The sequence below is a fragment of the candidate division KSB1 bacterium genome, from assembly GCA_034506255.1.
Taxonomy (GTDB): Bacteria; Zhuqueibacterota; Zhuqueibacteria; order Zhuqueibacterales; family Zhuqueibacteraceae; genus Coneutiohabitans; species Coneutiohabitans thermophilus.
This window is the reverse complement of the sequence record JAPDPX010000001.1, coordinates 681,238-911,923: the sequence shown is the minus strand read 5'-3', so window position 1 is coordinate 911,923 and position 230,686 is coordinate 681,238. Positions and strand designations below refer to the sequence as shown.

166 protein-coding genes, 2 tRNA genes and 3 pseudogenes (1 of these 171 cut by a window edge) are annotated in these 230,686 nt (G+C 60.1%); 133 read left to right on the top strand and 38 right to left on the bottom strand.

Translation table 11 applies throughout. The annotated features are described in order from the left end of the window. The first annotated feature begins 174 nt into the window (after nucleotides 1–174). The 5 genes from rsgA (at nucleotide 175) to ONB52_03610 (ending at nucleotide 6,406) form a co-directional block, all read left to right on the top strand. Nucleotides 175–990 carry a ribosome small subunit-dependent GTPase A gene (gene rsgA, locus ONB52_03630; protein ID MDZ7415233.1) on the top strand — a complete coding sequence of 272 codons (816 nt, stop codon included), beginning with the start codon at nucleotides 175–177 and terminating at the stop codon, nucleotides 988–990. 210 nt (nucleotides 991–1,200) lie between these two features. Further along, nucleotides 1,201–2,844 carry a M28 family peptidase gene (locus tag ONB52_03625; GenBank protein ID MDZ7415232.1) on the top strand — a complete coding sequence of 548 codons (1,644 nt, stop codon included), beginning with the start codon at nucleotides 1,201–1,203 and terminating at the stop codon, nucleotides 2,842–2,844. Between the two features lie 66 nt (nucleotides 2,845–2,910). Continuing rightward, nucleotides 2,911–3,534 carry a hypothetical protein gene (locus ONB52_03620; GenBank protein MDZ7415231.1) on the top strand — a complete coding sequence of 208 codons (624 nt, stop codon included), beginning with the start codon at nucleotides 2,911–2,913 and terminating at the stop codon, nucleotides 3,532–3,534. Between the two features lie 164 nt (nucleotides 3,535–3,698). Beyond that, a complete protein-coding gene (locus ONB52_03615; GenBank protein ID MDZ7415230.1) occupies nucleotides 3,699–5,441 on the top strand; it encodes a hypothetical protein in 1,743 nt (580 codons plus the stop codon). A gap of 578 nt (nucleotides 5,442–6,019) precedes the next feature. Then, nucleotides 6,020–6,406 (top strand): cytochrome c, encoded by a 387-nt coding sequence (locus ONB52_03610; GenBank protein ID MDZ7415229.1) that lies wholly within the window; start codon nucleotides 6,020–6,022, stop codon nucleotides 6,404–6,406. Nucleotides 6,407–6,416: 10 nt separating this feature from the next. On the opposite strand, the gene ONB52_03605 is transcribed toward ONB52_03610, so the two are convergent. Together ONB52_03605 and ONB52_03600 are read right to left on the bottom strand one after the other, a co-directional pair. Further along, nucleotides 6,417–9,020, bottom strand: a complete 2,604-nt coding sequence (locus ONB52_03605) for an ABC transporter permease (GenBank protein MDZ7415228.1) — start codon at nucleotides 9,018–9,020, stop codon at nucleotides 6,417–6,419. Continuing rightward, complete coding sequence (locus tag ONB52_03600) at nucleotides 9,007–9,750, bottom strand: ABC transporter ATP-binding protein (protein MDZ7415227.1); 744 nt, start codon at nucleotides 9,748–9,750, stop codon at nucleotides 9,007–9,009. The genes ONB52_03605 and ONB52_03600 overlap by 14 nt, the downstream gene beginning before the upstream one ends. Before the next feature lie 309 nt (nucleotides 9,751–10,059). On the opposite strand from ONB52_03600, the gene ONB52_03595 reads away from it, so the two are divergent. From ONB52_03595 to ONB52_03585, 3 genes are all read left to right on the top strand, one after another. Next, nucleotides 10,060–10,680, top strand: coding sequence for an arylesterase (locus tag ONB52_03595; GenBank protein ID MDZ7415226.1), 621 nt, complete (start codon nucleotides 10,060–10,062; stop codon nucleotides 10,678–10,680). A gap of 256 nt (nucleotides 10,681–10,936) precedes the next feature. Continuing rightward, complete coding sequence (locus ONB52_03590) at nucleotides 10,937–11,494, top strand: zinc ribbon domain-containing protein (protein ID MDZ7415225.1); 558 nt, start codon at nucleotides 10,937–10,939, stop codon at nucleotides 11,492–11,494. A gap of 1,527 nt (nucleotides 11,495–13,021) precedes the next feature. Next, nucleotides 13,022–15,379: an NAD(P)-binding domain-containing protein gene (locus tag ONB52_03585; GenBank protein MDZ7415224.1), complete on the top strand. Its 2,358-nt coding sequence runs from the start codon at nucleotides 13,022–13,024 to the stop codon at nucleotides 15,377–15,379. A gap of 413 nt (nucleotides 15,380–15,792) precedes the next feature. On the opposite strand, the gene serA is transcribed toward ONB52_03585, so the two are convergent. Next, nucleotides 15,793–17,049, bottom strand: a complete 1,257-nt coding sequence (gene serA / locus ONB52_03580; GenBank protein MDZ7415223.1) for a phosphoglycerate dehydrogenase — start codon at nucleotides 17,047–17,049, stop codon at nucleotides 15,793–15,795. Between the two features lie 37 nt (nucleotides 17,050–17,086). Beyond that, a pseudogene (locus tag ONB52_03575) lies at nucleotides 17,087–18,296 on the bottom strand (CoA transferase). A gap of 775 nt (nucleotides 18,297–19,071) precedes the next feature. Between ONB52_03575 and ONB52_03570 the strand changes: the two are divergent. From ONB52_03570 to ONB52_03555, 4 genes are all read left to right on the top strand, one after another. After that, nucleotides 19,072–20,073 carry an EamA family transporter gene (locus tag ONB52_03570; protein ID MDZ7415222.1) on the top strand — a complete coding sequence of 334 codons (1,002 nt, stop codon included), beginning with the start codon at nucleotides 19,072–19,074 and terminating at the stop codon, nucleotides 20,071–20,073. 150 nt (nucleotides 20,074–20,223) lie between these two features. Beyond that, nucleotides 20,224–21,384 carry an aminotransferase class I/II-fold pyridoxal phosphate-dependent enzyme gene (locus ONB52_03565; protein ID MDZ7415221.1) on the top strand — a complete coding sequence of 387 codons (1,161 nt, stop codon included), beginning with the start codon at nucleotides 20,224–20,226 and terminating at the stop codon, nucleotides 21,382–21,384. Nucleotides 21,385–21,443: 59 nt separating this feature from the next. Continuing rightward, nucleotides 21,444–22,652, top strand: a complete 1,209-nt coding sequence (locus ONB52_03560) for a dipeptidase (GenBank protein MDZ7415220.1) — start codon at nucleotides 21,444–21,446, stop codon at nucleotides 22,650–22,652. Nucleotides 22,653–22,854: 202 nt separating this feature from the next. Further along, entirely contained in the window at nucleotides 22,855–24,489 is a 1,635-nt protein-coding gene (locus ONB52_03555) for an NYN domain-containing protein (protein ID MDZ7415219.1), read from the top strand. 80 nt (nucleotides 24,490–24,569) lie between these two features. Here ONB52_03555 and pfp read toward each other — a convergent pair whose 3' ends face one another. Next, nucleotides 24,570–25,907, bottom strand: coding sequence for a diphosphate--fructose-6-phosphate 1-phosphotransferase (gene pfp, locus ONB52_03550; GenBank protein MDZ7415218.1), 1,338 nt, complete (start codon nucleotides 25,905–25,907; stop codon nucleotides 24,570–24,572). Nucleotides 25,908–26,205: 298 nt separating this feature from the next. Between pfp and ggt the strand changes: the two genes are divergently transcribed. From ggt to ONB52_03530, 4 genes are all read left to right on the top strand, one after another. Next, nucleotides 26,206–27,921, top strand: a complete 1,716-nt coding sequence (ggt, locus tag ONB52_03545; GenBank protein ID MDZ7415217.1) for a gamma-glutamyltransferase — start codon at nucleotides 26,206–26,208, stop codon at nucleotides 27,919–27,921. Nucleotides 27,922–27,967: 46 nt separating this feature from the next. Continuing rightward, nucleotides 27,968–28,369, top strand: a complete 402-nt coding sequence (locus tag ONB52_03540; protein MDZ7415216.1) for a hypothetical protein — start codon at nucleotides 27,968–27,970, stop codon at nucleotides 28,367–28,369. Further along, on the top strand, nucleotides 28,369–28,944 hold the full coding sequence (locus ONB52_03535; protein MDZ7415215.1) for a macro domain-containing protein: 576 nt from the start codon (nucleotides 28,369–28,371) through the stop codon (nucleotides 28,942–28,944). The genes ONB52_03540 and ONB52_03535 overlap by 1 nt, the downstream gene beginning before the upstream one ends. 87 nt (nucleotides 28,945–29,031) lie before the next feature. Further along, nucleotides 29,032–29,622, top strand: coding sequence for a Maf family nucleotide pyrophosphatase (locus ONB52_03530; GenBank protein MDZ7415214.1), 591 nt, complete (start codon nucleotides 29,032–29,034; stop codon nucleotides 29,620–29,622). Here the strand turns inward: ONB52_03530 and ONB52_03525 are convergent. Further along, nucleotides 29,601–30,635: a dipeptide epimerase gene (locus ONB52_03525; GenBank protein MDZ7415213.1), complete on the bottom strand. Its 1,035-nt coding sequence runs from the start codon at nucleotides 30,633–30,635 to the stop codon at nucleotides 29,601–29,603. The genes ONB52_03530 and ONB52_03525 overlap by 22 nt on opposite strands. 588 nt (nucleotides 30,636–31,223) lie before the next feature. Between ONB52_03525 and ONB52_03520 the strand changes: the two genes are divergently transcribed. After that, on the top strand, nucleotides 31,224–32,063 hold the full coding sequence (locus tag ONB52_03520) for an HAD-IIA family hydrolase (GenBank protein MDZ7415212.1): 840 nt from the start codon (nucleotides 31,224–31,226) through the stop codon (nucleotides 32,061–32,063). Between the two features lie 229 nt (nucleotides 32,064–32,292). Here the strand turns inward: ONB52_03520 and ONB52_03515 are convergent, their stop codons facing one another. Both ONB52_03515 and ONB52_03510 read right to left on the bottom strand, forming a co-directional pair. Then, complete coding sequence (locus ONB52_03515) at nucleotides 32,293–32,538, bottom strand: hypothetical protein (GenBank protein ID MDZ7415211.1); 246 nt, start codon at nucleotides 32,536–32,538, stop codon at nucleotides 32,293–32,295. After that, nucleotides 32,538–33,194, bottom strand: a complete 657-nt coding sequence (locus ONB52_03510; protein ID MDZ7415210.1) for a YkgJ family cysteine cluster protein — start codon at nucleotides 33,192–33,194, stop codon at nucleotides 32,538–32,540. The genes ONB52_03515 and ONB52_03510 overlap by 1 nt, the downstream gene beginning before the upstream one ends. Before the next feature lie 46 nt (nucleotides 33,195–33,240). Between ONB52_03510 and ONB52_03505 the strand changes: the two genes are divergently transcribed. The 3 genes from ONB52_03505 (at nucleotide 33,241) to ONB52_03495 (ending at nucleotide 37,914) form a co-directional block, all read left to right on the top strand. After that, nucleotides 33,241–34,050 carry a lysoplasmalogenase gene (locus ONB52_03505; GenBank protein ID MDZ7415209.1) on the top strand — a complete coding sequence of 270 codons (810 nt, stop codon included), beginning with the start codon at nucleotides 33,241–33,243 and terminating at the stop codon, nucleotides 34,048–34,050. A 261-nt stretch (nucleotides 34,051–34,311) separates the two neighbouring features. Next, a complete protein-coding gene (locus tag ONB52_03500) occupies nucleotides 34,312–35,997 on the top strand; it encodes a HEAT repeat domain-containing protein (protein ID MDZ7415208.1) in 1,686 nt (561 codons plus the stop codon). Between the two features lie 57 nt (nucleotides 35,998–36,054). Continuing rightward, the gene (locus ONB52_03495) at nucleotides 36,055–37,914 is read left to right on the top strand and encodes a bifunctional homocysteine S-methyltransferase/methylenetetrahydrofolate reductase (protein MDZ7415207.1); all 1,860 of its coding nucleotides are present in this window, start codon (nucleotides 36,055–36,057) and stop codon (nucleotides 37,912–37,914) included. A gap of 354 nt (nucleotides 37,915–38,268) precedes the next feature. On the opposite strand, the gene ONB52_03490 is transcribed toward ONB52_03495, so the two are convergent. Together ONB52_03490 and ONB52_03485 are read right to left on the bottom strand one after the other, a co-directional pair. Beyond that, on the bottom strand, nucleotides 38,269–39,525 hold the full coding sequence (locus ONB52_03490) for a GWxTD domain-containing protein (GenBank protein MDZ7415206.1): 1,257 nt from the start codon (nucleotides 39,523–39,525) through the stop codon (nucleotides 38,269–38,271). A gap of 695 nt (nucleotides 39,526–40,220) precedes the next feature. Further along, nucleotides 40,221–41,699: a CoA-acylating methylmalonate-semialdehyde dehydrogenase gene (locus ONB52_03485; GenBank protein MDZ7415205.1), complete on the bottom strand. Its 1,479-nt coding sequence runs from the start codon at nucleotides 41,697–41,699 to the stop codon at nucleotides 40,221–40,223. Nucleotides 41,700–42,014: 315 nt separating this feature from the next. On the opposite strand from ONB52_03485, the gene xseB reads away from it, so the two are divergent. The 7 genes from xseB (at nucleotide 42,015) to ONB52_03450 (ending at nucleotide 55,056) form a co-directional block, all read left to right on the top strand. Beyond that, nucleotides 42,015–42,248: an exodeoxyribonuclease VII small subunit gene (gene xseB, locus ONB52_03480; protein ID MDZ7415204.1), complete on the top strand. Its 234-nt coding sequence runs from the start codon at nucleotides 42,015–42,017 to the stop codon at nucleotides 42,246–42,248. A 2-nt stretch (nucleotides 42,249–42,250) separates the two neighbouring features. Then, the gene (locus ONB52_03475; GenBank protein MDZ7415203.1) at nucleotides 42,251–43,126 is read left to right on the top strand and encodes an NAD(+)/NADH kinase; all 876 of its coding nucleotides are present in this window, start codon (nucleotides 42,251–42,253) and stop codon (nucleotides 43,124–43,126) included. Nucleotides 43,127–43,215: 89 nt separating this feature from the next. Continuing rightward, nucleotides 43,216–43,521: a hypothetical protein gene (locus tag ONB52_03470; protein MDZ7415202.1), complete on the top strand. Its 306-nt coding sequence runs from the start codon at nucleotides 43,216–43,218 to the stop codon at nucleotides 43,519–43,521. 96 nt (nucleotides 43,522–43,617) lie between these two features. Further along, the gene (locus tag ONB52_03465) at nucleotides 43,618–46,476 is read left to right on the top strand and encodes a TonB-dependent receptor (GenBank protein ID MDZ7415201.1); all 2,859 of its coding nucleotides are present in this window, start codon (nucleotides 43,618–43,620) and stop codon (nucleotides 46,474–46,476) included. Nucleotides 46,477–46,580: 104 nt separating this feature from the next. Next, on the top strand, nucleotides 46,581–50,477 hold the full coding sequence (locus tag ONB52_03460) for a T9SS type A sorting domain-containing protein (protein ID MDZ7415200.1): 3,897 nt from the start codon (nucleotides 46,581–46,583) through the stop codon (nucleotides 50,475–50,477). 75 nt (nucleotides 50,478–50,552) lie between these two features. After that, nucleotides 50,553–51,581 (top strand): PorV/PorQ family protein, encoded by a 1,029-nt coding sequence (locus tag ONB52_03455; protein MDZ7415199.1) that lies wholly within the window; start codon nucleotides 50,553–50,555, stop codon nucleotides 51,579–51,581. Nucleotides 51,582–51,729: 148 nt separating this feature from the next. Next, nucleotides 51,730–55,056: a DUF4623 domain-containing protein gene (locus ONB52_03450; protein MDZ7415198.1), complete on the top strand. Its 3,327-nt coding sequence runs from the start codon at nucleotides 51,730–51,732 to the stop codon at nucleotides 55,054–55,056. Nucleotides 55,057–55,180: 124 nt separating this feature from the next. Here ONB52_03450 and ONB52_03445 read toward each other — a convergent pair whose 3' ends face one another. From ONB52_03445 to ONB52_03420, 6 genes and pseudogenes are all read right to left on the bottom strand, one after another. Next, complete coding sequence (locus ONB52_03445) at nucleotides 55,181–56,068, bottom strand: EamA family transporter (protein MDZ7415197.1); 888 nt, start codon at nucleotides 56,066–56,068, stop codon at nucleotides 55,181–55,183. 224 nt (nucleotides 56,069–56,292) lie between these two features. Then, a pseudogene (locus tag ONB52_03440) lies at nucleotides 56,293–56,755 on the bottom strand (Lrp/AsnC family transcriptional regulator). A 423-nt stretch (nucleotides 56,756–57,178) separates the two neighbouring features. After that, a complete protein-coding gene (locus tag ONB52_03435) occupies nucleotides 57,179–59,035 on the bottom strand; it encodes an FG-GAP-like repeat-containing protein (GenBank protein MDZ7415196.1) in 1,857 nt (618 codons plus the stop codon). Between the two features lie 85 nt (nucleotides 59,036–59,120). Then, nucleotides 59,121–59,483 (bottom strand): hypothetical protein, encoded by a 363-nt coding sequence (locus tag ONB52_03430; protein ID MDZ7415195.1) that lies wholly within the window; start codon nucleotides 59,481–59,483, stop codon nucleotides 59,121–59,123. Beyond that, a complete protein-coding gene (locus tag ONB52_03425; GenBank protein MDZ7415194.1) occupies nucleotides 59,480–59,878 on the bottom strand; it encodes a hypothetical protein in 399 nt (132 codons plus the stop codon). The genes ONB52_03430 and ONB52_03425 overlap by 4 nt, the downstream gene beginning before the upstream one ends. A 137-nt stretch (nucleotides 59,879–60,015) precedes the next feature. Further along, nucleotides 60,016–61,968, bottom strand: a complete 1,953-nt coding sequence (locus tag ONB52_03420; GenBank protein ID MDZ7415193.1) for a tetratricopeptide repeat protein — start codon at nucleotides 61,966–61,968, stop codon at nucleotides 60,016–60,018. A gap of 463 nt (nucleotides 61,969–62,431) precedes the next feature. On the opposite strand from ONB52_03420, the gene ONB52_03415 reads away from it, so the two are divergent. The 4 genes from ONB52_03415 to ONB52_03400 all read left to right on the top strand — a co-directional run bounded on the left by ONB52_03415 (nucleotide 62,432) and on the right by ONB52_03400 (nucleotide 69,299). Further along, nucleotides 62,432–63,844 carry a hypothetical protein gene (locus ONB52_03415; protein ID MDZ7415192.1) on the top strand — a complete coding sequence of 471 codons (1,413 nt, stop codon included), beginning with the start codon at nucleotides 62,432–62,434 and terminating at the stop codon, nucleotides 63,842–63,844. 92 nt (nucleotides 63,845–63,936) lie between these two features. Next, complete coding sequence (locus tag ONB52_03410) at nucleotides 63,937–65,919, top strand: tetratricopeptide repeat protein (GenBank protein MDZ7415191.1); 1,983 nt, start codon at nucleotides 63,937–63,939, stop codon at nucleotides 65,917–65,919. A gap of 250 nt (nucleotides 65,920–66,169) precedes the next feature. Further along, nucleotides 66,170–67,240 carry a LacI family transcriptional regulator gene (locus tag ONB52_03405; protein MDZ7415190.1) on the top strand — a complete coding sequence of 357 codons (1,071 nt, stop codon included), beginning with the start codon at nucleotides 66,170–66,172 and terminating at the stop codon, nucleotides 67,238–67,240. Continuing rightward, complete coding sequence (locus tag ONB52_03400; protein MDZ7415189.1) at nucleotides 67,221–69,299, top strand: GDSL-type esterase/lipase family protein; 2,079 nt, start codon at nucleotides 67,221–67,223, stop codon at nucleotides 69,297–69,299. Before ONB52_03405 ends, ONB52_03400 begins: the two co-directional genes overlap by 20 nt. Before the next feature lie 284 nt (nucleotides 69,300–69,583). On the opposite strand, the gene ONB52_03395 is transcribed toward ONB52_03400, so the two are convergent. The 6 genes from ONB52_03395 to ONB52_03370 form a co-directional block, all read right to left on the bottom strand. Beyond that, nucleotides 69,584–69,973: a hypothetical protein gene (locus ONB52_03395; protein MDZ7415188.1), complete on the bottom strand. Its 390-nt coding sequence runs from the start codon at nucleotides 69,971–69,973 to the stop codon at nucleotides 69,584–69,586. Between the two features lie 362 nt (nucleotides 69,974–70,335). Next, the gene (locus ONB52_03390; GenBank protein ID MDZ7415187.1) at nucleotides 70,336–71,025 is read right to left on the bottom strand and encodes an HAD-IA family hydrolase; all 690 of its coding nucleotides are present in this window, start codon (nucleotides 71,023–71,025) and stop codon (nucleotides 70,336–70,338) included. A 121-nt stretch (nucleotides 71,026–71,146) separates the two neighbouring features. Beyond that, nucleotides 71,147–71,929 (bottom strand): RluA family pseudouridine synthase, encoded by a 783-nt coding sequence (locus ONB52_03385; protein MDZ7415186.1) that lies wholly within the window; start codon nucleotides 71,927–71,929, stop codon nucleotides 71,147–71,149. Between the two features lie 102 nt (nucleotides 71,930–72,031). Next, on the bottom strand, nucleotides 72,032–72,841 hold the full coding sequence (locus ONB52_03380) for a protein phosphatase 2C domain-containing protein (GenBank protein ID MDZ7415185.1): 810 nt from the start codon (nucleotides 72,839–72,841) through the stop codon (nucleotides 72,032–72,034). Between the two features lie 4 nt (nucleotides 72,842–72,845). Then, nucleotides 72,846–75,191, bottom strand: a complete 2,346-nt coding sequence (locus tag ONB52_03375; GenBank protein MDZ7415184.1) for an FHA domain-containing protein — start codon at nucleotides 75,189–75,191, stop codon at nucleotides 72,846–72,848. A gap of 21 nt (nucleotides 75,192–75,212) precedes the next feature. After that, complete coding sequence (locus tag ONB52_03370; protein ID MDZ7415183.1) at nucleotides 75,213–75,467, bottom strand: hypothetical protein; 255 nt, start codon at nucleotides 75,465–75,467, stop codon at nucleotides 75,213–75,215. A 21-nt stretch (nucleotides 75,468–75,488) separates the two neighbouring features. Here ONB52_03370 and ONB52_03365 point away from each other — a divergent pair, with 21 nt between their 5' ends. The 60 genes and pseudogenes from ONB52_03365 to ONB52_03070 all read left to right on the top strand — a co-directional run bounded on the left by ONB52_03365 (nucleotide 75,489) and on the right by ONB52_03070 (nucleotide 145,567). Continuing rightward, a complete protein-coding gene (locus tag ONB52_03365; GenBank protein ID MDZ7415182.1) occupies nucleotides 75,489–76,763 on the top strand; it encodes a DUF1343 domain-containing protein in 1,275 nt (424 codons plus the stop codon). 78 nt (nucleotides 76,764–76,841) lie between these two features. After that, on the top strand, nucleotides 76,842–78,242 hold the full coding sequence (locus tag ONB52_03360; GenBank protein MDZ7415181.1) for a PP2C family protein-serine/threonine phosphatase: 1,401 nt from the start codon (nucleotides 76,842–76,844) through the stop codon (nucleotides 78,240–78,242). Between the two features lie 416 nt (nucleotides 78,243–78,658). Then, complete coding sequence (locus tag ONB52_03355; protein ID MDZ7415180.1) at nucleotides 78,659–80,410, top strand: DUF6044 family protein; 1,752 nt, start codon at nucleotides 78,659–78,661, stop codon at nucleotides 80,408–80,410. Nucleotides 80,411–80,661: 251 nt separating this feature from the next. Then, nucleotides 80,662–81,972, top strand: coding sequence for an oligosaccharide flippase family protein (locus ONB52_03350; protein MDZ7415179.1), 1,311 nt, complete (start codon nucleotides 80,662–80,664; stop codon nucleotides 81,970–81,972). Then, nucleotides 81,969–83,006, top strand: a complete 1,038-nt coding sequence (locus ONB52_03345; protein ID MDZ7415178.1) for a D-glucuronyl C5-epimerase family protein — start codon at nucleotides 81,969–81,971, stop codon at nucleotides 83,004–83,006. Before ONB52_03350 ends, ONB52_03345 begins: the two co-directional genes overlap by 4 nt. 321 nt (nucleotides 83,007–83,327) lie before the next feature. After that, entirely contained in the window at nucleotides 83,328–84,650 is a 1,323-nt protein-coding gene (locus ONB52_03340) for a glycosyltransferase (GenBank protein ID MDZ7415177.1), read from the top strand. 20 nt (nucleotides 84,651–84,670) lie between these two features. Beyond that, nucleotides 84,671–86,080 (top strand): hypothetical protein, encoded by a 1,410-nt coding sequence (locus ONB52_03335; GenBank protein ID MDZ7415176.1) that lies wholly within the window; start codon nucleotides 84,671–84,673, stop codon nucleotides 86,078–86,080. Between the two features lie 20 nt (nucleotides 86,081–86,100). Beyond that, the gene (locus ONB52_03330; GenBank protein ID MDZ7415175.1) at nucleotides 86,101–87,024 is read left to right on the top strand and encodes a glycosyltransferase family 2 protein; all 924 of its coding nucleotides are present in this window, start codon (nucleotides 86,101–86,103) and stop codon (nucleotides 87,022–87,024) included. 108 nt (nucleotides 87,025–87,132) lie between these two features. Then, nucleotides 87,133–88,356 carry a glycosyltransferase family 4 protein gene (locus ONB52_03325; protein MDZ7415174.1) on the top strand — a complete coding sequence of 408 codons (1,224 nt, stop codon included), beginning with the start codon at nucleotides 87,133–87,135 and terminating at the stop codon, nucleotides 88,354–88,356. A 96-nt stretch (nucleotides 88,357–88,452) separates the two neighbouring features. Continuing rightward, nucleotides 88,453–93,765 carry a C25 family cysteine peptidase gene (locus tag ONB52_03320; GenBank protein ID MDZ7415173.1) on the top strand — a complete coding sequence of 1,771 codons (5,313 nt, stop codon included), beginning with the start codon at nucleotides 88,453–88,455 and terminating at the stop codon, nucleotides 93,763–93,765. A gap of 196 nt (nucleotides 93,766–93,961) precedes the next feature. Next, on the top strand, nucleotides 93,962–94,297 hold the full coding sequence (locus tag ONB52_03315; protein MDZ7415172.1) for a peptide chain release factor-like protein: 336 nt from the start codon (nucleotides 93,962–93,964) through the stop codon (nucleotides 94,295–94,297). Nucleotides 94,298–94,381: 84 nt separating this feature from the next. After that, a complete protein-coding gene (locus ONB52_03310; protein ID MDZ7415171.1) occupies nucleotides 94,382–96,442 on the top strand; it encodes a M1 family metallopeptidase in 2,061 nt (686 codons plus the stop codon). 171 nt (nucleotides 96,443–96,613) lie between these two features. Beyond that, complete coding sequence (locus tag ONB52_03305; protein ID MDZ7415170.1) at nucleotides 96,614–97,531, top strand: hypothetical protein; 918 nt, start codon at nucleotides 96,614–96,616, stop codon at nucleotides 97,529–97,531. 100 nt (nucleotides 97,532–97,631) lie between these two features. Further along, nucleotides 97,632–97,883 (top strand): hypothetical protein, encoded by a 252-nt coding sequence (locus tag ONB52_03300; protein MDZ7415169.1) that lies wholly within the window; start codon nucleotides 97,632–97,634, stop codon nucleotides 97,881–97,883. 11 nt (nucleotides 97,884–97,894) lie between these two features. Further along, nucleotides 97,895–99,274: an insulinase family protein gene (locus ONB52_03295; GenBank protein ID MDZ7415168.1), complete on the top strand. Its 1,380-nt coding sequence runs from the start codon at nucleotides 97,895–97,897 to the stop codon at nucleotides 99,272–99,274. Between the two features lie 171 nt (nucleotides 99,275–99,445). Then, entirely contained in the window at nucleotides 99,446–100,813 is a 1,368-nt protein-coding gene (locus ONB52_03290) for an insulinase family protein (protein ID MDZ7415167.1), read from the top strand. A gap of 56 nt (nucleotides 100,814–100,869) precedes the next feature. Further along, nucleotides 100,870–101,301, top strand: coding sequence for a peptidyl-prolyl cis-trans isomerase (locus tag ONB52_03285; protein ID MDZ7415166.1), 432 nt, complete (start codon nucleotides 100,870–100,872; stop codon nucleotides 101,299–101,301). A 376-nt stretch (nucleotides 101,302–101,677) separates the two neighbouring features. Then, entirely contained in the window at nucleotides 101,678–103,027 is a 1,350-nt protein-coding gene (locus ONB52_03280; protein ID MDZ7415165.1) for a putative DNA binding domain-containing protein, read from the top strand. Between the two features lie 259 nt (nucleotides 103,028–103,286). Continuing rightward, complete coding sequence (locus tag ONB52_03275; protein ID MDZ7415164.1) at nucleotides 103,287–104,114, top strand: enoyl-ACP reductase; 828 nt, start codon at nucleotides 103,287–103,289, stop codon at nucleotides 104,112–104,114. A gap of 88 nt (nucleotides 104,115–104,202) precedes the next feature. Beyond that, on the top strand, nucleotides 104,203–105,093 hold the full coding sequence (locus ONB52_03270; protein ID MDZ7415163.1) for a PfkB family carbohydrate kinase: 891 nt from the start codon (nucleotides 104,203–104,205) through the stop codon (nucleotides 105,091–105,093). Between the two features lie 132 nt (nucleotides 105,094–105,225). Further along, nucleotides 105,226–106,101, top strand: a complete 876-nt coding sequence (locus tag ONB52_03265) for a CPBP family intramembrane metalloprotease (GenBank protein MDZ7415162.1) — start codon at nucleotides 105,226–105,228, stop codon at nucleotides 106,099–106,101. Between the two features lie 2 nt (nucleotides 106,102–106,103). Next, on the top strand, nucleotides 106,104–106,640 hold the full coding sequence (locus ONB52_03260) for a DUF4416 family protein (protein ID MDZ7415161.1): 537 nt from the start codon (nucleotides 106,104–106,106) through the stop codon (nucleotides 106,638–106,640). Further along, a complete protein-coding gene (gene purM, locus ONB52_03255) occupies nucleotides 106,630–107,634 on the top strand; it encodes a phosphoribosylformylglycinamidine cyclo-ligase (GenBank protein MDZ7415160.1) in 1,005 nt (334 codons plus the stop codon). Before ONB52_03260 ends, purM begins: the two co-directional genes overlap by 11 nt. A gap of 217 nt (nucleotides 107,635–107,851) precedes the next feature. Further along, nucleotides 107,852–108,850 carry an NAD(P)H-dependent glycerol-3-phosphate dehydrogenase gene (locus ONB52_03250; GenBank protein MDZ7415159.1) on the top strand — a complete coding sequence of 333 codons (999 nt, stop codon included), beginning with the start codon at nucleotides 107,852–107,854 and terminating at the stop codon, nucleotides 108,848–108,850. 87 nt (nucleotides 108,851–108,937) lie between these two features. Beyond that, entirely contained in the window at nucleotides 108,938–110,281 is a 1,344-nt protein-coding gene (gene asnS, locus ONB52_03245; GenBank protein MDZ7415158.1) for an asparagine--tRNA ligase, read from the top strand. 378 nt (nucleotides 110,282–110,659) lie between these two features. After that, nucleotides 110,660–111,127, top strand: coding sequence for a TIGR00725 family protein (locus tag ONB52_03240; protein MDZ7415157.1), 468 nt, complete (start codon nucleotides 110,660–110,662; stop codon nucleotides 111,125–111,127). 3 nt (nucleotides 111,128–111,130) lie between these two features. Next, on the top strand, nucleotides 111,131–111,406 hold the full coding sequence (locus tag ONB52_03235) for an acylphosphatase (GenBank protein MDZ7415156.1): 276 nt from the start codon (nucleotides 111,131–111,133) through the stop codon (nucleotides 111,404–111,406). A 17-nt stretch (nucleotides 111,407–111,423) separates the two neighbouring features. Next, nucleotides 111,424–111,948 (top strand): adenine phosphoribosyltransferase, encoded by a 525-nt coding sequence (locus ONB52_03230; GenBank protein ID MDZ7415155.1) that lies wholly within the window; start codon nucleotides 111,424–111,426, stop codon nucleotides 111,946–111,948. A gap of 137 nt (nucleotides 111,949–112,085) precedes the next feature. After that, nucleotides 112,086–112,161: transfer RNA gene (locus ONB52_03225), tRNA-Arg, on the top strand. Nucleotides 112,162–112,211: 50 nt separating this feature from the next. Continuing rightward, nucleotides 112,212–112,886, top strand: a complete 675-nt coding sequence (locus ONB52_03220; protein ID MDZ7415154.1) for a tetratricopeptide repeat protein — start codon at nucleotides 112,212–112,214, stop codon at nucleotides 112,884–112,886. A gap of 126 nt (nucleotides 112,887–113,012) precedes the next feature. Further along, complete coding sequence (locus tag ONB52_03215) at nucleotides 113,013–113,468, top strand: ribosome maturation factor RimP (protein MDZ7415153.1); 456 nt, start codon at nucleotides 113,013–113,015, stop codon at nucleotides 113,466–113,468. 20 nt (nucleotides 113,469–113,488) lie between these two features. After that, on the top strand, nucleotides 113,489–114,922 hold the full coding sequence (gene nusA / locus ONB52_03210) for a transcription termination factor NusA (GenBank protein MDZ7415152.1): 1,434 nt from the start codon (nucleotides 113,489–113,491) through the stop codon (nucleotides 114,920–114,922). 130 nt (nucleotides 114,923–115,052) lie between these two features. After that, nucleotides 115,053–117,767, top strand: coding sequence for a translation initiation factor IF-2 (gene infB / locus ONB52_03205; GenBank protein ID MDZ7415151.1), 2,715 nt, complete (start codon nucleotides 115,053–115,055; stop codon nucleotides 117,765–117,767). A gap of 15 nt (nucleotides 117,768–117,782) precedes the next feature. After that, entirely contained in the window at nucleotides 117,783–118,076 is a 294-nt protein-coding gene (locus tag ONB52_03200) for a DUF503 domain-containing protein (GenBank protein ID MDZ7415150.1), read from the top strand. Nucleotides 118,077–118,115: 39 nt separating this feature from the next. After that, nucleotides 118,116–118,478, top strand: a complete 363-nt coding sequence (rbfA, locus tag ONB52_03195) for a 30S ribosome-binding factor RbfA (GenBank protein ID MDZ7415149.1) — start codon at nucleotides 118,116–118,118, stop codon at nucleotides 118,476–118,478. Nucleotides 118,479–118,670: 192 nt separating this feature from the next. Continuing rightward, entirely contained in the window at nucleotides 118,671–119,372 is a 702-nt protein-coding gene (gene truB, locus ONB52_03190) for a tRNA pseudouridine(55) synthase TruB (GenBank protein ID MDZ7415148.1), read from the top strand. A 2-nt stretch (nucleotides 119,373–119,374) separates the two neighbouring features. Beyond that, nucleotides 119,375–120,349, top strand: a complete 975-nt coding sequence (locus ONB52_03185) for a bifunctional riboflavin kinase/FAD synthetase (protein MDZ7415147.1) — start codon at nucleotides 119,375–119,377, stop codon at nucleotides 120,347–120,349. Between the two features lie 135 nt (nucleotides 120,350–120,484). Beyond that, nucleotides 120,485–120,754, top strand: coding sequence for a 30S ribosomal protein S15 (gene rpsO, locus ONB52_03180; GenBank protein ID MDZ7415146.1), 270 nt, complete (start codon nucleotides 120,485–120,487; stop codon nucleotides 120,752–120,754). A 520-nt stretch (nucleotides 120,755–121,274) separates the two neighbouring features. Beyond that, nucleotides 121,275–123,359, top strand: coding sequence for a polyribonucleotide nucleotidyltransferase (gene pnp, locus ONB52_03175; protein ID MDZ7415145.1), 2,085 nt, complete (start codon nucleotides 121,275–121,277; stop codon nucleotides 123,357–123,359). A 92-nt stretch (nucleotides 123,360–123,451) separates the two neighbouring features. Beyond that, nucleotides 123,452–124,567 (top strand): alanine dehydrogenase, encoded by a 1,116-nt coding sequence (gene ald / locus ONB52_03170; protein MDZ7415144.1) that lies wholly within the window; start codon nucleotides 123,452–123,454, stop codon nucleotides 124,565–124,567. A 70-nt stretch (nucleotides 124,568–124,637) separates the two neighbouring features. Continuing rightward, nucleotides 124,638–125,651, top strand: coding sequence for an alpha/beta fold hydrolase (locus tag ONB52_03165; GenBank protein ID MDZ7415143.1), 1,014 nt, complete (start codon nucleotides 124,638–124,640; stop codon nucleotides 125,649–125,651). Between the two features lie 151 nt (nucleotides 125,652–125,802). Further along, on the top strand, nucleotides 125,803–128,382 hold the full coding sequence (gene mutS / locus ONB52_03160) for a DNA mismatch repair protein MutS (GenBank protein ID MDZ7415142.1): 2,580 nt from the start codon (nucleotides 125,803–125,805) through the stop codon (nucleotides 128,380–128,382). Nucleotides 128,383–128,546: 164 nt separating this feature from the next. Then, a complete protein-coding gene (locus ONB52_03155; protein MDZ7415141.1) occupies nucleotides 128,547–129,581 on the top strand; it encodes a PorV/PorQ family protein in 1,035 nt (344 codons plus the stop codon). A gap of 609 nt (nucleotides 129,582–130,190) precedes the next feature. Further along, nucleotides 130,191–131,057, top strand: coding sequence for a YicC family protein (locus ONB52_03150; protein ID MDZ7415140.1), 867 nt, complete (start codon nucleotides 130,191–130,193; stop codon nucleotides 131,055–131,057). Nucleotides 131,058–131,067: 10 nt separating this feature from the next. Continuing rightward, nucleotides 131,068–131,694 carry a guanylate kinase gene (gene gmk / locus ONB52_03145; GenBank protein ID MDZ7415139.1) on the top strand — a complete coding sequence of 209 codons (627 nt, stop codon included), beginning with the start codon at nucleotides 131,068–131,070 and terminating at the stop codon, nucleotides 131,692–131,694. Nucleotides 131,695–131,766: 72 nt separating this feature from the next. Next, on the top strand, nucleotides 131,767–132,090 hold the full coding sequence (locus ONB52_03140; protein ID MDZ7415138.1) for a DNA-directed RNA polymerase subunit omega: 324 nt from the start codon (nucleotides 131,767–131,769) through the stop codon (nucleotides 132,088–132,090). 23 nt (nucleotides 132,091–132,113) lie between these two features. Next, a complete protein-coding gene (coaBC, locus tag ONB52_03135) occupies nucleotides 132,114–133,328 on the top strand; it encodes a bifunctional phosphopantothenoylcysteine decarboxylase/phosphopantothenate--cysteine ligase CoaBC (GenBank protein MDZ7415137.1) in 1,215 nt (404 codons plus the stop codon). Between the two features lie 137 nt (nucleotides 133,329–133,465). After that, entirely contained in the window at nucleotides 133,466–134,827 is a 1,362-nt protein-coding gene (gene dnaB / locus ONB52_03130) for a replicative DNA helicase (protein ID MDZ7415136.1), read from the top strand. A 189-nt stretch (nucleotides 134,828–135,016) separates the two neighbouring features. Beyond that, on the top strand, nucleotides 135,017–137,200 hold the full coding sequence (locus tag ONB52_03125; protein ID MDZ7415135.1) for a bifunctional (p)ppGpp synthetase/guanosine-3',5'-bis(diphosphate) 3'-pyrophosphohydrolase: 2,184 nt from the start codon (nucleotides 135,017–135,019) through the stop codon (nucleotides 137,198–137,200). A gap of 46 nt (nucleotides 137,201–137,246) precedes the next feature. Beyond that, nucleotides 137,247–137,699, top strand: coding sequence for an integration host factor subunit beta (locus tag ONB52_03120; protein ID MDZ7415134.1), 453 nt, complete (start codon nucleotides 137,247–137,249; stop codon nucleotides 137,697–137,699). Between the two features lie 60 nt (nucleotides 137,700–137,759). After that, nucleotides 137,760–138,206 (top strand): Holliday junction resolvase RuvX, encoded by a 447-nt coding sequence (ruvX, locus tag ONB52_03115; GenBank protein ID MDZ7415133.1) that lies wholly within the window; start codon nucleotides 137,760–137,762, stop codon nucleotides 138,204–138,206. A 10-nt stretch (nucleotides 138,207–138,216) separates the two neighbouring features. Continuing rightward, entirely contained in the window at nucleotides 138,217–139,227 is a 1,011-nt protein-coding gene (locus ONB52_03110) for a Gfo/Idh/MocA family oxidoreductase (protein MDZ7415132.1), read from the top strand. Continuing rightward, entirely contained in the window at nucleotides 139,224–139,958 is a 735-nt protein-coding gene (locus ONB52_03105; protein ID MDZ7415131.1) for a hypothetical protein, read from the top strand. The genes ONB52_03110 and ONB52_03105 overlap by 4 nt, the downstream gene beginning before the upstream one ends. A 79-nt stretch (nucleotides 139,959–140,037) precedes the next feature. Continuing rightward, nucleotides 140,038–140,997 (top strand): hypothetical protein, encoded by a 960-nt coding sequence (locus ONB52_03100; GenBank protein MDZ7415130.1) that lies wholly within the window; start codon nucleotides 140,038–140,040, stop codon nucleotides 140,995–140,997. Between the two features lie 18 nt (nucleotides 140,998–141,015). After that, nucleotides 141,016–141,654, top strand: coding sequence for a hypothetical protein (locus ONB52_03095; GenBank protein MDZ7415129.1), 639 nt, complete (start codon nucleotides 141,016–141,018; stop codon nucleotides 141,652–141,654). A 33-nt stretch (nucleotides 141,655–141,687) separates the two neighbouring features. Beyond that, on the top strand, nucleotides 141,688–142,539 hold the full coding sequence (gene bamD, locus ONB52_03090) for an outer membrane protein assembly factor BamD (protein MDZ7415128.1): 852 nt from the start codon (nucleotides 141,688–141,690) through the stop codon (nucleotides 142,537–142,539). Nucleotides 142,540–142,547: 8 nt separating this feature from the next. Continuing rightward, entirely contained in the window at nucleotides 142,548–143,132 is a 585-nt protein-coding gene (gene nadD, locus ONB52_03085; GenBank protein ID MDZ7415127.1) for a nicotinate-nucleotide adenylyltransferase, read from the top strand. Nucleotides 143,133–143,265: 133 nt separating this feature from the next. Further along, nucleotides 143,266–144,387, top strand: a complete 1,122-nt coding sequence (locus ONB52_03080) for a glycosyltransferase family 4 protein (GenBank protein MDZ7415126.1) — start codon at nucleotides 143,266–143,268, stop codon at nucleotides 144,385–144,387. Nucleotides 144,388–144,450: 63 nt separating this feature from the next. Continuing rightward, entirely contained in the window at nucleotides 144,451–144,963 is a 513-nt protein-coding gene (locus ONB52_03075; GenBank protein ID MDZ7415125.1) for a hypothetical protein, read from the top strand. A gap of 391 nt (nucleotides 144,964–145,354) precedes the next feature. After that, nucleotides 145,355–145,567, top strand: a pseudogene (locus ONB52_03070) (biotin/lipoyl-binding protein). A gap of 294 nt (nucleotides 145,568–145,861) precedes the next feature. Here ONB52_03070 and ONB52_03065 read toward each other — a convergent pair. Beyond that, nucleotides 145,862–148,699, bottom strand: coding sequence for a vitamin B12-dependent ribonucleotide reductase (locus tag ONB52_03065; GenBank protein ID MDZ7415124.1), 2,838 nt, complete (start codon nucleotides 148,697–148,699; stop codon nucleotides 145,862–145,864). A gap of 773 nt (nucleotides 148,700–149,472) precedes the next feature. On the opposite strand from ONB52_03065, the gene ribD reads away from it, so the two are divergent. The 18 genes from ribD to ONB52_02975 all read left to right on the top strand — a co-directional run bounded on the left by ribD (nucleotide 149,473) and on the right by ONB52_02975 (nucleotide 177,565). After that, complete coding sequence (ribD, locus tag ONB52_03060; protein ID MDZ7415123.1) at nucleotides 149,473–150,594, top strand: bifunctional diaminohydroxyphosphoribosylaminopyrimidine deaminase/5-amino-6-(5-phosphoribosylamino)uracil reductase RibD; 1,122 nt, start codon at nucleotides 149,473–149,475, stop codon at nucleotides 150,592–150,594. Nucleotides 150,595–150,655: 61 nt separating this feature from the next. Beyond that, nucleotides 150,656–151,321: a riboflavin synthase gene (locus ONB52_03055; protein ID MDZ7415122.1), complete on the top strand. Its 666-nt coding sequence runs from the start codon at nucleotides 150,656–150,658 to the stop codon at nucleotides 151,319–151,321. Nucleotides 151,322–151,432: 111 nt separating this feature from the next. Further along, nucleotides 151,433–152,689 (top strand): bifunctional 3,4-dihydroxy-2-butanone-4-phosphate synthase/GTP cyclohydrolase II, encoded by a 1,257-nt coding sequence (locus tag ONB52_03050; protein MDZ7415121.1) that lies wholly within the window; start codon nucleotides 151,433–151,435, stop codon nucleotides 152,687–152,689. An 81-nt stretch (nucleotides 152,690–152,770) separates the two neighbouring features. Next, nucleotides 152,771–153,244, top strand: a complete 474-nt coding sequence (ribE, locus tag ONB52_03045) for a 6,7-dimethyl-8-ribityllumazine synthase (GenBank protein ID MDZ7415120.1) — start codon at nucleotides 152,771–152,773, stop codon at nucleotides 153,242–153,244. Nucleotides 153,245–153,371: 127 nt separating this feature from the next. After that, nucleotides 153,372–155,639, top strand: a complete 2,268-nt coding sequence (locus ONB52_03040) for a hypothetical protein (protein ID MDZ7415119.1) — start codon at nucleotides 153,372–153,374, stop codon at nucleotides 155,637–155,639. Between the two features lie 344 nt (nucleotides 155,640–155,983). Further along, the gene (recN, locus tag ONB52_03035) at nucleotides 155,984–157,720 is read left to right on the top strand and encodes a DNA repair protein RecN (protein ID MDZ7415118.1); all 1,737 of its coding nucleotides are present in this window, start codon (nucleotides 155,984–155,986) and stop codon (nucleotides 157,718–157,720) included. 81 nt (nucleotides 157,721–157,801) lie between these two features. After that, a complete protein-coding gene (locus ONB52_03030; protein ID MDZ7415117.1) occupies nucleotides 157,802–158,743 on the top strand; it encodes a tetratricopeptide repeat protein in 942 nt (313 codons plus the stop codon). A 400-nt stretch (nucleotides 158,744–159,143) separates the two neighbouring features. After that, on the top strand, nucleotides 159,144–162,464 hold the full coding sequence (locus tag ONB52_03025; protein MDZ7415116.1) for a DUF3883 domain-containing protein: 3,321 nt from the start codon (nucleotides 159,144–159,146) through the stop codon (nucleotides 162,462–162,464). Further along, nucleotides 162,451–162,867: a hypothetical protein gene (locus tag ONB52_03020; protein ID MDZ7415115.1), complete on the top strand. Its 417-nt coding sequence runs from the start codon at nucleotides 162,451–162,453 to the stop codon at nucleotides 162,865–162,867. The genes ONB52_03025 and ONB52_03020 overlap by 14 nt, the downstream gene beginning before the upstream one ends. A 1-nt stretch (nucleotide 162,868) precedes the next feature. Then, complete coding sequence (locus tag ONB52_03015) at nucleotides 162,869–165,673, top strand: DUF1156 domain-containing protein (protein MDZ7415114.1); 2,805 nt, start codon at nucleotides 162,869–162,871, stop codon at nucleotides 165,671–165,673. Continuing rightward, nucleotides 165,673–168,312, top strand: a complete 2,640-nt coding sequence (locus ONB52_03010) for a DUF499 domain-containing protein (GenBank protein MDZ7415113.1) — start codon at nucleotides 165,673–165,675, stop codon at nucleotides 168,310–168,312. Before ONB52_03015 ends, ONB52_03010 begins: the two co-directional genes overlap by 1 nt. A 227-nt stretch (nucleotides 168,313–168,539) precedes the next feature. Beyond that, complete coding sequence (locus tag ONB52_03005) at nucleotides 168,540–169,454, top strand: hypothetical protein (GenBank protein ID MDZ7415112.1); 915 nt, start codon at nucleotides 168,540–168,542, stop codon at nucleotides 169,452–169,454. Between the two features lie 115 nt (nucleotides 169,455–169,569). Next, complete coding sequence (locus tag ONB52_03000; GenBank protein ID MDZ7415111.1) at nucleotides 169,570–170,265, top strand: type 1 glutamine amidotransferase; 696 nt, start codon at nucleotides 169,570–169,572, stop codon at nucleotides 170,263–170,265. A gap of 235 nt (nucleotides 170,266–170,500) precedes the next feature. Continuing rightward, the gene (locus ONB52_02995) at nucleotides 170,501–173,986 is read left to right on the top strand and encodes a DNA polymerase III subunit alpha (protein MDZ7415110.1); all 3,486 of its coding nucleotides are present in this window, start codon (nucleotides 170,501–170,503) and stop codon (nucleotides 173,984–173,986) included. A gap of 69 nt (nucleotides 173,987–174,055) precedes the next feature. Beyond that, on the top strand, nucleotides 174,056–174,532 hold the full coding sequence (locus tag ONB52_02990; protein ID MDZ7415109.1) for an SRPBCC family protein: 477 nt from the start codon (nucleotides 174,056–174,058) through the stop codon (nucleotides 174,530–174,532). 2 nt (nucleotides 174,533–174,534) lie between these two features. After that, nucleotides 174,535–176,679 (top strand): OmpA family protein, encoded by a 2,145-nt coding sequence (locus ONB52_02985; GenBank protein MDZ7415108.1) that lies wholly within the window; start codon nucleotides 174,535–174,537, stop codon nucleotides 176,677–176,679. 105 nt (nucleotides 176,680–176,784) lie between these two features. Beyond that, nucleotides 176,785–177,462 carry a glycosyltransferase family 2 protein gene (locus ONB52_02980; GenBank protein MDZ7415107.1) on the top strand — a complete coding sequence of 226 codons (678 nt, stop codon included), beginning with the start codon at nucleotides 176,785–176,787 and terminating at the stop codon, nucleotides 177,460–177,462. Between the two features lie 28 nt (nucleotides 177,463–177,490). Then, nucleotides 177,491–177,565: transfer RNA gene (locus ONB52_02975), tRNA-Pro, on the top strand. 174 nt (nucleotides 177,566–177,739) lie between these two features. Here ONB52_02975 and ONB52_02970 read toward each other — a convergent pair. From ONB52_02970 to ONB52_02950, 5 genes are all read right to left on the bottom strand, one after another. Further along, on the bottom strand, nucleotides 177,740–178,276 hold the full coding sequence (locus ONB52_02970; protein ID MDZ7415106.1) for a DinB family protein: 537 nt from the start codon (nucleotides 178,274–178,276) through the stop codon (nucleotides 177,740–177,742). A gap of 6 nt (nucleotides 178,277–178,282) precedes the next feature. Next, the gene (gene speY, locus ONB52_02965) at nucleotides 178,283–179,392 is read right to left on the bottom strand and encodes a deoxyhypusine synthase (GenBank protein MDZ7415105.1); all 1,110 of its coding nucleotides are present in this window, start codon (nucleotides 179,390–179,392) and stop codon (nucleotides 178,283–178,285) included. Next, nucleotides 179,376–180,248 (bottom strand): tRNA (adenine-N1)-methyltransferase, encoded by an 873-nt coding sequence (locus tag ONB52_02960; protein MDZ7415104.1) that lies wholly within the window; start codon nucleotides 180,246–180,248, stop codon nucleotides 179,376–179,378. Before ONB52_02960 ends, speY begins: the two co-directional genes overlap by 17 nt. Before the next feature lie 18 nt (nucleotides 180,249–180,266). Then, complete coding sequence (gene thiI / locus ONB52_02955) at nucleotides 180,267–181,517, bottom strand: tRNA 4-thiouridine(8) synthase ThiI (GenBank protein ID MDZ7415103.1); 1,251 nt, start codon at nucleotides 181,515–181,517, stop codon at nucleotides 180,267–180,269. 221 nt (nucleotides 181,518–181,738) lie between these two features. Further along, nucleotides 181,739–181,873, bottom strand: a complete 135-nt coding sequence (locus ONB52_02950) for a hypothetical protein (protein ID MDZ7415102.1) — start codon at nucleotides 181,871–181,873, stop codon at nucleotides 181,739–181,741. 135 nt (nucleotides 181,874–182,008) lie between these two features. Here ONB52_02950 and ONB52_02945 point away from each other — a divergent pair, with 135 nt between their 5' ends. Next, a complete protein-coding gene (locus tag ONB52_02945) occupies nucleotides 182,009–185,401 on the top strand; it encodes a T9SS type A sorting domain-containing protein (protein MDZ7415101.1) in 3,393 nt (1,130 codons plus the stop codon). Nucleotides 185,402–185,912: 511 nt separating this feature from the next. Further along, nucleotides 185,913–189,266 (top strand): T9SS type A sorting domain-containing protein, encoded by a 3,354-nt coding sequence (locus tag ONB52_02940; GenBank protein ID MDZ7415100.1) that lies wholly within the window; start codon nucleotides 185,913–185,915, stop codon nucleotides 189,264–189,266. 120 nt (nucleotides 189,267–189,386) lie between these two features. Here the strand turns inward: ONB52_02940 and ONB52_02935 are convergent, their stop codons facing one another. Next, nucleotides 189,387–189,749: a DUF971 domain-containing protein gene (locus ONB52_02935; protein MDZ7415099.1), complete on the bottom strand. Its 363-nt coding sequence runs from the start codon at nucleotides 189,747–189,749 to the stop codon at nucleotides 189,387–189,389. Nucleotides 189,750–190,147: 398 nt separating this feature from the next. On the opposite strand from ONB52_02935, the gene ONB52_02930 reads away from it, so the two are divergent. Next, a complete protein-coding gene (locus ONB52_02930; protein ID MDZ7415098.1) occupies nucleotides 190,148–190,666 on the top strand; it encodes a hypothetical protein in 519 nt (172 codons plus the stop codon). A 38-nt stretch (nucleotides 190,667–190,704) separates the two neighbouring features. Continuing rightward, nucleotides 190,705–191,127, top strand: a complete 423-nt coding sequence (locus ONB52_02925) for an Hsp20/alpha crystallin family protein (protein MDZ7415097.1) — start codon at nucleotides 190,705–190,707, stop codon at nucleotides 191,125–191,127. Nucleotides 191,128–191,219: 92 nt separating this feature from the next. Here the strand turns inward: ONB52_02925 and ONB52_02920 are convergent, their stop codons facing one another. The 7 genes from ONB52_02920 to msrB form a co-directional block, all read right to left on the bottom strand. Next, the gene (locus ONB52_02920; GenBank protein MDZ7415096.1) at nucleotides 191,220–192,095 is read right to left on the bottom strand and encodes an SDR family oxidoreductase; all 876 of its coding nucleotides are present in this window, start codon (nucleotides 192,093–192,095) and stop codon (nucleotides 191,220–191,222) included. A gap of 36 nt (nucleotides 192,096–192,131) precedes the next feature. Continuing rightward, a complete protein-coding gene (locus ONB52_02915) occupies nucleotides 192,132–194,939 on the bottom strand; it encodes a bifunctional transaldolase/phosoglucose isomerase (protein MDZ7415095.1) in 2,808 nt (935 codons plus the stop codon). Between the two features lie 92 nt (nucleotides 194,940–195,031). Then, the gene (gene gltS / locus ONB52_02910; GenBank protein MDZ7415094.1) at nucleotides 195,032–196,240 is read right to left on the bottom strand and encodes a sodium/glutamate symporter; all 1,209 of its coding nucleotides are present in this window, start codon (nucleotides 196,238–196,240) and stop codon (nucleotides 195,032–195,034) included. Nucleotides 196,241–196,316: 76 nt separating this feature from the next. Further along, nucleotides 196,317–199,145, bottom strand: coding sequence for an FAD-binding oxidoreductase (locus tag ONB52_02905; GenBank protein ID MDZ7415093.1), 2,829 nt, complete (start codon nucleotides 199,143–199,145; stop codon nucleotides 196,317–196,319). Nucleotides 199,146–199,438: 293 nt separating this feature from the next. Continuing rightward, nucleotides 199,439–200,407: a glucokinase gene (gene glk / locus ONB52_02900; GenBank protein ID MDZ7415092.1), complete on the bottom strand. Its 969-nt coding sequence runs from the start codon at nucleotides 200,405–200,407 to the stop codon at nucleotides 199,439–199,441. Nucleotides 200,408–200,474: 67 nt separating this feature from the next. Beyond that, entirely contained in the window at nucleotides 200,475–201,104 is a 630-nt protein-coding gene (gene msrA, locus ONB52_02895; GenBank protein MDZ7415091.1) for a peptide-methionine (S)-S-oxide reductase MsrA, read from the bottom strand. A gap of 151 nt (nucleotides 201,105–201,255) precedes the next feature. Continuing rightward, nucleotides 201,256–201,792, bottom strand: coding sequence for a peptide-methionine (R)-S-oxide reductase MsrB (msrB, locus tag ONB52_02890; protein MDZ7415090.1), 537 nt, complete (start codon nucleotides 201,790–201,792; stop codon nucleotides 201,256–201,258). A 345-nt stretch (nucleotides 201,793–202,137) separates the two neighbouring features. On the opposite strand from msrB, the gene ONB52_02885 reads away from it, so the two are divergent. The 13 genes from ONB52_02885 (at nucleotide 202,138) to ONB52_02825 (ending at nucleotide 222,559) form a co-directional block, all read left to right on the top strand. Beyond that, the gene (locus ONB52_02885; GenBank protein ID MDZ7415089.1) at nucleotides 202,138–203,463 is read left to right on the top strand and encodes a cytochrome c family protein; all 1,326 of its coding nucleotides are present in this window, start codon (nucleotides 202,138–202,140) and stop codon (nucleotides 203,461–203,463) included. Between the two features lie 608 nt (nucleotides 203,464–204,071). Further along, nucleotides 204,072–206,897 carry an AAA family ATPase gene (locus tag ONB52_02880; protein MDZ7415088.1) on the top strand — a complete coding sequence of 942 codons (2,826 nt, stop codon included), beginning with the start codon at nucleotides 204,072–204,074 and terminating at the stop codon, nucleotides 206,895–206,897. 176 nt (nucleotides 206,898–207,073) lie between these two features. After that, nucleotides 207,074–208,459: a cysteine--tRNA ligase gene (gene cysS / locus ONB52_02875; protein ID MDZ7415087.1), complete on the top strand. Its 1,386-nt coding sequence runs from the start codon at nucleotides 207,074–207,076 to the stop codon at nucleotides 208,457–208,459. A gap of 76 nt (nucleotides 208,460–208,535) precedes the next feature. Then, entirely contained in the window at nucleotides 208,536–210,236 is a 1,701-nt protein-coding gene (locus ONB52_02870; GenBank protein ID MDZ7415086.1) for a hypothetical protein, read from the top strand. Nucleotides 210,237–210,308: 72 nt separating this feature from the next. Then, nucleotides 210,309–211,070 (top strand): hypothetical protein, encoded by a 762-nt coding sequence (locus ONB52_02865; GenBank protein MDZ7415085.1) that lies wholly within the window; start codon nucleotides 210,309–210,311, stop codon nucleotides 211,068–211,070. Between the two features lie 66 nt (nucleotides 211,071–211,136). Then, the gene (locus tag ONB52_02860; GenBank protein MDZ7415084.1) at nucleotides 211,137–213,293 is read left to right on the top strand and encodes an Omp28-related outer membrane protein; all 2,157 of its coding nucleotides are present in this window, start codon (nucleotides 211,137–211,139) and stop codon (nucleotides 213,291–213,293) included. A gap of 49 nt (nucleotides 213,294–213,342) precedes the next feature. Continuing rightward, nucleotides 213,343–214,548 carry a PEGA domain-containing protein gene (locus ONB52_02855; GenBank protein MDZ7415083.1) on the top strand — a complete coding sequence of 402 codons (1,206 nt, stop codon included), beginning with the start codon at nucleotides 213,343–213,345 and terminating at the stop codon, nucleotides 214,546–214,548. A 31-nt stretch (nucleotides 214,549–214,579) separates the two neighbouring features. Further along, nucleotides 214,580–215,068: a TlpA family protein disulfide reductase gene (locus tag ONB52_02850; GenBank protein ID MDZ7415082.1), complete on the top strand. Its 489-nt coding sequence runs from the start codon at nucleotides 214,580–214,582 to the stop codon at nucleotides 215,066–215,068. Between the two features lie 3 nt (nucleotides 215,069–215,071). After that, nucleotides 215,072–216,490: a DUF6029 family protein gene (locus ONB52_02845; GenBank protein ID MDZ7415081.1), complete on the top strand. Its 1,419-nt coding sequence runs from the start codon at nucleotides 215,072–215,074 to the stop codon at nucleotides 216,488–216,490. 30 nt (nucleotides 216,491–216,520) lie between these two features. Next, nucleotides 216,521–217,786 carry an amidohydrolase family protein gene (locus ONB52_02840; protein ID MDZ7415080.1) on the top strand — a complete coding sequence of 422 codons (1,266 nt, stop codon included), beginning with the start codon at nucleotides 216,521–216,523 and terminating at the stop codon, nucleotides 217,784–217,786. Between the two features lie 146 nt (nucleotides 217,787–217,932). Further along, the gene (locus ONB52_02835; GenBank protein MDZ7415079.1) at nucleotides 217,933–219,933 is read left to right on the top strand and encodes a S9 family peptidase; all 2,001 of its coding nucleotides are present in this window, start codon (nucleotides 217,933–217,935) and stop codon (nucleotides 219,931–219,933) included. Nucleotides 219,934–220,063: 130 nt separating this feature from the next. After that, nucleotides 220,064–221,464, top strand: a complete 1,401-nt coding sequence (locus tag ONB52_02830) for an aminopeptidase P N-terminal domain-containing protein (protein ID MDZ7415078.1) — start codon at nucleotides 220,064–220,066, stop codon at nucleotides 221,462–221,464. Between the two features lie 33 nt (nucleotides 221,465–221,497). Further along, nucleotides 221,498–222,559, top strand: coding sequence for a N(4)-(beta-N-acetylglucosaminyl)-L-asparaginase (locus ONB52_02825; GenBank protein ID MDZ7415077.1), 1,062 nt, complete (start codon nucleotides 221,498–221,500; stop codon nucleotides 222,557–222,559). A 360-nt stretch (nucleotides 222,560–222,919) separates the two neighbouring features. On the opposite strand, the gene hflC is transcribed toward ONB52_02825, so the two are convergent. Next, entirely contained in the window at nucleotides 222,920–223,876 is a 957-nt protein-coding gene (hflC, locus tag ONB52_02820) for a protease modulator HflC (protein MDZ7415076.1), read from the bottom strand. Continuing rightward, entirely contained in the window at nucleotides 223,873–224,862 is a 990-nt protein-coding gene (gene hflK / locus ONB52_02815) for an FtsH protease activity modulator HflK (protein MDZ7415075.1), read from the bottom strand. Before hflK ends, hflC begins: the two co-directional genes overlap by 4 nt. 279 nt (nucleotides 224,863–225,141) lie before the next feature. On the opposite strand from hflK, the gene ONB52_02810 reads away from it, so the two are divergent. The 7 genes from ONB52_02810 to yidD all read left to right on the top strand — a co-directional run. Continuing rightward, complete coding sequence (locus ONB52_02810; GenBank protein ID MDZ7415074.1) at nucleotides 225,142–225,762, top strand: DEAD/DEAH box helicase; 621 nt, start codon at nucleotides 225,142–225,144, stop codon at nucleotides 225,760–225,762. Nucleotides 225,763–225,980: 218 nt separating this feature from the next. Continuing rightward, nucleotides 225,981–227,165 (top strand): RQC domain-containing protein, encoded by a 1,185-nt coding sequence (locus ONB52_02805; GenBank protein ID MDZ7415073.1) that lies wholly within the window; start codon nucleotides 225,981–225,983, stop codon nucleotides 227,163–227,165. 52 nt (nucleotides 227,166–227,217) lie between these two features. Then, nucleotides 227,218–227,505: a helix-turn-helix domain-containing protein gene (locus ONB52_02800; protein ID MDZ7415072.1), complete on the top strand. Its 288-nt coding sequence runs from the start codon at nucleotides 227,218–227,220 to the stop codon at nucleotides 227,503–227,505. Between the two features lie 140 nt (nucleotides 227,506–227,645). Further along, a complete protein-coding gene (locus ONB52_02795) occupies nucleotides 227,646–229,004 on the top strand; it encodes a sigma-54 dependent transcriptional regulator (protein MDZ7415071.1) in 1,359 nt (452 codons plus the stop codon). A gap of 469 nt (nucleotides 229,005–229,473) precedes the next feature. Beyond that, entirely contained in the window at nucleotides 229,474–229,635 is a 162-nt protein-coding gene (locus ONB52_02790; protein ID MDZ7415070.1) for a hypothetical protein, read from the top strand. A 494-nt stretch (nucleotides 229,636–230,129) separates the two neighbouring features. Further along, a complete protein-coding gene (locus tag ONB52_02785; protein MDZ7415069.1) occupies nucleotides 230,130–230,411 on the top strand; it encodes a hypothetical protein in 282 nt (93 codons plus the stop codon). A 25-nt stretch (nucleotides 230,412–230,436) separates the two neighbouring features. Then, nucleotides 230,437–230,686, top strand: the 5' portion of a protein-coding gene (gene yidD / locus ONB52_02780) for a membrane protein insertion efficiency factor YidD (protein ID MDZ7415068.1). Its footprint extends 83 nt past the window's final position; only the first 250 of its 333 coding nucleotides appear in the window; it begins with the start codon at nucleotides 230,437–230,439; the stop codon falls past the right edge of the window.

Below are 230,686 nucleotides of genomic sequence, written 5' to 3'. Positions count from 1 at the left end.
TTTTTCCCGCGCCGCCATTTCGCATTCCCCTGCAGTGCCTCACCCGCATCGCCGGTGCCGGCAGGTTTCCGCAGCTTCCGGCGTTCCTCTTGAAACCGCACGGGCAGGTTGGCCCGCAGATGCCGACCGCCGGATCGTGACCCTCATTCCATTGCTGCCTCAGGCTAACGAATCATGAAAGACCTGACCAGAATTGAACAAAAGCAATTGCGCCATCTCTGGCAAGAGCGGCGCGAGCGGTTGCAAGCCGCGGGCGGCGAGGAGGAAACGCCCGCATCCAACGACAGCAGTGCCAGTGAAGCGTTGCGCGAAACGTTGATTCACCAGGCGGCGCCACACGCCGAACAACTGGTGCTGGTGCAGTCGGTGCAGGAGCCACCGTTCTCGCACAGCCAGATCGACCGCGGCCTGATTCTCGCGCAAATCGAGGTGGTGGAGCCCCTGATTTGCCTCACCAAACTCGATCTTGCGGCAAATCGCGGTGTGATCGACAAGGCCGTGCGCCTGTATCGCGAGCTGGGCTATGCGATCGTGCTCACTTCCGCGAAAACCGGCGAGGGCATCGCCGGGCTGCGCGAGCGCCTGGAAAACAAACACTCGCTCCTCATCGGCGACGCCGGCGTCGGCCGCAAATCCCTGCTGGCGCAGCTCGATTCCGGTTATGACAAGAGATGCAGGACGGAGGAGCGCATGTTGGAGGCGGGCAACGGTGCGGCGGTGCGGTGCCGCATCAAACACTGTGAGTTTCCCCGGGGCGTAGAGATCACGATGCTGGAGGAAATCACGGTGGCCAGTTTGCTGGGATTGCAGCCCGATGAGCTGCGCTTTTACTACAACGAGTTTCGTGAGTTCAGCGGCGATTGCGCGGCCGCGGAATGTCTGCACTGGCGTGAATCCGCCTGTGCCGTCAAGCAGGCGATGGCGAACGGCGAAATCGCCCGGCCGCGTTATCAGGCTTATGTCGATCTCCTGCAGTCTTTGACACGGTGATGCTGCCGGGAAGAATTCCCTTGCGGGAGTGGCATGATTTCGCTATCTTGCGCCGCGTTTCATGGTGATATCTCCTGGGTGTGTGCCGCTAGAACCGCTGCGGTCTAGCGGCATTTTTGTTTCCACTCTGCAATCCGCAAGCCGGTCCACCCCCACAGGGTGGGCGGCAGGCCAAGCAGGCCACTGCACATGGTGTCTCAAGGAAAACACATGCACAGGACAATGCTCAGGGTTTTTGCCGGACTGGTGTTCGGACTGGCGGCCTGCTCGCCGCCACCCAAAGCCGCCATGCAGGGCGGCGTGTCGTCGATCACCGCGAGTGAGTTGTACACGCATCTGAGCTTTTTGGCGGCGGATTCGCTCGCCGGCCGCGACACGGGCTCGCCGGGACTTGAACGCGCCGCGGTTTATATCGCCGCGGAATTGCGCCGGCTGGGCTTGCAACCGCTGCCGGCCAGTGGATCCTATTTCCAGCCGTTTGCACTCATCAGTCGGCAGCTCACGCCGGCGACGAAAGTGACGGTTCGGGCCATGGGGGAGTCCGTGGAGTTCGATTTCCTGGAGGATTTTTTTCTCTACTCCCAGGAAGAGTTGCAGGGGGAAGGGGTGACCATCACTGGCAAAGTGGCTTTTGTCGGCTATGGCATCACGGCACCGGAGTACGATTACGATGATTACGCCGGCCTCGAGGTGAAGGGGAAAATCGTGCTGGCAATGCGCGAGGAACCGCAAACCGCCGATACCAGCGCACGCTTCGCCGGCTCTGAAACGACACGCTACAGCTACTTGAGTGCCAAGGCGGCTGCCGCCCGGGCGGCCGGCGCGGCCGTGCTGATTCTCGTCACCGCCCCCAGTGACAGTGGACCGGAATTTCGTACTGAGTTTCAACCTTACCTCGAGTACCTCGCCGAACCCCGGATGCGTCTGGCCGACAAGCCGGAGGAGAAGAAAGAAGGCACGGGTCTGCACGTCCTTATCGCCGACACCAGCCTGGCCAGTGCCCTGCTGCGCGGCAGCGGCAAAACCCTGGTGCAGTTGCAGGGCGAGATCGACCGCACCGGCCGGCCGCACTCCTTTGTGAGTGAGGCGGAAGCCACGCTGACAATTGCCATGGTTCAGCGCCGGCTGCAGGCGCCCAATGTCATCGGCTGGCTGAGGGGCGGCGATCCGCGATTGAAGCACGAAGCCGTGGTGTACAGCGCGCATCTCGATCATGTGGGCCGCAACGCCCGGGGGGAAATTTTTAACGGCGCGGATGATGACGCTTCCGGCAGCTCGGCGTTGCTGGAAATCGCCGAGGCTTTTGCACAGGGCCGCCGGCCGCCGCGGCGCAGTGTGCTTTTCATCTGGTTTGCGGGCGAGGAGAAAGGCCTGCTTGGGTCGGAGTATTATACTGCTCATCCCGTCTTTCCGCTGGCGCAGACGGTTGCCAATCTCAACATGGACATGGTGGGGCGCGTGCGGGTGCCGGGTGACAGCAATCCCAAAAACGCCGGTCTGGCGGAGGCGCATACCGTCTACGTCGTGGGCGGGCACCAAAATAGGGCGCTGCGGGAATTGAACGAGGCTTCGGCGCGGCAGGTGGGGTTGGTATGTGATTATCGCTACGGCGATCCCAATCATCCCAAAAAGCTGTATTATCGCAGCGACCATTACAATTTTGCGCGCCACCAGGTGCCGGTATTGTTCTTCACCACCGGCGAGCATGAAGACTATCACAAACCGACTGACGACGTCGATAAAATCAACTTTTCAAAACTGCAGCGGGTGGCGCAGATGGCCTATCTCACCGGCTGGCAGGTGGCCAATCAAACACAACGTCTGCCGCCCAATCCTGCGCCCGCCAGTCCCTGACGTGCGCTCGTCCCGGCTGCCGGCCCCGCGGGTGTTCCGGGGTGGCAGCAGGAATGATTTTCCAGAATGCAGAAATACAAAGCTACCCTGCAGGTCCGCCGGCTGATTCTGACCGCGATTTTCATCGCGCTGACCGTGGCCGGCGGGCTGTTGTTTTTCGCAGTGCCCGGTGTGGAAGTTGTGACCGCCACGGTCTTTCTCGCAGGTTTTATGCTGGGCGTCACGCGTGGCCTGCTCGTGGGCGGCATCGCCGAGTTTCTTTACACGTTTTTCAACCCGCTGGGGCCGGCCATTCCGCCGCTCATGCTGGCGCAAGTCGCCGGCATGGCGGTCAGCGGTTTGGCCGGCGGCTGTCTGGCACGGCTTTTCCCCGATCGACTCCCGCCAGTGCCCGCCTTTGCGGTTGCCGGAATGCTGTTGACCCTGCTGTTTGATTTCGCCACCACGCTGGCATTCGGCCTGAGCATCAATCAAACATGGGAGGGGTTGCTGGCCGCACTCACCTTTGGCGCGCCCGTCTATTTGACCCATCTGGCAACAAACGGATTGATTTTTACCCTGCTCGTGCCTATACTCGCGCGACACTTGCTGACGTTGACGGTGTTTCAAGCGGCGGCCGGGCCGCGGTTCGCGGCTGCCACGCGCAACGCACAACCAGCCAACTTTACCAACTCCCAAAGCCAACCGTGATTCCTGCTCGCCTGCCGGTGCTGTTCCTCCTTTGTGCCCGCGTTTTGTTCGCCCAGATTTCGCATGAAACCGCCCGCCCGGATACATTGCCCAAAGCCGCTGTGGACAGCGCCGCGGTGGCGTCCGGCGGATCGCGGGGGGAGAGTTTGCCGCGCGGACATGCTTTGCGCCCCGGACATCTGGCGGTCGCGCGCGCCGATTCACAAGCCCGTGCCGCAAATTTGTTCGAGGACGTGTGGCAGCTCGGCGCCAACAGCCTGCCGCTGTTGCCGCTGCGCACCGGCGGCACCGGCCAGCCGCGTTATTTTGCCACCGGCACATTGCCGCCGGCGGCCCTGGATCATTTTGTCGATGACGTGTGGTGGCGGCCGGGCGTCTACGGCACGGTCGATCTCACCGGCCTGCCGGACGCTGTCGTCGATGGCATCACGCTGAATCAACTCGTGCCTGATCCGGCCCAACCGGCCCTCTCTGCTGCGTTTCTGCGATTCAGCACCGAGGGCTTGCACTACGACATTCCCTTTTCGCGCGCAGAGTATGTGAAGGGGCCTCTGGGCGCGGATGCAACGCGCGTGCGTTTTGGCCGTGCGTTCAGCCGTCGCATGAATGCCCTGCTTCATCTCACCGTCAACAATGCTGATGGCTTCGTCAATCCGAGCGGCGGTTTGGTGCGCCTGCCGGCCGGGATTTTCAAAGCCGGCGTGCGGCTCGATTATCGCCTCACGCAGAATTGGCAGGCGCGCTATCGCTACTGGGTCGTGAGCGCCGAGGCGGGGGTGACCGCGCCTTTCTTTCCCGAAGAATGGCACCGCAGCGGCAACAACCGCCACAAAGAGACACGCCGCTTTCATGCCGTGGAACTGGCCCGCGGCGAACAAATGGGGTTGCGCGCTTTTTGGTGGGCGCTGCACGAAGAGTTGAATGCGATCACCGTCAAGATCCGCCATCGGTTGCGGGAGGCCGGCCTCGAAACGAACTGGCGCGGCCAGCGCGGGGCTTTTGCCGCAATTTTCTCCGGACGGGTGAGTCATGAGAAAGTGGAAAGCCCCATCATCGACTATGCAGCCCGCCTCCATGCCGCCGCCGGTTTGAAGCTGGCGGTGCAGCTCAACGAAAAGCTGGCGGTGCAGGCAATGGCGCGCGTCCGCCACAGCGCGGATTGGCCGGCGGGTTACACGCTGGCGGTGGGTGGCATTTACCGCCCGAAACCGGCATGGTCGCTGTGGCTGGGCATGGAACAACGCCGTTTGCCGCCGGCCCCGGGCGAGCGCAACAACAGTTTGCCGCTGCTGGCCCGCTCGGACAGGCTCAACGCGGTCACGCTGCAACACCTGCAGGCTGGTCTTGCGTATGAGCGGCGCGGGCTCACGGCGCGGCTTGTCTGCGGCAACGGCTGGTGGCAGGAGGGCCTGGTTTGGAGCCTGAATCACGCCGACACCACCGCCACGCTGCGCAACGACACCACCGTCGTCGTGACCCCGGCGCTGCATCTGGAACTGCAATGGCGCCCGCTCACCCAGCTCGCCGCGGGGTTCCATGCGGCGCATGCGCTGCGGGCAGTGCCGCAGCAATTTTGGTTTTGGCATCAGCCGCGCACGCATGTTTTTGCCTATGTGGCGGTGCCCTGGCTTTTGTTCGATCATGATCTTGAATTGACGCCCCGTTTCGCCGCCCGGATGATTGGTGAGCGTTTTTCGCCGGATTTCTCCGCAACCCCGGGCCGCGTGAATTTCACCCGCCTGGCCCCGGTGCGTGTGATCGATTTGCAGTTGCAATTGCGCCACGGCGATGGTGCCGTGTTTCTGGCATGGGAAAATCTGCTGGATCACCATTTTGAATGGCGGGCAGGGGCGCGGGAGCCCGGCCGGGTTTTTCGCTGGGGTTTTTGGTGGAAGTTTTTGAATTGAAGGCGGGATTGGCCGGCGGATTGGCAGGACCGCGCCGCTGAGAGTGTTTTCAGCGCGGGCCAGGCCTCCCCGGATGCTTTTCAATCACACAGCGCGGTCATAGCCACAACCAAACCTGTCAACCGCGAGGATGCAAAGGGGCGAAGGATTGGGCGCTGCGATCCCAGCGGCATTCCCCGCGGAGGGGATCAATCTGGGTGCAAAATTCAAGAAATGGTTTTTCCCGTGGCATTTCTGCTTTCGTGGACGGATTGTTTGTGATTGATGTCGAAGCCGATTGATGTTTCCTCCTACGAAACGGCTTTTCCCACGCAGCGCCAGAAAACAGCTCCAGCGGAGCACACTGTTTATAGCTGCATCCCATCCCCAAAATGCAAGCTCCGAAGGAGCGGCCTGTCGAATTTCTCATGATCTGGCGCGTTTTTTTGAGGAGAACCAACCAGGTTGCCTCTGCCGGAGTTGACCGCGCGTTTGCCTGCAAAATTTTTATGCACCTGCGGGGTGGCTGGGCGCTGTGATCCCAGCGGCGTTTCTCGCGGAGGGATCAATCTAATTGCAAAATTCAGGCAATAAGAACGATGCAGCGATTTCTTTGCGTCAAGCTTTTGGTGCTGGCGCTGGCGGGCTGTGCCGCCGAGCCGCCCGGCGACATCACAGACCCCGGCCATCTCATTTATCTGGGCTTTGTCAATCGCGAGGTGAACTGCAGCCGCTGTCATGGCCCGGAAGGAACGGGCGGCATGTTCGGGCCGAAGATTCACGACGTCATGCGGCGCAAGAGCCGGTCGTACGTGCGCGACATCATTTTACACGGCAAGGGGGAGGAAGAGGACGGCATGCCCGGTTTTGCGCAGCATTTGACGCCGGCACAGGTCGAGCAGGTGCTGGATTTTCTTGCCACCTGGGTTGACAGTACGACACAGCCGGCGCGCACCGATTCCGGCGGCGTGTCCGCGACGCCGTGAACGACACCCCTCAGGTTTCCGCGCGCAACACCTCCAGCGGCGGCCGGTCGACAATGCCGCGGCTGTTCAGCATTCCCAGCAAAATCGTCAGGGCAATCACTGCCAGCGCAATGACGCTGCTGGGCAGCAGCGCCGGCGCAAAGGTCACTTCGAACACAAAGCGCGCCAGCGCCCAGGTGCCGGCAAAGGCCAGCAGCATGCCGGTGACGGCCGCCAGTCCGCCGAGCAGGAAATATTCGATGGTCATGATTTGGATCACCTGGCGGCGGTGCGCGCCGAGCGTGCGCAGCAGCACGCTTTCCTGAATGCGCTGATAGCGGCTGGTGATCACCGCGCCCGCCAGCACCACCAGGCCGGTCAACACGCTGAAGAACGCCATGAAGCGAATCACCAGGGCGGCCCGGCTCAAGATCGCGTCCACCGTGGTCAGAATCAAAGCCAGATCGATGGCGGAAACATTGGGGAATTGCTGCACCACCGCGCGCTGCACCCGGGCTGACAATTCCGCGTTGCCGGCGCGTGTCACCAGCACCTGAAATTGCGGAGCATTCTCCAGCACGCCGCCGGGGAACAGCACGAAAAAGCTCGGCATCATGCGCTGCCAGTTCACCCGCCGCAAACTGCCCACCCGCGTTGGCAGCAATACCCCCTGCACGTCGAACACCAGCTCATCCCCGAGTTTCACCTTCAAATCCCGGGCAATGTCCTCCTCCAGGGAAACCAGGATGGAATCATCCGGAGAGCTGCGGCGCTGCAACTTGCCGGCCAGCAGCGTCTCGTTGTCGTTGAGGTGGTCGCGATAGGAACAACGATATTCCCGGCGCAGGGCCCATTCGGGAATGCCGGCGGTGGAATCCCGCTGCAACACGCGCGTTGGCGTGCCGTTGATGCTCTCCAGGCGCATGGTCACGACCGGCACCTGCTGCAGCAGCGGCAGATGGAAAGAGCGCAGGAGAGCTGCCAGCGCCGCGGCCTGATCGGGCTGCACGTCGAAGAGCACGAGATCCGGTTGTTGATTGGCGCCGGTCAGCTCGACCTGGCGGAGCAGAGTCTCGCGCGTCAGGTACAAGGTGGTGAGCAGAAACGTGCCGAAGCCGAGCGCCAGCAGCAGCATCAGCGTTTGATTGTTGGGACGGTGAAGGTTGGCCAGACCCTGCCGCCACACGAAGCTCCAGTGGCCGGGAAAGTAGCGGCGCACGGTGCGGGTCAGCAGTTTCGCCAGACCGGCGAGCAGGCCAAAGGTCACCCCCACGGCCGCTGTGAAGAACACGCCCTGCACCGCGTTTTCCATTTGGCGCATCGCAAAGGCGGTGACTGCCAGGGCGATGGCGGCGTGAAGCAGCCAGCGCAGCCCATTGCGGCTTGCAGCAGGTTGTGCTTCAAAAGTGGAACGCAGACTCAGCAGGGGGGAGATCTTGCGAATGCCGGGCAGCGGCAGCAGCGCGAAGAGCAGCGACAAACCCAGGCCGGTGATGATGCCATCTGCCACGGCGCGCCAGGAAAGCCGCATCTCGAGCTCCACCGGCAGGAAATCGCCCAGCACGCGCGGCAGCAAAGTTTGCAAATAAACGCCGAGCGCCGCCCCGCCGGCTGCCCCCAGCAGCGCCATCATCACGGTTTGCACCAGAAAGATGCCGAAGGTTTGCCGCACGGCGGCGCCCAGACAGCGGAGCACGGCGATGGTTTCGAGCTTTTGTTTGATGTAGACGTGAATGGCGCTCGCCACACCGATGCCACCCAGCAGCAGCGCCATGAAGCCGGCGAGATTGAGAAAGCGCGTCAGGTTTTGCATCGCCCGGCCCAGTTCCTGCGTGCGGCTTGCCACGGTTTCGCTGCTGAGACGATGCCGGGCCAGTCTGGGCTGGAGGGCGCGCACCAGCCGCCCGGCATCGACGCCGGGATCGAGTTGGAATTGCACACTGTAGACGATCTGGCTGCCGCGCTGCACCAGTTGGGTGGCCTCCAGAAAGCGCAGGGGAATGAAGACGCGCGGGCCGAGGAAGGCATTGGCCGCGGATTCGCCCGGAATGCGCAACAAGCGGCCGGCAATGCGAAACGTGAGGTTGCCGATTTTGATGGAGTCACCCACCGCGGCCTGATATTGCAGCAGCAGCCCCTCCTCGACCAGGGCATTTTGTCCTTCGCGATAGGAGACGGCCGCCGCGGGCGGATCGGTTTCAAGTTGACCATAGAACGGGAAATCGCCGGCCACGGCTTTGATGCGGGCCAGGCGCGTGCCGCCCTGTTTGGGAAAATACACCATCGAGGAGAAACGCACAGCGCGCGCCTGCCGGCCGCCCAGGGAGTCAAACAGGGCTTCGATCTCGGGAGCAAACGGCTGGCGTCCGAAGATCACCAGATCCGCACCGAGCAGCACCCTGGCCTGCGCCTGCATCGCGGCGGCCAGATTGTCACGCAGCGAGCTGATCGCCACCAGCGCGGCAATGCCCAGGGTGATGGCGGAGACGAACAACAGCAGGCGGCGGCGATGCGTGCGGCTGTCGCGCCAGGCCATGCGCCAGATCCAGCCGGCGGCGGCGCGGTGCGGCTTGCCGTTTTGCGAGGAGGCACCAGCCCGCGGGGCGCGCCACGGCGATGCGTTACTCGCTTGCATGTGCGCCCACCCTTGCCTTATATTGGCCATCCGCGCGTTCGTCGGAAATCACCGCGCCCCCATGCAAGCGCAATATGCGCTGCGTGCGGCGCGCCAGCTCGAGATTGTGGGTCACCAACACCAGTGTGGTGCCGGCCTCGTGGTTCAAGTCGAAGAGCAGGGAAATGACGCGCGCGCTGGTGTCGGCGTCGAGGTTGCCGGTGGGTTCGTCGGCAAACAAAATTTTCGGGTGATTGCTGAAGGCGCGCGCCAGGGCCACGCGCTGCTGTTCGCCGCCAGAGAGTTGCGCCGGGTAGTGATTCATGCGGTCGGCCAGCCCCACGCGCGCCAGCCAATCCGCGGCCGCCGGCCGCACATTCTTTTCGCCGCGCAGTTCGAGCGGCACCATCACGTTCTCCAGCGCGGTGAGGGTGGGCAGCAGCCGGAAGCTTTGGAACACGAAGCCGACATAGTCGCGGCGCACGGCCGCGCGCTCATCTTCCTCGAGACCATCGAGCGCAATGCCGTGCAAGCGCACGCTGCCAGAGCTGGGACGGTCCAAGCCGGCACACAACCCCAGCAGGGTGGTCTTGCCGCTGCCCGAGGGGCCGACGATCGCGCAGGTCGCCCCTGCCGCCAGCGTGAACGAAACGTGATGCAACACTGTCAGCGTGCGCTGGCCACTGGTGAAAGATTTGCTCAGATTTTTCACCTCCAACACCGGATTCGAAATCATGATCATTTCTGACATGCACCAATTCCTTGTCTCTCGCCGAACGCTCCCGCCCCGGCCGAGCCGGGGTCCCAAAACGCCGGACGTTGTTTCAGCTTCCGCGGTTTTGCCGCCACCAGCAGGCCGGTGCAGCAGCCTTCCGGCAAGGGTTTGCGATTGCAGACGGGCCCAGCTTCACAAGCGGTTGCCCCCGTGGCCCGGAGTTTTTGCCGGCGGCCGATCGCGCCGTCATCGCGCGCAGGCCGGGCGGCAATGTACAAAAGCGGAGAACACATGCGCCAACTATTTCACGTGGGTGGCGTTTTTTTTCTCGCCACCGGCATGCTCATGACAACCGCGGGACAAACCATGCAGCCCGCTCAAACCGCGGCCGCGCCCCGGACAATTCTCGTTCTCGGCAACAGCCTGGCGGCCGGCTTCGGCCTCGATCCCGAACTGGCCTTCCCGGCGCTGCTGCAACAGAAGATCGATTCGCTGGGCTGGAATTTCAAAGTGATAAATGCCGGGGTGAGCGGCGAAACTTCCTCCGGCGGCTTGCGGCGCATCGACTGGCTGTTGCAGCGCAGGGTCGATGTCCTGCTGCTCGAATTGGGCGCCAACGACGGCTTGCGCGGCATCCCGCTCATGCTCACCAAACAGAATCTGCAGGCGATCATCGATCGCGTGCGGCAGAAAAACCCCGATGTGAAAGTCGTGATCGCCGGCATGCTGGTGCCGCCCAATCTGGGCGCGGAATACAGCCGCACCTTTCGCGCCTTGTTTCCCGAGTTGGCGAAAAAAAACGGTGCCCAACTTGTGCCGTTTCTGCTCGAAGGCGTGGGGGGTGTGCCGGAGTTGAATTTGCCGGATGGCATTCACCCCACGGCTGCCGGCCACCGCATTGTGGCGCAAAATGTCTGGAAAGTGTTGCGGCCGGTGTTGCAGTCTTTGAATACCGGACTGAGGTAGTCCTGCCATCTTGCATCGCATCTTCAAACAGCAAAGCCGAACACCCAAGACCGGGCGGAATGCCGAGGCGGGGCAGCGCTGTGGAGAAGCGGCGGATCGCGACACCCCGGCCACACACCGCTCCGAGTTGCTCCTGCCACATGCCGGGCGCTGCTCTCTGCACTTGCATTTGCCGGCGGAAATGTTCATTTTGCCGTCGCATTTTCGACTGGCTGAAGGGCTGGGCGGACGTCACACCTTCCGTTTGAGAATGAGAATGACCAGGCTTTGGCGCCCTTTTTCCCTCTTGCTCATGACTGCCCTGGTGTTCAGTACCGCGGCTGCCGGCAATGTTGCTCTGCCCGTGCAAGCGCTGCAGGGAATGGCCGGAGACTCCTCCCGCCAGGCCGTGGTCGCGAGGGGACAACCAGGCAAACCACGCACGGCACTGTTTCACAACAATCAGATGCAGGCACACGAGCTGGCAGGTCGCGACATAAGCTGGGGCTGGCTGGTGCTGGGGTTTTATGTGTTGAGCGGCCTGCTCTTCGGCGGCTTGAGCAGTTACCACGCGCTCGGCAGAGGCCGGCCACCCTTGCCGTATTTTCTGCTGGGGTTCTGCCTGAACCTGCCGGGATACATTCTGCTATTGATCCGCACGCCGCGAGGGGATCAGCAAATTCCACCGGGACTGGTGAAAGTGCCGAAGACGCATGTCCCGCTTCCGTGCAGCCATTGCGGCCATCCCAACCATCCCGCGGCGAAAAAATGCGCTGCTTGTGGCAGCCGCCTGCAGCCGGCAGTGCAATCCGATCTTGACCGTTTGCAACTTTAGCGGGGAATGCCTGCCGGTAAAGCTTCACCTCACAAACCGACAAGCCAAAAAGTGTCCATCCCAAGCACTGACTTTGCGACTGTTCCGGCGACGGTTTGGCCGTGGGTTTCAACACCCTGGATTTTTTCCGAAGCAGGCGGTTTTGGACCTCCCGGCTCGGCGCCGGTGGCGCACGTTTGCAGACAAAAACCAAATACCTGAATTTTGCATGTGGGCTTGCGGTTGCCCGGAAGGAAATGTCGAGCGTTCCTGACTTCGAAATTCGCCCGTTTGCCGAAGGCGTCACGCTTTCGCTCCCACGAAAATGGACGGCCACGAAATGGCTTTTTCCGTGGGATTTCTGCTTTCGTGGGCGGATTGTTTGTGATTGATGCCGAAGCCGATTCATGTTTCCTCCTACGAGACGGCTTTTCCCACGCAGCGTCAGAAAACAGCTCGAGCGGAGTGAACCGTTTATAGTTGCGTTTTTATAGGTAAATCCTTCAGGGTCGGTGCCTGAAAGCACGACTACGAAAGCTCATTTTTTCATGCTGATGGGTGCCCATACGGGCATGGCAATTTCTCATGATCTGACGCGGTTTTGTTAAAGAGAACTCCTGCCGGAGTTGACCGCACGGTGGCCTGCAAAATTTTTTCTGCCTCACCCCCTGGGTGATTGGCCGTTGCGATCAAACCGGCGTTCCTCGCGGAGGGGAGCAACCTGGGTGCAAAATTCAGGAGATAAACAGAACTCTCCCGGCAAACAGAGCTGCCACGCAAAGTCGGCACTGATTTCGTGGGGGAGAAGGACATGATGGGTCGCTTCACTACAAAAAGTGTCTCGGGCATGGGGGGCTGTCATGAGTGAAATCAGGGAAGTCGGCGGCGGCATGCCGGCAGCAAATCCAGAGATGCAAACGTTGGTTGCCAAAATGACGCGCGACATGCGTTTTGTCGGCATCTTCACCATCATTTTTTTATGGTGCCTTGATCTGTCTGGGCATCATCACGGCAATCATCGGTGTTCCTCTCATCCTCGCCGGCGTGCGGTTGCGCGAGGCCGCGGAGGCTTTTGGCGGGTATGTCTCTGGCCGGGATGCCGGCATGCACAGGGCGCGATGCGCCTGCCGGGCGGTTGACAGGAACCATCCTCTCTCAGAGGCGCCCTCTGATCGTGCCGTGCGGTTGCACACGGCTGTGCCCGGAGGAAGGCCTGCGTTTTTTCATGCCGATGGCAGCGCTGCAAAAACCGGGACACCATTCGCCATCGTATCAATATGCAATGATGTCACTGGTTTGGCGTGTTTGCCGGGACAGCAAGCAGGCATGCCGGCTGCTGCGGGTCCCGTCAAAGTGACGCTACACCCGCGGATCTGTTCCAGGCCTTGGTCTGCTGTCAGCCCCGGCTGCCCGTGTTGGTAGCGCTTGTCGAAACGGGAATAGATCGGGGGTGGCGATGGTTTATTAAAAAGCGTCCGCCAGTGGGCGGCAGTGTGAGCAAGATCCAGAGCAAAGCAGTCTTCACCCGTCATCCAAAGTCGAGAGCACATGTCAGCCTGGCAAGCGGTAACCGCGGTCAACTGGCCTGCACGCCTGCGCGCAGCCCTGGTCAACATCCTGCATTCCGGCAGCGGCATGCAGGAGCGGCCACTGCTTGACAAGCACCATGAGAGCAATATTGCCGGCCTTTATGTTGTTGGTGACCTGGCCGGTGCCCCGGTCATCAAATACGCCATGGCGCAGGGCTACGAGGTGATCGAACACATTGCTGCGTTGCCGCAGGCGATCGGCGGCAGCGATCCCGGGTTGTATGATGTGATCGTCATCGGCGCGGGTGCCGCCGGCCTGAATGCCGCCCTGCAGGCGGCGGAGCGCGGCATGCGCTATCTCCTGCTGGAGAAGGAGAAGATTGCCAACACCATCGAGAATTTTCCGGAGGGCAAATACGTCTATGCCGAGCCGGACAGCCAGCCTCCCAAGGGCAAGCTCTGGCTGGACGGCGCGACCAAGGAGGATTTGATCCGGCGCTGGCATGAAATCATCGCACACAACCGGCTCAATGTGCATACCGAGGAGGGTGTGACCGGTTTGGAGAAGCGCGACGGCATCTTCTGGGTGAAGACCGCCAAAGCTGTTTACCGCAGCAAGCGCGTCGTGCTCGCCACCGGGCAGCGCGGCAATCCGCGCAGGCTCAAGGTGCCGGGGGAGGAGCAGGAACATGTCTATCACCGTCTTTATTCGCCACGGCATTACCAGAACGAAAACCTCCTGGTGGTGGGCGGAGGCAACAGCGCGGTGGAGGCAGCGATCACCCTCAGCGAGCAAAATAAAGTCTATCTCTCCTATCGGCGCGGCCGGTTCGAGCGTATTTTCAAGGACAACGAGCGGCAGCTCGAGCAGGCGATTGCGGCGGGTCGCATTGAGCCGATTCTGCATTCCCAGGTGAAGGAATTTGGCGCACACGAGGCGACACTGATCATCGAAGAGGATGGCCGGCGCGAGACGCGCCGGGTTCCTTTTGATCATGCCTTTGTGCTCATCGGCGCCGAGGTGCCGCGTCAGTTTCTCAAATCGCTCGGCCTCAAGATGGAAAATGAATGGGAGGGCAGCCTGGCGCGCGCGGTTCTGCTCACCCTCGCCGGCTTTCTCGGTCTGGCGGTTTTCGGCGCCAGCCTGGGCGGCCAGGTGCAGGTGCCGGGCGTGAATTTGTCCGCGCTGCCGGGATGGAGCGGTGCCTTGTTGTGGGCACTCAGTCTCGGCAGCCTGATCTTTTTCGGTGCGCGCGGTGATCGTTTTGCCTGGCTGGGTCTGTCCTTTTTCGTGTGGTACACCGTCTACGGCGCCAAAGTCGGCAAGGGGGAGGAATTCTGGCCGTTCCAAAACTGGGGCTACGAATTTCTCTCCTTTTTTAACCGGCCCTGGTCATTCTGGTATACCGTGCTGTATACCGCGCTGATGACCTTCTTTGGGCTGCAAGCTTTGAAACGCTGGGGCCTCGACCACAAGGACAAATTTCAAATCTGGCGCTATGTCAGCCTGCTCAGCTTTCAGTGGATCTTCTTTTTTCTGATTCCCGAGTTTCTCTTTCAACTGGCGGTGAAGTATCAGTGGGTGGGGGAGAGGCTGGCGGGCGATCCCGCCTTTGCCGGGCAGGCCTGGCGCAGCTATGGCCTGGTCTACGCCTGGCCGCTGTTCTTCTATACCTTTTTTTACAACCCGCATCAGGTTTGGGTGGTGTGGGGCGTGCTGCTCACTTTTGTGATCATTCCGATCTTCGTGCTGTTTCACGGCAAGCGTTATTGCTCGTGGATTTGCGGCTGCGGCGGGCTGGCGGAGACGTTCGGCGACCGCTGGCGTCATCTCGCGCCCAAGGGCAGGACGTCGATCCACTGGGAGTGGATGAATCTGGCCGTGCTCATTTTCGCGGCCCTGGTCACGGTGTTGATGCTGCTCAAGGATGTTTACAGCGCGCTGCGTGGCACTGCGGAACTGGGCATCAGTCTCTATCGCATCTACGCCGATGTCTGGCTGGTCGGCATCTTGCCGGTGACGCTCTATCCCTTTCTCGGCGGCAAGATTTGGTGCCGCTATTGGTGCCCGCTGGCCAAGCTCATGCACTTGCAATCCGCGCTGTTCAGCCGGCTGAAGCTCAGCCGCTTCAAAATCCTCGCCAATGACAAGTGCATCGGCTGCTACGAATGTTCGCGCAACTGCCAGGTCGGCATCGATGTGATGAGCTACGCGCTCAAGCAGCAGGTGTTGGACAATGCCACCAGCTCCTGCATCGGCTGCGGCATCTGCGTGACCGTCTGTCCGATGGATACGCTGAGTTTTCGCGGGGAGAATGGCCATGCCCCCGTGCTGCCGGTGAAACTCACCTACCCGCGCAGGCAGGGGACGGCGTGAGCAGGTGAGCGTCAGGCGTTCAATCAAAGGGGCAAAGTGCGGGCGCGGTGCCCGCTGGAAAAAGCACGGCCTCCGCCACACTCACGGGACATGGATTTTGTTCCTTCCTGTTCCCCTGAAAATTTCGCGGCGCGGGCTTTCCGCCTGCCTTGCAGACAAAGATTCTGCGCCGCCTTGCCCGTTTCTGCAACGGTTTGACCATCGTCGCAAATTTCTCAGATGCTCCAGGAGCCTCGTGGTTGCGCAAAGCCGGCTGCAGCCGGGGTTGAAACGTTTGCGGACAGAGACTGACTGTGCTCACAGCCATCCTGTGAAAGAGCCTCTTGCAAATCCCGGCACGTTGCCCGGGATTTCACGAGATTCACGCGGACAGTCTCTCAAGAAGCACTGTCGCAAAGCAAGGCAACCACGCCCTAATACAACACTCTCACCTTGATCGTCACTTCCATCTTTTTCAAATCTTCCACGATCTGGCGGTCCACCAGGCGATCGACATCGGTGACAAGATAGCCGATATCCTCCTCGGTTTTGAGAATCTGGCTTTCGATGTTGATGCCGAGGCGGGCAAATTCCTGGCTGAACGTCGAAATCACGCCGGGCACGTTTTTGTGGATGTGCAGCACGCGATGGCGTTCGCCCTGCACCGGCAACTGCACCTCGGGGAAATTGACGCTGCCAATGGTGGCGCCGGTGTTCATGTAGGTGACGAGCTTCTCGCTGGTTTTCCTGCCGATGTCCTCCTGTGATTCCTGCGTGCTGCCGCCGATGTGCGGGGTGAGAATGACGTTGGGCAGGCCCTGCAGCCCGCTGACGAATTTTTCCTGATTGGACTGCGGTTCGTTTGGAAAAACATCGATGGCGGCGCCCGCCAAATGGCCCGCGAGCAGCGCCTGGCGCAGATCCGCGAGATTGACATTGCGGCCGCGGCTGAGATTGAGCAGATAGCTGCCCGGCTTCATCAGCCGCAGTTGCGCCGCGCTGATCATGTTGATGGTGGTTTCATCCTCCGGCACATGCAGCGTCACCACATCGGCGCGGTGCAGCAAATCGACCAGGGAAGGCACCGGCTTGGCGTTGCCGAGCGGCAGCCGTTCGGCGATGTCATAGTAAATCACCTCCATGCCCAGCGCCTCCGCCAGGATGGAGACCTGCGAGCCGATGTGGCCGTAGCCGATGATGCCCAGCGTCTTGCCGCGCACTTCGAAGCAGCCGGCGCTGCTTTTGTCCCAAACCTGATTGTGCGCCGCCTGATTCTTGGGAAAGATGCGGCGCAGCAGCATGATGATCTCGCCGATCACCAGCTCTGCCACACTGCGGGTGTTGCTGTAGGGCGCATTGAAAACCGCCACGCCCTGCCGCCGCGCCTGCACCAGATCCACCTGGTTGGTGCCGATGCAAAAACAGCCGATCGCCCACAAGCGCCGTGCGTGCTGCAGCACCCTGGCGCTCACCTGCGTCTTGGAACGAATGCCGAGCAGGTGCACGGACTCGATCTTGCGGCACAGGGTTTCTTCGTCGAGCGAGCCGGGCAGGGATTCGATCTGGTAGGTTTCCGCCTCGAAACGCGCCAGGGCCGCGGGGTGAATGTTTTCCAGCAGCAACACCCGGATCTTGTTTTTGGGGAAGGAAGTCTTGGGCAGACTTTTCAGCAGATGTTTGACGCGATGCATGGTGTTCCTGGATGGAGCGAAGAGGAAGATGCTTTTTTCAAATCGCCTGCGCGGCGCGCAAGGCCCGGAGCTCGCGGTCATCGAGGCGCAGCAGCGTGCGCAGGATTTCCTCCGTATGTTGTCCAAGTCGGGGCGGCGGCAGGCGCACCGCCGCAGGCGTGGCGGAAAATTTTGCCACCGGGCCGGGCAGCCGCAATTCCGCGCCGGCGGGGTGCTCGACACTGGTCACCATTCCGCGGCTGAGAACATGCGCATCCTGCAAAATCTCGGGAATGGTGTGGAGTGGATCGCCGAGGCCGGAATGCCTGCGGCCAGCAGCAGGGCCAGCCATTCGCCGGTGGACTTCTCGTGCAGCCGGCGTTGCAGAGTGGCAATCAGAGCTTCGCGGTGCTGCAGGCGCATGGCATTGGTGGCATAGCGCGGATCCTCCGCCACGGCCGGCAGTTCCAGACAGCGGCACAACCGGCGAAATTGCCCGTCATTACCCACAGCGATTGCAAAACTGGCCCTCCGCCGTGGCAAAAGTTTGATAGGGTGCAAGATTGGGATGGGCATTGCCATGAGGTTGCGGCGGTTCGCCGGAAACGAGATAATTCATCGCCACATTGATGAGCCATGAGACCTGGCTGTCCAGCAGGGCGATGTCGATGAATTGTCCTTCCCCGGTTTGGCTGCGATGATGCAGGGCCGCGAGAATGGCGGTGGCGGCGTACATGCCGGCCATCACGTCGGCAATTGCCACGCCGACTTTGGCAGGCTCGCCCCCGGGCGCACCGGTGATGCTCATGATCCCGCCCTGCGCCTGCATGATGAAATCATAGCCGGGCCGTGCGGCATACGGGCCGGTTTGTCCATAACCGGTGATCGCGCAATAAATCAGGCCGGGATGATGCAGCCGCAACGCCGCATAGTCCAACCCCAGGCGTGCCAGCTCACCCACTTTGAAATTCTCCACCAAAACATCACTCCGGGCTGCGAGTTTGCGGATGAGCTCGCAGCCGGCCGCGGTCTTGAGATTGATGGTGATGCTTTTCTTGTTGCGATTGCAGCCCAGGAAACAGGCCGATTCCCCGTGAAACCAGGGCGGCCCCCCATTGCCGCGTGTCATCGCCGTTGCCGGGCCGCTCCACTTTGATGATTTCCGCACCCATGTCGCCAAGCAATTGGGTGCAAAACGGTCCGGCCAAAACCCGCGAGAGATCGAGCACGCGCACGCCGGCCAGGCAACCGGGAATGTGAGAGTTCATGAGGCGGATCGATGCTGAAAATTTTGCGGGGAGGCTGCACACGGCGGGCACAACTCCTGCGCTGCCGTGGCGGCGGCCTTTGGCTGCGAATGGTGCGCAATATATCACGCGGCCGGCAGAGGCGCAAGGCTGAAATTTGCTGCGAGGTAATGCCTCCGTTACGTTGTGTGTGGGGGGAACGCGATGCTGTCACCTGAATTTACAGGCCGGCTTGCTGTTGCCCGGAGGCAATGGCGTGTTCACAATACGCCACCAGTTATTCCGTTTGAAGTCGAGCAAGACTTTTTTGGAATGTCGGGCGCTCCCGAATTCGACATTCGCCCGTTTGCCGAAGGCGTTACGCTTTTTCTCTCGCGAAAATGGACACCCACGAAATGGCTTTTTTCGTGGGCGGATTGTTGTGTATTTGATTCTGACGCTGAGGGTTGAATCACTGTAGTGCTGTAAACCGAGCGTCCTGAGCGGGGCTGCCGGGTGTGCTCCCTCTCATCTCGAGGCAGCGCCAATAAACAGCTCCGGTGGAGCGAACTGTTTATAGCTGCGCCCCATCCTCAAAATGCAAGTCCCGGAGGAGCGGTCTGTCGAATTTACTTTTGTAGTAGACCCTTCAGGGTCGGTGCCCGAAGGCACGACTACGAAAGTTGATTTTCATCATGAGAGCTGCGGCGCACGGCATGGCAATTACCCCGGTGGCGATTCTGTGCTTGACTTTCTTGCTTTCGCTTGCGACAATCAGCCCGGACAGCGCCATCACGATTGTCGCGCAAGGAGGAGAATGTCAGACATTCATGCACCCGCCCGGTGGAAAATTTGGACGGCTTTTTCCGCGGTTTATTTCCTGTGGGGGTCAACCTATCTGGCCATGCGATTCGCCATCACCTCGCTGCCGCCATTTTTGATGGCGGCCACGCGTTTTCTCACCGCCGGTGCCGCGCTTTATCTCTGGGAAAGAGGACGGGGAACGCCCGGGCCCGACCGGCGCCTGTGGAAAGTCACCGCGATCAGCGGCACCCTGCTGTTGTTCACCGGCAATGGTGGCGTGGTGTGGGCGGTGCAATATGTGCCGAGCGGATTGACCGCCGTGCTGGTGGCCATGGTGCCGCTCTGGATCGTGGTGTTGATGTGGGTGTGGCAAAAACGCGGACAGCCGGATGGCCGCACGCTGCTGGGCATCTTCATCGGCATGGCCGGCATCGCGGTGCTGGTCGGCCCCGAGCGCTTGCTGGGCAGCGGCGCCGTTGATCCCGCAGGCATGGTGGTGTTGATTTTGGCCTCCCTCTCGTGGGCGGCGGGCTCGCTGTACTCCACCCACCGCCATCTCAAAGCCCCGCCCCTGCTCGCCACCGGCATGCAGATGTTGTGCGGTGGCTTCCTGTTGCTGGTGCTGGGCCTGCTCGCGGGAGAGGGACAGAAATTCAGCCTCGAACAGGTTTCGTTGCAATCCTTGCTCGCGCTGATTTATTTGATCGTCTTTGGCTCTCTCATCGGATTCACGGCCTATCTCTGGCTCCTGCGCGTGACCACGCCCGCGCACGCCTCGACTTATGCCTTCGTCAATCCCCTGATTGCGGTGATTCTGGGCTGGGCCATTGGTGGTGAGTCGTTGACTGCCCGCACCCTGGTTGCGACGCTGTTGATCGTCACGGCGGTAATCGCCATCGTCCTGAACCGGCCGCCCATGTCGTTGCCCAAGCCGGCCAGTGGCGCAGAAGTCCCCTCGCCCTCCCCGCCGCCGGCCCGGCCCGAACCACAGAAGATTTGCACCGAGGCCTGTTGAGTGAACCTGCACGCGGCCGTAAAACCACCCGGTTGAGAACATCCCCGACCTGCTCGATACAGGTGCCCGGAGCACTTGCAAACCATGTCTCATACAGCGAACATTGATTTGGCGTAACAACCCAGCCTTTTCAACGACCAGGAGACGGAGATGCCCCATACTTTCCGTGACATCGAGACCAAAGCGGTTCATGCCGGCGAGCCGGCGCCGCGCATCGCCGGCGCGGTCAGCATGCCGATTTTTCAAACGGCGATGTTCGAGTACGACGGCGAAGAGACCGGCTATCATGACCTGCGCTACATCCGCTTGAACAACACGCCCAACCACCTGGCGGTGCAGCACAAGCTGGCCGCGCTGGAGAATGCGGAAGCGGCGCTGGTCACGGCCAGCGGCATGGCCGCCATTTCCACCACGCTGCTTGCCCTGCTGGCCAGCGGCGATCATTTGCTGGCGCAGAGCAATCTCTATGGAGGCACGCATGATTTCATCACCCGGGATCTCCCGGCGCTGGGCATCACCTATGATTTCATTGACGGGAATGATCCCGGGAGTTGGGCGGGCAAACTGCGACCCACCACCCGCGTGCTTTATGTGGAGGCCATGTCCAACCCGCTGCTGCAAGTGGCGGATTTGCGCGCGGCGGTGACTTTTGCGAATGCCCACGGCCTGGTTTCAGTCATCGACAACACCTTTGCCAGCCCCTACAATTTTCGGCCGGCAGAATGGGGATTTGATCTTTCGCTGCACAGCGGCACCAAATACCTCAACGGCCACTCCGACATTGTGGCGGGTGCGGTGATCGGACGGACCGGCCTGGTGGAGAATGTGCGCCTCAAGCTCAATCATCTCGGCGGCGCGCTGGATCCGCACGCCTGCTTCCTGCTGCAGCGCGGCATTGCCACGCTGGCGGTGCGCATGAAACAGCATAATGAAAGCGCCCTGCAACTCGCCCGCTTTCTGAGCGGGCATCCCGCCGTCGCCCGTGTGAACTATCCGGGTCTGGAAAGTCATCCGCAACACCATCTCGCGCGCGAATTTTTCAATGGCTACAGCGGCATGCTGAGTTTCGAACTGAAAGAGGGGTTGGCTGCCGCCCGGCGCTTCATCGCACGCACGCAGATTCCCATCAAAGCGCCGAGTTTGGGCGGCATTCACACCCTGATCACCCGGCCGGCCACCACCTCGCATGCCGGCATGTCCCCCGAGGAACGGCTGCAGTTGGGCATCACCGACAGCCTGATTCGTGTCTCGGTTGGAATTGAATCGACTGACGAATTGCTTGCCGATTTTGATCAGGCGCTGCGGCCGTGAGCGCATACTCGGCGTGTGCAGCGTGCGGCAAAAAATCCCCACATGTGGAAGGGCGATCCATGAATAAATTCGAAATGCTGCTCGGGCTGTGCCTGTGTTTCTCCGTGGTTTCTGTCCACGCGGCTGACGAAACCAAAGTGCGGCAAAGGGCCCGGCGTCTCGCGCAAAAATTCATTATTGTCGACACCCATGTCGATGTGCCGTACCGTCTGCGCGAGAAATACGAGGACATTTCCGGCCGCACCCAGGGCGGCAATTTTGATTACATGCGCGCCAGGCAGGGCGGCCTCAATGCGGCTTTCATGTCCATTTATATTCCTTCGCCCTATGAGGCGAAAGGCCTGGCCACGGCACTGGCGGACAGTCTCATCGACATGGTGGAAGGGTTCGAACGGCGCTGGCCCGACAAGTTTGCCATTGCCCGCTCGGTTGCGGAGGTGCGTGCCCATTTCAAAAAAGGGCTGCTCGCGCTGCCGATGGGCATGGAGAACGGCGCGCCGATAGCCGGCAAACTGGAAAACCTGCGGCATTTTTGGTCGCGCGGTATTCGTTACATCACACTCACGCATGCGAAGAGCAACCACATCTGTGATTCTTCTTATGATCCCAACCGCCCGTGGCAGGGGCTGAGCCCGTTTGGCCGGGAAGTGGTGGCGGAGATGAACCGGCTGGGGATCATGATCGATATTTCGCACGTCAGCGATTCAACGTTTTATCAGGTTTTGCGGCTCACGCGCGCGCCGGTGATTGCCTCGCATTCCTCCTGCCGCCATTTCACCCCCGGTTGGGAGCGCAACATGGATGATGACATGATCCGGGCGCTGGCGCGCAATGGCGGCGTGATCCAGATTGCGTTTGGTTCCTCCTTCGTGAATGGTGCCTATCAAAAGGCGGAGGAAGGCCTCTGGCGTTTCATCGAAGAACACAAGATCGATCCCGGCAGCGAGGAGGGCCGGGCGCGCATCCGGCAATATCGTGAACAAAATCCCCGGCCGCCGGTCACGATCGCGGACATCGTGGCCAACATCGATCATGTCGTGAAGCTGGTGGGCGTGGATCACGTCGGCTTCGGCTCGGATTTCGACGGTGTCGGCGATTCCCTGCCCGAGGGCATGACCAGCGTGGCCGATTATCCCAACCTGATTTTCGAACTGCTGCGCCTGGGCTATTCCGAAAAGGACATCGCGAAGATTTGTTCCGGCAATTTGTTGCGGGTGTGGTCGGAGGTCGAGAAAACCGCGCAGCGACTGCAAGCCGGAACGTTTTAGCCGGCAAATTCGCGCCGGCGCCCGGCATGAGCAAAAGGCCCCTCTCGCAATGGCAGTTCCCGCACAAACCGCAGCGCACCATTTTGTGACATTTCTCTTTTTGCGGGGGAATAGCTGACGCTGCGGGCAGAAGGCTGCCTGAGAAAATCTTTGGCTGAATAAACCACTTTTCTGTCAAACACTCACGTGCAAGGGGGAAACCATGTCCGCCCTCCAGGCTGGCCCGCCAATCGCGCCACCCTCCATCATCTATTCCGCATTGTTCGTCGATTTCGACAATGTTCGGATCAACCTGGAAAAGCATGATGCCGAGGCGGCACGCCGCTTCTCGACCAACCCGGAATTATGGTTGTCCTGGTTGGAGAAACAGCTTCCCACCACCGCCTATCTTCCCGCGCTGGTGCAGCGCCGGATTTTGACCAGACGCTGTTACCTCAATCCCGAGTCGTTCAGCAACTTCCGGCCGGATTTCGTGCGCTCGGCCTTCGAGGTGATCGACTGCCCGCCGCTCACCGGCCGCGGCAAGACCAGCACCGACATTTACATGGTGATGGACATTCTCGATACACTCAATCATGCCACCTATTTTCATGAATTCATCGTGCTCTCCGGCGATGCGGATTTCACGCCGGTGCTGCTGCGCATCAGGAAGCATGGCCGCTACGGCGTGGTGCTCGCGGTGGGCTGGGTGTCCCTGGCATACCGTGCCGCGTGCGACATGGTGATTGAACGGGATACTTTCGTGCGCGAGGCGCTGGGGGTCGTCTATCCCGAGGAGGAGGGGGGAGAGCCGATCGCTGCCCAGGAGATTGATGCCGCACTGAATATGCTGTTGAAAAGAATGGCCGCACGCCTGCGCGAGGTGGCAGCGGTGCCCGGCGGCGTGGAGGCCAGCGAGCTGCCGGAGGTTTTCAAGGAGTTTCAGGAATTTCGCGAAGGCAGTCACTGGCTGGGTTTCTACTCGCTGCGCCGCCTGACACAGGCCATTATCGCGCAACGTGACGATCTGGTCATCAGTGATGAAGACCCCTGGCGTGTGGTTGTCAAACTTGCGCCGGCACCACTTCCGACCGCAAGCCCGACGCTGCAGGAGGCTGCAGCCGCTCCCGCCGCGACCGTGTCCGACATCAAAGCGCAGATGGCGCAGAGTATTCGCGAATATGTGTCGCATTCGGACAAGGCCGTTGCCTGGGCGACACTGGCCAGTCTGGTGAAACAGCGTCTCGGAGTGCAATTGGCGGGCAGCACATGGCTGGGCGCCGGCACCTTCAAAGATTTGCTCATGCAACTCGATCTGGGGGGCTTGCAAATGTCCACCGTGAGCCCCGGCTATGTTTATGACCCGGCCCACCACCAATTGCCCCCGGCGGCTTCTGTTGCACCCACCACAGCCGGCCAGGGAGCCGCGCCGCCCGATCATTTTGCCCAACGCCATCCCGAGCTGGCCGAGCTGGCGCGCAAAGTTCATCGTTTGACCGAAACGCCTTATCTCATGCCCGAGCACTATGCCCTGCTGTTTCACGAATTGGCGCGAGAAATCAACGACAACGGCTATCAAATGACGCGTACTTCCAAAACGGTGCGTGATCGCTGTGTGGAGAAGGGGGCACCGGTGGCGCGCTCGCACGTCAACTTCGTGTTGATCGGCATCGGCCACACCGGCCATCGTTTTGGCGGGCCGCAACCGGAGGACCCGGTGCAGTTGGGCGAGAAGCTGGTGGAAAACACGCTGGACCTGTGCCGCACGGCCCAGCTCAGTTTGAACGAGGAGGAGGTTGCCCGGATTCGCGCCTGGCTCATGGGCGGGCTCGCCGCACAGCCGCAAGCGGCGGGATGATGACGCGGTGTCTCAAATGAAAAACGCCATTGCTGCGCGCACAACGCAGCAATGGCGAACCCGCATTGCGAGTGGGAATTTTATTCTGCCGAAATCGAAGTGGCGAGGGCTTCGCCATTTTGTTGTTTCGCCACGGTCAGCGGCAGCTCAGCGCCATTCGACCGCTCCAATTCCACCAGGTATTGAAATTGGCGGCGGAACTCGTCCAGGGAAATGCCGGCGGTGGCGGCATACTTGGCCAGCTCGTGCGGATCCTCGAAATCCTCGGCTGAGAGCCGGATCATGTAGCGCCGGGCGATGTGATAATATTCCGCGCTCATATCGACCATGCGTACACGCGCGCGGCCGGTCTTGGGGTCGATGATCTGATGGAAGGGGATCGGCACGAAGCGGCCGTTCTGGATGGAAACCATCGCCGCATTGCCCCCCTCGAGAATATAGCGTGCAGCGCAATAACCCAGATCGCGGGTGTACTCCATGTCGAAGGGGATGGGGTCGGCACAGCGCAGTTCGTAACCGATGTTCTTCGCGACGATCGTGGTCTTGAGGCCGAACTGCTTCAGCCGCGCCTGCACCTCGTACTTGAGGATCTCGCCGAAGTTGACCTCCGCCAGCCGGATGTTGTCGTGTGCGTCACGCTCAATGGTGAGCAGCGCCTGCAGATCCTGCGGGTCGAGGATTTCCACCAGCCCCTCTGCAATGATGGCAACACCATCAGGCCGGCCGTAGCTCAAGCGCTTGATGATCGCGCCCACCAGAATGTCAACCAACACGGAAAGCTTGAGCTTTTGGTCGCGAAATTCCTCCGGTATCAGCGTGAGGGTTGCGCCGGCGGCTTTGCCGATGCCGAGTGCCAGATGGCCGGCCTTGCGGCCCATGGTGACGACAAAGTACCAGCGCGAGGTGGTGCGGCCATCGACCATCAAATTCTTGACGATGTCACAGCCGAGATGGCGGGCCGTCTGGAAGCCGAAGGTGTTGATGCCGAGCGGCAAATCCAGGTCGTTGTCGATCGTCTTCGGCACATGCACGACGTGAATGCGGCCGTTGGCCAGCTCCTCCAGTTTCATTGCTGAGAAGGCGGTGTCATCACCGCCGATCGTAATCAGGCGGTCCACGTTCATGCGCAGCAGGGACGTGACCGTGTTCTCCAGGTGTTTGGCATTCTTCGTCGGGTTGGCGCGCGAGATGCCAATATACGAGCCGCCACGGAAGTGAATGCGGCTGACGCGCTCGATGGTGAGCTCTTTGATCTTGTCGATCTGGCCCTCCATGATCCATTTGAAACCATCCATGATGCCGATGACTTCGGCACCGCTCAAGATGCCACGGATCGTTGCCGCCCCGATGACGCTGTTGATGCCGGGTGCGGGGCCACCGCCCACCAGAATGGCCATTTTCTTGTGATGTGTGCTCATGTTGAAGAACTCCCGTTGTACAAATTCAAACAGCAGTGGTTGGTAGCGATTTTCAGGCAATGCCGTGGAATATAGTGACAAATTCCTGAGAAGCAATCAAAAATCACCTTGCATACACGGCCAAAAAAAATTATTTTGCACACGCTTTGCGCGTTTATTTCCGTGACTGTACCAGTCACCCCACACACCGGCACGGCAAAAGGCCAAAGCCCGAACAGCCGCGGCAGGCAGCGGCCGGCCGCGGCCCTGCTCCGCCCAGATGATGGAACCAGGTAAACCAGTGAGGGAGTCGAGCCTGATGATCAACGCCCGTCACACAACACTCATGATCGCGGCTTGGTTTGCCGGCCTGCCGTTTCTCCTGCTGGCCGGCGCGTCACAGCCACCCGTCAAAGCCAGACACGGCATGGTGGTATCCTCACACCGCCTCGCCTCGGAGGTCGGCGTTCAAATTCTCCAAAACGGCGGCAATGCCGTGGATGCGGCGATTGCCACGGGATTTGCCCTGGCCGTGACTCTGCCCTCAGCCGGCAATCTTGGTGGCGGCGGCTTCATGATTGTTCACATGGCCGACGGCCGGATCAGCGCCTTTGATTTCCGGGAAAAGGCGCCGGCCGCCGCCCACGCGAAAATGTATTTGAATGCCGCGGGCGTTTACGACGAACCGATCAATCATGAAGGCTACCTCGCCATTGGGGTGCCCGGCACGGTGGCAGGATTTTTTCTGGCACATGAGCGCTTCGGCCGCAAGGCGATGAAAGAGCTGATCGCGCCTGCCATCAAGCTGGCAGAACAGGGTTTCCCGGTGAGTTGGGGGTTGCATGAGGATTTCCGCTATCTCAAGGAAGAGTTTCTCAAGTATCCTGCCAGTGCAAAAGTGTTCTTGAAAAACGGCAGGGAGGTGTATCAACCCGGCGAACTTTGGAAACAACCGGATTTGGCCAGAACTTTGCGCCGCATTCAAGCCGGCGGCCGCGCGGAATTTTACCGGGGCGAAACCGCACGGCTGATTGCCGCCGCCATGCGCAAACACGGGGGTTTGATCACCGAACAGGATTTGGCTGCTTATGAGGCGAAGGAACGCCAGCCGATTCACGGCACCTATCGCGGGTATGACATCTATTCCATGTGCCCGCCCAGCTCGGGTGGCATTGCGCTGGTGGAGATGTTGAACATACTCGAGGGTTTCGATTTGCGCGCGGCGGGTTTCGGCTCGGCGCAGCATCTTCATTTGCTGGCGGAGGTGATGCGCCGCGCCTTTGCCGATCGCGCCCGCCATCTTGGCGATCCTGATTTTAATCCCGACATGCCGGTGGCGAAACTGATCTCGAAGGAGTATGCTGCCGACTTGCGCCGGCAAATCAGCCTGACCCGGGCTTCGCCCAGCGATCCCGAAAAGTTCAATGAGGCCCACGAATCATCGGAGACCACGCACTATTCTGTCGTCGACGCCGCGGGCAACGCCGTGGTGGTCACCTACACGCTGGAGGACAGTTACGGCTCGAAAATCGTGGCCGAGGGAATGGGTTTCCTGCTGAACAACGAGATGGGGGATTTCAACCCGCAGCCCGGCCGCACTGACAGCACCGGCTTGATTGGCACGCCGCCGAATGTGATTGCACCCGGCAAGCGCATGCTGTCTTCCATGACGCCCACCATCATCGCACGCAACGGCAAACCCTTTCTTTTGATCGGCTCGCCGGGCGGCCGAACCATCATCAACACCGTTGTGCAAGTGGTGAGCAACGTGATTGATTTCGAGATGGACATCAGCGAGGCAATTGCGGCGCCGCGTGTGCATCATCAATGGCTGCCCAATGTGCTGCGCGTCGAGAAATTCGGCATCTCGAACGACACCCAGCGGCTGTTGGAAAGTTACGGACACCGCATTTCCGTGTCACGATCGTCACGCAGTCAGGGCAGCGCGATGGGGATTCTGCTTGATCCAGTGACCGGCCTGCGTCTGGGGGCGGCGGATCCGCGTGCCAGTGACGGTGCGGCTGTCGGATATTGAGACCGGCACGTGGCCCTGCGCTTGAACTCAAGCACGGACGGTATTCATGTTGGACAAACTGGTCGACTGGCTGCGCACCCGAAGTTTCGACCCGGGATTCAACCTTTCCCTGTTCCTGCTGATCATTTTACTCGGGATTTGGATCGGCAGCCTGAGCAAAAATGTGAGCATCTGGCCCGGTCTGCGGCGCCTGATTGGCGAGCTGATGGGGGGGGTGTTGTTTGGTGTGCTTTTCGGCTTGATTTTTCTGAGCGATTTCTTCCCGGGTGTCATTTCCCTGGGCGGCCTCACGCTGGCAATTATGAGTTTCTTCCACGTCGAGGCGCAATTCAAGGTGCAGCGTTTGCTCTCCATCGCGGTGGCGATTGCGCTGGCCTTTTTCATGTACTACTCGCAATGGGGCAGTCTGCGCTATCTGTTTGACAGCATGCTGATGGATTTTCAATGATGGAAATTCGCATCAAACACACCACCGTGCAATTGCGCGAGGGGGATCTCACCGAGATGAAAGTCGACGCCATTGTCAATGCCGCCAACTCTGCTCTGCAGCTTGGCGGGGGTGTGGCTGGTGCCATTCGGCGCAAAGGCGGGCCGTGCATCCAGCAGGAGTGTGATCGTCTCGGCGGCACTCCGGTGGGCACCGCGGTCATCACCAGCGGCGGCAACCTGCCGGCGCGCTACGTCATCCATGCGGTGGGGCCGCGCATGGGGGAAGGGGAGGAGGACCGCAAATTGCGGGAGGCCACACGCCATGCCCTCACCCTCGCCGACCAGCATCACCTGAAGAGCATCGCCTTCCCGGCGATCTCGACCGGTATCTTCGGCTATCCGCTCGAACGGTGTGCGCAGATCATGCTTGCAACGACACTGGCGTATGTCGGGGGAGAGACTGGCTTGCAGCAGGTGGTTTTCTGTTTGTGGGGGGAGCAGGCATACCGGGTGTTTGAAACGACCTTGCGGCAGTTGCAGTATAGTGCTTCATCCGATCAATTGAACGATTCGCCGTCCTCTTCGGCGACGTGAGGGCATTGTGGCCCTGTTTTTTTGCCAGGCAGCCCGACCGGCACATTCTTCCGACAGGCCGCCTGCCGGTTTCTTTTCCAGAAGATAATGATACCCGATCTGATCCTGGTTTCCACCTCGCCCTATCGCCGGGAACTCATGGCGAAAATGGGCTTCCGCTTTCGCGCGGTCGCGCCGCGCTTCACCGAAGAGCATGTGCACCACCGCAATCCAGGGGAACTGGCGTTGGCGCTGGCGCGCGGCAAGGCCCTGAGCGTCGCCAGTGATCACCCGCACGCCATACTCATCGGATCCGATCAAGTCGTGTGGTTCGAGGGCCGCGTGTTGACGAAAGCCGGGAGTCCGGAACGGGCATGGCGCGAGCTGCAAAGCCTGCGGGGCAAGACGCACGAATTCTACATGGGCCTTTTTCTCCACCACACCACCGCCGGACTCTCCCAGGAATTTCTCATCAAAGGCACCGGCCGGTTGCGCGCCGACCTCAGTGACGAGGAATTGCGCACCTACGTCGCTTTGGACAACCCAAGCGATTGCGCCGGCTCCGTCAAAACCGAAGGCCCGGGTCTGCTGTTGTTCGAACGTCTGGATTGTGAAGATTGGACTGCCATCATCGGCCTGCCCATCATCGCCCTGACGACGGCCCTGCGCAAATGGAACTATCCGATTTTTGCATCTTGATTTTTTTCGACTCCCAGACCCGGCGTGTGCGGCAAGATTATTCGACCGTGTTCGACTCTGACACCCCGGTAGGGATCGTTCTTGATCAGGAGATTTCCGTCCAAATCCGCCCAATCCACCAGCGGTGAAAGATGGGCTGCCGCGGTGATGCCAAGTGAGCTTTCGATCATGCAGCCCAGCATGATTTTCAGCCCCAGGGCGCGTGCCACGTGGATCATGCGCAAGGCCTCCTGCAATCCTCCCGACTTCATGATTTTGATATTGATGCCGTGATAGGCACGCGCCAGCGCGGGAATGTCGCCCGCTGTCTTCACGTCCTCATCGGCAATCAGCGGCAATGGCGAGCGGTCGCGCAGCCACGCCACTTCCTCGAGATGGTCAGCAGGCATTGGTTGCTCGACGAATTGGACGTTCAAGCCGGCGAGCCATTGTATTTTTTCGAGGGCGAGCTGCCGATCGCGCCAGCCCTCATTGGCATCCACACGCACCGTGCGGTCGGTCGCCTCGCGCACCGCCCGCATGATTTCCTCATCTTGCCTGCCGCCCAGTTTGATTTTGAGAATTGGATAGGATTCTGCCTCGCGGATTTTTTCATATACAGCTTGTGGGCTGTCGATTCCGATCGAATAGCTGGTGGTTGGTGTAAGAAGCGGATTCAACCCCCAAAGCGCATGAACTGGGATTTGGAGCTTTTGAGTCACCCAGTCCAGCAGTGCCATATCAAGTGCGGCTTTGGCGGCGTTTTGCCCCTCAGCGAGGGCCATAATTTGCTTTCCCAAGTCATAAAATTCACAAGGGATTGAATTTTCAAACAAATGTCTCGCTTCAAGTAAAAATTCGCGAATGCTTTCGAGCGATTCACCATACCGCACGTTATGGGCAGCCTCACCCCGGCCGATGATGCCCTCCGCCGACAATGTCACAAAGTTGTATTCCTTGTAATCGGCTGAGCCGCGTGCAATGGTCCAGGTATGTTTGAGCTCCAGGCGATGGGTCGTTGATTCCAGCAACATGATGCTGTTCTCCCTTGGCTGTTTGGTGTCTGTCCGAAATGGCGTACTTTTGAGAAAATGCTTCTGCAATGGCTTGGCGGGTGCAGGAGATTTCCCCGGGGTTTTCACAACACCGGCGTTTGGAAGACCTCGGCCCAGCCGAGAGCGGAACTTTTTCCGGGCAGCTTTTTTATATCACCGCCTGCAGTGAACTCATGCTCAAGATGATATCGGGTATTGAGGTTCTATGTTGATTTATATGTGGGTGGATCGTAGCGCGGCATGCGGCTGCCACCCAATTTCCCGGACGCTGATCGACGCAGAGCCACCCTGATTTTTATCTGCGGTGATCTGTGAAAAACTGTCTATCCAGAGTCTCCGTGGCCAGGAAACGGTTTTTGGACACTTGCCAATGTCGCTCACACGCCATCCGAATGATGAAAATGTCGCGCAGACCTTCTCTCTACCTGGGGATGGGACGCCTGCGCTGGGGCACTTCTACGGCATACGATGGCAAGGCCAACGCTTTTGGGGTGAAACGTTCTTTTACAACACCCGCGGTCAAGGTCTTGCGATTCATTACCCTCAACAATCACCATAGAGCCACAAATGCTTGAGGAGCTCTCCCCGACAACCATCATGCGTCTGGCTGGGGTGCAGGTATTCGCCCTGGACTTGGACGGCACTTTGTATTTGGGCAACGAAGCTTTCCCCTTTACCATCCGCTTCCTGAAAAGCCTGCGCCAACTGCGCAAATCCTGGGTATTTGTCACCAACAACTCGGCTGCCAGCCCGCGCGATTATTGGTTGAAATTGAGCAGGATGGGAATTGCAACGTCGGTGGACGACATCTACACTTCCGGCCGTGCCACCATCGAGTATTTGCTGGCCCGGGGAGGCCCGCAACCCATTTTTCTCCTCGGCACCGAAAGTCTGCATCAACAGTTTCAGGAGGCGGGCTTCGAGACGAATGCGACGGCGCCGACCTGTGTGGTTTTGGGCTTCGACAAAACCTTCACGTGGGAGAAATTCGACATTGCCTGCCGCCATCTGCGCCGCGGGGTGAAATTCATTGCCACGCATCCCGATCTGAATTGCCCGCAGCCGGGCCGGGATCTGCAACCCGATTGCGGTGCGCTCACCGCCGCCCTCACCGCGGCAACCGGCGTGACGCCCACGATCATCGGCAAGCCGGAGCCCCATCTTTATCGCAGCATCCAGCAGCGTTTCAGGATTTCGGCTCCGGCATTGGCAATGGTGGGTGATCGTCTCGAGACCGACATTGCCGCGGGCGCCAGAAACGGCATTTTCACCATTTTGGTTCTCACCGGCGTGACCACAAAAGAGCAAGCCTTGTGCGCCTCGCCCCGGCCGGATTTAATGCTCCCCACTTGCATGGACTTGATTCCGTTACTGGAGCACGCACAACGCGAACTCCTTCATATATAACACGGTTGTGACGAGCTGGCAACCTGGCACCCCAATACCCCGGCTTCGACTCAGTCCAGGCCTTTGGCTGGATTGATCCGGGTTCATAGGCCAGCGCTTGGGCATCTCGTGGTTCGGTCGCAGACGATCTGGCGCATGTGGATCTGGAAAAAGTTCAGCACCGGATGCGCGGCCGGAGGATCACTCCGGTTTTTGTTCCAAAAAGGAAACTGCGCGAGCGGCTATGCTTTCAACCGAACACGTGCTGCTTGTTTTCAGGTTTGCTGCCAATGAGTGTGAGATTGGCGCCGACCTGGTAGCGCTCGTGCGAATCGGGATTCTCCACCTTGCCGTTGGCGTAATAGCCGATCGATCCCGAGGAGAAATGCTTGACCGTGGCGGTGAGCACGCCCCAGACGCGGCCATCGCTGCTCCGCACTTCAATAATCAAACTGGCCGGCGCCTGGGGATCGCGCTTGCGGGGTTCGGGAGGCATCACCTGCTCCTTTCTGATCTGGTGGTAAAGGCTGCATCAAATGCAACCGTGGATTTGCCATTCGTTCTGCGCCAGCGCTGTGCGCGCCTGGCGAGATAACGGCGCTGCAACTCGCGGCGCGCCCGGCTGCGATGATTCGCCAGCCAGTTCAGGAAATCATCAGCCTGCTTGAAGAGGAATTTCTCGGCCGCCGCCGGTACATAGCGCGGGCACTCTGACTGCTGATAGTCCTGGCAGATTTTGGGACGCTCGGGATACCAGCCGCAGCGGCCATCCGGCTGCAGCTTTTCGCAGGGAGTGTTGAATTGGACATACCACTTGTTGTCCTCATCCACCCAAACCCAGACATTTCGGTGAATGAGGTACCAGACAATGTGATCCACATCCTTGAGCGTGGTGGGCGGGTCGATTTCAAGGCTGATGTACTCGCAGCATTGTGTGCAGCCCGAGCACAGTGCCCAGTTTCGGGCCCCGTCATCTGGTGCGGTCAGCCGCGCCGGCGTGAGTTGAATCACTGGGGAAGGGACGGAATGCATTGGCTTCGGTACCTGGCAGAGTGAGAACATTCGTTGCTTGCAGATGAACAGCGCCTCTGTGCGAGGCGTGAACATAATGCAAGCGCGGATAAACCTCAAGTCCCAGTTTGCGGCTTTCATAAAGCGGAATGATCATCCCCCTGCACCAACGCCGGGAGGATCGTGCATGAGTGCCATTTCGATTTTTCTCCCCAGGCCGGGCGATCCGAACTGGAGCGCACGCCTGACGCTGCTGATCCTGGTTCTGCTCACGGCTGGTGAATTGCCCGCCCTCTTTCTGCCGCCGGCAGCGATGGTCATCCACCGGCTGTTTCATCTTCTGCAGATGCTCTGGTTGATCGCGTTGGGCTTTGCGATCAGGCATGAGATCGGACATGCTGCCGTTTTCTCTCCGCGACTGTCACGTGCGGAATGGCAGCGGGTTGCGAGTCTGCTGGTCTGCGGTGCGCTGTTGTCATTTGTTGGTGACGTGATCAATGCCGGCGTGATCGATCTCACCGCGCTGCTGCAACCGCAGACCCTGCTTTCCATCCCGCCGTTCGCCGCGGCGCATGGGTGTTATCTCGCCGCGTTTATGTTGCTCAGCCGTGCGCCGCTGCAGGGCAGCACTCGGCTTCGGGGCCTCACCCTTGCCGCGGTGCCGCTGCTGGCGATCGGGGTTTGGTCATGCGTGATTCCAGCAGACGCACCGCGCCTGGTCATTGGCGCCTCGCTGGCCTACAGTTTCGTGCTGGCCGCAATGGTGGCGGGTTCGTTGTGGGTGGCGTGGGCATGGGGCAGATCCGGAGGCAGTGTGGCGCTCGGGGGTGTGCTCTTTCTCCTGTCTGATGCATTGCTCGGATACTACCTCTTGCGCGAGCGCCCATTTTGGGCCGGTCAGCTCATTTGGTCAACCTACATGCTGGCGCAGCTTTTGATCCAACGGAGTGGCCTGCTTTATCGCCCGCCAGCAGCAAGCCGGCAAGCACCCTCTTGAATTCGGACCGATTATTTTCTATCTTGCGCCGGCATGTGCGTGCGAGCCGCCTGTCGCTCATCCGCCAACTGCCTGCGGCGGGTGCCCCGCGGGCGCATCTTCCCCGCAGTTCCCGGACCGGTGTATTTGATCAGCGAAAGCACGGCGGTGCAGGGCGGGCCGTGCCCTTGCCTCTGGCGGTGAAAACCATCGCTGTGTTCCGCTCATGTGACGGTCGCAGCGTTTGCCCACGCTATCTTTGAATTGACCTCCAACCGTGCAATGAGCAGGAATTCGTATTACCTCTCCAATGTGGCGTTGCTGGCGGGCCTGGCAATCGTCGGCTCCGTCGTCTATGCGAGTTACAACCGCATGATGGATTGGGCCAAGCTGATTGTGTTCTGGCTGGGCGCCAGCGGGATGGGATTCTTTTTGTTGTATCGCATCCTGGCTCGTGCCAGGACCTATCGCCGCACCCGCCCGGTTTATCTCTATCCCCGTTGGTACCGCATACTTTGCGCCCTGCTGTTGCTGCTCGGGCTGTGGGCGGCAATCAGCTTCAATTATCTTACCCTGGCGACCTGGCAGAAACCGGCCTTTTACTGGGAGCTGCTCGCGCAGGAGCAGCCCTCGGCCAATCAATATGCCGTGGTGTGGAAGCTCGGCAATCAGCGCTTTCGTGAAACGGTGCAGCTCGAAAGTCTGCGCCTCACGGCGCTGGCCGATGTCGCCTTGGCTGACAAAAAGGAGAAACTGGAGATCGTCGCCGGGCTCGATTCCATCACAGTAAGTGTGCAGCCGACGGCCGGCGCCCACACCCGGGAAATTCAGTTGCCGGAGCCCTGCTCGCTCCCGCCACTCCGCCATCGCACGCTGACACTGCATTTCGATTACCGGCAGCATTTCGCGATTTTCTCGCTGGCCGCGACCTACCGCAACGTGTCCGTTGCAGAGTCACCGCAGGCCAAGGCCACGACTTTTGTGCCCCAAACCGTGGTTGCGCCACAATACGTTCTCATCGAACCCTCGTTTGCCGGCGTGGTGGAGTTCAGTGAGCTGGCCCGCCGGGTGCGGCGGCCGGCTGCCCAGACGCATGAACCTTTGATCCTGGCCCTCGGCCGAAGCGGCGATCCGCAGGCGCTGGCCGTGCTGCTCGAACTCCTGCAGGGGCGGGATCCCAAAGTCAAAGATGCCGCGTGCCGTGGTTTGGCGGAGCTGCGGGACAGTCGCGCCAATCCGGCGCTCATCCGTCTGATCAACCGTGAAAACCATCCGCAGGCCGTGCGGGCATTGGGGATGATTGGTTCCGAAGAGGGTATCGAATTTCTCGTGCGCCTGCTCGGCGATGACCAACGCGAGCCTTATCTGCGCACCGCGGCCGCCGGCGTGCTGAGTGAGTCCTCTCATCCGCTCGCCACCAAAGCGCTGGTCGCTCTGCTGCGGCAGAAAGCGGGCACGGATGTTTTGCTGCAACGCGAAGGTCTGCTGGCGCTGGTGAAAATGAATGACAGTCTGGCGGCGCAGCTCACGCTCGAGATGGCCCGGGAGCCGCGCAGCGGCGAACAAGTGCGGGTGCTGATTGAAGTGATGCGCGAGCTGGAGGTGCCGGCCACCCTGCCACGCTTTGCAGAATGGTTGCGCAACTGGCGCCGCTACGATCTCACGCTCGACGACGTCCAGCTCATGCTGGACTATATTGTCGCCGGCGCCCACACCAACATGGTTGCCACGCTCATCGACATTCTCAATCACGAACCGACCACGGAAGCACAAAGCCGCCTGGTGCAGGCATTGTCCCGGCTTGTGCAACAGGACTTGGGCACGATTCATTTCCCCGCCCTCAACCATGACATGGTGGTGGCCAATGAGCGTGTCATCTCGGCGTGGCAGCAGTGGTGGGGCCAGGCGCGCAAACAGCCCGGCTTTGCCAATCAGATTGTGCCTACAAACACCTCCGAGCAATTGTGAGTCCCGGCGCCGGCCCGGCCGGCGGCACCAACCTCAGACCATCAGGAAGATTCCGGCATGCGCATTCCCCTGCTGCAGCATTTGCAGAATGACCTGCTCGTCGCCGACGGTGCGATGGGAACCATGATCTACAGTCATGGCATCCCGTTGTCACAGAGCTTTGACCAGCTCAATCTCACCCAGCCCGAGCTCATTCTCGGCATTCATCGTGCCTACGTGGAGGCCGGTGCACAGGCACTGGAGACCAACAGCTTCACCGCCAATCGCAAGCGCCTCGCGCGCTTCGGCCTGGAGAACCATGTGCGGGAAATTAATCTTGCCGCGGTGCGGCTGGCGCGCACGGCCGCCGGCGGGCAGGCCTACGTGCTGGCTTCCATCGGACCGGTGCGCGACCGTGCCAGTGAGGAAATGGAAAGTGTCGAGATTCGCCGTTTGTTCGCCGAGCAGATTGCCGCTTTGGTGGAGGGAGAGCCGGATGCTCTGATCTTCGAAACGTTCACCGTGGTGTCGGAGCTTGAAATAGCGGTGGAGGAAGCACGCCGGCTGAGCGCGATCCCGGTGATTGCGCAGGTGGTCGCGGATGAAGAAGGCTACACCGGCGACGGGCAGCATCTCACCGCCATTTTCAAACGACTGCGCACCCTGGGAGCGGCCGTGGTTGGCATCAACTGCGCCAAAGGCCCGGCGGGCATTTTGAAAGCCCTGCGCGAGGTGCCGCTGGAGGGGGACCTGGTGCTTTCGGCGTTTCCCAACGCCGGCCTGCCCGCTTACGTCGATGGCCGCTACATCTATCTCTCCACGCCCGAGTATTTTGGCGAGGCCGCACTCAAACTGCGACAACAGGGCGTGCGCCTGATCGGTGGCTGCTGCGGCACCACGCCGGAACACATCAAGGCGATGGCTGACAGCCTGCGCGGCCTGCCGCCGGTGACGGAGAAAATCATTGCCGTACGACCCGCCCCGTCACCACCGAGCCTGCAGCAAATCGTGCCACCGGAATTTTTGGCCAAGGTCAAATCCCGCCCGGCCATCATCGTCGAGCTCGATCCGCCGCGCGATTTGGATTGCGAACCCGTCTTGCAGGGCGCACACGCGCTCAAGCGCGCTGGTATCGACGCGCTCACCATGGCGGACAGTTCGCTCGGCATCACGCGCATGAACAACCTCGCGCTCGGCGCCCTCATCAAACAGCAGGTCGACGTGCCGCTCATCATTCACCTGGCCTGCCGCGACCGCAATCTGATCGGGCTGCAGTCGGAGTTGATGGGGCTGCATGCACTCGGCCTGCACACCGTGCTGGCGCTTACCGGAGACCCCGCCAAATTCGGCGATCAGCCCGGTGCCACCTCGGTGTTCGACCTCAACTCCTTCGGCCTGGTGGAGATGATCAAACGCATGAATCAGGGCATCGCCTTCTCCGGCCGCGCCATGAAACAGGGCACGCGCTTTGTCGTCGGGGTCGCCTTCAATCCCAATGTCGACCGCCTCGACACTCAGGTGCGGCGCCTGCACAAGAAAATTCAAGCAGGCGCAGATTTCGTCATGACCCAGCCCATCTTCGACTGGCGCATGGCAAAAGAACTGCACACCGCCTTGCGTGACCTCGACCTCCCGGTTTTCGTCGGTATCATGCCGCTGGTCAGCGGCCGCAATGCCGATTTTTTGCACAATGAAGTCCCTGGCATTCGCGTGCCGGAAAGGATCCGCAAACGGCTGTTCCGTTTCGAAGGTGAACGGGCGCGGCGCGAAGGCGTGACCATCGCCGCGGAAATTTTGGAAAGCGTGCTGGATTATTTCAACGGCATCTATCTCATCACCCCCTTTGTGCGCTATGAAATGTGCCTGGAGTTGATTGAGAAGTGCCGCGCCCTGGTGCGCCGCAGGCAGAGCGCCAAAACCGTCAGAGTGATGGGGTGAGGCGGGAGGCTCGGCGGGCGAAAGGCAGTCCTGTGCAATGGCGTGAAGAGACCGGGCTCACTTTGCCGCACTGCCGTCAACTTCCCCCACGCCGGCGGGATGGCTCATGTAGAGCCGACCCGCTGCCGGAGAGTCCTGCAGAATGACTGCAAACTGAAATGCGCTTTGTGCGGCGGCAATGTTTTTGAACCGTCGCGCGGTGCCCGCCAGAAAGGAGACAAAGCCCCTCGCGCATCATCTGCTCTGGCGGATGAATGACGGCAGCCACACACCGGCAGGCGGGAGCACTTCCGCCATCCGGTCGATTCGCCCAATCCTGCCGGGGTGTATCACACCGCGGAGGCGGCAGCCGCCTCAATCCTCTGCACTGCCTGCCAGCTCAAACTCGCCGATTCCCTCTTCATCGACAAATTTGAAAGTGCGATTCAAGCGGTGATAGCGCCATATCTGGTAGGGCCGGCCGGCATCGGAACCCGCGTATTGGATGATTTCATCGGGCACCCCCAGCTTGAGGAGGGTTTGGCCGCGATCGGTTTGCCAGCCGTCGCGGCTTCCGCTGAAGCGTTCGTTGGCAATCGCAACGCGCTGATAAAAAGCATTCATTTCTTCATTGACCACGGTTCCGGGAGAGGGATCGCGCGCCTGCCAAAAGGCGGCCAGGGCCCGGTGTTGTTCTGCGGTGGGAGAAGTGAGTGCCGCGAGCAAGCGCTGGCGTGCTTCCCCTTCCGTCAGACAGAGCGCCGTCTGGATGGCCTGGCTGAGATGAATGCCGGTCTGAGGAATCCCGTCCCACACCACACGCAAGGAGGTCGCAGCCGTCTTTTGCAGCTTGCCGCTGCTCGCCTCCAGCACGATCTCATAGTTGCCATAGGGCAGGAGGTCCGTCCAAACCGGCAGGGTAATCTGCACACGTGGCCGGCTGCTGACCAGCGGCCGTTGTTGATCGATAATCTTTTCCTTCCTGCGATTCAAGATCGTCTGGCGCAGCAGCAATGGTTGCGTTGTGTCATGGCGAAAAATTTCGAAATACAGAAACACTTCGTGGCCGGGCGAGATGGTATTGCGATAAAGACCGGGCCGGATGATCACCGTGTTTGTGTTGTCCCGGATCACCTGATCAGCCACGATGATCTCACTGATTTCCAGGGCCGAGGCGCGGCTGGAAAAATCCCGCAGCCTTTTGTGCAGAGTTCGGCAGGAGGTGCGACCGGCGGCCATATCGGTCACCGCGCAGTCGACCTGGTATTCCCCCGGTGCCGCTTCCAATTCAAGGTAGTAGAAGCTGTATTTCTCCGGCGAGCGTGCTTCGTCCAGGGTGCCGACATGCAGACGATCAGAGGTGGTTTGACTGGCCGCCACTTCTCCCGCGCCGGTCAGCAGGCGAACTGTGATGTGAAGATTGGCTTCGTAGCCGCCGGCAACCGGAACGAACTGCAGATCCGAGTGAAAGATGCTGAGGCACGCACTCAGCCGGCTCTTGGCCGGATCTTTTGAGCCGAGATTGCAGGTCTCAAAAGTGAAGTCCGGTTGCACGGTTGGTTCGACGATGTAGCCCTGGCCATGGGCGGCGGCGGCAAGCAACAAAAACAGTGCGGAAAGGCAAGCTCTCATGAATCCGACTCCTTCGGAAGAAGCGTCCTTGCGCGTAAAACGCGGGGGAGGACAGCGAAGCTGTGCAGCGCAGTGATTTGTGGTGATGTACTGCCGCGTGTTGTACCTTCAAAGCGGAAACCCTGCCGAAGCGCATGTTGGAAATGTCTTTTTCTTAATCGCGGCAGCGGGCAGGATCAAATGCGGCTGAACTGGTGCCGCCGGCGCGGCCTGCGGCGGGAAGGTGCCGGCGGGCCTGCTTGCGGAGCCACAGCAGAGCGCGGTGTGGTTGTACCTGAATTTTGCACGTTGCACCCGGATTGATCCTCTCCGCGAGAAACGCCGATGCGATCGCGACGCCCAACCACCCAAAGGTGGGGCATAAAAAATTTTGCAGGCCAACGTGCCGTCAACTCCGGTAGGAATGAACTGTTTTTAGTGAGGCTGCTTCTTGCATTTCCCAAAACTCCGTGAGGAGTGACCTGTTCAATTCTCCTCGAAAAGACCGCGCCAGATCATGGGAAATTCGACAGGCCACTCCTGACGGAGATTAAAGACACGCAAGCTTCCCATGTGTCTATAAACAGTTCACTCCTGACGGAGTTTTGTGAACAAGGCATTTCCTCCGGTCAACAGCAAGTCAGCATGCAAAATTCAGGTTGTAACAAATGAATGGCGGGGAAAGTGCGCGGCTTGCTAACCGCGCACGCAGGGAGTCAGAATTTGCGCGACCATTCCCTGGGCCAGCGCTCGACCACGACTTTTGTCTGCGTGAAAAACTCCACGCCATGCCGGCCCTGGGCGTGCAAATCGCCGAAGAAACTCTCCTTCCAGCCACTGAAAGGAAAGAAGGCCATGGGTGCCGCCACGCCCAAATTGATGCCGATGTTGCCGGCCTGTGCCTCGTGGCGAAACTTGCGGGCGGCCGCGCCGCTGCTGGTAAACAGGCAGGCCATGTTGCCGTGCGCGCCGCTGTTCACCAGCGCGATGGCCTCATCGATCGTCTCGACATGTATCAGGCTCAGCACCGGGCCGAAGATTTCGGTGCGGGCAATTTCACTCTCGGGCGGCACCTCGTGCAAAATAGTCGGCCGCACAAAGTGGCCCTGTTCATACCCGGAAATCTGCGGCCGCCGGCCATCGATCAACACCCGGGCGCCCTGCGCCACGCCTTTCGCAATCAGGCCTTCGATGCGCGTGCGGCTTTGCGCCGAGATGACCGGCCCCATTTGCACGCCCGGCTCCAGGCCGTAGCCCACCACCCGCGCGCGGGCCGCCTCCGCCATGGCTTCCGTGAACGTGTGCCGGGCATCACCCACCGTGATCGCCACGGAAGCAGCCAGACAGCGTTGCCCGGCGCAGCCAAAGGCGCTGTCCGCGGTGATGCGCGTTGTCATCTCCACATCGGCATCGGGCAGCACGATGACGGGATTCTTGGCGCCGCCCTGGCACTGCGCCCGCTTGCCGTTGGCGGCCGCCCGGCTGTAGACATAGCGCGCCACCGGCGTCGAGCCGACGAAACTCACGGCACGAATGAGCGGATGATCGAGAATGGCATCCACTGCGGCGTGGGCGCCATTCACCAGATTGACCACTCCCCTGGGCAGGCCGAGACGATGCAACAGCTCGAAAATCCGGTGCAGGGTCAGCGGCACTTTTTCCGAGGGTTTCATGATGAACGTGTTGCCGCACGCCAGGGCATAAGGCATGAACCAGAAGCAAATCATCGCGGGAAAATTGAACGGCGCAATGGCGGCGCAGACCCCCACCGGCTGACGGATCATCATCTCGTCGATCCCGGCGGCGATGTCTTCCAGCATCTGGCCCTGCATCATCATGGGAATGCCGCACGCCACTTCGACATTTTCGATGGTGCGGCGCATCTCGGCACGGGATTCCTCCAGCGTCTTGCCGCATTCCAGGGTGATCGTGCGGCTGAGCTCCTCGAGATTCTCCTCCAACAACTGCTTGAGTTTGAACAGATATTGAATGCGTTCGGTTGGCGGTGTATTGCGCCAGTCTGCCAGTGCCGTCTGCGCCGCCTGCGCCGCCTGGTCAACTTCCTGCGCCGGGGAGAGGGGAACCAGGCAAAGCAGCTCCGCCGTTGCGGGATTGCGCACCTCGAGATGTTCGGTGGCGGCCGAAGCACGCCAGGCGCCGTCGATGTAGTTGGGCAGGCGCATAGTGGTCGTCATGGCACTCTCTCTCCTTAAAAAAACCTGAAGGTGAAGCAACAGGGTGGTTTTTGCGACGGCTCACGCCGGAGGGCATGCGCAGACCTGACACGAGCGCGCGAGGTGGACGCGGCCCGCCAAACAGGGCTGGCATCACGGGTGCAGGGCGGCATCAGGCGCCGGCACAGCCGGGCAAACATATCACAAATCCTTTCGAGATGCAACGCCATTTTTCTCGCGTTGCCCGTGGAGATTGTGCTTGATTCTCTGGCCGAAATTTGCCATTGTGAGCCGGTTTGTTCGAGGCAGGTCAAGCGCAACTGCCGGAGAGGCTGAATGAGCAAGAAGATTTCCTTTGAAGAGGCTTTGGCGCGGCTGGATGCCATTGTGCAGCAGCTCGAGCAGGGGCAAATTCCCCTGGAGGAGGCAGTCAAGATTTTTGAAGAGGGCGTGCGGCTCTACCGTCTGTGTGCCGGCCAGTTGCAGGAAGCCGAAAAGAAACTGCAGCAACTGGTGAAAACCGAGGCCGGCTTCCAGCTTGAACTCATGAACGATTTCGAAATCGGATAAACATGCGCTTTGCCGTTTTGGGAAATTTGACACACGCTGCCATTGCCGAAGTGGCGCCACGCTGGCTGCAATGGCTGAGCGCGCGGGCCGAAGTGGTGATTGCCGATGACCTGGCCGCGCATTTGGGCACGGTTTCGCCGCGTGTGATGGTGGCGGCGCGCCAGTCTTTGCATCGCAACTGCGACATGGTGATTTCACTGGGCGGTGACGGCACGATCCTCTCGACCGCGCATGTCGTCGGGCGGTCGGGCGTGCCGATTCTCGGCGTCAAGTTCGGCGGCCTGGGCTTTCTGGTGGAAATTGGAGCGGATGAGTTTTACAGCGCTCTGGAGGCGATATTGGCCGGCCGTTATGAGGTGCAAAAACGCATGGTGTTGGCGGGCCGCCTCCGCAACGCGCCGGAAACGACGACATTTTATGCCCTGAATGATTTCGTCATCGACAAAGCCGGCCAGATGCGGCTGGTGCGTCTGAAGGTGATGCTCGACGACGAGTATCTCAACACCTACATCTCCGACGGGCTGATCGTGGCCACGCCCACCGGCTCGACGGCGTATTCGCTCGCCGCCGGCGGCCCCATCATGCCACCGGAAATGAAAGCCATGGTGATCACGCCGATTTGCCCGCACTCTCTCAATGCCCGGCCGGTGGTCATCCCCGATGAAAAGACCGTGACCGTCGAAATCGCGACCGCCGATGCACAAGCACATCTCTGGGCGGATGGGCAACCGGGGCGCCGCATCGTCTCGGGCATGTGTGTGGAGATTCGCAAAGCCGATTACAGCATCAACCTGGTGCGCAAGTCCTCGCCGGCCGCTTCGAATTTTTATGACAAGCTGCGCGCGAAATTTCACTGGGGGGAGGATTTGCGCAAGTGAGGCCTGCGCGGCTGCAGAGATTCCAGCTTTTTGCATAATGACTCATTCCGCCCGCCGCGAAAAAAGGGCTTGACAAAAGAAGCGGGCCGATGTATTATTTGCCCGATTTTTGGAAGGCCTTCCAAAGGGCGGTGGTGGCCTCTTTTCCGCTGATTCGCATTGCATCAGACAAAGGCAGGGTAGACGCTGTGATGATGGCTTTGAATGATCAGCACTGCTTTCCGGGCTTTTCGTCTCTGGCGCTGCAATTTTTCCCTCAGCTCCTGCAGTATCTTGCCCGTCACGCGAACGGGCATGCTTCCACATTGGTTGTTCCGGGCTTTCTGACGTTTCCTGTGAGCCCTTGCTGCGGTCATTCCGGGGCACAAGATGCCAGTTCCCGTGCTGCTGCCTGAAGCCCGACCGGGAGCAGGCGGCGCATGCCCCTTCATCTTTTTGTCTTTAAAATATCATCTTCAACACAGTTCATCCTCATGGACGGGAGGGCGGTAATGCAGACTCGTTCACGACGCCGGTTTTTCCTGGTCTGCAGTCTTTCGATCCTGCTGGCCGTGTGGGTGACGGCCAGCGTTGCCGGCACCACCGGCAAACTCACGGGCAGGGTCATCGAGCGGGCGAGCAATGAGGGCCTGCCGGGTGTCAATGTGGTGATTTTGGGAACGACACTGGGAGCGGCCACCAATGTCGCAGGCGAGTACATCATTCTGAATGTGCCGCCCGGCATCTACAGCGTCAAGGCCTCCCTCATTGGTTACGGCGAGATGACGCTCAAAGACGTGCGCATCAGCATTGACCTCACTACGCGTGCCGATTTCACCCTTGCCGAAGAAACGCTCCAGCTCGGCGAGGAAGTCGAGGTGGTGGCACAGCGCGAATTGATTCAAAAAGACTTGACCGCCACCACCGCCATTGTCAGCGACAAGAACATTCAGAGCCTGCCGGTCACCGAAGTGAGTGAAGTCATCAGCCTGCAGGCGGGCGTGGTCGAGAAGGACGGGCTGCACATCCGCGGCGGCCGCAAAGGCGAAGTGGCCTACTGGATCGATGGCGTGCCGGTCACCGATGCCTATGACGGCGGCACCGTCGTCGATGTCAACAAGGATCTGGTGCAGGAGCTGCAGGTGATCAGCGGCGCCTTCAACGCCGAATATGGTCAGGCGCTTTCGGGCATCGTCAACATCGCCACCAAGGAGGGTGCCACGCAATTTGGCGGCGCGCTCACCACCTATTTTGGCGACTACGTCAGCGGTCACGACAAGCTGGACTGGGGCAGGTTCCCGGCGCCCTACACCGCACAAGCCCACACTCCCGCCCCGCTCTTCCGCGACATTAAAAACATCAACCCCACCGCTATCCGCAATTTCGAAGGCAGTCTCTACGGCCCGCTGCTGGGGGACAAGCTTTCCTTCAACCTTGCCGCCCGCTACATCTATTTCGACGGCTGGCTGCGCGGTCAGCGAATCTATAAACCGGAAAACATCGGCTATCTGGATTCCACCGGCACTTTCATCCCCTCGCGCGATCCCTCCGGCCTGGGCGATGGCGCCTATGTGCCGATGAACTGGAATCGCAAGATCTACGGCCAGGGCAAGTGGACCTATCGCTTTCGCCCGACGATGAAGCTGACGCTGACTTCGATTTATGATGATGTCGATTATCAGGATTTCGACCGCGACTTCATACTCAACCCTGACGGCAACGTCCACCGCTTCCGCACCGGGCTCACCAATATCCTCAAGCTCACCCACACGATCAGCAACCGCACCTTCTATGATCTGGCCGTCTCCTACACGGAGAAGGAATTTCGCGAATATGCCTATGCAGATCCGCATGATCACCGCTATGTCCATCCGCAGTTGCTGAATCAACTCCTGTTCAGCTTCAAAACCGGCGGCGTGAGCAACCGCCATTTCAACCGCCGCACTGCCACCGGCCTGGTCAAGTTCGACCTGACCAGCCAGATGACCAGCATCCATCAATTCAAAAGCGGGGTGGAGTATCGCCGCCACCGCGTGTTCTTCGAGGACATTTATCTGCAGCCGGCGCTCGAGCAGTCTGATTTCGATCCCGCCCGTGATTCGCCCTTCATCCGCACGCGCATCCCCGACCTCAGCACCCCGGATCACAACCGCAGCACGCATCGCCCGGTGGAATTCGCCGCCTACCTGCAGGACAAGATCGAGCTGCAGAATTTCATCGTGAATGTCGGCGTGCGGCTGGATCATTTTGACCCGGATGGCCGCGTGCTGGCGGATCCCAGCGATCCCAACATCTACAATCCCATCCGGCCGGAAAACCGTTTTCGCGATCTCAACGGTAACGGCGTTCAGGATGCGGGTGAGCCGGCTCTGACCGTGGCCGAGCGCCGGCAATACTGGTACAAAAAAGCCAGCCGCAAGACCAAGGGCAGCCCGCGGTTGGGCGTTTCCTTTCCGGTGCTGGCCGGCGGTGTGTTTCATTTTTCTTTCGGCCAGTTCTTTCAGGTGCCCAAATTCGAGCGGTTGTATCAGAACAGTGATTTCAAAATTGGCAGTGGCACCGGCAACCAGGGTTTGATCGGCAATGCGGATCTCGAGCCGGAGCAGACGACGAATTACGAGATTGGTTTGAAGCAGGAGATTACCGATAACAGCACGATCGAGGTGACCGCCTTTTTCCGCGACATTCGCGATCTGACCAGCACGCGCGCCGACAACATCGAAGTGTTCGGCGGCGCCGCCACCTACAACAAGTTTGTCAACGCCGATTTTGGCCTGGTGCGCGGAGTCATCCTTTCCTACAACCGGCGCTTTGCCGGCGGCTTTTCCGCCAATGCCGATTACACCTTCCAGATCGCCAAAGCTTCTAATTCGGACCCGGAAGCCGCGCGCAACGCCGTGAACTCCGGCGCGCTGCCGGAAGTGCAACTCACCCCGGTGGATTGGGACCAGCGCCACACCTTCAACCTTTCCACGGCCTACAATGGCTCAAGCTGGGGAGCCGGTCTGATCGTGCAGGCTGCCAGCGCCCAACCCTACACCCCGCGCCGGGTGGTGGATATTTCAGCGCTGTCGACCAACTCCGAGCGCAAACCGGGAAGCCTCAATGTGGATCTGCGGCTGTACAAGGATTTCCGGCTCGCGGGGGTGAATTGCTCGCTGTTTGCGCGGGTCTTCAACCTGTTTGACACCCTCAACGAAGTCAATGTCTTTGATGACACCGGCCAGGCCGATTTCACCACGGACCGCAATCTGGCAATTCGAACGGTGGGCACCCGCACGCCGGTAAATACGATCGACGAGTGGTTCACCCATCCGACCTTTTTCTCCGAGCCGCGCCGCGTCGAGATCGGCACGACCATCACTTTTTAAATTTTTGTCCATGGCCGTGCAGGCGGCGGGGCGGGTGGGCAGCCCTCCTTGCGGCCCGGACGGCAGGAGACCTGCGTGTGTTCGATCCGAGGGAGAGTCATCTCATGATGAAAAGAGTTTTGGGCATCGCTGCCTGGGTGATGTTGTTGCCGTTTGTGCTGCAGGCCCAGAGTGGCGCGGAGTTTCGCCGCTCGGGCATTATGGACGGCAATCTGGTGAAGACCGTCTTCGGCAACTGGGGTGTAATTGGCCAGCCGGCAACGCGCGGCAACCGGGGCGCCTGGCTGAACCCCAACAACGGCTATGTCGGAGACGTCAGCATCCTGGTGGGCGTCGAAGTCATTACCGCCGACACCGTGTTTCACTCGGTGGTGGTCTGCCCGGTGGATCGGCCGGCATCTGGCGGGCCGGAGCAATCGCCCACCGGCAAGCGCTGGGGCTTTGAGCCGGTTTCCGGTTATTTGAATGCCGCGCAGCAGGACGTGGCGATCAGCAACAATCCCAACTCCTGGCCGAGTTTCTGGCCGGATCGCCTGGATGATGCACTTGATCCCGGCTGGCGCGGCGCCTGGAACGGCTATTTTGGCCGCAATCAGTTCAATGCCGATTTGGAAACCTATTTCGTCATGGATGACAATGCCGATGAAGAGTTTAATTTCGCCGCGAACAATCGTTTTGGCGTCAGTTTTAAACCCGATGCCAACAACCCCGGCCGCAACGGCCTGGGGCTGGAAGTGCGGGTGCGCGCGCTGCAGTGGAATGACGTGCTGGCGCAGGACAACATTTTCTGGCTCTACGAAGTGACCAACAAGGGCACCACCAACTACAACCGCGTGGTGTTCGGCTCGCTGGTGGGAACCTATGTCGGCGTGACCTCCACGGAGGACCGCCGTGAGTATGACGATGATTTCTCCTTTTTCGATGTCGAGCGTGATCTCACCTACACCGCGGATTTCGACGACAATGTCGCGGGCCGCAACCCCAACTGGGTCGGCGAGGTGGGGGTGGTCGGCTACGCCTTTTTGGAAAGCCCGGGCAACCCGTTTGACGGTCTCGACAACGACGGCGATTTCGACGATTATCTCAGCAGCGGCGTGCCCGCCACCGCCGGCCTGTTCCAGCCCAGCGAGTTCGATTCGGTGCGCATCCTGCCCGGCCAGCGGGTGGTGGTGATCTCGAATGAAGGGCGCTTCGAGCGCACCGTCGTCACCGTTCCCAACCACGATACCACCTTCACCACCCTGGGCGCACGCATTTTCGTCCGCCCGGGCGTGACCAAACTGGTGGAGGGCAACACCTACCGCCTGCCCGGCCAGTTCCGCACCATCGTCAACCCCAATGCCTATGACGGCATTGACAACGATCTCGATGGCATCATCGACGAGAACTCGCAACTGCACTATCGCCAGGTGCGGGTGGATCAAAATGGCAACACGCTGTTTGACCGCCTCAATCCACTCGCCCGCGTCGACTATCTCACCGGTCGCGGCAGCGTCGACCGCATGCTCGATGAGAAGCGTGATGACAAGATTGACAATGACAACGACTGGGATGTGGAGTTCAATGATGTCGGTTTGGATGGCGAGGCCGGCACCGGTGACATTGGCGAGGGCGATGGCCTGCCCACCAGCGGCGCCGGCACCAATTTGCCGGGCGAGCCCAACATTGACAAGCCCGATGTCGACGAGTCCGACCAAATTGGTCTGACCAGCTTTGAGTATTTCGCGCCCGCCGGCAATTTCTCCATGCGCGACGACGAAAGCCTGTGGCAGCGTCTCACCCCCGGCTTCTTCGATGTGCCGCCTTCAATCGTCAACAACCGCCCGATTCAGGGCGAAGACGGTGACTTCATCTTTGGCTCGGGTTATTTCCCGCTGCCCGCCGGGCAGACCCGCAGCTTCTCGCTGGCGCTGGTGTATGGCGCGGGCGGCGGCCGGCAGCTCGATCTGGATGATTTGCTGAAGAATCGTGACACCGTCCAAAAGATCTACAACAGCAACTATCAATTTCCGCAGGCGCCACGCAAGCCGGTGGTGCAGGCCTATGCCGGTGACGGCCAGGTGACGCTCACCTGGGATCGTCACGCGGAAGACTCGGTGGACCCCACGACGCGCGAGAAGGATTTCGAGGGCTACAAAATCTACCGCTCGACTGATCCGCTGTTCAATGACGCGCGCCTGATCACCAACGCCGATGGCACCCTCGAGCAGCTCAAACCGATCGCGCAATTCGACCTGATCAACGGTATCACCGGCTATTTCCAGGCGCAGGGCTCGCTGTATCAGGACCTGCGCGGGCTGTCGTTTTATCTCGGCAATGACACCGGCCTGCAGCATACCTTCATCGACAGAAATGTCGAGAATGGCCGCACCTACTACTATGCGGTGGTGGCGTACGATCGCGGCGATGCGGCCCGGGACATTTTTCCCAAAGAAAACACCCGGGTGATCCGCCGCCTGGCCAACGGCGAGTATCAAACCGATGTCAACACCGTGATTGTCACTCCGCACACGAAAGCGGCGGGCTACCAGCATCCCAAGGACAGTGTGCCGCTCGTGCCGCTGCAAACCGTCGCGACCGGTGATGTCAACTATCAGGTGCTCAATCACGAAGCCCTCACCGGCCATCTCTACGTGCTGGAGTTTCACGACACTTCCACCGACGGCATCGACAACAACGGCAACTGGAATCCGCTCACCGATGACGTGGGCAGTGACGGAGTGGCGGGCTCCGATGATCCCGATGGCAGCGAGGGCAACGGCCTGCCCGATCGCGGCGAACCCAACCTGGATCACCGCGACAACAAGGAATTGCTGGAAAAGTTCACCACTTCCTACTCGGTCATGGACAGCACGGGTGTGAGCGAGGCTTTTCTGGCGCAGGACACCGTGTTCGTGAATTTGTCGAAACAGCACCTGGTGCCGGGCTCGGTGGTAGTGCGCAATGCCAGCGGCGCCACCGTGCCGCCCGGGGATTATGTTGTGCTGTTGGATCGCGGCCGCATTCGCGGGGCGCGGCGCGGTTCGCTGCCGCCCGGGCAGTACAACATCCGCTATCGCTATTATCCCGTCTTTCGCAGCACCCATCTCGATTCGACGCAGCGTGAGGTGCCCGCCAGCAGCACCGCACCCCGGCTGTCTGATGCCGACAATTTCGACGGTCTGGTGCTGTCCTTCCGCAATGCCAGGGCAATTGCCAAAATCGAAGGCACTTCCCGCTTCAACCGCGACAAACAACCGTTCTTCTTCAGCTTCGTGCCCCTGGAACTCAATCTCGGCAATGAAACCATCAAGGGGTTCCGCAACGCCGCGAACTATCGCTTTGAGTTTGCCAGCACCATCGTCGACACCTCTTCCGACTTTCTCGGTGCCATCCCGTTGCCGGTCAACTATCGCGTCTACAATGTGACCGACAAACGCTATATCGATTTTCTTGTGCTCGACCGGGACAATGACGGCACCACCATTTCGACCTTCGACGAAGTCGTATTGCTGGAGCCGGGCGCGGACAATGCCCCAACGCTCACCTGGGACATGGTGTTCTCCTCCTCGAAGGACACCACCATCGCCTTTGGTGCGGGCGACACCCTGTTCATCAACACCACCAAACCATTCCGCCGCGGCGATCGCTTCACATTCATGCCGGAATTGCCCAGCGTGGATCGCCGCCGTGCCCGCGAGATGCTCTCCGAGATTCGGGTGGTGCCGAATCCCTATGTCGTGGCTTCCGTGCACGAGCCACCGCTGCCGGAGGGGGTGACCAGCGGGCGCGGCGAGCGGCGCATCACCTTCACCAATGTTCCGATCAATGCCACGATTCGCATTTTCACGGCGCGTGGCGAGTTGGTGCAGACGCTGCAAAACGGCGGCAACATCCAAAACGGTGCCGTGACGTGGAATCTCAAAACCTTCGAGAACCTCGACATCGCGCCGGGCGTGTATTTTTACGTGGTGGATTCCGAAGCCGGTCAGAAGCAGGGCAAGCTTGCCATCATCAAGTAACGCCGGCGGCCATTTCACGCCGCCCGACTGAGCCCGTTACGGGACTGCGTGATTGCAAACAGGGAGCCTGAGAATATGATCCGCAAAGTGAAAAGCGTGGCCCTGAGCCTGACGGTGCTCATCCTGAGTCTGAACCCGGGTGAGCTGCGGGCGCAGGCGAAAGTGGGAACGGCGAGTGCGCCCTTTCTTGGCATCGCGATCGGGCCGCGCGCCGCCGCGATGGGCGGTGCCTTCGCGGCCCTGGGCAATGATGTCACCACGCTGTATTGGAATCCCGGCGGCATTGCCATGCTGGAGAAGTCACAACTGCTGGTTTCGCACACGCAATGGCTGGTGGACACGGATTTCAACTGGGCCGGCCTGGTTTTGCAGGTCGGGGAGGGCCATGCCCTGGGCTTGAGCGTCACCCTGCTGGATTACGGCGAAGAGGAAGTGGTCGATGAATACCATCAAAGTGGCACCGGGGCGCGCTGGTCGGCGAGCGATCTCGCCATCGCCGCCAGCTACGCGCGGCGCTTCACCGACCGTTTCGCCATCGGCGGCAATGCCAAGTACATTCAGCAAAAGATCTGGAATGAAACCGCCAGTTCGTTTGCCTTTGACGTCGGCCTGCTGTTCATCACCGGGTTCAACAACCTGCGCCTGGGCATGAGCATTGCGAATTTCGGCGCCGATATGAAATTTGCCGGAAAGGACCTGCTCAAGCGCGTCGACATCGATCCGGTCAACTCCGGCAACAATGAAACGCTGGTTTCCGAGCTGCGTACGGAGCGCTGGCCGCTGCCGCTCTTCTTCCGGGTGGGGCTCGCATATGATGTGTTGCGGCAGCAGCACACCCGTGTCACCCTCGCTGCCGATGCCCTGCGCCCGAGCGACAACACCGGTGTGCTCAACCTCGGCACCGAAGTGGAGCTGTACAACACGCTGCTGCTGCGCGGCGGCTACAAATCGCTGTTCCGCGAGGACAGCGAGGAGGGAGTGACACTGGGCGCCGGATTGAAATATAACATGGGCGCCGCCGGCCTGCTCAACTTCGACTTTGCCTATGCCGATTTCGGCCTGCTCGACAACGTCAAGATGTTTTCCCTGGGCCTGGCCTTTTGAAAGCCGGCGTGCCTGCGCCGCGGCCACCGGCGGACAATTTTCTTCACCAAACTTCAGGGAGGTCGATGGATGACGGATGACGCGAAAACGGGTCAATAGGGTAAACAAACGCAACGCCGTACCACCCAAAACTCAAGCGGAGGTTAGTATGAGACGTCTAGGTATAGGGATGTTGTCGCTGTTGCTGCTGGCAGGCACAGCCTTCTCCCAGGTGAAGCTGACGCCCAACTGGGAGATCAAGGCTGATGCCGTCTCGTGGTTCAAGGTGGACAACAACACCCGCGGCCTGGCTTACAATCCGACCACGGATCATGTGCTGGTGGTCTCTCGAACGGGTGCGCCGCGCGTGGTCATTCTCAATGCCGCCAATGGCGACAGCCTGGGGACGATGGACCTGACCAATGTTGGCGGTGGCACCTTCCCCATCAACCTTATCGATGTGGATGAGAATGGTGTCATTTATGCCTGTAATCTCAGCGTGAGCACGTCCAGCAACTTCAAGGTCTATCGCTGGGCCAATGAGACGGCACAACCGACGGTGGCATTTGACGGGCTGTTTCCCACCAACCCGCATCGCTATGGTGACGCCTTTGCCGTGGTCGGCAGCGGCGCCAATACCGAAATCTACGCAGCGGGCGGTGGCAACACGCTGTACGCCGGCCTGCTCACCAGCGGCGATGGTGTGACCTACGTGGTCAACGATACCATTCGGGTTGGCTCGCGTGCGCGTCTCGGCATTGATGTCACCGCACCGGCGGGCAACCTCTGGGGCAATGCCTATGCCGTGCGGCCGGCGCTCTTTGATCAAAACGGCACGCTGCTTGGCGGCGTGGCGGAAGCGGTCGCCGGTTTTCAATCTTGCGGCCTGAAATATTTCAAGACCACTTCTGAATTCATCGCGGTCAATGAGAACATCTCGGCCGGGTTGCCGAAATGGAGCCGGTTGATCAACGTCACCAATGGCCCGGAGCGTGCGTTTGCCGTAGGAGAAACGGCGATTGTCGGCACCAATGCCAATCTCAACGGCACGGGTGCCTTCGCGTATGATCCGGTGCGCAACGCTTTGATCGTGCTGCTGACCAACAACGTCATCGGATCTTACAGCCTGGCCGAGGCGCTCACGCGTGTGCCGGTGACCTTCCAAATCGACATGAGCGTGCAAAAGCAGTTGGGCACCTTCAAACCGGATTCCCAGATCGTCGTTCTGCGTGGCAATTTCATCGATGAAGCCAATCCCGGTCTGCAGGAATGGAAGGGTAATCGTTTCGAAGCCTTTGCCAGCGCGGCTAATCCGGATGTCTACACGCTGACCATCGGCTTTCCCGCCAGCGCTGCCGGGACAGAGTTCGAGTACAAGTACGTCATTGAAAACCTGGCGGCACGCGGCGACAGCTCCACGCAAAGCGGCAACTGGGAGAATATCGACAACCGCAAATTCACGCTTGCCGCCGGCGGGCAGGTGTTGGACAAGGTCTATTTCAACAACAAGACCTCGGTGGCCGCCAGGGTGAAAGTGACCTTCGTGGTGAATACCGCCACTGTGCCCGACACCATCACCAGTCGCGCCAACATTCAAATCCGTGGCAACGAAGCACCCCTGACCTGGGACAATGCCACCGGCGGCAAGCTGACGCACGTCGCGGGTGACTATTGGACCACGACGCTGGAATTCGAATCCGGCACCCAGTTGCGCTTCAAGATTTTTGCCGATTCCGAGAACGACGGCAACAGTGGCTGGGAAGCCAACCTGGGCACCGGCTCCGGCAACCGTGAATGGACGGTGGGCAACGCCGATGAAACGCTGCCGTTGCTGTTTTACAACACCGTCAATGGCCGCGATCAATTCTACACTCCCTTCACCGACACCGGCAAGGTTGACGTGCTGTTCCGCGTGAACGTCGCCGGTTATCAGGACTGGAATCCCGCCACCCGCGAAATCGGCATCCGCGGCGGGGTCGCCCCGCTGGACTGGGGCACCAGCTTCAAGCTGACGCCGGAACAGGACACGCAGAATGCCGGCCAGTTGAATTATCCGGCGGCGAATTTCTGGAGCGGCGTGGTGCAGTTCCCGAAAGCTGCGGCCGATGTGCCCTATCAATTCGTTGTGCTGGAGAAGGGCACCGACAATGTCGTGCTGTGGGAAAACCAGCTCGGAGGTTTCGGTGGCAATCGTCAACTGTCGTTGAAGGCCACGACCCCGGACACCACCCTCTACTGGAAGTGGCTCGGTGACATTGCGCCGTTGCCCTCCAACAACAGAGATGCCGTCACCGTGACCTTCCGCACCGATGTGACCAAGGCCATCCGCGAGCGCGGTTTCGCGCATGGTGATACCATCGAAGTGGTGGCCGGTTACTTTGCCACGGCTAATACGGTCGAGCGGGTGAAACTGGCGCGGCAGGGTTTCACCAACATCTACCAGGGCCAGCTCAATCTGGTGAGCACGATCGGCAAGGATTTGGATTATCAATATTACGTCACCAAGAACGGCATCGAGGTGCGTGAGAATTACTATGACTTCAACTTCACCGGCAGTCCCGCGTCACGTGCGGAGCGCCGCCGTATCACCGTGAGCGGTGCCAGCTTCCAGGTGGATGACACCGAAGCCAGCGAAGTGTCGGCACGCCGCCAGCCCACCTTCCCCAATCAATCGCGGCTGGCGCGCAATGTGCTGGTGACCTGGGAAGTCGACCTCCGGCCGGCGATCTATCAGGTGATGAAGGGTGACACGTTGTTCGACATTCAAGGCGATTTCCACATCACCAAGAACACGAATATTCTGGCGGCCGGTGTGTGGATGAATGGCCCGGCGGTCGGCGGCTGGAGCAACCCCGGCGGTGACTGGGGCTTGGGTCTGCAAAACAACCTCGACAAGAAGATGTACGACGATGGCACCCATGGTGACCGGGTGGCGGGCGATTCCATCTTCACGCGTCAGGTGCTGGCTTCGCCCGACAGCTTTGGCATCGGCACCAAGGGCCAGGTCGGTCAAGTGTACAAATTCGGCATCCAGGGCGGCGATAATGAAGGCGGCAAGGGCGGCTTCGGCAACAACCATGTCGCCAACATCGATGACAGCGGCCCGACCTTCACCATCTACACCCAGTTCGGCAGCATCAACCCGGCTTATTATGATGCCTGGGACTTTGACAATCGCCGGCCGACGGCGGTCAAAGACCGTCCCAACCAGGCGCCGTTGAGCTATGTGCTGGAACAGAATTACCCGAATCCGTTCAATCCCGAAACCGAGATTCGCTACGGCATCCCGAAGAATACGCGGGTGAAGCTGAGCATCTACAATCTCGCCGGCCAGCTCGTCGCGACGCTGTTTGACGGCGCGCAGGTGGCAGGCACGCATTCGGTGAGATGGGACGGGGTTGATCGCAAGGGCCAGCGCGTCAGCTCCGGCATCTACCTGTACAAGCTGGAAACGCCGGACTTCGTGAAGACCAACAAGATGGTGCTCACCAAGTAGCCTCAGGTGCAGCAGAGCTGTAACCAAAAATCCCGCGCCACCCTTTGCGGGGGCTGCGGGATTTTTTTTGCGGGTGGGAAGATCGCGTTGCGGCGCCGCGGGGCTTGGCTCAAACGCCGCACCTTCAGTTGGATTCCGGCTTTGGCGCTGCGGCCGGGAGCGGCCACGGCCCCATTGCGTTTGATGATGAAACCACTCTGGTTTTGCTGGCGATCGGCAAGCTGCTGTTGCGCCTCTCGCGATTTTGTCCCAGCACCAGAGAAACCGAGAGAACGATCACGATCGTCGCCGCGAAGGTCTGCATGAACACCGGCTCGCCCGCCAGCGCCCAGCCGAGAAACACCGCGATTACCGGATTGACGTAAGTGTGCGTTGCCACCCGCGTTGCCGAAGTGACGCGCAGCAACCAAACATAGGCAGTGAGGGCAACGACCGAGCCGAAGACGACGAGATACACCCAGCTCAGGAGAGGCCGCAGGGAAAGCGCCGCGATTTGCAGCCGGCTGCCTTCACCCATGAGCAGGCCGGTGATGATGAGCAGGAATCCGCCGACCATAAGTTGCAGCCCGGCCACCAGCGCCGGCGCGCTGGGGAGTTTGGCCACCCGGGAATAGACCGCACCGATCGACCAGGAGAGTGTGCCGGCGAGAATCGTGAATGCGCCGCCCAAATCCAAGTGCGCCGTGCTGAAGTGTTGTCCGGGCGCCAAGAGCAAGCCGAGGCCGGAGAGGCCGCACGCCATCCCGATGATCGTGCGAAGGTTCGCTTTGTCTTCGCGCACGAGAAACGCCTCGATCAACGCGATCCACAACGGCTCGGAAGCCACCAGCAACGCTGCGGAACCGGAGACGATTCGCTGCTGTCCCCACGCCAGCAAACCGTGACCCACCAGAAAGAACAAGATTGCGATCATTAGGAGGGGCAGGAGGTTTTCTCTTTTGACTCTTCCTGCTCCGCGCGCACGGCTCCACAGGCAAAGGATGAAGCCGGCGGCCAGCGAGCGCGTTCCCATCATCAGGAAGGGAGGGAGGCGGTCAGCGCATACTTGATCGCCAAGTAAGTCGAACCCCAAATGAAGTAGATGGCGGCAAAGGCGGCAAACAGTTTGAACTGGGTGTGCTGGTTCATAGTGGTTGCAAGAAGTCCCTTGCGGTTTGGTGGTTGAAGCACAGCAAAACTGGCCGGGCAGATCGAGAGGGCTTCGGCGGACTCGCTCTTGGAAAAGCGGAGAAACCTTTACCCGTTTGTTTCGGGAAGAGGAAGCGTGCGGCACTCCTTGACCGTTTCCAATACGATGGTGGTGCGCGTGGAGCAAACGGACTTGATGCGGCCCAGTTTTTCCCGCATGAATTCCATCAAATGCCGGATGCCCTGCACCCGCACTTTGAGAAGATAGCAGTCTTCCCCGGCGACATTGTGAATCTCCTGCACCTCAGCCAGTTTGGCGATTTGCCGGGTGGTCGTGCTTCCGCCGAGGCTCTCCTCGGTTTTGACAAAAACGAAGGCGGTCAGACCGAACCCAGGTGCCGCGGCATCGAGGCGCACTTCGTAGCCAGCGATGACACCGCGCTCCTCCAGTTTGCGGATGCGCTCCAGCACGGCGGAGGAGGCCAGCGCGACTTGGCGCGATTTCAGCATTCGGAATTCGTGCGTTTTTCTGAAGAATGTTCAGAATTTTCACATCAAGTTCGTCGATCATTCTGCTTTTCCAGTTTTTGGCAGAATATACGCCGGTGGGGAAAAAATTTGTTTCACGGCCGGGTTGTGCCGGGTGGCGGGGCCAACTGGAGGTTTTTGAGGAGGGAGTTCATCGCAGGCCTCGGCGCGGCCACGCGGGCCAACCTGAAACCGCTTGACAGATCTCGTGCGGGCTGTCGCCCTCAGTACAAAAAGCAAAGCAATTCACGCGCAGGCGCAAAGCCGCAAAGGTTCGGCAAAGAAGAGCTTTGAGCATTCTTTGCGTCTTGGCGTCTTGGCGTGAGGCCTTCTCTTTTCGGTTTTGGCTCGTGCGGGCTGTTAATTGCCAAATTATTGGGCGCTGTGCTTGAGTCTTCACAAGGTCCCTGCGGGATGACGGCGGGCGGTGAACTGCCACATCATCAGATTCTAACCCCAAGCAGTTCTACCTCTGCCGCATCAGCAGCAGCTTTTTGGTGAGAGAAATACTGGTCACTGCAGAAGCTGCTTCCAAGCGGTAGAAATAGACTCCGCTGGGCAGGGGCTGGCCGCGGTTGTCTCTACCGTTCCAACGGAATTGATGCACGCCGGCAGGCTTCATCATTGCCCAGGTTTTGACTTCCGCTCCCAGGATATCGAAGAGGCGAATCTGCACCTGCGCGGCTTGGGGCAGCGCAAAGCGGATTTCAGTGAATGCGCCAGCAGCCTTGGCGGTGAGAACAAAGGGATTGGGATGGTTTTGTTCGAGTGCAAACTCCATTGGCAGCGCGCCAGATTGGTTTCTGTCTTCAACTCGCACCGTAGGCTCGTCCGGCGGCTCGAAGCCGTATTGCGAAGTATGCCAGCGGTCATGGCCGTACATCGGCCAGGGGAAACGCTCTTTGACATAAGGCACGCCGGGGATTTGCCAGACGGTGAGCCAGGTTTCTTTGGGGCCGTCAATTCTATTTCTGCCGCTCGACACGGCAACCAATTCCAGCAAGCCGTCAGAATCCAAATCCGCCATGGCTACAGGATTGTTGAACACACTCTGTCGCGGATGAAGAGGCGACCAGGGCAGGTGAGTGCCATCGTGATTGAAAGCGTAAATGTGACCATACACGACGCCGTTCTCCAAGTTACCCTGATTGTTGCTCATCAGTATCTCAAAATGCTTGTCCCCATCAATGTCTCCAATGCTGGGATTGGCATAGAAGCCTCGAAAAACCAAAGTAGGGTCAACTTCACCAAGAAAGACGGGCCAGCCGTCAACCGTGCTGCCATCGTTTTTCCAGGCGGCAATGTGATCGAACGCATCCCCGAAGACTAAATCCGGGAAACCATCGTTGTCGAGGTCGCCGGCTGCTGGCCCTGACAGAAAGCCATTGAGAGAATCCGCTGCGACGGTAAAATGCGGCCAACCGGGCATCAGGTTGCCATCATGGCGATAGAGGGCAGCAAAGCCTCTGGCAATGGGAGGGATGAATTTGAATGTTCCCACTGCGATCTCCAGCGTACCATTCAGATCAACATCAGCCAGCACGGCATCACTTCCGGCTGCAAAAGTATAATTCTCAGGCAGCGTTAACGGCCAGCCTGCCAGCGGCTCGCCATTGCGCCGCCAAACATACAACCGGCCAAGGTAATCCTCGAAGTGATCGGCCGCATATTGCCCGGGTAATACAATTTCGGCTTGACCATCGGCATCAATGTCCCCAATTGCCGCTTTTGCAATCGGGTAAAAAGGCGCGATGTCCTGCGGCCAACCGTTGGCAACGGTGCCATCATGATGAAAGACATAGACCCTGGTGTTGAAGTTGCCAATTATTTCCAAGTCACCATCGTTGTCCAGATCATAAAGCGTGAGTGGGTCGAAAACATCCTGCAATGCCATCGGGAAATTGGGAAGAAGGTTGCCGTCATGAGTCCAGGCGTACAGGAAACTTTCATGGGTGTGCGCCGAATCAACGTCGTACGAATAGTCAACCGTTACAACTTCCAAGTTGCCATCATTATCCAAATCGCCAATGGCAGGAGGTTCTCTGGTTTCATGCGTTGTGGTTTGCGGCCAGCCCGGCAGGAGAGTGCCGTTGCTTTGAAACGCGTAGACCCTGCGGCCGCTCGACACCAGAATCTCCAACTTGCCGTCGCGGTTGAGATCCGCCAGATTCGGGCCGGCACGAGGCGAGGTGTATTTTCCTGATTCGAGCAGAATCGGAAAACCCTCGCTTAACACAGGGACCGGCTGTGAGAACAGTCCCACCGGGCCGAAAAGCAACAATAAAATGAGCGGCCAGCGTTGCAGCCAGCAGGATGATGACATGGAACTCCTCCCGTCGCAAAGATTGAAGGCGGTGACCCCAAAGCCGGAATCACCGCCGGAATGAGGAAGAAACAATACTCCCGGCTCAGTAAGGAACCATGATGATGTCATCGGTATGAGTGGCAGTGCCTTGAATGTGGTAGGCTGAGACGGATCCTGTCCAGTGACCATCATCTGCATGGATTGAATAGGTTCCAGTTGGGAAGGCTGAGTTATCACCGCCGATGTAAAAATTGCCTCTTGTATCCCAAACCACACCTTTTCCAATCATAACACCTCCCAGCCACGCTGTAACTTCTGTGTCTTGTTCCGCCGGTTCGCCATTCATGTGAATCGCCTTGCCATAGAACTGCGTGCTGCTGGGCGTGCGCGCTTCCGACTTCAACACGGCAAGCCCCACCAAAAGAAGGGCAAGCGCCGCTGCAACGAAAACAATCAGACGTTTCATTGGAAATTTCCTTTCTTGAGAAAGCATTCAAGCATGCGCCTGGCAGCCGCAAAGAAACGCTTGCTTCTCAAGAGGCCAATGAGTATCATCGGGTGCTTTTTGGTTGAGAAGCTTTGGTGGTCCCTCAGCAGGCTGCCAAAGCTTTTCCTTTTGGAGAGCAAGAAAAAGCCGGGTGGGAGGAAGCCCAGCAAAACGTGCAGCGGCCATGAAAGCGGTGTTTCTTCATGGCAGGGATCGCCTAAGAAAAATAGCGTTTGATCTCTTTGGACAGAGTGAGAGGGGAAAGCGCGGCGAAGGATACCAGTGTGCTGCCAGGCGTGAGAGGTCGACTCCCCATTCCCACCATGCCGTTGAACCGGCGGCAGAATAAGAAAAAGAAAAAAACTCTTTGTCAAGCAGGATTTTCAGGCTTTTCTTTGCAACCGGCAGGAGAGAAACCCGGAAGGTGTGCAGGCGGCCGCAAAAGGTCCCTGCGGGATGGCAGCGGCGGCGGAACGCCGGTGCAATTACGTGCAGCCGCCCAGGCGGTGAGCTACTCCATGGCCTGCAGTCGCTGCCAGTGCTCCGCTGCGCCAGGATAGCGAGGATGGGCTTGCAGCAATTGCCTTGCAAATTGCCGCGCAGCCACGAAATCCCCGCTCTTTGCATAACCGATCGAGAGATTGTAAAGCGACTCGGGATCGTTCGGCTCCTGTTGCAGCGCCTGGTGCAAATAGCGCAAGCCCAGCACCAACTCATTGCGATGAACGGCGATGGTTCCCAGCCACTTGTACGCCAGCGCCGTCGGCTCGACCGCCAGCGAGCGCGCGAAGGCCTCCCAGGCTTCGGAGAGGCGATTCATGTCGAGATAAGTCAGCCCCAGCCGCAGATGGTACGCCACCACGTAAGGCATGCCGATCGCCAGCGCCTGATATTCCCGCGCGGCCAGCTCCGGTTGCCCACTCTTGAGATAGTGATCCGCCAGCCGGGCATGCGCCTGATCCCAACTGGTTTCTTCGCGCAACAGGGCATAGGCCAGTTCTTGCAAGCGATTCTGCGGCTGGTATTGCAATGGCACAAAGCTGCTGGCTGCGGTTGTGAAGGGCCAGTTGGAGGTGAGCACGGCCAGCCGCAGGCGCACGACTTCTTCATCCAATGCCGTGACGCCCTGCACGCGCCACGACAAGGTGTCCCTCGCCGAAAGCGAGCCGGCTGGCGGCGGCAACCAGCCCAGGCGTTGCATTTCCCCGCCGAACGTTTTCGCAATCAGCAGATGGCCGTCGAGGTTGGGATGGACATGCTCGAACAGCAGGGTATTGTCGATGATGCCGTGTGGCGAGTGCGCGGCAAAGGTGTCGGCCAGCGCGAGCACTGGCAGATTGTGGCGGCGCCCGACGGCGTGAATGATGCGGTTGAAATCGCTGCTGGCGCGAAAACGCAGACCATCCAGGTCGCGGGCGCGGATAAAAGCAGCACGGGCCTCCTGCCATTGGCCCAGCCGCAGCAGACACTTGCCCCGTTCGAAGTGCAACTGTGCCGGCAGGCTGTCGATCGCCGCCGCCTGATCGAACCAGGCAAGTGCAGCCGCGCAACTGTCGGCCGCAGCGAGCCGCATGCCCTGCGCAAAGCAGCGCTGCCAGGCGGCACGATCGCTGCGCGTTTCATGCAACGAGGCAAACGGCGGCAGGCCGCTGAGATTGCTGGGCAGGTCACTCAGCATCACTTTGATGCCGTGGCTTTGCAGCCGCGCCACCAGCTCGTCAAGATTGTCCTGAAGCTGGCGGCAGGTGAGAGCATAAAGCTCGCTGTCGCGGGGAATCTCCCGCTCTTTTGCGAGGCGGGCCATCATCGTGCCGCGGGCCTGCCCGACCGTCGGGGTGGAAGCAACGGGTGGCCGCAGGAAGCGCTGCAGGAGTTGCACCAGTTTGAAGTGCTGCAAACGCAAATAGAGTTTAATCCATCCGCGATGCCGGCCGGCGGACTCGGTGGAGGCGCTGCCGAACGCGCCGTAGAATTCATTGTGGCCGGCATAAACGAGCACGGCATCCGGTGCGTAGCCGGGCAGCTCATCGGCGAGGTCGAGCAGGGCGTAGCTGCTCACCGCGGGCAGTGCAAGATTCACCATTTCGATGCGGAGATCGGGGCGTGTTTCCTGCAAATGTTCACGCAGCATGCGCGAGAAAGCGCCGTTGTTGAAATGGGGAAAACCTGCGGCCGCCGATTCGCCCAGCACAAAAATGCGAAAGCTGTTGCCCGGTTTCTGTTTGAGAAAGGCATCGTAGGAGGTGGCCGGCAGAAAGTCGCGGCGCAGAAAATAACGCCGCCCGACTTTGGGGTTGGTGAGCCAGTACTTCGGATCTTTTTCCAGCGTGACAAACAGGGAAAGATCCTCGCCATAGCCGGCAAGGCGCAGACCCAACTCCACCAGGCCGAGGATGGCCAGTGGACTGAGGGCAAGCAGCACATGGAAGAGCAGCTTTTGGGTCCAACCGAGGTGAGTTTGCATGGCGGAAAAGTAGCGGCGTCCGCGCTCAATTTCAATGCCTTTTTCCCGCAAGGCCAGGCCTCGGTTGTGTATGGCGCAGCGCCGCCGGACTGCAGATAAAAGCAGAAATTTTTGCGATAACGCTCCCGCCATGGTTCGGCCCTGGCATGCGATTCCCGGGGGTTTTCACAACAGCAGGCGTTGTGGCAATCCCGCTTCCGCCGGGTTGGAAACATTTTGGGACAGACACGCCCATCGCCGGGCCGCGGTGTTTTCGGTTTTGGCAGTGGCGGGAATTTTTTATATTCGCCGGCGCATGCCATCATGCGGCGTTGGCATGAAGCGAATGCTCACCAGTCGGTGTCGATTTGCAATCATGAAAGCCCATACCGCCCTCTTATTGCTTTTGCAGACAACGCGGGCGGCGTTGCTCGTCCTACTGACTGCCATACTTGCAGCGTGTACGCGTGAGTCGAAACCGGCAGTGATCGCGACCGTCGGCAGGCTGGCGATCAGCGCCGATGAGTTCCGCGACCGCTTCGAGCTGAATCCCCGCCTGCTGCAATACCAAAATCCCGAATATGCCAAACTGCCTTTTTTGGGCGTTTTGATCGCCGAGAAGTTGCTGGCACTCGAGGCGGAAAAACAGCGCCTGCTGCCACCGGCGCGCACGCTGGCCTTTCTTGAGCAAATCAAACGCGAAGCGGTCATAGAGGCCTTCTACCATCAGGAGATCGCTGTCAGGATAGAAGTCTCGGACGCCGAACTGCGGCAGGCCTATGCCCGGCAGCGGCGCGTGCTCGAAATTGAGGTGGCCGCGTTCAAAACCCGGCAGCAGGCCGAGCAGTTTCGCCGGCGGGTTTTGGCGGGTGAGACCTTTGCGCAGGCGCTGACACCAGCGCTCGGTTCGAGCCCGCCCCCAATCGACACCCTGCAGGTGAGATGGGGCAGCGCCACGCCCGCCATTGAAGATAAACTTTTTGCACTCAAAACCGGTGAACTGTCCGCGCCGATACCATCGTTGGGTGAGTTCCATGTTGCCCGTCTGTTGAACGAAACGGTTGATGCCTTCCCCACCGAGGAGGACTTTCAGCAGAAGCGCGAAGCTCTGGCGCGCAATCTCCTGCAGCGCAAGCGCCGCGCCGCCTTTGCTGATTATTTCAAGAAAATGATGGCCGGCAAACGCACCAGGATTCCGCCGGAGCGCTTTAAATTCCTCGTCGTGCGTCTTGAAGAATTGTTTCTCGGACAAGCCGCGAACGGGCGCCACCCCAATCCCTCCCCGCTTAATCCACAGGAATTTGCACACGCCGAAGCAGGTCTCGCCGGCCACTGGCAGGAAGTGCTGGTGACCTTTGACGACGGCAGCACCTGGACGATGCGGGAGTTTCTGCAGCGCCTGAGCGTGGGCCGCCACCTTCTGGACTTCCGCCAGCGCCGCAGTTTCCGTTTTGGCTTGCGCCAGGCACTGCTGGCGATGGTGGAGCAGGAGTACATTTACAAAGAAGCCGTGCGCCGCGGACTCGATGAAACGGCGGAAGTCAGGGAGGCGGTGGCGATGTGGCGGGACAATCTCCTGGCGCGCCACCTGCTGCGGCAATTGCTGCTGCCGCAAAATGAGGCAAGCGATGAGCAGGAAATTCCGGCGCTCCGCGAGGAACAACTGCAGCGCCTCACCACGACCCTGCTGGCACTTTCTGATTCCCTCTCCATCCGCATTGATCAGGAGGCGCTGCGCCGGGTGCCGGTGCGCAACGCCGGCATGCTGGCCGTGAAGACGCATTTTCCCGGACGTCTGGTCGTGCCCCTGCCGCTGCCGCTGGAAAACCTTGCAGCCTGGCAGGAAAAAATTTTCGCGAAACTGGGTTATTCCCCCGCACCGTTGCCGCCGCGATGAGCAAGCGTACACGCAAATCTCCGGCTGCGCCTGCGCCGGCCGCGCAGCCCCCCGCCCGGTCACTGCAGGCGCCGTTGTCGCGTGGGAAGCGCATGGCCTTCACCGCCATTTTACTGCTCCTGCCGCTGCTCGTTTTGGTGATGGTGGAGGCGGGCTTGCGGCTGTGGGACGACGGCAGCGATTTTGCGCTGGCCCGCAGGGTGGTGGATGCCTCGGGCGAATGGTGGGAGATCAATCAAAACGTGGCGCGCCGCTATTTCGGCATGGCGCCGGAATTTGCCCGCCAAACCGAGGAAGGTCGGGTGCGTTTTCGCAAGACGCCGCAGATTTTTCGGGTGATTTGTCTGGGCGAATCGAGCATGGCGGGCTTTCCCTACAACAAGAACGCCACCCTGCCCGGCATTTTGCGCACGTATCTGCAGATGCTGCTGCCGCAACACGAGGTGGAAGTGCTCAACCTGGGAATCGCCGCGACCAACAGTTTCACCGTGCGTGATTTGATGCCGGAGGTTGTGGCGCTCCTGCCGGATGTGATTTTGATCTACGTGGGCCACAATGAGTTTTACGGCGCGCTGGGGGCGGGCTCGCGGTTTCATTTGGGCAGCAACCGCCGCGTGATCCATCTTTATTTGCGGCTGCTGCGGTTGCACACGTTTCGGCTGCTGCAGCGTGGTGTGCGCAAAGTCGCGCGCACATTGCGCGGTGGCGGCAGCGCGGCGGATTTCACCGCACCGGTGATGCAGCAGATGGCGCGCGAACAAACCATTCCACCGGGCAGCAGGCTGCGCCGGCTTGCGGAAAATGCCCTGGAACAGAATCTGCTCGAGGCGCTGGCCATCGCGCAGGCCGCACGCATCCCGGTGGTGATCAGTGAGCTGGTTTCCAATCTGCGCGAGCAGCCGCCGTTTGTGTCGGTGGCAAATGCCGCGCTGACGCCGGCCGAGAGGCAGCGCTGGCAGTCGGCAGTCAACGCGGGCTGGCAACACTTGCAGGCGGGCCGGCCGGATTCCGCGCTTGCCGGCTTTGCGCTCGCGGCCGCCCTTGATTCCACCCACGCGGAGTTGCGTTTTCGCTGGGCGCAGGCATGCCTGGCGGCCGGGGAGCAAAAGCAGGCGGCCCGGCTTTTTGCCGCGGCACGCGATGAGGATGCCCTGCCGTTTCGCGCCCCCGGCAGTTTCAACACCGTCCTCCGCCGGGTGAGTGTACAGCGCAACGTGCCGCTGGTGGAAATGGAAAGCCTCTTTCGGGCGCGCAGCCACGCGGGCATCATCGGGGATGAGTACATTTGTGAGCATCTTCATCCCACGGTTGCCGGTTATGCCCTGATGGCAAAGGCCTTTCTTGCGCGTTTGCAAACCGCGGGTTTGCTGCCCGCGGGCATCGACGCGGATGCCGTTGCCCGTCTCCCGGAGGAGGCACGCCAGCTCAACATCACTGCACTCGATGAGGAAATCGGACGGCTGCGGATCTTGCAGCTCACTGCGGCGTGGCCCTTCCGCAGGCAAATTGAGCTGCACGTGACGCTCACCCCCGAAGTGGCGCCGCTGGCCACGCAAACGGCGCTGCGCTACATCAACCGGGAAATCACCTGGCCGCAGGCGCACCTGACTTTTGCGGATCAGCTCATGCAGCGCAAACGTTTCGATCTGGCACTGGGGGAATATCGGGCGTTGCTGGCGCAATATCCCGGCGAGGCGGGGCTGTGGGAAAAGCAGGGCGATGCACTTTTTTCGCTGCAGCAGTATGACGAAGCACGGCGGGCATATGCGCAGGCGGCGAAGTTGCAGCCGGGTTCTGCTTTTGCCCATGCCGGGGTGGGCAAAGCCTGCCTGTTTCTTTCGCGCTATGCGGAAGCCGAAGCCGCGTTTGCGCGCGCCCTGCAATGCGAGGCGGCACAGCCGCAATTCGACCCGGCTTACCGGTCTTTCGTGCTCTATCTCTGGGGCGGCGCGCTGACCAATCTGCAGCGTTATGCCGAGGCGGAGCAAAAGCTGGAGGCGGCGCTGGCAGTCGATCCCCTTAACAAACTGGCCGGCGATTTTCTCGCCACTTTGCGACGCCGTCTGCCGCAGTAGGGTGCGGCATGGAGGGCTTTTGACGGCCTTCGCACGCTTGCGTCAGTATTTCCATGTGTCTGGCAGAGACTGCGGATCTTTGCCGCGCAACAAACGACTTGACAAACGCGCGCGTGTTGAGTATACTTCGGCGGGATTTCTGGAAGGCCTTCCAAACAACTGCGGGCAGCCGTCTCACCATGCCTTACCCGCGCGCAACGCTGCCCGGCCTTCGGAACGCGACCATGCCTGTCTGAGGTCATCACTGGCCATGCCTGTCACCATCTACGAGGTTGCCGAACGCGCCGGCGTGGGCATTGGAACCGTCTCGCGTGTGCTCAACAACAGCCCGCAGATTTCTCCGGAAACGCGCGCCAAAGTGCTGAAGGCCATCAAAGAGATGAACTATCAGCCGCACGCCATGGCGCGCAATCTCGCGCGGCGGCGCACCCACACCATCGGTGCCATCGTTCCCTTTTTCACTGGCTATTTTTATGTGGAATTGCTGCGCAGCATCCAGACGGCCATTTCCCGCCACAAATACGATCTCGTGCTCTACGGGGTCGATGATCTCCAGAAAAAGGAGCACTTCTTCAAGCATGTACTGCAGCAGCGCCGGGTTGACGGCGTGCTGCTGGTTTCCATGCGGCTCTCCGACCTCTATTCCAGACAATATCTGCAGCGCAAGCTGCCGCTGGTGCTGGTGGATGCCTACCATCCCGCGCATGTTTCGATTACGGTGAACAACGAGGAGGGAGCCTGCCTGGCGGTGCGCCATCTGCTTCATCTCGGTCATCGTCACATCGCGATGATCAACGGCCATTCCGACAGTCGGCCGGCACAGGAACGCCGGGCCGGTTACCTGCGCGCCCTGCAGGAGGCTGGCCTCACACCGCGGCCGGAGTGGATCCTCTCCAGCGATGCGCTGGCGGAGGAGGGAGCGGCGCTGAACGATGGTTTCAACAAAAGCGCTGGTGAGCTGTGCATGCGCCGCTTGCTGGCAGCCGGTCTGCCGCGGCCGGCGGCGGTGTTCGTGGCGAGCGACATTCAGGCGGTGGGTGCCATCCGTGCGATTCAGCAGCACGGCCTGCGCGTGCCGCAGGACATCGCCGTGGTGGGGTTCGATGATGTGGAGCTGGCGGAGTTGATCGGTCTCACCACGATGAAACAGCCCATCTCCGAGATGGGGGAACTGGCAGTGGAGAGGCTGATGGTGCAGATCAACGGCGAGCCGGTTTCCACACAGCGGCAGCATCGCTTTGACACCCGTCTGGTGGTGCGCGATACCTGTGGTGCCAAGCTCAAAAGCCTGCGAGACCGCGATGCCACCGCTCTCGGCTGAACAAAAAAAGCGGGTGCGCGCCCTGGCGCCCTCCCATTCCGACGCCCAAATCGCCAGAAAACTCGGTCTCGAACCCGCCGCGGTCAAAGCCTTCCGTGAGCAGGAAGCGGCCGCGCGGCGGCAGTGGCGGGAGCGTGCTTTCAAAATTCTTCTGCCCGTCATGCCGGTGGTGTTTCTGGTGCTGTGCGAAGTGGCGCTGCGCCTTGCCGATTATGGCGGCACACTCGCGCTGTTTGTGCCCGCGGAGACAGCGCCAGGCTTTTTGAAGATCAACGAAAATGTGGGGCGGCGTTATTTTCCCGCGCTGGCAGTGGCACCGGAAGTTTCCCGGGATCTCGTGCGTGCAAACAAACCGGCCGGCGGCTACCGCATTTTTGTGCTGGGGGAATCCACCACCGCGGGCTATCCCTACCTGTACAACGGCAGCATGTCCAAAATGCTGCACCAGCGTCTGCGCGATTACTTTCCCGACCGCGAAATCGAAGTGGTGAACCTTGCCATGCCCGCAATCAACAGTTTTGCCCTGCGGGATTTGGCGCCGGAGATGCTGGCACAGCAGCCCGATGCCCTGATCATCTACTGCGGCCACAACGAATTCTATGGCGCGCTCGGCGTGGCTTCCACCGAGTCCCTGGGCCGCTGGCGCAGCTTGATCAATTTGTATCTCGGGCTGCAGCACTTCAAGATCATGCGTTTTCTGCGTGCGCAAATTGCGGCAGTGCAAAAATGGTTCGCGCCGGCGCATCCTGCGGACGACCATCCCCATGCCACCCTGATGGAAAAAATGGCGGGCGATGAGGCCATCCCATACCAAAGTGAAAAATACCGCCGCGCACGGGCTTTTTTCACCGCCAATTTGAAAGACCTGATCAACGCCGCGCAACGGCGGGGCGTAACGGTGCTGCTGGCGAATCTGGTGAGCAATGAACGCGACCTGCCGCCCTTCGTCGACATTTACCATCCCGCCACGCCGCGGGCCACTTTTCGCGCAGCGCTGGAGCGCAGCCGGCAGCTCGCCACGCAGGGCAAGTTGCACGCGGCGCTGGCGCTGTGCGATTCTTTGCAGCGAGTGGATGCCGCGCCCGCCAGTTTGCATTTCCAGCGCGCGAGCGTGTTGGAGGCCCTGGGCCGTTTTGCCGAAGCGGCGGCCGCCTATCAAACCAGCCGCGACCACGACGGCCTGCGCTTCCGCGCCAGCACGGATTTCAATCAGGCGCTTGCGGACATCGCGCACGCCACCGGCGCCGTGCTGGTGGATGTGCACGCTGCTTTCGTGCAAGCCTCGCCGCACGGACTGATCGGCAACAATCTGTTGCTCGAACACGTGCATCCCAATTTGCGCGGCTATTTTCTCATGGCGGCGGAGCTGTGCCGCGTCATGCAACAGCAGGGATTGATTGCAGCCGTTTGGGATCACACCCGGGCACGGCCGGATTCGGTTTACTGGCAGGAGCGCGGGGTCACCGCGCTGGATGAGGAAGTGGCCGCCATTCGCATGGCGGTTTTGCTGAACAACTGGCCGTTCGTGCCGCGCGAACGCAGCCGGCCGCTGCAGTATCAGCCGAAGAATTATCTGCAGTCACTCGCCCATGCGCTGTGGCGGCGTGAGCTGACCTGGGAAAAAGGACACGTCCTGCTGGCGGAAGATTACGAAAAAAATGGCCGTCTCGATCTCGCCGTGAAAGAATATGAAGCGCTCATTCTGCAGACCCCGTACAATTCCTCGCCCTACCTGCGCGCCGGGCTGCTGTATGCCAGACTGCAGGATTTTGATCGCGCCTATGATCGCATGATGCGCGCGTTGGCGCTGTCACCCTCGCGCGAGGCATACCAGGTCATCGGGGCGATTTGGCTCAGCCGCCGGCAGCCGGCCCACAGCCTGCCGTATTTGCAAAAAGCGCTGCAACTCGCGCCCAATGACGGCCAGACGCTTTACAATTTGGCAAGCGCCCACTTGCTGTTGGGGCAAATCGAACCGGCACGTGCTTATCTTGCCCAACTGGAAAAAGTCATGCCCGACAACCCGGCAGTCGCGGAATTGCGGCGTCATCTGCGCTGACGGGAACGGCACCCTTTGGCGGCGGGCTGGAGAGGGGCGAATGCTGCGATTGTGGCACACCCCGCGGGGAGTGCTCCGCGGAACCATGCTTGTGCAATGGCCGAGCGAGTCGAGTTTCTCTCCCATGGCAATTGCGTCCCGCACAATCATTTCCCGCTTGGATCTGCCGGCACCCGGATTTGCTGGCAGATGGCCGGCGCAATGACCCGCAACGCGGTTCTCCTCCTCCGTTTGCTTGTGTGAGGTTCACAAACAGTCCCGCCGCGCCCCGTGAAGTGGCGGCTTTAATCCGCCCAGCCGAATGCCCGAACCGAATGCAAGTCGCGCAGGGTGGCAAGCACGCTGTCACTGATGCCGATAATCTCCAGTTTGCTGCCCCGCCGGGCAAGGAGCCGGGCAAAGCGCATCAAACTCTGCAAGCCGCGGCGGCTGAGCACCACCAGCTTTTGCATTTGCAGCGTCCAGCGCGTTGCACCCAGTCCGCCGGCCAGGCTGAGGAAGTCTGCGAGGTGCTGTGCGCTGGCATCGCTGATCACACCCTGCAGCTCGAGTGCGATGCGCACTTCCGTTCCGTTTTTCTCAACCGCCATGCTTGCCAGTGGCGCCAGGTCAGCGTTTTTGCCCGCCGCCATCTTCGTCCCCACCTGACCCAATGGAATTTGCAATCGTGTCATGTCGTAAACCTCCGTGGTTTGTTTGAGCCTGGACCGCAGCGCGCAAAGAGGGGTATGGCATTATTGCGTTGTTTCGACATGCCCATGGCTTCCCGCCGGCATGCAGTGATGGGGCCGACAATTCGCATACCAGAAATGCCGCTGCTGTCCGGTGCCGTTTTTCACTCCGGCAAGCACAGCGCACTGACGATTTCAAAGCACTTGCAGTGGCCGTAGGGCGGAAGATTTTGCTGAGAGCGGCGGGTTGCAACAGTCCCCGGCGGTTTGGGAGACCGCAAGGTTACAAAATGGGAGGCAGGGTGATTACGAGTCCGGCATTTTGCTTGGCCGGCGGCGACTGTCACGCAACAGATTCGCCGGTGTCAGGTGAGGTGGGCAAAGCGCGGCAAAACCTCCAGAATCTCAGCCAGTGTTTTGATGCGGGTGACATCGTTTTCCGGCACGACTGCGAAAGGGTCGAGCAGCACCGGCCGCAAGCCGGCGCGGCGCGCGCCAATGACGTCCCGGTCGTAGTTGTCGCCCACGTAGAGGCAGCTTGCTGCCGGTACCTGCAATTGTGCCAGCGCCAGCTCGAAAATTTTGGGGTCCGGTTTTTCCACGCCGACGAGGTGGGAGTCGATCACGCAGCCGAAGAAATGAGCCAGCCCCTGTTGTTCGAGCAGGCGGGCAACCTTGCCGTCGGCATTGGAGATGATGCCGAGGCGGAGGCCCATGGCCTGCAGCGCGTGGAAGGTGTCGTGCGCCGTGGGCTCGAGATAATTCCACAGATGTTCCCGCTGGTGGCGTTCGTAAATCAGTTGCAGCATCGTGGGAATCTGCCCGGCGGGCGCGCCGGCGTAGCGCAACCAGAAGGTGAAGAAATCCTTCCATTGTTCGCCGTGCGTGCCGCGGAAAAATTTCTCCCGGCCGAGTGCGGCACCCTTGTCGAGCGTGGCGATGCTGGTCGGCACGCCAAAGCGCGCCAGCATCTCCCGGATAAAAGGGTAGTCGGGAGACAGGATGGTTTGGCCGACATCGAAGCAAACGGCTTGCAAGGTTGCAGGAGGTGTCATGGCTTGGCCGCGTCTCGAAGGAGCGGGCAGTGATTGAGTGTTTGGGGGTTCAAAGGCAGCATGGCATTTTATTGCCGATGTGACCACGTGCGGGTGGTTGCGTGCCGGATGCGGCTGTGTCTTATCGCGTCCGGCCTCTGGCAGCATACTTGCGCAGGCTTTTCAGCACCGCCTGAAAATCTCTGGGTGCCGGCGCGGTGAACCCCACCTGCTCGCGGCTGAGCGGATGGTGCAGCAGCAGGGTGGAGGCATGCAGGGTCAGGCGTTTGATCAAAGGTGGCTCGGTTTCGCCGGCGTTGCGATGATAGCCGGCCTTGATCGAAGAGAGAAAAAACGCCTCGCGCTCTCCGTAGAGCGGATCGACCAGCAGGGGATGCCCGAGCGCCTGCAAGTGCACACGAATCTGATGCTGCCGACCGGTTTGCGGCTGCACTTCCAGCAGCGTGGCGCCGCGAAAGCGCTCCAGCACGCGAATGGCAGTAATCGCCGGTTTGCCGTCGCGGGCCACGATCATTACACCCGGCCGGTTGGGATGCTCCGCCAGTGGCCGTTGCACAGTGAGTGCCTCCTCCACCATTTCGCCGCGCACAATGGCGAGATAGGTTTTCTCGACATGATGCTGCTCGAACTGCAAACTCAGGGCGCGATGGCTGGCTTCGCTTTTGGCGAGCACAACCAACCCGCTGGTGCCGCTGTCGATGCGATGCACCACGAACAGGGGCCTGGCCAGCCGCGTTTCGGCAATACTGCGCAGGCAGGGCCATTCCGGGTGCCAGCGCTCGGGAATCACCGGCAAACCGGCGGGTTTGTTGAACACCAGCAGCGCTTCATCTTCGAACAAAACCGGGATGCGCCATTTCTGCTGCCGGGGTTCATCGAAATAATGTAGATCGCGGCCGGTCATGGCAGGCATCCGGGCGAAAGGGCGACGTCCGACTTGGGCAGCAGATTTTGCGAAATTTGAAAACTCGCCGCGCCCAAGTCGGACGTCACTCATGGTCAAAAGTCAGAAACGCCACTTGCGAAGAACCCGGGAGAAGAATCCGGTGCGTGCCGCATTCGCCGACAACACACGAATGACCTGCACGGTGGTGTTGTCTTCGCCGCCGCGGGCGTTGGCCAGCGCCACGAGTTTTTCACAGGCCCGCTGCGGCGTGTGGGAGAGTACAATCTTCTGCAATTCCCCGGGGGCGACTTTGGCCAGGCCGTCAGTGCACAATAGAAAATGATCGCCGGGCACGAGTTGGAGGTCGGGAATCATGTCCACTTCCAGCTCGGTGTAGATGCCGAGTGCACGATAGAGATGTGACTTCTCCGGATGGTGGCGTGCCTCCTCGGCGGTGAGCATGCCGAGGCGCTGCATCTCGGCGACTTTGGAATGATCGCGGGTGAGCTGTTCGATGTTGTGCGGGTTGATGCGATAGGCCCGGCTGTCACCCACGTGCGCGATGCAGCCGGTGTTGCCTTGCAGCGCCAGCGCGGTGCAGGTCGTGCCCATGCCGAAGAACTCGAAGCGGGTGTTGGAGGCCTGGTAGATGCGCTGATTGGCCACAGTCAGGGCGTGCTGCAGGCGGTGGGCAAGGTCGTTGTCCTGGTCGGTGAAATAGGTTTCCGCAATGATGCGCACCGCCATGTGGCTGGCCTCCCGGCCGCCGGCATGACCGCCCATGCCATCGGCCACCACGAAAAGCTGGCCGGCGGGCGTTTGCAACGAGGCATCATCCCGGGGAAATTTGCCAAAGCTGTCTTGATTCTCCTCGCGTCTCAGACCGCGATCAGAGGCGCTCCCAAACGCGATGCTCAGCCCCTGTTCCATAGCATCATTTTTTCAGAATCTCCACCGTCACCGGGCCGATGGGCCTGGCCATGCAGGCCAGACGATATTCACCCGCCTGGAGTTTGTTGATGTCTTCCAGCGTGCCCCGCTCTTCGTCGCCGATTTCATTCAGGTTCTCACGGCCGGCGAGAATGCGAATGGGGTCCATGCCGCAACTGCCGATGCGGCAATCCGCCTTGAGCGCCAGCCCGTGTTTTTCGGCAATCTCGCAAATCGACTGTCCCGGACGGAAGGGGACGGTTTTGTTGGCGTTCTTGAACCGCACCAGCAAGCCTTGCGGCAGGGGCGTCGCTGCACGCTGTGAAACTGGCGTGGCGGAGCGTGCCGGGGCGGGCGCGGGTGTCGCGGCCTCCACCGGCGGCGAAGCAACGCCCGGTCTGGTGTTGAACAACACGGTGCGGCGCGGCGCCAGGGTGCGCAACTGCAACAGAAAAAGCTGCTGCCCCACGCGGAATTGATCGCCGTCGCGCAGCGGCATGGCGCCCTTGATTTTCAGGAAGGTGCCATTCGCGCTGCCCAGGTCTTTGATCTTCATCACGCCCCCCTCCAGGCGAACGGCCAGATGGCGGCGCGAGAGCGTCAGGTCTTTGGGATCGAGCGTCACATCCGGCGCTTCACGACCCAAAACCTGGGTGCGTTCCGTCAGCGGATGGCGGCCAAGAGGTTTGCCTTCTGCATCGAAATGCACGAACAGGGGCGCACCGTTTTCCCTGCCAAACAGCAGAAACTGCCGGCCCACGCGCACCAAACTGCCCGGCATGACTTCCCGCGCGCTGGCTGGCTGCAGCCGCACGAAAACACCGTTGACACTGCCGTCGTCCCGCAGCAGATAGCAGCCCTCACTGCGGTCGTAGAGTATCGAAGCATGCTTCTCGGAAAGCAGCACGTCTTCCGGGAAACTCAAATCACAGCCGGCGCGGCCGATGGTGGTGAGGCGGTCTTCGCGCAGCGGGAATTCGTCGGCTTCCACATTGCCGGCGAGAAGGCGCACCAGGCAGGCGGTGTGTGCCGTTGCCGCGTTTGTCTGCGGCAGGTCGGCTTGCGCCGGGCCTTCACTTTCCACCACCACCGTGCCGGCGCGGCGCGGCGGCGGGGCTGCCGTCCGGGGCGCCTCCTCGAAATCAAGATCGATGCGGATGCTGGTTTGTCCCGCCAGTTTTTGCGCCACGGCCTCCGCCACCAACACGCCGTCGCGCAACGCCGCTTTGATGTTGCCGCGACGCTTGATCTCGCGAAAACTGGCGGGATCCGCGTTGAAATCCTCGGTCTCGAAATAAGCCGGACTCAAAATGTCACCCAGCAGGTAGACATTGGGCTGCCGGGTTTCGAGCAGGGGATTGACGACGAAGCGTTTTTTGCCCTGGGGCCCGCCGGCCACCATGTCGATCCCCAGTGAACTCAGAAAGGCCTCGGGAATATCCTCGCCGATGCAGGCCACGCAAAATTCCTTGACGAATTCGAGATGCACGGTTTCACCCGGTCGGCCGGGAACACGGCGGCGGTCGATGCGCACCGAGAGATACTCCCTGCGGTCTTCCGCCGTCAACACCGCCACCGGCTCACTGCCGGGAAACTGGCGAATGTTGCCGTTGGTCATGAAGGCTTCAAAGAACACTTCGGCCAGGGCTCGGGAGACTTTCGGCAGCTTGTCACTGCGGCAGGACCAATACACTGCCGTGGCATCATTGGCCCGCGCCTTGGCGTTGGAGATGGCAATCACGGCTTCCGCTGCCGAGGTGCCGCCGCCAATGACACAAACCGGTTCGCCCACGTATTGTGCGGCATCGCTCAGGCGATAGGCGATGCCTTCGGTGTTGCCGGGAATGTCGAAGCGCCGCGGCACGCCGCGACCAATGGTGAGCGCGACATGCCGTGCGGTGTAAAATTGCTCGGCCTTGGTGCGATGGTTGTAAGCGCGCGCCAGCCAGGTGCCGTCGCTGTTGCGCTGCAGGCCGGTCAACTCGACGCCAATTTGAGCCGGCACGTTGAACGTGCGATAATACGACTTCCAGCGGCGGCACATTTCATCCTTGTCGATCGGCGTGAAATGCAGGGCGTTGATCAGCGCGCCGCCGCGGGGAAACGGCATCTGATCGCCGCCACCGTAGTCCGGCAGGATGAGTTTGTCTTTGGCATAATCACGGATGCGCTTCATCAAGTCATCGAAGTCGATGACCAGCACGGCCAGCCCGAGCTCGCGCGCGCGGAAAGCAGCAGCCGTGCCTGCCGGGCCGCCGCCCACCACCAGCAAATCCAAGACCCCCGGCAGGCGCACCGGTTGGGAGAGAATAAGGGTGCCATCAGGCTGCACCTCGGGAGTGAAGCTCATGGAAATCCTTTCCAAAAGTTTTCAGATCCTCGCAGTCAGCATGAAGCTGCCCGCCTGCGCGGTGAGTGCTCCACCCGTCTTGGTCAGACGCGGCGGCGCATTGCCGCGCAAACACAAATCTTGCCGCGACTGACGCCGCATCTTAGCGGATTTGCCAGTCTTTTGCAAGAAATTTCTTGCCGCCACCGGCGCAATACCACTCTGGAAGAACACGACTTGCGCTGCAACAACCGTTTTGCTATATTGGCCTGCCAAAAACTCACAATCGTCATCCACTTCTCAACCCGCTGACTGCCCTTGAAAACCCGCAACCCGCAACCTCTCCTCCTGGTGCTGATTTTTCTGCTGCCGGCACCGGCGCTTTTTTCGCAAACGAACCCGCCCGTGCTCACCGGTTTGGACCGGATCGTCGCAGACAGTTTCCGTGTCTTACGCGGCAAGCGCCTGGGCGTGATCACCAATCAGACCGGTGTGGACCGTTCCGGCCGCCACATTGTGGATTTGTTGCATCATGCGAGGGATGTGAAGCTCGTGGCTTTGTTCGGACCGGAACACGGCATTCGCGGCCAGGCGCCGGCCGGCGAAAAGGTCGGCAGTGCAGTCGACTCCGCCACCGGCATCCCGGTTTACAGCCTCTATGGCGCGCATCGCAAACCCACGCCCGCCATGCTCGCCGGTCTCGAGGCCCTGGTTTTCGACATTCAAGATGTCGGCGCGAGATTTTATACCTACATCAGCACCATGGCGCTGGCAATGGAAGCGGCGGCGGAAGCCGGTTTGGAGTTTTATGTCCTTGATCGTCCCAATCCCCTAGGCGACCGGGTGGAGGGCCCGCTGCTCGCTGTCGAACATCGTTCCTTTGTCGGCATTCATCCCATCGCGCTGCAGCATGGCATGACAGTGGGCGAGTTGGCGCGCATGTTTTTGGGAGAGGGATGGATCACTGCTGCCCACGACAGCGGCGCGGCGCGGGCATCGTGGTCCAAACTTCAGGTGATCCCGGTGGCGAATTGGCGGCGGCAACAGTTCCATGAGGCCACCGGCCTGCATTGGATTCCACCCTCACCGAATATTCCGGACGCAGCGACCGCCTTGTTGTATCCCGGCACCTGCCTGCTGGAGGCCACCAACGTCTCCGAAGGTCGCGGTACGCACAGGCCGTTTTCGTTGATCGGAGCACCCTGGCTCGATGCCGGCAAGCTCGCACCGCGTCTGCGCGGCCTGGTGGAAGGCGTGGCCGTGGAAGCGGTGGAATTTGTACCCGGCGATATTCCCGGCAAAGCCATGAACCCGAAATATGAGGGCCAAACCTGTGCGGGCCTGGCACTGCGTGTCACGGATCCTCAAAAATTCCCGCCCGTCAAGTTTGGCGTGGCGCTGTTGCACGCCCTGCAGCAGCTTCATCCCGCCGAGTTCCGCATGCGCCGGGACGGCATGGCGCGGCTGGCGGGGGTGAGCTGGTTGCAGGAAATGATCGCATCCGGGGCGCCGCTCGCTGAGATTTGGCAGCGCCTGGATGACGAGGCAGAGGGCTTTCGCCGGCTGCGGCAGAAATATTTGCTGTATGAATGAACGCGCGGTGTGACGCCGTACGGTGAATCCCGGCGGGGCGGTTCACGACTCCCACATTTAATTGCGATAGCAGGCGCGATGTCGAACAGCAATCCTCGTCATACTCCCTTCTGGCATCTTTGGCAATTGCTCGCCCCGCGTGCCGCTGCCTGCGGCAAGGAGTTCGAAGCGGAAATCCGGCGCCTGGGTGTGCTGGGCCTGCAATTCGCCACGGTCGTCGCCATCCTGCTGCCGAGCTTCGTGTTCCTGGTCGAGGTGGCCTTGTGGTATGTCGAGCGGCCCTACAGTTGGGTGCAGCTTCTCGTCAACAATCTCGAAAATCTGGCGATTGTCAGCATCGGCATTTCCGGGCTGGCACTCTCGCGCACCAGCTTCGGTCGCACCGCCCCCAATGTCGTGGTGATCATCTGTCTCTTCGTGGCGGAAACCATCGCCACCTTCGCCAACATCCTGCAAGGCAATCCCGCCTATCCGCCTTTCATTATCGCCCTGCTCATTCTCACGGCAGTGGTGCCCCTGCGCGCCATCGCCGTCGCCGCGATGGGCCTGCTCATGATCGTTTCCAATTTCGTGATGAATCTGCTCATGAGCCGGCCCGAGGTTCGTTTCAGCGAGGCCCTCGCCGGCATGCCGCTGTCCTTCTACCTGGCCATCACCCTGGTCTGCACCGGCCTGACCACCATGATCTACCAGCTGCGGTTGCGCAATTTTCAAAACCTGCAGGCACTGCGCGATTCCCAGGCGCGGCTGCAAAAGGAGCTGGCGGTCGCCAGTGTGATTCAAATGCACTCGCTGCCGCACCGCCATCCCGTGGTGCCGGGGTTGTCGGTGGCGGGTGCCTGCGTGAGTGCCACGGAAATCGGCGGCGACTATTTTGACTACCTGGAACTCGGCGGCGACAAACTCGGGATTTTGGTGGGCGATGTCTCCGGCAAAGGCACCTCCGCCGCACTTTACATGAGCAAGCTGCAGGGCATCGTGCGTGCGCTTAATCACCTGCAGCAGTCACCCGCGCAGTTGCTCGCCACCGTCAATGATCTCCTGTTTGGCACCATTGAGCGCAATTCCTTCATCACGCTGACCTATGCCCTGTTCGATCTGCGCCAGCGCTGCGTGCGCATGAGCCGCGCCGGCCACAACGCCACACTTTACTGCCGCAACGGCACCGTCAGCTTTCTGGCGCCGCCGGGCGTGGGACTGGGCCTGTCGCCGCGACAGCATTTTGAGCGATATTTGCAGGAACTGGTCCTGCCCCTGCATTCGCAGGAAGTGCTGGTGTTTTACACCGACGGTGTCACCGATGCCCGCAATCTCAGCGGGGAGGAGTTTGGTGAAGACCGCCTCGCCGAAACCGTCACCACCAACCTCCATCTTGACGCCCGTGCCTTGTGCCAGCGTATCATGGAGGAAGTCAAAAAATTCATCGGCTATGCCAGGCAGTATGATGACATGACGGTACTGGTGGCCAAGGTGGACTAACGCGCGCCGGTCACAGATTTTTTATCCCCGTCCCGCCGGCGTCCACCGGGACAAATGCAACAGCGCAAGGCGGCGCTCCGGCAAACGATCACCAACACCAAGCCCGGACGGGGCAATCGCCTGTCTGCCGAGAACGTTGCGTTTTCTCTCCCGCGAAAATGAAATTCCACGAAAGGGCTTTTTCGCGGGAGTTTTTTGTGGGCGAGACAGATTGCCTTTTTGGCGAAGAGGTCGGGATTTTTCTCCCCAAAAGAAACTCCCGCGAAATGAATTTTTTCGAAGATTCACAATTTTGTCCGCCATGGCGCAGCCTGGCAAGCGGGGTCGCAAAGCAGCCCGCGCCACCTTCGCCAGCCGCGCCATTGTGACGGTATGAAAGGGAGAACAAGACACCCGAGGCCAGCATTATCTCCGACATGATTTTGCCCCTGCCATCACTGTCCTTGCGGCGCCGGTGTTCAAAGTTTCTGCCGCTGGCAGTTTTCGTCGTGCCCCTTCTGCTTTATCTTCTGCCATTCTTCGTGCTGCAGCAGGACGTCTTTCTCCGCATTCCCGACAATCTTGACAGTGATTTGGTGCATCGCCTCGTGCTCAGCCGCAGCGGAGCCGCGTTCAGCTTCGATCCCGAGGTGAAGATCGAGAGTTTCATGGGCGGGCTGCCGCGCGCCTGCTTCCCCAGCGGTTGGAACGTGCTCGTTTGGCTTTTCCTGCTGTGCGAGCCCTTTACCGCCTATTTGCTTAACGAAGTGTTGGTTCGACTGATTGCCTTTGGCGGCATGTTTGCGCTGCTGCGGCGGCCGCCATTGATACGAGAGGGAATCGATCCCTGGCTGGCGGCCGGGGTCGCCTTGTGCTTCGCCATCCTGCCGTTTTTTCCCACGCACGGTCTGAGCATCGCCGGGCAGCCGCTGCTGCTGTCGGCCTTTCTCCGCCTGCGCGACGGTTCGCGCCGCGTCTCCGATTATCTGTGTATTGCGCTGTTTCCGTTGTACTCGTCATTGGTCCTGGCCGGTGTCTTCCTGCTGGCCCTGTTCGCCGCCATTTTGCTGCGTGATTACTTGCGCCGGCGGCGTCTCAATCTGCGCTTCGCCGGCGGCATTCTCCTGCTTGCCGTTGTGTATGCCGGGGTGGAATGGCAGATGCTTTGGCAATTTTTGTTCGACCGGCAATTCGTCTCTCATCGCGTGGAATACGATCTCAGGCTGTGGAGTTGGAGTGCGGGGGAGGTGCTGCAAAACATACACAACAACCTGCTGACGGGCCACCTGCATGCGGCCACGGTTTCCCGACCCATTTTGCTGTGGGTTTTGCCGCTGGCGTTGCTGGCGAGGGCGCGGCAGCGAACGCTGCCGAAGCTGTTGCTGCAGCTCGCCGCGGCGATCGCGGCCATCGCCGTGTTTGCCGGCTTGTACCAGTGGCAGGGATTGCTGCCGCTCCGGGAAAAACTCGCACTGTTGCGCAGCTTTCAATTCGACCGCGTTTATTTTTTGCAGCCGATGCTCTGGTACCTGTTGCTGGCCGTCTGTCTGGCGCAGATCGCGCAGGGGATCAAAGCCGCACCGGCTTTGGGCCGCGTGCTGGCGTGGGTGCTGCTGCTGGTGCAGGCCCAGGCCATTTGGCCGGAAAACGTGACGCAGGATCGTTTCTACAGCCGCTTTCCCAGGTTCACCGCTTACCTGCCCACCTATCGCGAGTTTTTTTCAGCGGAATTGTTTCAGGAAATTGCGCGGTTCATCGGAAAACCGCCCTCACAGTATCGCGTCATTTGTGTGGGCTTTCATCCTGCCGTGGCACAATTCAACGGCTTTCACACACTCGATGGCTACGCCTACAACTATCCGCTCGAGTACAAACATCGCTTCCGCCGCATCATTGCCGGCGAATTGGACAAGGCCCCGGAACTGAAGGTCTATTTCGACGGATGGGGCAATCGCTGCTACGCTTTTGTGGCGGCGACGGAGGGGAAGAAGGTCAAGGAGCTGCAATTCGATCTCGCGGCCTTGCGGGACATGGGCGGAGACTTCATTCTCTCCGACCTCGAGATCGGCAATGCCGCGGCACTGGGTTTGGAGCTGCTGCGCGTCTTCGAACATCGCGCCTCCCCGTGGCGTATTCATCTCTATCGCGTGGGAAGCCGCGGTGCCGGGGCTGCGGGGGAGCAGCCGTGAGGCGGGGAAATTCAGGAAATGTTCTTCGCGGGAGTTTTGCTCTGGTGGGCGAGATAACATCGCCCGTTTGCCGAAGAGGCTGCGTTTTTTTCCGCGAAAATGGATTCCCACGAAAGGGTTTTTGTCGCAGGAGTTTTGTTTTCGTGGGCGAGACAGAACACCGTTCCCCGGTTTTTTGTAATTGCATCCCTTCCCCTCATTCGCTACATTCGCGTCATTCTTAGACTGCCAACAGTCACGAGATCACGCTCGTGGACCTTGCCCGCAACAGTATCATTGCGTTCGGCGGCCGTGCCGTCTCCTATGCTTTGATGGCGCTGGGCAGTTTGCTGCTCGCGCGCCTGCTCGGTCCGCAGGCGCGCGGTGAATATGCGCTGCTCAATTCCTCCACCAGCATCGCAGCCATGCTGCTGACTTTCGGACTTGGCACCTCGAACGCGGTGCTGGCGAGCCGGCGCCAAATTCCCGCAAACACGCTTTTCCTGCATTCCCTGCTGTGGGGCACGCTGGCCGGCGGTCTTTTTCTCGCCGTGTTGTGGCATTGGGCGCCGGCTTTTGCATCCCTGTTTCTGGGTGATTCGCCGGCGGCGCATGTTCGCCTGATGGCCTGCGCCGTGCCGTTCTACATTCTCTTCAATTGCCTGCTGGGGCTGGCGCAGGGCCTGCAGCGTTTTGCGCTTTACAGTCAGGCCAATATCCTGCGCGCGCTGCTGTTTCTGGTGAGTTTTCTTGCGCTGTTTTGGCTGGGCTGGCGGGAAGTGGCCGCCGGTTTGTGGGCGTTCGTGATCAGCTTTGCCGCTGCTGCGCTGCTGTTGCTCGTACTGCTGTTTCCCGCACGTCGCGAAAAGCTGTCCTGGGATGCCAGCGCGTTCGAACAGCAACTCGGCTTCGGCTGGAAGATCTATCTTGCCGAATTGTTCACGTTTCTGCTCTATCGCCTGGACCTGGTATTGGTGGGCTACTTTTGGGAGGCCACACAAGCCGGATTCTATTCCATCATCGGACTCTTTGCGGAGAGCTTGTGGTTTCTGGCGGGCAGTGTGGGCGTGGTGCTGCTGCCTTCCTCGGGGGCACGGCAGCCCGGGGAGATGCGCGTGCTCGCGCCGCGCGCCGTGCGTCTGGTTTTCCTGCTCACCAGTTTGTGCGTCTCGTTGCTGTGGCAAATTGATCATCTCGTGGTCCAGGCGGTGTTCGGCGAGCGCTTTCTGCCGGCGGTGCTGCCTTTGCATCTGAGCTATCTCGGCATCGTCGCGATGAGCCTCACCAAGGTCATCGCGAGTTATGCGCTCGGCTGCGGCCAGGCACAATGGAACACCACGGTGAGCTGCCTGGGTCTGTTCAGCAACCTCGCCTTGAACCTCTGGATGATTCCGCGCTGGGGGGCGGCAGGGGCAGCGCTGGCCATGAGCCTGAGTTACAGCTTGATGGCCATCTTGATGGTGGGCTGGTTCCGGCGCTTCGCCGGTGTGACACTGCACATGATGTTCATTCTGCAGACCGATGACTGGCGCTACGGTCGCGAAAAGTTGGAGTGGGTGTTCAACCAATTGGCTGCCAAATGAAGCCGGCTTCCTGTACGAACCAGGGCATGCTGCTGCCGGTGGCGAATGCCGGCCATGTGCCCCCGCAAATTGCAGAGGCAAGCATACCCGCGCCGGTCGTGGCACGGCTCGGCCCTTATCCTGTGCCCTTGCATCGCATTTTTGCAGCGATCCTGCGCGGCGAGTATGGGCCTGCCGATTCGGCAGGTTTGCCGCTGGTGGATTATGACCGCCTGTTTGCCCGCAACCACATTCCATCTCCCGGGAAAATTGGCCCGCAGTACACGCCGGTGACGCTGGCCTTTTTCGGCCTGGGCCATTTTGCACGCTGGCAGCAGGAGGGAGCCGGAGACTCGGAACGCTGTTTTCGCCGCGCTGCCGAGTGGCTGGTTGCGCATCAGGTCAACGCGCGCGGCACCGGCGGGGTGTGGCTGCACCATTTTCCCATGCCGCATCTGCCACCGTTGATCGAGTACATGCCGGGCGCGTGGATCAGTGCCATGGCGCAAGGCCTGGGCGCCTCGCTGCTGCTGCGCGCTTTTGCAGCCAGCGCGAGGGAAGAATATCTGCGCGCGGCGCACGCCAGTCTGTTGCCGTGCAAATTTGCAATCGCCGAAGGCGGCGTTGCCTGGGAATTGCCCGGCGGCCGGCTGTTTTTGGAGGAATTTCCGGCCGCACCACCACTGCATGTGTTGAACGGCGCCCTGTTCGCGCTGATTGGCCTGGCGGAATTTCTGCACTGCGGCAGCGAGGCGGAGCTGAAGACGGTGTATTCCCGCGCCCTCTCCGGCCTGCTGGCGTTGCTGCCGGAATTCGATCGGGGATATGGCAGCCTCTATGATCTGCGCCGCCGGCAAATTGCCAACAATGAGTATCATGACCTGCACGTCAATCTTTTGCTGGCACTGGGCGAGTTGACGCAGCTCCCGGAATTGCTCGCGACCGGCCGGCGCTGGCGCGCGTATTCGCCGTCTCGTTGCAAACGCGTGCAACGTTGGCTGGCGGAGCGAAGTTGGGCCCTGCAGCGGCGCTTGCGCCTCGGTGAAGCGAAGTGAGGAAAGGCACGACGCGCGGGCACGTACCGCATTTTTTTGACAGGATGAACGGATTTGCAGGAGTGGGGGAGGCCGGCAGTCTGTTGCCTTGAAACGTGCAACCACCACGTGTCATCCCGGTTGAAACACCTGCCGCGCCACAAGCAGGGCGTCTTGGGCGCGACTGCGAGGCGTTCATCGCGGCGGTTAAAAACCGCTCCAACGCAGCGGGCCGTTTTTAGCTGCGTCCAACCCACAAAAGGCAGGCTCCGGCAAAGCGGTCATGGCTCTCGTCGATCCAATCAAACGCATCTTCCCGGGACATTCGATGTCGATGTTCACATGAAGCGCGTGCTCGTCGTGGCTTATTACTTTCCGCCGCTGGGCGGAGGCGGCACCCAGCGCACGCTGAAGTTCGTGCGCTACCTGCCCGAGTTCGGCTGGCAGCCACATTTGCTGACGGTGCGGCAGCCGCATCATCTCGTGCGCGATGACTCCCTGCTGCAGGAGGTGCCGCGGGATTTGCCGGTCACTGCCACCTCCGCCATGCTGCCGGCACGTTTTCTGCGCAAAGCCACCGGCCATCAAGCCGGCATGCCGCGCGAGGGGGGCCGGCCGTGGTGGCGCATGCTGGCCTGGTTGAAGAATTTGCTGTTCACCTGCGCCTTTATTCCCGATGAATATGCCGGCTGGGTGCCGGCCGCCGTGGCCGCGGGCAAACGCCTGCTGCGACAGAGTGAGTTTGCCCTCATTTATTCCAGCGGCCCGCCCAATGCCACCCATGTGATCGCCCGGCTGTTGTCGCAACGCACCGGCCTGCCGTGGGTGGCGGACTTGCGCGATTTGTGGGATCAGTATCCCGACAGCTACAATCCCTGGCGCTGGCGCTGGCGTGCCCGGCTGGACGATTGGCTCGAAAAGAAGGTGCTGGGGGCGGCGCAGCACCTGGTGGTGGTCTCGCTGGAGATGCAGCAGCACTTGTTGCAAAAGGGCGTGGCCGCACGGCGGGAGCAGATCACCGTCATCACCAACGGCTACGATCCGGCTGATTTTGCGGCGCTGCCCGCGCCCAAGCCTCCCGACCGGTTCACCATCGTGCACAGCGGCACGCTCTACACCTGGCGCAGCATACATCCGTTTCTCGCCGCGTGGCAGCGGCTGCCGCAGCCGGAATTGCTGCGTTTGGAATTGCTCGGCATCGTGCCACAGGCCGATCGCCACGCGATGCAAGCCAGCGGCCTGGCTGGGTACATCGACCTTCGGGCATACCTGCCCTACCGCGAGACGCTGCGCCATCTCCGTGATGCCGATGCCCTGCTGTTGCTCATCGGCAAGCAACCGCATGCGACCAATGTGCTCACCAGCAAGTTGTTCGACTATATCGGTGCGCAGCGGCCGATCCTGGCGCTCGGCCCGGCCGGTGCCGCACGCCGGTTGATCGAGCAGGAAAAGCTCGGCGTTGCTTTGGCGGAGGAAGATACCCCGGCGATTGCTGCGGTGCTGGCCGAATGGCTGCGGCAGAGATCCGCGGGCCGTCTGCGCGGCAGCGTCGGCGATCACGTGAAGTATCACCGCCGGGAGCTGACGGCACAGCTCGCCCGCGTTTTCGAGGCCTGCGTCTCAGTTCGGCACAGCCGGGCAATGAACCTGCCGGTCGCAATTTGAGCGAAAGTACGACCGTCCTTATGCACGATCAAAAGGCACGACGCTTTTTCCGCCAGGGTTGGCCGTTGTTGTTGCTGCTGGCGTTGTTTTTCCTCCTGCCTTATTCCACACCGGTGCCCACCGCCAAACAAGCGCTGCAGACTTTTTCGATGTATCACCGTGCCGGCTTCCTCAGTCTGTGGGATGGCGTGCTCGCTTTCGTGCTCGGTGTTCTGCTGCTGCGGCAGTTGCAGGCGGGGCAACTGCGCTTTGCGCTCGGCCCTCCCGCGGGCGTGTGGGCTTTGCTGGCCATTCTCACGGCGGCCTTTTGCCTCGGTTTGCTGCACGTGCAGGGCACGCCGGCGGGCTATGGTCCCACCGAAGCCCGGCGTGCAGTCATCGCCTTTCTGCCCGCGGTTTATCTCGGCCTGGTTTATCTTGTGACGAGGAATTACCTGATCACGCCGGCGCAGGCGCTGCATGCGCTGCGCTGGTTGCGCGGCTTCACGCTGCTCCTGCTCGGCTATGGCGTGTTGCGCCTGGGCTTGATTCTCACGGGCAGGATCGACACCATGCGGCCGTTCGGTTTGCCGATCGTGTTGTATGATCAAATGACCATGCTTTATCCCCTTCTCTTTGCCGTGCCCGCCTGGCATCTCTTGTCCCGCCACGACAACACCGCGGCCGGCAAGCCGGGAAGAAGTGAGTGGCTGGCATGGGCGCTGGCGGTATTTTTCATTCTCATCAGTGCCCGCCGGTTCAATTATCTTCTGCTGGCTGCCGGCTTGCTTTTGGTTCTGGCGGCCGGGCCGCTGCTGCGCTGGTGGCCGGTGCGGCGGTCACTGCACTTTGCTTTCGCGGCGCTGGCCGGAATGGCCGCTTTGACTTTGCTGCTCGCCGTGACCGCCCCGCGGCTGCTCAGCGGCGTGCAGCAGGCCGTGCAGTCGCTGGATATGACCAGCGATTTCGGTCTGCGGCATGGCGGCAGCATTCGCCGGGCGGAAATTCGCAACCTGTTTGCCAACATGGAACGCCGGCCCTATTCATTTCTGATCGGCATGGGACTGGGCACCAAGTGGCAGGAGATCGTCGAGCAGCCGCTGGATTCGTTCAGTTATCCCAAATCCTATCTCGCCAGCAGCCGCGGCTGGTTTCCACAGTTTCATTTGCCATATCTGGCACAGCTCTACCGTTTCGGCATGCTGGGTTGCGCTGTTTTGCTGCTTTGGCTGGTGCTTTACACGCGGTTCCTGGGTCGCCGGCTGCGCCAGCTCGCAGCGCCGCAAACGCGCGCATTCGCACTCGGGCTTTTGCTCTTTTTGATTTTGCATGTGCCCAATCTCGGTGACAGCGCCAATCCCACTGCCGCGATCCTGGCGGGCTTGAGCATGGCCGTGCTCGAGCGTCTGCCGCAGGCTTCCAGCGCTGCGCCGGGGGATTCTGGAGTGTGAACGCGGTGCCGGAGGCGATTATGCCGCTCAACTTGTGGGTCATCATTTTGCATTGGAACAGCGAGGCGGATACCTCGGCCTGCGTCGCGGCGCTGCTGCAGAATCGCACCGGGCAGGAAGTGCGGGTGACCCTGCTGGTGGTGGACAACGGCTCGGGCGATGATTTGCCCCGCTGCTGGCATGGCCGTTTTGATGCGCGGGTGAGAGTGTTGCGGTTGCCGCGCAATCTCGGTTATGCCGGCGGCAACAATCGCGGGATCGAAATGGCACTGGCAGCGGGCGCGGATCTCATTTTGCTGCTCAACAACGACACCACCATGCCGGCTGATTTTTTGGCGCATCTGCTGGCGGCCGCACGGCGCCATCCCGGCACCGGCATCTTCGGCTGCAAGATTTTCTATGCCGACCCCGCCGATCGTTTGTGGTACGCCGGCGGCCGTCTGCAACCCGGCCTTGCCCGCACGCGCCATTTGGGTTTGGGACAGCGCGATCATCCCCGTTTCCAGCAGGAGCGGGAGGTGGATTTTGTCACCGGCTGCGCGATGCTGGTGCGTTCCCCGGTCTTTGCAAAAATTGGGTTGCTCGATGAAACACTTTTTTTGTATTATGAGGACGTTGATTTTTGCCGGCGTGCGCAGCGTGCCGGCATCGCCATGCGCTATGTGCCGGCGGCCGTGCTGTGGCACAAAGTGGGCGCCGGCGCAGGCCACAAACTGACGCCGCTTTATCTCTATTATCAAACTCGCAATCGTCCGCGGGTGTGGCGGCGTGGTCGCGGCCGGCTGTACCGCGCCTGGCTGTTGTTCTTGCACCTCTGCTTTTATAGCGGTATGCGGCTGGTGTATGTCGGGTTGTGCGGTGCGCGCCCGCGCCCGCTGCTGCTGGCCGCGATTTGGCGCGGCTGTCGTGACGGCCTGCGCTTCCACGCGCCGGCGGGAAGCTGAGGGCGATTGCTCATGGCCGCCAGCGGCCCCGCTGCGATATTTTCATGTTGGCGAAGAGTCCGTATTGGAGAACCGCCCGGCAATCATGAACGCGACCTCACCGGCACCATGAAGATTCTTTTCCTCACCTCGCGCGCGCCCTACCCGCCGCTCGGCGGCGACCGCCTGCGAGCATTGCATGTCATCAAGGCGCTGTCGCAGCAGCATCGCGTCACCCTGCTCACCTTTGCCAGCTCCCGCGCCGAAGCAGAAGCCCTGCGCCCGATTGCCAAATACGTCGAGCGTTTTGAAACCGTGAGGCTGCAAACACGGCGTTCCTATCTCAACTGTCTGATCGGCCTGTTTTCCCGCACCCCGCTGCAAGTCCACTACTACCGTTCGGCCGCCATGCGCCGTCTGATCCGCGCCTGCCTGCAACGCGAGCGGTTCGACCTTATCTTCGTGCATCTCGTGCGCATGGCGGATTATATTCACGACCTCGACGGCCTGCCCAAAATCATGGATCTCACCGATGCGCTCAGCCTGAACTACGAACGCAGTGCCGCCTTTCAAAACAACCAGCCGCTCACCGCCTATGCGCTCGCGCAGCGCGTGGAAAAACGCCGCATTCGCGCCTATGAAGCACGCGTGGTGGACTGGTTCGATTGCAATCTCTTGATCTCGCCGGTGGATCGTGACTATCTCAGCCGGTTTGCCGCGGCGGACAAAGTGCGCGTGCTCGGGCCGGTGGTTGATCTCGGCTATTTTCATTTCTATGACGGCCCGCACGATCCGGATACCATCGTGTTCATGGGCAAAATGAGCACGTTTCCCAATCAGGATGCCGTGCGGTATTTTTACCGCGAGATTTTCCCGTTGGTGCGGCAGCGGCTGCCGCGTTTGCGCCTGAACATTGTCGGCGTGGAGCCGAGCGCGGAGATTCTGGCTTTGCGCCGGCATCCCGGCGTCACGGTGACCGGCTATGTGCCGGATGTCCGGCCGCATCTGCAACAAGCCGTGCTCTCGATCTGCCCGATGCGCACCGGCGCCGGCGCCAAGAACAAAGTGCTGGAATCGATGGCAGTGGGCACTCCAGTGGTGGCCACTGCGCTGGGCGTCGAGGGCCTCGCGGTGCGACCCGGCGAGCATGCCCTGCTCGCCGATTCACCGCAGGCTTTTGCTGCGGCAATCGTCCGGCTGGCGGGCAATCCCGCGCTGCGCCGCCAACTCGCGCACAATGGCCGCGCGCTGATTGCGGAGAAATACAGTTGGGAGCTGGTGCTGACGCAGTTGAATGAGTTGGTGGAATCGCTCGCCGCGCGCGCCCCGGAGCAAAGAATCATCCCCGCATGAAACAATCGGCCCGCCCCCATGCATGTGAACCTGCGAGATGCTTTCGGCTGCCGCGTTGTCCGGCAAGCCGCGAAAATCCTCCCCGCGCCGTTCCTCATGATGGCAGTCTCGATGCCGGCTTCGTTGCCCGCCCAACCGGTTGTGCGGGAAAATTCCACCGAACGGCTGCGCTTGCACGTGACAATTCCCGCGCCGCAATTTTCCCAGCAAAACATTGCCGGTGAATCATTCGATCTTGTCACGCTTCCCGGCTTTGTACTGCAGCATCAGCCGGGATGGCCGGCCCTGCCGGTGCAAAGTTTCACGCTCATCCTGCCGCCGGTCGGCGAGCCGTTGCTCGAAGTGGTCACCACACCCGGCCCGGTGTTTACCGGCAAGCGGCTGCTGCCTTCCCTCGCGACCGTCATCGATGCGGGAGGTGAAACTGTCCGCCATGCTGCGAGTGCGCGGCACACCACGGCGTGGCCGGTGGCACGGCTGGCCGGCCAGGCGTGGTGGCGGGGTTTCCGTCTGGCGCGTTTGGAAATCGTGCCGCTCCGGCTTGCGGGCGAACGCCTGGAGTTTTTCTCCGAGGTGCAAGTGATGCTGCGTTTTCCCGCCGTGGCGCAAAGCGTTTTGTCCGAGAGTTTGCCGCTCACGGAATTCGAGAACCGGGTGCTGGCGCCGCTGGTGAATTTCACGGTTGGGCGGCAATGGCGCAGCCGGCCGCTGCGAACCGTGGCGGCAGCGGAATGGGATCTGCCGGGCGAGGCCGGTGCCTTGAAACTGGCCGTCAAACAGGATGCCCTTTATCATCTCTCCTTCGAGTATCTCGTTGCCGCCGGCTGGCGCGCCGGGGCTATTGTTTCCGACCGGCTGCAGCTCTTTCATCGCGGCCGGGAGCTGCCGTTGCTGGTGCAGGATGATGGTGACTCGCTGTTGGAAGCCGGCGAGGCGCTGCTCTTCTTTGGCAGGCGCCCGGCCGGCGAAGCCTCCTATTTCGACGATTTCACCGATACCAACATCTACTGGCTGGTGCAGGGCAACAAGCCGGGCATGCGCATGGCCAGCCGCACGGTGGGCGCGGGCACCGGCACGCCGGGTAATTTTTTTCTCACCACCAGGCATTTTGAAGAGGACCTGCTTTACTATCACGGTGACAATGATGCGCAGCTTTATGCCACGCTGACCATTCCCGGCGAAACCTGGATTTGGCAGATGCTGCCCGGCAACGGCGTATTCCAGACCGATCTGCTGCTGCAAAACGTCGCCACCAACGCACCCGCCTGCACGTTGCGCGGCCGCCTGCGCGGCGTGACCGTCGATCCCGCCAATCCCGACCATCATTCACAATTCTGGCTGAATGGCACCCTTCTCGGGGAAGTTTTTTACAACAACAACGAGGAAGTGCTTTTCAGCGTGGCGTTTCCCAGCCACGTGCTGCGGGAGGGCAAGAATGCGTTTGAATTGCGCGAACTGCAGGACACCGGAGCACGGTATGATCAGATCTATCTCGACTGGCTGGAGGTGAGTTACTGGCGCACCTACGTGGCCTCGGATCATTTTTTGAATTTCCGCGCCCCCGCGGGTGTCAACCGGGGCCTGGCGCGCTACCAAATCACCAATCTGCATGACGAGGACATCCTGCTGTTCGACCGGCCCTCGTTGCAGCTTCTCACCGGCTTCCCGGTGCAAGCCGCAGGCCCGGGCCAGTTTGTCGTGACGTTTGCGGACAGCGTGCGGCCCGGCCGGGAGTATTTCATCGCCACGGCGGCAGCACGGCAGCGACCGGCCGCCATTCTCGCAAATCAGCCCTCGCAGTTGCGTGCCAGCGGCAATTCCGCCGAGTATCTCATCATCACGCATGCGGAGTTTCTGGCCGCGGCGGAACGGCTGGCGGCTTACCGGCGGCAGCATGACGGACTGGCGGTCGCGGTCATCGACGTGACCGACATCTACGATGAGTTCAACTTCGGCATCGCCCATCCCGCCGCGATTCGGCGCTTCCTGCAGCACGCGTATGAACACTGGCAGCCGCCGCGACCGGCCGTGGTTTGTTTTCTCGGCGATGCGAGCTGGGATCCCAAACAAAACGCCCGGGACAGCTTCAAGCGCGATTTCGTGCCCTCGTTCGGCAACCCGGTGAGTGACAGTCGCCTGGTCTGCTTCGACGGCGACGAGGATTTCCTGCCCGAGCTGATCACCGGCCGCCTTGCCGTCGAAAATCTCGAACAGGCGCATGCGGTGATCGACAAGATCATTGCGCAGGAGAGCAGCCCGCCGGCGGAATGGGACAAGACGTTCATCTTTCTCAATGGCGGCGTTGACAGCTTCGAACAGGAGTGGTTTCAAAGCCAGTCCGAAGCCCTGATCAGCCGGCACGTGCTGGCCGATCCGATTCGCGGCCGCGCCGTGCGTCTTTACAAAACCACGCCCGGCCGTTTGCTCGGCGAGTTGAAGCCGCAGATTGTTTCCGCGCTGGAGGCGGGCGCCACCATGCTCACTTTTCAGGGGCATGCCGGCAGCCAGACCTGGGATTTGATGATGACCAATGCCGATCTCGGCGAGCTGCGCAACCGCGGCCGCCATCCCTTCATCGCCAGCATGACCTGCCACACGGCGCGTTTTGCCACACCCAACCAGACCAGTTTCGGCGAGGAATTTCTGCGGTTGCCCGAAGGGGGCACCACCGCATTCTGGGGCACAACCGGATGGGGTTTTATTTTCCAGGATCGCGTCCTGCTCGACAGTCTGTTCATGGCGTTCAGCCGCGACGGGGTGCGCCGGCTGGGCGAGGCCACCACCCTGGCACGGCTGCGGTTGTGGCAGGCCTTCGGCAGCCTGGTCAACACCGTCAACAGCATCGATCAATACACTTTGCTCGGTGATCCCGCCACGCCACTCACCCTGCCGCGGCAACCGGACTTGGTGTTGCCCTCCCCGGCTTTGGCTGTAACGCCGGAGTTGCCCACGGAACAGACCATGCAGGTGAAGATCACGCTGAGAGTGCGCAACTACGGCCTGGCCACGGCTGACAGTGTGCCGGTCACCCTGACTGCCACAAGTCGCAATGACAGCGAGACCATTGTGCTGGCACAAGCCCTGTTGCCGCCGCTCGGTTTTGCGGACAGTATCGAGGTGAGGTGGATGGGCGCGGGCCGGCGCGGCGAATATGTCATCCGGGCGGAGATCGATCCCGCCAATCGCATTGCCGAAGCCAACGAGTTCAACAACAGCAGCACGATGACGCTCTATTTTTCGCCCGTCACAGCAACACCGGCGGCACCGCGTTCCGCCGCACTGGTGAATCAACGGCAGCCGACGCTCATGGTTTACAATCCCGCCGGCAAGGCGGCAGGGCAGCAACAGGTGCAATTCGAGATCGACAGCAGTGCCGGCTTCTCCAGCGCGGGAAAAATGATGTCGGCTCTGCTGCCCGCCGGCGAAATGCGAACTTCGTGGCAGGTTCCGACCGCGCTGGTCGATGGTCTTTATTTTTGGCGCAGCCGCGGTTTCGACCACGGCCTGCCGGGCGTTTGGCAGACACAATGGTTCTGGCTGGCGGGGCAAAGCCCTTTTGCCGGCATGCGTCAAAGCGGGGAGCAGTTGCAAACCGGCGTTTTTCTCAACACCCGGCTCACGATTGACGGTGTGGGCCTGGCACTCGAGGCCACACGCGCCCTGAACTTGCAAGTGCAATCGGCCGGTCATGATGACGGCAATTATTGCTACCTCATCGTCAATTTTCATCTCATCAATGCCGACGGCCGCGGCCACAACGTGGCGGCGATTGATCCCGCCACCCAACAGTTGCTGGCGCCGCCGCGCGTCCATGACACCCATGCCTCGAGCGCGGCGGCCGACAGTCTGGCGGCTTTCCTTGAGGGTCTCCCGTTGCGCACGCTGGTGCTGGCCGGCATTCAGGACGACGGCAGTTTTCGCATGACCGAGCGTGCCCACCGTGCGCTGGCAGGCATCGGCAGCAAGCTCTCGCGCCGGGTCGGTTTGCGTGACTCGTGGGCGATCATTGGCGCCAAGGGCCTGCCGGTTGGTGCGGCAGTGGAAATGCACAAACCCGCCGGCACCGGCGCGGCGGCGGTCGATACGACGATGCTGCCCTTCTTCCGCCGTGGGATTTATCACTCGCAGGAAATTGGACCGGCGCAAAGCTGGAGGCATGTGGAATGGTATGGCGCGTCCACGGACACCGCCGGTCTCGGCATGGCGCTGCAACTCGCGCTGTCCGGCCGGCAAAATCATTCCACCGCATGGCAGCCGTTGGCGACCGGGTTGACCGGCGGTAAATTCTCCCTGGCCGGCATTTCAGCAGCGCAATATCCGTACTTGCGCCTGAGTGCCACGTTGAGCGATGACGACGGCCTGGATTCGCCCGTGCTGCGCGGCTGGTCAGCCGGTTTCGAGCGCGCGCCGGATCTGGCGGTTTCGGCCGACTTCCTGCGCCTCTCCGCCGACACCCTGCAGGAGGGTGAGACCGTGACCATTACCGCAAAGGTTTTCAACTTCAAGCTCGACGCCGCCACTCCGGCAGGCGGCGGGTCACAAAAATGCGCGCTTCGTTTTGCGCATGCCGATCCCCAGGGCGAACGCGCGCAGCGCACGATCACCACGCTGCTGGTGACATTGCGCGAGGAGGAGGCGCGTGAGTTTGCAACGACGTGGAACACCGCCGGCCAGCGCGGCCTCGTGACGCTCTATGTGGAAGTCGATCCCGATAATCTCCTGGCCGAGCCCTTCGAGTTCAACAACCTCGCCGCCCGTCAGATTTTTGTGACCACCGATGCCCGGCCGCCGCGCCTGCAAGTGACTTTCGACGGCGTGGAGATCATGGATGGTGACTACGTGAGCGCACAGCCCGGCATCGTGTGTACGGTGTTCGATGACAGCGCCCTGCCGATCACCGACAGCAGCCACGTCACGGTTTACCTTGACGACCAACGCATGGCCTACCGCAGCGGAGTGCTGACATTTTTGCCCGTCCCGCCCGGCACGCCGGCCAAGGCCACGGTCATGTTTCTGCCGCAGCTCCAGCCCGGTGTGCATCATCTCCGCATCGAGGCCCGCGATGCCACGGGCAATGCGGCCGCGTTTCAAATCCAGATGCGTGTGGATGACGCCTTGCATCTGAGCGAGGTGATGAACTACCCCAATCCATTTGCAAATGCGACGGAATTCACTTACCATCTCACCCAGCCGGCGCAGCAGGTCATCATCAAAATCTACACCGTCGCCGGTCGGCTGATTGCAAGCCTGGGGTCCGCACCGGCCCATGCCGGATTCAATCGCCTTGCCTGGGACGGCCGTGATGCCGACGGCGACCGTCTCGCCAACGGTGTTTATTTTTACAAAATCATTGCCGAGAGCGGAGCTGCCAGGGACGAGGTGGTGCAGAAATTCGTGGTGATGCGCTGACCCAGGCTCGGGCAGGCAGTCCACAACTTTTTAGCCGGCCCGCATGTCATCCCCCGGTTTCGGGTGAAATGGCGCAGGCCCTCCTGCAGACGCGGGAGTTCCGCGCTGCGCGAGGTATAACGCAGCGGGGTGGGGGAAATGAGATTCGACAAAAAAGACCGATCGCCATATGGAGAGAGCCGGGAGAAAGCAGCCAGTGAGCGCGCGCCTGCGCAAGGAAGTCGAAATCACGACGTTCCGCGCGGGTGGCCCGGGTGGCCAGCATCAGAACACGACGGAGTCCGGTGTGCGCCTGCGACATCTGCCCACCGGTCTGGTGGTCATCGCTCGTGAGCACCGCTCGCAAATCAAAAATCGGCAAGAGGCCTGGCGCCGGTTGCTGGAGAAACTCGCGCAGCGCAGTCGCACGCCCAAACCGCGCAAGCCCACGCGGGTGCCGGTGCACGTGCACGAGAGACGTCTTGCCGCCAAAGCCCGGCATTCCCGCAAGAAGGCCGAGCGCTCCCGTGCGCACATCGCACCGGAGGAGTGAATCTGTTTGAGTCGATCTGCCGTATGATTGCCCGCTGCTGCTTGTGAAAGGTCACGGATCGTGAAGTTCATCGCAGGAGGAAGCATGCCCCCAACCCGGGTTGTAAGCAATTGCGTGAGTTTCATCTGCATTGCGCTGAGCGGCGCCCGCCTTGCGGCCCAGCCGGTTGTCACGACTTCGGCAGGCGCGCCGCAGCAGGTGCAACGCGTCCTTTTTCCCCAACCACTGAGCCCCCGCATTGCCAACTACGACATCGACGTCCGGCTCGACACCAAAACGCGCGAACTGAAAGCAACCGAGCGGCTGGTGTGGCACAACCGGACGGCGCAGGCCACCGCGGAGCTGCAGTTCCATCTCTATCTCAACGCTTTCCGCAATGATCGCTCAACCTTCATGCGGGAATCCGGCGGGATGAGCCGGGGCAACCGCATCGATAAAGACGGCTGGGGCTATATCGAAGTTGAGCGCATACAGTTGGCCGGGAGCGGCCAGGACTTGACCGCGGCGCTGGCGTTCATCCAACCGGATGATGACAACCGCGATGACAAGACGGTGGCGCGGCTGCCCCTGCCGCGGCCGGTGGCGCCGGGCGAATCGATCGCCGTGGCAATCGACTTCACCGCCAAGCTGCCGCAACCGCCGTTCGCCCGCACCGGTGCGAAAAAGGAATTCTTCATGGTGGCACAATGGTTCCCCAAGGTCGGTGTGTTTGAGAATGGCCGGTGGAACACCCACCAGTTTCATGCCAATTCTGAATTTTTCGCGGACTATGGCGTTTACAATGTGCGCATGACCGTGCCCGCGGAAAATCTCGTTGGGGCCACCGGCGTCGAAGTCGCAGTCATCGACAATCGCAACGGCACCAAAACCCATGTCTATCGCGCCGAGGATGTGCATGACTTCGCCTGGACCACCAGCCCGGAGTTCGTCGAGTTCAAAGATCGGGTGCAGGACGTTGACATTCGCCTGCTGCTGCAGCCCGATCACGTCGATCAGGCGGTCCGTCATTTGGAGGCCACCAGGGTTGCGGTGGAGTACTTTCAAAACTGGTACGGCGATTATCCCTTCCCCAACCTGACGGTGGTCGATCCCCGCCGCGGCGCCGCCGGCGCGGGGGGGATGGAATATCCCACCCTGATTACCGCCGGCACGTCTTATGGTTTGCCCGCCGGGGTGCGAGCGGTGGAAACGGTGATTATTCACGAATTCGGTCACAACTATTGGTACCACCTGCTGGGCTCGAATGAGTTCGAAGAAAGCTGGCTGGACGAGGGTATCAACACCTACACCGAGATTCAAATTCTCAACGACCGCTATGGCCCTGCGGGCGATCTCATCAATTTTCTGGGCATCAGGATCAACGATCTGCAAGTGCAGCGCGCCGTCTATCTCAATGCGGCTGATCGTGATCGCACCGTGCGGCGGGCATGGGAATATTATCCCGGCGCCTACAGTGTCAACTCCTACGCCAAGCCCGGGGTTCTGCTTACCACGTTGCAGAATTATCTGGGCGAGGAAAAGATGCGCGCCGCCATGCGTGCCTATGTCAGCCGCTGGCGCTTCAAACATCCCACCACCCGGGATTTCATCGCTGTCGTGCAGGAGGTTGCCGGGCAGGACTTGCACTGGTTTTTCGAACAGGCGCTGTTCTCCAACGCCGTGCTCGATTACAGCGTCGAGCGGGCGGCCACTGCGGAGGTCAAAAAGGGCAGGGGCTATGATTTCTCGCTGCACGTGACGGGTGCCGACAGCAGCCGTGCACAAGCAGCAAGCTTCGCGGAAAGCGCAAGCACCGCCGGCGAAACCCGCCTCTATCGCAGCAGCTTTTACGTTCGCCGTCGCGGTGATTTCGTGTTCCCGGTTGAAATTGTCGCCACTTTCGCGAATGGAGAAAAGGTGCGCGAACAGTGGGATGGTCGCGAGATTTGGAAAAAATTCACCTACACCAAACCGGTGAAGCTGGTGCGCGCCGAGGTCGATCCCGACAGAAAGATTCCGCTGGATGTCAATTACACCAACAACAGCAGCCGCGTGCACGCCAATCACCTCGGTGCCCACAAGCTGGCGCTGCGCTGGCTGTTTTGGATGCAATCCTTTCTGGATCAGCCCGAGATGATCAATCTGCTGGCCGGTTTCGCTTTTTAGTGTCTGTCCGAACTCGCGAACTTCTGGGGAATGCCGGGCGCGCAGCCGTTGGATAAAATCCCCGGGAGATCATCAAATTCGGTCACTTTTTCCGTCACACTTTTCGCTTGCAGAGATTGGTTGTTGCCAGAATCCTCATTTTGCCAGTTGAAAACAACGAGAGAAACCGACATGTGGCGCACAAGTTTGCAAACCGGCATTAATCAAATCCGCGCCAACGGGCGCATGGTGTGGATTTATTACCTGACCAGCCTGGTGCTGGCAATTCCCCTGATGCTGCCGTTGTGGAACAGTCTGCGGCAATTTCTCGGCACCAGCGAGATGGGCGCGTTGCTGGCCGGCCGGCTGGATTGGGATTTCGTGTTCGAGTTCCTTCACGCCCATCCCGGCTTGCTGTCCTCGCTGGGCTGGTTGATCGCCACCGTTTTCGTGCTGCATTTTTTCTGGTCTCTTTTTCTTTCCGGCGGTGTTTTCGCCGTTTTTGCAGAGGGGCGCGGCTATTCCGCCCTCACCTTTTGGAGCGGGGCGGCGAAATACTTCGGCCGGTTCGTGCGGTTGGCCGCCTGGACGGTATTGCCGGCTCTCGCGGTGCTGCTCGTGTTGTTCCTGCCCGGGCTGGTGAAACGGGTGCTGTTTGGCCGTGATCCTTACGAGAACATCAGCTACTGGACCGGCTGGGTGGTCGTCGGGCTGGGTTATATCGGTCTGCTTTGGCTGAAGCTGGTGTTCGACTATGCCCGCATTTACGTGGTCAAGTCGGATGAAGGCAATATGCGCGCGGCCCTGCGCGAAGGTTTGCGCCTGGTGCTGCGCAATTTCGGCAGGACCTTCCTGCTTGCCCTGCTGTTCTTCGCCGCGGGTGTGCTGCTTTGGCTGATTTACAATCCGCTGGCGAACAGCCTGGCGGCACCCAACGGTTTGGTCGTGCTGTTGCTGTTTGCTGTGCAACAGGCCAGCCTGTTTGGGCGCAAGCTCCTGCGACTGACACTTTATGCCTGCGAGACGCAGCTCGATGAAGCGATTCGGCAAGCCGGCCGGCAGGCCTCGCAAACAGTCAACGAACTGGGGTGGGAGGGGGCCTGGGCATGAGCGCCACCGCCGCGCTGCCATATCCGGCCGTTGTTTGCAGAAATCACCTTGCTTGCCGGCAGGTTTTCGTTTAGATTTCGCCACACGGGAGGGTTTGCCTGTGGCACAAAAGAGTCGTGTTTTGCTGATCGCCTCCTGGCTGATTGTGCGCTTGCGCACCGGCCTGCTTTCCACCAGTCTGAGCCTGCAGCGCTTTCTGAACCAGCCTGCCATTTTTCTGATTGTGCGGCGGGAAAGCCCCTTTGTCGAAGGACGCTGGCGGCTGGCGAACCGGCAATTGCATTTCCTGTCGCTCTCGCACCAGCCTGAAACCATCGAGATTCGCTCACTGCCTCCTCTGGATTTCAATTGAAAGGATTGCGGATGAAACGGGCATGGTTGGCCGTACTGCTTTTGGCCGCCGGCACACGGGCGCAGCAACCGGCGTTGCGCGTTCCTTGCGAGCGTTTTGTGCTGCCGAACGGCTTGAACGTGATCCTGCATGAAGATCACACCACCCCAATCGTCAGCGTGAATGTATGGTATCATGTCGGTTCCGCCAGCGAAAAGCCCGGGCGCACGGGCTTCGCCCATCTTTTCGAACATCTCATGTTCGAAGGCTCGAAAAACGTGCCGGAAGGCGCGTTTGACGAATGGCTGGAGGCCGCGGGTGGCAACAACAACGGCTCGACCACTCCCGATCGCACGAATTACTTTGAAGTCGTCCCCACCAGTGCGCTCGAGCTGGCCTTGTTTTTGGAATCCGACCGCATGGGCTTCCTCCTGGAAGCCATGTCACCCGCCAAAGTCGATGGCCAGCGCGACGTGGTGAAAAATGAGCGCCGGCAAAGCTATGAAAACCGGCCCTACGGCCTGGCCTTTCCCACTTTGGATGAAAATCTCTACGCGCCCGACCATCCCTATCATTGGCCGACCATCGGCTACATGCCGGATCTGTCCGCGGCTTCGTATGAAGACGTGGTGGAATTCTTCCAGAAATATTACACGCCGGCCAATGCCAGCCTGGTGATTGCGGGCGACATCACGCCCCGCGAAGTTCGGGCGCTGGTCGAGAAATGGTTCAGCGACGTGCAGGGCAGAGCCAAAGCACCGCCACCGACCGTGCCGCCCGCCCGTCTCCTCAATGAAGAAAAGCGGCTGCTCATGGAAGACCGCGTGCAATTGCCGCGGCTTTATCTGGCCTGGCTCTCACCGCCGCTGTTTGCCCCCGGTGATGCCGAGCTGGATCTGGTGGCGAGTATTCTGGCGGGCGGCAAAAATTCCCGTCTGTACCGGCGGCTGGTGTATGAGCTGCAAATCGCACAGGACGTGACTGCTTTTCAAAATTCCGGCGGTTTGTCCTCCTCCTTCATAATCATCACCACGGCGCGCAGCGGCCACGCGCTGGCCGAATTGGAAAAGGTGGTGCAGGAGGAAATCGATCGCTTGAAAGCAGAAGCGCCGCAGCGGCGCGAGGTGGAACGCGCCGTCAATCAATATGAGGCCGGCTTTCTCGGCAGTTTGGAGCTGGTCTCGCGCAAGGCCGACATGCTGAATTCGTATTTCATGCACACCGGCAATCCCGATTATTTCAATGAAGACCTGGCGCGCTACCGGGCGCTTGCGCCCGAGGATCTGAGCAGCGCAGCAATGACCTGGCTGCGCGATGATGCCCGGGTCATTTTGAGTGTTGTGCCCGTGGGAAAACCCGGGTTGGGCGCGGGCGGGCGGCCGGTCAATGCCGCCGCGGACAAAAGCAACTGATTCAGCGAATCTCATTCCAAAATTCGGATCATGCGACCATGTTGACTGGCCAGGAAAAATCTTCGCCGTCTTCGTGCATTGCCCGCCGTTTGCGGGGCGTTGCAGCGCTGCTGCTCGCCGGCGCCTCGCTGCTGGCTCAAACACCCGATCGCAGCAAACCACCAGAATTGGGTGCACCGCCCCTCGCTGCTCTTACCACCCCTGCAACGCTTCACGCTCAGCAATGGCCTGCGGGTGGTGTTGCTGGAGAAGCACGGGGTGCCGCTCGTCGATTTGGTGCTGCAGATCAACGCCGGCTCGGTTATGGATCCGCGGGGCAAATCCGGCCTGGCGGGCCTGACCTTTGCCATGCTGGATGAGGGCACCGTGCAGCGCAATGCGCTGCAAATTGCCGATGAGATCGACTATCTCGGCGCCAGTCTCTCGATCAGAACCGGTTGGCACAAGGCGCACATCAAGTTGCACACGCCCGTGGCCCGGCTCGCACCGGCACTCGCGCTGATGGCGGAGGTGGCGCTGCAACCGACCTTTCCGGCGGATGAAGTCGAGCGCCAGCGCAAGCTGCGCCTCACTTCATTGGTGCAGGCTCATGATGAGCCGGACGTCATTGCGGATGCGACCCTCAAGCGCGTGCTGTTCGGCGAACACCATCCCTATGGCGGCATGGCCGGCGGTGATGAAAAATCCCTGCGTTCCCTCACCGTGCAGGACTGCCGCGCCTTCTACCAAAGGTTCATGGTGCCGGACAACGCCACTTTGATCGTGGTGGGCGATGTTGATCCTGCCACCCTGCGGCCGCAGCTCGAAACCGTGTTTGGCAAATGGCAGGGCCGGCGGGCGGCGGATGGTGGTCCGGCCTGGCCGGCCGTCAAGCAAGTGGAACAATGCCAGATTTATTTGGTGGACAAACCCGGGGCGGCGCAATCCGCAATTCGTCTGGGCCGTATCGGACCGACGCGCTTCACGGAGGACTATTACGCCCTCACGGTGCTCAATACCATTCTCGGTGGCTCCTTCACCTCGCGCCTGAATCAAAATCTGCGCGAGCAGCATGGCTACAGCTATGGCGCCGGCTCATATTTCGAGTTGCGGCCGCAGCCCGCCGCCTTCATCGCATATGCCGATGTGCAAACGGAGGCCACCGACAAAGCGGTGACCGAGTTTCTCAAAGAACTGCGCGGCATGCTGGCGGAGCTGCCGGAAGAGGAGCTGAGTCGCGCGCGCAACTACCTTGCGCTCAGTTATCCCGGCAACTTTCAAACCACCGGCCAAATCGCAGACGAATTGATGGAAGTGGTTGCCTACAATCTGCCCGACACCTATTTCAATGATTACGTGCAAAAGATACTGGCGGTGACCAGGGCCGAGGTGGAGGCCGCGGCGAAGAAGTATATTGACCCGGAGAAAACGGCCATTATCATCGTCGGCGACCGCGCCAAAATTGCGGCAGGCCTGCAGGCGCTGCGCCTGGGAAAGATCAATCACCTGACCATCGAACAGGTGCTGGGGAAAATTCCAAAACTGGAGGCGGGTGACTGAGCAGGGGCACGGGCAGCACGCACAAAGTCACTTGTCTCGAGACAGGAGAAGCACAATTGCGAACGCCAACGGTTTTCCTGATTCTCACACTCGTGTTTGCCGCCTGTCGCGAACAGGCGCGCAAACCCGAGCCGCCGCACATCGAAGTGCAGCACATTTTGATCGGCTTTTATGGTTCGCTGCCGGGCCGCAGCCTCAACCGGCCGCAAAGTGAAGCCAGCGCCCTGGCGCAGCAGGTTCTGCAACAGGCCCGCCAGGGCGCGGATTTCGATGCACTGGTGCGCCAGTATTCCAACGATGAGTATCCCGGCCGTTTCAAGCTCGCCAACCACGGCGTGGCCGCCGGCGAGGGGGAATATGAGCGCCGTATGATGGTTGCCGGCTTTGGCGAGGTCGCCTTTCAGCTTGCGGTGGGCGAAATCGGCCTGGTGGAATACGATGCAGCCAAAAGCCCGTATGGCTGGCATATCGTCAAGCGCCTGCAATGAGAGCGGTGAAAGCGTGTCTGTTCAAGAACGTTCCGACCTCGGCTGGTCCCTGGTTCCGCCAAGCCGGCTGCCGTGAAGACTCCGAGGATCTCGATGCAATGGGCGGGCCGTTGCAGGAACAGTCAGTGACGGGGCGGTGATGTCGGCCGGGCACTGAAAAACGCCGCGGCCATGGTTGCTGAAGATGTCCTGCTGCCCGGTGCCGCCATGGTCGGCGCTTCCCGCTGCCCAAGAACGAATTGACATTTCCGGTGTGAATTGCTATTTTTGCCGCGTGCATTTGACCTCTGCCCCTGCCCGGGAACAGCAGATACACCTGCGTCCGGCGGGAAAAACCCGTTTCGCAATTTTGCCCCACGAACACAACCCTGGCATCATGAGCCTTGCTGAACTGCTGCACTCTCCCCCGTCGCTGCAGCTCGCCCACTGCCATCGTGATGATGAAGAGTTTCTCGCCACCCTGTGCGCCATGGCCAATGCCCAGGGCGGCACGATCGTTTTGGACATTCGCGCCGCCAGCGGGGAAGGGGCGGCGGCCAATCCTGTTGAGCCCGAGGCCATGCTCGCGCGGATCAGCGCCGCGCTGCAGCCGGCGGTGATTCCAGAGATCGAAATCCCGGAACACGAGACGGGAGGCATCGCGGTCGTGCGCGTTCCCGAAGCGCCGCTCAAGCCGGTGGCGGTCAACGGCAAATGTTTTCAACGCGCCGGCGCCCGCAATTTGCTGCTCTCTGCCGCGGAAATTGCGCGCTTGCATTTGCAGAGCGTGAACCGCAGTTGGGATGCCATGCCGTGTGAAAGCGCACAATTCGCGGATCTCGATCCCGACAAAATACAGCGCTTTCTCCAGATACGCAGCGAACAGCGCCGCCCGGTTTCCGATGCGGCCACGCCACTGGCGGAGCAACTCGAGCAGCTCGGATTGTTACAGCGCGGCCGGCCCACCATGGCTGCGGTGCTGCTCTTTGGCAGGAATCCGCAAGCCCATCTTGCGCAGGCGCGCATCAAGGCCGGCCGTTTCAAGGGTGAAACCGTGATCGTGGACGAGCAGGAGATCACCGGCACACTGTTCGAGCAAATCGAGCAGGCCTTCGCCTTCATTCAAAAGCATCTCACCGTGCGGCTGGTCATCAGCGGCCAGTTGCAGCGCGAAGACGTCTGGGATTACCCTCTGCCGGCGCTGCGCGAGGGCTTGATCAACGCCATTTGCCATCGTGACTACACCGCCGTCATGGCGACGCAGATTCGCATCTATGACGATCAATTGCTGATTTGGAATCCCGGCAGCCTGCCGCCCAACTTGCAAATCGAGGATCTCCGCAGGCGGCATCAATCCGTTTTGCGCAACAAGCTGATTGGCGCCGCCTTTTATGACGCCGGTCTGGTGGAAAAATGGGGCAGTGGCACCAACCGCATCATCGAGGAATGCCGCAAGCTCGGCTTGCCCGAGCCGGAATGGCGCGAACAGCAAGGCATCATGTTGAGCCTGCGCAAAGACCGTCTCACTGAGGATTTCTTGCTGGAGCAGGATCTCAACGAGCGCCAGTTGCAGGCGGTGGCCTATGTGAAGAGGCGGCGTCGCATCACCAATCAGGAATACCAGGAATTGGTCGGGGTGAAAAAGCGTACAGCGTCGGATGAGCTGCGGGAGTTGGAAGAGAAAGGCATTCTTGAGCGGGTGGGGTCAACCGGCAAGGGGACTTACTACAAAATCAAGGGGAAATGAAAGGGGCAAAAGGGGCGCGAAAGGCGCGGCAAAGGGGCAAGGCGAGCCGCAGCGTTGCAGAGGCAGCCGCGAGAAAAACAACCCCCAAAAGCGCGGTAATCAACCTCAGGCTAATGATCGGGTAGCGTAGCGACTACCCTGCTTAAACGAACCAATGCCATTCAAGCTGCAGACGCCGGCGATTGCATCATGTTCACCCACTGCTGGCTGGGCAGATTGCCATAAATAACGACCCACCTTATAAAACCGAAAGAAAGTCATGAATCCCAAAAGCTACGGCCTGTTGCAAGGCAAGAAGGGCATTGTTTTCGGCCCGTTGGACCACAAAAGCATCGGCTGGCAAATTGCGCTGGCAGCTTATCGCGAGGGAGCGCAGCTCGCGCTTTCCAACATCAAAGTGGCGTTTCGGCTGGGCGAGATCGATGAGCTCGCCAAACAGTGCGGCAATGCGCCCTTGATCGCCTGCGATGCCAGTTCGAGCGAGGAGCTGCAGACCGCGTTTGCCGAGCTGAAGGAAAAGCTCGGGCCGGTGGATTTCATCGTGCATTCCATCGGCATGTCGCCCAATGTGCGCAAAAAAAAGCCGTATGAAGATCTCAACTACGAATGGTTTCACAAGACGCTCGATGTCTCCGCCATGTCGCTGCACCGCATCATCGCGCAGGCGTTGAAGGCGGAGGCGATCAATGACGGCGGCAGCATCGTGGCGCTCAGTTATATTGGCGCCCAGCGCACGTTTTCGAGCTATTCCGACATGGGCGATGCCAAGGCCCTGCTGGAAAGCATTGCCCGCAGCTTTGGCGCGCGCCTGGGCAGGCGCGGCATCCGGGTGAACACCGTCTCGCAAAGTCCCACCAAAACCACGGCCGGCACCGGCATCGAGGGCTTCAATGCCCTCTATGATTTTGCCGAAAAGGTCTCGCCGCTGGGCAACGCCAGCGCAGAAGACTGCGCCGATTACGTCGTCACCCTGCTTTCGGATTTGACCCGCAAGGTGACGATGCAAAATCTCTTTCACGACGGCGGCTTCAGCAGCATGGGCATCAGCGACGCCCTGCTCGAAGCCCTTTATGGAAGACAGGAATAAAAGTCCGGTGAACAACGAGCCGGCAGCACCTGTCGCTGCCGGCTGGCGATCGCACGGTATGCGATCGGCTCAGTCCCTCTGATTTTGCATGTCCCGCTTTGATTGTGTCGGATACGGCTTGCTCACTCGCGACCGCATCCTGCTGCTGAACAGTTTCCCGCAACCGAATCAAAAGTTGTCGGTTCATTCCTGGACCGAGCAACCGGGTGGTCCGGTGGCTGTTGGCCTGATGACCATGGCAGCCCTGGGTCTGAAAGTGCATTGGGGACTGCCGCTCGCTCCCGGTGCACCCGCCGCGTTTGTCGCGTCCTACTTCGAAAAATTGGGATTGTCCCACCTGTGGGCAAATTCGGAAGACAATGCCATCTCCATTGCGGAAGCCATCATCCTGGTGGAGGCCCCGACCGGCCAGCGCACGGTTTTGCTGCAGGAGCCACCCGCACGGCCACGGCCTGCCTCTCTGCCGCTGGCTGAATGGGTTTATCTTGACGGCCGCGATCTCGCCCTGACCCGCCGCGCCAAACAACTGGCCAGGGCGCAGGGCAGTAAAATCTTTCTGGACATGGGCAGCTTGCGGCCGCATTGGCAGGAGATCGTTGCCGGCTGCGATATTGCCATCGTTTCGGATGATGTCATGCGCCGTCTGGATGCCGGCTTGACCCCGGCTGGCATGCTGCGCGTGCTGGAAAGTCATGGCGTGGGACTTTGCGGCGTCACCCTGGGCCAAGAGGGAAGCCTGTTTCTGTGCCAGGACCGTGAGCTGGCAGTGCCAGCCGTGTCGCCGGCGCGGTTGGTGGACACCACCAATGCCGGTGACGTGTTTCACGGCGCCTTTCTCGCCGCCTGGATCAAAAGCGGTGATCTGCAGCAGAGTGCCGCATTCGCAGCCCGCTGCGCCGCCTGGGTGATCGGGCAAATTGGCCACAACCTGCTGCACTTCCAGGCCGCCCAAGCCGATTTTCCTCTTGCTTTTCTGTGACGGGTTCGATTATTTTGGGCGTTCAAAAAATGTGCAAGCAAAGAGGACCAGCGCGGCAGCGTTTGCACGCGACGGCCCGCCAGCAGCGAAGTGGAGGCCGGCCGCGTCGTCGAAATCTTCAGTCAACTCATTATGTCCGACCCACTCTTCCGTGCGGATGACAACGTCAACGGCACCCTTGCTGACACCACTCACGGTGATCGCGAAGTTCTGATCCACCTCCAACCCGCGCTGGTGCCCGCTACCATTTCCCGGCCCTCCTCCAAAAGTCTCTTCATGCTGCTTGCCGGCATCGCTGCCACCGCCGCCTTCTTCCTGCTCGGAGCGAGGTTGACGGCCACCGCTCTGCTCGGCGTTTTGTCCGTGTTGGGATTGTTTCCAGAATGGCGGCAGCATGGCCGATGGCCGTTGACCCTGTTCTGCTTTTGTGCCCTCAGTCTGGCCATCCAGAATCAATATCTATCGGTGGGCTATCCCTTTTCAAACATCTTCATCCTCACCGGATTACTGTGCCTGTTTTTTGTCAGTGGCCGTCCCTGGCAGGAGTTGCACCTTGCACCGGGCACAGCACGCAAGTGGAGCCGGCCGGCCCTGTTGTGCGGTCTGCTGCTGGCTGCGCTGATTCTGGCGATTTATTTCCAGCGGCCCGAGTGGGTTGGGAAAAATCCCACGCCGCGGCAATGGCCGGTGGATGTTTTGTTCGTCGTGGCGCTGGGGTATGCCACCTTCAGCATGTTGATGGAGGAAACGATTTTTCGCGGCGTACTGCTGGCGGCGGCACAGCCGCATGTTCCGCCGGGTCTGGCAATTGTGGCGCAAGCCTCGGTGTTTGCCGCGGCGCATTACGCGGCCGGCTTTCCCACGCAGGCTGTGGGTGCGCTGCTGACGTTTGGGTGGGGCGCAGCCGCCGGGTGGATCACCCTCAAGGCCGGTTCGATCTACCCCGCATACATATTGCACTTTGTTCTGGTGCTGGTTCTGTTTCTGGTATTGGCCTTTGCCTCCTGATCATGGGACTCGTCAAACCGCCCGCGCCCGCGGCATTATTTCTCGCCGTGCTCTATGCACCAGCATACAGCGATCAGGAGATTGTGCAGTTGACGCAGGAACGCTGCGGCAGTCTGCTGCTGCAAAGTCCGGCGTTCGCCTTCACTTTCAGCGATTATTATCGCGCGGAGATGGGGCCGGACTTGCGCAAGGTGTTCCTGCTTTTCGATTGTTTGATCGACCCGGCCGATTTACCGGAATGGAAACACCGGGCGATAAGCTGGGAGCAACAGCACTGTGTGGCGGGCAAGCGCCGGATCAATTTCGATCCCGGCTATCTCGACCCCGCCAAGCTGGTGCTCGCCACCACCAAAAATTTTGCGCATCGCATTTACCTGGGCCGCGGCATTTATGCCGATGTCGAGCTTTATGTCAGGGACGGTGCGTTCCAGACCAATCCCTGGACCTATCCTGACTACAAACATCCCCAACATTTGGAGTTTTTCGGCGCGGCGCGCCGCAAATACTTCGAGAGACTGAAAGCAGCAGATGGATTATAAATCGGCCGGTGTTGATCTCTCAGCGAGCGACGCGGCGAAACAGAAGATTGCCGAGCTGGCGCACCACACGCACACGCCCAACGTGTTACACGGCCCCGGCCTGTTCGGCGGGTTTTATCAATTTCCGCGGCAGGATTACCATCTGCCGGTGCTGGTGGCCAGCACTGACGGCGTCGGGACCAAAGTCAAGCTCGCCTGCCAGCAGCAGAGCTATCGCGGCCTGGGCTGGGACATTGTGAATCACTGCGTCAATGATCTCATGGTGGGCGGGGCGGATCCCTTGTTCTTTCTCGATTATCTCGCTTTTGGCAAACTGGCTCCCACCGTAGTGACGGAGGTGGTCGGTGGCATGGCGGCGGCCTGCCAGGAAGCGGGGTGTGCTTTGCTGGGCGGCGAAACCGCGGAGATGCCCGACCTCTATCAGGCCGGTGAATTTGACCTCGCCGGCACGATCGTCGGCGTGGTCGAGAAAGCCGGCATCATCACGGGTGAAAACATCAATGCGGGCGATGTTTTGATCGGTGTGGCCTCCAGCGGCCTGCACACCAATGGTTACACGCTGGCCCGCAAAATCATCGCCTCAAATCCTGCGCTGGCAGGGGACGTATATCGCGCCGAATTGGGTGACACGGTGGCCGCGGTGCTGCTGCAGCCGCACCGCAGTTATCGCAAGATCATCGCTGGCTTGCGCCGGCACGAGGGCGTGCACGGCTTTGCGCACGTCACGGGTGGCGGTATTGTGGGCAATACCAAAAGGCTGCTGCGACCACGGCTCGGCCTGGCAGTCGACTGGCAGGCATGGGACTGGCCGCCGATTTTCAAATTGCTGCAGCAATACGGAGACGTGCCCGCGGAGGAGATGCGACGAGTTTTCAATCTGGGGATCGGGTTGGTGATTATCGTCCGGCCGGAGTCCGTCGCATTCGTGCAAAACTACTTGCAAACCGCTGGCGAGCCCAACTGGATCATTGGTGAAGTCACGCTGGCACCTTGAGCAGTCGGTTATTTTAAATCCCCACGATGCTTCTCAAACCATCATTTTCGCAAATCTTGTGACAGACCGGGCGGCTTGCCAGGGTCTTCACAAGATTCCCGGGATGACAGCAGGGTGGAGATCCCTTTTCCAAAAGTAACCGTGCCCTGGCTCATGCAACAGCGCGCCGAGTGTGATGGTCATTCCGGGAGGGATTGAATCTGCTGTGGAACGGCTCTTGGCAAAAGTTGGTGTCATCGGCGCAGGCAGTTGGGGCACGGCACTGGCCAAGCGCTTGTGTGACAACGGTCACGTGGTGCGGCTGTGGTGCCGGCGACCGGCCCTGGCGCAACAAATCAATGCGCAGCACAGCAATCCCGCTTATTTGCCCGGCTTGCCGCTGCCAGAAAGCCTGCGGGCCACGGCTGATCTGGCGGATGCGGTTGCCGGCGCTCATGTGGTGCTGATTGCCACGCCTTCGCACACGCTGCGCGAGGTGGTGCCCCGCTTGCCGGTGCTGCCAGCAGATACCATTCTCATCAGCGCGGTCAAGGGTCTCGAGCCACAAACGGATTTGCGCATGAGCCAGGTGATCGCCGCCAGCCTGCCGCGGCAGCATGCTATTGTGGCGCTCTCCGGGCCGAGCCTGGCCGAGGAAGTGGCACGTGATCTTCCCACGGCCGTGGTGGCTGCCGCTGAGAACCTCGAGGTGGCGCGCACAGTTCAGGCGCTGTTGATGGGACCTTGTTTCCGTGTTTACACGCATCATGACATCATCGGAGTGGAACTCGGGGGTGCGCTGAAGAACATCATTGCCCTGGCAGCGGGCATCGGCGACGGCGCCGGTTTTGGGGACAACACCAAAGCGGCGCTCATCACCCGCGGCCTGGTGGAAATGACGCGGGTGGGCGCCTGTTTCGGTGCGGAACCGATCACCTTTGCGGGCTTGTCCGGCATGGGCGATCTGGTGGTCACCTGCATGAGCAAAAAAAGCCGCAACCGTGCGGTGGGCGAGGCCGTGGGCCGCGGCCAGCCGTTGCAGGCGGTGCTGGCAAACATGAACATGGTGGCGGAGGGCGTGCGCACCACGCAAGCGATGCACGCCTTCGCCCTGAAACAAAATCTCGACCTGCCCATCACGCGGGAAGTGTACCAGGTCTTGTTCAAGGCAAAAAATGCCCGGCAAGCCGTGAATGATTTGATGACGCGCGAAGCGAAAATGGAGAGATTCGCATGAAGGCGCGGGGCAGCGGCAGTGGTGAGCGTGGCAGCTCATGCTGCTGCCGGCAATTCTCAAAGGACTTTCATCCAATCGGAGCGACCCATGATTCCCGCTCTTGTCAACCGGGAAAAAATCTACATCGAAAACATTGCGGCATACGCCGGCAAGGAAGTCAAACTTTACGGCTGGCTCTACAATGCCCGTCACAAAGGCAAGCTGTGGTTTCTGTTGCTGCGTGACGGCACCGGCATCATCCAGTGCGTGGTATCCCTGCAAGACGTCGGCGAAGAAATCTTCCGCCGCTGCGAGCAGCTCACCCAGGAAAGCTCGTTTGTCGCCACCGGCACGGTGCGCGCAGATCAGCGTGCGCCCGGCGGCTACGAACTGCTGGTAAAGAATATCGAGATTGTGCACCTCGCGCAGGATTATCCCATCACGCCCAAGGAACATGGCGACACGTTTCTGATGGATCACCGCCATCTCTGGCTGCGCTCCTCGCGCCAGCATGCGATTTTGCGCGTGCGCCACGCCATCATCAAGGCGATTCGCGACTTTTTCGACACCCAGGGTTTCGTGCTGCTCGACGCCCCCATCTTCACGCCGGCGGCCTGCGAGGGCACAAGCACGCTGTTTGAAACCGATTATTTCGGCGAGAAAGCCTATCTCACGCAAAGCGGCCAGCTTTACATGGAGCCGGGATGCGCCGCGTTCGGCAAAGTCTATTGCTTCGGCCCGACCTTCCGTGCCGAGAAATCCAAAACGCGCCGCCACCTTACCGAGTTTTGGATGGTTGAGCCGGAGGTGGCCTACATGGATCTTGAGGGCGACATGGAGCTGGCCGAACATTTGGTCGAATTCATCGTGCAGCGTGTGCTGGAGACCCGGCGGGAAGAGCTCAAAGTGCTGGAGCGCAATCTTGGCAAGCTCGAGAACATCCGGCGGCCGTTTCCGCGTTTGAGTTATGACGAGGCCGCCAGGCTGCTCACCACACCGGAGGCAGTGGCTTATGCCCGCTCCCGGGAGGCGCCGCCGTTTCAACCGGGCAATGATCTTGGCGGCGCGGATGAATCCTTTCTCACCGAGCAATTTGACAAGCCGCTGCTGGTGCACCGTTATCCCGCCGCGGTGAAAGCGTTTTACATGAAAAACGATCCGGAAAACCCCGACAAGGCACTGGCCGTGGACGTGCTGGCGCCCGAGGGCTATGGTGAAATCATCGGCGGGGGCCAGCGCGAGGACGATCTCGCCACGCTCGAAGCCAAAATCAAAGCGCATAATCTTCCGCTGGAGGCGTTTCGCTGGTACCTGGACGTGCGGCGCTATGGTTCGGTGCCGCATGCCGGATTCGGTTTGGGTGTCGAGCGCACAGTGGCGTGGATTTGCGGGCTGCATCATGTGCGGGAGACCATTCCCTTTGCACGTTTGATGCACCGGCTCTATCCCTGACGCAGTGAAGGGCGGTTCAAAACACAAAGGAATCAAGCCGCCCGAAGTGGTTTCCGGCAGGAGCAACGGAATTGACGGCATTGCCTGATATAACGTCTGTCCGAAAGCAAAAACTTCATGACGAAGTGTTTCTGCAACGGCCCGGCCATTGCAGAGGAATGCCCCGGTTCTGCACAGCTTACGGCGTTTGGGAAGAACCGGCTCAGCCGAGACAGGAACTTTTTCGGACAGGCAACAAATGGAATTTTCGCTTTAATCTCAATATGGATGACCCTGCCGGCGAATGCCGGGTTGCCAATTGGGCTCTTGCAGCATCGCCATCTGCACGATATTTGCGCAGGCCGCAACGCTGCGGTGCTTCATCCAGGCAGAGGTGAGGTGCCAATTTCGAACATCAACAAACTGATTGGCGTCATCGGCGGCAGCTGGTGCAGCGCGGAAATCGCCGGGCTGGCGCGCCAGGTGGGGGAGGGCATCGCGCGTGGCGGTGCGGCCCTGATCTGTGGCGGCCGCGGCGGGGTGATGGCAGCGGCGTGTGAAGGCGCCAAAGCCGCCGGCGGCCTGACCATCGGCATCCTGCCGGGAGAGTCGAAAGCGGAGGCAAATGCCTTCGTCGATCTCAAGATCGTGACCGGTCTGCTGGAGGCGCGCAACGTCATCATCGCGCGCAGCGCAGATGCGCTCATTGCCATCAATGGCGGCCATGGCACACTTTCCGAAATCGCTTTTGGTTTGAAATTCGGCAAGACGGTGATCGGCTTGCATCTTGAATTTGTTGTTCCGGGTGTGAGAACCGCTGCCACCCCGGCGGAAGCAGTGCAGTTGGCGTTTCAAGCGATAGGATGATCCATGAAGAAATGCGTCCATTTATATGTCCAGGGCCTGGTGCAAGGCGTGGGCTTTCGTTACTTCGTGAACAAGTCGGCGCGCCAACACTACCTTGGCGGCTGGGTCAAGAACCTGCCCGACGGCCGGGTGGAGATCATGGCCGAGGGTGATGAGCTGGAGTTGCAGGAATTCATCAGCGCCATGCGCAAGGGTTCCCGCTACTCCACGGTGCAGAACGTCGAGGTCGAGTGGCTGCCCGCAACCAACAAGTTCAACCATTTTCAGATCGTTGATTGAAGCTCCGGGGAGCAGGCATGAGTGATTTGGCGCGCTATATCCGCACGGTGCCGGACTTTCCCAAGCCGGGCATTGGATTCAAAGACATCACCACTTTGTTGAAAGAGGCACAGCCCTTCCAGATGGCGATCACAGAATTGGCCGGCTGCTTCGCTGGCCAGCCGGTGCACAAAGTGGTCGGCATTGAGTCGCGCGGGTTCATTTTCGGCGCGCCGCTGGCCTGGCATCTCGGGGCCGGCTTCGTGCCGGCGCGCAAGCCCGGGAAATTGCCGGCTGCGACCGTGCGTGCAGAATACCAGCTCGAATACGGGACCGACGCCCTCGAAATGCACCTCGACGCCATCAACAAAGGCGAGAATGTCCTCATTATTGATGATTTGCTCGCTACCGGCGGCACCGCGGCGGCAGCCGCCCGTCTGGTGGAGCAACTTGGCGGTAAAGTCATCGGCCTGGGCTTCCTCATCGAACTGGATTTTCTCAACGGCCGGCGCCAGCTCGCGGGCTATCCCGTGCACGCGCTGATTCACGTCGCAGGGGAATAGGGCGGATGGCAGGATAACATTGCGCCCAGCGCGGGCAGACGGGCATGAGGTGGCCCAACGCATCCGCCAGCCATCCGGAAAAGGCCTTGCATCCGCTCCGCAAAGTTGCTACATTGGGCGCCGCTTTGGAAAATACCGCCCCTATAGCTCAGTAATGGATAGAGCAGAGGTTTCCTAAACCTTGTGTCGCAGGTTCGAATCCTGCTAGGGGCACTGCCGGCAGGCAACGCCGAAAGACCATCATCATTGAAGGAATCTGTACGATGCTGAAACCGCAAAAACGCCTGACCAAGCGTGAACTCAAACAAGACAAGCTGGTGACTGTCTGGTTTCAGGCGAGTGACTATGTCAGCCAGCATAGCCGGGAATTGCTGTTGGGGGCGGTCGCGGTGGCGGTTGTGATCGCGGGTGTGATTTGGTACAACCACTATCAAAAATCCCAGGAAAATCTTGCTTCCGTGCTGCTGGCGCATGGCAAAACCTCCTACGAAAAACAACAAACCCAGGCTGCCATCGACACGCTCTTGAAGCTGGTGAACAACTACGACGGCACGCCCAGTGCTGCGGTCGGTACCGTCTACTTGGCGAACGCCTTTCTCCAGAAGAAGGCCTATGCCGATGCGGAGAAGTACTTTCGTCAATACCTGGATGATTACGGCGATGACGCGATCCTGCGCATCATTGCGGCCGCCGGCATCGCCGCAACCTACGATGAGCGCGGCGATTTTGCCAAAGCGGGCGAGCTTTATGAGAAGGCTGCCAGAGATCACCGCGACAGTTACCGTGCGCCGGAATTGTACATGAAGGCGGCGCGCTGTTATTACCTGGGACAAAAATCCACCGAGGCGGCGCGGGTGCTGGCCCTGTTGCTGAAGGAGTATCCGGAAGCCAAACAGGTCGAGGAGGCCAGGTTGCTGCAGGCGGAGTTACGCTCCTGAGGGGGGCGGGAAAAAGGGCTTGCAATTGGGTGAACCGATCACTATATTCGGCGTGCTGAAAGTGGGTTCAAAAGACCCACTTTTTTGTTGTAGGGGGGTATGGCAGGGCAAAACGGACTGGTGGCGATGGATTCCTTACGAGAACGGTTGCTGCCCCTCATCACGCCGATTGTGGTGGAGCGCTTTGGTCTCGATTTCATCGACCTGGAGCTTAAAGGCGGCCGCAGTAACAAAGTGGTTCGCATCATTGTCGATGCGGACGGCGGCGTCAAACTGGACACGTGCGCCGCACTGAGCCAGGCCATCAGCGATGAACTCGACGCGGGCGACCTTGTCCCCGGTCGCTATCGCCTGGAAGTTTCCTCCCCGGGCGTTGACCGGCCCTTGCGCACACTGCGGGACTTCCAGAGGAATCTCGGCCGGACTGTGCGCCTGCACCGCCGCGGACTGGAGGCGCCCCGCGAGTTGGAGGGGGTGATCGAAACCGTCACGGCGGAGAGTCTGGTGCTCACCACCGCCTCCGGTCGGCGGGCCATGCCCTGGCCCGAGATCGAGTACGGCAAATTAAAAATTCAGTGGTAGTCAATCAGGATGGCAGTGTCATGAAAAGCGAAATCGCGGAAGCCTTTGCGCAACTCATCAAAGAAAAGAACATCGACAAAGATCAGTTGACGGAAATTGTTCATTCCACCGTCATGGGAATGATCAAGAAAAAGTATGGCATCACCGACAATTTCGATGTTTACGTCAACCTGGACAAAGGCGAGATCGAAATCCACCAGACCAAGATCATTGTCGAGAAGGTGACGGATGAGGTGCGCGAGATTGACCTGGAGACCGCCCGCCAAACCGAGCCGGATTTCGATGTGGGCGATGAATATTTGGTGATTATCGACCCGATGACCTTCGGCCGCCGGTTGATCACCTCCGCCAAGCAGAATCTCAATCAGCGCATCCGCGACGAGGAAAAGAAAGCCATCTCGGAAGAATTTGAGACGCGCATCGGCGAGATCGTCACGGGCGACATCCGGCAGATCAGCCGCGGCGATGTTTTCCTCAATGTTGAGCGCACCGAAGTGATCCTGCCGCGCAAAGAGCAAATCGAAAACGAACGCTATCGCCGGGGCGACAACATCCGCGCGCTGGTGAAGGAGGTGCGGCGCACCAATCGCGGCCCGGAAATCATCGTTTCGCGCAGCGATCCCAAGTTTTTGGTGCGGCTGTTCGAATTGGAAGTGCCGGAAATTTACGATGGCATCATCGAAATCAAGGCAGTGGCCCGCCAGCCCGGTGAACGTTCGAAAATCGCCGTGGCTTCCAACGACAAGCGCATCGACGCAGTCGGTGCCTGCGTCGGGATGAAGGGCATCCGCATCCAGGCGGTCAGCAAGGAGCTCAACAACGAAAAAGTCGACGTCATTCCGTGGAGTTATGACAAGGAAGTTTTCATCACCCGCGCGCTCAGCCCCGCCAAGCCCGTGCGGGTGTTGATCGATGAACCGAACAACCGGGCGGTGGCGGTGTTGCCGGATGACCAGGTTTCGCTGGGAATTGGCCGCGGCGGGCAGAACCGCCGCCTCACCAGCAAGCTGACCGGCGTCGAAATCGAAATCATGAAGGAATCGGAATACCGCCAGATGGTCGAAGCACAGCGGGGCAAGGAAACGCCGCTGGAGTATGTGACGGGCCTGAGCCAGGCGATGCTGACCAAGCTCAAAGACGCCGGTCTCCATACCGTCAATGACGTGTTGAAAGCCGGCGAGCAGGGCTTGACTGAAATCAAGGGCATCGGCGAAAAGACGGCGGAGAAGATCTGGGCGCTGGTGCACAGCACAGACAGCACAGCGGCCCCTGCCGCAGTGGCACCTGTCACGCCGCCGGAACCCGAATCCGCGGAGCAGGGCCCCGGCGCAAACACGGTGGCGGCCGGGGCGGAAGGGGAAGAAGAGGAAGTGGACCGCGGGGAACTGGCCCGTGCGGAAGCTGCCACCGAAGAGAACACGCCGCAATCTCTCCCGGTTGCAGAAAATGCCTGATTCTTGCAAACCTAAGATTCAAGAATAATTCCCAAGAGAGCCGGTCGTGATGCCGCGCCGCACGCCAGGCAGCGGCTGCCCGGCTGCCTCTCTTGATCTGTAGCGTCCCCAATTTTGGCAGGGTATGGTAGTGACAACCAAACGTAGAGTGCATCAGGTTGCGAAGGAGTTCAACATCTCGAATGAAGCCCTCATTGAGTTCCTGACCGAGCTCGATTTTGCGGTGCAGAGCCCCAATGCCGCGCTGACGGATGAGATGTATGAACAGATTGTCAAAAAATATCGCAAGGAACCGGCAAAGAAAGATGCAGACTACGAATTCCGCCGGCAGATCCGCGACAAAAAGCTCGAGGAAGAGAAGGAACGTGCCAAGGCCCGCCAGGAGCTGGAAGAACGCATGCGGGTCGCCACCCGCTTGATGGAGAAGCGTTCCGCCAAGGAGACGACAGCCGAGAAACGGGCAGCGCAACCGGCGCCGGAGGAGGCCAAACCGGCACGACGCAAGGCCGCAGCCGAACCGCAGCCGCCAGCAGCCCCGCCGGTCGAAGTGGTTGCCACGGCACCGCCGGTGAGTGAGACGCGTCCGGAGTCCAAGCCCGTTCCCAGTCTGCAAGAGACCATTGCAGCCCTGATTCCCGAGGAGGATTTGCATCCTGCCGCGGCCCCGGCACACGCCGAACCGCCCTCCGCGCAAGTGACCGTGGTGGAACCGGTCGCGCCGCCGCCGAAAAAAGGCACAGCAGTGGCGGAGGCGGTTGAAGAAATGACAGAAGCGAGCAAGAAGCGCAAGAAGCGCCGCCGCCGCAAGAAAAAAGACAAGGCGGCTGCTCCCGAAAGCGAAGATGTGTTGCTCAGCGAGGTCGAGCCGCCACGCGAGAAGGTGAGACATCCGGCGATCATCCAGGAGGAAGAGGAACGCACGGCACGCAAGAGCAAGCGCAAAAAGAAACGCAAGATCAGCGAAGCTGAAATCGAGGAATCCATCCGCCAAACACTCGCCGCGATGGAAGGGGCGGGCAAACCCCGGGTACGCCGCCGCCGCACGCGCAGCGAAGAGGGCGAACTGGCTGTCGAAGAACAAAACAAGCTGCAGGTACCGGAGTTTATATCGGTGGCGGACCTGGCCAAGCTCATGGAGGTGGATCCCGGCGAAGTCATCCGCAAGTGCATGGCGCTGGGTCTCATCGTGTCGATCAACCAGCGTCTGGATGCCGATACTATCGTCACGGTGGCCGACGAATTTGGCTATGATGTGGAAATCGTACAGGAATATGGCGCCGAAGTCGTGGAAGAGCAGGAGGAGCCGGATGATCCCGCCGACCTGGTGAGCCGGCCGCCGGTGGTGACGATCATGGGGCATGTCGATCACGGCAAAACCTCGCTGCTCGACTACATTCGTGCCAGCAACATCGTCGCGCGCGAATCCGGCGGCATTACGCAACACATCGGCGCGTATGAGGTGGAATTCAACGGTCGCTTGATCACCTTCCTCGACACCCCCGGCCATGAAGCCTTTACCGCCATGCGCGCGCGCGGCGCCAAAGTGACGGATGTGGTGGTCCTGGTGGTGGCCGCCGATGACGGGGTGCAACAACAAACCCTGGAAGCCATCAGCCACGCACGTGCCGCCGGTGTGCCGATCGTCATTGCCATCAACAAAATCGACAAACCCACGGCCAACCCGGATGTCATCAAAAACCAGTTGTCGCAGCACGGCATTTTGGTGGAAAGCTGGGGCGGCAAATACCAATCCGCCGAGATTTCCGCCAAAACCGGTGTGGGCGTCGATCATCTGCTGGAGTTGGTGCTGCTGGAGGCCGACATTCTCGACCTCAAAGCCAACCCCAAGCGCCGGGCACGCGGAGTGGTCATCGAAGCCGAGTTGGACAAGGGCAAAGGTCCGGTGGCGACGGTGCTGGTGCAGAACGGCACGCTCAAAGTCGGTGATCCCTTCATTGCCGGTCACTACCACGGCAAGGTGCGGGCCATGTATGACGAGCACGGGCGGCGCCTGCAACAGGCTCCGCCTTCCAAGCCGGTGCGGGTGGTCGGCTTCGCCGGCATTCCCAGTGCCGGTGACACACTGGTGGTGATGCGTTCCGAGGCCGAGGCCAGGGAAATCAGCTTGAAGCGGCAGCAGCTCAAACGCGCGCAGGAGTATCGCAAGGCGCAACACCTGACGCTGGATCAGCTCTCCAAGAAGATCAAGGAGGGCGGGGTGAAGGAGCTGCGTGCCATCGTGAAAGCCGATTTTGACGGCTCGGTGGAGGCGCTCAGCGACGCCCTGCTCAAGCTCTCGACCAATGAAGTGGCGGTCAACGTGATCCACAAGGGGGTCGGCGGGATTTCGGAATCGGACGTGCTGCTGGCTGCGGCTTCCGATGCCGTGATTTTTGGTTTTCACGTGCGTGCCACGCAGCAGGCGCGAGAGATCGCCGAGCGCGAGAGCGTCGATATTCGCATCTACAAAATCATCTACGACGCCGTCAACGATGTCAAGGCGGCACTGGAAGGCATGCTGGAACCGGAAATTTCCGAGGAGATCACCAGCTCGATCGTGGTGCGCGAGATCTTCCGGGTGCCCAAGGTGGGCACGGTGGCCGGCTGCTATGTGCAAAGCGGAAAGGTGCATCGCAGCGACAGCCTGAAGCTCTATCGCAATGACAAACTGATTTTCGAGGGCAAAATCGCTTCGCTCAAACGCTTCAAGGACGATGTGCGCGAGGTTGCCGCCGGTTTCGAATGCGGCCTCAAGCTGGAGGGCTATGATGACCTCCACGTTGGCGATGTGATGGAGAGCTTCCAAATCGTCAAAACCAAGCGCACGCTGGTGGCGGCGGCCTGATCCGCGCCCGGCAAAATGGCATCCCCAATGTTCGTCGGCGTCTGCCAGATTGAAATCATGCTGCCGGAGAGCGATTCGCTGAAAGCCAAGCGTTTCGTGCTGAGCAGCATCAAGACCAAAATTCAAAACAAATTCAACGTCTCCGTCGCCGAGGTGGGCAACAACGATTTGTGGCAACGCGGGGTGCTGGGCCTGGCGATGGTGACCAACGAACACAAGTTCATCGACCAGACCTTCAACAAAATCCTCGAACTGCTGTATCAGGAGGATCGCGTGGAGGTGCTCGGCCACACGGTTGACATTTACTGAACCGTGGCCCTGCGCAATGGAAGTTTGGCGGACACACCCATGGCACTGAAACGCGCAACTCGAGTCGCTTCGTTGCTGCGTGAGATTCTGAGCGAGATTCTTGCCACCCAGTTGAAGGACCCGGCCGTGGGGCGGATCACGATCTCCCGGGTCGCCCTTTCCGATGACTTGCACAACGCGCGCGTCTATTTCAACATGCTGGGAACCGCCGACGAGCGCCAAAAGACACTGGCCGGACTGTCACGTGCCGCCGGCTTTCTGCGCACCGAGGTGGGGAAACGCATGGACTTGCGCCGCATTCCGGACCTGCAATTTCTCTATGATGACTCGCTCGACTATGCCGAGCGCATCGACCAGTTGTTGAAGCAGGCTTTTCCGCCCGACAACAAACCACCTGCATGAGCAAGCACGCGCGCTGCCCGCCTGCGGCCCCCAGGGCCACGAAACCGGCGGGCAAGGCTGCCGCAGCAGCGTGCACCAGCCAGCGGAGGCAACGACCTTGCCACGATGCCCTCGTCGGCACAACCCTGGCCCAGCCAGGCATGAGATCTCGCCGGTCAAAGGCCAACACGCGACGACCAGAGACCTTCGGCAATGACAGAACCTGCCAAGCCCTCACGCTTGATTTCCCGGGCGCAGCTCGCCACCGGCGAAGTCTGGAACATTGACAAACCGGCCGGCTGGACCTCCTTCGATGTGGTCAACAAACTGCGCCGTGCCTCGCGCATCGCCAAAGTCGGTCACGCGGGGACACTCGACCCTTTTGCCACCGGCGTGCTGTTGATTTGCTTCGCGAGCGCAACCAGGAAAGTCGAGCAACTGATGGGGTTGGAAAAAGAATACGAGGGCGTCGTTGAGCTCGGGGTCGAAACCGATTCCCATGATGTCACCGGCAAGATTCTGGCCACACGGCCGGTGCCGGCGCTGACCCGGGAGCAAGTGGAGCAGACACTCGCGAAGTACCGCGGCACTTTTATGCAAAGGCCGCCGGTGTTTTCCGCCTTGAAGCGGGGGGGACGGCGACTTTACCAGCTTGCGCGCGCCGGCGAGGCGGTCGAGGCCGATCCGCGTCCAGTGACCATCCATGTGCTCGATCTGCTCGCCTTCGAACCGCCGCTCCTCAGGCTGCGGCTGTTGTGCTCGCGCGGCACCTACGTGCGCAGCCTGGCGCGCGACCTCGGGGAAGACCTGGGGTGCGGCGCTTATTTGAAATCCCTGTGCCGGACACGCGTGGGCCCCTACCGGCTGGTGGATAGTTTGACCGTCACAGCGTTCATCAAAAGCCTGGTTGATTGACGATGGCGGTGAAGACGTTTTACGGTCTCCAACAGGTGGTGAGGGAGGCAGGCAGCGTGGTCACGGTCGGTTCATTTGACGGCTTGCATCGCGGCCACCGCATGATACTGCGGCTGCTGCAGCAGGAGGCAATGGCGCGCGGCAGCAGCACCACAATGGTGACCTTCGAGCCGCATCCGCAATTGGTTCTGCAAAAAACCGGGCAGCCGCCCTTGTACATTCTCACCACCCTCGCGGAAAAAATCGCGCTGCTCGAAACCCTCGGCCTGGACCGGCTGGTGGTGATTCCTTTCACGCCGGCCTTTTCCCAAACGCCCTCCGACGTTTTTGTGCGCGACATTCTTTTTCGCGTCATCGGCATGCAGGCCATCGTCATCGGCCATGATCACGGCTTTGGCAGGAATCGGGAGGGCGACGTGGCCACCCTGCTCCGCCTCGGGCGGGAGTTGGGATTCACCGTGCACGAGTTGCCGCCGTTGCAGCAGGGCGAAAGTGTGATCAGCAGCACGCAAATCCGGCGGGCGCTGCTTGCCGGCGAAATCGAACAGGCCAATGCCTGGCTGGCCGACACCTATCGTCTGAGTGCACGCGTCATTCGCGGCGAGGGACGCGGCCGGACGATCGGTTTTCCCACTGCCAACCTGGAGCCGCTGCATCCGCAAAAATTGATTCCAGCCCATGGGGTCTATGCGGTGCGCGTCAGGCTGGCGGGGCAGGAGTGGGGCGGCATGATGAACATCGGCATGCGGCCGACTTTCGCGGGCAGTGGTCGCACGCTGGAGGTGCATCTCTTCGACTTCACCGGTGATCTTTATGATCAGGAAGTGGAAGTTCACTTTGTGGCGCGCCTGCGGCCGGAAATGAAATTTGCGACGGTCGCCGCCCTGCAAGCGCAGTTGCAGGGGGATCGTGCCGCCAGTCTGCGCGTGCTGAATGCCGCGGCGGCGCCACCGGCGGGGCAGGGTGAAACGGGCTGAACTCTTGCACGCCCACCCGCCGTGCCGGGAAAAGTGGGCGCTTGCAGTTTTTGGAAAAATTTGCCACTTTATTCGCGAATTTAAAACGCATCCATCTTTATCCAAAAAAGCTAACCTCTCGAGGAGAATGCTGCAATGGCTTTAACCAGCTCACAAAAAGCGGAAATCATGCGGAAGTACGGCAGCAACGAAAAAGATTCCGGACGAACGGAGGTGCAAATCGCCCTGCTGACCGCCAACATCAACAGCCTGACCACCCATCTCGCGGCCAACAAGAAAGACCACCATTCCCGCATGGGATTGTTGAAGATGGTCGGCAAGCGCCGCCGGCTGCTAAACTATCTGGCCAACACCGACGTTGAACGCTATCGCAAAATTGTCAACGATCTCGGTTTGCGCCGGTAGTTGACTGTTTCGAGTACCGTCCTTCCGCCCCCTCGTGGGGCTTTGTTACATCTCGGCACACCCGCGTCGTGTCGGCGGGGCGGCAGGGCAGAGGCAAACAAGCAGCGTTTGTCCCAATTTGCGAATTTTTCCAAAAGACGATGCACGGCCGGACCGTTGCCTCACCATTCGCGGAGCCGGGATGACCATGCGAATTTTGCAGCCTGCGGTGCCGGGTTCGGAATATTCCGGGATCGCCCCGAGAATCTGATTTCCCCCGGATGATCCCGGTGATGCCGAATGTCAGGCGGGGAACAGGGCGGGGGGAGGTGGCGCCGGCACAGATTTTCAGAAGATGAGATGACATTTGCCGGAGGATGAAAACAGGCTGTTATTGGCAGGGCTGCAAACCACTTGTTGGAGCTCATTTATTAGATCACAATCTCTCAATCCTGTTATGGCATTTGTACAAAAGACGACGCCTGCCGCCTGATGTACAAGATAGCGAACGGGGTGACATTAACCTTGAGGAGTTTTCTGAATGCTTTGTCGCAAGGAAACTGAATTAAACGGGAAGGTGTTCGCGATTGAAACCGGCCGCGTCGCACGGCAAGCGGACGGCGCTTGCTGGGTGCAATTTGGCGATACCATCGTTCTGGCAACCGTCGTCGGCGATCCGGAAGCCAAACCCGACGTGGATTTCTTCCCGCTCACGGTCGACTATCGTGAGAAGGCTTACGCCGCCGGCAAGATTCCGGGCGGCTTTTTCAAACGTGAGGGCAAGCCGAGCGAAAATGAGATTCTTTCCGCCCGCTTGATTGACCGCGGCATCCGGCCGCTTTTTCCCGAAGATTACAACAACGAAGTGCAGGTGATGGTCTCGGTGCTGTCGGCGGACAAGGAAAATGATCCCGACGTGCTGGGTATCTCCGCCGCTTCGATGGCGATCATGCTCTCCGGCATCCCGTGGCATGGTCCGCTCGCCGGCGTGCGCGTCGGCCGTGTCAACGGCAAGTTCATCGCCAATCCCACCCATGCTGATCTCGAAAGCAGCGATATGGATTTGGTGCTGGCGGCCACCGAGGATTCCATCATCATGGTGGAGGGCGAGGCCCAGGAAATCAGCGAAGCGGACATGGTGGCGGCTCTGACCTTCGGGCATGATGTGGCGCGCCGGCTCATTCAGGTGCAAAAGGCTGTGGCGGCGGAGGCGGCCAAACCGCCGCGGCCGGTGATTCCGGTCGAAATGCCGGCGGGCCTGGAAAACCGCGTCCGCGAAGCTGCCACGGAAACGCTGCGTGGCTTGCTGCGGGAAACCGACAAGCAAAAGCGCCGCGACAGCCTGAAACAGTATGCCAAGACCCTGGTGGAGTCACTGCAGGCGGAATTTCCGGAAAGCGAGGCGCAGATCAACACCATTCTGCACAAAATCGAGAAGGAAATCGTGCGCGCCATGATCGTGCACGAACGCCGCCGCCTCGATGGCCGCGATTGGACCAGCATCCGTGACATCACCTGTGAAGTCGGTGTACTGCCCAGGGTGCACGGCACCTGCATTTTCACCCGCGGTCAGACCCAGGCGCTGGCGGCGGTCACGCTCGGCACCAAGGTCGACGAACAAAAGATGGACGAGCTGGAGGGCGAGTTCTACAAGTCCTACATGCTGCATTACAACTTTCCGCCGTTCAGCGTCGGTGAAATTCGGCGTTTGGGTGGCCCGGGCCGCCGCGAAGTCGGCCACGGCAACCTGGCGGAACGCTCCATCAAGGCCGTGATGCCGAACGAAAAAGTATTCCCCTACACCGTGCGCGTGGTTTCGGACATACTCGAATCCAACGGTTCTTCCTCGATGGCGACCGTGTGCGCCGGCTCGCTGGCGCTGATGGATGCCGGCGTGCCCATCAAAAGCGCGGTGGCGGGCATCGCCATGGGCCTGATCCAGCAGGACGGCCAAACCGTGATTCTCACCGACATTCTGGGAGATGAGGATCATCTCGGGGACATGGACTTCAAAGTCGCGGGCACAGCGGAGGGCATCACCGGCTTTCAGATGGACATCAAGATCAAGGGCCTGTCCTCCCAGATCATGGCGGAAGCGCTGGAGCAGGCGCGCCGTGCGCGCCTGCACATCCTCAATATCATGAATGCCACGCTGAGCAAGCCGCGTCCCGACATTTCACCCTATGCACCGCGCATCCTGACCATCAAAATCCCGACCGACAGCATCGGCATGGTGATCGGGCCGGGTGGCAAGACCATTCGTGACATCACCGAGCGCACCGGCACCACCATCGACATTGATGACTCCGGTGTGGTGACCATTGCCGGCGTCGATCCGCAAGCCTGTCACAAGGCGAAAGCCATCATTCAGGGCATGGTAGCGGAGCCTGAGCTGGGCACCATCTATCAGGGCACGGTCAAGAGCGTGAAGGAATTCGGCGCTTTTGTGGAGATTCTGCCCGGCCGGGAAGGGCTGCTGCACATCTCCCAGATTGACAACCGCCGCATCGCGCGCGTCGAAGATGTGCTCAAGGTCGGCGATGAGGTCACCGTCAAGTTGATCGAAATCGCTCCGGACGGCAAACTTCGGCTCAGCCGCAAGGCGCTGTTGTCGTCGGATTCATGAGGCACCCTGGAGAGTGCCGCCTGTCTGGCGGTGACGACCGGCATTCTCCGGCAAGCGAAAATCACAGGCTCATCTAGTCAGGGAGGATGGAAATGGTAATCGGCGTTCTCAAAGAGATCAAGAAGAATGAAAATCGCGTGGCTCTGATTCCTGTGGGTGTCGAGTTGCTGAAGGCCAACGGGCATGAAATCCTGGTTGAAAAGGACGCCGGCCGGGGAAGTGGATTTCAGGATGACGACTACCGCCGCGCCGGCGCCACCATCATTGCAGAGGCGGCCAAAATCTACCGCGAAGCCGACATGATCATGAAGGTGAAAGAGCCGCTGCCCTCCGAATATCCCCTGTTGCGCCCGGGTCAAATTGTCTTCACCTATTTCCATTTCGCCGCTTCGCGCGAGCTGACCGAGGCCGTGATCCAGTCGAAATGTGTCGCCATCGCCTACGAGACCGTGCAGACGGAAAACAAAGCCCTGCCGCTGTTGATTCCGATGAGTGAGGTGGCAGGACGCCTTTCGATTCAAGAGGGCGCAAAATGTCTGGAGAAACAACAGGGCGGCGTCGGCATTCTGCTGGGCGGCGTGCCGGGTGTGGAGCCGGCCCATGTGGTCATCCTGGGTGGCGGCGTGGTCGGTTCCAATGCGGCCAAAATCGCCGCCGGCTTCGGCGCGCGTGTCACCATTCTCGATTTGAGCCTCGAGCGGTTGCGCTATCTCGATGATGTCATGCCGAAGAACGTGCAAACGGTGATGTCCAATCCTGCCAACATTCGCAAAGCCATCGCGCAGGCGGATTTGGTCATCGGCGGCGTGCTGATTCCGGGCGCCAAGGCGCCCCATCTCATCACCCGGGAAATGCTGGGCCTGATGAAGAAAGGCTCGGTGATCGTCGATGTCGCGGTCGATCAGGGCGGTTGTGTCGAAACCATTCATCCCACGACACACGACAACCCCACGTATGAAGTGGACGGCATTGTGCACTATGGCGTGGCCAACATGCCGGGCGCCGTGCCCATGACGTCGACCTTTGCGCTCACCAATGCCACCCTACCCTACGCGATTCACCTCGCCAATTATGGCTATCCCGACGCCGTGCGCAAATCCCAGGCATTGGCTTATGGTGTGAACATCGCCTACGGCATGGTGACCTACAAGGGCGTGGCCGATGCTTTCGATTTTCCCTACACGCCCCTGGAGAAAGCCCTGGCATAATCCCGGTGTCCAGTTGAATGCTCCCACCGCCAACCCAACTGCAAGCCGCGCATCAGTTGGGTTTTTTCATTTGCCGCCGTTCGCCGCTGCCTGGTGGGCGCCCGGTGGACATGCGCAAACACTCGCCGGCTACCTGCTTCCCAGCCCGCGTTCACTGCCGGAAACCCACTGGCACAGCATTGCGGTTTCTCATGGCGACCGCCTGGTTTTGGGTGAAAACCGCAGCAGCGGAGATCCCGCCGGTATGGTGCTGCTGCTGCATGGCCTGGGCGGGCGGGCTGATTCCCCCTACATGGTGCGGGTTGCACAAAAGTTTTTGCAGCAGGGCTGGACGACTTTCCGGCTGAATCATCGCGGCGCCGGGCAGGGCAGGGGTCTGGCAAAATGGCTCTATCACGCCGGCCGGAGTGAAGACCTGGTGCCTGTCATACAATTTTGCGCGGCCCGAGCCCCGCACCAGCCGTTGCTTGTCATTGGGTTTTCCCTGAGCGGCAACATGCTGTTGAAGTATCTCGCCGAGCAGGGCGGGGCTGTGCCCGCCAATCTGGCAGGCGCCATTGCGGTAAGCGCACCCATTCAACTGGCCTTGAGTGCCGCCGCCATCAGCCGGCACAGCAATGCACTTTACCACGCCCGCTTCCTGCGGCTGCTCAAGCAGGCGCTGGCAGAACGGATGGTGGATTTTCCTGATTTCCCGCGGCTGACCCTGCCCAAAAAACTCACGCTGACGGGTTTTGATCATAGCGTCACGGCGCCACTGGGTGGCTTCACCTCGGCAGAGGACTACTATCAAAAAAGCAGTGCACACCCGCTGCTTGGCGCGATTCGCACGCCGACTATTTTGCTTGCCGCACAGGATGATCCCTGTGTGCCGTTCCAAACCTATGCCGCTTTGCCGCACAATCCGCGGCTGCAACTGCTTTTGCCGCGCCACGGCGGTCACCTGGGTTTCATCGCTGGCAGCCGCACCCCTTTTGGCGATCACCGCTGGCTGGATTACGCCCTGCAGTACCACGCCGGCATCATGTGCCAGGCCGCGGGTTTGGCAAGGCAAATGGCTTGCTTTTGGCCGGGACAGTTGTAAATTGCCCACTCACACGCAAGCGCCGAATTTCAATCGTTGTTCACCAGCCGGTTTTTCAGGAGCATCACGCTTGACTCGTGCGCCGGAAACAACCTCCGCGCTCACCCCGGCAGCGGAGACTGTCAGCAAAGACGAGGTCAGCACTCCGCTGATGCGCCAATATCTTGCCATCAAGGCACAGCATCAGGATGCCATTCTCTTCTTTCGCATGGGCGATTTCTACGAGATGTTCTTCGAGGATGCGAAAATTGCCAGCCAGGTGCTGGGCCTCACGCTCACCTCGCGCGCGCACGGCAAGGCGGCGGAGGTGCCGCTTGCCGGCTTTCCGCATCATGCGCTGGACACCTACCTCAGCAAGATGGTGCGCGCCGGTTATCGCGTTGCAATTTGTGAGCAAGTCGAGAACCCCAAACTCGCCAAAATTGTGGTCAAACGCGAGGTGACGGAGGTTGTCACCCCCGGCACCGCGCTCAGCGACAATCTGCTCACCAGCCGCCGCAACAATTTCCTGCTCGCACTTTACCTGCAGAAAAAGACCGCCGGCCTGGCGCAAATCGATTTTTCCACCGGCGAATTCATGCTGGACGAGTTGCCGCTCGAACGCGTGGGGGAGGTCATCCAGGACATCGAGCCGGCCGAGATTCTGCTGCCCGAGGATCAACAGGACTGGCTGCGCGAGCGCTTGGGCAGGAATGTTCCGGCTGTCATCACGCCGCGGCCGGCCTGGCATTTTGCTTTCGATCATGCTTATGAAAGCCTGACACGCCATTTCAAGACACTTACCCTCAAAGGCTTTGGCTGTGACGATCTCATCTGCGGCATATCGGCTGCCGGCGGCGCGTTGTCCTATCTCCAAGAAACCCAGAAAACCGAACTGACTCATCTCACGCAACTGGCGCGGCGCAGCAACAGCGAGTTTGTGGGCATCGACCCGGCGACCCGACGCAACCTGGAGCTGGTGCGTGCCCTGCGCGGCGACAATCAGCACGCCACCCTGCTGGGTGTGCTCGACCAAACCCGCACCGCCATGGGCGGCCGCAAAATGGTGCAATGGCTACTGCATCCGCTGCGCCAGGAGGCGGCAATCCGCGCCCGCCAGGACGCGGTGGCCGAGCTGCTGGCCGATGGGGCGCGCCGCGACAAACTGGCCGCCCGGCTGCGCGGCATTGGCGACCTCGAGCGTTTGGTGGCCAAAATCAGCCTGGCGCGCGCCAACGCCCGTGAGTTGCTGACCGTGCAGCAGGTGCAGGAGCGCATTCCCGAGCTGAAAAGCCTGTTGCTGCAGTGTGAAAGTGCGCTGCTGCAGCAATGCGGCCAGGCGCTCGATCCGCTGCAGGAGTTGACCGGGGAATTGCGCCGCGCGCTGGTGGAAGACCCACCGCTCTCCGTCACCGAAGGCAATCTCATCCGGCCGGGCTATTCCGCCGAGCTGGATGAATTGCGTCAGCTTGCCCGCCATGGCAAGGACTGGATCGCCAATTTGCAAAAAACCGAGCGCGAACGCACCGGTATCGCCTCTCTGAAAGTCGGTTACACCAAAGTCTTCGGCTATTATCTCGAAGTCACCAACCCCAATCTCGCCAAAGTGCCGGACTCATACATTCGCAAGCAAACCCTGGCGAATGCCGAACGCTTCATCACACCGGAGTTGAAGGAGTATGAAGAGCGCATCCTGCAGGCCGAGGAAAAACTGGTGGCGTTGGAATACGAATTGTTCGACAAGCTGCGCCAAAAAGTCGCGGCGCACGCCGCCGCACTGCAGGAAAACGGCCGCGCTCTCGCCACGGTGGACTGCCTGCTCGCCTTCGCCGAAGTGGCGCAGCAACAAAACTACGTCCGGCCGCTGGTCGATGACAGCAGCGTGCTCGAAATCAAACAGGGCCGCCACCCGGTGGTGGAAAAGCTGCTGCCCTTCGGTGAGAAATTCGTGCCCAACGATACTTATCTCGATGACGAGACGCACCAGATTCTGATCATCACCGGCCCCAACATGGCGGGCAAGTCGACCTACCTGCGGCAAGTGGCGCTGATCGTGCTCATGGCACAAATCGGCTCGTTTGTGCCCGCGGCCCAGGCGCGCATCGGCATGGTCGATAAAATTTTCACGCGCGTCGGCGCCTCGGATAATCTCGCCGGCGGGGAGAGCACTTTTTTGGTGGAGATGAACGAAACCGCGAATATTTTGAACAACGCCACCAACCGCAGTCTGGTGTTGCTCGATGAAATCGGCCGCGGCACCAGCACCTATGACGGCCTGTCCATCGCCTGGGCCGTGGTCGAATATCTCCACGAAAATGCCAAAATCGCGGCGCGCACGCTGTTTGCGACGCATTATCACGAATTGATCGAGTTGGAAAGGCTCTTCCCACGGGTCAAGAACTACAATGTGCTGGTGAAGGAGTGGGGTGAGCAAGTGGTGTTCCTGCGCCGCATCGTCGCCGGCGGCTGCGATCACAGCTATGGCATTCACGTCGCGCAGCTTGCCGGCCTGCCAGCCAAAGTGATCCGCCGTGCCAAACAAGTGCTGGCCACGCTCGAACAGCAAACATTCGAGCGTGCCAGGCTCTCCACCAATGGCGAACCTGCTGCAGCCGGCGAGGTGCAACTGGACATTTTTTCCCAGCAGGATCAGCGTGTGCGTGCAGCCCTGCTGAAACTCGATTTGAACCATCTGACACCTTTGGAGGCTTTGCAGCAGTTGGCGCATCTGCAAAAGCTGGCCACCGAGTGAAACCCTGCTGTCAGGAGGTGAGTTAGCAAGCTGTTTGCAGGGTGAATCTCCGAAAGGATGAACTTGTGGGAGCACGCTGCGGGCGCGTTCGCGCTATGCTGTGATGACAATACCCGGCAGCAAGTCCAACATAAACCACTTCTCAATTTCCGAGAGCAATCCTTATGATTTCCACCCCCAAAATTTTCCCGGTTTTTCTGGGAGTATGCCTTGCCGGCGCCGCCCTTGCTGGTGAAACCCGCACCGCCAAATATGCCAACGAATTCTTCAGCCTCGGTGTCGGGGGGCGGGCATTGGGCATGGGCGGGGCTTATGCCGCGCTCGCCACCGACGTCACCGCAGGTTACTGGAACCCCGCCGGACTCGTGGATCTCGAGTATCCGCAAATCATGCTGATGCACACCGAGCAATTCGACCATACGGTCAAATATGATTACGCCAGTTTTGCCATTCCCTTCGGCGCCAAGCGCAGCCTGGGCTTGAGCCTGATCCGCCTTGGGGTCGACGAGATTCCCGTCACCCGGCTGCAAAATCCCGCGCTGCCGCTGGGCGCGGTTTATGTCGATGCCGACGGCGTCACGCGCATCAACCGGCCTTACATTGGGGGCATGATTTCCGATGCGGAATATGCCCTGTTCCTGAGCTACGGTGTTCAGCGCAGCGCGCGTTTTAGTTTTGGCATGAATGCCAAGGTGCTGCGCAAGAGCGTGGGTGACAATTCCGCCTGGGGACTGGGTTTCGATGTGGCCGCGCTGTTCCGGCCTGCCGGCAATCTGCGGCTCGGCTTGAATTTTCAAGATATCACCACCACTGTGCTGGCGTGGAACCAGGGCACCCGCGAGATCATTGTTCCCACCCTGAAAGCCGGGCTGGCTTATCCCATGGCTGTTCCCATGCTCAACGGTTATATGTCCCCGGCACTTGATTTCGACATTCGCTTTGAAGGCCGTGATTATGCGGCTCAGCTTTCCGCGGGACCGCTGAGCGTTGACACGCATCTGGGCTGGGAATATCAATTCCAGCAAGTATTTTCCCTGCGCCTGGGCTCGGACATCGGTCGCTTCGCCGCCGGCGCCGGCATCAACCTGCCCAGGTTGCAAGTCGATTATGCCTTCATCGGCCATGAAGATTTGGGCGAGACCCACCGCGTATCGGCACGATTTACAATTGAAGCGGCGAAGTATCGCAGGGGGAAATAAGGCCATCTTCATCCGCGTGGACGGCTGAAGAGAGGTGCCGGCGGTACCAGTGCCTGCCAATTTTTGAATAACCCCACGCCATTACGCTGCCATGCGTGGGGTTATTTTTTTGGTGGAAAGGCTTTGCTGATCAGGGTGCGCAAACGAGTCGGCAATCCCCCGGACATGCACCGCAGGCAATGGCGCCCATCTGTCTGGCGCTTTCAACATCACCAACGGCCAACGGGCAAGGGCAAGAGGCGAGATGCGGACAAAAAATGTGCGATGATGACATGCAATGTTTGCAGGGTGGACAACTCTGACAAACTTTGTGTTTTTGATTTAAATGGCTGGCCTGGCCACAGCATAGCGGTGCAGTGATCGAGCGAGAAAAGCTGCAGGATCATATCACTCCATTTCTCGCTGAAAATTGCCAGGCATACTCACGTTCACTTTGGCTTATATCTCGTTGATTTTTATCCCAATCACTCGATAAAAATTTTCGAAAAATTGTGTTGTATCTTAGCAGCGGCTTTCGTAAAATCTAAACCACTTGTAAATTGTAACTTATTGCAAAATCGAATCCGGCGTAACTAGAAACGTGGCTAAAGCGGACTGATGATCATCAGTATGACTGGCTACGGCCAAGGAGAATTCAAGAGCAACGGTTACGAGTCCTTTGTTGAAGTGCGGGCCGTTAACCATCGCTTTCTGGACGTAACCATGCGACTGCCCCGGGCGTTGAGCGCCTACGAGGAAACGGTCAAAGAGATGGTGCGCAAGTACGTCTCGCGCGGCCGCATCAATCTCGTCGTCACGCTCAAAAGCGAGCGTGACACCGGACTGGGGTTGCGGCTGGACCTGGAGGCGGCTGCACACCACAAGCGACTGCTGGAGCAACTGCGGGACGATTTGCATCTCGCCGGCGAGATTACCATCGATCATTTGCTGCACTTTTCCGAAATTCTCACCACCGACACCAATGACCAACTCCCGGAGGAGGTCTGGCACACGGTGGCAAACGCCATCGCGCAGGCGATGCACAACTTGAACGAAATGCGCCAGCGCGAAGGTGTGGAAATCGGCAATGATTTGCGCCGGCGCATCCAGGCGCTGCAGCAACGGCTGGAGGAGATCGAGGCGCGTTCACTTGCGCGGCGCGGCGAGGAGTTCCAGCGGCTCTATCAGCGTGTGAAAGAGATGGTGCAGACGAAGGAGTTGGACCCCAACCGCCTGGAGCTGGAGGTGGCGCTGCTGGCGGACCGCGTCGATGTGACGGAGGAATGCACGCGCTTTCGCAGTCATAACACCCTCTTTCTGGAGGCCCTGGAGGAAGAGGCCCCGGCCGGGCGCAAGCTCAATTTTCTGTTGCAGGAAATGAACCGGGAGGCCAACACCATTGGCGCGAAAGCCAACGACGCGAAAATCGCTCATCTCGTTGTCGAAATCAAAGAGGAAGTCGAGAAGCTCCGCGAGCAAATTCAAAATATCGAGTGACGCGAGGCCGATGGATCACGCACGCGCAACCACGGAGGGGCACGAGACGCCTGCCGGTTACCTGGTCGTGTTGTCCGCGCCTTCCGGCGGTGGCAAAACCACGATTCTGCAGCGACTGCTGCAAAGCAACGACCCCGACTTCCGTTATTCCGTCTCGGCGACCACGCGCAAGCCTCGCGGAACCGAACGCCATGGCCGCGAGTATTTTTTTATCAGCCCGGAAGAATTTCAGGAGGGCATCGCGCGCGGCCGCTTCCTGGAGTATGCCCGGGTGCACGGCAATCTCTACGGCACCCTGCGCGAGAACGTGGAGAAATGGCTGGCGCAGGGCAAATTCGTGCTGATGGACATCGACGTACAGGGCGGCCTCAACATCAAACGCCAGATGGGCGAGCGCGCGATATTGATCTTCATCCGCCCGCCCTCGCTGGAACTGCTGCGGGAGCGCTTGCACGGCCGCAATACCGATTCCGCCGAGGAAATCGCCGCCCGGCTGCGGGCCGCCGAGCAGGAAATGGCGGCCGCCGAACAGTATGATCACGTGGTGACGAATTACGACCTGGACGATACGGTGCGGCAGGTGGCGGAGATCATCGCCCGCTATCGCAGAGCACCGGCCCAACCGGCAGGCCATTGAAACGCCGCCGGTGACACGGCAAGTTGGCAAGCAATCTGATTTCCATAACCCTGATCAACCGGAGACAATTTCATGGTCAGCACCGTACCCTTGGATGAACTGGAACGGCACGCCGAAAATTTATACGAAGCGATCGTGGTGATCGCCAAGCGGGCGCGCCAGATCAACGACGAACAAAAACGCTACATCGAACAGGAACTGGGCTATGACAGCGCGTTGGATAATGTGCATTCCAATGATTCCGATGACGAACTTGAAGAAGTGCGTGACGAGCGCAGCAAGGCGCCGGTGAAACTGATCAAGCTGCCCAAGCCCACCACCATCTCGCTCGAGGAAATGATGAGCGGCAAGCTGCATTACGACTACGCTGAGACACCCGAAGACCGGGAGAACTGATCCTGCGTTTCCACGGCAAAAAAATTCTCCTGGGGGTAAGTGGTGGCATTGCCTGCTACAAGAGCTGCGAGCTGGTGCGGGAGCTCAAGCGGCAGGGAGCCACCGTGCGTGTGATGATGACACCGCACGCGCAGGAATTCGTCACGCCGTTGACTTTTGCCGCACTCAGCGAAAACCCTGTGCTGACCAGTCTGTTCCCGGCGGCTGGTTCCGCCGCAATCGCGCACATCGACTGGTCGCGCTGGGGTGAAGTTATTCTGGTGTGCCCGGCGACCGCCAACAGCCTGGCCCGACTGGCCAATGGTTTTGCCGACGAACCCGTGAGCGCCACCATCCGGGCGGCACGCGTGCCAGTGATCCTCTGTCCCGCGATGAATTCCGCGATGTGGGAGGATGCGCTGGTGCAGCACAACCTGCAGCGCCTGCGGCAGGCGGGCTACCGCTGCGTGGATCCGGAATTTGGCGAGCTGGCGACCTCCAGCGAGGGCGAGGGCTGGGGCCGGCTGGCTCGACTGGAATGGATTCTGGCGGAGACACTGGCGGCGCTGCAACCCAGCCAGCCGCTCAAGGGTGTAAAAGTGCTGGTTACTGCCGGCCGAACGGAGGAATACCTCGATCCGGTGCGCATGCTCACCAATCCCAGCACCGGCCGCATGGGATTTGCCGTCGCCGAGGCCGCATGGGCATTGGGCGCCGAGGTCGTGCTGGTGCATGGCCCGACGGAACTGTCGCCGCCTTACAAAATCACAACCGTGCCGGTGGTGAGCGCCCATGACATGCGTGATGCCGTGCTGGCGCATTATCCCGGCACGCAGGTGGTGGTGATGGCCGCCGCGGTGTCCGACTATCGGCCGCGGCAGCGTGCGGCGGAGAAAATCAAGAAGGGTGCCGCCCTTATTCAGCTCGAGCTCGCCGCGAACGATGATATTCTCCGTCTGCTCAGCCGGCAGAAAACCGCGGCGGTGCACGTGGGCTTCGCGCTGGAGACGGAAAACGCGGTGGCACATGCCCAGCAAAAGCTACGAGACAAGGCACTGGATCTCATCGTGCTGAATGAGGCGGGTGAAGCCGACGCCGGTTTTCAAAGTGAAAACAACCGTGTGACGCTGATCGACGCGGCAGGGCATATCACTCCTCTGCCGCTGCTGTCCAAGCTCGAGGTGGCGTTTGCAATTTGGAAGGCTGTGCTTGCCCTTCCGGCAACGGGGCTGGCACGCCCAGACCGTTCCATCCGTTGAAAAACCGCGCCGCGAGCCGGCCGCCGGAACATCCGGTGGTCCGCACACCAGGCGCCAAACCTGACAGAGGGATGTTGGAAAATCCGGCGACCCAGCGCAAACTGCAGCCGCGCGAGGAGACCGGCCGGCGGCCGGCGATGGATCAAATCATCGACCGGTTGCCGCCGCAGGATTTGAATGCGGAGAAGGCCGTGCTCGGCGCCATGCTGCAAGAGAGCAATGCCGTCAGCAAGGCGATCGAACTGCTGGAGGACTGGTGCTTTTACACCAGCAGTCATCAATACATTTTTCAGGCCATGCAGGCCTTGTTCGATCGCAACCACCCGATCGACACGCTGACAGTGGCGGCGGAATTGCAGCGCCAGCAGCACCTCGATGCCGCCGGCGGCAATTACTATCTCGCCGAGTTGGTGGCCAGCGTGCCTTCCGCTGCCAACGTCGAGTATCATGCCCGCCTGGTGCTGGAGAAGGCGATTTTGCGCCGGCTGATCGCCGTGGCCACTGAGATTTCCAGCGAGGCGTTCGAGGGCAAGGAGCCGGTCGATGATTTGCTGGACAAGGCGGAGCAGCGCATCTTCGCGCTGTCGGAGCGCCGTTTGCGCCGGGGCTTCGAGTCGATCAATCCCGTGCTGCACCGGACTTTCGAGACCATCGAAACCTATCATCAGCGCAAAGGCAGCGTGACCGGAGTCGCCACCGGCTTCAAAGAGCTCGATGAGATGACCTCCGGCTTCCAGAAGTCCGACTTGATCATCATTGCCGGCCGGCCGTCGATGGGTAAAACCGCCTTTTGTTTGAACATTGCGCGCAATGCCGCCATTGATCACAAGGTTGGGGTCGGTATTTTCTCGCTGGAAATGGCGAGCTATCAGCTTGCGCTGCGGTTGCTGTGCAGCGAGGCGAGGGTCAACTCGCACCAGGTGCGCACCGGCAAGCTGCCGCGCGAGCATTTTGCGCGTCTGGCGCACGCCGTCGGCCGGCTGGCGGAGGCGCCGATTTACATCGATGACACGCCGGCGCTGACGGTGATGGAAATCCGTGCGAAGGCGCGGCGGCTGGCCGCGGAAAAGCAGGTCGGCCTGTTCATTGTCGATTATCTGCAGCTCGTGCGCGGCCCGCGCAGCGCCGAAAGCCGGCAAATCGAGATTTCTTTGATTTCGCAATCACTCAAGGCGCTGGCCAAGGAGCTGGATGTGCCGGTGATCGCGCTTTCGCAGCTTTCCCGTGCGGTGGAGCAGCGCGGCGGCGACAAGCGGCCCCAGCTTTCCGACCTGCGCGAATCAGGCGCCATCGAACAGGACGCCGACATCGTCATGTTCATCTACCGCCCGGGGCAATACACGCGGGAATTGAACGACAACACTGCAGAAATCATCATCGGCAAACAACGCAACGGCCCCACCGGCACGGTGGAGCTGTTGTTTCACAAAGATCATGTGCGCTTCAGCGACATTGACCGCTTTCATACGGAGAACAGTTTCAGTGGCGCGCCGTTTTGAACGTCCGCGCATCCGTGCCAACCGCCGGGCGCGACCGGCAGCACGCGGCGCGGCCGCAGCGGGTGGCAGAACCGATGAGGTGGCAAAGTGAACAGGTTTTAAACCGGAAAAGTCAACGGTGCACCAACAGAAACGCCGGGGTGGGTGGAGAGCGCATGGCATGGCGAGAGACGGGCACAAACGGGCATCATGGCAACCTACGATTTCGACAAGGAGCTGGCGCGCATTGCGCGCCGGCTGCACCGCTACAGCAAGCACCCCATCAATCATGAGCTGCTGACCCAGGCGTTTTATTTCAGCCAGGAGGCGCATCGCAACCAGTTGCGCAAATCCGGCGAACCTTATTTCGTGCACTGCGTGGAGGTCGCCAAAATTTTGTGCGAGCTGCGCATGGATTATGTCACCATCGTGGGCGGCCTGCTGCACGACGTGGTGGAAGACACCGGCGTGACGATCGAAGAGGTGCAGGAAAAGTTCGGCGAGGAGATCGCCAGGCTGGTGGACGGCGTCACCAAAATTTCGGAACTGAAATTCGACAACGTCGAAGTCCGCCAGGCGGAAAACTTTCGCAAGATGCTGCTGTCGATGGTGAAGGACATTCGCGTCATCCTGATCAAATTCGCCGACCGGTTGCACAACATGCGCACCATCGAGTATCTGCCGGAGAAAAAACAGCGCCGCATCGCGCTCGAAACCCGCGAGATTTACGCGCCGCTGGCCCACCGGCTGGGCATCGGCCGAATCCGCTGGGAGCTGGAAGATCTGGCTTTCAAAACGCTGGCGCCCCAGGCCTACTGGAACCTGGTCAACAAAATCGCCGAGAAGCGGGAGGAGCGCGAGGCCTATATTCGACGCTTCACCGAGCCGGTGCGCGCGGCCCTGAAAGAGGCGGGCCTGCAGGCGAAGATCACCGGCCGTCCCAAGCATCTCTACAGCATTTTCCAGAAAATGCTGAGCCGCGACAAATCCTTCGAGGAGATTTTCGATTTGCTCGCGGTCCGCATCATCGTGAAGCGCACCGAGGACTGCTACTTCGTACTGGGCATCGTGCACAATCTTTTCACCCCGGTGGCGGAACGTTTCAAGGATTACATCGCCACACCGAAATCCAACCTCTACCAATCGTTGCACACCACCGTGGTCGGCGCGGGCGGCAAGATGGTGGAGGTGCAAATTCGCACCGAAGACATGCATCGCACCGCCGAAGTGGGTGTGGCGGCGCACTGGCGCTACAAAGAGGGCAAACAGAAAGCCGATGAGCTCGACAAGCAGCTCGCCTGGCTGCGGCAGATGCTGGAGTGGCAGCACGACACCGACGATCCCAAGGAGTTCATGGAAAACCTGCGCATCGATTTGTTTCAGGACGAGGTGTTCGTGTTCACGCCCAAGGGCCGGCTCAACAAGCTGCCGGTGGGCAGCACCCCGGTGGATTTCGCTTTTGCGGTGCACACCGACATCGGCCTGCATTGCATCGGCGCCAAGGTGAACGGTCGCATCGTGCCGCTCAACTACCGCTTGAAAAGCGGCGACACGGTCGAGATCATCACCAGCGCCAATCAGCGGCCGAACAAGGACTGGATCAAGTTCGTGCAGACCTCGAAGGCGCGCGCCAAAATCAAGCGCTGGCTGAAGGAATCGATGGCGGAACAGAGCCAAAAGCTCGGTGCGGAGATTCTGGACAAGGCCCTCAAGCGCGCGCATCTCAACCGCGACGAAATTGATCTCAACGAGGTGGCGCAGCTTCTGGGGCTGGCCGATGCCGTCGAACTGCATGCCGCGATCGGACGGGGCGATATGGCCGCACAAAGCGTGATCCAGAAGATTCTGCCGGAAGCGCCGGAAGGCCACGACAAGCCCGGCTTCTTCAAAAAGATCATCGACAAGGCGCGCGGCTCCGCCATCGGCGTGCGGGTGCAGGGTTTGGATCATTTGCTGATCAATTTCGGCAAATGCTGCCAGCCGGTGCCAGGCGACCGCATTCTCGGCTTCCTGACACAGGGGCGCGGCGTGGTGGTGCATCGCACCGACTGTCCCAACATCCTGCGACTGCTGGAAAACCCCGAGCGCCGGGTGGAGGTGCAGTGGGATGTCGAGCCCAACAAGCATTTCACCGTGCGCCTGCAGTTGCTCGGCACGGACCGCAAGCATTTCCTGCGCGATGTCAGTGACGCCATTTCGCAAACCGACACCAACATTGTCAGCATCGAGATGCGTGCCGAGGACGGCGTGGTGCACAGCAACATTATCATCGAAGTGAAAAACCTGCATCATCTCACCCGGATCATCGGCCGCATCAGCAAGGTCAACGGTGTTTTCAGCATCGAGCGGGTCGGCGGAACCGACGAATTGATCGCGGAGGAGGAGGTCGTCTGAATCTTCTGGCGAGTGCCGTATGAACGCAAAATGAGGAGTCGTGGTTATGAAGAGCACCATTACCAAGAAAGACGTTGCCAAACGAACCGCAAAGATCGTCAACGAGAAGATCTATCTCACCGAGAAGGTCGTCGATGGCGTGTTCACGGCGTTGCGTGAGTTCATGGAGCAGGCCAACCCGGAGATCCGCATCGAAATCCGCGATTTTGGCGTGTTCGAGGTGAAAACCACCAAACCCAAACCGAAGGCGCGCAATCCCAAAACCGGCGAGATCATCTATGTGCCCGCCCGTCGCAAAACCCATTTCAAGGCCGGCAAGCTGCTCAAAGAAGTCTTGAAACAGCCGCTCACCGCCCTGCCACCGCGCACCGAAGACGACAAGAATGACTGGGAGGACTGGGAGGAGGATTGGGAAGACGAGGAGACCGAGGAGCAGGGCGACAAGCAGAAAGCCGATGCCAAAAAGGATGAGCAAAAGGAATCACAAGAAACCCCATGAGGCCGGCCACCTGCCCGTGGACAAAGTCACTCACGCGTGTTCAACAAAACGGCTTCGCCTATGACGACTGTGCCGGCGGCCCCGCCCGGCCGGCGGATTCTCGCTTTGGATTACGGCAGGCGCCGCATCGGTGTGGCGGTGAGCGACGCCCTGCACCTGCTGGCACACGGCCGGGAAACGCTGGCCTGCACTGCCAAACGCGAATTGTTCGCACGGTTGCAACGCCTGATTCAGGAGGAGGAGATCGGCCTGATTGTTGTGGGGCTGCCCCGTCATCTGAGCGGTGAAGACAGCGACATGACCAAAACGGTCCGGGCCTTTATCCGCGAGCTCGCACAGCGGGTGAGTGTGCCGGTGGTAGAGTGGGATGAGCGCTGGTCAAGCAAACAGGCGGAACGCACCCTGGCGCGGCGCGCTGCCCGGCGGCAAGCCAAGGAAAAAATTGATCAGTTGGCGGCTGTTTTGATTCTACAAAATTACCTGGACCGCTTGCATTCACTTCAGTGAAACCCTGGCTATGAGAACGATCAGACTCGCCGTCATCGGCGCCGGTGGTATTGCACAAGTTGCGCACATTCCCATTTGGAAAAAGCTCCCCGGCGTCGATTTGGTGGCGGTATGCGACACCAATCTCGCCCGCGCCAAGGCGGTGGCCGAACGCTATGCCATTCCGCAATACTACACCCGCGATGACGACGTATTGAAGCGGGATGACATCGACGCCATCGACATTTGCGCGCCCACCCACATGCACATGCCGCTCACCCTCGCCGCCTTGTCCGCCGGCAAACACGTTCTGGTCGAAAAACCCATGGCCCTGAATTTTGCAGAAGCCCGCAGCATGGTGGAAGCGGCCCAGCGCCGGCAACGCAAGCTCATGGTGGCGATGAACGTGCGCTTTCGCCGCGATGCCATCAATCTCAAATCCTTCATCGAAGCCGGCGAACTGGGCGAAATTTTCTATGCCCGCTGCGGCTGGCTGCGCCGCCAGGAAAAATGGTCGGAACACTCCTGGCTCTTTCAAAAGCAATACGCCGGCGGCGGCGTGTTGATGGACCTGGGCATCCAGATGCTCGATCTCTCCCTGTGGCTTTTTGGCAACAAGCAGGCCCGGGCGGTGAAAGCCACGCTCTACAACAAAGTTTCCAAACTCGAAGTCGAAGACACGGCAGTGGCCCTGGTGCACCTCGAGGACGGCAGCACCCTGGCGCTGGAGGTGAGCTGGACATTCTTCAGCGCCCAGGATGAGCTTTACACCCACCTGCTGGGCACGCAGGGCTGGGCCATGACCAACCCGCTGCGGGTGATGAAGGAGGTGCACGGCAATTTCACCAACCTGACACCGCACGTGGACGACAAGCCCATGTCGCGCTATAAACGCTCCTACAGCAATGAACTGCGCCACTTCATCAAATGCCTGCGCGACGACACGCCCATGCTCTCCACCGGGGAGGAAAGTCTCTATCGCATGCGTCTCATCGAGGCCATGTATGAATCCGCGCGCCGCGGCAAAGAGGTCGAGCTTTGAAGGCGCGTGATCCGCTGCTCTGCCTGCTTGCGGCAGCCGCCCTGACGCTGGCCTTCCCGCCTTATCGTTGGGGATTCCTGGCTTATTGGGGCTTGATTCCGCTGCTGCTGCTGTTGCAGGGGAAATCCCCGAGGGAAACAATACGCTGGAGCGCACTTTTCGGGCTGCTGCTGACGGCGCTCGCCATCCTGGTTTCCGGAAGAATGGACCCCTTCAGCGACATGACCACCCTCGCGGCGCACGTTCTGTTCCATGTCTTGTTTGCACTGCTGCTGCTGCCCCTGCGGCGCGGGTGGCCGCGCGGCTATCTGTTCGCGGTACCATTCCTGTGGGTGGCCATGGAGGCCGGCAAGTCGCTGCTGCAGGCTGACTTTCAGGCGTTTGCCCTGGGCTATACCCAAAATTATTACCTGCAGATGATCCTGTACACGCCGGCCATCGGTGTCTATGCCGTCTCGTTTTGGGTGGCGTCGCTCAATGTGCTGCTGCTCGGCATGTGGCTGCGCCGGCACGAACCGCGCTGGCTGGCCGGCCTGAGCACGCTGCTGCTGCTCGCCTTTGCCCTGCCGTTTGCTCTCAGCCGATTCATCACGCCGAATACGCGGCAGTTGGAGGAACCGAAGATCGAAGTTCGACTACTCAGAAAAACGAAATCCAGTGTATCGTCTCTTGCGACTCTTGCAATCAAGCCCGAATCCGACACGATACTTGCAGCCGTTGCCCTGGTCTGAATGGAGATGCCGATCACAACCTTGCTTTGCTCTGGCTGCGGCGCTGGCCGCCTGGCTGTTCTGTCTCTGCAGCAGCGCCGTGCGTGCGCAGGAGGCATACCTCGCCATCAATTCGCTGGGCGCACGGCCGCTGGCCATGGGCGGCGCGTTCGTGGCGGTGCCTGATGAGTTGGTGGCCGGCTTGTATAATCCCGCCAATTTCGGCAGCCGGAGTCCGCGCGACCCGGCCTTTCGGCTCTTTCTCAATCCCCTGACACCGGTGTGGGCGTTGACGCGCCCCGCAAATTTCTTCGACCACTCCACCAGCAGCGGCGCGCGTGCCCTCGCCACGGCCGGGCTGCTGATCAAAGGCATGGTGCTGCGTCTGGGGCCTTTTGATTTCGCCACCATCATGGCAGAACAATCCGGCCGCTGGGCCCTGCTGGCGCGCACCGACTGGGGTGAAGTTGACGAGTATCTCGACAATCAATACAGTGTGCTGGTGGCGCGCCTGCGGGTTGCGGAGCGTGTTGCTGTGGGAGGAAGCCTGGGACTTTATTATCAAAGCACCGCGCCGGAACGCCGGGCATGGCTGGTGCGGGCGGATTATGGGATCGCGGTGATGCCATGGCACAACGTGCTGGTCGGCGTCAGCTATCTCACCCTGCCCACTCTGGCCGGCGAGGGCTACCGTGATTATCCGGAACGCTTTGTCGATGGCAGCGTCAACCTCGGAATCAGCGCCCAACCGTGGCCCGGAACCCTGCTCGCCCTGGACGTGCGCAACCTGGTGGAAGACAATATGGAGATGGTGCGCGAACCACATGTGGGATTCGAACAGCAATTGTTTTCGCTTTTCGCCCTGCGCGGAGGCATGTTTTGGATGGGACAGGAACAGCGCCTGGCTTACAGCGCGGGTTGCGGTCTGCTCAACACCGCCGCCCTGTCGTTGGCGAACCGGCGCGGCCATTCGCCCAATTGGCTGTTGAATTATGGGGTGGTGATGGAGACCGGCGGGCGCCGCAAAGTTCACGCGCTCACCGTGATTCTTCGCCTGTGATTCGGAGACCAGCTTCGGTTGAAGACAGCCAGCATTTTTTTTGCGGTTTTTGCAGCCGCCGGCCTGGTACCGGCCGCGGCGCAACTCCCGCCAGACAATCTGCAGTTTTTGCAGGCAGCCTTTCATGCCTGCGCGGAGCGGCCGGTGGCTGCGCTTGCAGCAGCCGCCGATTCCCTGATTCTGATCGCACGCGTACCCGCCGGAGAAGAAAGCCCGGGCCGGCTGCTGTATAATGCCCTGACCGAGAAGCTGCGGCGGCAAAACCGGCAAGGCGTTTTTGACCGGGAGGCCGTCTCAAGAGAGGGGATCGTGGTCAATTATGCCGTGCTCCAGTCACAATTGACCTACCGCCATCTGCCGGGAGGCTGGCTGGGCTGGCTGCATGCGGCCCGGGTGCAGCGCACGGCAGAGGTGGCGGCAGATTTTGATCTGCATCATGCGGCCACTGGTGAAATATATTTCCAGGGGCTGGTGCAGATCGTGCATCGCGACACCATTCAAGCCGGTCAAATTGCCGAACTGCAAAACCCCGCCGTGCCCATGACCATCGGACACTGGGTGGCGCCGGTACGTTCACACCGCTGGCTTGAAGCCGCAGTGCTGGCAGCCGCAACCGGTGCCATCGTCTACGCGTTTTATGCGCTGCGAAGTCACTAGCAACTCGTGTATAAGGTCACAATGAAAACTCAGATGAACCGGAACTGTTTTTACCCGCGCGCCCGGCAGGGCGGTCTCGCTCTGCTGGCCGGTCTGCTCATGCTCACCGGCCTGCTGGCCTGCGGCGGCAACAAGCTGCGCGCCAATCTCTCCAACGAAGAACGGCTGGCCCATGCGCTGGAGCTGTTCCGCAAGAAAAACTACTTTGATGCCCGCACCCACTTTCGCATCGTGGTGCTGAATGCCCCCGGCAGCTCTTTCGTTGACGTCGCACAATACTACCTGGCCGAGTGCCACTATGGCATGGAGGAATTCATCACGGCGGCGGCCGAATATGAGAAACTCCTGCGTCTCTACCCGCAAAGCGAATACCTCGATGATGCGCAATATAAACTCGGCATGTGTTATTTTCAGCTCTCACCGAAGGCCGATCTTGACCAAAAATACACCTGGCAGGCCATCGAGCAGTTTCAACGTTTCCTCGATGATTACCCCGACAGCGAATTGCGGCAGGAGGTGGTTCACAAGCTCAACCTGACGCGCGAGAAACTCGCGCAGAAAGAATACCGCACCGCGGATCTTTACCGCCGCACGGGCTCCCATGAATCGGCCCTGATCTACTATGACAGCGTGCTCAACCATTATTATGATACCAGGTATTATGAACCCGCGCTTTACCACAAAGCCGAAACCCTCGCCAAACTGCAGCGCTACAGTGAAGCCCGGGAAAGCCTGCAAACCCTGATCGACAAGTATCGCCTGGATCAGGAAAAGGCACAGGCCGCCTCGGCGGCACCGCCGGAGCAAAAATACCGTCAGCGGGCGGAAGCATTGCTCAAATCGCTGGAAGGCAAGCTGGCCGCCAACGGCCAGGCCAAGAAGTAGAGCAGACCATGCGCGTTGGCATACTGGGCGGCACGTTTGACCCGGTGCATTATGGCCATCTTGTCATGGCGGAATGTGCCTGCGAGGAATTGCAGCTCGAGCGCATGCTGTTCATGCTGGCGCCCCGGCCGCCGCACAAAAACGCCGTGCAACTCACCCCCGTCGCCCATCGCCTCACGATGCTGCGCGCTGCCATCGCCGACAATCCCCGTTTCGAAGTCTCGACCCTGGAACTGGAGCGCGCCGGGCCCTCCTACACGGTTGATACCCTTCGCCTTCTTACCCGCCAGCCGGAATATGCCGGCGCAGAATTCTATTTGATTATCGGCGCTGACAGTCTGGCTGAATTCCACAAGTGGCGTGAGCCTGCCACCATTCGCAGCCTCGCCCGGGTGGCAGTCTATCCCCGTCCTGAGAAAAAGCCCGGAATTGCACACACAGTGTTGAACGAAGCCGATTATTTACTCCGCGGCAGCCTGATTGGCATCTCGTCCACGGACATCAGACTCAAGGTCAAAAATAACAGGTCAATACGCTATCTGGTTCCACCCGCGGTGGCGGCCTATATCGACGCTCACGGCCTGTACAAATAGTGCTTGCTTTTTGAAAGTCGATGGTTTATCTTGCGCCCTGCAAAAAAGATAGATAGGCGTGAGTACAAGGACTTAGCTCGTTTCCATCATGGCGCAAATCCTGCAGATCTGTACCTCGCCCTCCTGGGGAGGTATGGAGATGCATGTCAGCCATCTATCTCAGCATCTGGCGAACCGCGGATACAAAATCTTGCCGTTGTGTAAACCCGGCTCTCCACTTTATCAGGATTTCCAGAGGCGAGGTTTCCAGCCGCATGATTTGAGCCTGGGAGGATATTTCCATCCTCGAGCGCTTCTCAAACTATCACAACTCTTGCTGACGGAACAGCCGGAGGTCATCCACGCCCATTATTCGCGCGATCTGTGGACAGTGGTTCCGGCGCTGATGCATCCCGGCTTGCCGCGTATTCCGCTCGTTCTCACCAAGCATGTTGGGACGCAAAAGCCCAAACGCGATCTTTTCCATCGCTATCTCTATCGCCGCGTCGATTTTCTCATCGCCATCTCGGAAGTGATCCGGCGGAATTTGCTGGCGACCCATCCCGTGTCTGCCGACAAAGTTGGCGTGATTCACCACGGCGTCGACCTGGAGGAATTTTCTCCGCAACGTTTCGACAGGGAGGCGGTGCGCGCGGAATTGGGGCTGTCATCCGGCCATCTTGTCTTCGGCATCGTCGGCCGGCTGCAAATCAGCAAGGGGTATTTGGAGTTTGTGGAGATGGCGCGCCGCCTGCGGCCGCGGCTGCCACACGCGCGTTTCGTCTTGATTGGCGGGCCGAGCCGCGGTGAGGAGCACGAAGCCAGGTTCATTCTCGACCAAATCAATGCCGCCGGGCTGCAGGAGGTGACCTTTGCCCTCGGTTTTCGCAAGGATGTCGCCCGGCTGCTCGCGGCACTGGATGTTTTTGTTTTTCCCTCGCACGCCGAAGCCTTTGGCCTGGTGTTGATCGAAGCCATGGCCATGGGAAAAGCCGTGATCTCTTCGAATTGTGACGGCGTGCTCGACATCGTCCAGTCGGGGGAGACCGGTCTGCTCGTGCCACCCCAAAACGTCGCGGCACTCACGCAGGCGGCTCTGCAACTGGCGGAAGATTTGCCCCTGCGCCGGCGCCTGGGCGCAGCCGCCAGGCGCCATGCGGCTGAGTCATTTTCCCTGGCCCAAATGCTGGCGGCCACCGAAGCGGTTTATCACAGGCTCGCCGGCGATCCTGCAAGCATGACGGCTGGCGCCGGAGCAGCCCTGCATCTCTCCTGAGCGCAAGCCAACAGCCATATCCGGGCGGACACAGCGACTTTGTAACCATTGAAGGAGATGAGCATGCAATCGAAACCCAATACGCAAGACCTGGACTCAGACCGCATCTTTACCGGCGAATTGTCTGAGCTAATGAGCATTGCAGCCAGCCATTCGCTCTTCCGCCTCGAACACACGGACCAACGCCCGGCAGGCAAGCTCGACTTGCAGACCATCAAGCTCGGCCCCAAGGAGGACGACGAAGAGGAGTGGGACGAAGAAGACGAGGAGGAAGAAGAATTGGACGACGAAGACTTTGACGAAGAAGAACCCATGGGTGAAGAGGGGGAAGAAGACACCGACCTCGAAGAAATCGATGAAGAGGGCGAGGAGGAGCTCGACGATTTTGCCGACTGGGAGGACGAAGAGCAATGGGATGATGAAGACGACTGGGAGGACGAGGAGGAAGCCGAAGAAGAGGAGGAAGAAGAAGCAGAGGAGGATGAGTGGGACGACGAGGAAGACTGGGATGAAGAAGACAACCCCGATGAAGACGAAGACTCGTTCGATTGGGGTGACCGCGACGAATGGAACTGAAATCCCCCGGGCGCGCCGGCAAATTATCCCGCTTTGCCTCTTGAAAACCAGTCTGTGAGAAGCCGTGCGAACGGCTTTTCTTTTTTGGGGCAACTTGATGAACTACCAGGTCAAAATCAACGATCGCGTTGTCACCGTCAAAGTCCTGGATGCCGCAGCCGGCATCGCCGAGCTGGACGGCAGGCGCGTGCATTTCGACTTTCGCCACGTGCGGGGGGACTTGTATTCCCTGTTGCTCGATGACCAGGGGTATTCCGTGCAGCTCAGCGGTGCCAGCGCCGAGCAGGAAATCCGCATTGGGCCACACGCATACACCGCTGTGGTTGAAAATGAGCGCAGCCTGGCGCAGCGCATGCTCAAACCCCGAATGAAAGTGACCGGCGGCGAAACCACGGTCAAGGCGCCCATGCCGGGTTTGATCACACGCGTGCTGGTGAAAGCCGGTGAAACTGTGACCGTGGGGCAGCCGCTGGTGGTCATTGAAGCAATGAAAATGGAAAACGAACTGAAGGCGCCGGTGGCGGGCGTGGTGACCAGCGTGACAGCACAAACGCACACAGCGGTGGAGAAAGGGGCGGTGTTGTTGAATATCAGAGCGGGGTAGGGGGAGTAACGCCTCAGTTGGGTCTGGAAACGCAGCGCAGACAGCTTGTCAGCAGGCAGGTATGCCCGCGCCACTCCATATGTTTGAGAGATCTCGGAGAGATGTGCCGGCGAAGCGCATGGCCTGACGTGGCTGATCCTGAGGTCGCCTGCGCACCTGTGTCTGTGACCCGGCGCCCGGGCGGTTCTGCTTGGCAGGCCCGCGATTTGTCCGACGCAATTACACTGTCGTTCGATAGCCTGCCCTCACCCGCCCCGACACCCCCAACCGCCGGGGCGGGTGGGCATCCAAGTCTCACGAGCACCCGCTGGTTGCTCCGCACTCCTGACACTTGTAACAACTGCCGCTGCGCACCATCACACTGCCGCATTCGTGGCAGGGAGGGGCGTCGGCTTGGCTTTGGTAGGTGCTGTGTTCGAGCTGGGAGGCGCGTGCCATGGCCAGCTTGTGATCCGCCGGGGTTGCGCCCACGCCGCCATTCCCCGTAGCGCCATTCTCCGCATTGTCGCTGCCGAAATCCGCGTCCATGCCGGTGCTGTGGCCGTTGGCGGGAATCTCCTGCCCCGGCAAAAACTTCAGCGCCAGCCAGCGGAAGATGTAGTCGGTGATCGACTTCGCTATGGGAATTTTGGGATTGGTGGTGAATCCCGAGGGCTCGAAGCGGGCGTGCTGAAACTTGCGCACCAGGACCTGCAGCGGCACGCCGTATTGCAGCGCCAAAGAAATCGCGGTGGCGAACGAATCCATCAAGCCCGAGACCACCGAGCCTTCCTTGGCCATCACCACGAAAATCTCGCCCGGAGTGCCGTCTTCATACATGCCGACGGTGAGATAGCCCTCGTGTCCCGCAATGCTGAATTTGTGCGTGATGGATTGCCGCTCATCGGGCAGGCGCCGGCGTACGGGTTTCAACTCCGTGGCGGTCGCCGGTTTGGGTGTGGTTGTCTTGCCGCTCTCCAGACTGGTCACCAGCGGTTGAATCCGCTTGCAGCCGTCGCGATAAATGGCAATGGCTTTCAAGCCCATCTTCCAGGCCTGCAGATAGGTTTCGGCAATATCATCCGGCGTGACGTCGTGAGGCATGTTGACTGTTTTTGAGATGGCGCCGGAGAGGAAGGGCTGCACGGCTGCCATCATCTTCACATGGCCCATGTAGTGAATGGCACGCTGGCCGCGCGCCGGCTTGAAGGCGCAATCGAACACCGGCAGATGCTCCTCCTGCAGGCCGGGCGCGCCCTCGATGGTGTCGTGGCGGTCGATGTACTCCAGAATGGCCTGGCGCTGCTCGGCGCTGTAGCCGAGCTGCTGCAGTGCCTCCGGCACGGTTTGGTTGACGATTTTCATCAGCCCCCCGCCCACCAATCTCTTGTATTTCACCAGCGCGATGTCCGGCTCCACCCCGGTGGTGTCGCAATCCATCATGAAGCCGATCGTGCCCGTGGGAGCCAGGACGGTGACCTGGGCATTCCGATAGCCGAATTCCCGGCCCAGGGCATAGGCCTCCGTCCAAATTTCCTTCGTCACCTGAAACAGGGAGGCGGGCACCAGGCGCTGATCAATGGCATCGAGATGTGCGGCATGCTGCTGGATCACCCGCAACATCGGTTCGCGATTGCGGCTGTAACCGGGAAACGGCCCCAGCTTGCCGGCAATCAGGGCCGAGGTTTTGTAGGCCTGGCCGTGCATCAGCGCGGTGATCAGGGCGGCATAGGCTCGACCCGCGTCGCTGTCGTATGGCAGGCCGGCGGCCATCAACAGCGCGCCCAGGTTGGCGTAACCCAAACCCAGCGGCCGGTAGTCGTGGCTGTTCTTTTCGATTTTGGGGGTGGGGTAGCTGGCATTGTCCACGATGATCTCCTGCGCCAGAATCGCAATACTGACCGCGTGGGTGAAGGCTTCGGCATCGAAACTTCCGTCGGCGCGGCGAAAGCGCATGAGATTGAGGGAGGCCAGATTGCAGGCGGTATCGTTCAAAAACATGTATTCCGAACACGGATTGCTGGCATGAATCCGGTCGGTGTTGGGGCAGGTGTGCCAGTTGTTGATGGTGGTGTCGAACTGCATGCCGGGATCGCCGCACAACCAGGCGGCCTCCGCGATCAGCTTCATCAACTCGCGGGCACGGTAGGTGTCGACCACTTCCCCGGTGGTAACGGCGCGGGTTTGCCATTCGCCGTCGCGTTCGACCGCCTGCATGAACTCATCGGTAGCCCGCACACTGTGATTGGCATTTTGGAAAAAGATGGAATGATAGGCCTCGCCGTTGAACGAGCCGTCATAGCCGGCATCGATCAGCGCCCAGGCTTTTTTCTCCTCGTTGGCCTTGCTGTTGATGAACTCGACGATGTCGGGATGGTCGATATTGAGGATGACCATCTTCGCCGCGCGCCGGGTTTTGCCGCCGCTTTTGATCACGCCGGCGAAAGCATCGAAGCCGCGCATGAAGCTCACCGGGCCGCTGGCGCTGCCACCGCTGGAAAGTTTCTCCCGCGAAGAACGCAGCGGGGACAGATTGGAACCGGTGCCCGAGCCCCATTTGAACAGCATGCCCTCGGTTTTCGCCAGGTCCAGAATCGACTCCATGCGATCTTCAACCGAATTGATGAAGCAGGCGGAACACTGGGGTTTCTTCTCGATGCCGCAATTGAACCAAACCGGGCTGTTGAACGAGAGTTTTTGATTCAGCAGCAGGTGCACCAGCTCGTCATAGAAGGTGGCGGCATCCGCCGGGCTGGCAAAATAACCGCCGGCGATGCCCCAGTCGCGCAGGGTGGTGGCGACACGCTCGATCAACCGCCGGACGCTGTTTTCACGCTGCGGCGTGCCGAGCTTGCCATTGAAGTATTTGCTGACCACCACATTGGTCGCGGTTTGCGACCAGGAGGCGGGCACTTCGACGTCATCCTGCCGGAATACCGTTTCCCCTTTTTCATTGGTGATGATGGCGCTGCGGCGTTCCCACTGCACCTGCTCGAAGGGAGAACGCTTGCCGTCAGTAAAATAACGCGGGAGAGCAAGCCCGGACGGCGCAGCGGAGGCGTCATTTTCTGAAACTGCGACAGCAGGATGGCCGTTGCCATTCGAGCCTTTTGCTGGTGTGAAGTGATGCAGTGTGGTTGCTCGTGAAGCCATGTTGCTCCTCCATGAGGTGGATGATCAAGCGGCACAGCTTGTCAAAGGGGTGGAACCCTTCCCTGTTGTCAGATGGCTCCGCCTCGCTCCGGACAACCTGCACGGTGCCCGCCGCCAGGGCGCAAAAGTGCCACGCGCAATCGCGCGCTTCATCTGTGTCACTCCAGCGGGCACCAGGCGAGGAGTTTTCTGCAACGGCGTGGGAGAATTGGGCGATCATCATCGCCACGACCGAAGGAAAATCTGCAAATGGCGGCGCCGGACAGGTCAGCCGATCAGGTTCTGGCTGAACGAGAGGCGGGACCGACAATGCCGGCATTCCGGAGAAAGTCGCGGCCCGGGTTTCTCACAAGACTTTCGGGCTGGGACGTCTCTGTCGTCTGCCTGGCATGAGTTGTTCAGTTTTGCACCTGCGGAACGGATGCCAATATTTGCTACTTCCCCACTTCCATTTTGCTTCCGAATGAGGTGTGGCGCGCCGTGAGGGGAGCTACAACGTCACGTCTTGTGCCATGCAGTTGGCTGCGCAAGTTATTTCATTCCCGCGCTTGCCCGTCAAACTCGCGCAAACCATCCGGCACAAAACGGCCGCAATATAAGCTCCGCTTCTCAAGAAGTCAAGAAAAAGTTTCAATATGTTGTATTTGGGTTTTTCGTTCACCCTACTAATAGTTGCTTTCTGAAATCTAAACCACTCCATTGCGGCCCGAAAAAGCGCTTGACAGATGGGCAGATGGAGTTTATATTGCGCTGGAATTAACAAGGATTTAGCGTTGGAACCCCGCTTTTCGAACTCGGACAAGGAATTTCTCAAGACTGCCATTGATCTCGCGGCGCGGGGGCGCGGTTTCGTCAGCCCCAACCCCATGGTGGGCGCGGTTGTGGTCCGTGATGGAGAGATTGTCGGCACAGGCTATCACCGCAAATATGGCGGCGATCATGCTGAAGTTGAAGCTCTGCGCGAAGCCGGGCATCTGGCCAGGGGTGCAACCTTGTATTGCACGCTGGAGCCGTGCAGCCATTATGGCAAAACGCCGCCATGTGTCGATCGTGTGATCGAGTCCGGCATTCGCAAAGTCATCATCGGCAGCGTCGATCCCAATCCCCTGGTCAACGGCCGGGGTATCAAGATCTTGCGCGAGCATGGCTTGATTGTGGAAACCGGTCTGCTGGAGGACGTCTGCCGCCGTCTCAATGAATCCTACTTCAAGTTCATCACCACCCGTCTGCCCTTCCTCACGCTGAAGATCGCACAAAGCATCGATGGCAAAATCGCCGATTCCAAAGGTCATTCCCGCTGGATCAGCAACGAGCGCGCGCGTGTGCTGGTGCACCGCTGGCGCTGGCAAAACGATGCCGTGCTGGTGGGCATCGGCACGGTGCTGACCGACGACCCACAACTCACGGTGCGTCATGAGGATGGTCCGCAGCCGCGCCGGCTGGTGCTTGACAGCCATCTGCGCGTGCCATTGCAGGCCAGGGTGCTCAACGACAACTTCGTGGACAAGACCGTCATCATCACCTCCAGCGAGTGCAAGGAATACGAGAAACAGAAACAGATTCAACAGCGCGGGGCCAAAGTCTGGCAGGTGCAGCCGTCGCATTCCGGCAGTCTGCTGATGACCCGCGTGCTGGAGCGCATCGGCCAGGAGGGCATTGCGGCGGTGCTGGTGGAGGGCGGCCGCCGGGTGTTCAGCACACTGCTCGCGGAACGGCATGCCGATCGGCTGGCCTGTTTCATCGCGCCCAAGATTTTGGGCGAGGGCATCGTGGCGTTTCGGGATTTGCCCTTTGCCAGCATCTCGCATTCCATCACGCTCGATCATCCGGAATGGCGAATCATTGGAGACAATGCGCTGGTGACCGGGCAAATCACCTATCCCCGCACTGTTTGAACCGCCGGCACCGACGCGCCAGCCGGGCACACCGACAGTTGCCGCCAGGAGATTTTGACCTGTGTTTACCGGATTAGTCGAGGAAATCGGCCGCCTCACCGCCGTGCGCGCGATTGGCACGGCGCGGCAGTTCACCATTGCGGCACACCACGTGCTCGGTGACCTCGAGAGCGATGACAGCATCTGCGTCAATGGCGTGTGCCTGACCGTCATTCGCCGCAGCCATGAAACCTTCGACGTGCAGGCCGTGGACGAGACGCTGCGCAAAACCAATCTCGGTCAGTTGCAGCCGGGCAGCCGGGTGAATCTCGAACGCGCCCTGCGGCCAATCGACCGGCTGGGCGGGCATTTCGTGCAGGGCCATGTGGACGGCGTGGCGCGGCTGGTGGGGTGGCAGGCACAGGCCGCGGGCCGGCTGATGCAGGTGGAACTGCCGCAGGAGCTCACGCGCTACGTCGTGCCGCGCGGCGCCATTGCACTCGACGGTGTGAGCTTGACCTGCGCGCGTGTAGAAGAAACGCTGCTCACCATCGCGGTGATTCCCCATACTCTGACCCACACCACTCTCGGACAGCGCCAGCCCGGCGATTGGCTCAATGTGGAAACGGATTTGCTCGCAAAACATCTCGAGAAACTTTTGCCCGCCACCCCCGAGGCCGTACCGCTTATTGACAAATTGCGAAGCTGGGGCTATATTACACCGCAACCGAATTCCTCCGGCGGATGAGAAGAGCCGCATGCCCGATGCTGCGGTCTGATCGCAGGGCGCGTTCATCTTCTCGTCCGCTTCCGTACAGGCAAGCCTGCAACCATTCATTCTTGACGTTTCAACTTGATCATGACTGAATTCAATACGATTGAAGAGGCGCTGGCCGATTTTCGGGATGGCAAAATTGTGATTGTGGTGGATGATGATGACCGGGAGAACGAGGGGGATCTGTGTGTCGCTGCCGAAAAAGTGACGCGTGAGCACATCAACTTCATGGTTACGCATGGCCGCGGCCTGGTGTGCGTGGCGCTCACCCGCGAACGGCTCGATGAGCTGGATCTGCATGCCATGGTGGCGGAGAACACCGCGAGCCTGGGCACTTCTTTTACGGTGTCCGTTGATGCCAAGCGCAATACCACCACCGGGGTTTCGGCGCAGGATCGCGCGGAGACCATCCGCCAGTTGATTGCCCCTGAAACCCGCCCCAATGATCTGGCGCGGCCGGGGCACGTTTTTCCGCTGCGCGCACAACCCGGCGGCGTGCTCACACGCGCCGGGCATACCGAAGCCGTGGTCGATCTCGCGCGGCTCGCCGGGCTTTATCCCGCCGGCGTGTTGTGCGAAATCATGGATGAAGACGGCAACATGGCGCGCGTTCCCACCCTGCTGAAGATGGCGGAACGCTTCCAGCTCAAGATCATCACCATTCGCGACCTCATCGAGTACCGCCGGCGCCGCGAAAAGCTGGTGCGTCGCATCGCCACCACGAATCTGCCGAGCAAGTACGGCCATTTCCTGCTGCATGTTTATGAAAGCGACATCGAGGACAACCACCACGTGGCGCTGGTGAAAGGCAGGGTGGATGACGGCGAGCCCGCTCTGGTGCGGGTGCATTCGCAATGCCTGACGGGTGATATTCTGGGCTCACTGCGTTGTGATTGCGGCGAGCAACTCGCGCAGGCGCTGATTCAAATTGAGCGGGAAGGCCGCGGTGTGCTGCTTTACATGCGGCAGGAGGGAAGAGGCATCGGCCTGGCGAACAAGGTCAGGGCCTACGCCCTGCAGGACCAGGGCCGTGATACGGTCGAGGCCAACGAAGCGCTGGGCTTCAAAGCCGATTTGCGGCATTATGGCATCGGTGCGCAGATTCTGCATGATCTCGGCATTCGCAAGATCCGCCTGCTCACCAACAATCCAAAAAAAATCGTCGGCCTGGAGGGCTACGGCCTGGAAATCGTCGAACGCGTGCCCATCGAAATCCCCGCCAATGCCATCAACCGCAAATATCTCGAAACCAAGCGTGACAAGCTTGGGCATCTCATTCTCAACGGCTTTTCCGGCAACGGCGGCGAAGAGATCGCGTTGGCGGAATGGGATTTGAAGTAGCCCGCAGCAGCACCGCCGGCCCGCGGGGCAAGTCACGCCACGCCCGGCGACACGACCAAACCGAAAACGGCGGGGAACAACATGCCGACTTTTGAAGGACAACTCAGCGCGCAGCACAAAAAATTCGCCATCGTCGTCAGCCGCTTCAACAGCTTCATCGCGGAGCACTTGCTGCAGGGCGCGAGGGACTGCCTGCTGCGCCACGGCGCCAGCGAGGAAAACATCGCCGTCTACCGCGTGCCCGGCTCCTATGAAATTCCGCTGCTCGCGGCACATGTTGCCAAGACCATCCGGCCGCACGCGATCATCTGCCTGGGCGTGCTGATCCGCGGCGCCACGCCGCATTTCGATCATATTGCCGGCTTCGTGGCCAAGGCTGTCGGTGAAATCGGGGTGAACAGCGGCATCCCCACGATTTTTGGCATTCTGACCACCGATACCATCGAGCAGGCCATCGAACGCGCCGGCACCAAAGCGGGCAACAAGGGCTGGGACGCGGCGCTGGCCGCCATCGAAATGGCCAATCTGCTGGCCAGCCTGGAAACTTCATGCTGACACCGTGGTTCCATCCGGCAGCCTGTACAAATTTGCCGCCCGTGCTGCCACGTCCGGCAGGCGCTGCCCCCCATGCGCTGCGACGGCGAAGGCGAATTTCATAATCAAAATCGAGGTCGAAGCATTCATGATCAAAACGTTGTTGTCCATGCTTGCTGCCGTCGCCACATTACAAACTTTTGCCTTCGCTCAAACCGGGGTGGCCATCGATCTTTCCGACCATCTCTGGGAATCCTTCACCAACATGCGCAACATCAAGGCGGCAAAGAGCGACAGCCGCGGCATATGGGCGGCCACCACCGGCGGTCTGCTGTTTTGGGATCACCGGCAGAGAGCCTACCGCTATTTGCGCAACACTGACGGCCTGAGCCAGAATGAATTGACCGCGCTGGGCTTCGACAGCCACGGCCGCGTCTGGGTGGGGCAGGCCTCCGGTTTGATCGATGTTTACGATCCCGCCAGCAACTCCTTTTCCGTGATCACGGACTTCAAGGCGCTCGGTCTCAACGACTTTTGCGCCCGCGGCGACTCCATGTATGTCGCGCTCAGTATCGGGGTCAGCCTCTACCGCGTTGACCGCCGGGAAGTGAAGGAAACCTACAAAAACCTGGGCAAGCGCCTGGAGATCGGCACCGCGGTGCGCACGATTTTTCTCGATGGCGAGGATCTGTGGGCCGGCACCGATCGCGGCATCGCCAAAACTTCTCTGACGTTGCCCAACCTGCTGGCGCCCGAGAGCTGGACCAACTACACCACCAGCGAGGGGCTGCCCTCCAACAGCGTGCTTGGCTTCACCAAGTGGCAGGGGCAAATCATTGCGGCACTCAGCAATGGCGTGGCGCAATTCAACGGCAGCCGCTGGGTGAGTCTCAATGGCAATCTCGCGGATCCCGCGGTTCGGCAAATCACCGTGATGCGCGCGGACAACGGCAACGAGGTGTTGCTGGCGGCAACCAGCAGCGGGCTGTTCCGCTCGGCCGCGCCGGGTGTGTGGCAGCGCCATGGTACCAGCGTCGCCTCGGTCACCGGCGTGGTGGTGGCGCCTGATGGCAAACCGTGGCTGGCAACCGCCAATGCGGGATTGTATGAATCGGGCGGTGCGGCGCAGGAATGGCTGTGGCACGAGCCGGACGGCCCGGCCAGCAACAGCATTTCGTCGCTGGCGCTGGACCAGCAGGGAAATCTGTGGTGCACCTCCGGCTTTTCGGATCTCAGCGTCGCCTTTACCGTCTTTGATGGCACGCGCTGGCATGCCTTCAGCAGCAAGGACCACCCCGCGATTTGGAACGACAGCCGCAAAGTGATCGTGCTGCAAAACGGCGAGCGCTGGATCGGCACCTGGGGCGGCGGCATCACCATTGTGCGTGGCGAACTGGGCAACCTCGAGTTCCAGCGCATCGACCGCACCAACAACATTCTGTCCAGCGCGGTGTTGAGCGATCCCAACTACGTGTGCGTGCCCGATCTCAAGCAGGATGCCGCCGGCAACGTCTGGGTGTGCAACTACACCGCGGTCAATTCCAACGTGATTGCCGTGTACACACCCGCGGGCGCCTGGCGCTATTTTTCCACCTCCGACGGCCTTCCCAGCGGCGTGGTGGTCACGCTCGCCATCGAAAAAACCACGACCAGCGACCGCATCTGGGTGGGCACCGACAACGACGGCGTCAGCGTCATCGACTACAATGGCACGCTCGACACCAAAGCCGATGACGATCTCTCCGGCGAACTGGATGAAGACGACAACCTGCTCAGCGTCGATGTCAACGCCCTCGCTCAAGACCGCGACGGCTTCATGTGGATCGGCACTGACCGTGGCCTCAACTACTGGTTTGCCGGTACGGTCGGCAGCCGCTACGGCCTGATCAGCGACAACGTGCAGGTCATCAAGGTCGACCCGCGCAACAACAAATGGATCGGCACCAATGCCGGCATTTCGGTGCTCTCCGGCGAAGACAACTTCTCGCTCACGGCAATCACGGTCGAAAACAGCCGGCTGGTTTCCAAATCGATCACCGACATCGCCTTCAATCCGGACAACGGCGACGTGTGGATCGCCACCACCAACGGCATTTCACGCCTGCGCACCCCCTTCACGGCGCCCAAGAGCGATCTCAAGTTCCTCACCGGCCATCCCAATCCTTTTCGTCTCGGGGAAGACGGCGGCCGTTTCGTAATCAGTAATCTTGCCGAAAACAGCGCGGTTAAAATCTTCAGCGCTTCCGGCGAGTTGGTTCGCACTTTCACACGCGACCAAATCCCCGGCGCACAGGTGATCTGGGACGGCCGCGACAGCAACAGGCAGCTCGTGCCCAGCGGCGTCTATTTCTTCATGGCCTACATCGCGGAAACCGGCACCAGCGCGGTGGGCAAGGTGGCCGTCATCCGGCGCTAGGCGCTGCCGTGCCCGCGGACTTGCTTACGATTCTGTACGTGGCCCGCAAAATCCTGTCTCACGAGCGCACAATCAGTCCTTCGCCAAAGGTGGGTTTGGGATCGTGAAACCTCTGCTCGCGTCGTGCTGTTCGGCTGCTCCTGCCCGGGTTCGGTTTCCATCTCACAGTTTTGCCAGACTTAGCCGCATCAGCGCGGCGGCCGTTTTCCCGGCTGCCGCGGTCGCGGCACCGGCCTGGCTGAACCATTCCAACGCGCTGGCAGGCATACGCTTTGCAAATGCCGCAACAGCGGCTTCTGGCAGAGCCGGTGCCGGCAGCGCCTGGCTGACGGAGGGTCAAGCGCATGCTGCACAAACTCTCACTCTCCAACTATGCTCTGGCTGACCGGCTCGAGCTGGAGTTGGGTGATGGTTTGAACATTTTCACCGGCGAGACCGGCGCCGGCAAGTCCATTCTGATTGGCGCCATCGCCGCCCTGCTGGGCGAAAAAGCCGCCTTCAATCCGCAACGCGACGCCGAAACCAAAGCTGTGATTGAAGGGCTCTTTGTCAACTGCACGCAGCCGCAGATCCTGGCCCTGCTGCGGCAGCACGAAATCGAGATTGCGCCGGATCATTCCCTGCTGGTGCGCCGCGAATTTCACCCCACCGGCCGCAGCCGGGTGTTCGTGAACGACACGCCGGTGGCTGCCACGGTGCTCGAAGAACTGGCGGATTTGCTGGCCGATTTGCATGGCCAGCACGAGCATCAATCCCTGCTCCGCCCCAAAACACACCTGCGCTTTCTGGACAGCTTTGCCGGACTGGATGAGCTGTGCGAGCAGGTCGCCCGCGCGTGGGAGGAGGCACGCACGCTGCGTGCACAATATCAGGATTTGTTGAGCCGGCAGCAGGAAATCACGGCACGTGCCGAGATCGAACGGTTTCAACTGCAGGAGATCAAGCAGATCAATCCGCAGCCCGGCGAAGAGGAAAAACTGGAGGCGGAAATCAAGCTGCTGGGGCACGCGGAACAGCGCGCCGAGCTTGCCGCACGCCTCGTCGCGGTGCTCGCCGAAAGCGAGCATGCCGTGCAGGTGCAACTGCATGCCGCCACCAGCGCACTCGCCGACCTGACGGCGATCGATGCCAGCCTGGCCCGCCTGCTCGCCGATTTCCAGACTGCCGCGCTCACCATCCGCGAAACCGCGGCAGAAATGCAAAGCTATCAGGCGCGCATTGAGTTCGATGCGGTTCGTCTGGAACAGGCCCGGCAGCGCCTGGCCGATTTGCAGCGCCTGAAGCGCAAATACGGCGGCTCGCTCGCAGAAGTGGTGGCGCATCTCGAAAAACTGGAACGTTCGCTCTCGGAAGTCGAAAACTTTGACACCACCCTGGCCGGGCTGGCAGAGCGCCGGCAGGCAGCCGAGCGCGTGTGCGCCGCGCTTTGCCTGCAACTCTCCGAAAAAAGAAGGCAGGCCGGCCGGCAGTTGGAGCGCGCCGTTCCCGAAGTCCTGAAAGAGTTGGGGCTGCCGTCCGCCAGATTTGTGGTGCGCTTTGCATACCAGCCGCATGCCGACGGCTTCGTGACGGTGGAGCAGCAGCGTGTGCGCGCCACGCGGGAGGGCATTGATGTGGTGGAATTCGACATCTCCACCAATCCCGGCCAGCCACCCGCACCCCTCGCCAAAGTGGCCTCCGGCGGCGAAATTTCCCGCATCATGCTGGCATTGAAATCGATCCTGGCAGAGCGGGATGACATCCCGATTTTGATCTTCGACGAAATCGACAGTGGCGTCTCCGGCAGGGTGGCGCAGGCGGTGGGCCGGCGGCTGCAAAAGCTGGCACAGTCCCATCAGATTTTGTGCATCACGCATTTGCCCCAGATTGCCAGTACAGGTTCGCATCACTTTCTGGTGGAGAAGAAAGTCGGGAACGGCCGCACGCAGACCAGTGTCCGGCGGCTGGCTGCCCCGGAGCGCGTCCGGGCCATCGCCAGTTTGCTGGGAGGGGAGAAGATCACCGCCACACACCTGAAAAGCGCCCAGGAGCTTTTGGCGGAGGCCGGCAATCCGGTTTCCCACCAACAGACGATCGCGTGACTGAGGTCATTACAGGACGTTTGGGATGATGAGCAGGCACCGCATCTTGGATTTTGCACTCGTTTCACGGAGTACACCATCATGACGCAGACACAAAAGATCTTCAGAACCTCGCTGTTTTCGCTGCTGCTGGTCGTCATCGGCCTGTTCGTGGTGTGCAGCGGCCGCATGCAGAATGTCGGCTTCGAAGACGAATTCGGCGACGATACCGAAAGCATGACGCAGACCGACGAGTTGGGACAGTCGGAAGAAGCATTCGCCGCCGAGGAGGACGTGACGGATCCGAGCGATGTTATGACCCGGCTGGACATGCTGGAGAGCCAGGACAGCAGCGGCATGGATTCGGCGCAACCGGAAACCGCGAGCGGCATGTTCACCGACGCGCCGGCGGCGGGCGGCAACACCGCAAACTCCGCCGAAGGCTTCCTCACCCCCGAGCTGTTCAACAGCATGCGCGCGCAAGTGGATGAACTGACCGCGATCTCCTCCAGCAAGGATCGCACGATCGACAGTCTGCGCAGCGAGCTGAAGAACGTCAACAATCAGATCACCGCGCTGGAAGCCGCCTCGCAAACTCAGCAAATCGCCAGCAACGCGCCTTCGCCGTCACTGCCCGCGACCATTGTCGATGATTCCCGCGCCTACAATTCGGAATATGGCGCCTACTATCAGGACGCGCTGGATGATTACTACGTGCGCAACTACAACCGCGCCATCCGCAAATTCCGCGAGCTGATCGCGCGCGGCAGCGGCGGGGAGCTGGCCGACAACTGCCAGTACTGGATCGGCGAGGCCTACTTCGCCCAGGGCAACTACTACCAGGCCATCGCCGAGTTTCAAAAAGTCCTGGCCGGCGGCGAAACCAACAAGGCCAACGATGCGCAACTGATGATCGGCATCGCCTACCTCAAGGCCGGCGAAACCGAGCTGGCGCGCTCGGAGCTCAATGCCTTGCTGACCTTTGCCGCCAATTCCAGCTCTGCCAAGAAAGCCATGAAGTATCTGCGCCAGCTCGGCGCGTGATTTCGCTTGACCGCCCAAAAGCCAGAGCGCGTCGCTCTGGCTTTTCTTTTCCGGCCGGACACGGCAGAAGTTTTGCCGCAGTCACATCCCCGGGGACCTTCGGCACAAAATTCCATTCCTGCCTCTTGCGCACATCCTCATCCCGCCGAGCCAGCCTGCCGCTCCGGGCGTCCGCCCAAAATTTAGTTGAAATTCAAAAGGCGGCTTCTATCTTCAAGCCATTCCGCAAAACTCGAAGAGTGGGGCGAACCACCCCGTGTCCCTGCAGAACAGCTCTTCGTCAGAATGCTCAGAGGCCTCTTCTGGCGACATTATGCCGGGCGGTGCACATGGTGCCGCAGGCGTTTGACCAGTGCCGGCCACCACATCAACACGATACAAACTTGTCAAGAATAGAGCCATGCCTGAGCATAATATTGAACCCAATGATGTTTTAGAAGCGCCCTTCTGGCCGGAACCGGTCCGCGTGCTGACCGTGAAGGCTTTCGGCAGCCGCGTCCAGATCGAAGCCGTGGGAACAAACACGCAGCAATTCTTTACTCGTATTCTCTCCCAGGCCGATCTGGCGCAAGTGCGCGTGCTCTCTGCGGCCATGCAGGAATTTTCTGGAGACGCCGAGGCCTTTTTTCTGGCCATGGAGGCTCACCGCATCCGCTTTGCCTATCAGTTTGATCCCCTGTTTGCCGTCAACGTCTCGCAGGTGGATCCCCTGCCCCATCAGATCGAGGCAATTTATCACTACCTTTTGCGCAATCCGCGCCTGCGTTTTCTGCTGGCCGATGATCCGGGGGCAGGCAAGACCATCATGGCCGGGCTGCTGGTAAAGGAACTCAAGTACCGCGGCCTGGTCCGGCGCACCCTGATTGTGGTGCCGGGACATTTGAAAGACCAGTGGCGGCGAGAAATGAAGGAGCGGTTTGCGGAAACCTTCACCCTGGTTGACCGTGCCGTCATGAATGCCACCTGGGGGCACAACGTCTGGCAGGAGCAGCCGCAGATCATCACCTCCATGGACTTCGCCAAGCAGGATGACGTCATGGCAGCCCTGGGCGAAACCCACTGGGATTTGGTGATTGTGGACGAGGCCCACAAGATGGCGGCCTACCGCTACGGTGAAAAGACCAATAAAACCGAACGGTATCGCTTTGGCGAGCTTGTTTCCCGCATCGGTCAGTTCCTCTTGCTTTTGACCGCCACACCGCATCGCGGCGACCCCGAAAATTTCCGTCTCTTTCTCGACCTCCTGGAGCCGGGAATGTTTGCCAATACCGACCTGCTTTTGGAATCGGTGCAAAAGCGGGAAAATTCTTTATTTCTCCGCCGCCTGAAAGAAGACCTGCGCGATTTTGACGGCCGGCCGCTGTTTCCACCACGCCATGTCTTCACCCGGCCTTATCGCCTGAATGACGAGGAAAAGCGCCTCTATAACGCCGTCACCGAATACGTGGAAAAATCCTACAACCAGGCGCTGGCCAGCGAGAAGCGCAACGTGGCCTTTGCATTGCTGATCCTGCAACGACGCCTGGCCTCCAGCGTACGTGCCATCCGCCGCTCGCTGGAACGGCGCAAAGAACGCCTGGAGGAACTCCTGAAACTGGGCCAATGGCTGGCCGAGGGGGGACGGGTGGATGAGGAGACGCTGGAAGACGCGCCTGAGGCGGAGCGCCTGCGTCAGGAAGAAGAGCTTGTCGAACGGCTGACCGCCGCAGAAACCCGCGAGGAACTGGAAGCCGAGATTCAGACCCTGGCCGGCCTGGTGCGTCTGGCGCGCGAGGCTGAGCGCCAGGAAATTGAGACCAAGCTCACTGAATTGCGCCGGGTGATGGAGGATGAGTCCATCAAGCAACGGAGTGAAAAACTACTGATCTTTACCGAGTCGCGGGAGACCCTGGACTATCTGGTTGAAAAGCTGCGCGGCTGGGGCTATGCCGTGGTCACCTTGCACGGCGGGATGAATCTCGACGCCCGCATCCACTCCGAGCACGAGTTCCGTGAAGCAGCGCAGGTGATGGTCTCCACCGAGGCCGGCGGCGAAGGCATCAACCTGCAATTCTGCTCCCTGATGGTCAATTACGATATTCCCTGGAATCCCAACCGCCTGGAACAGCGCATGGGCCGCATTCACCGCTACGGCCAGCAAAAGGAAGTCCACATCTACAATCTGGTCGCCGCCGACACACGCGAAGGCAGTGTCTTGCGTGCCCTTTTTGAAAAACTGGAAAGAATCCGGGAAGCCATGGGCAGCGACCGGGTGTTCGACGTCATCGGCGAGGTCATCCCAGGCCGCAGCCTGAAAGACTTGATTGTCGAAGCCATTGCGCAACGCCGGACTTTGGATGAGATTGTGGCCGAAATCCAGGCCGTCCCCGATGAACGCGCGTTGCAAAAAACCCGCGAAGCGGCGCTGGAAGCCCTCGCCACCCGGCATATTGACCTGCAACGCGTTCTGGGCGAAGAGCGCCGTGCCCGCGAAAACCGCCTGGTTCCCGAATACATTGAGCGATTTTTCGAGCGTGCTTGCCACTTTCTTGCTGTCTCCCTGGAAAAACGTCGCGACGGCCTGTGGCGCGTCCCCTCCGTGCCGTACGAGCTGCGCAACGTTTCACTGGAGTTCAAGCAAAGATTTGGCGAGGTCTTTCACGAGTACACCAGGATCGCGTTTGACAAAAAAAACGCCCGCAGCCACGCAGCCGTGTTTGTGGCCCCTGGTCACCCCTTGTTGGAAACCCTCCTCGAGAGCATTCTTGCCCGCTGTAAATCAGAGGTCCAGAGCGGTGCGGTGTTCGCCGACCCGGACGGACGACTGGACGGCTGGCTCTGGTTTGTGCAGGGGGAACTGCGCGACGGTAACAATCAGGTGGCTGGCAAACGCATTTTTGTGGTTTTTCATCCTGCCAATGGCGGTCGCTTGCGACTGGTCAATAGCTCCATCCTCTGGGATCTTAAATCTCTCCCCGGCCACTCAGCACCGGAAAGCCTGCCCGTCAGGGACGAAATCATTACCTTTGCTGTTGATCATGTCCTGGAATCCTACCGTGCCGAGATTCTCCAGGAGCGCGAACGGGAAGCCCGTATTAAACAGAAATATGGCCTGCGCTCCCTGGAGCAGATGATCCTCGCTTCGGAGGCCCGGCTCATTGAGTACGAAATACGTTGCGCCAGCGGCGAACTGGTGCCCGAGGTAGAGATGATCAACGAACGACGCCGGAAAGAGGAATACGAAACACGAAAGCGCGCGCTTGAAGAGGATATTCTCCGCCAAAAGAGCCTGCTACCCAGTACCCCTGAAATTATTGGCGTGGCGCGGATCGTGCCTCAAGCCAGCGAGGACCCGGCCATGCGCTCCGATGCCGAGATCGAGGCCATCGGCATGCAAGTGGCCATGGCATACGAACGTGAGCACGGCCGCACCCCCGAGGATGTCTCTCTACAGGACCTGGGCTACGACCTCCGTTCCCAGGCTCCGGACGGCTCGCTACGCTACATCGAGGTCAAGGCACACGCCACTACCGGCGCAATTTTGCTGACTCCCAACGAGTGGCTCATGGCGCAACGGCTGGGCGATGAATACTGGCTCTATGTGGTGGAAAACGCCGCGACCACACCTACGCTCTACAGCATCCGCAACCCGGCTGCGAAGCTGAGTGCCGATGAGGTCGTGGAGATCGTCCGCTTTGTGGTGAAAGATTGGAAGGAGGCAGCAACGAATGAGGGAACGTGAATTGGTCCAAGCCCTCGCCAACCGTTTGCGACAAGAGAATTTGAGGGAAGTTCGTGTGCGCCCCGGGAATCAGCGCGGCGCTGATATTGAAGGCATCCTACCCCGCTCGCATCGGCGGCTTTTCATCGAGGCCAAGGGGGTGCGTGCCCGCGAGAACGAACGGGTCGCAGTCGGCGAGGCGCTTCTGCAGATTCTGCGCCACTACGATTACGATGTCGTGTGCGCCATCGCCGTGCCGTATACGCCGGCTTTTGAAAAGCTGCTGCGCTCCATCATGCCCGGACTGGCGAAACTCGGTATCCATGTATTGCTGGTTCGCCCTGATGAAATCTGGCACGTTCCACCTATGCGTGGATTTTTCCCTGAAAAACATGAATCTTTGCTGGAGAAATTGGACCTATGATATGAAAGAAAAGTCAATGCAACGCCTCATCGAAACCGACTTCCCCCTGCGCAAGGTCTCCGAAGAATCCGTGCGGGAGAAGAACATCCGCCACGGGCATATCTCCACGCTGCACATTTGGTGGGCGCGCCGACCCCTGGCCGCCTCGCGGGCCACAGCGCTGGCAGCCCTGTTGCCAGATGATGTAAAGCGCCGGGAAGAGTTTCTGCGACTGATTCGCGAGATTGCCCCCTGGGAGGCGGTTTCGGGCAAGGGCAGCGAGTCTCCTGCCATTGAAAAGGCGCGAGACCTCATCCGCAAGGCCTTTGGCGGCCGCGCCCCGCGCGTGCTCGACCCGTTTGCCGGCGGCGGAGCCATCCCGCTGGAGGCGCTGCGCCTGGGTTGCGAAACCTACGCCAATGACCTCAACCCGGTGGCGGTGCTGCTCAACAAGGCGGTGCTGGAGTACCCGCAGAAGTTCGGCCGGCCTGATGCAATGTCCTTCGTACCCCTGCCGCCACCAGCAAAGGGGGAGAAAAAGGGTATCACGCAAGACTTTCTTGAGGGCATGGAGCGGCAAAACGCGCAAAACCCCCTGCTTGAGGCGGTCAAAGCCTGGGGAGATTGGGTGCTGGAAGAAGCCCGCAAGGAGTTGGAGCGCTTCTACCCGAAAGACCCCGATGGTTCGATTCCTGTTGGCTACATCTGGGCGCGCACGCTGCCCTGCCAGAACCCATCTTGCGGTGCCGAAATCCCGCTCATGCGCCAGACCTGGCTGGCGAAAAAGGACAAAAAGAAGGTTGCCCTGCGGCTGGTCCCACGCCGCACTGCCAAGCGTCTTGATGTCGAGATCGTGGGGCAGAACGGCGAACGGATAGACTTTGACCCCGAAGAGGGCACCGTTTCGCGCGCCCATGTGCGCTGCCCGCTGTGCGGCGGGACCATGGACGACAAGACCACCCGGCGGCTTTTCCGCGAGGGCCAATCGGGCCAGCGCCTGATGGCGGTGGTGCTCCACCACCCGGGGCGTTCGGGCAAGACCTACCGCCTGCCCACCGAAGCCGACCTTGCCGCCTACCGCGCCGCCGAAGAAGCGCTGGTAGGGGCAAGGCAGCGCCTTGCCCGGGAATGGGGCCTGGACCCCGTGCCAGATGAACCGATGCCGCCATTGGAAACACTGGGCTTTCGCGTGCAACGCTACGGCATGACGCGCTGGGGCGACCTATTCAACGCCCGGCAGAAGCTGGCGCTGATTACCTTTGCCGATGCGGTGCGCCGCGCCCATAGAGAAATGATCGCCCAGGGCGCCGATCCCGAATTCGCCAAGGCGGTGGCGACGTATCTGGCGCTAACTTTTGACAAACTCTCAATGTTTACGAGTTCAAACTGTACCTGGAAGGTAGACACGACCCAGGTAATAAATGCTTTTGTGGGACGCCAAGCAATTCAAATGACTTGGGACTATTTTGAAATGGTCCCCGTTTCTGGTGTAAGTGCGAGTTGGAGCAATCTCATTGACATATGTGCGGATTCTTTGTCCATTGTGCCCACGAGACAAAGAGATGAGCGAATATTGGGGCCTGGCACCGATTCATCCATTCCAATTGTCCTGAGTGGCTCCGCCACCGCACTCCCCTGGCCGGACAACTTCTTCGACGCCGTGCTCACCGACCCGCCCTACTACGACAACGTGCCCTATAGCGACCTTTCGGACTTTTTCTACGTTTGGCTCAAGCGCACCGTGGGCGACCTCTACCCCGACCTCTTCGCCACGCCGCTCACACCCAAGTCTCAAGAAATGGTCGCCGACGCCAGCAAAGCCGGCGGGATGGAGCAAGCCAAGCGCCGCTTTGAAGAAATGCTCACCCAAGCCTTCGGCGAGATCGCCCGGGTGCTCAAGCCCGAGGGCATTGCCGTCATCGTCTTTGCCCACAAGACCACCGAGGCCTGGGAGACGGTCATCAGTGCGCTTTTGGAAGCCGGCCTCTACCTCACCGCTTCCTGGCCCATCCACACCGAGATGCAGGCGCGGCTGCGGGCGCAGGAATCAGCGGCGCTGGCTTCCAGCATCTACATGGTCTGCCGCAAGCGACCGGCACAAGCCCCCATCGGCGAATACCCCAGCGTGCGCCGGGAGATCGAGGAGCGGGTGCGCCAGAAACTGGCGCAGTTCTGGGACGAGGGCATCCGCGGGGCGGACTTTTTTATGAGCGCCATCGGCCCGGCGGTGCAAGCCTTTGGCAAATACGCCCGCGTGGAGAAACTCTCCGGCGAGCAGGTCACGGTGGCGGAGCTTTTGGAGTACGTGCGCAAGGTGGTGGCCGAGTTTGCCTTGAGCCGCATCCTGCAAAACGCGCAACTGGGCGGGGTGGACGCGCTCACCCGCTTTTACCTGCTCTGGCGCTGGACCTACAACCACGCCCGCGTGCCGTTTGACGAGGCGCGTAAACTTGCCTCCGGCGTGGGCGTGGAACTGACCGAGGCCTGGCTCCCGGGCGGGCTGGTGCAGAAGGATAAAGAATACGTGCGGGTGCTCTCTCCGCAGGAGCGGGGCAAAGACAGCCGCTTTGCGAAGAAAACCGAGTTTGTCGCCATGGTGGATGCATTGCAGCGGGCCTGCATTCTGTGGGAGCAGAACCGGCAAAAGGAACTTCATGAACATCTTGCGCTCAATTACGGCACCAACGAAGTTTTCTGGCAGGTGGCGCAGGCCATCAGCGAGGTGCTGCCCGAGGGCGACAAGGAAAAGCAGGCCCTGCAAGGGCTGCTCTATGGCCGCAAAAGTTACAGACTGGAACAACAACGTCGTTTATTTGAGGAGCAATAATGATGAAATCCTGGACGCAAGTGACCACCCCGCACATTGATATCCGCACCGGCAGGCTGGATGAGTCGGTTTTTGCCGCCGACCTTTCCGACGTGGTGGCCGGGCGCGGGCCGCTGGAATACCGCGACGCAGCCACCTTCTTCCGCAAAACCTACCCGACCCAGGGGCTTTTGAACCTGCTGGCAGCGATGCGGGGTCGGTTGTCCGGCGCCGGCAGCGGTGAGGCAGTCATTCAAATTCAAACCCCCTTCGGTGGCGGAAAAACTCATAGCCTCATCGCGCTGTATCACTTCATCAAGCACGGGGAGGAGCTGAGCAAATTGGGGGCAGTGGCCGAGATTCTCAAGCGCGCCGGCGCGGGCTCCGTGCCAAAGGCGGCGGCGGTGACCTTCGTGGGCACGAACGTGGACGCGCTCACGGGGCGGACACCCTGGGGCGAGTTGGCCCGGCAATTGGGAAAATACGATCTCCTGCAAGAGCATGACAAGAAACGCCGCGCCCCGGGCAAGGACCTGCTCCACAGAATTCTGGGCGCACAGCCCACGCTGATTTTGATGGACGAGATCGCCGAGTACGCGGTCAAGGCCAAAGATTTCCGCGACCAGGTGGTGGCGTTTTATCAAGAGCTGACTGAGACAGTGAAGGTGTTGCCGCGCTGTGCGCTGGTGGTAACCCTGCCCTCCAGCGCCCCCTATGGCGAGAGTGGCGAGCGGGCACTGCACGAACTGCAGCAGGTGTTCAAGCGCGTGGAGAGTATTAAGACGCCGGTGGAAGGGGAGGAAATCTACGAGGTCATCCGCCGGCGGCTGTTTGAGGACATGGGCGATCCGCAGGAAATTCGCCGAACCGCCGAGGAGTTTTTTGAGCTATACCGGCAGCAAGGCGATGATCTGCCCAAAGAGGTGCGCGAGCCGGCCTACCGCGAGCGGATACGCAAGGCCTATCCGTTTCATCCCGAACTCATTGACGTGCTGTTCGAGCGTTGGAGCACCTTCCCCGATTTCCAACGCACCCGCGGGGTGCTGCGCCTGCTGGCGAACGTGGTGAGCGAGCTTTACCAGAAGCAGCACCCGGCACCGCTGATTTTGCCCGCCCACCTCAACCTCGCCAACCCGGCGGTGCGCGCGGAATTTGTGCGCCACATCGGCAACGAGTACTTAGGGGTGATTGCCTCGGACATCGCGGACGGGAATGCCAAAGCGGAAAGGGTTGATCGCGAAATGGGCTCCGAGTACGCCCGTTTTGGCGTGGCCGGGGGCCTGGCGCGGGCCATCTTTTTTGGTTCTTTCAGCGGCAGCGAAAAGCGCGGCGTGGGAATTCAGCGGCTGCGCCTGGCGCTGTTGCAACCGGGGCTGCCTGCGGCGATCATCGCCGACGCCTTGCGCCGGCTGGAGGAGGAGCTGTGGTACCTGCACGTGGAGGGCGGCAGCTACCAGTTTTCCAGCCAGCCCAATCTCAATCGCGTCATCGTGGAAAAAGAAGAAGCGGTGCGGCCTGAGCAGATCACCGAGGAGATGCGGGCACGGCTGGAGAAACTCGCCGGCGCCGAGCTGCGGGTTACTCTTTGGCCGCAGACCTCGCAGGATGTCCCGGACACGAAAGAACTGAAACTGGCGATGCTTTCGCCGGAATACACGCGCAAAGCGGCCGAGAGCGAAACCTTTGCCCGCGAACTGCTCGAAAAATGCGGGCAGACCTTTCGCACCTACCGCAACACCCTGCTTCTCCTGACTACGGATGCCGGCGAACTGGCCAGCGCCCGCCAGCAGATTAAGCGCTACCTGACCTATCGCGCCATTCGCGACGACAAAGCCCTGCTGCGGCAGCTCTCCGAGGAGAACAAAAAGGGATTGGACAACAAGCTCAAAGATGCCGAAAGCGGAATTGCGCACCAGTTATTGAGCGCCTATCGGCACCTGGCCAAAGCCGATGAACAAGGCTACCGCTGGTTGGACCTCGGCCTGCCCACGGTGGGCGCCAGGCCTTCGCTCGCTCATCGGGTGCGCGAGTATCTGTGCGGGGAAGACCTGCTGCTTGCCAAAATCTCGCCCAGGCGCATTCTGGAAAAAGCCTTGCGAGAGGGGGAACAGGAAAAACCCGTGGACGAAATCTACGAGGCGTTTTTGAGATATCCGAATCTTCCCATGCTGGAGCGTAAAGAGGTGCTGCTGGAAGCCGTGGCGCAAGGCGTGCAGGAAGGAACGTTCGGGGTGAGGATTGGTGAGCGCGTTTTCCTCCGCGAAAGGCCATCGCTATCTGAGTCTGACGCGGAGGCCATTCTCGTGCGTGAGCCGATGATGCCCTATCAGCCCTCCTCAGGAACAACCGGCGTAGAACAGGTGGGAACACAACCGCCGTCGAAGGTTGCTGAAGTTGATAGTAAGCCAACTCAGCCCGCTGCGATGACGACCAGGACCATACACGCCTACCACTTGCAGGCAACCATCCCGTGGGATAAATTCTCCGAGTTCGTCCGTGGGGTCGTCATGCCCATTCGGCAAGACGGTGCTGAGTTAAAAGTTGAGGTCAGGCTGGAAGCTCGAGCGGAAGGCGGCATCAAACAAGCAACCCTCGAGCAAAAGGTCAGAGAAACGCTCCGCCAGATTCGCGCTACGATCATGGAGGAGAAGGCCGAATGACCGGGTGGAATCGCGGAGCCATTCTTCCGCTTCGACGGGCGAGATGACGCCGTGGTCTATCGGCAAGCCCTGCGCCCGCACGAACAAGTCGCACAGCAAGGTCTGCGTGTACGACAACGCCTGAAAGGATGTATACCTGGTTTGGAGTTGGAATTTGCATTTCAAAGCGCAAAGCTTCAGCACCAGCATCCGGCGATGGCAGTTACATCGTTGCGGGTGGGGTCGGCATGCCAGCAAAGATTTTGTTCGGTACAGCGTATCGTCTGTCTCACCACCGGCTTTCCCGTGCGCTCAGACGTGAAAGGATGGTTTTCGGCATGAGAAAACACTGTTTGGCGGGGGCGCTGGCCGGGCTCCTGATTCTCGGCTGTTCCGGCCGTAACACATTGAGCCAGGAAAGTAAATCCTCTCCTTGCTCTCAGGCCCGCCTCGCCTTCCTGCTGACCAGGAATCCTTTTGCCGATTCGCTTTTAAAAATCTTTGCCGATCACCTGCTGCCTGGAGATTATCTCCTGGTCGGCGGTCCGGACAGCCAGGCGCAATGGGCAATATCAAAAGCCAACGAAGCCCAAAGCCGGATCAAGACGGGAGTGCGGGTGTTGTCGTGGGCGGGGTATGTTGCCATCGACGAGTTGGAGGCGCGGGTTCCACGCCTGCCACAAAGTCTCGACTGGGTGGTCTACGACTACGAAGGCGGCCCGGAGTTCTCGCCCGAGTTCACCCGGGACCAACAGGCTTCCCTCGGGTTTTTTGAGCGCGGACAACAGGTGAGCCGGCGACACGGTTTTCAGTTCATGGTCACACCACCTTATGGCCAATTGCGTGGCGCCAACTGGGACTGGGGCAGAGTGGCCCGTTTCATGGAGGCGATCACGCTGCAATTTCAGGCATTTCTCCAAGATGAGCAGCTTCTGGAGACGGAGGTGAGAAACGTGGTCGGTCAAATCCGTGAAGCATCACCCCAGACGCTCACTTTCATTCAGCTCTCGATCGTTCCGGAACGGGGCACAGTGGAGGACAACCTCCGGGCAATTCGGCGCCTGGAGGATGAAACACAGATCTCGGCGTTCCTCATTTTCTATCGTCCAGACCAGAGCGACCTGCTGCGTGATTTCTTCCGTCAACTTTCACGCTGCCAGTGATGGGCAGAAGACAGAAAGCACCGGGATTTTCGGGTGTGGCGCCGGCCCCGCACAGCCGCTGCGACTGCCTGCCGGCGGGCAACTGCGCCTGACCATCAGCAACATCGGAGAGACAATGCGCGCACATTACCTCCAGCACGTTCCATTTGAAGGGCCGGGGCGCATCGTACCCTGGCTCGAAGCACATGGACATGAGACAACGACTACCCGCCTTTTTGAATCCTGCCAGCTTCCCGATCCGCAGGAGGTGGATTTCCTGATCGTCATGGGCGGTCCGATGAGTGCCAACGACACGGACACCGTGCCGTGGCTGGCTGAAGAGAAGGCCTTCATTCGCGCATGCATCCAACAGGGCAGGCGGGTTCTGGGTATATGCCTGGGCGCCCAACTGATCGCCAGCGTGCTGGGCGCCAGAGTGTATCGCAACCCGGTGAAGGAGATCGGCTGGTTTCCTGTGCAGGGAGTCTCTGCCGGCAACGGGGAAGTTTTTCGTTTTCCGGCGGTGTTTCCGGCGTTTCACTGGCACGGGGAAACCTTCGATTTGCCGCCGGGGGCAATCCGGATTGCGCGAAGCGAGGCCTGCGAGAATCAAGCTTTTCAATTTGGCCGCGCGGTCATGGGCTTGCAGTTTCATCTCGAAATGACGGCCGCGGCGGTGGGGGAGATGGTGGCACACGGTCAGGCCGAACTTCGACCGGCAAAATTTGTGCAACCGGCCAGCGCCATTTTGGGGGCATCGTCTGAACAATACCGGGCGATGAATGAGCTCATGGCGGCCGTGCTTTCCTTTCTGGCAAACAGCGGGGGGTGAGCGGCGCGTGGCCGGCCCGGGCTGCGCTGCGACCGCCTGTCATGCTGCAGGTGATGCGCCTGCCGGTGCGCCACACCGATCGGGTGTGTTGTCACACCGGGGGCGGCAATTGCGCAAAGGTGTTCATGCGCTGGTTTGCAGCCGGGAAATCCTGTTGCAATTGCTCCGTGAGTTTTCTATTTTCGCCGGCGGTTTGACCGGTACATTTCAACCTCATCACTTGCACCTCCGGGCCATGTCAGGATTCGTCCATCTCCACAACCATTCCCATTACAGTCTGCTCGATGGCGCCTGCCGCATCAGGGATCTGGTGGACGCGGCACAACGTCATCACATGTCCGCCCTGGCGCTCACTGACCACGGCAACATGTGCGGTGCGATTGAATTCTACAAGGCCTGCAAAAAAGCCGGCATCAAGCCGGTGATTGGCGTGGAAGCCTACATGGCGCCGCGCAGCCGCCGGGAAAAATCCTCCTCCAAAACCGGGATGGCCGACACTTCGTTTCATCTCGTGCTGCTGGCCAAGAACCTGCAGGGCTACAAAAACCTCATGCGGCTGGTTTCCATCGGGTATCTCGAGGGTTTTTACTACCGGCCGCGCATCGATCGCGAGGTTTTGCAGAAGTATCATGAGGGCCTCATTGTGTTGTCGGCCTGTTTGAAGGGGGAAGTGGCGCAAGCCCTGCTTGCCGGCAACGAGGAGGGCGCCCGCCGGGTGGCGCTGGAATACCGCGAGCTGTTCGGCGATGACTACTATCTGGAAATCCACAAGCACGGCATTCCGGAGGAGGATGTCGTCCGCGAGAAAGTGAAGGTGCTCAGCCGTGAGCTCAGCATCCCGCTGGTGGTCACCAACGACACGCATTATCTCAAACGCGAGCACGCGCTGCCGCATGATGTGTTGATCTGCCTGCAAACCGGCAAGGACCGCGATGATCCCAACCGCCTGCGCTACACCACCGATCAAATCTATTTCAAGTCGCAGGAGGAGATGCAAAGCACGTTTGCGGAGGAAAGCGCGGCGCTGAGCATCACCGAGGAGATTGCCCAAAAGTGCGATCTCAAACTCGATTTTGACAGGGTGCATTTGCCGACCTTCACCATTCCGCCGGCGGAGCAGGGCAAAACCCTGGATGAATATCTTGAAACGCTGGCGTTCCGGGGGCTGCGCGAGCGTTACGCCGAGGTGACGCCGGAGCTGGAGGCACGTCTGCGCCATGAGCTGGCGGTGATCAAGCAAACCGGTTATGCCGGCTATTTCCTGATCGTGCAGGATTTCACCCGCGTGGCGCGGGCCAAGGGCATTCCGGTCGGCCCCGGCCGCGGCTCGGCGGCCGGCAGCCTGGTGAGTTACTGCCTCGGGATCACCAACATCGACCCCATCAAGTACAATTTGATTTTCGAGCGCTTCCTGAATCCCGAACGCGTCACGATGCCGGACATCGACATCGACTTCTGCTATGAACGCCGCGAGGAAATGATCAAGTATGTGCGCGAGAAGTACGGGGAGGCCAACGTCACCCAGATCATCACTTTCGGGACGATGGCGGCGCGCGCGGTGATTCGCGACGTCGGGCGCGTGCTCAAGATGCGCTACAGCGATGTCGACCGCATAGCCAAAATGATCCCCGCCACCCTGGGCATCACGCTCGACAAGGCCCTGGAAACGGTCAGCGAGCTGCGTGCGCTGGTGGAAAGCGATGAGACCCACCGGCAGCTCGTGGAATATGCCAAAGTGCTGGAGGGCCTGGCGCGGCACGCCTCGACGCACGCCGCCGGCGTGGTGATCACACCCGACGAGCTGACCAACTACACGCCGCTCTACAAGTCCAACACCGGCGATGTCACCACGCAATATGACATGAAGTCGCTGGAGAGCATCGGCGTTTTGAAGATGGATTTCCTCGGCCTGCGCACGCTGACGGTGATCGACAAGACGCTGAAGATGCTGAAACAGCGGGGCATCGAACTCGATATCGACAGGATCCCGCTGGATGATCCCGCCACCTATGCCATTTTCGGCAACGGCGAGACCATCAGCCTGTTCCAGTTCGAAAGCTCGGGCATGCGCGAATATCTCAAGAAGCTCAAGCCGCAATGCCTGGACGATCTCATCGCCATGAACGCGCTTTACCGCCCCGGACCGATGGATATGATCGATGACTTCATCGCGCGCAAGCAGGGCACCAAGCCCATCGAATATCTGCATCCGGCGCTGGAGCCGATTTTGAAGGAGACCTACGGCATCATCGTGTATCAAGAGCAGGTGATGCGGATCGCCAGCGATCTCGCGGGTTTCACGCTCGGGGGTGCCGATTTGCTGCGCCGCGCGATGGGGAAAAAGATTGCCGAACTGATGCAGCAGCAGCGCAAATTGTTCATCGAAGGCGCGGTGGCCCGCGGCATTCCCGAAAAGATCGCCCATCAGATTTTCGATTTGATGGACAAGTTTGCGGGCTATGGTTTCAACAAATCGCATGCGGCCGGTTATTCGCTGGTGGCCTATCAAACCGCCTATCTCAAGGCGCATTATCCCGCGGAATACATGGCCGCCACGCTCACCAGTGAAATGAGCGACACCGCGCGGATCGTGGTTTTGATCGAGGAATGCCGGCGCATGGGCGTCACCGTGCTGCCGCCGGACGTCAACGAGAGCCTGGCCGAATTTGCGGTGGTCGATCAAAAAATTCGCTACGGGCTGGGCGCGATCAAGAACGTCGGCCTGGGCGCGATCGAGAGCATCATCAAGGCCCGGCAAAAAGGAGGGAAGTTCTCCTCGCTTTTTGATTTCTGCGCGCGGGTGGACTTGCGCACGGTAAACAGAAAAGTGCTGGAAAGCCTGGTGCAGGCCGGCGCCTTCGACTCCATCACGCCCAATCGCAATCAGTTGTTGCTCGCGCTGGATGCCGCCACCGCCTATGCCCAGCGGCAACAGGATGACCGTTTCCGCGGCCAGGCTTCGATTTTCGACGATGTGCCCGCCGCGATGGAGATCGAGCCGGCCCTGCCGGAAGCACCGGATTGGAAGCCCGATGAACGTCTGAAGCGCGAAAAGGAATTCCTGGGCTTGTATCTCTCCGGCCACCCGCTCGATCGTTACGCGCTGGAAGTGAATCTGTTTTCCAAACATCGCCTGCAGGATTTGGAGGGCATGCGGGACGGGGTGCAGGTGATGGTGTGCGGCATGGTGACCCAACTCAAGACGATACTCGATCGCAAAGGCCACCAGATGGCATTTGTCACACTTGAAGACTACACCGGCAGCACGGAGGCCATCGTGTTCAGCGAAGCGCTGGCCGCCCATCGCGAGCTGCTGCAGGTCGACAATGCCATCGTGGTGATCGGACGCACCTCCAGCCGCGAGGAGGAGGAGCCGGCCAAGATTATGGTCGAAAAAATTCTGAGCCTTGAGGAGGCCTGGCAGGTGATTCCCAGGAAAGTCATGCTGGACATGACCGTGGACAAGCTGAATGAGGCGCTGTTGCAGCGGCTGTCCCAGATGGTGCGCATCCATCAGGGTAATTGCGGTTTGTATTTTCGCGTTGGCGGCTGCGAGCTGCCGTTTTATGAATTTCAATCACGCTCGCTGAAAGTTCGGCCCACGGCCGAGCTCGTGAAGTTCATGCGGGAAAATTTCGGGCCGGACACCGTGCATTTTGAGATTGCGTTTCCCGCGGACAGCCAGCCGGGGGCCCGCCGGCGCGTGCCAGTGTCATCCTGACATGGCGGCAGTGGAGAGGGAGGAGGCAAGCAACGAGTCAGGTCAATCTCATCAACCGGGGCTGCAACGATGACAGTACTCTCCATTTCCAAAATTTTGGCACGTGACCGCCGGCAGATATGGCGGGTGGGCGCTGATCTCAACCGCGCAGGACAATGGGTGGCAGGTATTGCGGGTGTGCATTTCTTGCGGGGCCAGCCGGCAGGCCTCGGCGGCCAATGGCGTTTTCAAATCAAGACGGAGGCTGGCACGCAGGTGGTTGAGCTGGAAATCACCGAGTGGCTGCCGGGTGAGCGGTTCAGCCTCAAGCCGGTGCGTGAGACCGGCAGGATTCACGGCATTGAACTGTTTCAGCTCATTTTCGATCTGAGCGGGCCGTCAGCAAGAGAGACGATTGTCAACATTCAATGTGAATATGAGCCACTGAGCAAACTCGGCCGGATCAAAAATCTGACTTTCCTGCGGCGCCAGTATGTCGCACATCTCTCTCAGGCCATCGACGCCCTGGATCGGCTGGCGGCGCAGGAATCACCTGAATCGAATTGAAGATGCGATTCTCTCACCGTTGGATGCTGGCTGGCTGCAGCCTGGTGTGGCTGGCGGAGGCGCTGCCGGGCCACGCACAATTTGTCATTTCTGTCAATCCGGCAAATGCGAATGACCCCCGCGTGATGTTCGCCAATCCCGCCGCGATTTCCACCGGTTCGTCCCGTGCTTATCTCGGCTTGAAATTGATTTACCCGGGGGCCATTCCCAACAATGCCTTCGCGATGAAGGCTTCGCTGGGGCATCTGACTCTTTCCAATTTCGCGCATACCGGCTGGTCTGCCGGTCTGGGCACGCGTTTCTTCAGCACGCCGCTGTTCAGCGAATATCGCTTCGGCCTTTTGACAGCCAAACAGATTGTCGAACAGTTCTCCCTGGGAGTGGAGCTTGCGCTGCATGGCCGCCAGTACGCTGCCGGAAATTTTGATCTGGTGGATGCCAACGATCCGGTGTTTCAGGGGCGCAGCGGTGTCATGGTTTTTGATCCGGGTATTGGTGCCCTGTACCGTTTGACCGAAAGAATCGCGCTGGGCGCCTCGGTGCATCACCTTTTGCGTCCGAATATTGCGCTGGGCCGCCGGAAGATGCGCACGCCGCCCGAGTATCAAATCGGCATGGGCATCTCACACCATGTTGTAAAGGTGGACCTGGGCTGGCACTACTGGCAGCATAACTGGCGCTTGCAGGCAGGATCAGAACTGCTCGGTTCATCCGTGGGGCGCGTGCGTCTCGGCTATGCACTGCAAAACGTGCATCTCGACGGCCAGCTCAATTTGCACAACCAGGCGTCATTATTTTACAGCTTCAGCCTGCCTGCCAGTGATTTGGGACTGATTAGTGCCGGCTCGCACGAGCTTGGCTTGGTGTTCGACTTCAGCGCGCGGGGTGAAGCAGGCAGGGGGGAGGTGCAACCGAGCGAGCGGGCACCGGTCGCAACGCCACAACCCGGACGCAAGCTGCCCCGGCTGTACGCGGAGATTCGCGCGCTGGTCGAGGAAGTGACAATTACCGAATCGCGGCAAATTCAGGAGGAATTGCCGTTGATTCCGCGCATTTTCTTTGCACGCAATTCGGCGCTGCTGGCGGAATCGCGATACGATTTGCTGCAGGAAGGACAGTCGCTGCACGCGGCATTGAATGTGAGAGAGATCAACAGCGCATACCGCAACTTGCTGAACATCATCGCCGAGCGCTTGCGCAACCATCCGGAAGCACGCATCCAAATCCGTGGCCACAGCCCGGGCTTGCCGGTGGAGGAGTCGCCGGCGCGCATCGCCCTGCAACGCGCCAACTCGGTGCGCAAGCATCTGGTCGAAAACCTGCAGGTGAATGCGCAACAGGTGAGCGTCGCGCTCGGCGAGCCGGAATTGAGTGAGGGCCAGAGCCACGATCCCCAACGACTGGAGGAGCTGCAGCGGGCGGAGGTGTTTGTTGATCCGCGCTTTGAGGAGATTCTTCTCGCGCCGATCATGTCATTCAAGAGGGAGATCGATGTCATTCCCGGGATCTGCCGTTTTGTCGTTTCTGCCGTGGCTCCGGGCGCGGGTCTGGCGGGGTGGTCGCTGGCATTGCTCTCCGAGCAGGACACGGTCGATGTGATCAGCGGCCGTGGCCCGGTGGCCGACACGCTGACATGGGACTGGCGCTTCGATCCGAACCGGCAGACGAGTTTCTGGCGGGAATTGCGTTACACCCTGCGCGTCTACGATCAACTAGGCCAGGTTTTTGACACGCCGGCCCACATCATTACAGGCCGACAGGCAAAGCTGGAGAAATTGCTGATCGAGAAGATACCGATCATCCTGTTCGGCTTTGACGATGATCGTCTCGACCTGGCTTCACCGCGCCTGCGGAAAAAATTGCAGCAAATCGCGGCAAAACTCAAAGCGGAACCTGCTGCCACGTGCACGCTCTATGGTCACACCGATGAAATCGGAGAAGAGGAGCACAACGCCCAGCTTTCGATCAGGCGCGCCAATAATGTCCTGGCCGAGCTGGTGCGGTTGGGTGTCGAGCGCGCGCGCCTATCCAGCATGGGCTATGGCGAACGCCGGCCCCTGGCAGATAATCGCCTGCCCGAGGGCCGCATGCTCAACCGGCGCGTCGAAGTACACATCCGGCACGTGGGCGAGACCGGTGAAAAATAATCTTTCAAAACCGGCCAACAAAACCCTTGCAAAAAAGCTCATTTTTCTCTATTGTAAGCGCCGTTTTGGGTGTGACAAGCGTTTCTTTTGGCATAGACGGTTGAGATGGATACCTCTGCGGTGGAAGTGACAGCCGTGCTGCCCGCTTACAATCCCGGTGGCGCGATCAGCAAGGTGTTGGCAGAGGTCAGTGATTATCTCCCTAAAGATCACATCCTGGTGGTCGATGATGGCTCAACCGATGGCTTGCAGCAGCGTGTAGCGGAAGCCGGTGTACAAGTGCTCCGGCATGAGCGCAATCGCGGCAAAGGTGCAGCGCTGCGCACTGCGTTTGACTTTGTCAAGCGCCATTCCACCAGCCAGGCCATTATCACACTGGATGCCGATGGCCAGCATCCACCACGGGAAATTCCGGGGTTCATTCGTGCATTTGTCGAAACCGGGGCAGATCTCATCATCGGGCATCGCTCCTTCGATTTCAGGGTCATGCCGTTGGCACGAATAGCCAGTAATCGCATCACCAGTGCTCTGCTTTCCCGCAAGCTGGGCGTGGAAATCAAGGACAGTCAATGCGGATACCGGCTGCATTCCCGGTTGCTGATTGAACAGATCACACTGGAAACAGAGGGGTATGATACGGAATCGGAGGTGATCATCAAGGCTTGTCGCGCCGGCTGCAAAGTTCATTTTCATCCGATTGCGACAGTCTATGCCGGACAAAAGAGCCATATACACGGGGCACGGGATATTTACCGGTTTATTACTCTTTACTTCAGAACTTGACAACACGTGCAGTGTTTTTCGATTGTTTCGGGGCGTAGCGCAGGCCGGTTAGCGCGCTTGGTTCGGGACCAAGAGGTCGGAGGTTCAAATCCTCTCGCCCCGACTTGTTTAGGAAGTGATGGATGTGATTTTGAGGGGAATAGGTAGGTCAGGGGGATTTTATATTATATTTTCCGTTCGATGTTGACATAACACAAAATCGAATGCGGAAACCAACTCACCCCGAAACGTTAGTGACCTTCCACAAATCCTGCCGACCAGTCGCTTACTCGCTGGGCTAGCTTTGCTGCAGCGTCTCCGCTATCTGCCTTGCATGTCTCTCCATATGCGCTGACAGAAATTCGATAAACTCGACACCATTAAGTGCGCCCAGAGATACGGTATTGATCCACACCTTCTCCAATTGCTGCAGATCAGACGCGCGCACGAATGCAATGGTTTCGCTGCGTGCCCGGCGCAACCCGGCGATCAGCACCTTTGGCGGAATCTCAGGTGTCGGCTCCATGTCTTTTGTCGTCTTTACCGGCTTCATCCGAGCGCGGACGCCCGCGAAATCAGGCGGCGCACTGTCAGTCCTGGCCGCCGCACTTTCACGTTTGCCTTCAAGCAAATCTTTGAGTTGCTGCAAGCGCTGCACTTCGACAAGAATGAGATGATGCACGATTTCGGCGACAGACCAGGCCTCAATGGAATGCTTTAAATTCCAGCGGGACAGCGGGAGGTTTAATGTCTGTTTTTCAACAAGTACGAGACTTTGCTCTAAAGCTGCAATGAGCCGTCCCTCGTCAGCAGATGGGGTTTCGCGTGTTGCCATGAGCAATCAATCTCCCTGCTCCTGCGCGAGTGCAGCGAGATATTCAGACTTGAGGCGTTCGAGCATCTCTGCTCTGCGGTGGTACAAGCGCTTGGGTGTGCGCGGCGGGTGCTTGGAAAGCGCGTATGCAACCAGGATTGGCATGGCGATCGTCGTGTCGCAATAGCAAACCACGGTATCGGGTAATTTTTCCGGATCGACTTTGCCCCAACTGACGGCTTCCGCAGGGGTGGCGCCTGAGAGCCCGCCTGTATCCTGGCGGGCATCTGTGATCTGCAGAAAATAGTCATGGCCATTGTCGGCAATCTTCATGACTTCCTGCAACTGGGGTTCGGTTTGCAGCATGAAATTCTTGGGCGAGCCGCCACCGAAGATCAACACCGCACTCTTGCCGCCGTTGCGTTTGGCATCCAACACAATGGCGGAGGTTTCATTCACGTCGGCATTGACGTCGATAAGCAGACGATTGCCGAGCATGGCTTTGGCTGCCACGTTCATGCCGATCGACGAGTCACCCGGGGAGGAAGTATAAATCGGCACACCATACTCATAGGCAGCCGCCAGCATCGAATAGTTGTGCATGCCGAGCTCAGCTTCGCGCGCGGCGACATATTTCCCGACGAGATGGTGAAACTCGGCCGTGCTCATCGTCCGTTGAAATTCCGGACTCCCGATGATTTGGTAGTAGAAGGCATCCGTATCGAGCAGGACATGATAATCGAAGAAGATGTCATAGATGCGCACCACGCCCTTTTCCCGCAAGACCACATCATCCGCGAGATGCGTGCCTTGGTGCATGGAAAGCCCGAGGCCGAAATGGGTATCGTGATAAAGATTGGCGCCGGTGGAAACGATCCAATCGACGAAGCCGTTTTCTATGAGCGGGATAATTGCGGAAATTCCCAAACCTGCCGGCGACAGTGCGCCGGTCAGGCTCATGCCAATGGTGACATCCGGTTCGAGCATCTTTTCGGTCAGCAGGCGGCAAGCCTCGCGCAAGCGCGCCGAATTGTAGGCAAAGAAGGTCTGTTCCACCAGCTCGCTGACCGTCACGTTGGGCCGGATGGGTGTGGGTGAAATCTTGCGTCCCGAGAGAAATTCATGCTTGTGCTTCATGCTCCTCCTCATTTGGTGATCCGGCAGCAGTGGTTTCCGCTTCCGGAGGGGGTTCGGGTGGCAAGGTCGATTTCTCGGATTTGCGGGCAAAGGTCAGGAAGCCGGTATGTCCCACCATGCGCAATGCTGGCCGCACCGACAGACCGGCGATGTTCCAGGGCCGCAGCATCACCTCCAGCGTTTGAATGGCGATGAAGCAATGCTCGGCACGCAAGGCCTCGACAAATGATTTGGCCTGAATGATGGTGGGGGAATAACTGCAAACAATTGCACCGGCACGCAACTTTGGGGTGGCACCGGGCAGCACCCGCCACGGCTCCGGCACGTCCAGCAACAGCCGGTCCACTTGTTCCTCTTCAAAATGCTCATAGATATCGCACTGCCGCACCACATGATTGGGTGTTTCCCCGGCAAAGAGCTGTAAATTGCGTTGTGCCAGAGTGATGAAATCCTGGCGTATTTCGTAGCTGATGACCCTCCCCTGCGGCCCCACCATGCGCAGTAAGGCGGTGGCCAGTGCACCCGAACCCAGGCCGGATTCCACCACGGTGGCGCCGGGATAGATGTCGGCATATTGCAACATCACTCCCAAATCCTTGGGATAGATCACCGTGGCACCGCGGCGCATGTGCACGACATGATCGTTGAGCGTCGGCCGAAAAACCCAATAGGGCTTGTCGCGCTGTGAACGCAAAATGAAACCTTCCCGGCGTCCGATGATTTGATCATGTGGCAGCAAATCACCGCGGATGTTGGTTGACCGTCCCGGTCGCAGGACGTCGTAATAGAGACGTTCCTTGCGGTCGTAGAAAATCACCGCGTCATTTTCGGCAAACGCCTGGCTGGGATTTTTCATGAACGGCGGTATTGCTGATCAGAGTTGTTCGCGATTCGCCGACGCAGCCGGTGGTGCCGGCAGCTCCTCACACACCTGGCGGCGGAAGCGATAACGCTTGATCACGGCTTGTTGCAGCGCCTTGCCGAGTTCCGCCTCCAGGTCGAACATTGCCTCGAATCGCCTGACGGTCTCGAGCCGGGCATGCGTTTCAGGATTGGGCGCGGCAAACAGGGAGCAACAATCTTCATACGGTTCGATGGAGATGGCATAGGTGCCGATTTGACGCGCCTGCGCGATGATGTCCTGCTTGTCCTCTCCTGCCAGGGGCCGGATGACCGGCAGCCCGACCGCGGCACTGATCACATGCAGGTTCGACAGCGTTTGGCTGGCCACTTGCGCCACATTGTCGCCGGTCACCAATGCCGGTGCATGATAGTTTTGCGCGATACGCTCCGCCAGGCGCAACATTGCGCGGCGGTAAAGGATGACCCGCAGACTCGGCGGGCAAACCGCCACCAGATGCCGCTGCACCTCGGCGAAGGGGAGCAAATACAGCGAAGACAGGAACTGAAAACGGGTGAGAAGCTGAACCTGGCGCTCGACCAGCCGCTGGGAGGCGGTGCTGGTGAACGGTGCGCTGTGGAAATGCACGAAGATCAACTTCACGCCGCGTCGCATGAGGCGATAGGCCGCCACCGGCGAATCGATGCCGCCGGAGATCAGGCAAACTGCGCGCTCGCTGGTTCCCACCGGCAGGCCGCCGGCTCCCGCTACCCGCTCGCAGTACAGCAGGGCATAATCATCGGCGATTTCGACCCACAGCGTGACTTCGGGATGTGTGAGATCCACCTTGGCCGGAAAATGCGCGCATAAATATTCTCCGAGCGCGGCATTGACCTGGGGCGAAGTCCAGGCAAAGGCCTTTTGCGCGCGTTTGGTTTCCACTTTGAAGCTCGCAAAGGTTTTGCCCTGCAACAGCTCTCGTGCCGCATGCTTGATGGCCTCCAAATCCTGCGGGACTCTGATTGTGGGCGCAAAGTAGGCCACTCCAAAGACCTGTTGCAGAGCCTGGCGCAATTGCGGCCAATCGGCTTGCGGCGACAGAATTCCCAGCAAGCGGCCCGGCAGACGCCGCACCTCGAGCATGCCCAGCGACGCCGTTGCGCGCATGATGTTGCGTTGCAGCTTCTTCTCGAAATAACGCCGGTTGTTGCCTTTCAGGGCAATCTCATGGTAGTGAATCACCACCGCGGTGGCAGTCATCTTCGCGGGGAAAAGAGTTGGCATGTTGTTGCAGTTGCTTGCGATCATCGGGAAGCAGCATGGTCTTGTCACGCGTGGGTACGAACATAGCAAAATTGCCTAGAACATGCAAGCAAAAGCTGGCGATACCCTCCGGCGACGCATGCAATTGCGACGAAATTCCGCATTTCCCTCTCTTCTGGTGTAATAAACGGATGCCTGGATAAAATCAGCGCTTGCCATTCTCGTCTGCTTATTGGCCTGCATCACGAACCGACAACCCGCTTGCCGGCCGTGAGGTGGATGACGATACCTTGACGGGTAAACCAGCCGGTTGCTTTTTGTGCCAATACCTGGTTGGAGATAAAAGGTTGCTGCCAAGCGCGTTGATGTTTAACCATCCACACGCTTGCCACCTGCAAACCAACTCAAATCAGGCTCCTTATACATTTTTCGTCTCATCTTTTTTGGAGGCATCCAATATGCTATCGACATCAAAGTGCTCGCGGTTATGGGGAGTGCTATTTGTATGGATCGTGAGCTTTCTCGTATGTGCCGCCCCTCTCTTCGCCCAGCCGGGTTCGCCGCTCGCCGTCTCCACCACCGCCGAGTTTCGTAAGTCCAATCAAAGCAAAGTGTTTTTCTATGATGGCATGTGGTGGACTTTGGGCTATCATGAAGCGCAGGCCAAGTGGTATATCTGGAAGTACGATGGCAGTGTTTGGACGAGGACCAACAAACAGGAAGCCAGCACCAGTTATTACATCGACGCGGTCCTGGACACGGTGAATGACAAGCTTTACACCTTTGCCTCGCATCATACCAAACCGCGCTTTCGGCGGTATGGCTACGCCGGTGGCCTCTGGTCGAAGGAACTGGAAAAGTCGACGCTTCAGTATTTCGTGCATCCCGACAAATCCAACCCGGTGAGCATGGTGCTGGCCAGGAACGGAACCCTGTGGCTGTTTCGTGTCGATGGCAGCAGCAACTTGCAGGCGACTTACTCCAGCAATATGGGCACGACCTGGAGTCCCGCCATTACCATCAAAACCGGCCTGAATGTTTCCACAGGCACAACCGATGCCGTGGCCTTCACGCTCGGCGGCCAAAATTACGTAGGTGTCGGTTATGCCGAGAAGAATGCGGCAAACAGCGCTTATGGCTTCCTCTATCATCGCGACGGTGATGCCGACACCCTCTGGACGGATGAAAGCAGCCAACTGACTTTCTTCGGCAGCGAAGTCGCGCTCAATGACATCTGCATGGCCGTTGATGGCACAAATCAGATTTACATGTTTGTGCGCACCGCCGGCGGCAACAGCAGCGATCCCCGCAACACCCTCTATCGGCGCAACACCGCCGGCGTGTGGAGCAAGTTCGCCGTGAACAATGTTGGTACCGGCCCCTTGTGGACTTCCCCCGCGATTGCGATCGATGGCGAGAATCAGGTGCTTTATTTGCTCGGGCGCAACACCACCTCTGCGATCGTCGAGTACAAAATGTGCAGCATCGGCCAGGAAAACACCCTGCTGACCGCCGCGGTGGATACGCTTTTGGCTTCCGGCACCGATGCCTTCGCCAACATCAGTGTGCCGGCCGGCTTGCTGAATTCGACCACCGGCTTGATGGTGGTGGGCGACAATACGACCGACGATGATTTGTGGTTCAACCTGCTGCCAATCAGTGCCGCCAGCAACCTGATCATCAACTCGGTGGCGGTCTCTCCCGACACGGTCAATTACAATGCCGGCTACACCATCCAGATGACAGTCTCGGCAGGTGGTGCGCTGAGCGCCGGTAGCGGTCAAATTTATTTGCGTTTCCCCGACAACACACTGGTGCCGGCCAGTATCTCTCCTGCCAACATCCTGATCAATGGCACACCGGCGGCCACGGCTTCGGCCAATTCCGCAACGCGGGAACTGGCGATTACGACGCCGGTCAACATCGCTCCGTCTTCCCTCGTCACTGTGGAGGTCACCGCCGCTACCGGCCTGCTCAATCCGACGTTGGCGGGCAACTACACCCTCGAAGCGTGGACCAGCGCGCAGCACACACCCGTGACCTCGCCAAGCTACACCCTGTTTGCCACCAACACCACCGTCACCGCCGCGACCGTCACTCCCTTCCCTGCAGAGGCGGACAGCGCGGCAAATTATACCATCGCCTTTCGGGTGGGCGCAGCCGGACGTCTGCTCAGTGGCACCAGTACGTTCACGGTGCAATTTCCCTTGCCCACGGTAATTGCCAATGGCAGTTTGACGGGAGTGACAGTGAATGCCGTGAGCGCGACGGCCTCCGGCAACAGCAGCAATCGCACGGTAACCATTACCGTGCCGGCAGCGGTCACCATCAACAACTCCGATTCGGTGACGCTTTTCATCCCGTATACTGGAATCACCAATCCCTCCCACGCCGACACGTTTTATTTGCACTTGGCAACCAGCGTCGAAACCACTTTGGTGCAATCGCAGGGATATGACATTCGCATCGGCAGGCCCATCAGTTCAACCACCAAAAACATCGAGCGCCAAAATCAAAGCAAAATCTTCCATCATGGCGGCTATTGGTGGGCGATGCTGCAGGACAAGAGCAGCAAGAACTGGTATCTGTGCCAGCGGTTGGACACCACCTGGACGGCAGTGCGCCTGATCACCAATCTCTCCAAAGCCCGGCCGGACTGCATCCTCGACGCCCCGAATAACCGCGTTTATATCCTGCTGCCAGGGGCAAGCACGACCTACCTCACGCGGCTGACTTACAATCCCGGCAGCCAAACCTGGACAACCGACAGCGGCTATCCCAAGACCGTGTGGGCGGTGCAACAGGCCAACATGAATCTGGTGCGCGCCAACAACGGCGCTCTCTGGGTGTTCTACATCAGCGGCGGTGCCATCCATGGCCGCCGTTCCAGTGACAACGGCAACACCTGGGGATCAGCGGTGGTGATCAAGAGCGGTCTGCACGATCAGAATGGCTTGACGGATGCCGTTCCCTTTACGTACGCGGGCAACAGCTATGTTGGCCTCGGCTATGCGGAGGATGGGAGCTCGAGCGCGATCTTTGGCTTTTTGCGTCACAAGGACACGGATCCTGATACGATTTGGACGGATGAAACTTCCAACCTCGAACAGTTCGATGGCACCGATGCCGATGACCACATCAACATGCTGGTGCACAACAATGAGATCTTCATGATCGTGAAAACTGCGGGGGGCACCGCCACCGCCGCCAAAAACGGTCTGATGCATCGTGAAACGGATGGGGATTGGTCGAGCTATGCGATCAACATCGGCGAAGGCTGGACGCGGCCGGTTGGTGCCATCGACGCCAGCAACGGCGAGCTGTACGTGATGGGCACGACCGAAGGCGCCGTGCAAATCGGCGAGATGAAGCATGTGGCGCTCGGTCACTACAATGATCTGGTGTCGGCCCCGGTCGATACGATCTTTCAAAATTCCAGTGATGACTTCTTCGACCTGTCAGCCGCGCATCATACTTTGACCTCGGCCAGTGATCTGATGGTGCTGGCAAGCAACATCACGCGCGACGCGACCTGGTCGCAATTCATCGCCCTGCTCGACGGCGCATTGGCCAAACCCGGGATTGCGCCGGAGGAGAGCCGGCAAACTGCAAGCGGCGTGGCAACCGGTGCGGGAACCGTGATTACGGCCTATCCCAATCCCTTCAATCCCGTCACCAACCTGCGCTTCCGGTTGACCAGCCCGGCCAGCGTACGGCTGCAGATTTTCAACCTCAACGGGCAGGTGGTACGCACCCTGGTGAATGGCGACCTGCCAGCAGGAACTCACGAACGCAGGTGGAATGGCCGCAACCAACTCGGCGAGCCAGTGGCCAGCGGCACGTATTTCTACCGGCTGCTCGTTGATGGCCAAGCACAAACCGGTCTGTTGCACTTCATCAAGTAAGAAAGCTGCTGGTGCAGGGAAGATACTTTTCAACAGCCGCCATCGGATGGTCCCGCACAAAGCGGGCAGATAATGGCAAGGCTTCCCCGACACCACTTGTCCTCACACAGGACAAGTGGTGTTTTTTTGTTGGAGAGGGCACTCATGCAAGCCGTTGTACCGACTTTTTCTGCAGACTTTCCGCACTTGCCGACCGCTGGGGTATTCTTAACTCACATTTAGTGTAGCGAAGTGTCCGTCTTCATTGCTGCTGTGCGCCTGGGGTCCATGGAACGGACACTCGCGGCTTTCCCATCTTTTCCTCTCCCCTTTCAGAGCTTCCACGGACGAGGCCCATGAAGCAGTGGACTGCAAGTTGGACGGAGTCCCAAGGATTTTCACCATCAGCAGGAGTCCCAACATGGTGTCGTTGGTCACACGGTTTTTGCGAAAGCGTGCCAGTCTCTTGGGCACTCTGATTTTATCCGGGCTGGCGTGGGGGCCGCAGGTGCTTGCGCAACCGGGCGCGGTCATGCATGTCAACACGGCCGCCAACTCTTCCAAATCCAACCAGAACAAGACGTTTTACCACGATGGCAAATGGTGGGCAATTGCACTGGATGCCACCAACAACCGTTGGTACATTTGGCGCTATGACGGCGGCGGCGTGTGGACGCGCAATAAAGCGCTGGACAAAGGCGCCAAAAACCGCTATGACGTGCTGCTGGACAGCAATCTCGGGCATCTCGGTGTATTACGCTCCCACACGAATACCGTCAAATTCTGGGGCCTGATCTACAGCGCCGGCACGTGGAATACAGCCTTCAGTGTCAATATCCCCGGTTTTGGCAACAGCGACGATGCCAATCCTCTGAGTTTTACCGCAGCCGCCAATGGCGACTTGTGGGTTTTCCGCATCCACAATGGCACGCTGCAGGCCAAGAAATCGACCGACGGCGGGGTGACCTGGTCGGCGACCCCCATCACCGTCAAGTCGTCACTCAATCAGAATAAAGGCACCACCGATGCCGTGGCTTTCACACAAAGTGGCAACCATTACATCGGCGTGGCTTATGGCGAAGAGGGTGTTTCCAGCTCGACCAGCCGCTACGGGTTCCTCCGCCATCTCGAAGGTGATCCGGACAGTGTCTGGACGGATGAAACCCACCTGCTCACCTACCAGGGCAACGAAAACGCCAACAATCAGATCAGCATGGCGGTCGATCCGAACAACAACATCTACCTCATCACCAGAAATTTTGGCGGCAGCAGCGGGGTGCCGCGCAACACGCTATACAAACGCAGCAACACCGGTAGCTGGTCGAACCATGCCGTCTTCTTCAGCCCGGCGGCGGGTTGGACCTCGCCAACTCTGGCGATCGACACCACCAGCAACTCCCTGATCCTGGCCGGCATTCGTTCCGACAGCAGTTTTGCGGAGTACAAACTCGTGCCCATCGGCAGCGAAAACACGGCGAGCAGTGTGACCGCCGCGCGGCTGATCTTCGCCGCTGGCAACACCCTGCAGCACGCAACCATGCCCCGCCAATTCGTCAACAGCACGATTGGCACGATGGTCTGCGCCAGCAACACCAGCACCAACGATATGTGGTTCAATCTGCTGCAAAACACGCCGACGGTTCCGGTGGCAGTGGATTCCGTCATAGTGGAACCAAACGAGGTGAATGCCCGAGCCAGCTACACAGTGCCGGTGGTGTTGACCGACAGCAGCAATGGCACACTCACGGCCGGTATCGGCACGATATCGCTGCGGTTTCCATTCAACACTTACGTGCCGGCCGCAATCGCTCCGGCGCACGTGAAAGTCAACGGCGTGGCCGCCAGCACGGTGGGGACCAATTCCAGTCTGCGCGAAGTCACCATTACCACGCCGGTGACGGTTCCAGGTGGCGACACGGCTTTCGTGGAGATTGACACCCTCGCCGGCGTCTACAACAAAACCGCCTTTGGTTTGGATTCGCTGCAGGCCTGGACCAGCGCACAGCCGATGCCGGTGTATTCGCCGGCCTACAATCTGGTGCGCGCCACCACCACCGTGACTGCCGCGCGCGTGGCCCTGCTGCCGACCGACGCGGATTCAGTTGCCAACTATACCATTGGTTTTCGCCTTGGCAAGCACGGCCGCATGCTGGCAGGCGTGGATACCGTGCGGGTGCGTTTCAACACGGCGACCCAAATCACGCATGGCAACTTGCTTGGCGTCCAGCTCAATGGCACACCGGCCGGCGCCGCGGGGGACAGCGCCACACGCACCATTCAGATTCAGGTCCCCGCCACGGTCGAGACGGCCAACAACGACTCGATCACTCTGTATTTGCCCGAAACGGCGGTGCGCAATCCCGCGGTCAATGGCAGCTACACGCTGTTCGTCTACACCAGTGTTGAAACCACACAGGTTGCCTCCCAGCCCTATGACATCGAACCGAGCAATCTGTTTGGTGCACCCGTACCCGGCACCAACAGCAAGTTCGACAACGCCAATCAAAGTAAAGTGTTTCATCATGGCGGCTATTGGTGGCTCGCGGCGGAGTCGAAAACCGACAGCAGATGGTATTTGTGGAAATTCGACGGTTTCACATGGACGCAAAGCATCCAGATCAGCTCGGCGCAAAAGGCCCGGCCCGATGTGGTGCTGGTGAGCAGCAGCAACAAGGCCTACATCCTGCTGCCCGGGCCCTCCACCACCCAGCTTCTGCGGTTGAGCTTCAGCGGCGGCAATTGGAGCATCGACAGCGGTTATCCCAAGACCGTCAATTCCGTGCAGGAAAGCAACATGGTGCTCACCCGCACCCTGGGCGGCAATTTGTGGGTCTTCTGGATCGCCGATTCCACCCTGAGCGGACAGAAGTCAACCAACGACGGGACCTCCTGGACTGCGAAAATTACCCTCAAGCGCAATCTCAATCAGGCGACCGGCCTGGTCGATGCCGTTGCCTTCCAAAACGGCGGGGCCAACAGCATCGGTGTGGGTTACGCAGAAAACAGCAGCAACAGCACCTCGGTATTCGGCTTCCTGCGGCACAGCGAAAGTGACCACGATACGCTGTGGACCGATGAGACGGGCAACTTGCAGCAACCCTCCGGCACTTTTGCCGACAACCACATCGCCATGGCGACCCACAACAACGAGGTTTTCATGGTCATAAAGACCAAAGGCGGTGGTGGTGCCACCACTTTAAAAAACGGCCTGTATCATCGCGAAACGAACGGCAATTGGACGCTGTATGACGTCATCCAGGGCAACGGCTGGACCCGCCCGGTCATCACTCTCGATGTTACCAACAACGTGCTCTACCTCTTCGGCACACGGGAGGGCGCGTCGCAGACTGGTGAGATGAAGCGGGTCAATTTCGGCGACTACGACGACCTGCTCGCGACGCCCGTTGACACGGTGTTCTACAGCGACCTGGATGATTTCTTCGATTCCTCGGGTCCGGCGCACAATGTCACCAGCGCCTCGAACTTGATGATTACATCGTCCAACGTCACCCGCGATGAAGTGTGGTACAACTTGCTGACGCTGGCGGCGCTTCCGAAAAGCTCGGGCGGCGCGCCGTGGGCCGAAGCCGCGCAAGCGCCGATCAGTGATTACAAACTGGCGGCGGAAGTTTATCCCAACCCGTTCAATCCTGAAACTACGATTCGCTTCCGGCTCGACCAGCCCGGCCTGGTGCGGTTGCAGATCTTCAATATGAACGGCCAGTTGGTGCGGACATTGATCAACCACGAGCTAAACGCGGGCCAGCATCATCGCCGCTGGAACGGCCGCAATCAGGCGGGCGTTCCGGTTTCCAGCGGAACCTACATCTTCCGCCTGCAAGCCGGCAACCGTATTGCCACCGGCAGAATGCAACTGATCAAATAGCCCGGTCGGCCTGGTTGCCGCCTCCCCCGCGGCGGTTGGGATTATGCCTCCAAAAGCAAAACGCCACCGGGCTTCCGTGGAAGCCCGGTGGCGTTTTGTGTTTGTGGGACATGCAAGCCTCTACTCTCCCGCCGGCCCCCTCTCTTCCTTGAGCCGGCGACAAACTTCCTCCTGCGCCAGCGCCCGCAGATAATCGAAAGTATAAATGCCCTCGTGATGCCCGTCGCTCCAGTCAAAATGAAGGGCATAGCGCCCCACCACTTCCGCGCGGGTTATGGTGACTTGATCGGAAATGATCTCATGCGGCTGCAATACCCTGAGCAGGTTGCCGGCGGGCTTTGCATGCCGGGCTTCCTCACAGGAGGCACAGGGACAGCTGCGGCGTAGAAATGCCATGGGATAGAAACTGGTCTCGCCGTCCTCCCAGTCAATTTGTAAAGTCTGCTCATCGGCCTTTTTCAGGTCTACAGGTCGAATTGGCATGTTGCATCTCCTGGCAAAAAATCGGGTGTGATTTTGCCCGCGGGCGGATGATAAGCAACCCCGGCGAAGAATGCAATTCCGAATGTTCCGTGTTCATGGCAGGGCTCCCTGCCATGGGCCGGCAATTCGTGTTTGTCCGAAAACGTTTCCGGCCCGGCCGGGTCGAGGCTTCCAAAACGTCGGGCGCGGACACCATTTTTCCAGGCTTCGGAAGCCAAACCGTTTCTCACCTGTTATGAGGCGGCCCGCAAGCTGCAACCAAAATTTTTGAACCCGGGTGGATCTGATTTTTGTACCTGCGTTCATCCAAAAACGTCGCGGCCATGCCAGTGTTTTTCAGGGTAATCTGCCCAGCCCGTATGGCGTATGGCCAGCCATCGGGATGAAGATGAACTGTCGTGGTGCTGACCTTGAAGGGTCTACTACAAAAGTACTTTTTTGCCGTTTGCATTTTGCATGCCGGCTTGCGGTTGCCTGGAATAAATGGCGTGTGGGAAGTGCACTCCTACAGGAGTGGACCGCACCTTTGCCTGCAAAATTTTTTGTGCCCCAACACTTGGGTGGTTGGTCTTCGCGATCAAATCGGCGTTCCCCGCGGATGGGATCAATCTGGGTGCAAAATTCAGGTCGTGACATTGGGCGGACAGTATGCGCTACGGTATTTTCGGGATATTGCTGTGCAGGCATCGGCGCAAGCCAGATGGCCGCGCGATTCTGCTCTCACCGGCGGTGCTTCGCAACAGCTGCCAACGTTTCATATGCACGTCAGAATTGCATCGGCACTACTGGACAATCCGTCAGCGCGGTCAGTGTCTGATGCCACATCGGCAGAACAAACCATTTCGCCACGGATAATTTGGCCGAAAAAACAAGCGGCATGGGCCTTGCATAAAAACAAGGCAAAAGACGACAAATAAACCTTTAACGATAACCCCAAACCGAAGGAGAGTTGATCATGTTGGTGAAATGGCATCCCGCTGCGACCGTGTTTTCCGAGCTGGAGAATACTTTGCTCCGCGATTGGTTCAACGGCACTGATACCCTGACATCGTTCGTGCCGGAAGTCGACATCCTGGAAGGCAAGGACGGTTTCATCCTGCGTGCGGAATTGCCGGGTGTGAGAAAAGACGATCTCAAGATCACGCTCGACAACGGCATGCTGACGCTGGGTGGTGAAAAACGTTTGGAGACGGGAGATGCCGAGCAGTCTTTCCATCTGCGTGAAACGCGTCAGGGCCGCTTCGAGCGCCGCTTCCGACTGGGCGAGGGCATCGATCGCAGCAACATCAAGGCGGATTACAAGGATGGTGTGCTCACTGTCACGCTGCCCAAGAGCAAGGAAGCCATGAGCCGCGAAATCGACATCCGGGTGAGCTGAGAACCGGTCGCGCAACAACGTTCTGAGATAAATCGAAAGCCGGGAGTGCGGTTGCACTTCCGGCTTTTTAATTTTCTGAGGCAGGCACGGGCTCAGTGGCCAACAAGCATGCGCAGCCCCTCTTCAAATCCAAGCAGTGGTGTCCGCAACAGACCGGGGGCAATGGTGTTTTTGAGTGAAACGTCGCGCGGCCGCGCTGCGGGCAATGCCACGGCAAACATCGAAACCGGTCGCAGCAGGGTTTCCGGGAAACCAGCGATGCGACAAAGGGTGCGGGCAAATTCAAACCGGCTGCCGCGCTGTGCTCCGCCCAAATGAATGATGCCGGCGAAGCCGGTGCCGGCCAGTTCCAAAACTGCGGCAGCCATGTTTCCCACCAACCCTGGGGTGCGATATTGATCGTGAAACACCGTCACCTCCTCACCCTGACGCAGACGTTCGAGCATTCCGGCGAAAAAGCAATACCCGCGGGCATAAGGCAGGCCATAAAGCAAAGGCAGGCGCGCGACCGCCGCTTGCGGGCAATGCGCCAGCGTCACCAGCTCGCCCTCGCGTTTGGTTGCACCATACACACTCAGGGGCTTGGGAACATCGGTCTCGACGTACCAGCCCGTGTCGCCGGCAAAAACGAGATCGGAGGAGATATAGACCAGCCGTCGTCCCTGCCCGCCGCACCACCGGGCAATGACGCGCGTGGCCTCGACATTGATCAAGCGCGCCAATTCCGGGCGGGTTTCGCATTCATCCACTTGCAGCACGGCGGCATGAATGATGGTGTCGGGATTCACCGCTTGCAACACCGGCGCGATGCCCCCGCTGTCAGCCAAATCCAGCCGGACGGGCGTCACGCCGGGAGGCAGCGCGGAATGGTGATGGCAGAGGCCATAAACCTGCGCCTGACTGACGGCCTGGCTGCAAAGATGTCCGCCGAGAAAACCGCTGGCTCCGGTGATCAAAATGCGTTTCATGATGTCATCCCGCAATACGACAAATCCTGTCCGTGATCAGGCAATCAAATCGGCCAGCCGTTGCAGATGCCGCACCACCTCGGTTCCGAGGTGAAAACGCATGACGCGCCGACCGGCATTGCGCAGGGCCTGCTGATCGCCGAGCGCCTGCGCCAGCTTGAGCACGCCAAAGGTCATGGAAGAGGCGGCGCTGCCGGCTTCATCGGGAATCGGCAAATCCTGGCGGGGATCAGAGGTAAATTGGATAAAGAGCCCGTTGCCGGCATCGCCTTTGTGAAGCTGGCCGGTGGAATGAAGGAAGCGCGGGCCGTAGCCGACGGTGGTGGCACAGCGCCAGTGCCGCATGATCCGGCGGCGCATCTGCTGCAGTGCCGCGTCGGTTTCAGCACCGGGCGGCAAGTAAGCCTGCAAAGCGACATAAGCGCGCGGGCGGGCCCCGTCCGCCCTTTCTGCCGGCGCCAGGAATTGTTGCAGCGCCTGCCACAGATCGGTGGCAGCAAAATCGGCATAAACCGCAATGCCATCCACCTGCAGCGTGGGTGTGGCTTCGGGCAACTGTCCCGACTTTTGATAGGCTGCCACCATTTGCCGGGCCAACACTTTGGCGGATTCCACATTGGGCTGATCGAAGGGATTGATGCCCAGCCGCCGGCTGGCCACTGCCGTGGCCATTTCCCAGCGAAAGAATTCGCCGCCGAGATCATACTCATCCTGCCAGGTGAATTGCAGTACGGGATGCCCGGCTTGCTGCAGGGCGGCGAGGGCGGCAGCGAGAGTATTGTCCCCGCCCAGCCGCAGATGCACGAAGACACGATCATCGGCATAGGCTGCCGGCGATGCCACCTCCTCCCCTTCCACCGGCAAAATGCCCCTGCCTTCCTTGCCGGTGCTTTCCGCAATCAGTTGCTCGGCCCAGGTGCCAAAATGGCGAATGGCGGTTGAGGCCAGCAGCGTGACTTTGTCGCGACCACTGGCTGCCATTTCCCCCAGGATCGCGCCGAGCTTTGCAGAGATATTGTCTCCCACCACGGGAGAATTGCAGCCCTCGCTGTTGCATGCCATGAGCGCGGCGCGTTCCAACAGCCGGGGCAAATCCACGCCCAGCAGCGCGGCCGGCACCAGACCGAAGTACGAAAGCGCGGAGTAGCGGCCGCCGATGTTGGGATCATTGAGAAACACCTTGCGGAAGCCCCACTTGACGGCCGTATCCACCAAACCGCTGCCGGGATCCGTGATCGCGACGAAGTGTTTGCCAACTTTGTCCCTGCCGACCCGTGGCGCCGCAAAGTTGTAAAAGTATTTAAAGAACGAAAACGTCTCCACCGTGCCGCCGGATTTTGTCGAAACGAGGAACAGCGTTTTGGCGGGATCCAGCCGTTGCGCCTGTGCGGCAACGGCCTCGGCATCGGTGCTGTCGAGCACGGCAAGATCGAGAAATCCCGGCCGCACGCCAAAGGTGAAACGGAAAACCTCCGGCGCGAGACTCGAGCCGCCCATGCCGAGCAGCAGGGCATGGGTGAAGCCTGCAGCGCGCACTTCCTCCACAAAAGCGGTGATTTCAGCAATGGCCGCCGGCATCACTTCCGGACTGTGCAGCCAGCCCAGGCGATTGGTAATCTCGGTGGGTTGAGGTTTCCACACCGTGTGATCATGCCGCCAGATCCGCGGCAGAATGGCGTGCTCGTGCAACTCCTGCAGCGCCGCCGCGACTGCACCTTCATACTTCCCCAAAAAGAAATGGTGACGTGCCTGTCCGCTCTGCAAACGTTGCAACTTGTCCGCGAGATGAGCGCGCAGCCTCTCCAGTGCCCGGGTGTGCGCCTGCAGACTCTGCTGCAGGAGCTGCCGGGCGATCGCATGCATGTCAATCCCCAGGGCCGCCACCTGCGCAAGCTGTGCGCGCGCCGCGCTGATGCCGGCGGTCAGCATGGGCGCCGTGTTGCCATGATCAAGAAAGGCGGTGAGTGTCCTGAGTGTCATGCTGCAGAGAGTCTGCGGCCCGGTCAAATTTTCGACATAGAAGGTGTCGGGGAACAGGGGATTGTTCATGCTGGTGCTGCTCCACAGCAGCCGCTGCGGTTGCGCACCGGCAGCGGCGAGTTTCTGCCAGCGCGGGCCTTGAAAAATTTCCTGAAATTTTTGGTAAAGCAGCCTGGCGCAGGCAACGCCGGGCCTGTTCAGCAGGTCGCTTTCCCCTTTTGCCGCCAGCAACGGCGCGAGTGCGGCATCAATCTCTCCGACGTGAAACGAGGCCACGGCGGCCACGGAATGGAGTGCTTCGCCGTGACCCAGGCGCTGCTCGAGTCCGGCCAGAAAGGCCCCGGCCACCTGCTCATAGGTTGGCAGATCAAAAATCAGGGTTACGTTGAGGTTCACGCCGGCAGCGATCAAATCGGTGATCGCCGGCAGGGCGGCCGGCGTGGCGGGAATTTTGATCATCACATTCGGACGGTTCAACGCGGCGAAAAGCCGCTGTGCCGCAGTGATCGTGGCCGCGGGATCGTGGGCCGGGAGCGGGTCGAGATCGAGGCTGACGTACCCATCGCGGCCGGCAGTCGCGTCGTAAACCGGCTTGAGCAGATCAGCGGCGCGCGCCGCATCGTCCCGAATTAATATTTCCTGAATTTCCGCCATGGGCGTGCCTGCCTGAGCGAGGCGGATCAGATCAGCGTCGTAATCGGCGCTGCCGGCTATGGCATTTGCCATGACGTTCCAATTCGCGTTCAGGCCGCGCACGCCGCGTTCGAGCCAACCGGCCAGTTCGCCGCTGGTCAGGCAGGCGCGGCGCAAACCTTCATACCAGGGAGATTGACCGGCCTCGGCAAGTTCGTGCAATTTGGACATGTGATTCTCTCGTTGACTTGTCCTTGACAATTTGATGAGCTTGACCGGGTGTGCGGCAGGTTCGCCCGACTGTCGGGGCGCACCCGGTCATTTCATTTAAACAGATTGACACAGGCGGTCAGCAGCAAGGCGTTGCTGAAGTCGATGAAGAAGGCGCCGATCATTGGCACCACCAGAAACGCGCGCGGCGCCGGACCATAGCGCTCCACCAGGGCTTCCATGTTGGCCATGGCATTGGCGGTGGTGCCGAGCATGAAGCCGCAGAAGCCGCTCACCATCACCGCGGCATCGTAATCATGCCCCAGCAGGCGGAACATCGGCCAGAGACAAACCAGCGCCATCATTGCCACCTGCGCCGCCAGGATCACGAGTAGCGGCAGCGCCAGGCCGGCGAGCTCCCACAGCTTCAGCGTCATCAGTGCTAGCACGATGAACAACGTCAGCGCCGCCGTGCCCAAAGCTTCCACCGTGCGATGCGGCAACCCGAACTTGCCGGTGGCATCATCAAGGTTGCGCACCAGCGCGGCCACCACCATCGCGCCGATATATGCCGGCAAGGTTACACCCATGGCCTTCAAGCCGGCGCTGAGCCATGCGCCCAGCCACATCACCACCAGCAGCAGAGTCACACTCTTAAGCAGAACGGCGGCTTCCGTATTTTGCGCTGCCCCCCGGGCAGGCGCTGGTGCTTCCGGCTGCAACACAGCCTCGTTTTCGTGCGACCGAGGATTGGGCTTGAGCTGAAAGCGTTCGATCAATAGAGTGGCCAGCGGTCCGCCCAGTACGCTGGCCGCGATGATGCCGGCCATCGCCGCGGCAATCGCAATGGTGGCGGCGCCGGGAATACCCGCCTGCTCGAACAATGGCGCAAATGCCAGACCGGTCGCCGGCCCGCCGGCGAGAGTCAACGATCCGCTGATCACGCCAATCAGGGGATGAATGCCCAGCGGTTTTGCCAGCGCCATGCCGAGAAGGTTTTGTACCACCGCACCGAGGGTGGCGCAGAGAAACAGAATCAGCACCTGCGGGCCGCCGCGTTTGAGCAGCGCCAAGCTGGCGCCGAAGCCGATGGCTGTGAAGAAGGCAATCATCAGCGGGCTTTGCAGTGTCGTGTCGAACGCAAAGAAGGTCATGTCAAACCGCCGGCCGGCTGTGACAATTCCGGCCACCAGCAAACCGCCGAGCACCGGCGCCGGCAGGTTGTAGCGCGCCAGCACGGGAACGAGGCGGCGCAGAAAATGGCCGAGATACAGCGCCAGGCCGGCAAAGGCCAGAGTTTGAATCAAATCGAGTTTTAACATGCACGCTCCTCAACGCCACAGCCCGGCCATCGCACCGGTGCTCTGGGCACGATCTTGCCCGCTGGCGGTTTTCTGCTCATGACGCTTTGCGGGTGGCGCGCTCGACGAGATAAAGAATCGACTGATAGCGCCGGCCGGTCGCGAGCGTCATGCCCATTTCACAAGTGAGATTGCTGGAGTAATAGCCGTCATAGTTGCCGGCATTGACCTCGGCCGCCTCCACTGCCGTGGCGGATTGGGTCAGCTCCGGGAAGAGCAAACCCCGGTCGCCGGCAAAGGCACAGCAATCGAGCTGCACGGGAATGGCGACAGATTCCGCGCAGGCGGCGGCGAGCTGCTGCAGCCTGTCGGTCAGGCCAAGTTTGCGCGTCGCACAGTTGGGGTGCAACATTACGGCCTCGGACAGACGGCGGGGTTGCAGCCGGCTCAGCAGCCGGTCGTGCACGAATTCCACGCTGTCGAGAATGGTGAGCTGACGCCAGCGCTGGAGATCCTCCCCCGTCAAATCCTGCGCGCACGAGCGCAGAGTGTGCGCGCAGGAGCTGGCATCGATCACGATCGGCAACCGGCCTTCGTCGGACCAGGCCCAGCATTTCGCGATCATCCGGCGCAGCGTTGCGTGATAGGCTGCGGTATAGCCTTTGGAGCCAAACGGCATGCCGCAACAATGCCCCGCGCTATCGGAGGGAATCCACACCGGCAAGCCGGCACGTTCCGCCAGCAGCGGCAGCAATTCCGGCAGCGCACGTTGTCCGGCGGGCGGGCCTCCCATGATCCGCGTCAGGCAGGCGGGAAAATAAACCGCATACGCTCCCTCCCGTCCTGTCCTTGGAATGCGTCGTGGCGGCGGTGGCATGGCATGATGCCATTTCGGCAGCGGTGTTTGGAGCAGGCGCTCGGCCGTCTGCGTCATTTTCAGGAGAGTCTTGTCGCCCAGCACACGTGCCGTCCAATGCGCGCTGCGGTTGGCAAAACGCAGTGCTTTTTCCATAATCAACAGCCGGCGTGCCACCTGCAAAGCCCGGCGGCTGGCTTTTTCAGAATGACCTTCGCTGCGCAGTCGCTTGACCAGCTCGCCGGTGTTGATTGCAACCGGACAGGCTGTGGCACACAGACCATCCACGGCGCAGGTCTCAAGGCCGGCATACTGGTAATCGCCGAGCACGGATGTCAAACTTGCAGCGTGGCTGCAGGCGGCACGTTGCCGCGCGATTTCACGGCGCACGACGATGCGCTGGCGTGGGGTCAGGGTCAGGCGGCGGCTCGGACAGTGTGGCTCACAGAAGCCGCACTCGATGCACTTGTCTACTTCGGTCTCCACCACCGGCAGCGTCTTCAAGTGCCGCACGTGCGCGCGGGGATCGTCATTGATGATCACGCCGGGATTAAGAAAGCCATCGGGATCCACCAGCCGCTTCAATTCCTTCATGATCGCGAAGGCCGTTCTTCCCCATTCCGCCTCGACGAAGGGCGCAATATTCCGGCCGGTGCCGTGCTCTGCTTTCAGGGCGCCGTCATACTTCTCCACCACCAGCTTTACCAGGCTGGCCATGAAATGCTCGTAGCGTTCAATTTCCGCGTCGGTATTGAACGAGGGCGTGATCACGAAATGCAGATTGCCGTCCTTGGCATGGCCGAAGATGATCGCCTCGTGATAGCCAAATTCGTGAAACAACTCCTGCAGATCAGTGATGGCCTCCGCCAGCCGCTCCACTTGGAAGGCCACGTCTTCGATGATCACGGTCGTACCCTGCGGCCGCAGCGCGCCAATGGCGGGAAACAGGCCCTTGCGCAGTTTCCACAGCAAGGCTTGGGCGGCGGCCTCCTCCGTGAAGACAGGCGGATGCAGCAGCGTGAGTGTGCGGCACACCTGCTGCGCGGCCTGGCGCGCCTGCTGCAGTTCCTCCGGTGTGGTGCATTGATACTCGACCAAAAGCCCCGCAGCGCCCTCCGGCAGTGCTTTCAACAAAGCGGGCGCGCCGGCGAGATGCTCCACCGACCGCAAAGCGGCGCGATCCATGATCTCGAGCGCGCGCGCACCGGAATCCCGCAGCGGCAGGATGGCGCTGCCGGCATGCTGCACCGCGGCGAAGGTGAGCAGGCCGGTGTAGCGCAGGGGATAAGCGGGCAGCGTGTGCAGCACAGCCTCGGCAATGAATCCCAGCGTGCCCTCCGAGCCGATCATCAAATGGCCGAGAATCTCCGCCGGCTCATTGAAATCGAGCAGCGCGTTGAGCGAATAACCGGTGGTGTTTTTCATGCGGTATTTTGCGCGAATGCGGACGCACAAGCTGTCATCGGCTGTGACGCGCTGTTTGAGTGCGAGAATGCCGCGGTGCAATGCCGGCGCCTGCTGGCGCAGGCGTTCATCGGCGTCAGCCTCGGCGGTGTTCACCACCACCCCGTTGGGGAGCAGGTAAGTGATCGTGGCGAGGGTGTGATAGGAATTCTCCACCACCCCACAGCACATGCCGCTGGCGTTGTTGGCGAGAATGCCGCCCATCATGCAGGCGTCGATCGAAGCCGGATCCGGGCCCAGGCGCCGGCCGTAGGGTCTGAGCACCGCATTCACGTGGCTGCCGATGACGCCGGGCTGCACCCGCACGCGCCGGCCTTCATCCTCCACCTGAATTTTCTTCCAATGGCGCGCCACCTCCACCAGGATGCCGGAGGTGACCGCCTGGCCCGACAGGCTCGTGCCGGCGGTGCGAAACGTCAACGGGATGCGATTGGCGCGGGCAAAAACGAACAAGGCCTGGATTTCACGCAGGGATTTGGGCAGCACCACCGCCTGCGGGATAAGACGGTAAGAACTGGCATCGCTGGCGTAGGCAATCAAATCAAGTGGGCGGGTCAAAACACGGCCGGGCTCGAGCAGCGCCACCAGGGCGGCATGCAAATCCATCTTCTCTCCTCCTTTCACGCGTCACCGCTGCCCCAGGAATAAAGCAGAGTTTTGGCAAAAGGCAAGCCGGGCGTGGCGGGATAAAAAGCAGAAAGCCGGTGCTGACCGGACTTTGCAGAAAGCATGGTGTTTTTGCTCTTGCCCCGCCTTTCTTTTGGTGTGTTTTTTCGCCTTCCCCGGCTTGGGCGGGGAAATCCCTGCGCATGAAAGTCATCAAACCGTTGTCATCAAGGGGAAGGAGTCGGGGAAAAGACCTGAGCAATGGTTGCCGGACGCATGGCGTGGCAACCGGCCTAAAGCCGGGCAGCCAGCGCAGCGGCACCGCGCAGCGCCACCTGATCATCCCGAATGATGTGCAAAGGCGTTTTCTTCACCAGGTCGGACAGCCGGCCTTTGTTCAGGAAGGCTTTCAGCACGGTGCCGTCCTGCAGCTTGCGCGCGATTTTCATCGACACGCCGCCGCCCAGGTAGACACCACCGGTTGCCAGCAGGGTGAGCACCAGATTTCCCGCTTGTGCACCGAGAATCGCGGCAAAGAGGTCCAGGGCTTGCGCGCAAATTGGAAATTCATCGGCCAGACCAGCGGTTGCAATCACCGCCGCCGGGTCTTCACACTGCAGACGTTGGCGCAACTTCGGCGGCTCTGGTGCGCGGCCGGTCTCCCGGAGAAATTCATAGATATTCACCAAACCCGGTCCGGACAAAACCCGCTCAAAGCTGACGCGCGGGAAGCGTGTGCGCAAAAACCGCAGCAACTCGATTTCGATTTCAGTGGTGGGCGCGAAATCGACATGGCCGCCTTCGGAAGGCAGCACGCCGGCGCGACTGTGGTAAAACCCCTGGCCCAGACCGGTGCCGGGCGCCAGCACCGCATAGGTCGCCTCCCCGGCCGGCGCCTCACCCGGGTTGAGGGTGATCAAGTCCCCGGCGGTCAACAGAGGAATGGCCGCAGCGGTCGCGAACAAATCATTCACCAACTTCACGTGTGTCAGGCCCAGCGCTTTCTGGAGCTGCTGTTCGTCGAGCTGCCAGGGCAGATTGGCCGCCTGTGCCCGTCCCTGGATCACCGGCCCGGGCACGCCGAGACAGGCGCGTGCCGCGCGCGCTGGAAAACGGGTCACAAATGCCGCCACCACCTCGGCGAGGCTGGCATAATCGCGCACCGCAAAGGTGGCCGTATTCTCACGAACAAGGCTGCCGTGCTCGAACCGATACCATGCCAGACGCGCTTTGGTGCCGCCAATGTCGCCGGCGAGAATCATGCCCTCCTCCTCTGTTTTGTTCCGGACAGCTGTGAGGCTGCGCGAGCGGACCGTGATCGCGAGGGTCTCATTTCTGCCCGCCCCACAGCTCCTGCAGCCGCCGGTCGCGGCCGCAACCACTGCGATAGGCTTTGTAGCGCAACGGATTCTTCCGGTAGAAATCTTGATGATATTCTTCGGCGGGATAAAAGACCTCGAGCGGAACGATCTGGGTGACGATCGGTTGAGAAAAGCGGCCCGCCAGTCGCTGCCGGGAGGCTTCTGCCAGCCGGCGCTGCTCTTCATTGTGATAGAAGATTGCCGAGCGGTATTGTGTGCCGGCATCGCAAAACTGCCGGTTGGGCGTGAGCGGATCGATGTTGTGCCAAAACACTTCGAGCAGTTGGGCGTAGCTGGTGCGGGTGGAATCGTAAACCACCTGCACGGCTTCCGCATGGCCGGTTCCACCGGCAGAAACTTCTTCATAAGTGGGATTGCTCGTGTTGCCGCCGGTATAGCCCGAGGTCGTGGCCACCACGCCCGCTACTTCATCAAACGGCGCTTCCATGCACCAGAAGCAGCCACCTGCAAAGGTTGCCTGGGCGAGATGCTGTGCCGGCACTGCGCTCGCCGGTGCCGGTGAAGCCTTGTGACTGTCCTGTCCCGAAGATTGGCAGGAGAAAAGCAGCAGTGCGGCTGCAACCAAAAGTGTTCTCATGTGACTGGCTCCCGAGATTATGGTCAAGGGTTAAAGTGGCAAACGGCGTCCGCCCGCCGCGGCTCGCGGACGAGCAAAACAATACGGCCGCTGCAATGGTCAAGCCGTTGCTGGGCGCTGCTATTGCAAGGGATTTGGGAAACGGCGCCGGCTAGTCGCGCAGCGCCGGCAGTGGCTCGCCTTCGGGAATGAATTTCAGCGCGACACCATTGTTGCACCAGCGCTGGCCGGTGGGCGGCGGGCCGTCATCAAACACGTGGCCCTGATGGCCGCCGCAGCGTGCGCAGTGGTACTCCGTGCGCGGCAGCATCAGCTTGTAGTCGGTTTTGGTGGCGATATGGGCGGGCGCAATGGGCTTGAAAAAACTCGGCCAGCCCGTGCCGCTTTCGAATTTGGCTTCCGAGGAAAAAAGCGGCAGGTAGCATGCCGCACAAATGAACGTCCCCCGGCGCTTCTCCCGATTGAGCGGGCTGGTAAAGGGAGGCTCCGTGTTTTCCTCGAACAACACGCCATACGCTTCCGGCGAGAGCAACTGGCGCCACTGCTCGCGGGTCTTCTGCAACGGCTTGAAAGTGCGGCTGCTGTCGCCAACCGCGGCATGCTCATTCCCGGCGGATTTTCCGCCTTTGGCCATGCAGGCTGTGAATATCACGGCGGCAACGAGAAACATGAGTCGTGAGCCGAACATGAATGTTGTGCACCTCCTGCGGGCGTTGTGCCCGCCATGTCCGCCGCACATGTGCACGGCGGAAGTTTTTGCTCCGAACCGGTGGCTTGTCCGGCATCACCGGGTTGAAAGATCATCTCTACTTGAAACGGCAAACGGCCTGCCGCTATTCCCGCCGTAACAGAATTGCTGAGGGCATTGCCGCGCGGAATATAGCCCGCGGCAACAGTAAAGTCAATGCACGGCAAGCTTGATTCTTGGGAAAATCCCGCTAAATTTCGTCTCACTTTGTCCGGCGGTCCCGCGCTGCGGGTGCATTCGTGCCGGCGGGCAGAGTAAAACGACCACGCCCAAATTCGAGACACAATGAAGAACGCTTGCCTGGCACCGCCTCTTCTCCTGCTGTTGACCGCCTGCAACAATCCGGATCCTGTCCAGCCGCCGGCCGGCAGTGCGCCCAAGTTCAAAGTCACGGATTTCGCCACCGCCGAGACCTGTCAGGGCTGCCATCCCAACCACTATGCGGAATGGTCCACTTCCATGCACGCCTATGCCTTCACGGATCCGGTGTTCTTCGCGATGAATGCCGCCGGCCAGCAGAAGACCGGCGGCCGGCTCGATCAATTCTGCACCCAATGCCACAGCCCGGTGGCCAGCCTGACGGGCGAAACGCCGCCCTTTTTTGATCCCAACAAGCTTTCTGCTGTCTCCCACCGGGGCGTGAGCTGCGAGGTTTGTCATTCCCTGACCAAAATCAACCAGCCCTTCAACGCGGCGTTCGAGCTCAAACCGGGCAAGGTGAAATACGGCAGCCTGGCGGATCCCGCCCCCAATGGCTTCCATGACTCGCAATTCAATCCGCTGTTCAGCCGCTCGGAATTTTGCGGCGTCTGCCATGAGGTGAAAAATCCCCTGGGTGTAATGGTCGAAGAGACGTTCAGCGAATGGAATGTGGCGGCGCTGGCCGGCATGTCGTTCGATTGTCAGGACTGCCACATGCCGGTTTATGCCGGTCAGGCGGCGGTGGGCGGGCCGCTGCGCGAGCAGGTACATCGCCACACGTTCGTCGGCGTGGACGTGCCGCTGGTGGATTTTCCCGGGGCAGATTTGCAGCGCCGGGAGAGCGAGAAACTGCTGCAGAATGCCGCCAGCATGCAGGTGACGCATCCTGCCACGCTTCACGCCGGCGATACGCTGCAGGTGCAGGTGAGCATTTTCAACAATAAAACCGGGCATGCGCTGCCCTCGGGCGTGACGGCAGAGCGGCAGATGTGGATTGCCATCCGCGCGCGCGATGACAACGGCAATCTTTTGTATCAAAGCGGCCAGCTCGATGCCAACGGTGATTTGATGGATCAGCACAGCGAGCTCAACCGCAACGCCGATGCCGATTTGACGGTGTTCCGGCAAACGCTGCGCGGGCCGGAGGGGGGCGAGGTGTTGTTTTTCTTCGAAGCCAGTCGCGTGGAAAACAACCTGATTCCGTTCCTGGCCACGCGCACCGCCGGCTACCGCATCCCCCTTGCCGGCAGCCTGCGCGGCGCCGTTCATCTTGAGGTGCGCCTGCGTTTTCGCAGCCTGCCGCCCTATTTCCTGCGCGCGCTGGGGCTGGGGGATTTGGTTGCCAAAGTTCCGATCGTCGACATGGCGGTGGTACAGCGTGTCATTCCGCTTGCTTCGCAGACAGAGTGAAGGTAACTGCAGCGGGCGGTCATGCCTCAGTTCCGGGGGGAGACGCAGCACAGACCTCATCTTGTCTCGGGCAGGGATGCCTGCGCTGCGCCACGCGTTACTGAGGATTCCAGCGCGCGGCACTTTCACCTTGCATCACCAGGGAAAAAAGTTTACTTTCTGCGGCCCTGCTGATTCAGGCTGCTCCACCTTCGACCTGAATTTTGCATCTTTTTTGCCATCTTTCGCCCGGGAATAAATTCCCAGGCGAAACCGCCTGAGGGCGGCTGCCCACCACCCGGTGATAAGTCGGCCTTTAGCCGCTTTGAGTTTTGCACCGGCGATTTCAAGCGCAGGTGGTGAGGGCAAGACGACCCAAACAAAATTCAGGTTCAACGCTTGTGTCGGCGGGTTGACCCTGGCGGATTTGCGTGATCACCGCGGGGGCAGCGCTGCGTGTGCAATCACCTTGCGTCATGCCCCAGTTGCGTGTGGGGAGGCAGCGCAGATATTTTGTCTGCAGGCAGAGAGGCCTGTGCCACTCCACAGTTACCGAGGGATTGTCACCTGTCATTACTTTGGAAAGGGCGCCGCCCCTCGGCTGCGGGCGGGCAGCCATGCGGAGTCTTATGAGCGACCATCCTTCCAGCTCGACAGTTATTCTGACGCGGCCGCGCGAACGCAACGGCACACAGTTCACATTGCCCTGGGCGCATCACTGGCCCGAGGCCGTGGCACGCGCCCTCGCGCAACCGAATGGCGCGCGGGATTATCGTTGCGCGCTGCAGGTGAACACGCCCATGCAAAACTGCTTCAAGGGTTTCGATTCCAAATATCGCAGGGACAGCGAGCCCTTCCAGCGGGATTTTGCGCTGGCGCTGGCGCAGCGCTGCAAGAAAGCCGGCATCGATGCCATCGGCCTGTGCGATCACAACAGCGTGGCGTATGTCGAAATCGTGCGCCGCGAGCTGCGCCAGGAGGGCATTGTGGTCTTTCCCGGCTTCGAAGTGGCCAGCACGGAAGGGCTGCATGTGCTGTGTTTGTTCGATCTCGAGGCGCCGGTCGAGGAACTCGATCATCTCCTGACCGAGCTGGGCCTGCCTCCCAAAGACCGCTGGGTGAACGGACGCGGCCTGGCGCCCCGGCAATCGCCCAAGTCCTTTCCGCAAATTCTGGAAATCATCCAGAAAGACCGCCGCGGCATTTGCATCGCGGCCCACATGGATCGCGAAAACGGGCTGCTGTTCGAATGCGCCAAGACCACGCGCGTGCAGTATTTCACCGATCCCAATCTGCTCGCCGGACAGATTGCCGGCGCGCGCGCCGATTTGCGCGCCTTCGAGCGCAAGATCGTGGAAGGCCAGTTGAATCACTATCGCCGCGAGCGGCCGCTCGCCCTGGTAAATTGTCTGGATGTCTACAACCTCAAAGACATCGAAAACCCCGCGTGCAGCACGCTCATCAAGATGTCGACCCCGGGCATCGAGGCGCTGTGGCAGGCCTTTCTCGATCCGGAATCCCGGCTGGAGCTGCTGACGGAAAGTGCGCGGGAAGGGGCGCGGCCGGCACACCGCAGTCCGCATGTCGAGCTGGTGGCCATGACCTGGGAGGGCGAGGCGAGCTTCCTGCACGGCTGCGCGATCCATTTCAACGAAAATCTCAACTGCCTGATCGGCGGCCGCGGCACCGGCAAGTCCACAGTGATCGAAAGCCTGCGCTACGTGCTCGATCAACCGCCGCTGGGCGAGCAGGCGCGCCGCATGCATGAAAGCATTCTGGCAGAGGTGGTCAAGAGCGGCACGAAGATTTCGCTGCTGGTGCGCAGCAATCAGCCTTCGCCGAGCTATTATCTGATCGAACGGCTTTATCCCGGCGAGCCGGCGATTTATGATGAAACCGGCCAGCGCCGCCGCCTGCAAGTTTTCGACATCGTGCCCGGCATTGCCATTTTCGGCCAGCATGAAATCGCCGAGATTGCGCGCGACACCAACAAGCAGGCACAATTGCTCGTCCGGTACCGCGCCGAAACCGCGGCGACGCTGGAGGCCGGCCGCCGCGAATGCAACCAGCTCCTGGAGGCCAATCGCAAGCAGTTGCTGGCGGCGCAGGCGGAATTGCACGAAATCGCGGAAAAACTCGCCCACCTGCCGGTGCTGCAGGAAAAGCTGCGGCTGTTTGAAAACAAAGGCATCGAGGCGAAGCTGCGCGAACAGGCCCTGCTGACCCGCGAGGAGCAAATACTGCTCAGCAGCCGCGAGCATCTGCAAGCCCTGCAGCGCGTCATCGAGCAGGCCCGCAAGCGTCTGGAAGTCGAGCCCGTTTCCCTGCCGGCCGGGCCGGTGCTGCCCAATGGCGATCTCATCGCCCAGGCCCAAACCGCGCTGCAAAATCTCGAACAGGAACTGGCCGCCACGCTTTCGGACCTGGCGGCTGCCCTGGGCCGCACGCAAAGCGAGCTGCTGGTGATCATGGAAAGGTGGCAAAACCGCCGGCAGGCACGCCAGAAGGAGTACGAGCGCACGCTGATGGATTTGCAGAGGGAGGAGATCGACGGCGCGGCCTTCCTGCGGCTGCGCCAGGAGATCGAACGGCTGGAGCCGCTGCGTTTCAAACACGCCCAGTTGCGGCAGCGCTGCCAGCAGCTCGAAAAGAAGCGACAACAACTGCTGCAACGCCGGCAAGCGGGGCGCAAGAAACTTTTTGCACTTGATCAAAAGGCCGCCGGCCGCGTGAACCGGCTGCTGCACGGCCGGCTGCGGGTCACGCTGGAGCCCGCAGCGGATTTCACGCCGCTGTTCGACAAGCTACGCAGCCTGCGCAAACGCCTGCAGGAGGATTTCTTCGAGCGTCTGGCTGCCACCCCCGGTTTTTCCCAGGCGGATTTCCTGAAGCACCTGCGCGCCGGCAAAGCGGCGCTGCAGGCACGCTACCAGTTGACGGACCGGCAGGCCGAGGTGCTGGCCCATCTCGATGCCGCCACCATGCTCGAACTCGAGGAGCTCGATCTGCCCGATCGCGTCACCATTGAACTGAACGTGGCGGCGCCGCACGAAACGCCGCGCTGGCGCCGCATGCCCGATCTCTCCACCGGCCAGAAAGCCACCGCGATTTTGCTGCTGTTGTTTCCCGAAAGTCGCACGCCGCTGGTCATCGATCAACCCGAGGATGACCTGGACAATCGCTTCATTGCCGACACCATCATCCCAACCTTGCGGCAGGAGAAACGGCGGCGTCAGTTCCTGTTCGCGACGCACAACGCCAACATCCCGGTGCTGGGCGATGCGGAGTTGATCATCGCCCTGGAGACAGGCGGGGAGGGCAAGTCCAACTCCGCCGTTATTCGCGAGGGCAATGTCGGCGCGATCGATCGGGAATCGGTGAAACTGCTGGTCGAGCAGGTGCTGGAGGGCGGGCAGCGCGCCTTCGAACTGCGCCGTGCGAAATATGGGTTTTGAGCCGGCTCCTCGTCCAATTCTGGAATGGGTGCAGGAGGATCACATGAGGCACGAAACCCGCACTAAAAGCGGGCACAGCCCGGCGTGCCCCGCCGCGTAACGTGCCGCCACCGCCAATGCCCCAATCAAATTCGAAGCGATGACGATCATTCAATCATCCCGTCGTGCGACAAGCCATGACCCTGCGTCTGTTTGACACCTACACCCGCGAAATGCGTGAATTCAAACCGCTCCATGAGAAGCAGGTGGGCATGTACACCTGCGGCCCGACGGTTTACGACTATGCCCATCTCGGCAATCTGCGCACCTACCTGTTCGAAGACATTCTGCGCCGCGTGCTGGAATACAACGGCTATCAAGTCAAACACGTGATGAACATCACCGACGTCGGCCATCTCGTTTCCGATGCCGACACCGGCGAAGACAAGATGGAAAAAGGCGCCCGCCGCACCGGCAAAACCGCCTGGCAAATCGCGGAGGAATACACCCGCGCCTTCCAGGAAGACCTGCGGCAGCTCAACATTCTGCCGCCCACCATCTGGTGCCGCGCCACCGATCACATTCGCGAACAAATCGAGGCCATCCGCTGCATCGAGGCCAAAGGCTTCACCTACCGCACCTCCGATGGCATCTATTTCGACACCTCGAAGCTGCCGGATTACGGCTATCTCGCCCGGTTGGATATTGCCGGGCTGCAAGCCGGCAGCCGCGTCGAAGTCGGCGAAAAACGCCATCCCACCGATTTTGCCCTGTGGAAGTTCAGCCCGCCGGGGCAAAAGCGTCAAATGGAATGGGACAGCCCCTGGGGGGTTGGCTTTCCGGGCTGGCACATCGAATGCTCGGCGATGTCGGAAAAATATCTCGGCCCGTTTTTCGACATTCACTGCGGCGGCGAAGATCACATTCCGGTGCATCACACCAACGAGATTGCACAGACCCAGGCCTGCCATGGCACCCGGCTGGCCAACTTTTGGATGCACGGCTATTTCCTGCAGGTCGATGACGCCAAAATGGCCAAATCTGCCGGTGAATTCCTGCGTGTGCAAACGCTGATCGATCGCGGCTACGATCCCCTCGCCTATCGCATGTTGTGCCTGGGCGCGCATTACCGCACCAAGCTGAATTTTACCTGGGAGAGCCTCGAGGCCGCCGCCACCGCCCTGCAGCGGCTGCGCACCACGATGTCCGACTGGGGAGCGCCCGGCAGCATCGATGAAAACTATCACCGCCGCTTCCTCGAACAGGTCAATGATGACCTGAACATGCCGCGCGCGCTCGCCGTGGTCTGGGAATTGGTCAAGAGCGAGCGGCCGGCGGCCGTCAAAAAAGCGACGCTGTTCGATTTCGACCGTGTGCTGGGGCTGCGCCTGGCCGAGTGGCAGCCGAAGCAGGAAACCATCCCGCAAGACATCCTGCGACTGCTCGAGCAGCGGCAGCTGGCCCGCCAGGAAAAGCGCTGGCAGGATGCCGACGCCCTGCGTGAGCAAATCAAGGCGGCAGGCTGGGAGATCGAAGACACGCCGCAGGGGCCCAAACTGCGCCGGCAGGCAACCAGGGCCTGAATGCCACGGCAGGCCGGCGGTGCCCGCAAGACTCGAAAACGACTGCAACAGTTGAACTTTTCAGGAGAGTATCATCATGCCGCGCGGACGAGCTTGGCTCACATTGCTGGCGTTGGCACTCAGCACCTCACTGACCGGCAAAGAAAACTACACCCTGAGCGGCAGCCAGACCTCACGCATCAACTACACACTGTCACAGCGGCTGGTGCCCGCCCCCGGGATCAATCTGCTCATCATCAGCACCGTGCTTCCCGCCTCCTTCACCTCGCCGACCTACAATCAGGAGATTTCGAATCTCAACCTGCAATTCCATCCGCCGCCCGATGCACGCGACGAGAAGCTCGATGCCCGCGGCAACAAGGTCGTCACCGCCACCTGGCGGCAGCCCGCCACCGCCATCGTCGCCACGGTTTCGCTCACTGCCGCCAACTGGGTGAAGCTCGGCACGATCAACACCAGCGCGCCTTTTCCGCCGGATCCGCACACCGGATCGGAGGCGGTTTATCTCAAACCCACCAAACAAGTGGCGGCGGACAATCCCTTGATTGCGGCAAAAGCCAAAGAGCTGACCCGCGGGGTGACCACCGAATTCGATGCCGTGCAGCGCATTCTCTCCTGGGTCGTTGACCATGTCGATTATGTCCTGACGCCGCCGAGTTACGACGCGCTTTACTCTTTCAACACCGGCAAGGGCAATTGTCAAAACTATTCGCATCTGGCGGCGGCATTGCTGCGTGCGGTGGGCATCCCGGTGCGCATCGTCAATGGCGTCACGCTCAACCGTTCCTATGATGCCGCCACCGGCGGGGGCCGCCTGACGCTGGGCATGGCACAGGGCCGCCATTCCTGGATCGATGTCTATTTTCCCGATCTCGGCTGGGTGCCGTTCGATCCGCAGCAGAGCCAGCTTTTCACCAGCAACCGCTACGTGCGCATCGAAGTCGGCCTGGACAATGAGGAGACTACGCAGGACGGTCTGGTGCGCTGGACCGTGGCGCGCGGCGCCAAGGCGCAACCGGAATTCGAAGAAACCATCAACGCCGAATTCCCCGAAGACAAGACGATGATCACAGCGAAACGCCAGAGCTATGGCCCCAAGAACTTGCTGCTCTCTCCGGAGGTCAAAGCGACATTCGTGCCCTATGTCGCGGCGCCCGCTCCCCCGCCGCCGCCCCCCAAGCCGGCGCCCGCCGATCCCGCCAAAGCCACCTACACCAAGCCCTTTGTATTCGGCAATCTTGAATTTCCCGAGGGCGTGAATTTCGCATTCACCCGCGAAGTGGCGACCGGTGCCGGCGGCGCGCAGGAGCTGCGCAAGAACTTTCTGGTGGAAACCGCGGAATATGTGACGCGTTCGGCGCAATATGCCCAGATGTTCGTGCTCGATCGTCCCCTGAGTTTGGAAAAGGTCGCGCTGGCGCTGCAGAAGTTTGGCGGCGAAGGCTTCCTGTGGGTGGAAATTTTGAAGGATCACAATTCCAAGCCCGGCGAGAACATTGCCACCAGCCCGCTGCTGGCGATGACGGATCTCTCCAACCGGCCGGGTTACTACTGGCAGTCTTTCGACTTTACGCAGAAAAACGTGAAGCTGGCGCCCGGCCGCTATTGGATCGCCCTGGGCTTCAGCGGCACACCGGTGGTGAACTGGTTCTATTCCTACGGCAAGCCGGTGGGCCCCAGCGACGGCACCCGTTATAAAACCATTCTCGATGAAGATTGGAGCAACAGCCTGTCATTCGAGTTCAACTACCGCGTGGAAGGCAAAACCACGCCGTGAGGCCGGGGTGCTGGGGGTTGCCCGCCGCGCGCAGGCGCATGCTGTTGGCGCATGCTGTTGAGGAGGCATGACATGAAAAAATTCTTCCCGTTGTTGGCGGCAGCGCTGGGATGGTTGCCGGTCACGGCGCTGCCGCAAAGCTTTTCCTTCACCGCTGACACGCTGGCCCGCCGCGGCAATCCCGGGGATTTGATCATCCTCGATGGCCACATCAAAAACCTCGGCGTGCAGGACCTGCAGATTCGCGTGGTCCGCATGCCAAACAACCTGCCGCCGGGCTGGAGCACTTCGCTGTGCAGCGGAGATTTGTGTTTTCCGCCGTTCCTGAATTTTTACACCATCCCCGATACTGCGCTCGGCATTCCGGCACTGGCGCCGGGGGAAACCTCGGAATTTCATTTGAACTTCAACACCGATCCCGCACAGGCCGGCACTGCGGCCGTGCCGATTCGCGTGGAAAACATCAAGAATACCGCCGAGTTCGTCGAGTTGACCTTCACTGCCAGCACGCAGCCGGCGGTCGTCACCGACCTGCCGCCCGGCAGCCCGGCAGACTTCAGATTGCTGGCGAACTTTCCCAATCCTTTCACCACGGCCACGACGATTCCCTTTGAAATTGGCGGGGGCCGGCCGCTGCCGGTGGAGTTGCTCGTCTACAACCTGCTCGGCCGCGAAGTGGCGCGCCTGAACCTGGGGATGACCGCCCCGGGACGCCGTGAAATCACGTGGCAGGGACGCGATCACAACGGCCGGGTTCTGCCGCGCGGACTCTACTTCTACCAATTGCGCGTTGGGGCATTCCGGCAAACGCGTGTCATGCTGTTGCTGCAGTAACCTCGTACCGTCCGGTCATTTCGGCGGCTGTTGCACTCACTCCTAATATTCCAGTGGAGGGGCTTTATGAAACGCATCACGCGGTTTCCTTTTTCCGCCGCAGCGGCGGCGTTCCTTGCCGCCCTGCTGTTTGCGTCCGGGGTTCCCACGCTGCTGCTCGGCCAGACGCAACGCAACCCGGTGCTCGAGTTTTGCACCGGCACCTGGTGCCAGTGGTGCCCGTGTGGTGACGATGTCGTGCACAGCATCCTGGCCAGCCATCCCAACACCATTGTGCTGGCCTATCACGGTCCCACCGGTGCGGGCGATCCCTTTGCCAACTTCAGCGGCAATTCTATCATCAACGCCCTCGGCTTCAACGCCTACCCCACCGGCATTGTCGATCGCGTCACCGGCATCATCAACCGCAATATTTGGCTGCAGCAAATCAGCAACCGTGCGGCAATCCCCGCGACGGTGGGCATGACGATGAAGCGAAAATACGACCGCACCACGCGCAAATTCACCGCCACCGTCGATTTCACCGCACTGCAAAACTTGAACGGCGAGTACCGCTGGAACGCCATTCTCGTCGAAGACGGGCAGGTTTATCCCCAGACTTCCAACAACACCTGCACGCCGGGCCGCACCAGCCTGCCGAATTACGTGCATGAGTGGACCGTGCGCGCGATGATGAACGGCGCGCTCGGCCAGCAACTCGTCAATGGCACGTGGATGCAAAATCAAACGCTTTCCCAAACCCTGGAGTACACCGTGCCTGGCGGCACCCCGGCCATCGTCCCGGAGAAATGCACCGTGGTGGTGAAAGTCTACAAGGTTGGCTCCTCGCTCGCCGCCAACAGTGAAATTCAACAGGCGCAACGCTGGCCGCTGCTGTCGGATTACGAGGCGCAATTTGCCGCCAACACCAAAGAGGCGCTGGGCCCCAGCAGCGCGCCGGCCAGTTTCCCGGCGACGTTGACCAACAGCGGCCTACTCCCCGACACCTACACTCTCAACCTCGAATTTGCCGGACCGACCGGCTGGGCGGCCTCCTTCACCAGCCCCAATGGCACCTTCGCTCCCGGCCAGTCCGATGCCCTGACGCTGGCAGCCGGGCAGTCTGCCACGCTGACGGTGAATGTCAACGCCAACGCCATCAACGGCATGGGCCTCGCACGACTGCGCTTCTCCTCCGCGAATGTGGCTGCGGAGCAGTTGGAATTCCGTTTCACCACTCTGGGCCTGGATCTGCTGCTCGTTGATGATGAAGAGGGCAATTATGAATCTTTCATGATGTCGCCCCTCGAACAATCCGGCCAAAAGTATGGCGTCATCTCCAGCCGCCTGCTGCCGCCCGCGGGAGACGACCTCTACAGCTTCCAGAGCATTTTCTGGATGACCGCGCTCTCCCGGCCGGGGCTGACGCCGGCGGAACAGGAGCAGCTCAAGGCGTATCTCGATCATGGCGGGCGCTTGTATTTGAACGGTCTCGATCTCGCCTATCAACTCGGCGATTCGACGAGTCGGTATTACTCCGCGGCCAGCCGGGAATTTCTCACGAAGTATTTGCATGCTGCCTACGTGCAACGGAATGGCACGCCGGCAGTGGTGGAAGGCATCGCCGGTGATCCGATTTCGGAGAGCCTGCCGCTGCTTTTCCTCACCGGCGGCACGGGTGCAAGCACGGTCAATCCCGACCAGGACAGATTCGCCAATCAAATCACACCGGCGGGACCTTACAGCCACGCGATTTTCAACTTTTTCCAAATGCCCCAGGCCTTCGCCGGCATACGCGCGGTGCACTACGGCACGCACGGCACGGGGCGCGTCGTTTTCACCACTTTTGGTTTTGAGACCATTGACGGCGCGCAAGATCGCAAATTGTTGTTCGACAAGATTGCCGCCTGGCTGGCGCTTCCCACCGGCGTTGCGGCGCCCGGAGAAGCGGGGCAGGTTTACCACTTTGAGCTGGCGGCGAACTATCCCAATCCCTTCAATCCGGAGACGCGCATCGTTTACACCCTGCCCACCGGTGCCCGCGCGCTGGCGACGCTGGTGGTGATCAGCCAGCTCGGCCAAACCGTGCGCACACTGGTCGAGCAGGAACAGGGCGGCGGTCGCTACCAAGTGACCTGGGACGGCCGCGATGACCGGGGCCAGCGGGTGCGCAGCGGGGTTTATTTCTACCGTCTGCGCCATGGCAACCTGCAGGAGGCGCGCAAAATGGTGCTGTTGCATTGAGCTTCGGGCACGGCAATCAGCCCAATTGAATCTGCGCATGAGAAAAACAATGCGGTTCGCATTTTTGCTGTGCTGCGGCCTGTTTGCCTGCACCACCAAAGACGGCCAACTGGTTTCACTCGAACCGGGTACGGGGGGCTTGGTGGTGCAGGCGTCCGTGGGCCGCGGCCGAATTTTCATCGATTATCGCGACACCGGAAAAGAAGCGCCCGCGTTGATCACGGATTTGGCCCCGGGGCGGCACGTCGTGCATCTCTTCCTTGCCGGGCACAGCGTGATTCCCGATTCCCACAACATCAACATCACCGCCGGCGGGGAAGCCCGCGTGGAATTCGAACTGCGGCAAAGCTCGAGCGTCGGCACAGTGCAGATCAATTCCACGCCGGCGGGCGCGCTCGTGCGAGTCAACCGCCTGCCGTTTGGCCGCACGCCTTTGACCATCGCCGGTTTGGCCAGCGGCGATCATGAGCTGACTCTGCATAAAGGCGGATATGAACCGGTGCGCCAATCAGTTCGCATTCGCACCAATCAAACCACCGAGCTTAAGTCAACTCTGGTGCTGCGGCCGGCATTGACGTTGGTCGAACATTTCTCCAACACCGATTGCGCGCCCTGCCCGGAGGCTGATCGCATCATCGAGGCCGTGCTGGTCGAAAAGGGCGTTGATTCAGCGGCAGTGATCTCCTATCATCCCGATTTCCCCGGCCGGCAGGACCCCATGTTTCTCGCGGCACCAGCGGACAATCTCAGCCGCTATGGTTTCTACAACCGGCCGCCACTGCCTTTCGTGGTGGTGGATGGTGTGCGGCGGCTGGCGGGCACCTCCAATCTCGCAGTCCGTTTTCGCAGCGCACTGGCCGGCCGCAGCGACAGGCAGCCCGTCGCGCTGCTGGATTTTGAGGACTTCGCGGAGGTGCAACAATCCGCGCGCGCCCTCAACGGCAAAGTGCGTGTCGAAGCGCTCGCAGATCTGGCCGGCCAAAACGCGGTTTTGCATCTCGCTTTGATCGAACGGGAGGTTGCTTTTGCAGTGGCGCCCGGTTCCAACGGCCAGAAGCGCTTCTTTGACGTGATGCGCGCGTTTTATCCCAACGCCGAAGGCCGGGTGGTTGCCCTGGCGCCGGGCGCGAGTGCGGTCTTCGCCTTCGCGTTTGCACGAAAGACAGAATGGACCGGTGTGTTGCAGGTGGTGGCTTTTGTGCAAAACAGTGTGACCGGCGAGGTGTTGCAGGCGCTGTGGTCCGCTGCGGATTGAACCACGAACAAATTTGGAGATAAGGATTTCCATGAAGCCCGCACGAATCATCATGGTGTTCAGCCTGGCGCTGCTCGGCTTGGCGCGGCCCGAACGCGGCCCTGATTTTGTCTTGCCGGACCTCGCCGGCGGCAACTACAAGCTCTCCGAGCATCTCGGCAAGGGGCCGATCCTGATCAATTTTTGGGCAACCTGGTGCGTGCCCTGTCACGCCGAGATGAGAAAGCTGAAGGAAATTCACGAACAATACGCCGGCCGCGGACTGACGATCCTCGCCATTGCGATCGATGATCCCAAAACCGTCGGCAAGGTCAAAAGCTTCGTGCACAGCAATCGCTACCCGTTTCATTTCCTGCTGGACACCGACAACAAGGTGTTCAAGCTTTATCAGGGCACGAATCCGCCGCTGTCGGTGCTGCTCGACAAGAACGGCGAAATCGTCTCCACCCACACCGGCTACCGCAAAGGTGACGAAAAAAAACTGGCGGAACGGATTGCCCGGCTGCTGCCAGCGGAGTGAACCGTGCATTTGATCATCACCTGCCTGATTCTGCTCTCCCTCCTGCCCGCAGCGGCGGCGCGGGCGCAGCTTGAAATTTCCGGCAACAATCAGCTTGAATATGCCCGCAATGCCAGCGCTGATGTCAGGCTGCAATCGCGCGGCCGCCGCGATTTCTTTGAGAATTGGATGGAAGGCAACCTGCGCTATCGCCGGTTTCGCCTGGGGCTGCGGCTGGAAATGCACAATGCGCCGCAAATCTACGCACCTGATCAATCCATCCGCCGCGCCGAATTCGGCCAGCGTTTTTTGGAGTATGACAGCGGCACGTTGACCATCCGCGCCGGCCACAATTATGCCCTGCTGGGCCGCGGCCTGACGCTGCGCTTCTTCGAGAACCGGCAATTGCGCTACGACACCCGTCTGGATGGCCTCACGCTTGCCTGGCGCCGCAAAAACTTCGACCTCACCCTGCTCACCGGCCAGCCGATCAATCGCGAGAATGAACGGCAGAAACTTTTTCATGCCGGGGAATGCCGTCTGAAACCACTGCCGCAGGTGCATGTCGGCATGACGGGTGTCACCACCCGGCCCGCAAACGGGCGGCGCGTGAGCTGGGGCTCGCTGTTTTCCGAAATCAATCTGGCGCGCGGCGGCTTTTATCTCGAATACGCCCGGGAAGACAATCGCAACGAAAGCGAGCCGGGCGCGGCGCTTTATCTCAACGCCACCGCGCTGCTGGGCGCCCTCAGCCTGACCGCGGAATACAAGGACTATGATCGCTTCGAGCAATTCGAGGGCGCCTATTTCAACAATCCCCCGCTGGTCGCGCGCGAGCATCTCTACACCCTGCTCAACCGCCATCAGCTCGTGCAAAACGCCAATGACGAGACCGGGTATGCCGTCGAAGCGGCGTGGCCGGTGATCATGGATGGTGTGCTCACCGCGCACTACAGCCGGACCGCAAATCACCGGCGCGAGCGACTGTATGAGGAATTCTACGGCCAGTTCGAGTGGCACACGCCCTCCGCCTGGGAATTGTTCGGCGCGGCCGGCCGCCAGCAGGACGCCGCGGCGCGCCATCTCAATCTCGCCGGCAGCGCCACCATCGCGGTTTCGGATTTCCACGCCCTGAAGGCGGTAGTCGAGCATCAGCACACGCGCCGGCTGTTGAACGATCAGCAATTTTACAGCCAGGCGGTGACGCTCGGCCTGAGTCATGCGCCCGACTGGGCGATCGCCCTGCTCGGTGAGCGCACCACCGAGCAGGATTTGCGTCGCAGGCTCTGGCTGGCGCTGCAACTCGATGTGAATTTCTGGAAGAACTGCGATCTGTCGCTGGTTGCCGGCTCGCGGCGCAAGGGCAAAATCTGCGTCGGTGGCGTGTGTGTCATCAAGCCCGAGCTGGAGGGCGTGGAGCTGACGCTGATCACGCGTTTCTGAAGCGGGTTGATTATTCCCAAAGGGGCCGTCATGCGTTTTTCAATCATCGTTTTGCTTTTGTGTCTGAACGCCGCAGTCATCACGGCACAAGAGGCAGCGCCGGTGCTGGCGCTCAGTGCCGCGCGCCTGTTCGATGCGCACAACGGCAAACTGCTGCCGCAGCGCGTGGTGCTGGTGCAGGGTAATCGCATTCTCGCGGTGCAGGAGCAAACGGCGGCGCTGCCGGCCAACTGCAAGCGCCTCGATCTCGGGGAGGCCACGCTCCTGCCCGGCTTGATCGACGCCCACAGCCATCTTTTCCTTCACCCCTACAACGAGACCTCGTGGAATGATCAAGTGCTCAAAGAATCCCTCAGCCTGCGCACCGTGCGCGCCGTGGTGCACGCGGAAAAAACGCTGCTGGCGGGATTCACCACCCTGCGCGATCTCGGCACCGAAGGTGCGGCATACGCCGATCTCGGCATCCGGGATGCCATCAACCAGGGCCTCATTCCCGGCCCGCGCCTGCTGGTGGCCACCGCGGCGATCGTCATCACCGGCGGTTATGGTCCGGCGGGATTCGATCCGCGCTGGGAAGTGCCGCAGGGCGCGGAAATCGCCGATGGCGTTGACGGCGTGCGGCGCGTGGTGCGCCGCCAAATCGGGCACGGCGCGGACTGGATCAAGGTCTACGCCGATTATCCCCACGGCGGCGTGAACGCGCCCACCTTCACGCGCGAAGAATTGCGGGCGGCAGTCGAAGAGGCCGCGGCAACGGGACATGCCGTGGCCGCGCACGCCAACACCCCGGAAGGCATCCGCCGCGCCGTGCTCGCCGGCGTGAAAAGCATCGAACACGGCAGCCAGGCCGACGAAGAGAGCTTGAAGCTGATGCGCGAACACCAGGTCGCCCTTTGTCCGACTTTGGCGGCGGTGGAGGCGATTGCCGGCTATGCCGCGCCGCCTGAACGGGAGGAGCGGCAGCGCCGCGTCGCCGGGCAAAAGGCGATGTTCCAGCGGGCGTTGCAACTCGGTGTGACCATCGTCTGCGGCAGCGATGTGGGCGTGTTTGCGCACGGCGGGAATGCCAGGGAAATCGAACTCATGGTGCAGTATGGCATGTCCCCGGCAGCGGCGCTGCAAGCCGCGACCATCAATGCCGCCAGGCTGCTCGGCATGGCGGAGCAAATCGGGGAATTGTCGCCCGGCAAACTCGCCGACCTCATTGCTGTCCGAGGGGATCCCCTGGGCGATGTTCGCAAGCTGCGGGAAGTGATTTTGGTGATGAAAGACGGCAGGATTTACCGCCGGGAGTGACGAGGAGCCCTCCTGCCACTCCACATGCGTGAAACTGCGGCAGCCGCTGTTGCGCAAGCGATGCGGGAAGCGCTGCCGTTGAACAATCCCGGAATTCCTGTTGGCATTTTCAGGAAAAACTCATGTTCAATGCAAGGAGAAGGGCCATGTTGGTACGCAACAGAATGAGTGCCATGGCAATCTTGCTCTTGCTGGCTGCTGTGAGCCTGCTGGCGCAAAACCGCCTGACACCGGAGATGGTGGTGAATCTCAAGATCGTGAGCGCCGCGGAGATCGATCCGTCCGGCAAAAATGTCGCCTATGTGCTCACCTCCGCACGCGGCCTGGAGGAGGAAAAAGGCGGCCGCTACAGCGAGTTGTTTGTCGTTCCCGCCGCCGGTGGTGCGGCACGACAGTACACCTATAAGCCGCAGGGCGTCAGCTCGCCGCAGTGGTCGCCGGATGGCGGGTGGATCTACTTCACCGCGCAACGCGAGGAACAGAGTGAGCGCAACGCGATTTATCGCATCGCGCTCGATGGCGGCGAAGCCCGCCTGGTGGCCAGCGCGGCCAATGACATCACCTCCTTTCTTCTCTCGCCTGACGGCCAGTGGCTCGCCTACCTCATGACCGATCCCGAGACTGCCGGCGACAAGCAAAATGCGAAGATTGGCAGGGACGTTCGCACCGTCGACCAGCAGTTCAAATTTCCCCGCCTGTATGTGCAGGCGGTGGCGGGCGGCGAGGCCAAAGCGCTGACCGGCGAAATCGCGGTGTGGAGTTTTGCCTGGTCGCCGGATGCCGGCCGGCTGGTCGTGCAAGCGAGTGCCACCCCCAAAACCGATGACTCCTACATGTTCAAGAAGCTCTACACCGTCAGCCGCAGCGGGGGCGAGCTCAAACTGCTCACCGAAACCAGGGGCAAACTCGGCCACATGTCCTGGTCGCCGGACGGCCGGCACCTTGCCTTTCTGGCAGGCGTTGATGAAAGCGATCCCACCAACGGCAGCATCTTTGTCGTCGCCGCCACCGGTGGCGCCGCGACGAACCTCACCGAAAACTATGAGGGCACGGTAACCTGGGTCGAATGGATCAACGCCACGACGCTGGCTTTCACCGCGGTCGAGCGCAGCCACACGGTGTTGAAAACCATGCCGGCGCAGGGCGGCAAAATGACGGCAGTGATCAGCAGCGGCTTCACCTTCAGTTCGGCCTCGCTGGCGAAGGACGGCAAAACGTTCGCACTGGTGGCCAATACCGATCTTCACCCCAATGAGGCTTTCAGCGGCAGCCTGGCCACCGGCAAGCTCACGCGCTTGAGCAACAGCAATCCCGAATTGGCCGGTGTGCAACTCGCCGGTAGCGAAGAAATTTCCTGGAGCGCGCGCGACGGTTTGGAAATCACCGGCCTGCTGATGCTGCCGTTGAACTACGAGAAGGGCAAGCGCTATCCCTGCATCGTGCAGATTCACGGCGGTCCGGAAAGCGCCTACTTGGACGGCTGGAGCACCAACTATGTGCAATGGGGCGAGCTGCTGGCGGCCAACGGATTCGTGGTGTTCAGCCCGAACTATCGCGGCAGCACCGGGCGTGGCGTGGCTTATGCCAAAGCGGACCACAAGGACCTCGGCGGCCGCGAATTCGAAGACGTGCTTGATGGTCTGGCGCATCTCGAGCGCCAGGGGTTGATTGATTTGAGCCGCGTCGGCATCGGCGGTTTTTCCTACGGTGGCTATTTCTCCGCGCTGGCCGCGACGCGCTACAGCGAGCATTTCAGGGCCGCCTCCATGGGCGCGGGCATTGCCAACTGGATTTCCTTCACGGGCACCTCCGACATTCCCCATGAAAATTCGATGGTGCATTGGAATCTGTCGGTGTGGGAGAACATGGAAAAGGCGTGGCTGGCCTCGCCCATGGCGCACGTGCAAAAGTCGAAAACGGCTTTGCTCATCTCGCATGGTGACCGGGATGATCGCGTGCCGATCTCGCAGGGCCGGGAAATTTACACCGCGCTCAAGATGCTGGGCAAGACGGTGGAGTTCGACATCTATCCGCGCGAAGCGCACGGCTTTCGCGAGGTCAACCATCAGCTCTTTTCCATCAAGCGCAACCTCGAGTGGTTTGAAAAATATGTGAAAGGCGCCACCAGCGGACCGGCGGTGCCGTGAGCAGACACCGTCAGCATGAACACGGTCGCGCAGACCACCGGCGAGCCCGCCCGGGAAATGCTTGCGCAGCGGCATTTCCGGAGGCAAGCAGGAGAATCGGACGCAAATTTAATCTCAGAGGATTGCATCCATGAAACGTCGGCCCACTGCAGTACTTCTTGCAATTCTTCTCTTTTCATCTTCGCTGCGGGCGCAAACGCCACGGGACTGGCAGGCGCACCGCGCCGCCTTCCTGCGCCATCTCAGCAGCAGGAGCGTTGCCCTGTTCAAGGCGGCTGAGGTGACCATGCGCAACGGCGATGTCGAGCATGCCTACCGTCAGGACAGCAATTTCTACTACCTCACCGGCTGCCCGGAGCCGGAGGCGAAACTGCTGCTGGTGCCGGCCGGCCTCACGGTCCCAGGGCACACCCAGCCGGCGAGGGAAATCCTGTTTGTGCGGCCACGCAATCCTCATGCGGAAATGTGGGAGGGCCCACGCCTGGGCGTGGCGGGCGCGCAAAGTGAGCTGGGATTCGCCGTCGTTCTGCCCACGGAAGCGTTTGACCGAATTTACCGTGCCGCCCTGGCGGCTGCCGATACCTTGTATTTGGAGACCGGCCGCCCGGAATCATATCACCCTGCCTCGCCGGCATCCGATTCCACGCGCAGCGCACTGGAGGCGTTGTTGGGCGTGAAGCTCGAGCATCCCGGCAAAATTCTGAACCGCCTGCGCGAGGTCAAGTCACCGGCGGAGATCGCACTGCTGCGCCGCGCCATTGCCATCACCTGCGAGGCGCAGCGCACGGTCATGGCCTCGGCGCAGACCGGCATGCGCGAGTATGAACTGCAGGCCATGCTCGAGTATGTCTTCACCAAAAACGGCAGCCCGCGTCTGGGCTTCCCCTCCATCGTCGGTTCGGGCCCCAATTCCTGCATTTTGCATTATCGTGCCGGCGACCGCCAAACGCAGCCGGGCGACCTGGTGGTGATCGATATCGGCGCGGAATACGGCATGTACACCGCGGACGTGACGCGCACGATTCCGATCAGTGGGAAATTCTCCCGGGAGCAGGCCGCCATCTACAATATCGTGCTGGCCGCGCAGGAGGCGGCCGTGGCACTGGTCAAGCCCGGAGTGGGCTTCCAGGATCTGCGCGCCGCTGCCGTGCGCGTGATCGTGGAGGGCTTGATCAAACTCGACATCCTCAAAGGCACAGTCGAAGAGAACGTGCGCGCCGGGACCTACCGCGATTTCTTTCCGCATGGCCTGAGCCACTACCTCGGCCTGGACGTACACGACGCTGGCACCTACGGCCCGCTGCAGGCCGGGACGGTTTTCACCATCGAGCCTGGCATCTACATTTCTGCCGCCACCGCGAAGAAACACGGCCTGCCAGAGCGCTACGCCAACCTGGGCGTGCGCATCGAGGATGACATTCTGGTGACGGAAACCGGCTATGAGAATCTCTCCGCCGGCGCACCGCGCAGCGTGGCTGAAATTGAAGCCCTGATGGCGCAAACAGGTCAATTCGAAAAGATGGCGGAGTGACAACGAAAAGCAACCAGTAACGAGGAGGAGAAAATGAGCACCAAGCTGTCGCGACGGGGATTCCTGAAAGCCGCCACCGGTTTGGGCGCGGCATGCGCAACCGTGGCGGGTTTCCCCGCGATCGTCACGAGCAAAACCCGAAGACGCGCGCAGCCCGGCGGCAAGCTGCCGGTGCTGATTTGCAGTCGCGGTGAAGAATGGGGCCGCAAAACCAACGGCCCGGGCTGGGAAATCCTCAGCCAGGGTGGCAACGTGCTTGATGCTGTCGAGAAAGCCGCGAATGTCACCGAACTCGATCCCGAGGATGCCAGCGTGGGCTATGGCGGCCTTCCCAATGAAGACGGCGTGGTGCAACTCGATGCCTCCTGCATGTATGGCCCGAGCTACAAGGCCGGCTGCGTGGCCGCACTGGAGGGCATCAAAACGCCGAGCAGCGTGGCGCGTCTGGTGATGGAGCGCACCGATCACATGATGCTGGTCGGAGCCGGTGCGCAGCGTTTTGCGATCATGCACGGTTTTCAGGTGGAAAACTTGCTGACGGAAAAAGCGCGGCTGATCTGGCTGAAATGGAAGGAGAATCACAGCGACCAGGACGACTGGCTCCCCCCTGCCGACGGCATCTACAGGGATCGCAGCGGGCGCGTCCATGGCACGATCAATGTGCTCGGCGTCGATGAGAAGGGCAACATTGCCGGCATCACCACCACCAGCGGGCTGGCGTACAAAATCTCCGGCCGGGTGGGCGATTCGCCGATCATCGGCGCGGGCCTGTATGTTGACAACGAAGTCGGCGCGGCGGGCGCCACCGGCCGTGGTGAGGAAGTAATCCGCACCTGCGGCAGTTTTTACATCGTCGCGCTGATGCGCCAGGGGCTCAGCCCCACGGCCGCGTGTGTCGAGGCCTGCAAGCGCATCATCGGGATCAACAAAAAACTCGGGATCAAAATCGATTTCTACGACAAATTCATTGCGGTGAACAAAAAAGGCGAAGTGGGGTGCGCCGCGATTGCCTATCCCCCGGATCGCCCCCATGAAGTTGCCTTCACCAATCCCGACGGCTTCACCGCGATGGCAGGCGAACTGGTGAAGCCTTGAGGCTGAGAAGATTCTTCGCCTTCGGCGAGCTGATGCCGGCCGGTGAACCTCACCGCGTCGGCATCACTACTTTGGGAGAATGTTTTTGCCACGGCTTGGCCGTGGCCTCGAAATCCGCAGAGTTCCTACCGCGCTCGAGGTTTCAAAAATCTCGGCACAGCCGAGATCAGAACATTCTCGAACAGGCACGGGTCACCCCTCAGTCTGCGCATATCTCTTCCCGTTTCTGAAGCCCTTTGTTCCGCGAACTCCCCTGCCAAGGTGATCCCCACGGGAACGGCCGCGAGTGAAAATTCCACTGCGCGCCAGGAAGTCCGCCGGCAACAGCCGGGTGCTGCCGGCGGCTCGGCACCGTTTCCGTCAGCGCGGCGCGGTGCTCTTGAGATACTTGAGGAAATCCGCATCGGTTTTCAGGAACAGCGTGCTGTTCTGGTTGAGCGTGGTGCGATACGACTCCAGCGTCTGCAGAAAGGAATAAAATTCCGGGTCGCGATTGTAGGCCTCGGCATAAATTCTGGCGGCGCGGGCATCGGCCTCGCCCTTGATTTGCTGCGCCTGCTTGTACGCCTGCGAGGTGATGGTCTGCAGGTCCTTCTCGCGCTGGCCCTCGATCTTGGCACGCTCGCCCTGGCCTTCGGAGCGGTATTTCTCCGCGATGCGATTGCGCTCCGCAATCATGCGGTCGTACACCTTGCGCAGCACGTCGTCGATGTAGTTGATGTGCTTGATGCGGACGTCGATGACCTCGATGCCGTATTGCGGCACCATCTCGCTCACCTTGGCGAGAATGCGGTCCATGATTTTGCTGCGGCCGCTGTTGATGGTCTCGATTTCCTGCGATTCCACCACGGGCCCGATCGTGCCCGAATCGCCTTCGACGATGGTGGTCATCTCGCGGTTGCTGTTGCGCACCACCTCGATGAGCGGGCTTTGCGTGATGATGTCGCGGGTGACGCCGTCGATGATGTCGTCGAGCCGGCTTTGCGCCGCGGTTTCATTGTTGACAGATTGATAGAACTTCAGCGGATCGACGATGCGCCAGCGTGCGAAGGTGTTGACCCAGATGTATTTCTTGTCCTCCGTGGGGATTTGATTGGGCGCGCCGTCCCATTCCAAAATGCGCTTGTCGAAAAACGTGACTTTTTGAATGAAGGGCAGTTTGACATGCAGGCCGGCATCCCGCACCGGCCGGCCGACAGGCTGGCCAAACTGCGTGATGATCGCCTGCTCGGTCTCATCGAGCGTGTAGAGGGCGGCATTGGCCGCCAGCAGCGACACCAGAGCCGCCATCGTCAACAACACACGGCGAACATTCATGGCCGGTCTCCCTTCTCCTGGCCGCGCATCTGCAACAGGGGAATCAGATTGCCCTGCTTGTCATCGATGATGTAGACCTCCTTGATGCGCGGCATGACCTCGAGCATCGTTTCCAGGTACAGGCGGCGCCGGGTGACGTCGCGGGCGCGGCTGTATTCCTGCCAAATCGCGAGAAACTTGTCGGCATCGCCGCGCGCGCGGTTAATGCGATTGACGCTGTAGCCCTCCGCCTGCCGCAGCAGTTGCTCGGCCTCGCCCTGCGCCTGCGGAATGACTTTGTTGTAGGCTTCCAGCGCCTCGTTGATGATGCGCTCGCGCTCCTGTTTGGCTTCATTGACGGCATTGAACGCCGGCTGCACCGGCCCCGGCGGATTGACGTCCTGCAGATTGACGGTCACAATATCGACCCCGGTTTCGGTGTGATCGAGCAATTGCTGCAGCAGATCGCGCACCTCCAGCGAAATCTCCTGGCGATTGGTGATAATGACTTCATCGACGCTGTGATCACCCACCACCTGCCGCATCGCCGACTCCGTCAAATCACGGATGGTGCCGGTGATGTCGCGCACATGAAAGAGATAGGCCCTGGGATCCTTGATGCGATACTGCACGATCCACTCCACCAGCGCACAGCTCAAATCGCCGGTGAGCATCAGGGACTCGGCGCTGTAGTCGCCCTCTGCATAAGTCGAGCGCACGCCCGGCGCCTGCGTGCGATAACCGAATTCCTCCTTGAGCACCCGCTGCACTTTCACCCTTTTCACCGTTTCAATCCCAAACGGGATCTTCATGTGCAGCCCGGGCTGCATCGTCTCAACATACTTGCCGAAGCGCTGGATCACGCCGACTTCATCCGCATCGACGGTGTAGAATGACGAGAGTAAAAACCAGACGACAACCGCGCCGATCGCAATCAAACGCAGCCATCGGCCTTCAAAGCGCGGCAGTTCGACGACTCTGCCGCTCATGTTTACCATACGCGCCATAGCGCCCAGCCTCCTTTCTGCATTTTCAAACCTGTGGGTGAACAAACACGGAAAAACCTGCACGGCGCTGCCTTGCTCCGCGACAAATTTCGCGGCGGGCTGCAACGCCGTTTTGCGAACTCACAGGCCTGTCATGGGCAAGCTAACAGAATTTGGCGATTGTGCAAGGAATTAACCTCGCACCGGCCGGGCATGCCCTCCCTCCGGCAAATTCGACTTGCAATTCAGGCGTACTTTTGGCATCATATAAAAGTTCGCGCGCAATTTGGGGCTCACGCCATGAATCACATTGATCATGTTTTGGGGCAGGCAGAAGACTTGTTGCACACCGCTTGCAAGCACCGGCGCTTTCGCCCGGGGCAAGGCGAAATTCTTGCTGCGGTTCTGGCCGGAGAACATGTGCTGGCCATCATGCCAACCGGCGGCGGCAAATCGCTTTGCTATCAACTGCCGGCGTTACTTTTTGACGGGCTGACGCTGGTGGTCGCGCCGCTGCTTGCTTTGATGAAAGATCAGGTCGATCAATTACACGCCAAGAGTTATCCCGCGGGCTTTATCAATTCCACTTTAACGCCGGGGGAGAACCGTGAGCGCCTGCACGAAGCGCATGCGGGCCGCATCAAACTACTTTATGTCACGCCCGAGCGTTTCCAATCCGGTTATTTCATCGAACAGTTGCACGGCATGAACATTTCGCTGTTTGCGATTGACGAAGCGCATTGCATCTCGCAATGGGGGGCTCGATTTTCGGCCTTCCTATTTGCAATTGCGGCGCGCCGTGGATACGCTCAATGCACAACGCATCATGGCGTTGACCGCCACGGCCACGCAACGCGTGCACGACGATATTCTCAAACAACTCAAGCTGGACAATCCCAAAACATTCATCGCCGGCTTTGACCGGCCGAATTTACGTTTTGCCGTCAAACACTCGGCGGATAAGATTAGCCCTATTTGCGATTATCTCCGCCGCCACGAAGGCCTGGGCATGGTCTGCGCCGGCACGCGCAAGAGTGTCGACAATTTGGTTGCCGCATTGACCAAAGAAAAAATCAAGGCTGCCGGTTATCACGCGGGTATGGATTTGCCGGCGCGCAAATTCGCGCAAAGAGTTGTTCGTGAACGAAAAAATCCGCTGTATCGTTGCCACCAATGCCTTCGGCATGGGCATCGACAAATCCAACGTGCGCTTTGTGTTGCATACCGACATGCCGGGCACACTTGAGGCCTGCCATCGAGAGGGCGGGCGCGCGGGACGCGACGACGAACCGGCTGATTGCATTATCTTTTATTCGCCCCAGGATTTGTTCTTGCAGGAATTTTTTATCGACAATGACAACCCCGAACCTGAGATCGTGCATGAGGTCTACGACGTCTTGCGTAACGCGGAGGTTGACGTTGGCCATATCATTCAGTGGCGCAGCGACGAAATTGCCCGCATGCTCGGCGAGAACACCACCGCCTCCCTGGTCAATGCCGCCTTGCAGTTTCTCACAGAGATTCACTGTTTGACCTTGATCACGCCTCCTCCGGATACGTTTTATTTCAGATTGACAACTTGCAAAACTACGCAACACCCAGAGAAGCCAGAGGCGCAAACCGCAACAATGCCGTTGAATTTTTTACAAGAATTGGCAGGCGATGCACCTGCCACATGGCATCGTCTTGATTTGCGCGAGCCGGTGCGCTTATTGCACCTCTCACGGAGCCGGCTTATGCAAGGTTTGGAAGCCTTGGCCGCGCAAAATTTCTTGCAGATCGCCGGGCCCTTCAAACACCGCGGCATTCTATTGAGCGATGCCAAACGGCCGTTGCGCTTTGACAAAAACATTCTCATTCAGCGCCGCATCGAAGCCACGGCCAAGCTGCGCCACATGCAGCGTTATTGCGAGCTGGCAAGCTGCCGGCGGCATTTCATCCTCGATTCTTTCGGTGAAAGCCATGCGGCAACGCGCTGCGAAAATTGTGACAATTGCGGAATCGTCTGGCAGACGTCAGCCGAGGCAACGCTGCTCGCGCAGAAAATTTTGAGTTGCGTCGTGCGCATGCAAGAACGCTTCGGCGCAAAAGCAGTGGCAGAAGTACTCAAAGGCTCAAACACTGAACGCAGCCGCAATTTTGCCGGGTTATCGACCTTTGCACTGCTGCGTGACCTGCCGTTAAAGCAAATTGAAAAAGACATTCAGCGTTTGATCCTGCGAGTTACCTCGCACGCAGCGACGGCGAATATCCCGTGCTGCAAGTCACGCCCAAAGACTGGGAAGTCTTGCGCGGACAGCGCCAGGCTGCATTGCCAGCGGTAATGCAAGAACGGCGCGACGCAACAACACCCAAGAAAATTAAGGTGGAACTCTTTTGCAGACGCTGCAACTTCTGCGTCAAGGCTTGTCGATCAAAGACGTGGCGCAGGCGCGCGCATTGGAAGAAAGCACCATTTGGGGACATGCCAAAGAATTGGCGCTAGACGGAAAAATCGAGGATCTGGATGCCATCATCTTACCGCAGGAAGTCGACGAAATCGCAAACTTTCTCAGCAAAACAGACGCGCTTGATCGCGCGACCATCTATGATCATCTGCCGCAGCATCATCCCAGCAAAGTTTTCTTTGTGCGCGCCATTCTGCAGGCGCGACAAAGGGGGTAAAAATCTAGCGCGCGGCTTTTTTGATTTGTTCGAGGCTATCTCGAAATGTCATTCAGGCGAGTCTTGTTCGGAGTAAACTTGTACGGTTTTCATTTTGGTTACCGTGTTAATCAAACCTCACTTCCAGAACCGGGGTTCACATGAATTCGAATTCCGAAAAACACACCCTTCTGATCATCGACGATCAACCACAATTTGCCCAGGATTTCATCCTGCTGACCGGAGAAGAATTTAATGTGGTGACCGCGGCAACCGGCGAAGAAGGCTTGCGCAAATTTCAAGAGGTCGCCGCAGATCTCATTCTGGTTGATTTGAAGCTGGGCCGCGGCATTGACGGCATTGAAACCTTGCGCCGGCTCAAACAATTGGATCCGGACGCCGCCATCATTATCGTCACCGAGCATGCCTCCGTCGAGACGGCGCATCAGGCCGGCCGGCTCGGCGCCCTCGATTATTGCAGCAAGGCGCCCAACCTCAAAGAACTGCGCGCGCATCTCAAGCAGCACATTCAGAATCTCGCATGGCGCCGCGCCTATCGCGATGAATTGCAGCGCCAATATGCCAAATTCATTGCCGAGAGTCCGGCAATGCGCAAGCTCATCGAAGATATCGACGCCGTGGCACCGAGTGATTGCCCGGTACTGATCACCGGCGAATCGGGCACCGGCAAAGAACTGGTGGCGCGCGAGATTCACCGCCGCAGCCTGCGTGCGGAGCGGCCGCTGTTCGTGGTCAATTGCAGTAATCTCGCTGCGCCGTTGTTTGAAAGCGAATTCTTTGGCCACGAGCGCGGCTCTTTTACCAGCGCCGACCGCCAGCAGCGCGGCAAATTCGAAGCCGCCCATCTGAGTACATTGTTTCTCGATGAAATCGGCGATTTGCCGCTGGAATCCCAACCCAAAATTTTGCGCGCAGTGGAATACGGCAAATTCAACCGCATCGGCAAAACGCATGAACAATACGCTGACGTGCGCTTGATTGCCGCCACCAATCACAATCTTGAGGAAGAGACGAAAGTCGGGCGCTTTCGGCAGGATTTGTTTTATCGCATCAACCGCGTAAACATTCACGTGCCGCCGTTGCGCCAGCGCCGTGACGATATTCCACCGTTAATCAAATATTATCTCGAATATTACAGTCTGATGTTGCATCGTTTGCCTCCTGAGATCCCTGCCGACGTGATGCAGGCCTGGCTGCAATACGAATGGCCCGGCAACGTGCGCGAGCTGACCAGCGCGATCGAGAATCTCGTTTTGTTCAGCAAAGAGGGCAAAATTGACCGTTCGCGTCTCTCCCTCCCACCGCACCCAAATGCCTCTCCGGAATTCTTCCTGCCGCTTTTCGATCTGCCGTACGAGCAGGCGAAAGAGAAGTTGGTCGAACAATTCCAGCGGGATTATTTCCACGAGAAGCTCAGCCGCCACGACGGCAACTACACTCGCGCTGCTGAGGAAGCCGGCGTCAATCGCGCCACGATCTATCGCATTCTCGCTTCCTGAGGTTCATTGTTCCGCTTCGCAAGAGCGCGCGTGGAGGCGAATCCACATGCCTGGTCTTCTCTCCGTTGCATGCCTGCAACAAGCCAAAGTCCATTGAAATCAATATGCTTTCTCGCCTTCCACCCGACCAAGCGTTGCCTGAACGCAACACTTTGTTGCTTTTCCCCTTCCCTTCTTTCTGGCCAGGAAACTGTAACTCTTTAATTTGCATGTTTCATTCTAAAATTTTTTTTGCGCCTTGGTGGCATATGTTTTGTCTTTGCGGGAAGCAACTCACCTGGGCTGAAATTTTTTTGACTTTGATTTCCTCCATCAATGCGGAGATTGCTCACATGCCGTAATCAGAATTATGGCATACCGCAATTCTGTGAAAGAATCCCAAATCATGACGGCCTCCCGCCTAACTGATGCTCATTCGACCGATCGCTGGATCATGACGGTGGGGTGACTTCTGAGCGTTTCGAGAGTCGTGATGCTGATGCTTGGGCTTTCAGATGTTTTGAATTTGGCGTTTTTATTTGTGGGCGGCCTCCTCGCCATTCCCATGGGTTTGCTGCTGGTCGCTGCCGGACATCTCATTAAACGGCTGACTATCATTGAAAAAAACACCCGTGCAGGCGCACAGCAGTGAACTTCCGATGCGACTTCGCTTCGTCAGTCAAACAAGCTTGTGAAAACGTTGTCAGGATGGCGATTGTTGGCCGCGTTTGATTAAGTTGCATCACTACATCATGGGGAAACGATGAGGTGGTGATGCAAGGGATTGCCACCGCCCAAGCTGGGATTTGGGGGGACGGCTCGGGAATAAAGCAGCATCAGCGAATCTCTTCTTCGTACTCAAGGCGGATAATCTCATTGAAATCTGGGATTCTAGCGAAGGTGTAAAAATCGCTACACTTGAAGAAAGGCTTTGCCATACGAAAAGTGGCTGTGGAAAATTCTGGACGATATCTCGCCACCGTGGGCGACCACAATCTCATCAGCCTTTGGGATTTGGCTTCCGTGCCCGAAGTAGCTTCTCGGATGGCTGCAAAATAAATCCATTTTTTGAGCATTACCGTTGATTTGAAACCGCACAACTTCATCGCGATGACAGATCACATTACTCAACTGAAGGAGCATCACATGCAATACAAAGTCATCCCCTTTCGCGCGGATGTCATGATTGATGAGGGCGCGCGTAAAGCCGCCGAGCAACTCGCGGAGCTCATCAATCAAAATGCCACAGAAGGCTGGAAATATCAAGGTTTGGAAACATTGGTGACCGATGTCACGACACCGGCAAAACCAGGCATTCCAGGTAAATCCGGTTGTCTCGGTTTCGGGGCCACGGATCCAATTCCCGGCATACCAGAGTCGACGCAGACCGTGCAAGTTTATGTTGCGGTATTTTGTCGTGAATCCTGATTTCCACATGTTGAAGAGGATAAGCATGCGATCTGTCATTATTCTCTGGATTCAGCTTTATCGAAATTTCGTTCCGGAGGGTAAACGCCGCCGCTGTTTATTTCGCGAGTCGTGCTCGCATCATGTCGAACGCATCGCGCGCGAGCGCGGCAGTTTTGCTGCAATCACGGCTTTTCTTGCGCGCGCCCGGCATTGTCGCCCAGGTTACGGGTTCGAATGGGACGCAGACTCGGACGTGTGGTTTTTAGTGTGCGCCAATGGCGCGAAGATTCCGA

Excerpts from the sequence above, each read along its gene's own strand:
- rsgA (MDZ7415233.1), top strand. The coding sequence starts at position 175 with ATGAAAGACCTGACCAGAATTGAACAAAAGCAATTGCGCCATCTCTGG.
- ONB52_03625 (MDZ7415232.1), top strand. The coding sequence starts at position 1,201 with ATGCACAGGACAATGCTCAGGGTTTTTGCCGGACTGGTGTTCGGACTG.
- ONB52_03620 (MDZ7415231.1), top strand. The coding sequence starts at position 2,911 with ATGCAGAAATACAAAGCTACCCTGCAGGTCCGCCGGCTGATTCTGACC.
- ONB52_03610 (MDZ7415229.1), top strand. The coding sequence starts at position 6,020 with ATGCAGCGATTTCTTTGCGTCAAGCTTTTGGTGCTGGCGCTGGCGGGC.
- ONB52_03605 (MDZ7415228.1), bottom strand. The coding sequence starts at position 9,020 with ATGCAAGCGAGTAACGCATCGCCGTGGCGCGCCCCGCGGGCTGGTGCC.
- ONB52_03600 (MDZ7415227.1), bottom strand. The coding sequence starts at position 9,750 with ATGTCAGAAATGATCATGATTTCGAATCCGGTGTTGGAGGTGAAAAAT.
- ONB52_03595 (MDZ7415226.1), top strand. The coding sequence starts at position 10,060 with ATGACAACCGCGGGACAAACCATGCAGCCCGCTCAAACCGCGGCCGCG.
- ONB52_03590 (MDZ7415225.1), top strand. The coding sequence starts at position 10,937 with ATGACCAGGCTTTGGCGCCCTTTTTCCCTCTTGCTCATGACTGCCCTG.
- ONB52_03585 (MDZ7415224.1), top strand. The coding sequence starts at position 13,022 with ATGTCAGCCTGGCAAGCGGTAACCGCGGTCAACTGGCCTGCACGCCTG.
- serA (MDZ7415223.1), bottom strand. The coding sequence starts at position 17,049 with ATGCATCGCGTCAAACATCTGCTGAAAAGTCTGCCCAAGACTTCCTTC.
- ONB52_03570 (MDZ7415222.1), top strand. The coding sequence starts at position 19,072 with ATGTCAGACATTCATGCACCCGCCCGGTGGAAAATTTGGACGGCTTTT.
- ONB52_03565 (MDZ7415221.1), top strand. The coding sequence starts at position 20,224 with ATGCCCCATACTTTCCGTGACATCGAGACCAAAGCGGTTCATGCCGGC.
- ONB52_03560 (MDZ7415220.1), top strand. The coding sequence starts at position 21,444 with ATGAATAAATTCGAAATGCTGCTCGGGCTGTGCCTGTGTTTCTCCGTG.
- ONB52_03555 (MDZ7415219.1), top strand. The coding sequence starts at position 22,855 with ATGTCCGCCCTCCAGGCTGGCCCGCCAATCGCGCCACCCTCCATCATC.
- pfp (MDZ7415218.1), bottom strand. The coding sequence starts at position 25,907 with ATGAGCACACATCACAAGAAAATGGCCATTCTGGTGGGCGGTGGCCCC.
- ggt (MDZ7415217.1), top strand. The coding sequence starts at position 26,206 with ATGATCAACGCCCGTCACACAACACTCATGATCGCGGCTTGGTTTGCC.
- ONB52_03540 (MDZ7415216.1), top strand. The coding sequence starts at position 27,968 with ATGTTGGACAAACTGGTCGACTGGCTGCGCACCCGAAGTTTCGACCCG.
- ONB52_03535 (MDZ7415215.1), top strand. The coding sequence starts at position 28,369 with ATGGAAATTCGCATCAAACACACCACCGTGCAATTGCGCGAGGGGGAT.
- ONB52_03530 (MDZ7415214.1), top strand. The coding sequence starts at position 29,032 with ATGATACCCGATCTGATCCTGGTTTCCACCTCGCCCTATCGCCGGGAA.
- ONB52_03525 (MDZ7415213.1), bottom strand. The coding sequence starts at position 30,635 with ATGTTGCTGGAATCAACGACCCATCGCCTGGAGCTCAAACATACCTGG.
- ONB52_03520 (MDZ7415212.1), top strand. The coding sequence starts at position 31,224 with ATGCTTGAGGAGCTCTCCCCGACAACCATCATGCGTCTGGCTGGGGTG.
- ONB52_03515 (MDZ7415211.1), bottom strand. The coding sequence starts at position 32,538 with ATGCCTCCCGAACCCCGCAAGCGCGATCCCCAGGCGCCGGCCAGTTTG.
- ONB52_03510 (MDZ7415210.1), bottom strand. The coding sequence starts at position 33,194 with ATGAAAGCCGCAAACTGGGACTTGAGGTTTATCCGCGCTTGCATTATG.
- ONB52_03505 (MDZ7415209.1), top strand. The coding sequence starts at position 33,241 with ATGAGTGCCATTTCGATTTTTCTCCCCAGGCCGGGCGATCCGAACTGG.
- ONB52_03500 (MDZ7415208.1), top strand. The coding sequence starts at position 34,312 with ATGAGCAGGAATTCGTATTACCTCTCCAATGTGGCGTTGCTGGCGGGC.
- ONB52_03495 (MDZ7415207.1), top strand. The coding sequence starts at position 36,055 with ATGCGCATTCCCCTGCTGCAGCATTTGCAGAATGACCTGCTCGTCGCC.
- ONB52_03490 (MDZ7415206.1), bottom strand. The coding sequence starts at position 39,525 with ATGAGAGCTTGCCTTTCCGCACTGTTTTTGTTGCTTGCCGCCGCCGCC.
- ONB52_03485 (MDZ7415205.1), bottom strand. The coding sequence starts at position 41,699 with ATGACGACCACTATGCGCCTGCCCAACTACATCGACGGCGCCTGGCGT.
- xseB (MDZ7415204.1), top strand. The coding sequence starts at position 42,015 with ATGAGCAAGAAGATTTCCTTTGAAGAGGCTTTGGCGCGGCTGGATGCC.
- ONB52_03475 (MDZ7415203.1), top strand. The coding sequence starts at position 42,251 with ATGCGCTTTGCCGTTTTGGGAAATTTGACACACGCTGCCATTGCCGAA.
- ONB52_03470 (MDZ7415202.1), top strand. The coding sequence starts at position 43,216 with ATGTATTATTTGCCCGATTTTTGGAAGGCCTTCCAAAGGGCGGTGGTG.
- ONB52_03465 (MDZ7415201.1), top strand. The coding sequence starts at position 43,618 with ATGCAGACTCGTTCACGACGCCGGTTTTTCCTGGTCTGCAGTCTTTCG.
- ONB52_03460 (MDZ7415200.1), top strand. The coding sequence starts at position 46,581 with ATGATGAAAAGAGTTTTGGGCATCGCTGCCTGGGTGATGTTGTTGCCG.
- ONB52_03455 (MDZ7415199.1), top strand. The coding sequence starts at position 50,553 with ATGATCCGCAAAGTGAAAAGCGTGGCCCTGAGCCTGACGGTGCTCATC.
- ONB52_03450 (MDZ7415198.1), top strand. The coding sequence starts at position 51,730 with ATGAGACGTCTAGGTATAGGGATGTTGTCGCTGTTGCTGCTGGCAGGC.
- ONB52_03445 (MDZ7415197.1), bottom strand. The coding sequence starts at position 56,068 with ATGGGAACGCGCTCGCTGGCCGCCGGCTTCATCCTTTGCCTGTGGAGC.
- ONB52_03435 (MDZ7415196.1), bottom strand. The coding sequence starts at position 59,035 with ATGTCATCATCCTGCTGGCTGCAACGCTGGCCGCTCATTTTATTGTTG.
- ONB52_03430 (MDZ7415195.1), bottom strand. The coding sequence starts at position 59,483 with ATGAAACGTCTGATTGTTTTCGTTGCAGCGGCGCTTGCCCTTCTTTTG.
- ONB52_03420 (MDZ7415193.1), bottom strand. The coding sequence starts at position 61,968 with ATGCAAACTCACCTCGGTTGGACCCAAAAGCTGCTCTTCCATGTGCTG.
- ONB52_03410 (MDZ7415191.1), top strand. The coding sequence starts at position 63,937 with ATGGCCTTCACCGCCATTTTACTGCTCCTGCCGCTGCTCGTTTTGGTG.
- ONB52_03405 (MDZ7415190.1), top strand. The coding sequence starts at position 66,170 with ATGCCTGTCACCATCTACGAGGTTGCCGAACGCGCCGGCGTGGGCATT.
- ONB52_03400 (MDZ7415189.1), top strand. The coding sequence starts at position 67,221 with ATGCCACCGCTCTCGGCTGAACAAAAAAAGCGGGTGCGCGCCCTGGCG.
- ONB52_03395 (MDZ7415188.1), bottom strand. The coding sequence starts at position 69,973 with ATGACACGATTGCAAATTCCATTGGGTCAGGTGGGGACGAAGATGGCG.
- ONB52_03390 (MDZ7415187.1), bottom strand. The coding sequence starts at position 71,025 with ATGACACCTCCTGCAACCTTGCAAGCCGTTTGCTTCGATGTCGGCCAA.
- ONB52_03385 (MDZ7415186.1), bottom strand. The coding sequence starts at position 71,929 with ATGACCGGCCGCGATCTACATTATTTCGATGAACCCCGGCAGCAGAAA.
- ONB52_03380 (MDZ7415185.1), bottom strand. The coding sequence starts at position 72,841 with ATGGAACAGGGGCTGAGCATCGCGTTTGGGAGCGCCTCTGATCGCGGT.
- ONB52_03375 (MDZ7415184.1), bottom strand. The coding sequence starts at position 75,191 with ATGAGCTTCACTCCCGAGGTGCAGCCTGATGGCACCCTTATTCTCTCC.
- ONB52_03360 (MDZ7415181.1), top strand. The coding sequence starts at position 76,842 with ATGTCGAACAGCAATCCTCGTCATACTCCCTTCTGGCATCTTTGGCAA.
- ONB52_03355 (MDZ7415180.1), top strand. The coding sequence starts at position 78,659 with ATGATTTTGCCCCTGCCATCACTGTCCTTGCGGCGCCGGTGTTCAAAG.
- ONB52_03345 (MDZ7415178.1), top strand. The coding sequence starts at position 81,969 with ATGAAGCCGGCTTCCTGTACGAACCAGGGCATGCTGCTGCCGGTGGCG.
- ONB52_03340 (MDZ7415177.1), top strand. The coding sequence starts at position 83,328 with ATGAAGCGCGTGCTCGTCGTGGCTTATTACTTTCCGCCGCTGGGCGGA.
- ONB52_03335 (MDZ7415176.1), top strand. The coding sequence starts at position 84,671 with ATGCACGATCAAAAGGCACGACGCTTTTTCCGCCAGGGTTGGCCGTTG.
- ONB52_03330 (MDZ7415175.1), top strand. The coding sequence starts at position 86,101 with ATGCCGCTCAACTTGTGGGTCATCATTTTGCATTGGAACAGCGAGGCG.
- ONB52_03325 (MDZ7415174.1), top strand. The coding sequence starts at position 87,133 with ATGAAGATTCTTTTCCTCACCTCGCGCGCGCCCTACCCGCCGCTCGGC.
- ONB52_03320 (MDZ7415173.1), top strand. The coding sequence starts at position 88,453 with ATGATGGCAGTCTCGATGCCGGCTTCGTTGCCCGCCCAACCGGTTGTG.
- ONB52_03310 (MDZ7415171.1), top strand. The coding sequence starts at position 94,382 with ATGCCCCCAACCCGGGTTGTAAGCAATTGCGTGAGTTTCATCTGCATT.
- ONB52_03305 (MDZ7415170.1), top strand. The coding sequence starts at position 96,614 with ATGTGGCGCACAAGTTTGCAAACCGGCATTAATCAAATCCGCGCCAAC.
- ONB52_03295 (MDZ7415168.1), top strand. The coding sequence starts at position 97,895 with ATGAAACGGGCATGGTTGGCCGTACTGCTTTTGGCCGCCGGCACACGG.
- ONB52_03280 (MDZ7415165.1), top strand. The coding sequence starts at position 101,678 with ATGAGCCTTGCTGAACTGCTGCACTCTCCCCCGTCGCTGCAGCTCGCC.
- ONB52_03275 (MDZ7415164.1), top strand. The coding sequence starts at position 103,287 with ATGAATCCCAAAAGCTACGGCCTGTTGCAAGGCAAGAAGGGCATTGTT.
- ONB52_03270 (MDZ7415163.1), top strand. The coding sequence starts at position 104,203 with ATGTCCCGCTTTGATTGTGTCGGATACGGCTTGCTCACTCGCGACCGC.
- ONB52_03265 (MDZ7415162.1), top strand. The coding sequence starts at position 105,226 with ATGTCCGACCCACTCTTCCGTGCGGATGACAACGTCAACGGCACCCTT.
- ONB52_03260 (MDZ7415161.1), top strand. The coding sequence starts at position 106,104 with ATGGGACTCGTCAAACCGCCCGCGCCCGCGGCATTATTTCTCGCCGTG.
- purM (MDZ7415160.1), top strand. The coding sequence starts at position 106,630 with ATGGATTATAAATCGGCCGGTGTTGATCTCTCAGCGAGCGACGCGGCG.
- asnS (MDZ7415158.1), top strand. The coding sequence starts at position 108,938 with ATGATTCCCGCTCTTGTCAACCGGGAAAAAATCTACATCGAAAACATT.
- ONB52_03235 (MDZ7415156.1), top strand. The coding sequence starts at position 111,131 with ATGAAGAAATGCGTCCATTTATATGTCCAGGGCCTGGTGCAAGGCGTG.
- ONB52_03230 (MDZ7415155.1), top strand. The coding sequence starts at position 111,424 with ATGAGTGATTTGGCGCGCTATATCCGCACGGTGCCGGACTTTCCCAAG.
- ONB52_03220 (MDZ7415154.1), top strand. The coding sequence starts at position 112,212 with ATGCTGAAACCGCAAAAACGCCTGACCAAGCGTGAACTCAAACAAGAC.
- ONB52_03215 (MDZ7415153.1), top strand. The coding sequence starts at position 113,013 with ATGGATTCCTTACGAGAACGGTTGCTGCCCCTCATCACGCCGATTGTG.
- nusA (MDZ7415152.1), top strand. The coding sequence starts at position 113,489 with ATGAAAAGCGAAATCGCGGAAGCCTTTGCGCAACTCATCAAAGAAAAG.
- ONB52_03200 (MDZ7415150.1), top strand. The coding sequence starts at position 117,783 with ATGGCATCCCCAATGTTCGTCGGCGTCTGCCAGATTGAAATCATGCTG.
- rbfA (MDZ7415149.1), top strand. The coding sequence starts at position 118,116 with ATGGCACTGAAACGCGCAACTCGAGTCGCTTCGTTGCTGCGTGAGATT.
- truB (MDZ7415148.1), top strand. The coding sequence starts at position 118,671 with ATGACAGAACCTGCCAAGCCCTCACGCTTGATTTCCCGGGCGCAGCTC.
- ONB52_03185 (MDZ7415147.1), top strand. The coding sequence starts at position 119,375 with ATGGCGGTGAAGACGTTTTACGGTCTCCAACAGGTGGTGAGGGAGGCA.
- rpsO (MDZ7415146.1), top strand. The coding sequence starts at position 120,485 with ATGGCTTTAACCAGCTCACAAAAAGCGGAAATCATGCGGAAGTACGGC.
- pnp (MDZ7415145.1), top strand. The coding sequence starts at position 121,275 with ATGCTTTGTCGCAAGGAAACTGAATTAAACGGGAAGGTGTTCGCGATT.
- ald (MDZ7415144.1), top strand. The coding sequence starts at position 123,452 with ATGGTAATCGGCGTTCTCAAAGAGATCAAGAAGAATGAAAATCGCGTG.
- mutS (MDZ7415142.1), top strand. The coding sequence starts at position 125,803 with ATGCGCCAATATCTTGCCATCAAGGCACAGCATCAGGATGCCATTCTC.
- ONB52_03155 (MDZ7415141.1), top strand. The coding sequence starts at position 128,547 with ATGATTTCCACCCCCAAAATTTTCCCGGTTTTTCTGGGAGTATGCCTT.
- ONB52_03150 (MDZ7415140.1), top strand. The coding sequence starts at position 130,191 with ATGACTGGCTACGGCCAAGGAGAATTCAAGAGCAACGGTTACGAGTCC.
- gmk (MDZ7415139.1), top strand. The coding sequence starts at position 131,068 with ATGGATCACGCACGCGCAACCACGGAGGGGCACGAGACGCCTGCCGGT.
- ONB52_03140 (MDZ7415138.1), top strand. The coding sequence starts at position 131,767 with ATGGTCAGCACCGTACCCTTGGATGAACTGGAACGGCACGCCGAAAAT.
- dnaB (MDZ7415136.1), top strand. The coding sequence starts at position 133,466 with ATGGATCAAATCATCGACCGGTTGCCGCCGCAGGATTTGAATGCGGAG.
- ONB52_03125 (MDZ7415135.1), top strand. The coding sequence starts at position 135,017 with ATGGCAACCTACGATTTCGACAAGGAGCTGGCGCGCATTGCGCGCCGG.
- ONB52_03120 (MDZ7415134.1), top strand. The coding sequence starts at position 137,247 with ATGAAGAGCACCATTACCAAGAAAGACGTTGCCAAACGAACCGCAAAG.
- ruvX (MDZ7415133.1), top strand. The coding sequence starts at position 137,760 with ATGACGACTGTGCCGGCGGCCCCGCCCGGCCGGCGGATTCTCGCTTTG.
- ONB52_03110 (MDZ7415132.1), top strand. The coding sequence starts at position 138,217 with ATGAGAACGATCAGACTCGCCGTCATCGGCGCCGGTGGTATTGCACAA.
- bamD (MDZ7415128.1), top strand. The coding sequence starts at position 141,688 with ATGAACCGGAACTGTTTTTACCCGCGCGCCCGGCAGGGCGGTCTCGCT.
- nadD (MDZ7415127.1), top strand. The coding sequence starts at position 142,548 with ATGCGCGTTGGCATACTGGGCGGCACGTTTGACCCGGTGCATTATGGC.
- ONB52_03080 (MDZ7415126.1), top strand. The coding sequence starts at position 143,266 with ATGGAGATGCATGTCAGCCATCTATCTCAGCATCTGGCGAACCGCGGA.
- ONB52_03075 (MDZ7415125.1), top strand. The coding sequence starts at position 144,451 with ATGCAATCGAAACCCAATACGCAAGACCTGGACTCAGACCGCATCTTT.
- ONB52_03065 (MDZ7415124.1), bottom strand. The coding sequence starts at position 148,699 with ATGGCTTCACGAGCAACCACACTGCATCACTTCACACCAGCAAAAGGC.
- ONB52_03050 (MDZ7415121.1), top strand. The coding sequence starts at position 151,433 with ATGACTGAATTCAATACGATTGAAGAGGCGCTGGCCGATTTTCGGGAT.
- ribE (MDZ7415120.1), top strand. The coding sequence starts at position 152,771 with ATGCCGACTTTTGAAGGACAACTCAGCGCGCAGCACAAAAAATTCGCC.
- ONB52_03040 (MDZ7415119.1), top strand. The coding sequence starts at position 153,372 with ATGATCAAAACGTTGTTGTCCATGCTTGCTGCCGTCGCCACATTACAA.
- recN (MDZ7415118.1), top strand. The coding sequence starts at position 155,984 with ATGCTGCACAAACTCTCACTCTCCAACTATGCTCTGGCTGACCGGCTC.
- ONB52_03030 (MDZ7415117.1), top strand. The coding sequence starts at position 157,802 with ATGACGCAGACACAAAAGATCTTCAGAACCTCGCTGTTTTCGCTGCTG.
- ONB52_03025 (MDZ7415116.1), top strand. The coding sequence starts at position 159,144 with ATGCCTGAGCATAATATTGAACCCAATGATGTTTTAGAAGCGCCCTTC.
- ONB52_03020 (MDZ7415115.1), top strand. The coding sequence starts at position 162,451 with ATGAGGGAACGTGAATTGGTCCAAGCCCTCGCCAACCGTTTGCGACAA.
- ONB52_03015 (MDZ7415114.1), top strand. The coding sequence starts at position 162,869 with ATGAAAGAAAAGTCAATGCAACGCCTCATCGAAACCGACTTCCCCCTG.
- ONB52_03010 (MDZ7415113.1), top strand. The coding sequence starts at position 165,673 with ATGATGAAATCCTGGACGCAAGTGACCACCCCGCACATTGATATCCGC.
- ONB52_03005 (MDZ7415112.1), top strand. The coding sequence starts at position 168,540 with ATGCCAGCAAAGATTTTGTTCGGTACAGCGTATCGTCTGTCTCACCAC.
- ONB52_03000 (MDZ7415111.1), top strand. The coding sequence starts at position 169,570 with ATGCGCGCACATTACCTCCAGCACGTTCCATTTGAAGGGCCGGGGCGC.
- ONB52_02995 (MDZ7415110.1), top strand. The coding sequence starts at position 170,501 with ATGTCAGGATTCGTCCATCTCCACAACCATTCCCATTACAGTCTGCTC.
- ONB52_02990 (MDZ7415109.1), top strand. The coding sequence starts at position 174,056 with ATGACAGTACTCTCCATTTCCAAAATTTTGGCACGTGACCGCCGGCAG.
- ONB52_02985 (MDZ7415108.1), top strand. The coding sequence starts at position 174,535 with ATGCGATTCTCTCACCGTTGGATGCTGGCTGGCTGCAGCCTGGTGTGG.
- ONB52_02980 (MDZ7415107.1), top strand. The coding sequence starts at position 176,785 with ATGGATACCTCTGCGGTGGAAGTGACAGCCGTGCTGCCCGCTTACAAT.
- ONB52_02970 (MDZ7415106.1), bottom strand. The coding sequence starts at position 178,276 with ATGGCAACACGCGAAACCCCATCTGCTGACGAGGGACGGCTCATTGCA.
- speY (MDZ7415105.1), bottom strand. The coding sequence starts at position 179,392 with ATGAAGCACAAGCATGAATTTCTCTCGGGACGCAAGATTTCACCCACA.
- ONB52_02960 (MDZ7415104.1), bottom strand. The coding sequence starts at position 180,248 with ATGAAAAATCCCAGCCAGGCGTTTGCCGAAAATGACGCGGTGATTTTC.
- thiI (MDZ7415103.1), bottom strand. The coding sequence starts at position 181,517 with ATGCCAACTCTTTTCCCCGCGAAGATGACTGCCACCGCGGTGGTGATT.
- ONB52_02950 (MDZ7415102.1), bottom strand. The coding sequence starts at position 181,873 with ATGGTTAAACATCAACGCGCTTGGCAGCAACCTTTTATCTCCAACCAG.
- ONB52_02940 (MDZ7415100.1), top strand. The coding sequence starts at position 185,913 with ATGCATGTCAACACGGCCGCCAACTCTTCCAAATCCAACCAGAACAAG.
- ONB52_02935 (MDZ7415099.1), bottom strand. The coding sequence starts at position 189,749 with ATGCCAATTCGACCTGTAGACCTGAAAAAGGCCGATGAGCAGACTTTA.
- ONB52_02925 (MDZ7415097.1), top strand. The coding sequence starts at position 190,705 with ATGTTGGTGAAATGGCATCCCGCTGCGACCGTGTTTTCCGAGCTGGAG.
- ONB52_02920 (MDZ7415096.1), bottom strand. The coding sequence starts at position 192,095 with ATGAAACGCATTTTGATCACCGGAGCCAGCGGTTTTCTCGGCGGACAT.
- ONB52_02915 (MDZ7415095.1), bottom strand. The coding sequence starts at position 194,939 with ATGTCCAAATTGCACGAACTTGCCGAGGCCGGTCAATCTCCCTGGTAT.
- gltS (MDZ7415094.1), bottom strand. The coding sequence starts at position 196,240 with ATGTTAAAACTCGATTTGATTCAAACTCTGGCCTTTGCCGGCCTGGCG.
- ONB52_02905 (MDZ7415093.1), bottom strand. The coding sequence starts at position 199,145 with ATGGATTTGCATGCCGCCCTGGTGGCGCTGCTCGAGCCCGGCCGTGTT.
- glk (MDZ7415092.1), bottom strand. The coding sequence starts at position 200,407 with ATGATTCTCGCCGGCGACATTGGCGGCACCAAAGCGCGTCTGGCATGG.
- msrA (MDZ7415091.1), bottom strand. The coding sequence starts at position 201,104 with ATGAGAACACTTTTGGTTGCAGCCGCACTGCTGCTTTTCTCCTGCCAA.
- msrB (MDZ7415090.1), bottom strand. The coding sequence starts at position 201,792 with ATGTTCGGCTCACGACTCATGTTTCTCGTTGCCGCCGTGATATTCACA.
- ONB52_02885 (MDZ7415089.1), top strand. The coding sequence starts at position 202,138 with ATGAAGAACGCTTGCCTGGCACCGCCTCTTCTCCTGCTGTTGACCGCC.
- ONB52_02880 (MDZ7415088.1), top strand. The coding sequence starts at position 204,072 with ATGAGCGACCATCCTTCCAGCTCGACAGTTATTCTGACGCGGCCGCGC.
- cysS (MDZ7415087.1), top strand. The coding sequence starts at position 207,074 with ATGACCCTGCGTCTGTTTGACACCTACACCCGCGAAATGCGTGAATTC.
- ONB52_02870 (MDZ7415086.1), top strand. The coding sequence starts at position 208,536 with ATGCCGCGCGGACGAGCTTGGCTCACATTGCTGGCGTTGGCACTCAGC.
- ONB52_02865 (MDZ7415085.1), top strand. The coding sequence starts at position 210,309 with ATGAAAAAATTCTTCCCGTTGTTGGCGGCAGCGCTGGGATGGTTGCCG.
- ONB52_02860 (MDZ7415084.1), top strand. The coding sequence starts at position 211,137 with ATGAAACGCATCACGCGGTTTCCTTTTTCCGCCGCAGCGGCGGCGTTC.
- ONB52_02855 (MDZ7415083.1), top strand. The coding sequence starts at position 213,343 with ATGCGGTTCGCATTTTTGCTGTGCTGCGGCCTGTTTGCCTGCACCACC.
- ONB52_02850 (MDZ7415082.1), top strand. The coding sequence starts at position 214,580 with ATGAAGCCCGCACGAATCATCATGGTGTTCAGCCTGGCGCTGCTCGGC.
- ONB52_02840 (MDZ7415080.1), top strand. The coding sequence starts at position 216,521 with ATGCGTTTTTCAATCATCGTTTTGCTTTTGTGTCTGAACGCCGCAGTC.
- ONB52_02835 (MDZ7415079.1), top strand. The coding sequence starts at position 217,933 with ATGTTGGTACGCAACAGAATGAGTGCCATGGCAATCTTGCTCTTGCTG.
- ONB52_02830 (MDZ7415078.1), top strand. The coding sequence starts at position 220,064 with ATGAAACGTCGGCCCACTGCAGTACTTCTTGCAATTCTTCTCTTTTCA.
- ONB52_02825 (MDZ7415077.1), top strand. The coding sequence starts at position 221,498 with ATGAGCACCAAGCTGTCGCGACGGGGATTCCTGAAAGCCGCCACCGGT.
- hflC (MDZ7415076.1), bottom strand. The coding sequence starts at position 223,876 with ATGAATGTTCGCCGTGTGTTGTTGACGATGGCGGCTCTGGTGTCGCTG.
- hflK (MDZ7415075.1), bottom strand. The coding sequence starts at position 224,862 with ATGGCGCGTATGGTAAACATGAGCGGCAGAGTCGTCGAACTGCCGCGC.
- ONB52_02810 (MDZ7415074.1), top strand. The coding sequence starts at position 225,142 with ATGAATCACATTGATCATGTTTTGGGGCAGGCAGAAGACTTGTTGCAC.
- ONB52_02795 (MDZ7415071.1), top strand. The coding sequence starts at position 227,646 with ATGAATTCGAATTCCGAAAAACACACCCTTCTGATCATCGACGATCAA.
- ONB52_02785 (MDZ7415069.1), top strand. The coding sequence starts at position 230,130 with ATGCAATACAAAGTCATCCCCTTTCGCGCGGATGTCATGATTGATGAG.